Origin of the sequence: Paraburkholderia sp. 22099 (assembly GCF_052045835.1) — a bacterium.
Lineage (GTDB): Bacteria > Pseudomonadota > Gammaproteobacteria > Burkholderiales > Burkholderiaceae > Paraburkholderia > Paraburkholderia terricola.
In genome coordinates, this window is sequence record NZ_JBQEPU010000008.1 from 1 (window position 1) to 215,931 (window position 215,931).

Sequence of the window (215,931 nt, forward strand, 5' to 3'; positions counted from 1 at the left end):
TAACCGATGCCGGCCGTCGCGGTCCAGCCGTGCACGAGCGGCAGGCGGCCGACCAGATCGTAGGCGACGGCGCGCGAACTCGGCGACGGCCCGAAGCCGGTGTTCGGCGAGAGCGCGACCGAGGCGAACACGGAGTCGCGCCAGCCCGCGGTCAGCACCAGTTCGTCGTAGTTGAAGCGCGTTGTGTGCGCCCCGCGGATGAACTGGTAATGCCCCAGCATCGCCTGGGCGCTCCAGTCGCCGGCCAGGCGCCAACCGTATCCGCCGTTGAGCACCGCTTCCACGCCCGTGCCCGACGAGCCGACGAACCGGAACGACCCCGCCGACGCGCCCGCGAAGAAGCCGTTGCCGGGATACCAGTTGGCCCCTGCGCTCACCGACGGCTGCCCGTCGCTGATGTCCATGCCGCGCGTGACCTTGTCGGTGGCGAGTCCCGCCTCGAACTGCCAATCGTCGCTCATGGCCGCGGCCGGCGCGGATAAAACGGCAAGCGTGACGAGTACCGCGCAGCATCGGATCAGGCCGGGCAAGCTGGCTACCCCGCGACAAGGCGGGGACAAAGGACGCCGCAACTCCATATTGATCGTTCACGTTCCGGTGGATCGGGGACGGTGACCGTAAAGTCAAGCCATCTGGATGACCCGGCGCGACGACGATGCGCCGCTACCGGGTCGTGCCAATCCTAACCGATAAAGGTGACCGGACAAATCTCGGGGAGCCGGCGAAAAAAATCGTCTCGAAGGCGGTGACGATGCGCGTTTGCCGATGCCGCTTCCTGAGCCGAAACCGTCGATGCCCGCGAATTCGCGGGACAGCGCCGCGACCGCGCGTGCCGGGCGCTATCCCTGCGTGACTGCTCAGGCGCCGCCGACAGGCTCCGCGAAGCGGACCTGCGGTGCCGCCCGTAACGCCGACAACTGCGCGGCAACGTCCGCATGTCCGGCAGTCGGCGCAAGCGAGTAAACGCCGTTTTCACCGGGGCCGCCGACGATCTGCAAATGCAGCGGTGCGAGCAGCGCCTGCAACCGGCCCACCGGCATTGCCGGATCGGCGACGAGCCGGATCGTTGCGCGCGTCGCGGCGGCGGGCTCGGACAACGTGCGGTAGTTCGCCGGCGCGCCGGCGTCGTCATGCTGGATGCCGAGCATCGCGAGTCCGCCCGCTTCCAGCAGCGCGAGCACCGCGAGCCCGGCGGCCAGCGCCGCCATGCGGCTTCGCCGCGGCGCGGAAGCCGCGCCGCGCGCGGCCGGCGCTTCGGCTTCGTCGAAGCGCTCCCACAAACGCGCGAGACCGCGCTCGATATCGAGATCCCCGGCATGCTCGTGCGGCGTCATGGCCGCGTGCAGCCGGCGCTGCGCCGCCAGTTCATCGCGACACTGTTCGCAATCGCGCACGTGTGCGCCGACGAGGCGCTCGTCGGCCTCCGACGCGCGCCCGTTGACGATCCACGGCAGCAGTTCCCACGCATGGAGATGAGTGAGTTCGCCTTTCCCTGACATGTTCATAGACCGTCCCCGGCAAGGCCGGCAAGCTCCGGCATGAGGTTGCGCAATTTGACCCGCGCGTGAAACATCCGCGCTTTCACCGTGCTGACCGGGCAGTCGGCGATCTCCGCGATCTCTTCGAGCGAGTGGCCCATCACGTAGGCCAGCTCCATCACGGCGCGCTGCTCGGGAGAGAGCCGGGTAAGACCCTTGGTCACCCAGTCGATGAGTTCGTGCGCGACGAAAGGCTCGCTCGTCAGCCCCTCGTGATCGTGCGACGGCGGCGCCGACGGCAAGCCGCCCTGGCGCAGTGCCTTGAGCGTGACGCGATAAGCAATGCCCATGAGCCACGTGGAGACGCGCGCCTCGTTGCGAAATTCGCCCGCTTTCTGCCAGACGATCATGAAGGTGTCGTTGATGACTTCCTCGATCATGTCGTCGCGCCGCGTGAAGCGGCCGAGAAAGCGCGCAAGGCGGCGGTGATACTCGCGATAGAGCGCGGCCAGCGCGGCCTTGTCTCCGTCGGAGACGCGTTTGAGCAACGCGGCGTCGTCCGCGTCGACGGTGCGCGCGGCATAGGGGACGCTGCTCTTGGCGATCGGGTCAGGTGACATGAGGTCGTGCTCGTAATCTGCCGGAGTGAAATTGGAAAGATGTCCGTAAGTGACGTCGAGCGCGAGCAAAGTTGCGAACGAAACAAAAGATTTGCCGGGGCGCCGCGAGACGTGATGCGGATGCTGCAACCATGCCGGGGCGGTCGCCAGAATTCGAGTCAGGAAGCGCGGGTTCTCGTGTCAGCACATCCTGAACGTTCGGTAAGGGCGCGCCGACGCGTGCGCCGCGACGCACCGTGGCTGCGAGGGTTCAGCGATATGCGGCGGCCGTGCCGCGCGGCGGCGTGCCGGGCAACGGGGCGGATCGCCCGCGCTGGGGCGCATCCGGTTTCGCTTGGAGCGACACTTACCGGAACCGGGAGTGAGAACTTTGCATCTCGTCCGTATGAACGATTGATCGACATCAGGCCGACCAGGAGAAGACATGCGATTCGCCCTAGTGACCGAAGACCCCCTATTGACTCGCGATCTGGCCGGCTGTTTTGCCGCCGATTCGATCGCCGTCGAATCGTTTGACGGCGAACTGCCGCTCGTGCGTGCCATGCGCGCCACCGCCTACGACCTCGTGCTGATCGACGCGAAGAACGGTTCATTGCTGCTCGATTCGTTGCTGTCATGGCGCAATTGCAACGCGACCGCCTGCACGCCCGTGATCGTTCTCACGCCGTTCCCGAACTGGACGGCCATGCTCGGGTGGATCAACGCGGGCGCCACGGACGTGGCGTATCGCTTCGATCTGGAGCAGACGCGTCTGCGCGCGCATGTCGTGCTGCAACGTGAAAATCATCGGGCGGGGGCGGACACCGTCACGCTGGGCGGCTACGTGTTGCGAAGAGACCTCGGCGTGCTGACTCTCGACGGCGTCGAGATACCGCTCACGCCGCGCGAATTCACGATGGCGTGGCTGTTCTTTTCGAATCCGGGCAAGTTCGTGACGCGCGCGCAGATCGCCGGCGGCGTGTGGGGTTCATGCGAGGACGTGGCCGCGCGCTCCATCGAGCAGCACATCTACAAGCTGCGCAAGAAGCTGCGTTTGTCGCCGGAATCGGGCTTGAATCTGAAGACCGTCTATGCGCTCGGCTACAAGCTGGATTGCGTTGCGCCGGTTGGCGAATCGACCGACGCATTGGCGCGCGTGGCGCAACCCGCCTAGATCACCGCCTCGAGTTCCAATGCCTTTTCGCAATTCGGCGCTTCGCCGCCGTGGCGAAAAAATGCCCACGAAGACGCGGGCATGCCAGTGGACGCTTCGAGCGCGGCGGCTTTCATTTTCAGTTGCTGCATATCGATGACCGGCGCGCGCTTGAAGCAGATGAGCACGTTATTGGTCTCGCACGGCAACAGCAGAACGGCGTCGAATAGCTCGGACAGCCATTGCAGGTTTTGCCGCGTCAGCGCCGCGAGATTCGGGCCGAAGATGTTGATCGTCATCATGCCGTCCGCCGCGAGGCTTTCACAACAGGCCCGATAGAATGCGCGCCCTTGCCCCGCCGGCCCGTCGCGTTCGCTCAGATAAAGGTCCACCTGCAAGATGTCGATCGATGCGCGACGCTCTTGCGCGCTGACATAGTCCAGCGCATCCGCCTCGATGATGCCGAGGCGCTCGCCCTCGGGCGGCATGCGGAACATCTCGCGGCATGCGTCGATTACCGCGGGATTGATCTCGACAGCCTCGATACGCGCGAGCGGAAAGCGCGCGTGGCAGAAGCGGGCCAACGCCCCGGCGCCCAATCCGAGTTGCGCGATGAGACGCGGCTGCTCGTAAAAACGCTCGGCGAACAGCATCCACGACATCATTTTCTGCGGGTACTCCATCCAGAGAAACGCGGGATGGCGCAGCACCATGCAGCCGAACGTGGAGTCCCATTCATCGCCGTTGTGCATGTAGAGCAGCCCGTCTCTTTTCGAAAAGGTGAGCGGCGCGAAGCGTCCTTCTCGGGCGGCGTCAATCTCTTCCGGGTTGTCGTGTTTCAGCATGTCGTTCGCGATGGAAAGGTCAGGGGCGTATTGCGTGCTGACTCATCATAAGCGGCGCGATCGGCCGCGCTGACACGACGCCGAAACGACAAGGCTTGGGGCGAACGTTTTCCACGACGATTGCGCCGCCGCGAACGGGGAGGGTGGAGAGAGTGCGGTATTCAGCCGCCGTCAGGCGGATCGAGATCGCTTTCGCTCGCGAGCACCGCCTTGCGGTTTCCTGGCGATGCCGCGCCGCGTTCAGCTACGTTTGGCCTTGCCAAGTATGTCGATCGTTTCCCGCAGCTTGCCGCGCGCGCGATGCATGCGCGCCTTGACCGTCGTCACCGGGCAAGCCGTGATCTGCGAAATCTCCTCGACGGAATGCCCGAGAACGTAAGCCAGCGCCATCACGAGGCGCTGCTCGGCCGGCAACAGATCGAGCGCCTTGGAGAGCAGGTCGGAGAGTTCATGGTCGTGCCAGTACTGAACCAGGGTATCGGCATGATCGGCATCCAGCAGCTCGAACTCCGAACGGCGCTGATCGCGCAACGAACGCAGGGCGGAGCGATACGCGATGCCGATGATCCATGTGGACACGTTCGAATCGCCGCGGAACTCGCCCGCCTTTTGCCACACGATCATGAAGGTATCGTTGACGATTTCGTCGATCACCTCGTTCTTCCACGTGAGCCGGTTCAGAAAGCGGGCGAGCCGCCGATGGTAGAGCCGGTACAGACGCGAGAGGGCGGAGGCATCGCCGGCCGCTATGCGATCGAGCAGGGGCCGGTCATGATCGACCGACGACGGGAAGCCGTTGCTTTTCCACGCATTCGCGGACATGTGCCGCGTGACTTCGTCGATTTCCAGGCGCGCGGCTTCGTGGCCGCGCTGGTTGCCGATGTCGTGCATCGCGCCGACGATGCCGGTGATGCGCCCGCTGTCGTCATGAACCACGCCTTTATAGAAGCGCACGGTGCGCACGAGGCCGGCCGCATGGCGCACGCCGGCGGTATAAACCTGGGTGCCGCCTTCGGATGCGAGGTCGAGATCGGCCTTGTGATAGGTGAGCGCCAGATCCGAGGGCGCGATGTCATAGACGGACTTGCCGAGAATGCCGCCGCGATCCAGGCCCAGAAAGTTTTCGAATACGGGGTTGCAGCCGGTGTAAATGCCGTTCGCGTCCTTGAAGAAGACGGGGGAGACCATCCCGTCCGCGTGACGCTGCAAGGCGGGAAAATCAACCGCGCCGTCGCGCGCGAAGGAGAGCAGCCGGGTTTGATCGAGCGCGCGCGCAATGATCGGTTCGGGGTCGAGCAGGTCGAGGTCGTCGGCGGCATCGTTGGCGCCCCGCGCGATCAGCGAGACGATGCGCTCCGCCGAGCGTTCGGGCAGCACCGGAATCAGGTAGTGCTCGTCGCCGTTCTCGATGCGCAATTTCTCGATCTCCGCGCCGGCCTCGACGCTGGCGCAATCGACGAACACCACCGCCGGCGACGGGTCCGCGATCAGATGGGGCGGCCGTAAAGCCCGCGCCCCATGACGCTGCATGACAGCCGGCATCGAACGGCCCGCGGAGCTGGACCAGAAAACGCGCGTGTCGTGGGCTGGGGTTGGCGCCATCAGCGTTCCTCATTGTTTTCCTCGTTGACTCTCGCACGCCGAACCGAAGAACGGCTGTGCGTCATGCGGGCAAGCGAGGCGCGGATTCAAGGGCTGGTCGCGTAATACGCTGCCGCGCGGCCTGCATGCTTGCGCCCGCGCTTGCCAGGGTATGAGGATACCGCCTTGATAGCCGGAAAATTATTGCAATCGTTTTGTAGGGAGGTCGAGCGTCGTTTTCTCGTTCCAGATATCGGGAAGTATATGACTTGTTGATGAATCGCGTCGCTAACTGCCGGCGCAAACCTCAAAAGGCGCGCTTAATCGCACGGCGGCGCGGGCCGGTTCGGGACATCATTTTTGAGCGGCATGCTCGGGCTGCCGCAGTTGATGCCAGCCCCCGAGAATCGCGGCGATATGGCGCGCGTACAGGTCGCGCTCGGCGGGCGTCTCCGAATGGTAGGCCCCTATCGCGGCCCACGTGTTGCCGTATTTATCCATCTTGCCGCGCAGATGCCAGGCCGCGATGTAGACGTTCTTGCACGGCTGCATCAGCGCATCGCGATCGATGTGGTAGCGCGACAGTTCACGCAGGTGAATGGAGTTGATCTGCATGACGCCGTAGTCGAGCGAGCCGTTTGCATTCAGATGCGTCGCGTTGGGCCGGTTATGCGACTCCTGCCAGGCAATCGCGCGCAGCACCATCGGATTGACACGCTGATACGCCCCGGCGTCGTCGAAGCAGTCGGCCCATGCGGATTGCGCGGCGAGCGCAAGCGCAAGGTCGACGGCGACGGCGATCAGCGCGCGGCGCGCAAGCGGCGGACGATAACGGATGGCGTGGTGCATGACGGTCTCCTCGAATGCGTGCCGGTACGTACCGGTGAACGGCGCGATTGTGATCGCCTTCCGTATGGGCTTCGAAGCGGCGGCGCGAAAACATGAGGTCGCGTGCGAACCCTGTTGCGCGAGGCGCGCGTGTCGATGGTTGTCCCAGTATTTGCGCAGCCCATGAAGGAGGTTGGCGTGGGCGTTCATTCGCGCAAGGGTTCAGCTTTTCGCAAGGCAATGGCGGCGCGGTGCCGGGCGAATCGTTCAATACGGCTTCAGTCAGGCTTCAGTCAGGCTTCAATACCGCTTCAAGTGACAGGCTCCATTGCGAGGGTTCTATGACGATCAACCGTCTTTCGCGTTTCTTCCACGGAACCCGTTCCAGCGCGGACACGCCCACGCTGCCGAGGGCAGGCGTCAGCCCGAGGCCGGTTGCCCGCAGCCTGACCGCGCCCGGCGCGCTGTTGCTGCCGCGACGTCCGGCGAGCGCCGCGGCGTCAGCAGGCAAGACCTCGATGCCGCCGCGTGCCGCGCATGTGCAAACGCGTGCGGCGGACGAGCCGGGCCGGCACAACATCGATTGGCTCACGCGACGTCATTTGCTGGCGGACAGCGGCGCATCCAGGACGGACTCGATTGGCAATCCGGAACAGTAAGCATGCGTGTGCATCAACAGCGGAATCCACTATGGCGCAGCCGTCGTGATGGATTCGTGGTCCGCGTGGCGTAAGGCAACGGTCATCAACACTACAAGCGACTTTCAGTCGCCATAAAGGCCGTGATTTTTTTCGCATGACGCCGCGCCAGCCGGTTCATGACTGTATCGCGTGGAATGGCACGCAATTCACGAGAGTTGTCGGAAGATGCTTCGGCTCGCGAATCGAGTTCCGGCGCCTCGCGTGAAAATATCCGCGTCATGCGCATCCACCGCGTGCTCCCGATGCACTAACGGAGAGAGAGACCTCGCTCGATACGATCAATGCCGGTGGCGCAATGCAATGGGTCTTGCATTGCGCCACTAAGGCCATTGACTAAAACCACGACGACCAGACGAGCGAGGGGATAAAAAGTTGTGCTTTGGGGAAACGCCGCCGTCTCCGCTGGAGGGGTGACGGCTGGAATCGAGAAGCGTGGATGCTTTTTTGGATGCGAACCGCCGTGAACAATAATCTGCTATTTGCCATTGCAACTGACGACCGGCTGCTTCGACGGACTGTTTCTGAAGCCTTTGCCGGAGACGGGGTCGTCATCGAGTCGTTCTCGAATGAACTCGATTTGCTGCGCGCAATGCGTGCGAACCGTTATGACCTGGTGCTGATCGACGCCAAGACCGAGCCGACGCCAACCAGCGCGTTGCTGTCGTGGCGCGACTGCAATGCCGATGTCTGCACGCCCGTGATCGTATTGACGAACCAGTCGAGCTGGTCGGGTCTGTTGCGTTGGATCGATGCGGGCGCGACCGACGTCGTGAATCGCTTCGACATGGAGCAGATCCGCTTTCGCGTCCACCTGGCGTTGCAGCGGCGTTTTTCCGATACCGTCACGCATCAGATCCAGATCGGCCGTTACGTGCTTCAGCGGGACCTCGGTCTCGCGACGATCGACGGCGTCGAGATTGCGCTGACAGCGCGCGAGTTCTCCATCGCCTGGATGTTCTTTTCGAACCCCGGAAAATTTCTTAGCCGCGCGCAGATCGCAGCCGGCGTGTGGGGCGCGACGGAGCAGATCGCCGCGCGCACGCTGGAGCAGCACATCTACAAGCTGCGCAAGAAGCTGCAGCTATCGCGCACCGCCGAGCTGAATCTGAAGACCGTGTATGCGCTCGGCTACAAGCTCGATGTCGCTCAGGCGGCGCAGTCCGGCTTCGACGCCGGCGAGCAGCCGGGGTTCGACAGATTGCCGGCAAGTCTGGGGCAGGGCGGCACGCGGCGCGCTGGCGATGCAACGCTGCTCGAGCGCGCGTGCGATTCCTCCGCGCAGTTCGTCGTGACGGCGGCGTAGCGGCCGTCCGCTTGCGTCGCGCCTCGCCTGTCGGGGCGGCCGGCGCCGGCGGGCCGCCGCGTCACGACGCATGACGCAAGCGGCCCGCGCTCACGCGCTCAGGCGGCGTCCTCGTCCTCCTCGCGGTCCTCCGCCCGGCGTTCCTGCTGGTCCTGGAAGATCTGCATCATCACCTGCGAGCCGAAGGCCTGGATCGCCGCATCCAGGTCGCTCTGACTGCCTCCCTGGTCGTCTTTCTTGTCCTTGCTCTTCGTGTCCTTGTCGTCCGTCTTGTGGGTCGACGGACTGCTGGTCGTGCTGTGATTGTGGCTGACTTGCGTCATTTCATTCTCCGTTGAAAAAAGGGTTCATGCGCGGATCCACACGTAATCGCCACGCGCGAGATTCTCGAACATGTCGTCTCGCGCGACGAAGATGTTGTCCCGCCAGTAGCGGCCATGCTCGACATAGTGCTCGATCAGCTCCAGCATCCACTGCCCCGTGATTTCCTCGCTCAACGCCACGCGCGCGATCAGCACGATCGCGCCGGTATCCGCCTCCAGGCCGAGCTGCGCCTGGTCCTGCGCGTAGACGGCGAGATTCGCCTCCAGCAACAGGCGAAACACGCGCAACGTGCGCCCCGCCGTGACGATGCCGAACTGGAACGTCATGTACAGCGCGTCCGGATCTTCCTCGAAATGGTCGATCGCCGCGTCGAAGCCGTCGATCTCCAGCACACCGCGTTCGAGCGCGGCGTCCGGCGCGGGCATGTCGCGCAGTTCGCAAATCTCGCGGATCAGTTCATCACGTCTTTCGATACTCATCGCTATGGTCGAATCGCTTCACGAGCCTGTGTCCGGCGTGTAAGCCCACGCCGTGGAGCAAAAAAAAAGCCGGTCAGGAACCGCGGACGGTTCCCAACCGGCGCACCATGCGCGGCCGGATGGCGCGCCGGAGCGCTTAGCCGACGATGTCCTTCGCGGCCTTCAGACCCATCGTCGCAATCTTCGCGAGCGTGTTGGCCTTGTTGATTTCGTTTTCTTCAGCCATTGCCTGATAGATCTCGGAAACGGAGCTGCCGGTTGCTGCTGCGCTGGAAACAGGTGCACTCATGATGAATATCCTCGAAAGAGACAGTTGGTACGGCATCTAAACATTCCGCCCCATGCGGAACGTCGGGGAAAAAGTGCGTGCCCGCTGGGCTGCGCACGACTGCTCGCGTGCAGCGCACCGCGTGTATCAGGTGCGCCGCGCTGCACGCGCACTGCTACATCGCGCTGCGGCACAACTGCGCCGCGGCGCGAAATCCGTCTACGACGACACGTCCGGCCTGGGCTTCCGTGCTGCCCGTATCGGTCGAGCGCGATGCCACGGTGTTGGCCACCGTATCGAGTGCGTCCGCCAGTTCGCGCACTTCCCCCTGACGATGGGGCTGCGCCACGGCTTGCGGCAGATCGGCAAGCACGTCGATCAGTTTGTCGGTCATCGCTTCGTACATGTTGGTCATCCTCAATGAAGGGTGGTGTTGCTGGGCAGTTCGGCCATGAAATTCTTGGTGCCGTCGCTCGATTCCACGTATTTCACGCTGTCCGCGGACAACACCGAATCGATGTCGCCGGCGACTCGCAGATCGTCGGTGCGCGTCACGTCCACGTCGATGCGCTCGACGAGCGGCGCCATGTCGCCGCGAAACCGCTCGACCACCTGGCTCACTTCGCCGGGATGGCGCGCGCTGCCGGTCACTTCCAGGCGGCCTGCGCCGGCGTAGCGCACGCGCACGTTCGCTTCGTGCAGCGATTCCGCGAGCGACCCGGCGATCTCGTCACCGGAGCGCACGCTCCAGTTCAGGCGGTTGCCCGCGAGTGCTTGAAGCGCGGCGCGCGTTCGGCGGGCGTCGGCGGTGTTCGATGCGATGCCCGTCACGAGAAAGCCGTCCGCTTGCCGCGTCACCGCGATATCCGGCTGATGCAGCTGCGCGAGCGCCTGTTGCACGTCCGCGAGCGTGGCGCGCGCTTGCGGCCGGTCGGCGGCGAGCGTCGTCTTGCCGGCCGGCAACACCACGGCGGCGGCGCCCATCGAACCGATCAGCAAGGCCGCGACGCCGGCATGCACCCACGGCGCGCGGCGCGCACGCATGACGATCGGTGTCGAGGGCGGGCCGGCCGGAAACACGCCGTCGCTGGCTTCGCCGTCGTACTTGCGCCCTTCGTGATGCGCCGCCAGCATCGACTCCATCAGTTGCAGATCGGACGGCCAGCGCGCGTCGGCAGGGCCCGCGCACAACACGACTTCACCGAAGCGTCGCGGCATGAAGTCGTCCATCGACATGACGTCGGCGTCGTCCGGCACGCCGATCGTCACGTTGTCTTGCGCATCGATTGCCAACTGCATAGTGCACTCGCTCCAGTCGTTGATCAGGATGTCCGCATCGGGTTTGGCGCCGATCGACATCGTTGTTGTACTCAACTCTATTTGAGCGCCGGCATGGAAGCCGGTCAGTACGCGAATTTCTTTGGACATGAACGAAACCTCTTCGATTGTGATTGACGGGATGGCGCCCGCCGTCACCATCCGCGTCCGCGGCGGATCAGTGCAGCAAGCGCGGACATGCCCATCGCGCGGCCCGCGCGGGTGCGGCTGCGTCCGAGGTTGAGCAGCGCGATGGGCAACAGCAGATTCATCGATTCCTCCGCGGCGGAGAGCGGGCGCTGAGCGGCCCCGCGCATGCCGTTGTGCGTTTCACGTCCTGCTCGCGTCGATGCGGACACAAGCTCGTCGCGTATCTGGGCGAGGGTGGCGCGCGAGGTGCGCTTGTCGTCCGGCATCTGCAGGAATTCGCGGACGATGGCGAGCACGGCATAGGTCGGGCTCGCACGCGCGGCATCCTTGCCCGCCGTGGCCGGTTCGTCGATGCGCGTCGCCGTTTGCACGCCGATGAGCGCCGCCCCGGTTCGATCGGTATGCAGGCGTGCCGGTCCATGAATGGCCGCGCGCCAGTGCTTGAGCAAGGCCGTTTCGTCACGCGCGGTGCGCGGCGCAAAGCGCATCGGCAGCGCGCGCGCAGGTAGATCGCGGGTGTCGTCGGAGCGTGCCCGTTTGTCGTTTGGTCCCGCGCTCGCGGCATGCTCGTCCTGCTCGAACGCATGCTGATTGCCGCCCGACTCGCGCGCCTCGACCCGGGTCAGGCCGGTTTCGCTTCGTTTCAGATGCTGGTCCAGCATCATCAAGAGTTCTTCGCTCTCCGCGGCCGGGTCGTTCGCATCGGGGCTTTCGGCGCTGCGTCGCTTTCTCAGCGACTGACGCTTGGCGCGCGACAGTCCATGCCCATGATGGTGAGGCGCGGGGACCTGCACCGCCTGCTGCTGGGCGGCGGCATCGGCATCCGGGGAAAGATCGGCGGGCGGCGTGTAGCCGCCGCCTATGCGTGAAATGCTCATGTGAACATCACCTGCACGAGGTTGCGCGCGAAGTTCTGGATCGCGGCCGCGCCCCACGGCGCGGCGATCACGATGACGACCGTGACCACCACCAGTTTCACGCTTTGCGAAATGCTCGAATCCTGCAATGACGTGACCGCTTGCAGGAACGCGATGAGCAGGCCGGTCACGGCCGCCACCGCCACCGGCGGCAACGACACGAGCAGGCACAGGGTGAGCGCCTGGGTGGTGAAATGAGTGATCGCGTCGTATTCCACGGCGTTACCTGTAGGTGGAGATGAGACCGTGAATCAGCGTCGACCAGCCATCCATCGAAACGAACAGCAGCAGCTTGAATGGAATGGCCACGTTGGTCGGATTGACCTGCGACAGGCCGAGCGCCATCAGCACGTTCGCGATGACGAGGTCGATCACGATGAAGGCGAGATACAGCAGGAAGCCCATCTTGAAGGCCGCGGTCAGCTCGCTCAGCGTGAAGGCGGGTGCGAGCACGATGAGGTCATCCTGCTTGAGTTCGGCGGCGCGCTCGGGCGGCCAGATTTCGCGCGCCGAGCGCAGGAAGAAGGCCTTCTCGCGCTCCGACGCATGACGCTTCAGAAACACGCGAAACGGCTCGCGCGCGGCGTCGAGAAGCGGCATCACCTGCATGCCGGAACCCGCGTCGTTGGATAGCTGCGCGCGGTGCATGGCTTCCATGCCGACCGGCGCCATGATGAAGCACGACACCATGATGGCGACGCCGTTCAGCACGGAAGTGGGCGGCACCTGCTGCAAGCCCAGCGCGTTGCGCAGCAGCCCGAGCACGACCACGATCTTCGTGTAGGACGTGACCACCATCGCGGCGAACGGCAGGACGGCCAGCGCGAGCGCCGCGACGAGCAGCGAGGCGATTTCAGGTGTGCCGTTCATCGGAGTTCGCAATGTGCTGGATGAGGAGGCCGAGGTTGTCCCCGACCGCGACGAGTTCGCCGAGCGCGAGCGTCTGCCCATGCGCGACGAGACGGATCTCCGCATCGGCGAGTTTGAGCGGCAAGGTCAGGATGTAGCCGGGCCGCAGCGCGGCGATTTGCCCGAGCGGCAGATTGACGGTCACCACCTCGATATGCACGGGCAGCTCCATATCGTTCAGATCGACGGTGCGCTCCGCGGCGGCGGTCTCGCCGGTGGACCCGGCAGTGCTCTCAAGGGAAAGATCGGGATCGTGGCTCATCGTCTCAGGGAACGTTTCAAGGATCAGGTGGTGGCCGTCGATGCGGGCCTGCGCGCAGGCGACGCGGCCATCCGCCGCGCCCCATAGCGCACTCGCATGTTCGAGCGGTGCGCCTTGTGCATGGCCGCTCGCACGCGGCCAGCCGAGCAGCACGTCGCCCACGCGCAGCGAAGCGAGCAGCGCCGTCGTGCAACGGCGGCTGCGCAAGCGGATGCGGGTCGGCACGGCGATGGCGGCAAGCGCGTCGGGCAGCGCGGCGGAAGCCGCGCGCGTGCCGGTTATGCGGCGCTCCAGCGCGGCTGCGAGCGGCGCGGGGGCTTCCAGCAGCGCCGCCGTGTGGGCGGCGGTGTCCGCGTGTCCGAATTCGAAGTGGAGCGCGCTCGCGGTGTCGTGGTTGCCGGGCTGTTCGGCATCGAGCGAAATGTCCAGCACCGAGGGTTGCGCGACGCCGTGACCGGCAAGCGTGTCGAGCGGCGCGGCGAGCCACAGATTGCCGAGCGCCGCGCGGCGGTCCTGGTCCGGCTCCGAGGCAATCGCTTCGAGCGCGGCATGACCGCTCACGTCGACACGCACGCACAGTTCGCCATGCGCGCTGCCGATACGCAAACGCGCCGTGCGGGACGACGAGGATTGCGCCGCTGCCGGTTTCACGCCAAACCGGCTGCGCGCATCGAACAGTGCGCGCGACACGCCGGCGAGCGCCGGTGTATAGCAGCGCAACCGGTCGCCGATGCTGGTGCAGCCTTGAGGCATTGACATGATCTCGAACCCTTCAGATGACCGTGACTTCCACCGCGATACGACCGCCGAGACGCGTTTCGAGGCGGGTCTTAAGCTCGTTGCTGTTGTCACAGATTAGCTGCCGCGCCCGCGCGTCCCGGCTATCGAAACGAAGCGATAAACCCCAGCCCGAAAGACTCAAACGCAGCTCCGTGCGCGGCAAAATGGAGGGGTCGAGTTCGACGGCGACGTCCCACTGGCCCGTGCGTTCGACGGCGGGACTCGTGCAAAATCCGGCGACACGTTCCGCGAGATGCTCGGCGAGAAGATCGCCTTCGATCGCCTGGGTGCAGCGGCGAATCATCTGCGTGTCGAATGAAGGTTCGGCGGCCACGTGCCGCGTATCTTGCGTGGCTTGCGCGTCTTGCGTGACTTGCGCGGTCTGCCGGCCGGATGCGCTCGTCGCGCCGCGCAAGCCGGTTTTGCGCGCCACGCCTTGTGAGTCCAACGCGGACGTTCGGCGTTGCTCGCGGATGGCAAGCAATGCGCCGTTCAGCGCTTGCAAGGGCGGAAGCGGAGGCACGGCGGGCAGCAGGGGCAGGGGAGCATCGGCGGCGTCGATGCGCTCGGCCGCTTCACGATCTTGCGTGTCGTCGCTGGAACCGTCGTCGTCAGGCGTGGGATCGTCCGGCGCTTCCTGGTCGGGCATGTCATCGCGTTCGCCTTCGCCGACGCGCAGCCGCGCGGTCTCGAAGAGCGCTCCGAAGCGTTGCGCGTCGGCGTCGGCCTCGGCGGTTTTGCCGCTTGCTGCGCTAGTTGCGCTCGTGGCCGATGCACGCGGCGGAGCCGGCGGCGTGATGCGCACTTCGCGCGTGGAGCGAATTCGTGTCATCGCGTCGCTCCCGATCAGAAGGCGACGCGCCCGACCGGCCGCAGATCGACGTCATCCCCCAGTTCCTGGAACGAATACACCTGCAGCCACTTCATCCGTTGCTCGATCATGCGGCGGAAGTAACGGCGAATATCCATCGACGTGACGATCGCGAGGTTGGGCGGCGGCTGCATGCCGACCAGTTCCTCCAGCGTCTCGAGCAACTGTTCGACCTGTTGCGGTTCGAGCGTGAGAAAGTTGCCGGCGGGCGTCTGCTTGATCGATTGACGGATGGTCTGCTCGACCTCCACGTCCAGCACGATCGCCGGCAACTGCCCGGTGCCGCCCGTCGCCCGATGCGCGATGAAGCGGCCCAGATCGCCGCGCACGTATTCGGTGAGTAGCAGCAGGTCTTTTTCCTTGGCGCCCCAGTTCACCAGGCTTTCGAGAATCGCGCGCAAGTTGCGGATCGGCACGTGTTCCTCCAGCAGCCGCTTGAGCACTTCGGCGATGCGCAGCACCGGCACCACCTTCTGCACCTCGGCGACGAGCCCCGGATATTCGGTGCCGACGCGTTCGAGAATCCACTGTGTCTCCTGCAAGCCGAGAAACAGATGCGCGTGTTCGCGCACCGCGTTGCCCACCGCGTCGGCGAGCGCCTGTTCGCGGCCGCTGCGGGCGGGCGCAAGTTCGACCGGCGCTTGCGGCACGTCGTGCAGCAGGATCTGATAGGAAGCGTCCGGCACCGCCGCCGCGGTCCAGACGGCGGTGCGCGGAAACGGCAGCCCCAATTCGTCGACGAGCGCGCGGCGCGCGGCGTCGAACGCGCGGTTGAGTTCGGCCGTGTCGAGCTTCGCCGCGAGCTGCGGCGCGAGGCGCACCGAGAGCGGCGCGGCGAACGAAGGCGGATGCTCGCCGATGGTCGGCGGCTGTCCCTTGTAGCCGTCGGTACGCAACGACGACAGTTCCGGCCCGGCGTGCGGCTGCTTGTCCTTCAACTGCTTGCGCAGCACGTGGCCGGCGCCGAACAGCGCGACCGCGAGCACGACGAACAGCGCGGACGGAAAGCCCGGCACCAGCGCGAAGCCGCCCAGCAGCGCGGCGGCGCTATACAGCGCGCGCGAACTGGTGGAAAGCTGGCGCACGATCTCGGTGCCGAGCGAACTGGGCTTGCTGTGTTCGTCGGCGACGCGGGTGATGAGAATGCCCGCCGCCACCGAAATCAGCAGCGAGGGAATCTGCGAGACCATCGCGTCGCCGATCGACAGCACGGAGAAGCGGTTCGCCGCTTCGCCCGCGGTCATGCCGTGATAGCTCACGCCGATCACGATGCCCGCGAGAATGTTGACGAGCGTGATGACGAGCCCCGCGATCGCGTCGCCCTTGACGAACTTCATCGCGCCGTCCATGCCGCCGTGCAACTGGCTTTCGATCGCCAGCATGCCGCGGCGCTTTTGCGCGTCCTCGGCGGTCATGTTGCCGGCGCGCACGTCGGCGTCGATGCTCATCTGCTTGCCCGGCATCGCGTCGAGCGTGAAGCGCGCGCCGACTTCGGCCACCCGCTCCGAACCCTTCGCGATCACGATGAATTGCACCGTCGCGATGATCAGGAACACCACCAGGCCGACCACGAGATTGCCGCCCACCACCAGCTCGCCGAAGCTCTCGATGATGTGCCCGGCCTCCGCATGCAGCAGGATCGACTTGGTCGACGCGATGTTCAGCGACAGCCGGAACAGCGTGGTGAACAGCAGCAGCGACGGAAACGAATACAGCGAGGTCGCGTAGGGTATGTACATCGTCACCATCAGCAGCACCACGCTGATCGTGATGTTGAGCCCAAGCAGCGCGTCGATCAGAAACGGCGGCAGCGGCAGGATCATCAGCGAAATCACGGCGACGATCAGCGACGCGATCGCCACCTCGCCGCCGAACTCATTGAGGCGGAGCGTCTTCAACATGGCCTTCTCCATCGGATGTCAGGGGGTTGCCTCGGTGCCGTCGCGCCGTCCGCCGATGCTTTCCACCCAGGCGAGCACCGAGGCGACCGCATCGAACAGCGGTTCGGGAATCGCGTCTTCGAGCGCCACGCGGTAGAGCGCCCGCGCAAGCGGCGGATTGCCGACGATCGGTATGCCGCGCCGCGCCGCTTCCTCGCGGATCACGCGCGCTTCCGCGTCCACGCCCTTGGCGATCACGCGCGGCAAGCCGGATTCGGAGGGCACGTAGCGCAGCGCGACCGCGTAGTGCGTCGGGTTCACCACCACCACGCTCGCGTTCTTGACCGGCTGCTGCTGATCGGACGAAGCGAACTCGCGCGCGAGCTTGCGGCGCTGACCCTTGATGTGCGGATCGCCTTCGGAATTCTTGTTCTCGCGCTTCACTTCGTCCTTGCTCATGCGGTGGTCGCGGATGAACAGCCAATGCTGCACGCCGTAGTCCGCCGCGCCGATCACGAGATAGAGCGCGCCCGAGATGCCGAGCACGCGGCACAGCGTGCCCCAGGCAATGCTGTCGATGCTGCCGATCGGCTCGTACACCACGCCGACCATCAGCGGCACCAGCAGCACGAGGGTTTTCCAAAGCACCGCCGTGATCACCACCGCCTTGATGACGGTCTTGGCGAGATCGATCAGCGAGCGCACCGAGAAGATGCGCTTCAGACCGGACGCGGGATTGATCGCGTCGAACTTGGGTTCGAGCGGCTTGAGCGAAATCTGCAAACCGACTTGCGCGGCGATTGCGGCGATGCCGACGAGGGCCGCGCCCAGTGCGATCGGAAAGACCAGCAGCAGCGCGTGCAGGCCGGCTTCGGCGAGCAGGTCGTGCAACGGCGCATCGGGCGTCTGCAAGTGCGCCACGTCGAGGCCGTTGCGCATCACGATGCGCAGTTGTTCCGCCATGCGCGGGCCGCCCACGCCGAAGCCAACGGCTGCGGCGAGCAGGATCGCCGCGAACGGCAGGTCCGTGCTCTTCACGGTCTCGCCGTCCTGGCGCGCGTCGCGCAGCTTTTTGTCGGTGGGCTGTTCGGTCTTCTCGTCGGACATCGCGAAGCCTTCGTGCGGTGGATTGCGGTGAATTGCAACGAATTGCAGTGGATTGCGGCGGATTGTCATCGGCCGGCGCCGCCGTGATCCGCGCGCGCGGCGAAGCGATGGGTCCGGCGCCGAACCCGCCTCCGGACCGCTTGCCGGCGAAGCGTCCTGTTCGTTCGGCGCGCTCGCGGTTCGGCGTCCCGCGCCGCCGCGGCAAGCACCCCGCGTTACGGTTCGCTCACCGCCGGCCACAGCGTTGTCGTCCGCCATCTCGGCAGACACGCGGAACTACGGCGTTCTGATCACCAAAGGAGTGCTCCATGTCCCTGACGAAATGCAGTAACCGGCTTGTGTCGGCATTGATCGAGGCGCTGATGTTCGGCGCGAAGCACGGCCATATCGAACAGTCGGAGCGGCTGCTTGCCGCGCTGCACGTGCTGCGTCCCGACTTCGTCGAATTGCATGCTTACGACGCGTGGCTGATGATCCGCCGGCGCGATTTCGCCGAGGCCGTGCGCCTGCTGCGTCCGCTCGAGCAGCGCACGCTGCGCGGCTCGTTCGGTCCTTACGTCGCCGCGCTGCTCGCGGTGTCGCTATGCGGTCTCGACGATCCCGCATGGCGCGTCTATGCCAACGAGGTGGCGACGCGCAACGAGGACCCGGATTCCGTCGAGCTCGTGATGACCTTGATGGGCAAGCAGGGCTCGGCCGCGAAGCCCGCGGCCGAAGTGCAAATCGACCGCGGCGAGCTTCAGAAGTTGATGCAGCACCGCCATCTGCGCGCCTAGTGCAAGGAGTACCGCGATGAACGCAACGATCCCACCCATTCCGCCGCTCGACGCCGCCTCCGCGGTGCGGCCCGACGAACCGGTCGGCCGCGCGGGAGCCGGCGGCGCGTCGGGTCCGGGCGCGCTGCCCGAGCCCGCCTCGGAACTCGTCGACCTGTTTCGCAGCAAGCTCGATGCGGCGCGTCTGTCGCCGCCGAGCGCCTCGCACACGCATGGTCCGTCCGCGTTGTCGGAAGTCGTGACGCAGGAGGACCACGCGGTGGCGAGCCTGCGCGGCGAGGTCGACCGATTCGCCGGCGAGGCGCCGATGATGACCGTGCAGGAAGCGGCGGCTCAGTCGATCAAGGTGCAGCTTCAGGTGTCGGAGATGGTCGGCAAGCTCTACGTCGGCGAGGCGGTCGCTCAGGGCACCAAGGGCTCCGTGCAGACGCTGATGAAGAACCAGTAGTTGGCGTGCGAACGACAGGACGGACTCAAATGGCTTCCTATTCAAAACTGGCGCGCACGGTCGTGCTGCTGTGCTGCGTGACCGCGTTGATGACCGGCTGCAGCAAACAACTGTTCGCGCAACTGTCGGAGAGCGACGCGAACGACATGCTGGCCGTGCTGCTCGATGCGCGGGTCGACGTCTCGAAGCAAAGCGACGACGGCGGCAAGACCTGGAGCGTGGCGGTCGAAAGCGGTCAGTTCGCCCGCGCGATGGACGTGCTGCGCGCGCATGGCTTGCCGCATCAGCGCTTCCAGAATCTGGGAGACATGTTCAAGAAGGACGGACTGATCTCCACGCCGACGGAGGAACGCGTGCGCTTTATCTACGGCGTGTCGCAGCAACTCTCCGAGGTGCTGTCGCGAATCGACGGGGTGGCGTATGCGAACGTTCAGATCGTGCTGCCGAATAACGATCCCCTCGCCGCGACGGTCAAGCCGTCGTCGGCTGCGGTGTTCATCAAGTATCTGCCGGGCACCGATATGTCGACGCTCACGCCGAATCTGAAGAACCTCGTCGTGCATGCGGTCGAGGGGCTCACCTACGACAACGTCAGCGTGACGATGGTGCCGGGTTCGGCGGCGCCCGAGCCGCCGCCGCCGGTTGCGCCGGGTGTGCCGCAGGAGTGGTTGTGGGCCGGCGGAATCGCCGGGGCTGCCGCGCTGGCCGCCGCGCTGGCGTATCTCGCCCGCCGCTTCGGCGCGGCGCTGAAGGGCATGGGCACGCGCTTGCGCGGGCGCACCGGCGGGGCGGCGACGTGAGCGTGAGCGGCGCGCAGGCAGCGGCGGCCGCCATCGAGACCGGCGTTGACGTGCCGGACCCGCGGCGCCAGCTTCGGTGGCTGCATTCCTACGAAGCGCGTGTTGCCGACGCGGCGGCCCGCTTCGGCGAGCGGCAATGCCGGCGTTGGGGCGTGCCGTTCACCGGCCGCGCGCGCCGCGACGCCTACGCGGCGCGCGACCTATGGCTCGGCTCGCCGCTGCCGCTCAGCGCCTACGCGCCGCGCGCGAACCGGCTTGCGTTGCTCGACGCTGCGTCGCTGCGTCCGGTGCTGGCGGCGCGCGCGATCTATCCGTCGCGCGGCACGCTGCGCCGGATCGTGTCGGGCGCGCGGCGGCGCGCGCTCGCCGATGCATTAGGGGAGCATGCGCTGGCCGCGCTCACGCAGTTGGGCGTGAACGCATCGACGGCCAGCGCGCCGCTTCCCGCCGATCTGTCCGTCGATGCGCTGGTCGGCGCCGGGCGCGCGCTGTTCGAACGCGACGAAGCCTGGCCGCTTGCGCCGGCGCGCAGATTGATCGGCTTGACGTTGGACGCCGACGCCCACGATTACGCCGATTCCACCGCTTGCGCTCGTCCAGGCGAAGCGGCGACGTCCGATGCCGGGCTCGCGGCGGAGGACCAATCCGAAGAATTTCTATACGCGGCCTGCATGCTGTTTCCGGAGCTGACATGGTTATTTGGCTAAGAGCCCAGCAGGGCGGCATCGGCATCGAGCGCGATGTCGTGCGAGCAGCGGAACTGGCGCAGTTGATCGAACTGGATCGCGCGTCCGGCCACTTCGAACGGCGTGCCGACGAACTGCTCGCGAGCGCGCGGCGCGAGGCCGAAACGATACAGCGCGCGGCCGAGGAAGAGGCTGAGCGCGTATTGCGCGCCGCGCAAACGAAATACGACAACGCCGCGCGCCTGGGTTACGAGGCCGGACGCCGTCGCGCGATCCGCGAAGCGCATGAAGCGATGCTGCACGGCGCGGCGTCCGAGCGCGATCTGCTGGTGGCGTTGCGCGAGCGCATTGCCGACATCGTCATGCGCACCGTCACGCGGGTGCTGGGCGAAGCCGAGCGCGACGCGTTGTTCGCGCAGATCGCGGTGGGATTGTCGCGCAGCCTCGAGGGCACATCGTTTCTCACCGTGCGCGTCGCCGAATGCGACCTCGACGAGGCGACGCGCGCGTTTCGGCGCGTGTGCGACGAGCATCGCTGGCCGGTGAATCCCGAGGTGGTGAGCGACGCCGAGGCCGAGCCCGGCAGTTGCGTGTGCGAATGGGACCACGGTCTGATCGAAGCGGGACTGCCGATGCAGTTGCGCGCGATCGCGAGCGCGATACGACGCGTGACGCGTACCGACACGGAGCCGCAAACCGCCGCCGCCGTGAACATCGCCGCCGACGAACTGCTCGACGATGCGCCGCATTTCGACGATCAGCAAATCGACGACCCGCAGTTCGATGTCTCGCATTTCGCCGACCAGCCCACCGGAGCGCCGCAATGAACGAAGTCACCGCTTTCATCGACGCGTTGACCCAGGAGCTCGCCGTCTCCGACGGTACGACGCGTCACGGCAAGGTGGTCGAAGCCGTCGGCACCTTGCTGAAGGTCGGCGGGCTCGACGCGACGCTCGGCGAGCAATGCGAGCTGCGCGACGCGCGCGGCGTGCTGCTGCAACGCGCCGAAGTGGTCGGCTTCACGCGTCAGTTCGCGCTGCTCGCGCCGTTCGGCAGCGTCGCCGGCCTGTCGCGCACCACGCGCGTCACCGGGCTCGGGCGTCCGCTGTCGGTGCCGGTCGGCGAAATGCTGCTCGGGCGCGTGGTGGACGGCCTGGGCGAACCGATCGACGGCCTTGGGCCGTTGCACTGCGACGCACCGCGCCCGGTGATGGCCGCCGCGCCCGATCCGCTGAAGCGGCGCATGGTCGATACGCCGCTGCATACCGGCGTGCGGGTCATCGACGGGCTCATGACGGTGGGCGAGGGCCAGCGCGTCGGCATCTTCGCGCCCGCGGGCGTCGGCAAGAGCACGCTGCTCGGCATGCTCGCGCGCGGCGCGGCCTGCGACGTCAACGTGATCGTGCTGATCGGCGAGCGCGGCCGCGAGGTGCGCGAGTTCATCGAACTGATCCTTGGCGAAGCGGGCATGGCCCGCAGCGTGGTGGTGTGCGCGACGTCCGATCGTTCCTCGATCGAACGCGCCAAGGCGGCTTATGTGGGCACCGCGATCGCCGAGTACTTTCGCGATTGCGGCTTGCGCGTGCTGCTGATGATGGACTCGCTGACGCGCTTCGCGCGCGCGCAGCGGGAGATCGGTCTGTCGGCCGGCGAGCCGCCGACCCGCCGCGGTTTTCCGCCGTCGATTTTCGCGGAACTGCCGCGCTTGCTGGAACGCGCCGGCATGGGCGAGGAGGGGTCGATTACCGCGTTCTACACGGTGCTCGCCGAGGACGAGGAAGGCAACGATCCGATCAGCGAGGAAGTGCGCGGCATTCTCGACGGACACCTGGTGCTGTCGCGCGCGATCGCGGCGCGCAACCGTTATCCGGCCATCGACGTATTGCACAGCCTGAGCCGCGTGATGACGCTGGTCGCGAGCCCCGGGCATTGCAGCGGCGCGGGGCACGTGCGCAAGCTGCTCGCCCGCTATGACGAGGTCGAATTGCTGCTGCAGATGGGCGAATATCAGCAGGGCGCCGACCCGCTCTCCGACGAAGCGATCGCGCAGCATGAGACCATCGAATCGTTCCTCGGCCAGAGCACCGAGGAACTGACCGAAGGCGAGGACAGCCACGCGTTCATCTCCGGCTTCGCGCAGTCATGAGGGCGCTCGTGATTCGCAAGTGGCGCACCATCGTCGCCGCCAAGGTCCGGCGCTGCGAGCGCATCGAGGCCGATCTCGCGCGCGAACGCGCGGCGCTCGCCGAGCGCGAGGCGCAGTTCGACGAAGCCGCGCAGGCGCATGTCGAAGCGCGGCAAAAACGCATGGAGCACGAGGCGCGCATCGTGGCCCTGCTCGACGGCGAGGCGCGCGTCGCCACCTCCGACTATCTGTGTCACGACGCCTGGCGCGCGCCGCTGAAGGAGGCGCTGGAAGCCGCGCGCGCGGCGGAGCAAAAGCGCCGCACGGCGCTGGATCGTCAGCGGCAGAAGGTGGGCGAGGTGCAAGCCGCGCTCGCGCGCGCGCAAGCCGCGGTGGACGAATGCCGCCGCAAGCTCGATACCCTGGTGCGGGCCGCCGCCACGGCCGCCGAACTCGCCGCCGACGAGGAAGCCGCGGAAAACCTGCTGGCGCGCCGTTACGCGAGGTAGCCGATGACACATGATTTTCACGCGTGGTCCGAGGCCCTGCTCGGCTTTTTCGAGGCGTATCACAACCTCATCATCATGCTGATGCTCACGGGCATCCGCATCATGGTGACGTTCATCCTGCTGCCCGCGACGAGCGACACCGCGTTGCCCGGCACCGCGCGCAACGGCGTGGTGTACGTGCTGACGATGTTCGTCGCGGCGGGCCAGGTTCCGCAGGCGTTCGATTCGCTCAACAGCGCGGCGCTGCTGGTGCTGGCCTGCAAGGAAGCGTTTCTCGGTTTCGCGTTCGGCTATTGCGCCGCGCCGGTGTTCTGGATCGCGCAGTCGCTCGGCACCTTGATCGACGACCTCGCCGGCTTCAACAACGTGCAGATGACCAACCCGTTGCGCGGCGATCAAAGCACGCCGGTTTCCACGCTGCTGCTGCAACTCGTCGTGACGCTCTTCTATGTCGGCGGCGGCATGCTGTTCGTGCTGGGCGCGCTCTTTCAATCGTTCAAATGGTGGCCGCCGTATGTGCTGTATCCGTCGCTCTCCAATTCGGCCGAGACGTTTCTGATCCAGCGCACCGACACGATCTGGACCGCGCTCGCCAAGCTCGGCACGCCGGTGATGCTGGTGCTGGTGCTGGTCGATCTCGGCCTCGGCATCGTCGCGCGCGCGGCCGACAAGCTCGAACCGAGTTCGCTCAGTCAGCCGCTGCGCGGCGTGATCGGCGTGCTGATGCTGATCGCGCTCGTCGCGGTGTTCGCTTCGCAGGTTGTCGGCGACGTGCAGCTCGGTGGTCTGTCGGCGGCGTTGGCGAAGGGCATGCTGCCGGAACCGGCGCACTGAACATTGTTGTGAAGTCCCCTGCGGATTGTTGAGTTTTGTTGAGCACGATGTCTCTACCATGGTTTCCGTGCCCGGCGAATTGTCGGGGCCACAGGTTCTCAGGGCGGATCGCATGGTCCGCCACATCGGTCACTCCTGAGGTGGAACCATCATGTTTTCGACAATCTATTTCGCTCTGTCGTCGGGGCTCGCGCAGAAGAACCGTTTGCCGGCGTATGCGGCCGCCATGCTCGACGGCGCGTCGGAACGCGGCTATTGCCTCGTCGACGACGTGCTCGAACGCCCGTCGCACAAACTGGACGACGCGGACGTCGCGCGTCTCGTCGCCGTAGCCGATGCATCGCTTCTGCTCGGCTACGAGCAGGATGCCGAAGAGATGTACCGGCGCGCTCAGAAAACGATCGTCGGCGACGACGACCGTCTGCGCATCATGTCGTGCCGCAACACCGGCTGGCAATTGATGATGCGTGACCGCTACGCGGCCACCGCCAAGTGCTTTGCGCGTATCGTCCAGGACGAGGCGGCGAGTCCCGCGGAGGTTCTCGAAGCATTGATCGCCTCGGCCATGGTGCAACATCAGGTGGGACGTCAACGCGATGCGGACGACGCGCTCGTGCAAGCCGCCGAACTCGCCGACATGCATGAGGAACCCGGCTGGCGGCTCGTGATCGCGCTGCTCGCCCGCGAATTCGACGTGCAATTGCGCATTCGCACGGCGACCACGCTGAGCGATCACGCCTTCTGGAGTTCGGCGCACGTGACGCGCGCGCAGAGTGCCGGCGACCGCGCCGAAGTGACGCGCAAGCTCACCGAGACAACGGTCCTCATGTCGCCGATGCCCGCGCTTCTCGCGCAGCGCCACGAGTATCTGGAACAGCTCGCGGCGCTGGCGCGCGGCGAGCGCATTGCGGCCGCGCCGCTCTTCGACGCGATCAGCCGGCCGCAGCATTTTCGCGGCGCGGGCCAGGCGTTTCTCGCGAAGCTGGACATCGTGCTCGCCGGACTGGCCGGCGGACTCGACGATGTCGCCGACTCGGTGCTCGCCAAGATCAGCCGCGCCGAAGCCGATACCGGCACGCGCCGCTGCAATTTCGACTACCTGTATTGCGTCTCGAAGATCGCGGTATGGCGCGGCAATCCGACCGAGGCGCTCAAGCTTTACGCGAGCTACGCGTCGGAAGCGTTGCGCTGCCTGCGCAGCGAGACACCGGGCCTCGGCGCGATTCAATCGCCGGCGAGCCGCGCGCTGCCCGCGGACGACGTTTCAGCGCGCCTGCCCGCGAAGTATCGCCGCGCGTATCGCTACATCATCGAGAACCTCGATCGCGCCGATTTGAATACGCGCGAAATCGCCTCGCAGATCGACGTCACCGAGCGCGCGCTGCAACTGGCTTTCAAGCGTTCGATCGGCATGTCGCCCGGTGCGCTGATCCGCAAGCTGCGGCTCGAAGGCATTCGCAACGACCTGTTGAACGACGAGCGCATGCAAGGCTCGATCTTCGATACGGCAAGCCGCTGGGGTGTGAAAAGCCGTTCCGCGCTCGCGAAGGGTTATCGCCGCGAGTTCAACGAATCGCCGTCCGAGACGATCCATCGTTAAGCGGAGCCGCCATGAAAGCTATCGTTTCCGCCCGTCGCGGCGCGGCTCTCCGTGTGCGCACGCTGTGCGCGGCCCTCGTCGCAGCCGGCGCGCTGGCTGCGTCGTTGCCGGCTCATGCAGAACGTGTCGCGTGGCAGGGCACGCGCTTCGAATACGTCGCGGACCATAAAGACCTGAAGGACGTGCTGCGCGATTTCGGCGCGAGCCAGCATGTGATGACGTGGATCTCGCCGCATGTCGAAGGCAGCGTGTCGGGCCGGTTCAACGCCGCGCCGCAGCGCTTTCTCGATCAGATGGCCGAGTCGTTCGGCGTGCTCTGGTATTACGACGGCTCCGTGCTGCGCATCTACGGCGCCAACGAAGCCCGCAGCGCGACGCTCGGTCTGACCCACGCGGGTACCGAGGACTTGCGGCGCGCGCTCGGACGCTTGCAGATCGACGATCCGCGCTTTCCGGTGCGCTACGACAGCGTGTCCGGCACGGCGGTGGTGTCGGGGCCGCCGCGCTTCGTCGAACTGGTGACCGATGTCGCGCATCTGATCGATCACAAATCGGTGTCCGGCGCGAAGGTGGTCGTGCAACGCTTTCCGCTGCACTACGCATGGGCGACCGACCGGACCATCACCATCAACGGCCGCGGCGTGACCGTGCGAGGCGTCGCGTCGTTGCTGCGCACGCTGTATGGCCAGGGGGTGCCCGCCAACGGCGACGCGGGCGGCGATCCGCCGCCCGCGCGGCGCGACGCCTACCGCGTGCCGAGCGTGCGCGAGATGCAGGACGACGGCATGACGACCGGCGCGACGCGAACGCAAGGGGGCTCGCACCTGCCGCCGTTGCCGACGCTGCCCGGCCTCGGCGCGGCGCAGTCGTATGCGGGCTCGGGTGACGGCGCGGTGCCGCCGCCTGCCGGAAATATCGCGGATGCCGAGCCCGCCTCCGCGCGCGACAACAACGGCACGGCGCTGTCCACGGCGGGCCGCGCGAGGCAGAGTTCCGCTGCGCGCGGCGCGCCGACCATCGAGGCGGATTCGCGCAGCAATTCGATCCTGGTGCGCGACCGCGCGGAGAACATGGCCGCGTTCGGCACGCTCATCGAATCGCTCGACACGCGGCCGGGCATTCTCGAAATCGACGCCAGCATCATCGAGATCACGGACAACGCGTTGCAGGAACTCGGCGTCGACTGGCGGCTGCATTCCGGGCACGTCGACATTCAAACCGGCAATGGCCAGCAATCGCAGACCAGCAACCCCGGTTCGCTCAATCCGCAGGGCTTTGGCAACCCGCTCGACGCGGCCACCGCCGGCGTGCTGGCGACGCCGGCGGGCGGTGTGCTGACCGCCGTGGTCGGCGGCGCAGGACGCTATCTGCTGACCCGCATCAGCGCGATGCAGCAGACCGACCAGGCGCGCATCACGGCGAGCCCGAAAGTCGAGACGCTCGACAATGTCGAGGCGCTGATGGACAACAAGCAGACTTTCTATGTGCAGGTGTCGGGGTATCAGTCGGCGGACCTGTATAGCGTTTCAGCGGGCGTGTCGCTGCGCGTGCTGCCGTCGATCGTGAGCGCGGGCAATGGCGAGCAGATTCGCATGGACGTGCATATCGAGGACGGCAAGCTCACCGACCAGCAAGTCGGGCAGTTGCCGGTCGTGAGCAACAGCACGATCGACACGCAGGCGCTGATCAACGAGGGCGACAGTCTGCTGATCGCGGGCTATTCGGTGGATCAGGACGATCACACCGAAACGGCGGTGCCTGGGCTTTCGAAGATTCCGTTGATAGGCGGCTTGTTCCGCTATCGCAAGCATCAGGGACAGCGGTTTCAGCGGCTGTTTCTGTTGACGCCGCGGGTGTTGTCGGCGGCGGCGGGCGGGCCTTCGAACGGCGCGCCGGGTGGTGCGGATGGCGTGCCCGGCGGTAACGGGGATGGGTCGGGCTTTGCGCCGCCACCGCCGCCGCCGCCCTCGGGTGCGATGAATCTTCCTGGACAGTCTGGTGCGGCTCGTGTCGCGCAACTCGTCGGGTTGCCGCCGCGGCGCATGGGCGGTGCGGGCGGTGCGGGCGGCAACGTCAGCACGGCTTCGGACGACAAGCATTGAGTCGATGCGTTCGGCCCGACGCGTGGGATTGTTGGGGCTCGCCTGAGTACGGCGGGCCGGCCAAGGTTGTGCCGGTCAGTTTGGGCTAGCCCCTAACGCTTGCTTTGCATTGCGCCGCTCGAACGAACCTTTGAAGATCAGATAGGTGCTGGAACAGGTCACGCCCAAGGAGAGGAACAGGAGCGTGCTCCAGTGGAATGCTCCGCCCAGTGCAAGCTCGAATCCATAGGTGGCGAGAGGAACGACGCTGAGGCATAGCATTGTCGCGATCGGTTCGCAGCGCTGCATGCCCAATTGCAGGAGATACATCGGACCGACGACGCCGAAGCAGGCGATCAGAAAATCGCGCGCGAGATGGCTTGCATCGATATTCACGCCGCCATGGAACATGAGCAAGGCCAATGCGACGAGATAGGTGCCGTGAAATCGGTGTGCGAGGATGAGTTGAGGCGAAATGCCTAACGCGTCGGCTTTCCGCGACCAGATCGCTACCAGTGCCGCGCCGCCGCCCGCCATGAGCGCAAGCGCGAGTCCGAGACCGTCTGCAATCGTGTACGTCTGCATAGTCGTTGTTGCGGAAAAAACCGCGCACGCCAGGACGATCGTCGCCACTGTCAATTCTCGCCACTGACCGCTGCCGTTCCGCAAAGATCGTGAAAAGATCACGATCCACAGCGGGCCAACGGCAGCCTCGACCAGACTCGCTACCGAAGCCTGGGTGAAGGAAATAGAGGAGTAGAAGGCAACGAACGCAACGGCTGTCCCTATGTTCAATAACGCCAATGGTGCGATGTCTTTTTTCTTGATGGCGCTCCTTCTTCTCCTGTCGGAGAGCATCACATAACCGGTAGTAGAACCGGCAATCGCGTAAATACCGCGAAATATGCCTTCCGTTTTCCCAAACGAATGCGGCCCGCACAATGTGCGGGCCGCATTCTTACTACGACCTGAAAAACCCGCTATCTATCGTCAGGCAATACGCCGATGGTTGTCGGCGAGATAACTGAGCAACAGCGTATCGAGCGTGTTCGGCGGCGGTCCCGCCTGCTGAGTCTTCTCGTCCTTTTCCTTCTCCTTCGAGTCGTCCGTTTTTTCCTTGGAGTCGGCCTTGGTTTCGGTCTTCCCGTCGCGCTCGTGCCCGTCGGCCCCGCCGTTCTTCGGTGTTTCACCTCCCGCCGAACGGGTTTCATGCGAGCCTTCCGAGCCGCGACGTCCACCGCGCCGGCCGGTGCCGCCAGGCACCATCGAGGCAAGCGCCAGCACGTCGCCGCCCGTGGTGGCTGCCGTGGTGGGGTCGCCGCCGCTGCTCATCAGCTTCTCGCCGACTTTCTGCGCGCCCTGGCCCACTTCGAGTTCGGTGACCGACTTGACGACCTTGCCGACGCCGCCATGCATGGCGGCCGCGATGGTTTCATCGAGCTGGGCGTTGCCGATATGCGCCGCGGCGAGCGTCGAGGCCACGACAGTCGCCCCCAGCCCTTCGGGCGTCAGGTCGGCGGCGACCTGGATCGCATCCTCGCCGACCTTCGCGAGGTCGTTCATCATCCCGTGGAGGTCGCCATGCGCAAGATCCTTCAATGCGCTCACGGAACCGGACACGACACCTTCGACGGACGACACCAGGTCCTCCGCCGCGGCATCGAGGCCCTTGTTGACATCGCTCTTGACGGTCTCGACTTCCTTTTCGACGCTATTCAACACCTTGTCGAAACCCTTGCCGAGATGCAGTCCCTGCAAACCCTCGAGCGTGGCCTCCGCGCTCGCGGTGGCCGCGTCCGTCGCCGTCTTGCCGACATCCTCGGCCGTCTTCAGCAGGTCCTGCATCGCCAGCTTCAGATTGCCCTGCATCAACGCCTCGGTCATCGCCAGCGCGTCCTGGAACACCTTCTTGAGGTCGTTCTCCAGCGAGTGGGCCACATGCTCGACGCCGTGCACGACTGCCTTCGCAGCCTTCTCGATATCGTGGCCAAGATGCTGGAACGCATGCTTGATCTTTGAAAATATACTCATTGTTTGCTCCTCAATGCGCGCGGCCCACGCGAGCGGGGCCGTTCAGATGGCGACGTGGCGAGGCCGCGCGACGAAGTGGATGAAGGTGCTTCAGGTCTTCGACGTTTGCTCGTTCATCGCCTTGGTGAGCAGCGGCAGCAATTGCGACAGCAGCTTGAGCAACTCGTTGGTGAGCGTGCTCGGATCGGTCGTGCCGTTCGTGTTGTTGTTCGAGCCGTCCGTGCCGTTCGTGCTGGTGTTGCTCGGATCGGTGCTCGGATCATTCGTGCTGTTCGGATCGGTGTCGCCGCTGTTCGAACCGTCGGTTTGCGACGACCCTTGAAGCTGTTGCAACAACTGGATCACTTCGGACAGCAACTGCTGGATCTGCGAGGTCTGATCGCCGCCGCCCTTGCTCGGGTCGCCGCCGCCGCCGGCCTGGTTGCCGCCTTGCGCGCCTTCGATCTGTTGCAGCAGCTTGAGCAGATCATCGACGATCTGTCCGGTCTGCTTGTCGAGCCCCTGGCCGTTTTGCGACGACTGTTGCAGCATCTTCAGGATCTGCTGCAACAGCGACATGATCTGGCTTTGCACGTCGTTCGAATTGTTGCTGGAATCGACGGTGTTATCGCCCGACGTATCCTGCGTCGAACTCGGGTCCTGGGTCGAGCTCGGGTCCTGCGTCGAGCTCGGGTCCTGCGTCGAGCCCGGATCTTGCGTCGAGCCCGGATCCTGTGTGGAGCCCGGATCTTGCGTCGAGTTATCGCCGCCGCCCGTGGACGTGTTGCCGCTCTGCGAGCTGCCGCCCAGCTTCTGTTCGATGATCGCGAGAATCAGTTCGAGCAGCTTCTCGATATCGTTGTTGCTGAGCTTGCCGCCGCCTTGCAGATCCGACTCCAGTTGCTGGATATCGGCCTGAATGGCACTGTTGCCCGAGTCGTTGGTAACCTTGCTCATGAATAGCCTCTTACAGTAGACGATGAGAGAAGCGCAGCGGCTTGAGCACGCTGCGCGTATGAAATCCTGGTGGCCGCGCGACGGTCGCAGCATGGCAACCGTCCCGTAACCAAGCGTAAGAGACTCGATGGGTCGGGCTGTTTCGGTAAACGAAACACCAAGCGTGGCGGCGAATTGGCGGGGAGTTGGCGGGGATGGCGTCGCAGGGCAGAGGAGCCCACGGGGGGAGAGACGATGCGGCGCCGCGCGAAACGCGCGGCGCCGCCATGACCGGCGAACCGGCAACCGATCAACGATCAGGAACGTTCACGAACCCTCGGGCTCCGGCGGCGCGACCGGCCGCTCCGCGCGCAGCACGCTCAACTGACGCGGATGGGAGACCTCGGTGACGCGTTGCAGCGTCGCGAGGAAACTCGGTCCGAGCGTGCGCGACGTGCCGTTCGTTTCCAGCGTGTACAGGAAGCGGTTATCCCAACTGTCGTCCGCCTCGAGCAGCGTGGCGATCTGCGCATTGCGCGTGTTGATTTCCGCAGCCTCGCGCGCGTCCGGCCTGGCGCCAGGCTGAACCACCGCGTCGCGCAATTCGCGCAGCACGTTGATCGTGCGCGCCGCGTCGGGCTTGAGCCAGACACGCTCCGCAAAGAGCTGATTGCCGCGGTCGGCGTCGTGCTCGGCGCGCGCGAGATACTCGTCGATCGGTTCGGGTTGCGCGGCGCCCGCGGGTTGCCTGTTGTACGTGTCGTCCCAGGAGGCGCGGCGGCTATCCACATAGCGTTTGAACTCCTTCATGCTCGTGAAGGTGGTGTCGCGATAGCTGAGCGATGCGTCGATGTGACCGTCTTCCTCGGCGATGCGCCATGTCGAGCCGGTTTCCGATTGCAGCACCGTGGTGCCGAAGCCGACGATCGAGACATTGGGCAGCACGACCGATTTCACATGGCCGGTCTCGTCGGAGAAATTGCCTTGCGGCGCGAGGCCGGCGACGAGCGTCGCCGATGCAGCCGCCATCCGCGAGCTACTGCTGCCCGCGAACTCGGCTTTCAACGGACCGGTTTCCTGGCGGCGCGTGCGCGTGAACCAGGTCTTCGTGCCGCCCGCCTGCAGCGACGGGCCGATCTTGTATCCATCGTGTTCGTAACGGGCACCGGCCGACGCGCTGACCGTCGTCGAAAGCGATTGCGCCTTGGAGTCGAGCCAGTTCACCGACACGTCCGGGTCCTTGTAGAACGAGTGAGCAATGGCGTCCCACATCGACCCCGCGTCGCGCGGCAGACCGTGGTTCGATCCGCTCGCGGTTGCCGCGTCGATCACGCCGAGCATCTTCGCGCGCCACGGGTCGGGCTCGCCCGCGGGCTGCTGCCCGGCCGGCAACGTGCCGGTCGGCTGAAGCCGCGCGCGCACCATCACGCCCTTCGGCTGCGACATGTCGAACACGGCCGGCAGGACTTGCGCCGAACCGATCACCTGGAAGCTCTTGTGAAACAGATTGACGCCGCCTGCCGCGCTCACGCCCGCATGCGACGCCCAGCGTCGATCGCTGCCGACGAACAGTTGCCCGTGATTCGCCGACGAACCGCCGTTGATCATCGCGTGGCGGCCGTGGATGACCTTGACGTCGGGCCCGGCGAGCACGAACGGCAGCTTGCTCGCGCCCGGCAAGTTGAGCAGTTCGGCCACGCCGGTGTTGATGCCGAACTGGCCGCCGTCCGACAGACGCACGTCGTAGGTCATGCGCGGTTCGGTGATCACGCGCTTGAAGTTCTCGAGCACGGTTTGCGGCGTGGATGTATCGGGCGACGCCTCGCCGTTTCGTTCGAGCGTCTTGAGTTGCGTCAGCGCGGTTTTCAGCCTGGCGGCCGTCGAGGCCGCGCTCTCCCGCGAGGCGGCGATCTGGCCGCCCGGGCCGGATGCGTCATGCGGGTCGTTCGCGATGTCTTCGAGTTCTGGGTCCAGCATTTCTTCCGGGACGATTTGCAGTCTGCCGGACGGGATGGCTTCGCGCGGCTGCCTGGCTTCCAACTGGTCGATCAAGCCTGTCAGCGTATCGGTCGTGAGCCGCGAGCCGGCGCGTGATTTCAGCGCGGCATATTCCCGACTGAGCTTGATCTCGCCTTCGCTCACGCCCGCCAACGCGGCGGCGCGCGCGGCGATCGCGTGCCGCATGTGCTTCGGCACCTTCGTCTGATCGCGCCAACCTTTGTGCGCCACGCGCTGATACCAGGCTTCCAGCGTGGCCGCTTGCACGGCGTCGGCAATGCGCGGCTCGAGCGGTCCCGCGCTCCGCGTTTGCGCGCGCTCCGCCAGCGCGCCGGCCAACTGCCAGATCACGTCGGCCTTCTGCAAATCGTCCTCGGGATGGCGCAGGCTCGCGCCGCCGGTGCCGAGCGCAAGTGCGGACATCGGCGACTTGTTGAAGCCGAACATGCGCCTCAGATTGGCGAGCATGCCCGGCTGGCTCGCGCGCCGCGCATAGCGCGACAGCTTCATCAGGCGGTGCTGGGTGCGCGCGAGCGGCGTGCCGGGTCCCTCGTGGGTGAAGCCGCAGCGCCAGGTGAAATAGGCGGACTTCAGGTGTCCCTGCGGTTCGGCGGCGGGGTCCTCGGCGAGTTGCAGCGCCGCGATCAGCGCCTTCGCCGGCACGCTCACGTCGCCGTTCATCCGCAATGGCGCGGGGACGCCCGTGATGCCCGTCGGACGCTCGTGCTCGGGAAGCGCGGCGAGAGCGAGGCGCACCACGTCGTCCATGTTGCTGGGAGGCGGATGGCCTTCGGGCAGCGCGGCGATCAACGCGTTGGCCGCGCGCAGCGACAGTTTCGTCGCGTCGTCGCGCACCGCTCGCGTGACCGGGTCCGCATCCGTCGCGATGCCGCCGCGCAGTTCACTCAACGCGCCGTAGCCGAGCGATGACGCGGCGAGCCGGCGCGCCAGTTCGAACGCTCCGCCTTGCACTTCCAGCAGCGACTCGGCGCCGGTGAGATCCTGGAGCGCCGCGCGCGCGGGCTCGGCGTGCGCGCCGAACGCCTGATGCAGACGGCGCAGCACCAGTTCCTGCCGGGCTGACGCCTCGAGCTGCGCTCCTGCATCGGCGTCATCAGGTGCGCCGAGATGCTGCCGCAAATAGCCGGCGATGTCCTGCGGGAGCTGGCGTTGCGCCGCCGGTCCAGCGGGATTGAACAGTTGGGCCGCAGTGGCTTCCGTGCCGCCCATGCCGACGATATTCGCGACCGGCGCGGCCTTCGTCGCGCCGGCCAGCGCGAGGGCGGCGTTGTGCTTGTGCTTCGCGACGGCCGAGGGCGGCGTCGCATTCGGATCGGGCTGATGCCGCTGATCCGGCGTCACCCCGACGCGCGCGCGCGCGGGCGTGGGCCGCGTGCGCGTGATGCTGCCGAGCAGCGAGTTCGAGATCGTGACGGGCCGCGGCGCGAGCTTGCGTTTCATGTTCGCCCAGAAACTATCGTTGCGCCGGCTCGTGGCGGGCCGCGTCGGCTCCGGTCGTGCGGAAGAGGTGGCGTTCGGCGCGGTGTCGACGCTGACTTCGTCGGTGGCGACGGTCGAGTGCGCGCGGTTCGAACTGGATACGTTAGGAGGGTTCATGGGCGTCGTGGTGAGGAGTGGACGTTGCACGCAGGCGGCCGCGGCTTGCGCGAGTCTCGCGGCGGCTCGCAGGAATGCAAGGTCGAAGCAAGGGCGCCGGGGTATCGACAGGGTAGCGGCGTGAAGCATCGACCTTGGGCCGGCCGCTGCGAAATGCCGTGCGTGCTGGCGAAATCACGCGCGATGCGCTGGCGCGGCCGAAAAACCGGAAGTTTCGTTGCGGTCGATATGATTTCGCCGCTGGGCCGGGCGTGACATATATGGTCCCGATAATCGGCGAGATTGGAGGAGGAACGACGATGGACTTCAGGAGCTTCGTGAGGAATACGACCGCGGTGCTGCGCGGCACGCCGCATACGTCGACCACAGTGGTGCCGACCGCGAGTCCCGTTGGCTCGACGGGAGCGGGCGCGCCGCCACCATCGTCGGGCGGCGCGCGCGCGGGCATCAAGGCCGGCTTCTCGGCCACGCGCGAGCGCTTCAAGAGCCTGCTTGGATTGAGCCGTCCGCCCTACGCGTCAGCCAAGGTGCCGACGGATCGCCGCGCGCTCGTGGAGACCGAGTGGCGCATGCCGTTCGTGCGCGCGAACAGGTTCGGCCGCTCCTTTCCGGCACAAGCCGTGCGGATCGCGCCGCAGAAACCGGCTAGTCCGCTCGATCCGTCCGGCGCGTGGGGCGAGGCGAGCAAGGCGGGCCCGGCGCCGGGTACGAGCGCATCCGCCCAGCGGCGCGCGTCGAAGGCGCAGCGCATGCTGGCCAAGACGATCGGCAAGTTCACGGCGAAGCGCGCGGACAAGTCGGCGAACGTCGACGCCGCGCACGCAAATCGACGCCCGCGCGATGCGGCCGAACTCGAGCATTGGCTGAATCATCGGGAGGGGCTGGATAGCTGGGTGCGGGAGTATTTCAGCGCGGCGCGCGGCAGCGGGGCGGGGACGGCAAGCGGGGTGCGCGAGGAGGGTGATGTTAACGAGGGGAGTGAAGTCGACGGGGGTGACGACATTCACGGGAGCAACGACGTTCACGGGGATGATGACTTACACGGAAGCGATGACGTACACGGGGACGATGACGTACACGGGGGCGACGACGTACACGGGGGCGACGACGTACACGGGGGCGACGACGTACACGGAAGCGATGACGTACACGGAAGCGATAACGTACACGGGAGCAACGACGTACACGGAAGCGATGACATACACGGGGACGATAACGTACACGGAAGCGATGACGTCAACGGCAGCAACAACGTCAACGGTAGCGACGAGCTACACGTTAGCGATAACGTTCACGACACCAACAACGTCAACCAGAACAACAACGCCAACCGCCCTCCCGCACCAGCCGATCCAGTCGCCACCCTATCCGCTTTGCTGGCCCAGGCGGCGCAGTCAACGGGGTCCGTCCACGCCGCCACGGGCGACGTCATCGAGCCAACCGATCCATCCGCAACCGAAGGCACGCACCGATTCGCGCCTTCGCTGATGCTCGGCTACGCCGTGCTCTCCGCGCTCGGCTCGAACGAACCGGCGCGCGCGGCGGCGGCGTTGCAGGCGTTGCCCGAAGTAGTGAGCATCCAGGAGATCGCGCAGCGGGCCGCGGCGTTCGACCCGAACGCCGAGCACGCCTCGGCCACGACGACGCCCCCTCAGTCACCGCGGAATGGCAACCCTCTCCCGCTGAGCTATGCAGCCGACGCATCCGCCGAGGAAATCACGTCGGAAGACGCAAGCGGAATCACGCAAGACCACGGCAACGTCCGCGCGGCCGATACGCTCGATCCCACTTCGTCTCACGCGCCGGTCAATCAGGCGCACGCGGACGCGTGGCGCATTGCCCGCTCGCTCGCGAACACCCACCTGGGCTTCGACCTACTGAAGAACCTCACTCAAAGCGGCGCATCGGGCGCCGACAATGCGGCCGCGCTCGCGGTGCTGCAAGCATGGCAGGCGTTGCCCGAGCCGCCCGCCGACCTCGATGCGGCGCTCGCCGCCGCGCACGCCACGGTCGACGACAAAGGCAACCTCGCTCCGCGCGTGCTGCGTGCGCTGTCGGGTTCGAGCACGCCGCGCGATGCCGCGGCGCTGTTCGCGTGGCGCCAGGCGTTTCGCAGCGACGCGCCAGGCAGTCCGCTAAAGCAGGCGCAAACGCGGCTGAATCGTTTCGTGACGCGCGGGATGTTGCGGCTCGACAAGGCCAACTGGTTTTTTCAGCGCATGTGGGGCATGAAGAAGTCCGCGTTGCGCAGCATGATGCTCGGCACGTCGAGCGCGGCGCTCGCGTCGTACACGAAAGAGGCGAGCCGTTACGCCGGCGCGCTCAAGGCGGCCAGCGCGACCCTCGCCGCCTCGCTGCGCAACCCGCGTCTCGCGACCGGCGCGCCGGACGGTCCCGAGGCGCGCGCGCGCGAAGCCGCGGCGGCGGCGCTGGAGGCGATTGCCGCGCGGCCCGCGGCGCACATCGGCGATCTCGAACTGGACGAAGCCACCAGGGCCGCGCTGGAAAATCGCGAGCCGGTGCCGAGCGTCGCGCAACGCGACGACGCGCCCTTGCTGCTCGACCTCGGCGCGTTGCGCGACTGCGCGAAGCGCTTCCAGGTCCATCGCTGGCAAGACGTGAAAACCGCGTTCGCGCAAGCCGAGAAGGTCGGCGAGGCCAAGGCGCTCAAGCCCGAGAAATTGGGCCGCGCGGAAGTCAGAACCGTGCTGCGTCAGTTGATCAACGATCTACAGCAATCGACCCAGGTCGCCTTCGCGGACGGCGCGCGCTACGGCTTCAGCACGCGCGGTCTGTCGGTCTCGGCCACCAAGGGGCTGCATCACCACTTGCCGTTCGGAGGCGAACTCACGGTTGGGCATTACCGCGGCCGCCGCGCCCTCGTGACCCTGCAGCGCAATAACGTCGGCTTCGATATCTTCATCGGCACCGAACATATCAAGCGCTCGCAGCTCAAGGTGGGCGCGCGCATCGGCTACGCCAGGCGTCTCGACTGGCTCTGCGGCTTGCGCCTGGGCGGCTCGCTGCGCATCGCGCCGGTCGATCGCGAGTTGCGCGAGCCGCGCGGCGTGATGATCCGCGTCGCGCGCGAGCGTCTGACCGACGAGAACCTCGACTGGGTCGCGATGAAGTACGACGATCCGCGCACCACCGAAACCGTGCTCGACATGGTCGACTTCCTGTTCGAGGAAGCGCGCGAACCGGTGCGCGAGAAGGGCGCCGAAACCTCGCTGTTCGAGCGTCTCGCGGCGCGCATCGGCGACCGCACCGATATTTCGATCGGCTGGCAGGACGGTAAGACCAAGGCGTCGCGCCAGAGCATTCAGGCGACGGGCGGCGCGTCGGTGTCCGGTCCGCAGTCGAAGGGACGCGGCACCTTAGGGCTCGACGGCACGGTGACCGTGGACCTGAACAGCCGCAACGACACGGCCGTCAACGAGGCAACCGGTTCGCTCCGCTACGACCGCCGCACCGTGACATCGAGCGTGCGCGTCTCCACGCAGGGCACGGTCGGCGTCGGCCCGGCGTGGCACAAGGGCGATCTGACGGGCGGGTTGCCGGGCGCGTCGCCGCTCGGGATCGGCGGCGCGTTGCCGGAGCGGCTCGTTGCCGCGCGCGTGATGCTGCCGGAGCGCGAGGGGCGGCTGCTCAATCGCGGCTGCTTCGCGGACCAGCAGTTCGCGTCGTTCAACGCCTTTGTCGCGGCGGTCAACAGCTCGCGCGAAGAATGGATCGAGATGTACCGGAACAATCACAACTGCGACTATCCGACGGCGGTCGTCAAGATGAACGCCGACCTCGCGATGCTGCAGAGCCATCAGCGCTCGAATCACACGTTCCTCGTGCGGCGCCGCCTGAAGCCGGAGTACGCGCGGCGCGGCGACGTCTATCGCGCGCTCGAACGCATGCACGATGCCGCCGCGCAAGGGGCGGGCGGCAAGGGCGAGGACTGGTCGCGTCCGCTCGACGCCATGTTGCGCGAGCGCGCGTCGTGGCTGCCGGAGCGGATCGCGGTCAACGAAGTGGCGGGACGCGTGCACAGCACACCGGGCGTGATTACGCCGATCGGCGGCGTCGCTTCGGCAAGCGTGCTCGCGCAGCGTGAACTGCTGCGCTCGAAAGCGTGAGGTGTCGAAGGGCCGGATATCGATGAGTCTGCACGGGTTTCCTCGAAGTGGCGCCGGGTTGCGTCGGCGTTTCTTCGGGTTTCGCGGGGTTGCGCGAGGTTTCGCGAGGTTTTCGTTAAGGGATGCCATGTTTCGCTGCCGCTGCGAAGGAGAGCACCGGGTGACGCCTAGCATGCTTTCGCGCGCCACCCCGAAACTCTCTTGGAGAAAGACATGACTCGCATCAATTCGGCTCATACGCCGGCGACCGATCACACCTCGGAGGCCGGCTCGTCCGGCGCCGGCCAACCCGCCGCGCGCCGCGGCGGCACGTCGCGCAAGCGCGGCGCCACGTCGCTGGGCGGCACCGGCAGCCCGCAGCCGTCGGCGCCCAAACGCGCCGCCACCGGCGGCGGCGAGACCGCCAATCCGCCGGTGCGGGCCGGCGCGGACAAGCTGCTGCGCGCTCACACGCGCTTTTTCGACGACAACAGCGTGTCGGTGCGAGGCTTCGACGTGTCTCCCGCAGGGCCCGGCGCGGCGGGGCAGAAGCGCGCGGTTTCGCAGGCGTTGCGCGGCACGCCCGAGCTGTCCGCCATGCTGACCGCCACCGTCGACACCCTCGCGCAGCACCCGCTGGAGAATGCGCACGCGAGCCGCAACGCGACCGGCGACTGGATGTCCGATTCGCACTTCCACCCGACGAACTACGTGCAGCAGGGCATGGTGCCGCGCGAGATGCTGAAGATGATGGACGAGGTCGGCATCCACCGCAGCGTGATGTCGCCGATCCCGACGGACGTGATGCCGTGCGGCAGCCATGACGAGCACACGCACGCGCCGAACCACAACAAGATTCCCGCCGAGTCGTACTACGTGCAGCAGAAGCACACCAACATTCAGCCGCATGAATTGACGCCCGAGGTCGAGAAGGAAATCACGCAAGGCGCGCACTTGATGCTGAACCAGCAGGTGGATGCCGACACCGCGTTGTTCATGCAGATCGCGCAGCTTTCGCATGCCGAACGCGACCGCCTCGACCCGATGGTGACCGGCCTGCACCTGGGTTCGCCGCTGAGTCCGCAAGCGCTGCTGCTCAAGCTCGCGACGCATCCCGGCATGTTCACCGGCGTAGGCGAAGTGACGATCCACAAGGAACTGGTGCAGCAGCAATACGAGGGATCGCGGCAGGCCAACCTGACCAACAACGTGCAGTCGTTCAAGCAACTGGTGGCGACGGCCGGCGTGATCGGCATGCCGGTGGTGCTGCATTGCGACGTCGATTCGACGGAGAACCAGCGAGCCAACGGCATCGGCCAGCCGCAGTATCTGAACGATCTCAAGAAGCTTTTCGCGTCGCCGGAGACCAGCAAGACCACGCTGATCTGGGCGCATTGCGGCGGTATCGGACGCTTCGTGCGCAAGCCGATCGACCACGCGAACAACCTGCGCACGATCCTCTCCGATCCGCAGATGAGCCACATCCACATCGATATTTCGTGGTCGCGCGTGGCCCGTCAGATCGTCATGAAGACGCAGCCCGACGGCACCGAAGTGCCGGATCACGAATCCGTGCATGCGTGGGCGGCGCTCATCAACGAGTTTCCGGACCGCTTCCTGTTCGGCTCGGACGCGCTCAATCCGCAGGTCAAGGACACCTGGGCGGAAACCGGCAACATGTATAAGCCGCTGCTCGACAAATTGACGCCGGAAGCGCGTGTCGCGGTGAAGACGGGCAACTACGATCGCGTGCTCACGGAGGCGCGTCCGAAGGTGCGGGCTTTCGAACAGCACGTGCTGACTCGCGACTTCGTGGAAAAGGGCTTGCGTTCGTCGGGCGACGGTCGCGTCAACGACGGTCCGCATATCGATCCCGAGGCCTTGCGCGCCGCGCGCGATGAAGCGTATGCGAACGCGGGCGTCGATCACACCGGGCGTCCGCTGGACGCCGCGGTGCACTGAGCGTTGCCTGGCTGACCGGCGCTCGCGCGTCGGCCGGCGTCGATGAGAAACGCGCCCCGCGGGGCGCGTTTTCTCGTCTTGAGCCCTCCAACGATGAAAGACGCGGTGAGCTTCAGCCTACATTCGCTCGCGGCGTCTCTTCCAACGACGCGCGAACGGCAAGCGCTTCCATTGCGCTTTCGTAGGCCGCACGGAGTTCGAGGAGTGCGATCTTGCCGCTGGCTGTCTCCGGGTTCAGCACACGCTTCTTGCTGAAATAGCGCCGCGTCACGAACTCGACCGTCGCTTGATCTTGTGGCACACCGAGCACCGTGTGCCAAGGGCGCGCCGCATGTGCGCCGGCGGTGTGACCGGCGACTTGCGCCGGTTCGCCTTCAGCGCGCTGGTTCGAGGCCGCCGCCGCGCCGCTTGCAGCGTAAGCCGCATGATGGCCATGCGCGGCGGGACCGTAGTGATAGGCGGGCGGCGTGTGCCACGGAGCCGCCGAGGGCCAGGCAGGCGGCGTCGCGTTCATGCGGCCGCTTTGCGTCGAGACGAAGAACGGCCGCGTCGCGCTCGGATAGAGCCCGAAGCTCAACGTGCGAAAGCGCCCGTTGAAATGGAAGCCGATGTGCATCTGCTTGCCGACGGGACCGTCGCCGGAGCCGTAGCTGAAGCCGAACCGGCTGTTCGCGCCGACTACCCGGCTGTGATAGGAGGGCATGCCCCAGGTCGGCTGCGGTTGCCAGTGCTGCGGTTGCGTGTAGGCCGCGTATCCGTGCGGCGAGAACGCGGACGCCGTTGCGGGATGCGTATGCTGGGCCGTCCAGTTCCAGTTCGAATGATAGGGCGCGTGGTACGGCGCCGCCCACGGTTGCATGTGCGGCGCGTACGCATAGGACGCGTAAGACGCGTAGCTCGGCCCGAGATGCGGACCGAAATATGGCACCGGATACGGGTAGGCGGGAGCGCCGTGGCCGCTTTGAGCCTCATGCGAGCCGGCGGTGGTTTGGCCGGGCGCGGGAGCGGGCGCGGCAGGAGTGGTCGCCGTGGTCTCCGTTGTCGTCGCGCTGGTTGCGTTTGGCGGATTGCTCGCGTTGCCGGTCGACGACGCCGTTGCCGGGTGCTCCACCGCTGCATCCCTCTGCGTTGGCGGCGCTGGCCGCTCTTCTACCTCACGCGCGCGCGTGACGCTGAACCGCGCGGCGGGCGGCGTTTCCTGATCCGCCTGGAAGCGGCGCGAGAAGGCGGCGACGCGATTCGTGATGTCGCTATGCGACAGCGTGCGCCGCAACGTGCGCGGCGCGGGCGCACCCTGCGTTCGCCGCTGCAACGAAGCCGCGCTTCCGGGCCCCTCCTGCAAGCCGGCGCTCAAGGCGCGCGAAGGCCGATTGCCTCGCGCGGCGGCGTGGTCCTGAGCCGGCGCCGTGTCCGGTCTATCGACGGTCGAAATGCTGGGCGAGGAAGTGATTCGATCGGGCATCGGATGCTCCTTGTGCCGCGGATGCGCGCATTCGCGATGTGATGAGCGGCCGGTTTGCGGCTCGCGCGGATATCGGAGCGTAGACCCGCGCGGCCCGCGCCGCCCGCGCGCGCGGCGACGCCGTGGCGCCGCAAACGAAGCGTCGTGACGACTTCGCTGCCGGCGCAGCCGTTTCGCCGCCGTGCCGCGCGGACGAGGGTCGAACTGGCTAACGTCGCGCTATTCATAGAAGCGATTCCAGCCGGATACGGCAAGGCGAGGCCCGATGACAGCAATGATCCAACCGCGCGCGCAAGCGCTTGTCGACACGATTCGCGAGCGCATTGCCGAGGCGGCGCGCGTTCCGGGACTGGCGGCGCGGCACGAAGCCATCTTCGACATCGTGCCCGAGTTGAAGGCGCAAATCGACGCGTCGCTGGCCGGCGACACGCTCGCCGCGGGCCAAGCGCTGCAGTCGCTGCGCGAAGCCTTCGAAGCGTTCAAACGCGACCACGCGATTGCGCGTCTGCCGTACTCGCCGCAAATCGACGCGCGCTATCCGTATCGCGATGAGTTCGCGAACCCGGTTCACATCGTCGCGCTGCGCTCGAAGCAGGGCACGACGGATGCGACGGCGGACTCGCGTCTCGCCGCGGTGCAGCCCTATATCGATCCGGCTCTGCCAGATCGCGTGCGCGCCGAAGCCTATGCGAACGCAATGCACTGTCGCACGATCAGCCCCGCTGACTTGCGCGATGCGCGCGAGCACGCGCTGATCGGCGAGCGCGGCGCGTTCGCGGCGCGGGCGATTCACGCGGGCGAATGTCTCGGCGTCTACGGCGGACGCCTCATGAGCGCGGCGATGTTTTTCTCGTGCGTCGAGGAGTCGTTCGTGCTCAGCGCGAATTCGGGCGATAGCGTCGCTTTCATCGACGGCGAGAACATTCTGGCGATGGCGAACACGTCCCTCGCCTACGACGCCGAAGGCGTGCCGGTTGCCCAGGCCGATGACGACGGCTACAACATGGAGGCGCAGACGTTCGATGCGTCGTCACGCTGCGGCCGGCACTTTTCGATCCGCGCGTTCTTCGCTCGAAGAGATATCGAGCCCGGCGTCGAACTGAGGTGGAACTATCGCTATTCGCCGGAAATCGTCGAGCATGTCTTTGGCGGCGCGCGGCGGCAAGTGCAACGAGTGCGCGCGAGCGAGCTCTATTCGGGCTGACCCGCGCGGGCATGCGTGTTCATTCGTGGAAGCGTTGCTGTCGGCCGCCGTGCTTCGATCCGGCGCGTCGGCCGATATAAGGCACACGCGACGAAGCGCGCGTGCGTGAAGCGATGCGTCAGTCGGAGCGGTCGCGTTTCGCCGACCGCTCCGCGAGCGCTTCCTTGATGGCGACGCACAGACGGAAGGCGACGATTTGCGCCTCGCCGCCGGCCCGCTCGACGGCGTCGGCCTCCTGGCGTTCGAGCGCGTGTTCGTATTCGCGCAACACGGCGATGTCGTCGCCCGATGTTCCGAGGCATTGCGCCGTGCCCGTGAGTTGGCGAGCGATCGACAGCGCATCCGCATAGCGGTGTTCGGACAGACACAGGTCGAGTTGCGCGCAGTAGCCGCGAATCTGCTCGAAGTGCTTTTCGAGCAACGCGGCAAACTGCTCCGGCGGATAAGTGAGTGCGAGCCGGGGCGCATCGCCGTCGACGTCGCGCGGTTCGCCGGCACGGGACGAGCGCTTCAAAGGTTTCATGTATCGAAGAGTATTCAGCAATTCATCATATGTAACGGGCTCGGCTCGCAGTCGACGCGACAGCCGACAATCGACGTAACGATACATCGGTTGGCCGCGCCGCGCAGCTTGCGTGCCCGCGAGAAGCCCCGTTCGCCGCGCTGCAATGCGAGGTTCAATGCGAGATTCGTCATCGGCTGGGCGCCGATGCGCCGCGGCAGCGCAAACCTCGATTGTCCCATCGCATGACTGGCATCCGCGCCACGGGGACCGAACCCCCGCGCATCTAGCCGAACCGCAAGCACGACGCGCCGCGCCGCGCGTCAATGTCGATGTGGCGCTCCGGCAGGGATGCGTTCCGCGATCCGCACCGTTTTATTTTTGCCGCGCCGCAACTTTAGGGGCGGCGGCGGGCACTTACGTCCAAACATTGGGATCAGGACGTTCGAGGACAGCCGCATGCCGAGCCAGGGAGTCAACCAGAGCCGCGTTTTAGCCGCCGCGCGCGGCGCGGGAAAACCGCTCGACCGCCGGCCGGCGCGGGCCGGTTTCAGGAGGAGCGACAAGTGAATCCTCCGGTCGATAGGGACGCTGTGCATCGGCACGCATGGGAGTCGATTCCCTGGGTGCTCAACGGCAGCGCGTCGGAACACCAGCGCCGTGCCGTCGAGGCGCATCTGCGGGAGTGCGCGCGGTGCCGGGCCGAGTGGGAATTTCAGCGCAAGGTTTACATCGCGATGTCGACGGAGGAACAGTCGACGGACGCGGCCGCCGACAGTGCCGCCGAGCGCGGTCTTGCGCATTTCTGGCAGCGTTTCGACGATGCCGGTCAACACTCGCCCGCGCCGTCGGCGAAACTCACCGGCTGGGCGTCGCGCGGACGCCTCGCGGTGTTGTCGTATGGGCTCGCCGCCGCGGTGCTGCTCCAGGCCGGCGCGCTCGCCGTGTTGGGCGGGCAATGGTTCAGCCGGCCGCCCCCGGCGCAATATCGCACGCTGTCGCAGGCCGAGGACGCGAGCGCGGCGCCGACCGTGCGGCTCGTGGTCGATCCGGCCATGCCGATCGGTCGGCTGCAGTCCGTTCTGGCTCAGTTGCAATTGCAGATCGTCGCGGGGCCGAGCGAAGCCGGCGTCTATTCGCTCGCGTCGATGCAGGCCAGTGCCGATACGTCGAAGCAGATCGCCGTGCTGCGCGCCACCCCCGGCGTGCGTTTTGCCGAGCCCGTGGGGCGGGCCGCCGCCACGCCTTGACGACGTGAACGCTTGGCCCGCGCGAGTTCCGGTGCGGAGCCCGGCGCTCGCGGTGCAATGGCGCGGCGCATTCCAGCCGCTTCCTGAGCGCTTCCCCCTCGCGCCTTCAGATGCGGGGTCCGGCGGCTGTCCGGTCCCGCCTGACGGGCGCTCTCCCGCCGCGCGTCGTTTCAATCGCCTGTTTCAGCGAAGATCCGTAGTTTTAATTCCGTCGCAAAGATGTTCAGATGATGCGTTTCGGAGACGCTTCTCCCCGGCGGGTTGGGCGCCATTCATCACCAAAGCCACTTAATCGGGCCGGTTTTCTTCGTTTGTCCGTCCCGCGCTCCGGCCATACCCTCTACGCATCGGGCGACGTCGTCGTCCCGACCTCGGTGTCTTCTTTCATCCCAGGAGCGGAGCGTAACGTCATGGCCAAGCTGCTGTACATCGAATGCTCGCCGCGCAAGCAGCATTCGGCATCCATTGAAGTGTGCAATGCGTTTCTCGACGTGTACCGAGCCGCGCATCCCGGCGACGCGATCGAGACGTTGGACATCTGGGCGCTCACGCTGCCCGAGTTCGACGGCGACGCGCTGGCGGCCAAGTACGCCGGTCTGCGTGGCGACGCATTGACGCCGCAGCAGGCGTCGGCGTGGCGGCAAATCGAAGCGCTCGCGGCGCCGTTTCAGGAGGCCGACAAACTGCTGTTCGGCGTGCCGCTGTGGAATTTCGGCATACCGTACCGCCTCAAGCAATTGATCGACGTGATCTCGCAGAAAGACGTGCTGTTCACGTTCGACGGCGCGGGCTTTAGCGGCAAGCTGGCCGGCAAGAAGGCGGCGGTTGTTTACGCGCGCGGCCTGGATTACGCGTCGCCGGGGTCGTTCACGCCGGCGCGTGAGTACGACCTGCAACGGCCGTACATGGAGATGTGGCTGAAATTCGTCGGCGTGACGGACGTGCAGCCGATCGTGGTGGAGAAGACGCTCTTCGGGGCGGACGGCGAGCCCGACCGCGCTGCGGCGCTCGGCGCCGCGCGCACGTTGGCGCGCGATTTTTGACGCGGCATGCTGGCAGCTTGCGCTCGCGTGCTGTCGGGGCGAACTTGCGTTAGTTCGGATCGCCAGGAGTAGGCAGCACCGCGTTGCAGATTTCATCGACGGTGGCGGGCGCGGCATGGGGCGCGGCGAACACGGTGAATTCCACCTTCGGCAGCGCCGGCAGCCGCGGCTCGCCGGCGAGCGCCCGAAGTCCGCTTCCCAACTGGCCGCGCACGGCCGGCATCACGGCGAAGCCGGCCAGTGCCGCGGCGCGCAGCCCCGCGCTGCTCGGGCAGACCATCGCGATGCGGCAGCTTACGCCGGCTTGCGCGAGCGCGGTGAGCGCCGCTTCGCGATAGGGGCAGGGCTCGGGAAAGAGTGCCAGCGGCACCGGCAGCGCGGGGTCGAGCGCCGCGCCTTCGGCGAACGCCCAGACGAGCGGTTCGCGCCACAGCAGGCGGCCGGGGCGCGCGTCGTGGCAGCGGCCGCCGATCACCAGATCGAGTTCGCCTTCGTCCATGATTTGCAGCAGATGCGCGGGAATGCCGACTCTGACGTCGACCGTCAGGCCAAGGCGGCTGGCGGCGAATCGCTGCAGCGCCTGCATCAACGCGGCGCTGACGATGTCCTCGGAGAGCCCGATGCGCATCGGACCTCGGGGCGACACGCGGGTCAGTTGCGTGAGCGCGTCCTGATTGAGCGCGAGGATGGCGCGCGCGTAGCCCATCAGCAATTCGCCGTCCGATGTCAGCGTGACCGAGCGCGTGGTGCGAAACAGCAGGCTTTTTCCGGCCTGTTCCTCGAGCCGCCGCAAGTGCGCGCTGATCGCGGATTGGGTCAGATGCAAACGGTTCGCCGCGCGCGTGAAGCCGCCTTCCTGAACGACGGTCACGAAGGATCGCAGAAGCACGGTATCAAACATGGTTCACTCGAAACGCTCCCTGAAGTCCGACGATGTTACTTTCAATTCACGAAGACAGGCTGGGATAGTGTGACGAGGACGGATCGCTTACCGCTTTACTCTCACGTTCACCGGAGCAGTCCAATGCATGGCTTTTCGGTACCGTTGATCGACATGGAGCGCCGCCAGGCCGGCGGGCAACCCGCCGCGGCGGGAGCCGCGCAGACCGCCGACGCGCCGCCGGAGTTGATCTGGCATACGGATCGCGATCTCGCGGCGGATTCCACCGCGCGCCGCCCGGACGCGCAATCGCATCTGATCCGGGAACTGGCGTCGGCGGCCACGCCGGCGGAGCGCATGCGGCTTTTCGCGGGCTTGCTGCGGATCATCGGCTTCAACACGGTCGCTTATGTGACGCTGCAGGTCGTCAACGAGCGGGTGGCGCGCGCGTTCATGGTGGAGGGCCTGGTGCCGGCGCAGTTTCGCGGCAATTACTTCCACGAACGTTATTTCGAAGTCGATCCTCGCCTCGCGATCGGCCGTGCGCATGCGCCGCCGGTCGTGTGGGACCTGTCGCAACTGAACAAGGCGTGCAGGAGCCGCGGTCGCGACCCGCGCGCGAACCGCTTCCTGCAGGAGATGGACGCCGACGGCATGCGCTCGGGCATCATGCTCGGCCTGCCGGTTCCATCGAGCGGTTTCCAGGTGATCGTCAGTTTCACGTCGATGAACCCGAGGAACAAGTGGATCGACAGCAGCATCCTCGCGCAGACGCTTGGGCTCGGTTTATCGCTGCATCAGCTTGCGGCCGCGTACCGGCGCACGATCGCGCGGCAGTCCGTGGCGGCGACGGTGTCGGAGAGACAGCGGGAGATTCTGCTGTGCGTGGCGTCCGGTCTGTCGGACAAGCAGATCGCGTTGCGGCTGCATACGAGCGTGCATAACGTCGACTATCACTTGCGGCTGCTGCGCAAAACGTATGGCGTTCGCCATCGCTCGGAGCTGGCGTATCTGGCGGGACGTCTGCGCTTGAATGGATGACCGCGAACGTCCGTGCGCGATCGTGCTGCATGGCCTCCTCGCGCGCCGCACGAGCGCGCTGACGTCACGAGGTCGGCATCTGCCCCGCCAGAAAAGCCAGTTGCGTGCGGTTGGTCGCGCCGCACTTCTGGCGCAGCCGCCGCAGGTGGTAGTCGACGTTGTGCGCGGTGATGTGCATGCGCAACGCGATTTCCTTGTCGGACAGGCCGGCCGCCAGGAAGCCGAGAATGCGCATCTGCGGCGCCGATAATTCGGCTGCCGATTCGCGCCGGTTGATCGCGCGCACATACGCCGAAAAGCGCTGATGCACCGACAGGCCCAATGTCAACGACTGCACCACGACGCTGTCGGTGATCCAGCCGGCCTGCTCGCTCGGCGCGGCGAAACTGATGATCGAGCGCAGCCGCGTGTGCGGAATCGGCAGGCCGAAGATCAGGCCGCTGCCGATGCCGCCGTCGCGCATCTCGTCGAACATCGCGCGCATGCCCGGCGGTGAGCCCGCGCGGCGCCACGCTTCGACGAGCCGCCGCCTATCCCAGACGTGCGGCGCGCTGCCCGTCAGCGCGGCGGCGAAGCGCGGATCATGACGGTGATAGCCGGCTTCGAAATAGTGCGGCGCGAGATTCGCCGACAGATAGCTGCGCGGAAAATAAAGACGCTCCGGACGGCCCTGCGCGTCGAGCTTCACTGTGAGATAGCCGAGTTCGCTGAAGCCGACGAGGCGCAGCATGCCGCGCACGAGCCGCATCCGCTCGTCGGTATTGCGGGCGGCGCCCAGGTTGGCGGCGATATGGGTTTCGCCGCCCAGTTCGTCGCGGCGGATCGTGCCCAGCAGTTCCGCTTCGTCGAAGTAGCTGATGTCAGGCGTGTCGACGGCTCGCGCCGTGACCGCCGCCTCGCTCGCCGAGGCCGACGGCTTGCGGTCGTAGCCGCTCATCGCCATGCGGCGCACCGCGAGGCCCGCAGGCTCGTTCAGAACCTCCGTTCCGTATGTCATACGCTCCCCCTGTTGTCGTTATGGACACACCTCGGCCCCGGCGAATCGTGTCGCCGGATGTCCCGTAGCCAGGTGGTGGTGCGGCCGTCCGCGTGACAGCGGCCGCGAGCGTACAGCGTCAGTCGCCGAGAATGCAGCCCGCGATATACGCGAGCTGCACGCGGTTCTGCGCGTTATAGATTTTCTTCAGTTGCCGCAAGTGATAGCCGACGTTGTGCGCCGACATCGACAGGGATTCGGCCATTTCACGATCGCTCAAGCCCTGCGTGACGAAGCGCAGGATCGAACGCTGCACGTCGTTGAGCGTATCGGCCGTCAGCGAGGGCAGCAGACTGCGCGCGCGCGCCTCGATGAAGGTGTGCAGGCCCACGCCGATTGCGTACGCTTCGCCGAGCGTGGTGTCCGCGATCCAGCCGCGACCCGTTTGCGTGCTCGACAGCGTGATGATGCAGTGCTCGAGCGGATTGCCGGTGGCGAGGCCGACACTCACGCCGCTCTGCAGGCCCGCCTGCTTTGCCGCATGGCTGAAGCGGCGCGCGAAGGCTTCGCAGCGCTCGGCCATCGGCGTGGAAAACATCGATTCCAGATCCCACGCGAACGGCCATTCGAAACGGCACGCATAGGCCACGCGCGGATCGATTTGGAAGAACTGCTCGCGCCCATAGCGCTCGGCCCAGCCGGGCGGCGAGTAAGTGTCGAACCAGGCGGCGCGGCTGACGAATTCGCCGATCCGCACGATATGGCAATAGCAGAGCGAGTCGAACCCCGCGCGCTGAATCACTTCACGCATGAGCGCTTGCCGTGCCTCGCTGCCCGGTGCTTCGAGCAACTGCCGGCCGATACCGGCCAGCCCCTGCCCACCGGCGCTCAGCGCCGTGTCCGGCGCCGCCTGTGCGCCCTCGTGATCGAGTTGGGTATCGCCGAAGGTGAATAAAGCGGTGTGCTCTTCGCCCGTTTCGCTCATTGATTGATTTTCCGCTGGAACTTCGTGTTCCGTTTTGCCGCTCCGCAAGTGCCCGACAGGCTTACGCGGAACTGGCTCGCGCTCGCGCCGAATTCGGGCAAGCGAGCGCCGGGACGTGGCTCAATTCTAGAAGCGAATAAATCGTCCGACAATTGGCACTCGCGTAGTTTTCGGAGTGTGCAGGGGTTTCGGGTGACGTAAAACTACGAACTCACGTGACGAAACCGAGGCGGCGAGTTAATTCGGAGGCGCCGCGGGAACGATATGCCGATCGATGTAACAAAAGCGGTTAATTCGGCAGATTTTACGGTTTGCCACTTTTTTATTAAAGCATTTCCGGTTTCAGGTATGACGCGTGCGGCTCGTGCCTTTGGATGATCGCGATTGTGCGATCGCGGTTTCTTTAACGCATTGCGCTCGAAATTGGAGCCTGTGATGTTCGTTGTCTATTGGCTCGAAAGCGGGCTCGAAAGCGTGAGCGGAGACGCTGGACAGGAATGCGCCCGCTTCAGGCGCTTCGACTCCGACGCGCTCGCGGAAGCGCTCAAATTCACCGAGGTTTTACGCAATGCCCAATTGCAAGGCGGCGGCGTCAGCTTTGTGACGTTGTGCAGCGAGAATCCGCAATCGGTTGGACGCTCGGGCGCAGCGGACCCACCCGCGGACTATGCATGGAAGAAGCGCCGTTCATAGCGCGAGTGGAAGCCTGTGCCTTCTCCTCGTGGTTGCGTGGTTGCGCGTAACCGCGCCGCTCATTCGATGGCGAGGTTGCCCGCTGAACTGGTTCCGGGCGCATCGGTCGCGACCGCGAGCCCCGTTTCGTACGCAAACCGGAACAGATCGGCATCGCGGTCGATACCGAGCTTGCGCATTGCCCGCGTCTTCTGCGAGCTGATGGTCTGCTTCGTGCGATGAAGCCGCTCCGCGATTTCGTTGACGGACATGCCGGATACAAAAAGCCGCACCACTTCCATTTCACGCGTGGTCAGCGTGCGCGTGCGTGCGCTCGCGTTAGAGGCGAGTTCGGCGTGTGCGCCCTCGGGCGCGCGCGACGTGAGGCGGAAGTACGTGGCGCCCGCGTACACGGCATGAATCGCCGAGATCACGTGACCGGTGTCATGCGATTTGCCCAATACCCCATGCACCCCGAGGTTGGCGATCTCCTGAGCGATAGCGGGGTTTTCTATGGTTGTGAAGACCACGATCTTGAGCGCCGGATAAGTCCTTCGCAGATAAGCGAGAAGGGTCATGCCGTCGCCATACTCGCCGCCGGGCATTGCGTAGTCGGTGATGACGACGTCGCAGGGCACCGCGTTCAGCAGCTTGATAAGTTCGCCCGAATCTCCGGCGGTACCCACGACGTCCAGCGTGGGAAGCACGGACAGCGCATGTTTGATACCCGAAAGCAGTGCCGGATGATCGTCGGCGAGTACGACACGAATCTTCATCGTGCTCATGTGGACCCCCGCAGAATATAAGAATGAATGTAGGCGGACTGGCTCGTGACTGTACCCGAAATTGACCCTCAGGATAATCTGCGCCGGGCCGCCAGGCCGAGAATATTTGCGTTCGCGGCCCGGCAACGCGCCGCTTGCGGCGAGTCCCGCTTTCATCGGTCCGGCGCGGTCGTGCAGGTCCGCGCGGATGCTTTCCGGGCTCCGGCGTGCGGTGCATAATGCGTCGGGGACTGATCGACTCGACCACTCCGCTAGACCCATGGCCGATACATGCAAAGCAGAGAGCTGAACCGCTTCCGCCGCTATCAACACATGATGATGTACGGCGGCGCCGCGACGGCGACGGCGGTGGTGATCGCCGCGTTCGTCATCAACGCGATCTCGACGGTGAGCGCCTATACGGCGCGCGAGTCCGAACTGCTGTCGCTCGATGTGCGGCCTGTTATCGACTTCACGGTGCGCGCGGAAGCCACGCTGCGCAGCAATGTCCAGAGCCTGGAGCTTGCATGGAATGCCGGTGGGGCAGCGCCGCCGGATACTGTCGCGCGGTTCAGCCGCGACCGCAACCTGCTGCGCGTGCAGCAGACGCCCGATGTGCTGCCGATCCTGGTGGCCGGCGCGTCGCCCTCGAATCCGCCCGCGCCCGCGGCCGGGCGCTTCATCCGGCTGAGCGAAACGATGGCTGGCCCGTCGACCGTCATCGCGGCACGCAATGGCGGCGAGTTGACGGCCTACCTCTACAGCACGGACCGGTCGTTGATGCTGCTGACCGCGTCGCCGTGGCCTTCCGATGTGCGTTGGGCGACGCTGCTCGCAAACCGGTCCACGTTATTCGATGCGCTCGCCGGTCCCCAAGGCAAGCCGCTGCTTCCCGCCGATGCGCCGTTGCGCAAGCCCGGCACCACGTGGCCGGCGGTTCACTGGCTGCCCGCTTACGACAGTCCGTTGGCCGGTCAGCGGCGCGTCCGCGTCGCGGCTGCGATGCTCGATTCGCAACGCAAGCCGTTTGGCGTGGTGGTGGTCGAGCGCTCCGTGGAGGCGCTGACCGCGTCGCTCGATGCGGCCAGCCTCAATGGCTCCCGTCTGCTGCTCGCACGCGACGGAACGGTGATTGCATCGAGGTCGCGGCATCCGGTCGACAACCGGACGATCGCCGCCGCGCGTGAAGCGCTCGCGGACGGCATCGGCACGGCGCGGCAGCGGGCGAACACGACGGACTATCGGCTCGCGGGCTGGCAGATCGGCGGCACCGGCTGGACGCTCGTCCACGTCGAGTCGTGGCTGGGCGTTGCCACGGAACTGCGCGGCCCGCTCCTCACGTCGCTGGCGACCACGAGTGCGATCATCGCGGCCATCTGGATCTTGTTGCTGCTATTCGACCGGCGCGTCTACCGGCCGGTGCTCGCCCGCTCGCAGCGGGTCTTCGAAAGCGAACAGCTGAACCGCACGTTGATCGAAACGGCGCCCGTGGGTCTAGGCCTGATATCGATGACGAACGGCGCGCCGCTCGCGCATAGTCCGACAATGATCGAGACGGCCCGGCGCGTGGTCGTGCCGGCGCGAACCCTGTCGGCCGAACTGGCCGAGCGGTATCGCAAGCATCGGCAGAGCGGCGCCGCCGGCGGCATCACGCACGAGGAACTGACGTTGCCCACTCACGATGGCGGTTCGCTCGATCTGGCGGTGAGCGTCGCGCCGGCGCGCTACCAGGGCGAGGATGTGCTGGTGACGGCCTTCACCGATGTCACCGCGCGCAAGCGCCTCGAGCAGCAACTGCGCGAGGCGAGGGAAGCGGCGGATGCCGCCAACGCGGCCAAGTCGGCCTTTCTCGCGACGATGAGCCACGAGATCCGCACGCCGCTGAACGCGATTCTCGGCAATCTCGAACTGCTGTCGCAGTCGCGCCTGGACGCGTTGCAGAGCGACCGGCTGAGAACGATCCGCGCGTCGTCGGACGGGTTGCTCGGAATCATCAGCGACGTGCTCGATTTCTCGAAGATCGAAGCCGGCGAGATGACGCTGGAGTACATCGGTTTCGATGCGCTGGAAGTGGCGTCGCGCTCGCTGACGATGTTCGCGCCGGTCGCGCGCGCGAAGAACCTGCGGCTGTCGGCCTGTTTCGGCGTGACGACCACGCGGCCGATGCGGGGCGATCCCATGCGGCTCGGGCAGGTGATCAACAACCTGTTGTCGAATGCGGTCAAGTTCACCGAACACGGCGAGGTCATGCTGCGGGTGTCGGCGGCTGACGAGGCGGCGCTGCTGATCGAGGTGGAAGACAGCGGCATCGGCATGAGCGCGCAGCAGCAGGCGGCGCTGTTCCAGCCGTTCAGCCAGGCGGACGCGACCATCAGCCGCCGCTTTGGCGGCACGGGTCTCGGACTCGCGTTGTGCGCGAGGCTCGCGCTGGCGATGGGTGGAGAGGTCAGCGTGCGTAGCGAGCCGGGCAAGGGCAGTTGCTTTACCGTGCGAGTGCCCTTGGGCGAGCCGGCGATCGCGCCGGCGATGCCGCGCTTTGCGGGCGAAACGGTGGCCTTCGTGGCCGCGGCCGATGCATGGCATGAGTACGCGGTGCCGGCGCTGCGGGCGTGGGGGCTCACGGTGAACGCATACCGGCATCCGGCGCAGATCGACGAAGTGATGCTGGACGAACTCGAGGCGGTAATTCTGTGCGGCGAGCGCGACACGTGGCACGCCGACGACGAAGCCCGGTTGATGGAGGATGCGTCGTGGGTGATCGACTGCAGCGCGGACGGTCCGGGATCGCCGGTGGCGACGAGCCGCCTCGTCCGCGTGTCGAGCTTTAGTCTGATGGGCCTCGCGAGCGCGTTGCAATACACGCTGCGGGGCGTGGCGCTGGAGCAGGCCGGCGAGACGACGCACGTTCTGCCGCGCCGTCTCAAGGTGCTGGTCGCGGAGGACAACGCGGCCAACCGCCGGCTGTTCGAAGAGCAACTGGAGGCGCTGGGCTGCGAGTCGGTCACGGCGGAAGACGGCGAGCAGGCGCTCGAATGCTTGATGCAGCAGACGTTCGACGTGTTGGTGACCGATCTGTCGATGCCGGGGCTGGACGGCTATGCGCTGGCCAGCGAGACCCGCGCGCGCTGGCCGGCGATGCCGGTGGTGGCGGCCACGGCGGCGTCCACGCCGCAGGAGCGCGAGCGCTGCGAGACGGTGGGCATCGCCCGGGTCGTGAGCAAACCGCTTTCGCTCGCGCGGCTGCGGGCGGTGCTGTCGGAGGTGGCGGGTTTGCCGGCCGTTGCAGCCGGCGTGGATATCGCGCAAACGGACGGCGCGCGCGAGGACGACGCCGGCGTGGTCGACGTGCTGGGCGGCCGCGCGTTGTCCGACGATCTGCGGCACGCATTTCTCGCGTCGTTCGGCGAATCGCTCGCGGCGATTACCGTCGCGCAGCGGAGCGACGACGCCGCCCGCGTGCTCGCCGAACTGCATTCGCTGCAGGGCGCGCTGGGTGTCTTCGGAGCGGTCGCGCAAGCCAGGCAGTGCGCGCACCTCGAAGGGCTGGTGCGGGACGGTGGCGTCGCGGCGGCAGCGGACCTGCTCGACGCGTTCGACATTCAGGTGCAGGCGACGATACTGCGTCATGTGCCGATTCCCGATGAAGCGCTTTCCCTGATTCTGGCGATCGTGGAACGGGCGCTGCCGGATCGCGCGACAAGACGTTTGCTGCATATCGTGCGAGTCGCGCGGGGCGAGACGACGCCGATCGAGCCGGAGGAGGCGAGGGCCGCAACCTGAACGGCGTTTCGCGCGGCGCGGTGTCGATTGCGGTCGGCGCGGCGCTCGAGGGGATGAATCGACCCGGCGAATAGCTGATTACGTCGACGCGCGGTTACGATCGGTTCGCCGTTGGAAAACAATCAAGGAGGCCGCTATGTCAGCACCCTATAACGAAGACGATAGGCGACCGGTATATCGCTTTGCGTGCGGTTGCCAAAGTGCAATTGCTCATGCCGCATGCCGGCGTATCACCGAGGGCTTGTCGCGCCGGCATGTTCTTCAAGGCATCGTCGCGGGTTTGGGGATGGCTTCGCTCGGCCTCGCCTGTTCCGCTTTTGCGCAAGCCGGCGATCGGCCAATCGTTCTCAGGGGCGCGCGGATTTTCGACGGCACGACAGGCAAGCTCATCGAGGGCCGCGACGTGCTCGTTGTCGGCAACAGGATCAAGGACCTGGTGCCGGCTGGACAGGATGTCGCCGATGCGCAGGTAATCGACTGCCGCGGCAAGGTCGTCATGCCGGGGTTGATCGATGCGCACTGGCACTCGGTGCTCGCCGCGGCTTCGTTGAATGTCGCGATGGCGGGCGACGTCAACTACGTCTACCTTCTCGCGGCACAGGAAGCCGAGCGGACCATCATGCGCGGTTTCACGACGGTTCGCGACGTCGGCGGACCGTCTTTCGCGCTCAAGCGGGTAATCGACGAGAACCGGATTCCGGGCCCGCGCATCTATCCGTCGGGCGCGATGATCTCGCAGACGTCGGGACATGGCGATTTTCGCAACCCCAACGAACTGTCGCTGCCTTCGCTGTGCGCGCTAAGCAGCGCGGAAGTCGCCGGCGTGGCGGCGATCGCGGACGGCGTGCCCGAAGTGTTGAAGAAAACCCGCGAGCAACTGATGCTCGGCGCGAGCCAGATCAAGATCATGGCCGGCGGCGGCGTCTCGTCGATGTTCGATCCGATCGATACGCTGCAATACACGAAGGAAGAGATGCGTGCGGCGGTGGATGCCGCGACGGATTGGGGCACCTATGTCTGCGCGCATGTGTACACGTCGGCCGGGATTCAGCGAGCGCTGGCGTGCGGCGTCAAGTCCATCGAGCATGGGCAGCTTGCGGACGAGGACACCGTGCGCAGAATCGTGGATGCGGGAGCATGGTGGAGCATTCAGCCGTTCCTCGTCGACGAGGATGCGAATCCCAAATCGAACCCCGAACAACGGAAACAACAGGAAGCCATTGCACAGGGCACGTTGAGGGCTTTCGAACTGGGACAAAAGCACAAGGCCAGGATGGCATGGGGCACGGATATCCTGTTCAACCCGCGAGGTACGGCGTCGCAAGGACGGCAGCTTGCGAAAATTTCGCGCTGGTTCGACAAGGTCGATGTGTTGAGGCTCGGCACGAGCCGCAATGCCGCGCTTCTGGCTTTATCGGGTCCGCGCAACCCGTATCCGGGCATGCTGGGTGTGATTCAGGCGGGCGCGTTGGCGGATATTCTCGTGATCGACGGCAATCCGCTCGACGATATTTCGCTTCTTGGCGATCCTGAGAAGAACCTGCGGCTCATCATGAAGGATGGCCGAATCTATAAAAATGCGTTGAGCTAGTGCCGGGCGGCACGAAGCAATCGCGCGATCCACTTTGTCAGACATGCGCGGCGCGATGCCCGACGGCCGTTGCGAAGTTCAGTGGAGCGGGTGCGGATTTCCGCGATGTCGATCAGGCAGATGGGGCTCATGGTCATCTCTCATTGGCTGTGGCTGGAACTGTTTGGAAAACATTCTGGAAAAAATCAGACGCTGGCGACGGGGCCTTCAAACCAGGGCCCCGCCGCCGCAAATGAAACGGCGCGAAAAACGTCGGCGGCTTACTGATAGCTCATGGTGAAGGTGGCCCGCCCATTCGCCGTGCCGGGCGTGACTTGCGCCCCCGTCTGGATGTAGCGCGCCTTCAATGGAATGGTGAAACTACCGTTCCCGGTGCTGCCCGCCAGCCACTGGTTCGTATTGCCCGGCGCGCTCGAATCCGGGCCATAGCTCACCACGCCGCTCTGATTGGAGACCTGAATCGCGATCCCGGTGGCCGTTGAGTTCGACGTGAGCGACAGCTTGTCGCTGCGGTTGGTCGGCGTGGTTTGATCGGTCAGCGTCACACTCACGCTGGCGGCGCCGCCAGTCGCGCCACCCACGCAGTTCAAGCCGATGCTCAGCGGGACATCGGTCGTCGTCGCTCCCGCGCCGGTGAACTTGCTCTTGCTGATCGCACCGAGATCGACGACCTGCGAAGCGTTTTGCACACTGCACGTGGGTGCTCGCGGAACGATGTTGATGGGCGTGTTGTATTCGTACGTGTAAAAGCCCGCACCGTCGAAAGTCGCCTTGGCAAAGATCCCGCTCAGGATGCCGCCCCCGTTCGGGATCGTTCCCGTCTTGACCAGCGCGAGCGAGAAGCTCTGGCCGCGAGTATCCGTACCGGTGCCACCGGCACTCGAGGTGTTGAAAGTGGTGCTGTAAGGAAGCGACTGTTCGGTGTTTGCTGATAGCGGCCCCTTGAACTTCAGTCGCAATCCGATCCCGGGAATGGTGGTGGGATAGCTTTGCTGAGTGCCCAGCGTTGCGTTGGCGTCCCACGTCAGAATGGAACTCTGACCGACGCCGCAAATGACCAGTCTTGACCTGTTGTCTGTCGCGGGATTCGTCGTGGCGTTCGCGATGTCGCTCAAGAAGCCGCTTTGCCAGAACACCGTTCCATTCGGCGCGTCCGGGTCGATCTCGATCCTGGTCGGAAGTGTGGTGAAGACAACCCGAATTATCTTGGGCGGAGGACTGAATTGCACGATACAAGGAGCGGCCCATGCGAGTTGAGGCACGACGGACAAGCCCGTCAACAACAAGAGGCCGGCCATCTTGCCGGGCCATGCAAACATGCGTTTCATCCTGTTCTCCAATCGTTTGACGCTGGTTGATTCTTTGTCGCCGCTCATTTGCACACGGCCTCGATACGTTGATAGCTGTCGGCCTTGACGCGCGAGTCGCGCGTGGGCAGTTCATAGTGGATACGGCAAATCGACGCGGTGTCGTCGCCCCATTTCACCTGCAACTCGCCGCTGTCGAGCAGGCCGCGCGCAAACACGCGGCTGGCCTGGCCGACGGTGCCGATTTCGTTGCCGGTCTGGTCGAACACCGGCGCACCGAACGGCAACGGCTTGCCGTTCGGCTGATGCGCGTCGAGCACCGCCGAGCGGCCGACCACGGTGGCGTACTTGAGCAGCGCCACGGAACCCGCGCGCGGCGCCACCTGCTGACTGGTTTCCTGCAACTCGACATCGGTGGACAAACCCTTCGGATCGAGCTGGACATCGTTCATCACGTAAGGCGTCAGGTAGGGCACCACGGCATAGCCGCGGCTGTCGACGCGCACGCCCGCCGAATTGGTGACGCTTGCGCCGGCTGCTTCCGGCGCCTCGACGATCCCGAAGGTGTCGGACAGCGGCTGCGACAGCGACACGCCGCCAGGGTGCGCCACCACGGCCCCGCGCACGCCGACCGAGCCTTGCGAAAAGCCCGTGCCGCTGCCTGCTGTCGCGGTGAATTCCGCATACGGGTTGCGATAGGACACGTTGGCGCTGCCGCCCGTGGTCGAGCTCGCGCCGTTGCCGGACGCGTGATCGACGGTGACGCCGTAGAACGCGGTGTTGTCGGCATTCAGCGAACCGGACAGCGTGGTTTGCGCCTGCGTCCGGCCATTGGAATCGTGCGACACGCTGGCCGACGCCGTCATCGGCTGCGCCTTGCCGAGCGGGATGGTGACATTGGCGTAGTAGAGCGTATCCATCCGGCCCTGCGAATTGCGCATGCGGTTGGCCGACACGCTATAGCCGATGTTCTTGACCGCGTTGCTGTAGCCCACGGCGTAGTTGACGTCCGAGCCCGAGCGATTCCAGTAGTCGGTCGTCGAGGCGGTCAGGCTGAGGTTGCCGTGCTTCTCGCCCAACTGCTGGTTCAGCGTGACGGAAGCCCGGTTGCGCTGCCGCAGTGCTCCGTTGGAGCCGTTGTTGGCGTCGCGACGGCCGCGCGCGTACAAGGCTTCGTTCAGGCCGAAGTAGCCGCCGGTCGAATACCGGTACGCGGCCAGCGAAAAGTTGGTGCCGAAATCCGGCAGATTCTTCGCATAGCTGATCCGCACGCTGGAGCCGGTCTTGCGTCCCTCGCCCGGAAGCTGGGTGGACGACATCGAACCGTCCAGGCCGATCGCGCCGATCGGCGTATTGAACGCACCCCCGGCCAGCACCGACCCGTAGCCTTCCGCCACGGTCACGCCGCCGTAGGCGGTGAGCAGGTTATTGATGCCGCGCTGCCAGGTGCCTTGCCCGAACACCGGGTTGCCGGACAGTTGCGCATTGCGTGCGACGCCGGCCACGAAGCTGTAGCGATTCACGCCCGGACGCAGCGACAGCGGCACGGCGGCATAAGGCACCGTGAAGGTTTGCGTGCTGCCGTCCGCTTCCTCGACGCTCACCGTCAGGTCGCCGCCGTAGCCGGTCGCATACAGGTCGTCGATTTCGAACGCGCCCGGCGCGACCGTGGTTTCGTGCAGGATGACGTTGTTCTGGCGGATCGTCACCTTGGCGTTGCTGCGCGCGATGCCGCGCACCGTCGGCGCATAGCCGCGCAGCGAATCCGGCAGCATGCGGTCGTCGGTGGCGAGGCGCACGCCGCGAAACGCGGTGGAGTCGAACAGATCGCCGGTGGTATACGCCTCACCGATGGTCAACTGCGACGACAGCGACGGTACGTCGCGCTGTAGATACGTCGCGATGTCCTGGTATTTTTGCGCGCCGTGGCTGTCGAACGTGTACGAACCGTCGTGACGGAAATGCCAGTTGCCGAGGTTCAGGCCGGTATTGAGGCCGAGATAGCCCTGCGTCGCAAAGCCGGCGCCGCGGCTGTGATTGCTGTACAGATTGAAGTTGTAGCCGGCCCAGCCGGCCGTGACGCCCGAATCCCACAGATCGGGCGTGACGTAGCCGCGCGCCTTGCGCAGCAGTGATATCTGCGGAATGCTCAGTTGCAGCCGCTGTTCGCCAAAGTCGAAACTGCTGCTGGCGCCGGCAACGATCTCGTCGATGCGCACGCATGCACCCGCGGCTTCCAGGCGCTGGCGGTTTTCGGGGTCGAGCTTCTTGAGGTCGACGCCGATGCGCGCGAGTGTCTTCTGATCGAAGCAAGGTTGGGCGTTCGCCTCGCTGGAGGCGGCCTGGAACGGCACGTCGGCGCGTGCCACGCGCTCGTCGTTCACGAAGATGTCGACGTTATAAGTGCCCGGCATCACCACGTTGCCTTTCTCAAAGCGCGAAACGTCGACCTTATGGCCGTCGCCGTGCATCAGGAATTCGTTTTCGAACTGCACGGAAGCGGTGTTCGCGTCTGTCGTGTCGCCAGCACGAGCGTCGAGCTGATAGGCGGCAATGACCGTCAGCAACAGCACGCTCATCGGCTTGAGCCGGAGCTGCGGGCCTTGCAGCATGGAACCCTGTCGCGGGGCGTTCATATCGAATAACTCCATAAGGCCCGCGGGTAAATCTGGCGGGCAAAAAATTGGCATGCAGAGACCCGCGGGCGCCGATGCAGGCGTCCGGCAGCCGCCTCGTCGGAGGCGGATCAAGACCGGTGGAATTAACCTTGACCTGTCAGCGGCGGGTTCGCCGACAGTGGGGAGGCGGGCTCGGAGCGTTGCGCTCCACGCCGCTGCGGTACGGGATCAGTTCGACGCGGAAACGGCTTGCTTGCCTTTAACGCCGCCGCCCCAATCGTTGATGCTGGTGTAGTTCACTTCGGCGGCGCTGGGCGCGCTCGTCAGGTTCGCGATGGGAAACAGTTCCGACGAACCCGGCTTGAGATAACCCGAGCCCGCATCGTAGGTCTTGCCGCCCGCCTCGAGCGCGATGCTGCCGAGGTTGACGAAATAGGGCGTCGGGTTGGTCGCCTGAAGCGCGTAGCCCTTGCCGTCGGCGCCGCGCACGATGCTCCATTGCGCTTTCGACGGCGCCTCCTGGGCGCTGCTCTGCAAGCCCTGCGGACGGAAGAACACCTTGATGCGCGTGCGGAACGCGAGTTGCAGCTTGTTCATATCCTCGCCCGCTCCCGCCTTGGGCGGCACTTCCAGTACGTTCAGCCAGAACATCGATTCCTTGTCCTGGGCGAGCGGCTCCTTCGTGTAGATCATCCGCAACGTCTGCCCTTTCTTCGGGTCCAGCCGGAACATGGACGGCGTCAGCGTAAACGGCACCTTGATCTGCTCGGGTGAGGCGTTCTGATCGCCCGTGTCGATCCAGGCCTGCACCAGGGCGGGCGTATTGCCGTCATTGCTCAGCTTGACCGTGACCTCGCGTTCATTGGCGGGAAACACCACGCGCGTCGCCGCGACGACCACGCTTGCATTCGCCTGAACGCAAAACGCGCTGGCCGCCAGCAAGGTTGCCGTCGTCAAGGTTTTGATGAGTCGTTTCATGGTCTTCCTCCGGGATTTGTTAAAGAGATGACGTGTTGCTTAAAAAGCCGTCTCGCGTTGCCGCAAAACGGCTTCAAAAGGCACACTGGGGTGCAGGCCGCTTCTTGAAGCCGCCTGCACGGCACACCTTATTCGTAGCTCAGCGTGTACTGGACGCGCGAGTTGGCCGGACCTGCCGTGGCGCCGCCCAGCGACTCGTACTGAGCGTAGTACTGCAGGGTGGCGGCGCCATCGGTGATGTCGACACGCTGCGAACCTTGCGCGCTCTCGGCCGCGCCGAGCTGGATGTGACCAAAGTCGTTGTTCAGCAAACCGATTTCCACGTTCGTGGCGCCGCCGGCGTCGACGATCAGGCGACCCGTTGCGGGGTTGACGGTCGCGCCCGGTTCGAAAACGGCCGCAACGGAGATGTCCTGGTCGCACGCGCTCAACTGGATGTCGAACGGGGTACGGCCGGCCGATGAACCGGCGGTCGCCAGGGTCGTTGCCGCCACCGCCGGCAGGCCCACGGTCTTGTTCGTCACGCCTGCGTCGATCACGCAGGTCGATGCAATGACGCTACCGGCGAAGTCGATCTGGCCGTCGGCCGCGTGAGTGGGGCCGGTCAGTGCGATCAGTGCGGCGGCTGCGAAGGCGGAGGAAAGAAGCGTCTTTTTCATTTGGAAATTCACCTGTAGAAGGAAATAAAAGCGGAGACATGAACCCTGCGATCGATTGCAGTTACCTTTGCGCGCCTGTTTGGTTGCCCGGGTGTGTTCTCATCTCTCGACCAGAAGTATCGGTTCGGAGGCGTTCTCAAGGGCGTTGACGGGTATCGATTGGGACGGACTCGATGTTGACTAGTCCGATTACCGGCGTTTTCTGTATTTTTCCCGGTAGGGTTCAGGCGACAGGTGGAGGGATGCGCTTACGCGGAAGAGCAAATGAGACTGGCGATGCGGGGGATGCGGGACGCGCGTCGCTGAATTTGCAGGCGCTCACGGCGTCGAAAACGCGGCGAGCCGATCGTGACCAGCTCGCCGCTCAACACATTGCCGCTTATGCAGCGCCCGGCGGCGCGAGTGTGCTGCAATTGCCTGAAACCGTCTCGCCCTTCATCACCTTGCGGATGAACGGCAGCGAATCGACCAGCGAGGCGTTGACGGCGCCGTCATGCGTCTGCCCCGGGTAATAGTGCGATTCGATCGTGGCGCCCAGCGAGCAGGCGGTCGACACGAAGGCATAGGCATCCGACGGTGGCGTGGTCGTATCGGCGAGCCCTGAGCCGGTGAAGAGCGGAGCCTTCAGCGCGAACCCGGCGACAGGTGTGGAGGTCGCCGCCACGATCGCTCCTATCTTGTCGATGGGCGGCATCGCCTTTAGATAGTTGGTCTGATCGACGCCATTCGCTTGCTGAAGCGTGTCGAGCTGGTCGAGGCACGATGTCACCGTGGCGTCGTACAGCGGTTGCGCACGATCGGATAGGTACGGCCGGAAATCGAAACCTGGCACCACGAGCGCGCCAGTGCCCCGAATCGCGAGCAACAGATAGACGGAGTTGCCCGCATCGCCTGTCTGGGCCGGTGCCGACGGCGCCGTGCCCGACGCCACCAACGGGAAGTAGACACCCGTTGCGACGCCGCCGACGACACGCACGTCGGGTGCATAGGCAGGCGCGTACTGCAAGGTGGCGATCGTCGCCCCCGAGCCTTGCGACTGGCCGGCGGCGACCACCTTATTGCCCAGCACGCCGGGAAACGCGGCGAGCGCCGCGCGTACCGCGTCGAGCGCGCTATACGCTTCGGCGCGATGGACGAGGTAAGGATGCGGGCCCGGCGTGCCGAGTCCCTGGTAATCCGTCGCGACGACTGCATAGCCCTGCGCGAGCATCGTGCCGAGGTAGGCCTTGTCGCGATCGGAGCGCTGCCGGAACGACGGCGCGCAGATATCCGCGATGCCAACCGTGCCATGCGTCCACGCGATGATCGGCCAACCCCCCGCGGGCGGCGTGCCCCGCGGCAGATAGACCGCGCCCGACACCGTGATGGGCGTCTTGCCGTCGACGCCTTCCGTCGACGTATAGAGAAGCCTCGCGTTTTGCGCCGGATCGGAATGGTCCAGCGCGAACTCGGCTGGCAGCGGCGCTTGCCGCAGCACCACGCCTGGCTGGTTCGGCACGGCGCTCTGCCACGTATAGAACGCGGGCATGCCGCCGTCGCCGTAAGTCGCGTTCGCGACGGGCACGGGGCCCGTCGCCGCCACGTTGACGCTATCTGATCCGCACGCCGACAGGGTCAGCGCAAGCACGCCGCCCAACAGACTCAGTGGTGCAAACACTCTGGATTGCTTCGTTATTTTCATGTGACACTCCCGGTTGCTCGTCGGCGGCGCGCTCACGTCGGAGCAGTGCGGCGCTCCGCCGAGCGATTGACATGACTATCGAATTGCGCCTTCAGCCTCCGCTGAAAGGGCCGGGCTAGCATGTCACGCAGCCGTGCGTCCCGAAAGACGTCGTTTGGTTCATTCAAGTAACCGCAGGTTGTCACCCATGAAGTACCCGCAAGTACTCGCGTTCGTCAGCGTCGCGCGGCTCGGCAGCATCCGCGCGGCTGCGCGCGCAATGAACGTGTCGCAGGCCGCCGTCACGAAGACGCTGCGTCTTCTAGAGGAAGACCTCGGTGTGACGTTGTTCTCGCGCGGTGTCGGCGGCGCCGTACCCACGGCTGCCGGCCAGTCGCTGCTGCCGCGCGCGACATTGATCGTCGAGCAGATGAAGCTGCTCGACGGCGACGTCTCGCTCGACAATCGCGGCCGCGTCGCGATGGGTATGTCGCCGATGGCATCCACCTGTCTGCTGCCATTCGTGTTGCCGGACTTTCTCGCTCAGCGGCCGGGCGCGCCGCTGCGCATCGTGGACGGCGCGCTCGCGACGGTGTTGCCCGGCCTGCGGGACGGCACGCTGGATTTCGGAGTCTGCACGACCTTCGCGGAATCGATCGCGCTGCCGTTCCGGTTCGATCCCTGGCTGCGGCAGCAGGCGGTGGTGATTGCGCATCGTGAGCACCCGGCGGCCAGGGGCCGCTGCACGCTGGATAAACTGACCGGTTTTCGCTGGGTGAGCGGCGGGATGCGCATCAGCACTCAGCCCCCCGACGTTGGCGTCGCCAGGGTGATCGAGGCTCCGCAAAACATCGAAAGTCAAAACGCGGCAGCGACGTGGGCGGTGCTCAAGCACGCGCAGGCGATTGCCGTGACTACTGCCGATCTCGCGGGGCGAATCATTGATCCCGAGATCGTGACACTCGATCTGGATACGCCGTTGCCAGACATGACAGTCGGGCTGGTGACACGCTCCGACGCGTTTCTGTCGCCTAACGCGCAACTGATGGCGGAGATGCTGAAGGATCGGGCGATGCGCGAATACAGGCAGACGTTGCATATCGCGTGACAAGCATGGTTGAATTCGTTCAGCCATTGACGCACCGCCGACTCTCTCGCACTGAATTCGCAAATCAGACGGTTCCGATTGTTTGCAAGTACAGGGTTAACTACGATGCGGCTTGCGCACCCGTTTCCGTGAGACTTCGATATCGCGGCGGGTGCTCTCCTTTACAGCGATATCTGCCCATGCCAAAAGCATGGGCGCTTTTTTTGTACGCGGTTTCCCGGAAGCACTGCCACGATGAATACGATCAACCCCACTACTGTCACTTCACGATTCGACCGGACCAGAGCCAGATTGCGGACCTGGTTCGGCCTGCAGGAAGGCAAGGCGACGGATGCCGTCATCGATGAAACCCTGCGCGGCGGCGTCGAAATCAAGGGTCCCAATTTGTGGATTCTGATGTTCGCGATCTTTGTCGCCTCGATCGGACTCGACGTCAATTCGACCGCCGTCATCATCGGCGCGATGCTGATCTCCCCACTGATGGGACCCATCATGGGCATCGGCTACGGCGTGGGTATCTACGACTTCGCGCTCATCAAGCGCTCGTTGAAGTATCTGCTGGTCGCAACGCTGATCAGTCTTGTCACCTCCACCGTCTACTTTCTCGTGACCCCGCTGTCAGGCGAGCATTCGGAGCTGCTCGCGCGAACCACGCCGACCATCTGGGACGTGCTGATCGCGCTGTTCGGCGGACTCGCCGGCATGGTGGGCGTCACGCGCCGCGAGCGATCGAACGTGATCCCCGGCGTCGCAATCGCCACCGCGCTCATGCCGCCGCTTTGCACGGCCGGCTACGGGCTTGCCAATGGGAACATGTCGTTCTTTTTCGGCGCGTTCTATCTGTTCTCGATCAATTGCGTGTTCATCGCGGTATCGACCGTGGTGATCACCTGGATACTCACGCCGCCGCACAAGCGGTTCGTCGATAACCGGATCGAGCGGCGCGTCAAGCATCTCGTGGTCGCCGTGGTCATGCTGACGGCGGTTCCCAGTGTTTATCTGGCGTACCGGCTCGTTCAGGAAGAGGTGTTTAGCGCGAAGGCGCAGCAGTTCGTCAAGGACGAAATGGCGCTGCTCCGTCAGACGCACGTTGCAGGGACCAACGTCACGCCGTCGCGCAAGCTGATCGAGGTGACGCTGATCGGCGAGCGTGTCGACGACGGCAAACTGAAGGAGATCGCAGCCCGCCTCACGCATCGCGGATTGGCGGGTAGTGAACTGGTAGTGCATCAGATAGGCGACTCGCGTCAGCAGATCGACGCATCGTCCATCAAGGCGAGCATTGCCGGCGATCTCTATCAGGAGACGAAACTCGAGCTTGCAAACCGCGACAACGTGATTGCGCAATTGCAGGAGAAATTGCAGCAACAGGAGCGCGACCGGTCGCGCGAGGCCGACGTGGCGAAGGAACTGCACGCGCAGTATCCGCAGGTCACCAAGGTCGTGCTGTCGAGCGCAACGCAGTGGGATGCGGTGTCAGGCAATGCGGAAGAGCAGGAAGTGACGGTGGTGTATCTCGCATCCGCGAAGCCGCTCATCGCGGCCGAAAGACGTACCATCGAACGATGGCTGCAGGCGCGTTTGAAAACGGAGCGCATCAGCCTGTTTGTGGGCAGGCACGTGTCGTGAGCCGCTGGTTCACTGGCCGCGTACCGGTGAGCGGGTGAAAAACAAAAGTAGAAAAACACCCGCTGGCGGATCATGCCGGTCTTGCTTCCGGGCCTCGGTTGCCTTTGGATTCCATTGATATGTACGCCGGTGATTCGGGGCATTCGGGTCACTCCTCTTACCGGCGTACACGATCAAATCCAATAGTGCTAAGACGCCTTGGCTCGACTCAGAAAGAGTGATACATGCCGACCGACATCAACAACTGCTTTGCGCTGCTGGAGGTGTAGCCGGCCCCCGGGATTTCCGCAAGCGCCTTGCGTCCCACGACCGCGCCGCCCGCGCCCGTCACCGGCGCGATGCCGTCACCGCCGGCCTTCTGCAGGATCGTGACCGCGTACAGGCTGGTTCGCTTCGAGAGGGTATAGTCAATGCCCAGATTCACCTGCTGGAAGTTGGGCTTCAGGTTCTGATAGTCCGCTTTTCCGGCGTTGTAAATGTAGGCCGCACCCACCAGCAAAGCGGGCGAGAGCCGATACGTCACGCTGGCCTCGTAGCTGTCCATCTTGAAGTCACTGCCGCCGCCCGCAGCGGTGAAACCGTTCGCGACGAAGTACTGGCTGTTCTGCAAATCCGTGTGCGAGTAGTTGAGCGCAAAAGTTGCGCTCCCCAGTGAGTAAGAACCGCCCGCGGTCAGCACCTTCATCGCATTGGCGTCCTGCAACGCGACATACCTGTTGAGGGACCCGACATAACTACCGTTCGACGTATAGACGCCCCCCGTGCCGTTCGGCGAAGTGGCGGGGTTCTGAATGTCCAGATAGCCGGCCGCCAGCGAAACCGGGCCGTTCGTATAACCGGCGGCGAGAGACCATACACGATTGGTCGAGAAACTGCCTGCAACGCCGCCCAGGCTGAAGAGCCCCTTCACTTGCAAGCCATTCCATGTGGGACTGACGTACTTGATGGCGTTGTTGATGCGGATCGACTGGTTGAGGTTGTCCAGGTCGCCGAAGTGCGAGCCATACCCCGTGGCGAAATTATTGCTGGACGGGAAGTAACCGACTGTCTCCGACGGCGGATCGTACTGACGCCCCAGCGTCACCGTGCCCCAACGATCGTTGGTCAGTCCGACAAAAGCCTGGCGGCCGAACTCCGTGCCGCCCTGTCCAAGTTTGCCATTCTGGATATTGAAGCCGTTCTCCAGCGTGAAGATCGCCGCAGTGCCGCCGCCGAGATCTTCCTTACCCTTGAGACCCCACAGGTTGCAACTCGGCGGCCCGCAAGTGTCGGATTGAACGACATGCCCGCTCCCCGTGTTGTTGATGAACGTCACGCCCGCGACAACCCGTCCATAGAGCGTCACGCTGCTTTGCGCCGAGGCGAAAGCCGGAACTGCCATGAGAAACGCGAATCCGATGCCCGTCTTTTTCATTGATATCTCCAGGTCCGTCCAGTTCAGGCTCAAATGTGGTTGTGTAGAGCGGCCGAATCCTTGTGCGCCAACAGTTCGGGCGCCATGCCGAGCGCCACCGCGCGGCGGCTCGGCGCCGGTGTAACCAGGCTCACGATCACGACCGTTAGCGCGTTGATCGCCAAGGCAATCAGGCCCGGCTCCCACTGCGGGGCGATCGTCTCCCAGTAGTGCGCGGCGAACGGCGCCAGCAACGAGACGAAGCCCGCGACGAGTCCGGCCAGCACCCCGAGCGCCGTTGTTCTCCGCCAGAGGAAACCGAGAAAGACAGCCGGCGCGAGCATGCCGATTGCCGAATAGGCGTCGAGCAGTATCTTGACCAGCGAACTCTTCTGGCTAATGGACAGCCACACGGCGATCGCGGCGAATACCGTCAGTGCGGAGCGCGAAATCAGCAGCGACGTGCGGTCGTCAAGACGTGGCGCAAACGGTCTCACCACATTGCGGGTAAAGATCGACCCCGCGGTGAGCAGAAGCAGTGACCCAGGCGCCAGCGCCAGCAGAAATCCCGTTCCCGCGACGAGACCGACGACCGGCGCGGAGTATTGCTGCGAAACGAACTGGAGCAGCGCCGCATTCAGGTTATTGCCGGGCGGCTGCGTGCCGGCCAGCAGCGCGGCGAAGCCGAGCAGAATGATGAAAAAATAAGCCAGTGAATAGAGCGGTTGCCAGATCGCATTGCGCCTGATCACCGTGGCGCTTTGCGCGGTGTAGGACATCTGGAACAGATGCGGAAACACCCAGTTGCCGAGCGCGATGTTGATCGACGAGGTCATCAGCCAGATAGCGGTCGTGGGGGACGCGGGATCGAGTCCGGGGAACCAGCCAATGCCGGGATGCCGCGTCTCGGCCAGATGAAAGACGTCCATCATGGAAGCGGCGCCCACTTTCGCCGCGACCGTCGCGCTCAACACGATAACGACGACGATCATCAAGACGTCCTTGACGCCGGCTGCGAACGCCGCGGAGCGCACACCCGCGGTGAAGACGAACGCGATCATCAATAGCCCGGCGACCAGCGTGGCGGCCTGCGTGGAGATCAGATCGTCGAGGGTCAGTTGGACGATCAGCCCCAGGCTCACGAGCTGAATCTGCACGTACACGATCAGCGAGGCGATGCCGATCACGCCTGTAACGATACCGAGCCACTTTGCGTCGTAGCGGGCGACGAAAAAATCGGCTTGCGTGATCAACTGCCGGCTGCGGCCCGCTTTCCAGATCTTCGGCATCAGCCAGTAGCCGATGGCATAGCTCAAAGAAACCGAACAGAACGCGAGGTACGCCGGCGCGCCGAGCGCCCACGCGTAGCCGGAAATCCCGAGTACCGCGAAGGTGGTATAGACCTCGCCCGCATTCATGAACCAGAAGACGACCGTGCCGAGGCTGCGGCCGCCGACCGCCCAGTCCGACAAGGTTTTTCCTCGCCGGGTGCGTCTGCCGTAGGCGGCCGCGCCGGCCACCGTGGCGAGCAGGATGGCGAGAACAATGGCAATCTTCATTGCGCGTCTCCTGTTGAAGCAGGCGTGGCCTGGAGGTATGCCGCTTCCTCCTGCTCCACGCCGTGGGCTCGATCGAGCATGAACACGAGCCCGATCAACAGGCTAGTGAGGACGATGCCGGCCATTTGCCACAGCATTGGAAAAGGCAGGCCGAGGGGCGACCAGGAGACGTGATTGACGACTGGCGCGAGTCCTGCTTGCCAGATAAACGGGATGACCAGGAGCCATCGATAGCGGTAATGCGGATTGCCGCGCTGCGCGGGACGCGTTTCCATGAGTCTCCTCATAGTGAAGTTGTACTGCACAACGTGGCTGCGAGTGTGCACTAGCAATGCACGAAACGCCACCTGTTCAAAGTCATGTTCGGGTTTTCCTGATGCCAGATAACTCACATTTTTGCCGCTAACGGCCTCGGCTTGACCGTCGGAATGCGTGTACCTATACTGCACACCGACGTTTCCCCAGCGTCTACACAACAGGATAAGAAAGTGATCGGAGAGCGACTCAAGGAATTGCGCACCGCGCGTGGCATGTCACTGCGCCAGTTGGCCGCGCTCGCGGATGTCTCGCCTACGCTGCTCAGCCAGATCGAACGTTCGGTCACGGACCCGAGCCTCGAAACCATGCGGCGCCTGGCTGGCGTATTCGGCGCATCCGTTGCTTCATTGTTCGCGGACACCGCTGCGCCGTCGGTATGGATCAGCCGGCCCGGGGAGCGGTCGATGCTGACCGCGCCGAAGGGGCGTGTCAGCTATGAGCGTCTCACCGCGGGCAACGGGCAACTCGAAGTGTTGCGCGCAGTCTTGCTGCCTGGCGAGGTATCGGCGGACGAACCACGCGGGCACGCATCAACGGAATGCGTTTATGTCATCAGCGGTGAACTGACCGCCCAGATCGACGGTGTCGGGTATCCGATCGCCGCCGGCGAAAGCATTTCGTTTGACTCGCGGCTGCCGCATCGCTATTGCAATTCGTCATCCACCCCGACCGAAATCATTCTTTCGGTCACACCACCGAATCCCTGACACATGAATCCTCAACAGCCTGGCGAGCGCGACGACGCGCCCTCATTCGAGTTGTACGACCTTCGCGTCGAAGTGGTCGCGCCGGAGGGCGCACGGTTGTACTGCGGCGCAAAGGTAGGCGATTACTTTGAACTGCGCGGCGAGATGCTTCACTTGCCGCCGGGCCAGGGCTTTTCGATCTATTCGCTCGCCAGCCTGCTGCCGCTGCTGCCTGCCAAGCAACGGGCGACCGATCCGCACGACTGGATGTCGACCGATGCGGAAGTGGCCTGCCCCGATCCCAATTGTCCCTCGCGATTTCGCATTTCCAGACTCGGCAAGCGCCGATTCCGGCATGCGGACACCACTGCGGTCAAACTCTCCTCAAAGGACCACGAATGACACAGATGCAGCGAATAGAGTTGGCGCCGGGCTACTCGGTCTCCCGGATCATCAAAGGCGGCTGGCAACTTGCCGGCGACCATGGCAGCGTCGACCGCGCAACCGCGATCGCCGACATGGGCGCGTATTACGAAGCCGGAATGACCGCGTTCGACTGCGCCGACATTTACACGGGCGTGGAAGAAATGATCGGCGAATTCCGTGCCGACTACCGCAAGCGCCTTGGCGCGGACAGTCTCGCTCAACTGAAAATTCATACGAAGTTCGTTCCCGATCTGTCGTCGCTGCGCACGATCGATCGGAAGCTGGTTGAACAGACCGTCGACCGGTCCTTGTCGCGCTTGCGCGTGGAGCGGCTCGACCTCGTTCAGTTTCACTGGTGGGACTATTCGGTGCCGCGCTATCTCGAAGTCGCGCAATGGCTGCTCGAATTGCAGCGCGCCGGCAAGATCGACAGGCTGAGCGGCACCAACTTCGACACGCAGCGCACGCAGGAACTCATCGAGTCGGGCGTTCAATTGACGAGCATGCAAGTGCAGTACTCGCTGCTCGACCGTCGTCCGGCGAAAAAGCTCTCGGCGTATGCTCGCGAGCACGGCATTCACCTGCTCTGCTATGGCACGGTGGCGGGCGGCTTTCTATCCAACCGATGGCTTGGCGCGCCCGAACCTGGCCGCGACATCGCAAATCGCTCGCTGATCAAGTACAAGCTCATCATCGACGACTTCGGCGGGTGGGAAGTTTTCCAGACGCTCTTGCGCACACTCGAGAACATCGCGAGCAAGCACGGCGTGTCGATGTCGACCATTGCGACCCGCTGGGTGCTCGATCAGCCGCAAGTGGCCGCCGCGATTGTCGGCGTGCGGCGCGCCGATCACTTGCCGGAACATATGAAAGTGCTGTCGGTCGCACTGGACGCCGAAGATCGCGCCGCAATCGAACAGGTTCTCGCACGGAGCACGGCGATTGAAGGAGACGTGTACAGCGTCGAGCGTGATATTCATGGCCGCCATGGAAATATCATGAAATACGAATTGAATGGCGCTGCGTGAAGCCGCGTGCGGAGGGCGGTGTATTGACCAAACGATGAACCAAGCCGGGCTTACAGCGATGTGGGCCCGGTTTTTTTGCGCGTGCTGAACCCCCGCACTTACAAAGCCACGAAACACGTCATTCGGCACGCGCGTGCGCAGCGCCTCGGTGTTCATAATTGGCATGGTCCCGCATGCCTTCGCCGGTTTATTGCCTCTCGATTCGTGCGAATCGGACGGGTTTGATCCGGCCAGGACCGTGTTCGTACTAGTCCATCACCTGTAAGGTGTTTGAAAAAATACAGTGGCTCCTGATGAAGAAAGTTCTTCTTCTCGTTTCTTTCAGGAGTTACTCATGAACAAGACTTACCGCAATGTCTGGAATGCCGTCACGCAAACGTGGACGGCTGCATCTGAAACGGCCCGTGCACGCAGCAAGGGTTCGGCGCGCGTCGCGCTCGCGTCGGCGGCGGTGATCGTCGCGCTGAGCGCGGTGACGGGCACGGCGTCGGCGGCGGAAAGCTGCACGACAACGGACGGGCAAGCCGGCTCGATCGACGAGGCCGGCATGTGTACCGTGGCGTCGGAACTGCAACCCAACTCCATCATGCCGCTGGCCACGGTGGATGACGGCTTCATCAAGGTGACTGCGGGTACCCCTAATATCGCCGCCTCGGCGACCGGGTTCGGGGCAATCGCGATCGGCGATAGCGCTCTGGCAGATGGGCAAGGCGCATCGGCGATGGGTCACCAGGCTCAGGCAACCGAGATCGGCACGACGGCGGTTGGATATAAGGCCAAGGCCGAGGGGCAAGACGCATCAGCGGTGGGTAGCCAGGCTCAGGCAACCGGGACCGCCGCGACGGCGGTCGGATTCGGGGCCGCAGCAAGCGGGTACGCCACGGTGGCGCTTGGCAATGCTGCTAATGCCGCTGCCGATCGCAGCGTGGCCATCGGTAGCGGCGCCCATGCGACGGGAGACGCCGGCGTGGCGCTGGGCCGCGTTGCGTCCGCCTCGGGAACCAGTTCGATTGTAATCGGCCAACTAGCCAAGGATTCCACCAGCGACACGAATTTTGGCAACAACGCCGTCGTCATTGGCGCAGGTGCGGTTGTCTCGGGCACGGGTGCGACCTCCGGCGCGATGGCCCTGGGCAACAATGCCTATGCGTTCGGCAACGGTTCGGTCGCGTTGGGCGCGTCCTCGCATGCCGACAACACGGATTCAATGGCGTTGGGTGCTGGCGCCAATACGTACACCGTTGGCACCATCGCCGTGGGTACTAACGCGAGCGTCGGCACGGCGGCGACCGATTCGATGGCGATCGGTTTCGGTGCGAGTGTCGGCGACAACGTAACGAATACGGTAGCGCTCGGGGCAAATTCGACGACGACCCGCAACAACGCGGTAGCGGTGGGTTCGACCACCAGTTCGCGCCAGATCGTCAATCTCGCGGCAGGCACGCAGGACACTGATGCAGTCAACGTCAGCCAGCTTTCGCTGCTGGTCGATGCCCTTGGTGGTGGCGCGAAGATCGACCCCACCACCGGCGCAGTCACCGGTCCGACCTATACGGTTAGCGACGGTAACGGCGGGACGACCACGGTCGCAACGATCGGCGATGCGGTGACCAACCTCGACACGCGCACGGCGAACAACGAGTCGTCGATCGCCCAGATCAACAGCGATCTCAGCAACGGCTCGATCGGCCTGGTGCAGCAGAATGCGGCGACCGGCAACATCACGGTCGCGAGCGGCGTCGCTGGCGGCGCGGTGGACATGTCGGGCACGGCGGGCCCGCGCGTGGTGACGGGCGTGGCGAACGGCGTGAACGATAGCGATGTCGTGACGATCGCGCAGTTGAAGGCGACGGGCCTGATCGACTACACCGGCAAGGAACTCGGCGCGCTGGTCTATGACGACCTGACGCTGTCGAGTGCGACCCTCGGCGGCGCCAACGGCACGCTGCTGACGAACGTGATGGCGGGCTCGATCTCGGCAGGCAGCATGGATGCGGTGAACGGCGGTCAACTGTACGCGTTGCAGCAGCAGTTCGAGTCGCAGTACGGCCAGATGAACGACCGTGTGTCGAACATCGAAAGCGGCGCGTCGGGTGGCGGTGGCGGCACGGTCGATCCGTCGCTGCCGGGCAGCGGCGATGGCAGTGTGCAGGTGGGCTCAAACGCGAACGCGTCGGGTTCGAACAGCACGGCGCTCGGCAACGGCGCGGTGGCAACGGGCAGCAACAGCACGTCTACGGGTGTCGGCGCGATCGCATCGGGCAAGGACAGCACGGCGAACGGCGCGGGCGCCACCGCATCGGGTGAGAACAGCACGGCACTGGGCGCGAACGCCAGCGCGAATGGAAACAACTCCGTCGCACTGGGCGCGGGTTCGGTGGCGGATCGGGACAACAGCGTCTCGGTCGGCTCGATCGGCAACGAACGCCAGATCACCAATGTCGCGGCGGGCACCGCACCGACCGACGCGGTCAACGTGCAGCAGATGAACGACCAGATCGGCAGCGTGCGCTCCGACATGGAAGGCTATCGCCGTGACTCGAACGCGGGAACGGCGTCCGCCGTCGCACTGAGCATGCTGCCGCAGGCACCGGCTGCCGGAAAGAGCGTGGTGGGCATGTCGGGCGGCACGTATGGCGGACAGTCGGCGGTCGCATTCGGTCTGTCGACCTACACGCCTAACGGCAAGTGGATCCTGAAGGGCGGTGGTTCGACCAACACGCGCGGCACGGTAGCGGTTGGCGCTAGCGCAGGGTATGTCTGGTAATTCGCCGATGACCTGACTGCTGCACGCAGTCATTGCAGCACCAAGGACGTTCGAGAAATCGGCGTCCTTTTTTTATGGAGTCGAGCTTTTGTCGCGGTGCCGGCAATGCTCCCCTTGTTTCCCGCGTTACCTGCTCGTCTATTCCTTCCATCTCCTCGACGTGGCTGGCACTGCTGACTTCGTCGTTCAAAACGTGACGACGCCGCCGAGTGTTTCGACGCAGGCGCGGACGCTTCGTCAGCATCATTAGATGCGCCCCGCGTTGGTGCGGCATCCTGCCTTCGTCTACCAGCAGCCGCACGATTGATCTAGGTCACAACAGACCAAAGCCGCACGCGTACGCTGCACGAGTTGCATGCGGCATCGGTGCGCGCACGAATCATCGAGCCCGCCAGCAGCCCGCGGGGCAGCCGCTAGCGCGGCTCAATCAATGTAGCAACGGAGGACGGTGTCATGGACGCAGCCACGCAATTGGCGCGCAGTCAGGAAATTGCCGGGAAAGTCGCGTGCGTGCTGGAAAAGCGCACGCAGAACGCAATGGAGCACTATGGGAAACGGTTGCGCGCAGCCGTCGACGGCGACGCCGGCAGCGACCAGAGCGCGACTTCATTCGCGACGCAACTCAACCCCTTGAGCGCATGGCATTACGCCGTCGACGTCGCACAGCGCTCGCTGCTGTTCTGGGACACGATGCGCGAGCGCGGCACGCAATACGTCGAACGCGCTTCGCAGGAACTCAAGCCCGCGCTTCATTTCGACTACGACATCGTGCTCGACGCGAGGCATTTCCCGCGCCCCGTCAATTACGCGCTGCTGTATATCAAGCCGCCCGAAGGCGTGATCGTCGACGCGAAAAAGCGGCCTTATCTGATCATCGATCCGCGCGCCGGCCACGGTCCGGGCATTGGCGGCTTCAGAGACGATTCGCAGGTCGGCGTCGCGCTGCGTGCGGGCCACCCCGTGTACTTCGTCGTGTTCTTCCAGAACCCCGAACCCGGGCAGACCCTGCTCGACGTATGCGCCGCCGAACAGGAGTTCGTCAGGAAAGTGCGCGCGCTGCATCCCGACAGCGCGAAGCCGGCCATCATCGGCAACTGCCAGGGCGGCTGGGCCGCGATGATGCTCGCGAGTTCGTCGGCGGAGGATACCGGTCCCGTCGTCATCAACGGCGCGCCGATGTCGTACTGGAGCGGCGCGTGGAGCGACGGCGCAGGCGACAATCCGATGCGCTATGCGGGCGGAATACTGGGCGGCACGTGGCTCGCGTCGTTTGCGTCCGATCTCGGCAACGGCAAGTTCGACGGCGCCTATCTCGTGCAGAACTTCGAGAACCTGAACCCGGCCAACACGTTGTGGGACAAGTACTACCACGTGTACGACAACATCGACACGGAGCCGCCACGCTTTCTGGAATTCGAGCGCTGGTGGGGCGGCTACTACCTGATGAACCGCGAAGAGATCGAGTGGATCACGCGCAATCTGTTCATCGGCAACAAGCTCTGGTCGGGCGAAGTGCGCGGCGTTTCGGGCAAGGCGTTCGACCTGCGCGAGATCCGCTCGCCGATCATCCTGTTCGCCTCGATGGGCGACAACATCACGCCGCCGCAGCAGGCCTTCAACTGGGTGGCCGATCTCTATGGCAGCACCGAGGAAATCAAGGCGCGCGGCCAGGTCATCATCGGGCTGATGGACCAGGAGGCCGGACATCTTGGCGTTTTCGTGTCGGGCAAGGTGGCGAAGAAGCAGCATGCGCAGATCGTCAACGTGCTCGAGATGATCGAGACGCTCGCGCCGGGCCTCTACGCGATGCTGATCGACGAGGTGAACGGCGTCGACGGGAAGATCGCTTACGAGGTGACGTTCGTCGAACATCGTCTCGAAGAAATCGCGCAGCATTTCAACCGCTTCAAGCGCGAGGACGAAAAGCCGTTCGAAGCCGTTGCCGAGCTTTCCGAATTCAACCAGCGCGCTTATGAATTGTTCATGCAGCCCTACGTTCAGTGGATGTCGAACGAGACCACTGCGCGATGCCTGCGCCAGTTTCATCCGCTACGCTTTCAGCGCTGGGCCTTTTCGGATCTGAATCCGTGGCTTACCTGGCTGCGCCCGGCGGCTGAAGCGGTCAAGGCGAACCGGCAGCATGCCGACGATATCGCGCCGTGGCGCGCGCTCGAACATCGCGGCGCGGAAATCGTCAGCGCCTCGCTCGACCACTATCGGGCGATGCGCGACGCCGGCACCGAGTCGCTGTTCTTCAGCCTCTACACCGCGCCCTTCCTGCTTCATTTCGCGCAACGGTATCGCAGTCGCGAGATCGCCGTGTCCACGGCTATTAATCCGCGCGAACTGCCTTTCGTGAAGGAGGCATTGGCGTCGATCGCGCAGGGCGGCTACGACGAAGCGGTTGCGCGCGCGGCGTTCCTGCTTGGACGCAGCGGCGAGCCGCTCTCGCTTGCCCGGCTTGCGACGCAGCGTGAACTGGCCGAAGCCTACGCCGAGTATCTGCCGAGCTTGCCGCCCGATCAGTGGCGGCGCGTTCGCGGCGAACAGGAACTCATCGCGACTTATGAGCCGCAACAGGCCATCGCGACGCTTCCCGCGCTGCTCGCCAAACCGGAAGACCGCCAGCGGCTGCTGACGTTGCTGGACAGTCTGCTGGCCGACACGCGCGTGCAAAGCGTGCCGCCGACCGCGCACCAATGGGACGCGTTGCAACGCATTCGCGCGGTGCTCGGCGCGGCTCCCGCGGTGCGGCCCGAGCACGCTCTGTCATGAGCGTGCCCATCTTTCCCACTGAGGACTCGTCCGTGGAACCCAGACACGCGAAGTATCGCCAGCTCATTGCCCACTGTCAGACACTCGCGCCGATGCCCACGGCCGTGGTCCATCCATGCGACAGAAGCTCGCTGGAAGGCGCCGTGGAAGCGGCGCGCAGCGGCCTGATCGTGCCGATCCTCGTCGGGCCGCGCGCTCGCATCGAATCGCTTGCCGCCGAGTGCAAGTTTTCGATCAACGATTATCAGATCGTCGACGCGCCGTTCAGCGAGGCCTCGGCAGCCGCGGCCACGCAACTGGTGCGCGAGGGCAAGGCCGAGGCGCTGATGAAAGGCAGCCTTCACACCGACGAGCTCATGGCCGAGGTCGTCCGGCGCGATGCGGGGCTGCGCACCGGCCGGCGCGTCAGCCATTGCTTCGTGATGGACGTGCCCGCCCACGCTGACGCGCTGATCGTCACCGACGCCGCCGTGAACATCGCGCCGACGCTGGAGGAAAAGGTCGACATCCTGCAAAACGCGATCGACCTTGCGCACGCGCTTCAGTTTCCGGAGGTACGGGTGGCGATTCTCTCGGCCATGGAGACCGTCAGCCCGAAGGTGCCCTCGACCATCGAAGCCGCCGCGCTGTGCAAGATGGTGGATCGGCGGCAGATCACGGGTGCGCTCGTCGACGGCCCGCTTGCGCTCGATAACGCCATCGACCCCGAGGCCGCGCGCATCAAGCAGATCGATTCGCCCGTGGCCGGGCGCGCCAATGTCCTCATGGTGCCCGACCTCGAAGCGGGCAACATGCTTGCCAAGAGCCTGTCGTTCCTCGCGGGCGCGGACGCGGCCGGCATCGTGCTCGGAGCGCGTGTGCCGATCATCCTGACGAGCCGCGCGGATTCGCTCATTACGCGGCTCGCCTCCTGTGCGGTGGCGGTGCTCGTCGCGCAGGCGCGGCGCGAAGCCGCGAAGATCGTCGGGTGACGTCATGGCAGATGTGATTCTGGTTCTGAACGCAGGCTCGTCGAGCATCAAGTTCTCCGCATTCGAGGAGCAGGGCGACGCGCTCGATCTGGTCGTGCATGGCCAGGTCGAGGGCCTGTACACGAGCACCGCGCGGTTCGAAGCCGTCGACCGTCACGGCGAGCACCATGCGAGTGAACCGAGCGACGGCGGCGAGCTGGACCACCGGCAAGGACTGGAGATTATCGGCGCGTTCCTGAGCGAGCATCGCGAAGGGCACAGCCTCGTCGCGATCGGCCATCGCGTCGTACACGGCGGGCAGCGCTTCAGCGGTCCCGTGCGAATCACGCCTGACCTAACGGACGAGTTGGAGAAGCTTACGCCGCTCGCGCCGCTGCATCAGCCGCACAACCTGAAGGCCGTCCGCATTCTCGGCGAATTGCAACCGGGCGTGCCTCAGGTGGCGTGCTTCGATACGGCTTTTCATCGCACGCAACCCGAGGTGGCCCAGGCGTTCGCGCTGCCCAGATCGATCACCGGCCTGGGCGTGCGGCGCTACGGCTTTCATGGGCTTTCTTACGAGTACATCGCGAGTGTGCTGCCCGACGTCGCGCCGAAGGCGGCAAGCGGACGCACCGTGGTCGCGCACCTTGGCAACGGCGCGAGCATGTGCGCGCTCGTGGCGGGCAGGAGCGTGGCGAGCACGATGGGTTTCACCGCCGTGGACGGATTGCCGATGGGTACGCGGTGCGGCAGCCTGGACCCCGGCGTGGTGCTCTACCTGATGGAAGCGCTCGGAATGGATGCGCGTGCCGTCGAGGATCTGATCTATCGCCGCTCGGGTCTGCTCGGCGTATCCGGCGTATCGAGCGACATGCGCGTGCTGCTCGCCAGCGACGATCCTCACGCCCGTTTCGCCATCGAGCTTTACATCTACCGCATATCGCGCGAGCTTGGCGCGCTTGCCGCGGCAATGGACGGGATCGACGCGCTGGTTTTCACGGCGGGAATCGGCGAGCATGCGGCGGCGATTCGCGAGGGCGTGGTGCGGCACGCGGCCTGGCTCGGCGCGGAACTCGACGCCGAAGCGAACCGCAACGGCGGAGCGCTCATCACCACGGCATCGAGCCGGATGTCGGCGTGGGTCATCCCGACCAACGAAGAGCGGATGATCGCGCGCCATACGCGCGAGGTTCTCAAATGAAGGAGCAACGTCATGTCGTCTGAACCCGCCGAGGGATTACGTCCTGTACTAGCGGGCATGAAAGCGCTGGTCACCGGCATTGCCAACGAACACTCGATTGCATACGGTTGCGCCAAGGCGTTTCGCGAGCTCGGCGCGGATCTGGCCATCACCTACGCCTCGGAGAAGGCGAAGCCTTATGTCGAACCGTTGGCGAGCGAGCTTGGCGCAGAGCTTCTGCTGCCGCTCGATGTCGGTGACGCGGCGCAGCTTCAATCGGTATTCGGGCAGATCGGGCAGCGCTGGGGACGTCTCGACATTCTGCTGCACTCCATCGCGTGGGCGCCGAAAGACGATCTGCATGGCGGACTGCTGCATTGCTCCAGCGAGGGCTTTGCGCGCGCGATGGACATTTCGTGTCATTCATTCGTGCGCATGGCGGCGCTTGCCGCGCCGCTCATGGACCAGGGCGGCACCCTGCTCACGATGAGCTATTACGGCGCCAACAAAGTCGTGCCGAACTACAGCGTGATGGGGCCGGTGAAGGCCGCGCTCGAAGCCTGCACGCGCTACCTCGCCTATGAGCTCGGACCGAAGGGCATTCGCGTGCATGCGATTTCGCCGGGTCCGCTCAAGACGCGGGCGGCCTCCGGCCTCAAGGACTTCGACCTGCTCCTCAACGAGGCGGTCGAACGCGCGCCGCTCGGCGAGCTGGTCGACATCATGGATGTGGGCTACACCTGCGCGTTCCTCGCCACGCCCTACGCGCGGCGGGTTTCCGGCGAAACGCTGTATGTCGACGGCGGCGTCAACATCATGGCCTGATCTGGCTTTGGAGAGAAAACATCATGGCTGAGCTTTTACTGGGTAATGTCGAAGAAAGCGTTCTGGACGAGGAAATCAGCGAGTTCCTGCAGAGATACGGCTTCCCTCCGTTCGATTCGATCGAGCGCGTGCCCGCGGGAATCGGACGGCCCGTCGCGTTACTAATGTTCAGCAACCTTTCGGCGGAGGCACTCAACCTGCTCCGGTCGAGGATTCACAACATGTTCTGGAAGAATCACACCATCACTGCGCAGATCCTGCTGGAACGGGAAGACTGAGCCGAAAAGAGGCGACCAATGAGCATTCTGATCAGGCTGTTTCATCGTGAAGGCGCATCGGAAAAGCACACCCGGAATTCCGCACAGGTGAGCGACACCATCGAGCGCATTGCAAAACTGACTCCGCAGTTGCGGCTCGCGGAGCATTATCGTGAGCGCCTCGCGGCGTCGGTCACGACTTCGCTCGACTATGTCCGGGCATTGGTGGACGACATGCCGCCGGCACGCGAGGCGAGCGCATCCGCCTGGATGACGGACCCGTATATTCGGGCCTTTTTCGCCACGCCGGAAGACGTGCCGCGTGTCCTGAGTCATGCCACTGAACTGCGTACCTATTTCGATGCGCACCCCTTGGCGAACGAGGTCTTCGCCGTGCTCGGCATGGCGATGACTGAACGGCGGACATTCGGCGTGGCGCAACACGAATCGACGGCGCGTACCGACGTGCAACTCACCACCGTGAGCTTCAGCGATCACCGGGCACGCGTATGCGCCGACACGGAAGACACGCTTCGAGAGGAGATCGTGCGCCGTGTGGTGGATCAGCTCGTGCTCGTCGCCATCGAACGAATCGGGGCGGACGTGTCGCGCCGCGGCGAGCTCGAGCAGGAGCGCGCGCTGCTCAAGACGCGCCTGGCTCTGTTGCAGCGGCAAGGCAGCGGGATGAGCGCCGTGTTGGGCGCGCAGCCGTTGTCCAGTTTCGTGGAGGTGGCGCACCTGCAAGCGGAGCTGGAAAAGAACGACGCGGAGATGGCGCGTCTGGGACTCGCGACCGAGGCGATCGACCGTCGTCTGGAGACTATTGCCGAGGTACTCGGGTCGCCTGCGGAACACCTGCATGTAGTCAAGCGGGAACTGCGGCTCGATCACATGAACGTGATCGCGGAGAACGGATACGCTCGCGAGGGCGCAACGATCGAATTGAGGCTCGCAAGCATGCCGGAAACAGCGGGTGCGATGCGGGCGTTTGCGCTGGTGCGATTCGCACGCGTCGATTTACTGCCGGCGCCCAGCATGGCCGATGAAGAGCGAAAGTTCCTGGTCTGACGCCGCCGCGAACGCTATCGCATCGTGTGTCGGGGTTCCTTAAGCGTCAAAGGGGCGAATGTGTGAATGAAGGGCGGCGGCTAAGCCTCTGATCGTTGACGAGGCTCGGGATGCGACGTCACCCAACGCCGCGTGATGTATCGCCCTTCCCGGTTCAGCGCCGCGTCGTTGGTCATGACGCGCGCCGGGCTACCGGCGACGGTTACGCCTGCGACCACGTCTCTCGTCACTACGCTGCCCGCTCCGATCGTGACGTTGTCGCCGATAGTCACTGCTTCGACGATGCAGACGTTAGGGCCGATATATACGTTGTTCCCAATCGTGGCGGCCTTGCCGTGATTGCTGCCAATCGTGGTGCATTGGGAAATATTGCAATTCGAACCAAACACGGCGGTTTCATTGACCACGATGCCGCCAAAATGCGAAATGAAGAAGCCCGGACCAATCGTGGTTCCAACGGGAATGACGATTCCAAATTTTCGTTGAGTCGCACGCAACTTTGCCCGCAGCATGAAACCGATTACGCCGTTCCGGTGAGCGCTCGCCAGGCGAAACCAGAACATGTAGTTGAAGCCCTCGTTGCCAATGAACTTCCTCATGAAGCATTTCAAGTCGATTCGCCCCGCCACGCGAAAGAGGTCGCTTTTTATCAGTTCAATAGTTGTTTTCATCGTTTTTGGCAACCGTTGAAAAGTCTTCACCTCCGGTACCTTATACCCATTCGACGCCAGGATATGTGAGGTACAAAACCATCCGTGGGAAGTAAAAGCGGGCCCCTGCCCCCTGGCGTAACGAGCATGCGGCGAATCCATTTGCGGCGAATCGCACCATCGGTACAGCAAGGAACTCAACCACGTTGCCCGGCATTCCGTAGCGCCGACGACCCATTCAGGTGCCATTCCAGCGTTCTTGCTATCCCTGTTTCACAGCTCTCGATCGCACGCCGATCGGACGCCATTGCAGTTCGCGCATCATCTTGCTCGCATCGATCGCGTAGCGCCAATCATGACCAGGGCGGTCGGCGACGAATTTCACGAGACGCGCATGCGGCGCTCCGTCGGGTCGAGCCGGTCCATCAGCGTGCAGATGAGCGCCACGATATCGACGTTTCTCCATTCGTTGCACCCCCGACGTTATAGGTTTCTCCCACCGTCGCGGATGTTGGAGCCATTGCCGCACACCGGAATATCGGCTCCCTCGAGGCAGCGCCTGACGACGGTCGGGATGAATTTCTCTTCATGCTGGTAGGGGCCGTAGTTGTTCGAGCAATGAGTGGTCGATACCGGCAGGCCAAAGGTATGGAAGTAGGCGCGCACCAGGTGATCGGCGCCGGCCGCTTGCGCCACTTCATCCGGCCACCCGGCAGAGCCTCGTCGAGATCGCCCGGCGCCTCGGCGCACTCGTCTTGCGGTGGGCTCACCAGGACCGGCCACGGCTAGTCCGATTCGGCGTCGTCGGACGGCTTGACCAGAAAATCGTTGTAGCTCCGGTTCCGGATCCAGGACGGCGCGCGGCCGCGGCCGCTCCAGGTGGCACCGGTCACGGGGTCCTGGTATTTCATCTGAAGCGGTTTGGTGTTGTAGGTGCCTCGCCGGTCGACGCGTAACTGGTTAGGCACGAGGTTGAAGAAGTTCATGACCTGGCGGACGTGTTCGATAGCCGCGTTCTGCTCCTGCTGCCAGGCAACCGATATCCGCTCATCGAGTTGCGCGAGTTGCTGCTTCAGCATCTTTACCCTGCTGCTCATGTTCTCTTTCCGTAATACATGACCAAGTTGTCGCCAGAGTCCGATAACCACACTGTGAGATTTCAAGTGAGATGTGAAATGCAATCGTAATACTATCGAGTTGAATTTTAAATATCAACTGATATCCTTCCGGCCATGTACACGGCGACCAAACCCCAGCGGCTGAGCCGCGAAGAAAGTCGATTGCAGACTCGGGCAGATTTGCTTGCTGCGGCGAAGCGGCTGTTTGTCGAGAAAGGTTTCGGCGGTACGTCTCTCAGGGATATCGCGGCCGAGGCAGGTTATACGCAGGGCGCTTTCTATTCGAACTTCGCGAGCAAGGAAGATCTGTTCGTGGAACTGATGCGAGAGCGGTCGAGGACGCAAGTGAGCGACATTGGCCGAACGCTGAGCGACCCGTCTGCGTCTGCGGACGACATATTGAACGCGTTGGAGGTCTGGGCGCAGACGCTCGATGCAGAGCCCGAATGGTCTGTGTTGGGCGTTGAATTCAAGCTTCAGGGACGCCGCAACCCCGTTTTTGCAACGGCCTCACAGGCGCTGCTGGACGCGCATCGTGATGGCCTTGCCTATTGCATCGGGCAGATTTTCGCCAGGCTGGAAAAAGTGCCGCCCGAATCGCCGACCGTATTGGCGGCGGCCTTCATGGGTCTCTCACAAGGCCTCGCGCTGCAGCGGTCGATGCTGGCCGAGGCGCCCATTGGACACATGATCATGGTGTTCCTGCGCAGCCTGTTGGCCGCGGCGCCGCGGGTGCGCTGATCTGCAAGAATAAGTTTCGTTAAAGCGGAAGCCGGAGTTTGTTTCCAACTTCCGCTTGATGAGTCATCACCTCACGCACCGGAACCCCGCATACACATGCTGATAATGCGGCTGAAACCAGTTGCGGAACGCCGGTCGCAACATGCACCGCGCGGTGCGCGACGACCCGCCCTTGATCACGTAGTGCTGCCCGTCGAAAAAGTTGGCCGAATAGCCGGGATAAAACGGAAACGCTTCAAACCCCGGCAGTGCGTCGAACAGCGTCGACGTCCATTCCCAGCCATTCCCGAATTGACCTTCGACACCGAACGCGCTGACGTTATCCGGATACGCATCGACCGGCTGCGGGTCCCAACTGCGAAAATCGAAATTGCCCGACGCGGCATGCGGCGCACCCTGCGCCGCGCGTTGCCATTGCGCCTCCGTGGGCAGCGCCTTGCCGGTCCAGCGTGCGTAGGCGCTCGCTTCGGCGTGGCTCACGTAGACGGGCCAGTCGAGCGGCAGCGGCACTTCATCGAACATCGTGCGCAGCATCCATGCGCCTTGATCTCCGTCGGGCCGCGACCAGCAGGCGGGGTGCTCGATCTGCTCGGCTTGCCTCCACGCCCAATCGTTATCCGACCACCATTCGCGCTCGCGATAGCCGCCTGCCTCGATGAACTCGCGAAACGCGCCGTTCGTCACCATGTAGCGATCGATCTCGAAGGCGGGCACGTCGACGCGCATTTCGCCGAACTCGTTGTCCCAGCCGAAGCGGCCGCCGTCGCGCGGCATGCCGAGCAGCGCGGCGCCGGCCGGCACGCCGACCATCGAAGACAATTCGCCGCCGCGTTCGCCACGTGTGCGTACCGGCTCGCGCAAGTCCGTGACCTTCTGTTCGAGCGGTAGCTGATGCAGCATGTACGCAAGCGTTTCGGCATGCATCAACCGATGCTCGATCGCGACATTCAGCAACTGCTCCGACGCGTCGGCTTGCGTGCCGCCGCGGCCGACACGCGCCGAGTCGGTCAGCGCATCGAGCTCGCGGTCGATCTGTTCGCGCGCGCGCGAACCATATGCGCGCACCGTGTCGAGCGACGGCCAGTCGCCTGGCTGATCGGTCGGAAAACCGCCGTCGACGGGGTCGATGCCGAAAGCAAAGAGCTGATCGAGCCGCGGGTCGAACGCCGGCAGATCGCACAAACGCTGATCGAACAGATTGCGATCGAACGCTTCCAGATGGCCGATGTAAAACACGATCCGGTGGCGCTCACGGATCGGCCGTTCGTACAGAAACTCGGGTTTGACGATGGAAAGCAATGCGTCGGTGACTTGACGCGCGTCGATCAGACGCTGGACGAGCGGATGGTGCGGGGCGGGGTCGCGATTCATTTCGCCGGGTCTCCTTGCGGGGGACGGACTAAGACTGTACCCGGTCGCAGCAGCCATGCCAAGGCGAAAGCGCGCTGAAAAAGCATGTGGACGGGGGTCCGGCGGCGCGAGCCAGTCCCCGGCTCGCGGCTCAGACCTGCCTCAATCCTTCGAAATCGACGATGCGGATGCGCTTGCCTTGCGTGTCGATCAGGCCACGCTTTTGAAATCTTGACAGGGTGCGGCTCACGGTTTCGAGCGTCATGCCGAGGTAGCTGCCCATGTCCTCGCGCGTCATGCGCAAGTTGAATTCCGCCGATGAATAGCCCCGCTGCGCATTGCGCTCGGAAACGTCGAGCAGGAACGCGGCGACACGTTCGTCCGCCGACAGCGAGCCGAGCACCATCATCTGCGCGGCCTCGCGCACGATCTGCTCGCCGAGCAGCTTATGCAAACGCTCCTGCATCGGGCCGCTTTCGCGGCACAACGATTTGAGGGCGTCGTACGGGACGATGCAAACGGTGCTGTCTTCGAGCGCGAGCGCGCTGCATGCATGCACGTCGTCGCTGATGCCGTCGAGACCGAGCGCCTCGCCCGCGATGCGCAGGCCGGTCACCTGATCGCGGCCGTCACGATGCGCCATGACGGTTTTCATCGAGCCGGAGCGCACGGCGTAAATGTTGTCGAAGCGGTCGCCGCTGCGATACAGCGCTTCGCCGCGCCGCACGGAGCGCGCGGCGCAGATCAGCGTTTCGAGCTTCGACAGTTCGGCGGACGACAAACCTTGAGGCATGCAGAGCTGCCGCATCGCACAGCTCGAACAGCGCGTGGCGGTGCGCGCGGTCGCCCTCGGCGGCGCGATGTGGCGGCCGCGCAGCGGCGATTGCGCGGCGGGTTCGGCACTGCCGGTGGAGCGAGCAGCAACGGTGGGAGTCAGCATGTTCGGCAGCCATTGATCGGGATGACAACGGATTGTCCCACCGGCCATGCGCGCCGCTTAGCGGCAAAACGACGCGTTCGCACGGTCAGGTCGCTTGCGCGACGTCACGCTGTTTGGCGTCGCGAATTGCCGCGCGTCGTGAGAAGGCGGAGCTCGCGGCTCTAGCCGTCGACGCAGCGCCGCCGCACTCGTGATGCGCCGCGAAGCGCGTCACGACGCCGAGCCGGTGTCCTTGCTTTCCTTGGCCGCGGCGGATGGGATCAGCAGCACGGGCAAGCTCGCTTGCCGTACGCAACGCTCGGCCACGCTGCCGAGAATCAGACGCTGGAAACCGCGCCTGCCGTGCGTGCCCATCACCAGCAGATCGGCGTTGAAATCGGCGGCCGCCTTCAGCACGACCGCGGAAACGTCGTCGAGCGACGACGCTTCGGTTACCACGAGTTCGCCCTTCACGCCTTGCGCGGCCATGAACCTGGCGAACTCCGCGCCGAGTTCCTTGCCTTCGTCGATGAGACGATTGCGCAGAACCGAAGGGTCGTAGCCCGGCGCTTCGAAGTACAACGGCGTGTTCTCGACCACATACAACGGCTGCAAAACCGCACCCGAGGATTTGGCGAGCGCGAGCGCTGCTTCGAACGCACGGCGCGAGGTCTGGCTGCCATCGACCGCTACAAGGATGCGTTGGTACATATCGACTCCGTGTCAGAAGGATTCGGATTGCCACAGCCGCTTGGCGGACCGGGCGGCTTGACGGTGCGTGACCGCTTCGAGCTTTAATGATCGCTGAAAAACGGCCATGCGGCCGGATGTAAATCAAACACTTGTCAAATTCGACGCCGCCGCTGCCTGACGCGAGAGCGCCGTGCAGCAAGCACTGGCGGCCATCATCGCAATCCATGACGCATATCGCCGGCTAGGGCGAAACATGATTTGCCTTACAATCGAAACCTACTCAGACAAGCTGCTTCAGCCCCGCTGATGAACGAGCGCAAAACGACGGGCTTGCCCGACAAAATCTACGGCGACATCCTCAATCGCATTCTCGAAGGCGAATACAAGGAAGGCGAACGGCTGCCCACCGAGCATGCGTTGGCCGAACGCTTTGCGACGTCGCGGCCGACCGTGCGCGAAGCCCTGGCGCGCTTGCGGGCGGACGGCATCATCATGACGCGGCATGGTTCGGGCACCACGGTCGCGCGGCGGCCCGATCCGGATGTGCGCCGTTTCGCGCCGCTCGAAACGCTGTCCGACATCCGCCGCTGCTATGAGTTTCGTATCGTGACGGAAGCGGGCGCGGCGGAGCAGGCGGCGCTCAAGGCCGACGCCGACGACATCGCCGCGATCCAGCACGCGTGGGAGCAACTGGAGCGCATCATCGAAACACGGGGTATCGGCGCAAAGGACGACTTCATGTTCCACCTGGCGGTGGCGCGCGCATCGAAGAATCCGTTTTTCATCACGGTCATGTCGTTTATCGAAGAGCAAATCGTGTTCAGCATGAACCTGTCGCGCAATCTGTCGCTCGTGAAAACGGTGGAGCGCCAACGGCTCGTGCAGGCCGAGCATATGGCGGTGCTCGATGCGATTCGCCGTAAGGACGCGCCCGCGGCCGGAAGGGCGATGCGGGCGCATCTCGAGAATGCGCTGGAGCGGATGTTCGGCTCCTAGGCTGGGACGATCGCGTGCTTCACCGCAGTGTTTCGGGCGGAGCATGGAGCGGCACTGCGTCGCCGCACCATCGGGCCGTCCAGTTCCCGGCCCGGGGCGTGCGATTTGCCCGCTTGGTTGCCACCAAGCGGGCACGACCAAGCGGCCACCAAGCGGCCACCAAGCGGCCACCAAGCGGCCACCAAGCGGCCACCAAGCAGCCACCAAGCAGCCACCAAGCAGCCACCAAGCAGCCACCAAGCAGCCACCAAGCAGCCACCAAGCAGCCACCAAGCAGCCACTAAGCAGCCACTAAGCAGCGGCGGCGATCGGCCCGAACAGCGCGGTACGGGTTTTCGGACTCACCGCGATGTCCAGCGCCACGGCCCGCTCCACACCGATCTGCAACGGCGCGCCGAGCCGGCTGATCTCGATGCCGGTCTTGCGCAGCAGCCGTTCGATCGGCGTCGTCGTCACCGTGACGTAGCGCGTGATGCCCATGCGGTCCGCGAACGTGACGAGCTCGTGAATCGCCTGCATGGTCACATCGGCAAAGCCGAACGACTGCTCCTCGCCGCTGGTTTCGATCGCGAAGCGGCTCAGTTCCCAGATGTGCCTGCCGACCGGCGCCTCCGCGCCGTGCAGCAATTGCGGGAACGTGTCCTTGAGCATGTTGGGGCCTTCGGTGGGCATCAGGCGCCAACAGCCGCGCACCTGCCGGTCCTCGCCTTGAATCAGCATGTAATGCGGCCCGAGTGCGTCGTAGCCGTCTATTTCCATGCCCGCGATGGTGGGGATGTCCCATCCCAGACGCCCGTGAAAAACGCGGGCTCGTAGACGGTACATTTCGTTGATGTCGGCGTTGTCGAATTCCTGCCGCATTCCAATCCGGATTGCTGTTTGCATGACGTTCTCCTGAACGTGTTGGGGTACCCAATACGCAGGAAAACTTATGCATTCTGAATCTTTGCGCTACCTACCTACCTGGATAGGTGTGCATGCTTATCGGATAACGCAGAATTCGAGACAGCATCTGCACATAACCGACGGGACACGACAATGGAACTCCTCGAAAATCACTGGAAACCGCAAACCGATATTCAAACGCGCCCCGCGCAGGCTCCCTCGGCCGTGGACCGCGTTTTGATCATTGCTTACCGCAAAAAGAAAAAAGAGAGCCAGCGCCGTTTCTGGGCGCGCTTCGGCGTGACGCAGTCGCGCGGCAGCCGGTTCGAATCGGGCGCTGAGATTCCGGCGCCGGTCTCGATCCTGCTGGGTCTGTACTTCACGAAAACCGTGTCCGACGCGGATCTCGGCCGGGCCGAACGGGTGCTGTATAGCCGCGACGCGGCCGCATTGTTCAACCCGGGTCAATAAGCCCGAGCTGCGCCGCAATCACGGCCGCCGCGCGGCGCGAATTCACACCGAATTTCGTCCTGATGTTTTTCATATGGAAGTTCACCACGGCTTCCGAACAGTTCAGGATGTGGGAGATTTCCCATGTGGATTTACCGCGCGCGGTCCATTTCAGACATTCACGTTCACGCGGCGTGAGTTTGGGCAATAAGGTCTGAGTGTGGGTATTCAAATGGCGCTGGGCGGTGTCGATCACCAGATCGCGCAATAACACCAGGTTCGGCAACGCAACGTCGATATGACGCCAGAAGGCGTCGGTCGGGTTGCTGTCGTTGACGAAGCACATCATGCCGGCTTGCTGGTTGGGTCCGTGAATCGGCAACGTCACCCCGGCGCGCAGGCCATGCCCGCGGGCTTCCTCGTACATTGACTGCTGCTCGGCGGTAGTAAAAATGTCCGGCGACCAGATCAATGGCGTGGCGCGTGTCGCGCAATGGCTGACGGTCGGGTCGATGTGAGCCAGTCCCTGATCGTCATAGGCGCGGCGCCATGCCGGCGCATAGGTGCTGCGCACGTAGGCGTCTTCCAGGCGCATGGTCGGGCGCGGCAGCATCGCGATCAAAAGCCTGTCGAAACCCCATGTTTCGGCAAGGCCGACAATCGCGCTGAACCATTCCGCTTCGTCGACGGCGTTCTGCAGCGGCGCCATCTGCTCGATAAAGTGTAACGGCAATTTTCAACTCTCTCAGGCTCGCAACGTCTCGTTGCGGTTTAATTGCGGTACGGTATTCCGTCCGGCTGTTTTGTATTCACAATCTAACACTAAAAATAACTTCGCAAAGCCGACATCTAATGTGCATAAAGGCGTTGCGAGGGGCGGCCAGGGAGCGAATGAAACGCAGCCCATGCGAAATTCCCTGAACGCCACGAGGAATCCCAGCCGATAAAAGTGGTGAAACTCTTCGCGGCAACCGGTCTGTTTTTTCATCGGCCTGCATTATTAGCTAATTCAGGCTAATAACCCTCTTCATAATCGGGCGATACCTGCCCACTCGACATATCGGATTTCGTTGCCGGTTTGCGGGGCTCCGTGTGCTTGGCCGCTCATTGTCATATAACGACGCGTTTCCGGCTTTCTCGCTGACCATTCTCAGATTCCTGCAAGTTGTTTGACAAATTTGCGGGCCCAATGCTAACTTCAATGCCCCTACCTGCCCACCGGGTTTGAGGCGCCATGAACGAATCTCCCATACTCGACAGTGAATTCGCCGCTTCGGTCATGGCCGTGCCGCCGCTGGCGCGCCGCGCCGACTACGCGCTCGATCCCGCCGCAAACCTGGCGCTGATTCGCCACATCGAAGCCGGCAGCGTGCGCACCTTGCTATATGGCGGCAACGCGAATCTTTATCACGTCGCCGTCAGCGAATACCGCGACTTGCTCGATCTGCTCGCCGACGCCGCGAGCCCGGGCACGCGCGTGATCCCGGCAATCGGTCCCGACTACGGAAAAATGCTGGACCAGGCGCGCATCCTTGCGCAAAGCCGCTATCGGACGGCGATGGTGCTGCCGCTCGGCGGTTTCACGACGTCCGAGGGCGTCGAGGCGGGGCTGACGCGCATCGTCGACACGGCGGGCATTCCGCTCACGCTGTACATCAAGAGCGAAGACTACGTCGAGGTCGACACGCTGGCGCGCCTGGTCGACCGTGGCACGCTGCTGGCCGTGAAATACGCGATCGTGCGCGCCGATCCGGCGAACGATCCTTATCTGCGCCGCCTGCTGCAACAGGTGCCGGCCACCAAAGTGGTGTCCGGCATGGGTGAGCGGCCGGCGCTCGTGCACGTGCGCGAGTTCGGTCTCGCCGCATGGACCACGGGTTCGGGATGCATCGCGCCGCGCATGGTCACGGCGTTGCTGCACGCCGTCAAGTCCGGCGATCGGGACACGGCGCAGCGTCTCCACGATGCCTTCCTGCCGCTCGAAACCTTGCGCGACGACATCTCGTTGATCCGCGTGCTGCACGACGCGGTCACGTTCTCGAAGATCACCGACATGGGGCCGATTTTGCCGCTGCTCAGTTCGACGCCGCCCGAACATCATGCGAAGATCGAGCACGCCGCGCGGGAACTGCTTGCGTTGGAACGGCGGTTCGCACAAGCCGATGCATGACGGCGCCTCGCCACGCCCGCCCATGCCTACCACACCATCAACCCGAAACCAGAAAGCACCAGCATGACCGACAACAGCCGACGCTATCCCGATCCCTCCGTCCGCGTGCTCGATCCGCGCTTCAAGTCGCTGATCCTTGCCTCCGCTTCCGTCGAGTGTCTGTATCAAGGCACGCGCTGGTCCGAGGGGCCGGTCTGGTTCGGCGACGGCCGCTATCTGCTGTGGAGCGACATTCCGAACGACCGCATCCTGCGCTGGGACGAACCCAGCGGCACGGTCACGACCTATCGCCAGTCGTCGAACAATGCGAACGGCCATACGCGCGATCGCCAGGGCCGACTCGTCAGTTGCGAGCATCTGACGCGCCGCGTCACGCGCACCGAATACGACGGCTCGATCACCGTGCTCGCCGACCGTTATCGCGGCAAGCGCTTCAATTCGCCGAACGACGTCATCGTGAAGTCGGACGGCTCGATCTGGTTCACCGATCCGACCTTCGGCATCGACAGCTTTTACGAGGGCGAGCGGCAGGACTCGGAACTGCCGGCATGCGTGTATCGCATCGACGGCCAATCCGGCGAAGTCAGCGTGGTCGCCGACGGCGTGCTCGGACCCAACGGCCTCGCGTTTTCGCCGGACGAGTCCGTGCTGTACATCGTCGAGTCGCGCGGCGAGCCCCGCAAGATCCGCGCGTTCGACGTCGACGGCAACGGCCTGGCGCTGTCGAACAATCGCGTGCTGATCGACGCTGGCCCCGGCACGCCCGACGGCTTTCGCGTCGACGTTCACGGCAATCTGTGGTGCGGCTGGGGCATGGGCACCGACGAACTCGACGGCGTGCGCGTTTTCACGCCGCAAGGCGAGCCCATCGGCCACATTGCGTTGCCGGAACGCTGCGCGAATGTGTGCTTCGGCGGCCGCCATCGCAACCGGCTCTTCATGGCGGCAAGCCACGGGCTCTATTCGCTCTACGTCAACACGCAGGGCGTGCAAGGCGGCTGAGTTCGGCGCGCGTCTGCGCGCATCGGCGCGCATCGACGACTTGCCTGACAAGTGCTCGTCAACGCCGGCCGCGGGCTTCGGGTTTGCCCTCGGATGACGCGCGCAAACCATTGAGCTAAAAGGATTCCAGCCACAATCCCGCGATTTCGTGAGCAAATCGCCGCCGTGAGTATTTGCTTGACATCGGCAGTCCCGCTTCGCTATGTTCCTCTGGTAGATCACCGCCCGCAGCGCATCTGACCGGCGGACTTCCATACCAAGAAGCGAGGAGACGCAATGACTGTTTCACGCAGGTTGTCGCTCAAGCTGGTGTCCGTATGTCTCGCGGCGAGCGCCGCTTTCGCCTCCGCCGCGCACGCGGCCGATCCGGTCACGCTCAATATCGTCGACGTGGCGGGTGATCTTCAACTCACGCAAAAGGGTTTCGAGGCCTTCAAGGCGAAGTACCCGAACCTCGTCGCCAACATCACGTTCACGAATGCGCCCGCGCCGCAGTTGCCCGGCAAGATCAAGGCGATGCAGGCCGCGGGCCGCTCCGATATCGATCTCGTGCTCACCGGCACCGACGCGCTGGCGGCCGGCATCGAACAGGGTCTCTGGACGAAACTGCTGCCGGACAATGCGGCGGCTTTCCCCGGCGTGCTCGACAAATACGCGCCGGGTCCGCGCAAGATGCAGGATCTCGCGCAAGGCTACGGGCTCGAGGTCGCGTACATGCCGGCCGGTCCGCTGCTCGAATACAACCCCGCGAAAGTCAGCGATCCGCCGAAAACGCCCGAGCAACTGCTGCAATGGTGCAAGGCGCATCCCGACAAGCTCATCTATGCGCGGCCGGCCAACTCCGGGCCCGGCCGCACGTTTTTGATGGGGCTGCCCTACGTGCTCGGCGACAAGGATCCGCAAGACCCGATTCACGGCTGGGACAAGACGTGGGCGTTCCTCAAGCAACTGAACGAATGCATTCCCTACTATCCGGGCGGCACCTCGGCGGTCATGAAGGAACTCGGCGAGGGCACGCGCGACATGACCGTCACGGTAACCGGCTGGGACATCAATCCTCGCGCGCTCGGCATCGTGCCGGCTGAATTCAGGGTGCAGGCGTTCGACAACATGACGTGGGTCAACGACGCGCACTTCATGGTGATTCCGAAGGGCGTGCCCAAGGAAAAGATCGAGGTGCTCTACAAGCTGATGAACTTCATGCTCGAACCCGCGCAGCAGGCCATGACCTATGACGATGGTTACTTCTATCCGGGTCCGGCGATCAAGGGCGTGACGGTCGAACAGGCGCCCGCGCGCAGCCAGGACGTGCTGAAGAAGTACGGCCGGCCGGAGTACGCGAAGCTGCTGGCGGAACGCCCGCACGTGTTGCCGCTGAATGCGAGCGCGATGGTCGCGGCATTCAGGAAGTGGGACACCGAAGTCGGCGCGCAGAAGACCAAATAGTTCGCGCCGGGAGTCAGCGCTTCTATGTCTTCGCGCCGATGCGATCCGCGCAGCGCGCGCGTATCGCGCGTATGACGCGCATCACGACATCGCCAGGGAACCGCCAGGAAATTCGCCATGAAGCATCACTTTGAGCAGTTGCGGCTCGACGCCGTGAGCCGCAGTTTCACGAATGCGGAAGGCCAGGCCGTCGCGGCGCTGCAAGGGCTCGACCTCGACATCCGGCGTGGCGAATTCATCGCGTTGCTGGGACCCTCCGGTTGCGGCAAGTCGACGGCGCTCAACTGCATCGCCGGCTTGCAGCCCTTGAGCGGCGGCGGCATCTGGCTCGACGACAAACGCATCGACGTCTTGCCGCCGGAAAAGCGCGGCTTCGGCATGGTGTTCCAGAACTACGCGTTGTTTCCGCATATGAGCGTGCTCGATAACGTCGGCTTCGGTTTGAAAATGCGCGGCGTCGGCAGGAGCGAAACCATGCGCCGCGCGCGCGAAGCGTTGCAACTCGTGCAACTGGTTGGGCATGAACGCAAGCTGCCCGGTCAATTGTCCGGCGGCCAGCAGCAGCGCGTGGCGATTGCGCGCGCGATCGTGATCGAGCCGCCGCTCATTCTGATGGACGAACCGCTGTCGAATCTCGACACCAAACTGCGCATTGAAATGCGCGCCGAGATTCGCCGCATCCATAGTCAGCTCGAACGCGCGACGCTCTACGTGACGCACGATCAGGACGAAGCGCTTTCCATGGCCGATCGCATCGTCGTGATGAAAGAGGGCGTGGTGCAGCAGATCGCCACGCCGAAAGAGGTCTATACGCGCCCGCAGAATCTGCATGTCGCGCGTTTCATGGGCTATCGCAACGTGGCCGATTTCATGCTCGAAGGCACGCAAGGCGAAGGCGTCGCGGTGAGCGCGAACGGTGTGCGTCTGATCGGTACGCCGATGGCCGGCTTCGACAGCAAGCGCGTGAGCGTCGCGCTGCGTCCCGAGGATATGGAGCGCGCGGCGCCCGGCGCGGAAAACGCTTTCGATGCGCTCGTGACCACCGTCGAATACGGCGGCCGCGATTCGCTGCTGCGCGTGAAAACCGCCTTCGGCGATTTGTGGGCGCGCGTTGGCGGTGAATTCCAGGAGGGCGAGCGAATCAGCCTGCGCGTGCCGCCGTCGCGCACGCTCGTCTACGAAGGAGAAGCTGCATGAACACGCCCACGCTGTCGCCGCCGCTCGCGCCGCGCGACGCCAAGGCGTGGCTCGTCGCGCCGGCGCTGATCTTCATCGTCGCATTGTTCATTTACCCGTTCGCATATGGGCTGATCCTGTCGTTCCAGCCGATGAACGGCAGCGGACCGTGGGCCAACTATCTGACGTTCTTCACCGACACGTCGATGTGGCCGACGATCATCGTCACGCTCAAGCTCGCCGTGCCCGCCACGCTCATCAACGTCGGCGTGTCGGTTCCGGTCGCGTTCGCGCTGCGCCGCTACTCCCGTTATCAGAAGTTCGTCACCACCTTGCTGGTGATTCCGGTGACGCTCGGCACCGTGCTGATCGCCGACGGCATGCTCACGTACTTCGGTCCGAACGGCTGGTTTCCGCAGGCGTTGCAGGGCCTGCATCTCTATACGAGCGAAGTGCGGCTCACGCATAACTTCTGGGGCGTGCTGATCTCGCTGATCGTGTCGGGGTTCCCATTCGCGTTTCTGCTGACGCTGTCTTACGTGACCGGCATCGACCCCACGCTCGCGAGCGCGGCGGCGACGCTCGGCGCAAGTCCGTGGCAGCAGTTTCGCCGCATCTATTTGCCGCTGCTCGTGCCGGGCTTGACGATGGCCGCGTGCCTGTCGTTCGTGCAGGCGTTCTCGGTGTTTCCGTCGGCGGTACTGCTCGGCGCGCCGGCCGGCCCGACGCGCGTGATGTCGATCGCCGCGGCCGAGGCCGCATTCGAAAGCTACGACTATTCGCTCGCCTCCGCGATCGCGATGGTGATGGGCTTCGTGCAATTGCTGGTGGTGGTCGCGATGCTCGGCGCGCGCCGCTTTTTCTACAGCGGTCCGGTAACGGGAGGCAAGGGCTGATGACGACCGATCGCCAAGCGGCGCACGCTTCCTGGTCCACGTCCGCATCGAAGGAACACGACGACGGCGCCCGCCAGCCCGGCAAACGCGCGAAGCAGCGCGCCAGCGTGCCGGGGCGTGTGTGGCGCGTGCTGGTGTGGGGCGCGATGCTGTTCTTCCTCGTCAACGTGGTGTTGCTGATCGCAACCGTCGCGGTGAACTCGGTGGCGACGCGCTGGTTCGGCACCCTGTTGCCGCAAGGCTTCACCCTGCATTGGTATGCGCAGGCGTGGAGCGACTTTCAGTTGGCGAGCGTGTTGTGGGTCACGGTCGAAGTGGTCGGCGCGGTGGTGCTGCTGTCGGTGCTGCTCGGCGTGCCCGCGGCTTACGCGCTGGCTCGCGTGCAATTTCCGGGCAAGCGCACGGCGATGCTGATCTTCCTGCTGCCGTTGATGGTGCCGCCCGTCACCTACGGCATTCCGATGGCGACGGTGATGTACAAGATCGGCCTGGCCGGCACGCTCTCCGGTGTGATTCTTGCGAACCTCGTGCCGGCGCTGCCGTTCGTGATCCTGGTGATGACGCCGTTCATCGAACAGATCGATCCCAATCTCGAAGCGGCGGCGCGCATTTTCGGGGCCAACACGTTCCGCTATTTCCGCTATGTGCTGCTGCCGCTGCTGGTGCCCGGCATGCTCGCGGCCGCGCTGCTGGTATTGGTGCGCACCATCGGCATGTTCGAACTGACGTTCTTCACGGCGGGTCCGGCGACGCAAACGCTCGTGGTCGCGTTGTACTACGCGGTGTTTTCAACCGGGGTGCGAGCGCCGCAATCGATCGACGCGATGGCGATGATCTACATGGCGATCACGTTGATCTGGGTGCTGATCGCCCTGCAATTCGTGAGCCCGACGCAAATCGTCTCGCGCGTGAAGGAGCAGAAGCACTGAACCGCTCAGCGCTTCACGCGGCACGCACTCGCATTCAATTCAATAGCCCACGCGATACACCCGGCCCGTCTGCGCGCCCTCCACGCTGCGCAGATAGGCCAGTGCCGCGCGTTGCGCCGTTACCGGTTCGAAGCCGCGAAAGTAGGGCGCGTAAGCGTCGAGCGATTCGGTCAGCACGGTCGGGCTGACCACGTTGATGCGAATGCCGCGCGGCAGTTCGATTGCCGCGCCGCGCACGAAGCCTTCGAGCGCCAGGTTGACGGTGGTGGCGTTCGCACCCAGGGGAATTGGCTCGTCGCCGACAATGCCGCTCGTCAGCGTGAACGAGCCGCCGTCGTTCACGTATTGCTGGGCGGCCAGCACCACGTTGATCTGGCCCATCAGCTTGTCGCGCAGGCCGATCCAGAACTGTTCGATGCTCATTTCCGGTAAGGGACCGAAATGCAGCTTGCCGGTGGTGGTGACCACGCCGTCCACCTTGCCGATCTCGCGAAAGAGCCGCTCGATGCTCGCCGGATCGGTGCTGTCGACGCGGTGCGTGCCGCGCGTCGCGCCCGCTTCGATGACTTCGTGGCGCGCCTTGAGTTCCGCGCTCACTGCCTGGCCAAGCGTGCCGGTGGCGCCGATCACGACGATCTTTTTCATTGACTGCTCCGCTGAGGGTTAACGTGGGGTCGATTGTGCGGGCAGCCGCTCGCAAGAAAAAGCCGCGTGCATGCGCAGGTCTTGCAACCCCCGGTTTCTAATCGGGCCAGGCGCGCGCCATTATTCAAACGATGCGCGCCAACGATGCGCGCTGACGATTCGCTGATTAACGGGCGCGTGCGCCGGAATTCAAACGCGCCGTTGAAACGCGAACACTCATTTCACCCGGTGTAACTCGATCACGCGCGTGGGCCGCAGATGATTAAGAGCGTAATGAATGCGGCCGCGCTCGTCGCGGCTGCCGGCCTCGCGCGGCTCGTCGAACCGGGGATCGGCCGAATGGGGACCCTGCGGCTCGACCATGCCTTTGTCGATGACCGTATAGCCCGGTTCGAGCGCGAGCAGCAGATGATTGCCGCCGACGCGGCTGTCGAAGCCGGCCATGCCGTCGTGCGCCTCGGGCACGCTGTTGGTGAGCGTTGCGTTGCTCATGGTGATTTCATCGGCCGCGATCGGGCCATAGCCCGCGAGGCGGGCGGCTTCGTAGTTCTTGCCGTCGGTGTCCACCGTGCTGTCGTGCGTGCGGTCGTTGTGCAGTTCCGCCGTGCGCGGACCGACGTGCGGTTGCCTGGTCGTCTCCGCTGGTTTGTCGATATCGCTGTTCATCATGCATTCTCCTTGAAGAGGACATGGTCGAAGCACAGCAAAACCCATTCCGGTTGGCGCAATGCTTTAACGCTGAAGTCGCATCGCGGCGTTCGTCGCGATTCAATGTGATGGGCATTTCACATGGCGATTGCGTCCGGGATTCTTTTCGTTTTTTTTAATGGACGCGTATTTTCTACAGAGTATGATCTTACTCCGACGAGCGAAGCGCGGTCGCATTGGCTATATTTTTTCCGGTACGTTCCACATCATCGGCACGGATGTGCATGAACGGAACAAGCGGCAAACACCGGCGAAAGCGCAGCGCTACTCAAACATTTACGGGGCCGTCAGGGCGGGTGACACATGCACTTCGATGCTGCATTCACACATCGCGGCTATTTGCTGAATTGCGCGCCGGCGCGCGCGGTCGATGGCACGTGGCAACCGTATGTGGTCATCTCCCGGTCGAGCGACGGCGAACTGGTCGCCAACCGTTTCTTTCCTCAAGACTTGCGTTTTCCTGACGAAGCCGCCGCCATCGCCCATGCCCGCGATTGGGCCGTGCGCTGGATCGACGCGAGCAGCGTGACGATCTGAGCGCCTCCGGCAGGCGAACACTCGCAAGGCGGGCGGCAGTGCGCATGCGGGGCCGCGCGAGCCGCCCTAAAACGCGGTAATCTCTCGGGACAATCACTCCGAACCGTGCCTTCGCACGGCGCTGTCCTTCTATGCCTAACGTGCCTTCCCATGACTGGGGTCTCGAACAGATCGTCGCGGACCTGCGCGCTTCGCGTGAGGAATTGCATCGCACGCGGCATCCGCTGGGCATTCGCGAACTGCCGTCGCGCGAAGCGGTGGTCAGCATCGTCACCGGCCTGCGGGCGGCGCTGTTCCCCACGCACTACGGCGCCCCCGATCTGACTGACGAAACCGTCGACTACTACGTCGGCCACACGCTCGAGAGCACCTTGCGCCTGCTCGCCGAGCAGATCCGCCGCGCCCTGCGATTCCTGCCGGAGTTCGCCGGAACGCCCGACGCCGAACTGAAGGAGCGCGCATTCAACGTCGCGCGTGAATTCGCCACGCAGTTGCCGGGCATCCGCGCGCTGCTGGTCAGCGACATTCAGGCGGCCTTCACCGGCGACCCGGCCGCGCAGCACATCACCGAAATTCTGCTGTGCTACCCCGGCGTGTGGGCGATGACGCACCACCGCCTCGCGCACGCGCTGCATCGCCTCGGCGTGCCCTTGCTGGCGCGTTTCATCAACGAGATCGCGCATTCGGCAACCGGCATCGACATTCACCCCGGCGCGACCATCGGGCCGAGCTTTTTCATCGACCACGGCACGGGCGTGGTGATCGGCGAAACGGCGATCATCGGCGAGCGCGTGCGGGTGTACCAGGCGGTGACGCTCGGCGCGAAGAGCTTCGCCGCGGATCTCGACGGCGCGCTGATCAAGGGCAACGCGCGCCATCCGATCGTCGAGGACGACGTGGTGATTTATGCAGGCGCCACGATACTTGGCCGCGTGACGATCGGGCGCGGCTCGGTGATCGGCGGCAACGTGTGGCTCACGCACAGCGTGCCGCCGGGCAGCAGCGTGTCGCAAGGCAAGGTCCGCGAAGGCGAGCGGACCGACGAGGGGCGTCAGTGATGCAAGGCCCGGCGCGCGGCCGCGTTCACATGCCCCGCTGCGCGATTAGCGGCGTCGAGGCGACCGTGGCGCAAACGGCGCACGCGTTTCCGCGTCATTCGCACGACCGTTTCGGCGTGGGCGTGATCGTCAGCGGCGGGCATCGGTCGGCGAGCGGGCGCGGCATGGTGGAAGCGCGCGCGAACGACGCGATCATGGTCAATCCCGGCGAGGTGCACGACGGCAGTCCGCTCGACGAGCGTGGCCGCGCATGGCGCATGTTGTACTTCGAGCCGTCGCTGCTGGCCGGCGTCGCTCGTGAGCTGACCGGCGCGGCGGCGCGCGAGATCGAACTCACGCAGCCGGTGGCGCATGATCCGCTGCTGAAACGTCTGTTCGAGCGGCTGTTCGCCGTTGCCGTGGAAGCGCCGCAAGTGCCGGACGATCTGGTGCGCGAGGAAGCGTTGCTCGAACTGCTCGGGCATCTGGTGCGAGCGCATGCGACGCACCCGGCAGGTTCAGCGTCGACCCGTTTGCTCGGGCCGGTCGCGCGAGCAAAAGCGCGCATCGACGACGATCCGTCGTCACCGCTCACGCTTGCCGATCTCGCCGCCGATACCGGCATGAGCCGCTTTCAGTTGCTGCGAGCCTTCGCGCATGAGATGGGATTGCCGCCGCACACGTACCGGATGCAGCGGCGAGTGGTGCTGGCGAGGCAGTTGATCGCGCGCGGCGCGACCCTTGCCGACGCGGCGGCTTCGGCGGGTTTCGCCGATCAGAGTCACATGACGAGGGCGTTCGTGAGGCTGTTGGGCGTGACGCCCGCCAACTATGCGGCCGCCATGCGGTAACGCCTAGCCGATTCTCAGATGCCGCAGCAAGGCCGCCGCCTGTGCGCCAGGCAACCAGGCGTGCGCGCCGACAAGCCACGCCGCGATCCACGAAGCGCCCACCACGATCAAATCGCAGCGACCGCTATTCCACAGGTTGAGCGAATGCCGCCCGGCGATCCACGGCACGCCGAGGGGATTCGGCCAATCCGCGAGCAAATGCATCAAGCCGCCGCAAGCGAAGCCGAACGCCGGCGCGGCATAGAGCGAATGCCCTAGCCAGTGATAGGAAACCGCGAGCAGCGCGAGCCATCCGAGGCCCCAATGCGTCAACGTGCGATGCGTGATCCACAGCCGCCGCGCCCGCGACCACCACGCCACTTCCAGCCAATCCGGCGCCGTGCTTCCCGCCATCCCGGCGATAAAGCTCAGCAACACGCCGATATGAAACGAACCGCCGCCGCCGATGCGCGCGACAATGGCCGCCGCGATGACGCCGGCTGCAAAACCGGTTGCGTGATGTGCTTTGCTGGATGCCATCGAACTTGCGGCACGGCGCCGCCGCATAAAAGACCAGGGGCGGCTATGTTCGCAGATGAGCGGATAAAAAAATAGCCGACACGCCAGATATAAATTGGCGTATCGGCGTGGCCTTCAAAACATCGCGCTGTGGTGCAAACGTCAGGTGGCGCAGCGCGCGATGCTGAAGCGCATTTCCGGTTCCGGCGGATCGTCCGGCGCATTCGCGGGGTGCGTCACCTTGACGACCGAACCGGCGTTCAACGGCGTCAACGTGACGAAGTACGAGTTGTTCGAATCGGAGCCGACCGCGATCTCGGTTGCTCCGCCTACGCGCGACATACGCACACGCGACAAACGGCTTTCGAGGCAATTGGCGATATAGGCCGGGGCGCGCGGCGAGGATACGTAGATCATCGGTTGCGACGCATCGTGAGCGGTGGGGCCGCTGGAAGAACCGCAGGCAGCGAGTGAGGCGATCACGGCGGCAGCGGCAACAGGCAGAAGAAGTCTTTTCATGGTTCGGTCGTCGGCGTCCCCGGTGGTGCGTGGGAACCTGGTGCGCGGGCGAAGCGCGACGCGATGTGAAACAACGCCATGCTTCGCGACGAAGCCGCCGTTCCGCCGCAACGAACTCGCGGCAAGGAAGGCAGCCGGACCAGTATACCGATCGCACGCTTGCGGCGTCACCCTTGCCGCGTCGAAACGCGATCCCATGAAAAAACCCGCGCGCGATTATGTCGCGCGCGGGTTTGCTTGCCAGGCGGATGGATATCCGCCTCGCACTTGCCAAACGAAAAGACCTTAGAAGCGGTGACGCAGGCCCACGGCCGCGGCAACCTGATTGCCGGTCGAGGAGGGCGCCAGCGTATTGATTGCCGCCACGTTCGAACCGAAGTTGCCGAGTTCGCCGGATGCATGCTGATACACGCCTTCCACATACACGTCGGTACGCTTGCTCAGCGAGTAGTCGCCTTGCAGCGACACCGTGTGCCACTTCGGATCGCCCGAGCCGTTCGAACCGGACAGCTTGCCGTCGGTGAACGTGTAAGCAGCAGCGAGGCTCAATGCCGGCGTCAGCGCATAACGGCCGTTCACTTCGTAGTTGTCCAGGTGCAGGTTCGTGCCCGCGATGCCAGGCAGCGTCGTGCCGCCGACGTTCACGCCGCTGATGCCGTCGAGTTGCGTATGCGTGTACACGAAACCTGCCGTTGCCGGGCCGTACGTGTAGTTGATGCCCGCGCCGTACGTGCGTTGCAGATTCGCTGCGATCGCCGCGGTGCCGTCGCCTTGCGAGACGGCGCCGCTCAGGTTCGAACTGCCGGACTTGTTCAGTTGCAGGTAAGCCGCGGCGAAGCTCAACGGGCCGTTATCGTACGAGGCGCCGGCGCTCCACGCGCGGTTGTTCGAGAACTGGCCGGCCGAATTGCTGAAGCCGTACAGGCCACCGAACTTGAGGCCCGCGTAGTTCGCGCTCGTGTACTTCACGGCGTTCTTGATCGAGAACGAGTTGTCCAGATTGTCGTTGTCGAACGGATGAGCGGCCAGGTTGTTGCCGTAGCCCGCGCCCGCTTCCGACAACGGCGCGAGGTAATCGACCACCGAATCGTATTGACGGCCGAGCGTCAACGCGCCGTACTGATCGCTCTTCAGGCCGACGTAAGCCTGGCGATTGAACATCGTGCTGTTTTCCGAAAACTGGCCGTTGTTCAGGTTGAAGCCGCTTTCCAACGTGAAGATCGCGTGCAGACCGCCGCCGAGATCTTCGCTGCCGCGCAGGCCGAAGTAGGTGTTCGACACCGAACCGCTACCTTGTTGCCAATTGCTGTGGCCGCCCTGGTTGTTCGAGTACACGAGACCGGCGTCCAACGTGCCGTACAGCGTGACGCTGCTTTGTGCATGAGCGGTGATGGCAAGCGCGCCCATGAGGCTTGCTGCGATGAGGGTTTTTTTCATGTTGAGATAACTCCGGGACAGTGCATAGAGAATCGCATTCCAGTGCTTATCGCCGACTTCGTCGGGTGCCTGACGATCCGCTGCGAAGTGTATGCCTGCTATTCCGATGTTTAATCGCATATGACGCAACAATGAATTCTCGAATCGGTAATGGCGAATTTGAATTGTGTAAGTGCGAGTAAATAAAGAACAATCCGATCATGTGCGGATTCGCGGCTGAGCTTGTCAATGCATGCGGTGTTGCTGACTCGCGACGCCGCACGTGGCGGCTTACGCGGCAGGTTGTCGCGCATGCTCCTGAGGCGTGGGTCATTCACTGTGTTTCCCGCAATGCAGTGTTCCCATTCGCGTGGTCTATTGCGGCTAATTGCAGTTCTACAATGACTTGCCCTCTAACCAAGGGTTGCCTTTTTCATTTTTACGCGCGGCTTTCGGGCCGCGTTTTTTTTGCGCCTTTTTTATAACCGGTTTATAAGTTCCCGCGCATGGCGAAATGGAATATGTCGATGGGCGAAATGCCCGTCCTGGCTTGTCCGTTCGTCAGGGGAGCGCGTCGGGCGCTTGCGGCACGGGTAGAATCGCAGGTTCGAAATATGTCTCCGCCCCGCGAACGTGAGTGAACCTGCAATGACCGATACCCCCCTTCCATCGTCCGACGCCGCTGATATCACGACGGAAGGCGCGTCCGCGATGGACGAACCGCTGCATGAAGCGCGTCTGTGGCGCGACGACGGCTGGACCGCGCGCGTCATCAAGAACGAAGACGACGAAGGCTGGGCCGTCGAGATGATCAAGGACGGCGAGGCGGAACCGGCGCTCGTCGGGCCGTGGACGATGGGCCGCAACAAGAAGGACCCGAAGCCGCTCGACACGTCGGCGTTCAACACGCTGGTGAAGACCGCTTCCGAAGTGCTGCGCCGCCATGAGCAGCAACTGCGCGCGCAACTGCATAGGGAAGTGCGGGTGGCAACCGCCGACGGCAACGACGAACTCGACGTCACGCTCGACATCGTGCCGGATGAAGACGAGCCGTATGCGCTGCTGACCGCGCTCGACACGTTCGGCGAGCAACTCGCGCAAGTGCAGGTCGCGCCCAACTTCAAGCTCAGTAAGGCGAGCGCGGCGGCTTGGGTCGAAAACGGATTTCGCCGTCCGGGTTGAGTCCTGGTTAAAGGCGACGCGGTCCGATTCAGCCAACCGATCGCCGACGAAAGGCGAATCAAGGTATTACCGCAAGCTGTCAATATACTTTCACATTCGCTTCATAGAATCCTCGCGTCATAGCGGCGCGAGCGTGAACCATGCGGTTTTGAGTGCGTGCCGACTGTGCATTTCCCCACGCTACCGAAACCCTGGATCACGACAACATGGCAGAGCCGCTCGATCTTTCCCGCCGTAAAGCCCTGAAACTACTTGCCGGTGTACCGATGCTGCCGTTGGGCGGTCTCGCCACGGCGTCGATGCTCACCGCGTGCGGCGGCAGCGACGACCTGGCGACGCCGGTCAAACCCGTGGCCAACTTCGTCTCGGCCGCCTTCAACAGCATGGCCGCGCCCACGCTGGCCGACCCCGCCGCGATGGCGAAAACCACGGTCGGCTCGACTCTCACCGTGCAACTGAGCGACGGCAGCAGCCGCACCTTCAAGCTCGCCTATCAGCCGTTCTTCATCACGGGCGACAGCGTGCCGAACATCAAGGGCGGCACGATCCTGGCGGGCGGCTATTTCGACATCAACAATCAGCCGATCATCGACACCTCGGTCGCGGGTAAGGAGCGCCAGTTCTATTCGGACTGCCCGGACGGCAGTTCGCTGATTCGACTCGACAATCCGACGGTGAAGGGCCTCAAGGGCAACGCGGTGTTCGCCGTGGTGCAGTTCGAGTACGCGACGCGCGATCAAAGCCTCAAGTCGATGTACGGCCAACTGCCGTCGCCGATCGCGGTGCTGACGCTCGATCAGGACCCGGCTACCGGCAAGCTCACGCTGGTGGGCTATCACAACGTCGATACGTCGCCGGCGCACGGCTTGTGGATCACCTGCGGCGCGAGCCTGTCGCCGTGGAACACGCATCTGTCGAGCGAAGAGTACGAACCCGACGCGACGACGATCGCGGCCAATAGCCAGTTCAAGGGCTTCAGCCGCAGCCTCTTCGGCAACGAAACGACCGCGAATCCGTACCACTACGGGCATCTGCCGGAAGTGACCGTGAATCCCGACGGCACCGGCACGATCAGGAAGCACTATTGCCTCGGCCGCATCTCGCACGAACTGATTCAGGTGATGCCGGACAAGCGCACCGTACTGATGGGCGACGATGCGACCAACGGCGGTCTGTTCATGTTCATCGCGGATCGCGAAGCCGATTTGTCCGCGGGCACGCTGTATGTCGCGAAGTGGACGCAGGTGTCCTCGAGCGGCGCGGGCGCGGCAACGCTTTCGTGGATCAACCTGGGCCACGCGACCAGCGCCGAGATCGAAACGCTCGCCAATCAGCTCACCGCGGCCGACATTCTGGACGTCGCGACCAAGGACCCGCTCGATACGAGCTACACGAAGATCAACTACAACGGCACCTTCAACTGGGTGCGCATCAAGCCGGGCATGACCAAGGCGGCGACCTTCCTCGAGACGCACCGCTACGCGGCGCTCGCCGGCGGCAGCATGGGCTTCACGAAACTCGAGGGCACGACGGTCAACATCAAGGACAAGGTGCTGTATTCGGCGATGTCGCGCGTCGAGAAATCGATGGTGCGCGGCAACGTCGCGTCGACCGATGTCGCCGTCGACAAGGCGATCAGCGCGGGCGCGGTGTACGCGCTGAACATGAAGGGCGGCCAGCTCGATCGCAGCGGCGGCGCGATCAATAGCGAGTGGGTGCCGGTGGACATGGCGCCGCCCGCGGCGCTGGTGGGCCAGGATCTCGCCGCCGCCGACGCGCTCGGCAACACCGCGAACCCGGACCGCATTGCGAACCCGGACAACCTCAAGTTCTCGGAAAAACTGCGCACGCTGTTCATCGGCGAGGACAGCGGCATGCACGTGAACAACTTCCTGTGGGCGTACAACGTCGACACGAAGACGCTCTCGCGCGTGCTGTCGTGCCCGGCGGGCGCGGAATCGACGGGCTTGCACGCGGTCGACGAAATCAACGGCTGGACCTACGTGATGAGCAACTTCCAGCACGTCGGCGACTGGGAAAGCCCGCTGCACGACAAGGTCCAGGCGACGCTCGATCCGCTGGTGCGGGCGAACTACAAGGACCGCTTCGGCGCGACCGTGGGATATCTGACGGCGGACCCGACGGGGATCAAGTTGTAAGGACGAATGGCGCGAAACCCGCGCTGGCAGAAACGAAAGAGGTGAGGCCCCGCGTCGGGGCCTCATAACTTCTCGACGGTTGCGCCTGGTCGGTGTGAACCGACTCGACTTCAACCAGCACGGCTGGACCCTGCTGACCACGAGGTAAATGCACGAGGCAGATCGACGCCCTTGCAGGCCGCGAAAAATCCATCCGCCGCGACCATGCCTTCCCGGCAGATAGCGGCAACACTAGCCAACCGGCCATTCGTGCCACGCCGCGACCACCGCTCCCCTCAACTCCGCTTGCAAAAAATCGCCGTCACGAGCGGCGCGACACGATGCACGATCGCCGTGCTGCCGGTCCCGGCCACGGCGTTGCGCACCTTGGATTCGCTGCCGAACACCACGACGCCGTAGGCCGAACTGGCGACCGGTTCGCCATCGCCGACCCTGAACATCGGGTCGTCTTTTTCGTAGCCGACCACCGCGAACACATGAAAACCGAACGCGCTCAGATCGGCGCCCGACGCCGGCGTAAATGCGTTGATCGAATTGCTTTCCACGCGCCACGGCTTGGGATCGATGGCACGTTGCTCCGCAAGATCCGCGATGAACTGATGGCCGCTCTCATTGCAGGCGAGCGGCGCATCGAGGACGGTGGCATAGGTGATGAGCGGCAGCGCGGCGGCGAGTGCAAGAAGCACGGAAAAAAAACGTTTCATGAGCGTGAACGGCGACCCCTATTCGATGTAGTGTATTCACAACGGGTAGCGCATGGATGCCTGGACCCGCGGGAGCGTTGCGCATCTAGGCGATCAGCGTGGCGGGCGCAACTCGACCCGCACTTTATCCCGGTTCGGCAAATCCTCTTCACGACGGACATGAAGCGGTAATGAACGCAACTCAAAGAAACCTACGGGAAGAAAGCAATATTTCACGATCCCGTATATATTTCCGGGTTATGAATTCGAGCCCCCTTCCTCCCACGAACGTTCCGCCGCCCAGAACATGGGACGCGCGGCTTGCCCGCCGGCTCGTCACGCCGCTCGTCAACACGCGCATCACGCCCAATCATCTGACCACGCTGCGTTTGATGATCGGTGTGGCTGGCGCGCTGTGTCTTGCGCGTGGCGGATTCGAATGGGCCAATGCGGGCGCGTTGCTGATCGTACTGTCCAATTTCGTCGACCATACCGACGGCGAACTCGCGCGCATCGGCGGCAAGTCGAGCCGTATCGGTCATTTTTACGACCTTGCCAGCGATGCGATCGTCACCATCCTGTTGTTTGTCGGCATGGGTATCGGCGTGGGCGCCACGCGGATCGGCGGCTTGCCGGTATCGTCGGGCTGGCTCGGCGCCGTGGCCGGCATTGCCGTCGCGGTGATTTTCTTCCTGCGCATGCGTATCGAGGAAATGGCCGGCAAGGCGGGCACGAAGCAGGCATCGGTCGGCGGCTTCGAAACCGAAGACGTGCTGTATCTGCTGCCCCTCGTCACGCTGACGAGCGTGGTGATGCCTTTCGTCGTGGCCGCGTCGATCGGCGCGCCGCTGTTCGCAATCTGGGTGGTGGTCGACTACTGGCGCGTGACGCGCCGCGCCGCGCGCCCGGCCGAGGCCGCCAGCGGCTTTCCAAAACAGTCAAATGTGGGCTAAGTGAATGAGTACGCACGCCGAAGACGACGTGATCGCGCCAATTTCAGTTGAAGATTCCCCGGCCTCGTCGCCGGTTGCGCCGGCGCCCAATGCCGACCGCGCGGTCGCAAGCCGCACGCGCGCGTTCGATACGCCGCGCCTCGCAAGGCAGTTCGCCGATCAGGGCGCCTTCCTCTATCTGGAAGACTTTCTCGCGCCCGAGGTCACCGCCCAGTTGATTCAAAGCGCGCACGGCCTGCTCGATGAAGTGAACCGCAACTATCTGCCGGGGCACAAGCAGGGCGGCAGCGTGAGCCGCCATACGATCGACCGCCTCGCGCCGTTCATCGCGGAGCTGTATCGCTCGAAGGAGCTGATCGGCTGGCTGGAGCAATTGAGCGGCGACAAGCTGCAACTCTCGCCCGCCGACGACCCGCACGCGTATGCGCTCTACTACTACACGCGGGCAGGCGATCACATCGGCTGGCACTACGATACTTCGTACTATGACGGCCGCCGCTATACGCTGCTGCTCGGCGTGATCGACGAATCGTCGTGCCGCCTCGACTACGAACTGCACACGCGCAATCCTGACGTGCCCGACCAACCGGGCTCGGTGCAAATCCCGCCGGGCGGCCTCGTGTTTTTCGACGGCGACAAGCTGCGCCATCGCATCACGCCGGCCGGCGCGAATGAAATGCGCGTGTCGCTCACTTTCGAATACGTCACCGACGCGAACATGCGCCCGTGGCGCCGTTTGATCTCGAACATGAAGGACGCGATCGCGTACTTCGGTTTTCGCCAGGTTTTCCGTCAAATGACTCATCGCCGCAAGGACCGCGCATGACTCGCGCGGCTCTGATTCTGTTGTCGATCGGGACGGCGCTGTTCGTCGGCCTGCTCGCGTGGCAGGGTTTCGGTTCGGTCGCCTCGACGCTGCTCGCGGCGGGCTGGGGGCTCGCGCTCGTCGCGGCGTTCCATCTCGTGCCGCTCGCGCTCGACGCCGGCGCGATCTCGGTGCTGCTGCATCGGCATCCCGAGCGCGCGCATCATCATTTGTCGCTGCGCGACGCGTTGTTCGCGCGCTGGGTCGGGGAATCGGTGAACAGTCTGCTGCCCGCCGGCCAGATCGGCGGGCCCGTGGTGATGGTGCGGCAACTCTCGCAGCGCGGCATGCCCATGCGCGACGCGGCCGCCGCGATCACCGTCAGCACGACCGCGCAAGCGCTCGCGCAAATCATCTTCGCGCTGCTCGGCTTGCTGCTGTTCGGCGCCTACACCGCGCACGGCGCGCTGCACGACCTGCAAACCGCGACGCTGATCGCCACCGGCGTGCTGGGCGCGATGATCGTCGGCTTCTACTTCGCGCAGCGGCGCGGCATGTTCGGCCGGCTGCTCGGCGTGGTCTCCAAGCTGTTCGGCAAGCGCGACTGGTCCGCGCTGATGACGCGCGCCGAAGCCGTCGACGCGGCCGTGCAGGCCATGTACCGCGAGCGCGGCCGCGTGGCGGTCAGCTTCGCGTTGAGTCTCGCGGGCTGGATCGTCGGCACGGTGGAGGTGTGGCTCGCGCTGCGCCTGCTCGGCCATCCGGTCGACTGGGTCGACGCGCTGCTGCTCGAAAGTCTCGGGCAAGCGATTCGCGGCGCGGCGTTCATGATTCCGGGCTCGCTCGGCGTCCAGGAGGGCGGCTATCTGCTGCTCGCGCCGCTGGTCGGCTTGCCGTCGGACGCGGCGCTGGCCTTGTCGCTCAGCAAGCGCGCGCGTGAAATCCTGCTAGGCTTGCCGGGTCTGCTGGTCTTGCACTTCAGCGAACGAAGCTGGCAACGGCGGCGCGCCATGCGGCGCGTGCCCGTTGCCGATTAATCCGTTTCTTTTCAAAGGACCGCGCATGCGTGCCATCATCCTCGCGGCGGGCCTCGGCCTGCGTCTCCAGCAACCGCCTGAAGCCCAGTTCCCGAAGTGCCTCTTGCAGTTCGACGGCATGAGCCTGCTCGAACGGCATCTGCACATGCTCGAAACCGCCGGCGTGACGGACGTCGTGCTGGCGCTGGGTTTTCAGCCGGAATCGGTGCAGGGTGAGTTGAAGCGCATCAACTGGCCGCACGCGGTGGAAACCGTGCTGAACACGCGTTTCGATCTGGGCAGCGTGCTGACGGTGCACACGGTGGCCGAAGCGCTGACGCGCGGCGGCGACGTGCTGCTGATGGACGCCGACGTGCTCTACGACGAGCGCATTCTGCACGCGCTGGTGGCGGGCGAAACCGTTAACCGCCTGTTGATCGACCGTGATTTCGAAGCCGGCGACGAGCCCGTCAAGCTGTGCCTGAAAGACGGCGTGCCGGTCGAATTGCGTAAGCAGCTTGCCGTCAATCTCGAGTACGACACCATCGGCGAATCGGTTGGGTTCTTCCGCTTCCGCGAGGAAACCGCGCGGCGTTTTGCGCAGATCGTGGCCGGGTACGTTGATAGTGGCCGCGCGAACCTGCCGCACGAAGAAGCGGTGCGCGACCTGCTGCTGGAACGCAGCCAGGTGTTCGACACCGCCGACGTGACCGGCGCGCCGTGGATCGAAATCGACTTCCCGAACGACGTCGCGCGCGCGAACGTCGAGATCCTGCCGCAGTTGCAACCGCTGGTCAGCGCGTCGCGCTAAATCTTCCGCATGGCAGAGTGAGTCGGCTGCGTGCCGGCTCACCTCGCTTCGCTGCTCACCTCGTCTTTCAAGTTTCCTTGCGCGCTTGACTCTCGCGCGCGGCATCGACGCGCGGCATAAAACCCGTGTTCAGAAGCCGCGTTCGGCAGCATATATCGCGGATGCGATGCGATAATCGCGGCTTTACACCGACGGCCTCGCATCCCGTCGTCATGCCAATGCCTCTCGCTTTAGGCACTTTCATCGTTCCGCTGATCGTCGCGTGCGCGATGTTCATGGAAAACGTGGACGGCACGATCATCGTGACGTCGCTGCCGGTTCTGGCGCGCGACCTGGGCCAGGATCCCATCACCCTCAAGCTGGCCGTCACCGCGTATGTGATCGGCCTCGGCGTCTTCATTCCGATCTGCGGCTGGGTTGCCGACCGCTTCGGTTCACGCACGGTGTTTCGCACGGCCATCGGCATTTTCATGGCCGGCTCGCTGATGTGCGCGGCCTCCACCTCGCTCGGCATGTTCGTGGCCGCGCGCTTCGTGCAGGGCATCGGCGGCGCGATGATGGTGCCGGTGGGGCGCATCATCATTTTCCGTTCGGTGCCGAAGTCCGACTTCATCCGCGCGGTCAACTATCTGACAGTGCCGGCCTTGCTCGGGCCGGTGATGGGGCCGCCGCTCGGCGGCTTCATCACGACGTATCTGCACTGGCGTCTGATCTTCTTCATCAACATTCCGATTGGCCTGTTCGGCATCTGGCTCGCGAACCGGCACATCGCCAACGTGCGCGAAGCGCATCCCGGCCGGCTCGACTGGACCGGCTTCGTGTTATCCGCGAGCGGCGCGTCGCTGTTCATGCTGGGGCTTTCGCTGGTCGGCAGCGGTCTCGTGTCGAACAGCCTATCGGTCAGCATGTGCGTGATCGGCGTACTGCTGTTGGCGATTTACGTGCTCTACGCAAGCCGCGTCGAATTGCCGGTGCTCGATCTGCGCCTGCTGCGCATTCCGAGTTTTCACGCGAGCGTGGCGGGCGGCTCGCTGTTTCGCATCGGCCTCGGCGCCGTGCCGTTTCTGTTGCCGCTCGCGTTGCAGGAAGGCTTGGGCATGAGCGCGTTCGTGTCGGGGTCGATCACCTGCGCGTCCGCGTTCGGGTCGATCTTCATGAAGGCGGCGGCCTCGCGCATTCTCTGGCGCTTCGGTTTTCGCACGGTGCTGATGTTCAACGCGGCTTGCGCGGGTCTCGTCATCGCGGTCTATGGATTGTTCTTCCCCGGTACGCCGCATTGGCTGATCTGGTGCGTCGTGCTGTTCGGCGGCTTCTTTCCGTCGCTGCAATTCACGTCGCTGAATTCGCTGGCGTATGCGGACATTCCGAGCCGCGACATCGGCCGCGCCACGAGCGTCGCGAGCGTGATCCAGCAGATTTCGCTGGGACTCGGCGTGACGATCGCGGGCATCGTGCTGCAGATTTCACACGACGTGCAGGGTCATTCGACCATCGTGTTCTCCGACTTTTGGCCCGCGTTTCTCGTGGTCGGCCTGTTCTCGTTCATGTCGATTCCGGTGACCGCGCGCTTGCCGCACGGCACCGGCGATGAACTCGCGCGCGGCAACCGTGGCACCGCGTGAATCGTGAGCGGCGTGCGTCGCAGGCGCGGCGCCTTTTACTTTTTTTGTCAGCCTCGATGCTCCCCTTTGGGAACCTCGACTAAACCGCTTCCTTCACCGCTCTCAGGAACTGCTGCGTGCGTTCATGCCGGGGCGCGGAGAAGAACTGCTGCGGCGGCCCCTGCTCGATGATCTTGCCTTGCGAGAAAAAGCACACACGGTCCGCGAATTCGCGCGCGAAACCCATTTGATGCGTGACCATCAGCATCGTCAGATTGTGCTCGCTGCCGAGTCGCCGGATCACGTTCAGCACCTCGCCGCACAACTCGGGATCGAGTGCTGAAGTGACCTCGTCGAACAGCATCACTTTCGGACGCATGGCGAGCGCGCGGGCAATCGCCACCCGCTGCTGCTGACCGCCCGACAACTGCGACGGATAGTGATTGCATTTATCCTCCAGCCCGACCAGCGACAGCAGATCGCGCGCACGCTCGGTCGCTTCCTTGCGCGAGAGCCCCAACACCTGCATCGGCGCTTCGATCGTGTTGGCGAGCGCGGTCATGTGCGGGAACAGGTTGAAGCTCTGAAACACCATGCCGATCTTGCTGCGCACGCGCCGCAAATGCTTGAGCGAGGCGGGCACCAGCACACCGTTCTTGCGCATGTGCGTGAGCGGTTCGCCGTCCACTTCGATCATGCCGTCGGTCAGCGGGTCGAGCGTCATCAGTACGCGCAACAGCGTCGATTTGCCGGAGCCGCTCGGGCCGATGATCGCGACCTTCTCGTTGCGGCCGATTTCCAGATCGAGCGCGTCGAGCACCGTGAGCGCGCCGTAGCGCTTCGTCACGCCGGCAAAGCGCACCATCGGCTCCTCCTGGGTGCCGCCCTGCGGGACAAGTACTGAGGCGGGATCGTCTCGTTTCATCGGTTTCTCCACGGATAGGTCCGCATGCGGCGGGGTAGGGATGTCGAGGTCGGTTTTCACGGTCATGGCAGCCTCAAGCTGTATTCGAGCCGCCGCACGAGGTGCGCGAAACTCACGCTGATGAGCAGGAAGAAAATGCCCGCGAGCGTGATCGGTTCAAGGTAGCGAAACGTTTCCGAACCGATGTTCTTCGCCTGCTGCATCAATTCGACCACGGTGATCGCGGAGAGCACCGGCGTGTCCTTGAACATCGCCACCAGATAATTGCCGAGCGCCGGAATCACGGGACGAATCGCCTGCGGCAGAATCACGCCGCTATAGGTGCGCCACGGCGACAACGACAGCGCGCACGCCGCTTCCCACTGGCCGCGCGCCACGCCGTTCAAGCCGGCGCGATATACCTCCGACGTGTAGCACGCATAGTGCAGCGCGATCCCGACCGTGCCCGCGGTCAGCGCCGACATCGTGATGCCGTACACCGGCAGCACATAGAACAGCACATACACCTGGATCAGCAGCGGCGTGCTGCGAATGAATTCGACGATGAAGCCGACCGTCCGCGCGAGCGGCTTGATCGGGCTGCGCCGCAGCACCGCCAGCACGAGCCCCAGCACCAGCGCGATCGCAAAACCGATCAGCGTGATGAAGATCGTGTACATCGACGCGCGCAGCAGCGCCGGCAGAATCTGCTCCGCGTAATGCAGGTCGAAGAAGCTGTTCATCGGACGGCCCTCTGAATGATGCCGTGACTCACGCGGCGCTCGAAATGCCGCATCAACGCGACGAGAATTTGCGCGAGCACGAAGTAGATAACCAGTGTGAGCACGAAAATCTCCGCGGTCTTGAAGGTCGCCTCGTCGAGTTGGCGGGCGCGAAACGTCAGGTCCGACAGCGTGATCAGCGACACCAGCGAGGTGCCCTTGAGCAATTCGATCATCAGGTTGGTGGCGGGCGGCAGCGCGTTGATCATCGCTTGCGGCAGGATGATGCGGCGCATTCTGGAAAGCGGCGACATGTTGAGCGCGAGCGCCGCCTCGAACTGGCCGCCCGGCACCGAGCGCAATGCGCCGCGCAGGATTTCCGAACCGTAGGCGCCATAGTGCAAACCGAGGCCGACGATCGCCACGGTAAACGGCGTCATCTCGATGCGAAACGGCGGCAGCGGCAGCACGAAGAAAAACCAGAAAAGCTGCACGAGCAACGAGGTGCCGCGAAAGATTTCGACGTAGGCATTGCCGAGCCAGCGCAGCGGCGTCCACGGCGCGAGCTTCGCGGCGGTCGCGACAAACGCCATGACGATGGCGAGCAAGGTGGCGCAGGCGGCGATCTCGATCGTCACGAGCGTGCCCTGGAGCAACAGGGGAAACAGTTCACGCATGGCGGTTCCTCGCTTGCATGACGGCGCGTGCGGTTGCACGCGCCTGGGGGAACTTCACGGCCGGCGCATGCCGGCGCGTGCGGACTTCGGGTGAATGCGCGCTCGGTGGGCGACCCGTTGCGCTCGGTTGAGGATTACTTGCCGCAAATCTCGGCGGCGGTGCGCGTGGTCAGATTCGTCTTGTCGAAACCGAAGGGCGCCACGGTTTGCAGATGATCCGGCGTGCCGAGCCATGCCTGCAATTGCTGATTGACCGCGTCGCGCAGATCGGCGTCCTCGGGACGGAACGCGAGCGCGCCGTAGCCGATGTGCTTCGGATCGTCCGTGAACTTGGCGACCGCCTCGACCTGGTCGGAGGCTTTCGCGGCGAGGCCCTTCATCGTCAGCGCGGTGCCGGCCGCCGCGTCGGCGCGGCGTGCGCGCACCGCCTGCAATTGCGCGGTGGTGTCGGGCACCTGCATGAGCTGCGCATCCTTCACGCCCGCATCGCGCGAATTGGCGAGTTCCACCGCGCCGGCCATGACGGCGAGCTTCACGTCGGACTGTTTGCCGATATCGGCGTAGGAATGCAGATTCTTCGGATTGCCTTTCAGCACCAGCAGCGTGTCCTGAATCTGGTATTGCGGATTGGCGAACGCGACCTGCTTGCAGCGTTCCGGCGTGATGTACATGCCGGCCGCGATCACGTCGAAGCGGCCCGCGCGCAGGCCGGGAATCAGCGAGCCCCATTCGGTCAGCACGCCGTCCACTTTCTTCACGCCCATCTTGGTGAATATCTTGCGGGCGATCTCCGGCGATTCGCCGGTCACCTTGCCGTCAGGCGTCGTGTAGGCAAACGGCGATTCGTTCGCATAGCCGATGCGCACTTCCCCGGTGCGCTGGATGCGCTGCAACGTCGTTTCCGCCGACGCATGTTGCGCCTGCGTCGCCAGAGCCGCTGCCGCGACGCAGAGGGCTCCCAGCAGTCGTGAAGTGCGCTTCGCTTTCATATCGATCCCATTGTGTGGCGTGGTGAATGCCGCGCCGCATCATGCGGTGCGGCAGCCGAAAGGGCTTGCGTTGCCCGCGATCCGCTTGCATCGCGTCGAACCCGTGAACGCAGCATACAAAGCCATTTTTTTGTTTGCGATTGCTCTAGGACAATAATTTTCCCGTATCGTTTGGCCGCACTATGGAAGTCGAAGCAGACAAGGGCGGGGGCCTGGAACCGTGGAGGCAGCGTTGATCGAGCAGTGGCGGGAGGCCGTGCGCGCGGTGCATGGCGTGGAATCGAAATATAAACGGCTGGTGAAGGCGATTGCCGGCGACATCGAGAGCGCGTCGTTGCCGGCCGGCGCGCGCCTGCCGCCGCAGCGCGACGTGGCCGCGGAACTGGCGATCAGCGTGCAGACGGTCACCAACGCTTATAAGGAACTGGAGCGCCAGGGGCTGATCCGCTGCGAAGTGGGGCGCGGCAGCTTCGTGGCGGCGCGCGTGACCGAAACCATGTCGAGCTACATGCTCGATACGGCCGAGCGCTCGGTGGTCGATTTCTCGATCGCGCGCATCGTGCATACGCCGGAGCACGACGCCATGTGGCGCAAGGTGTGCGCGACGCTCTCCACGCTCGACGATCAACCGTGGATTCGCGCGTTCCGGCCGATTGCCGGCTTCGAGCATCATCGGCAGGCGGGGATGGCATGGCTCGCGTCGCTGGGCATGCCCGCCTCGCCCGACACGCTGCTCGTGACGAACGGCGCGGCGCACGGCATCTTCCTCGCGCTGGCGTCGCTCGTCGGCCCCGGCGATACGGTGCTGTGCGAAAGCCTCACCGACCACGGCGTGATCGGCTCCGCGAACGTACTGGGATTCACGCTGAAGGGTCTCGAGATCGACGAGTACGGCATTCATCCCGAACACTTCGAGGAGATGTGCGACAGCGAGCGCATCACCGCGCTCGTCTGCACGCCCACGCTGAACAATCCCACCGTCGCGCTGATGCCGGATTCGCGGCGCCGCGCGATTGCGCGCATTGCCGAGCGCTACGGCGTGTACGTGATCGAGGACGACGTCTACGGCCCTTTGCCCGCCAAGGCCGCCACGCCCATATCGAGCCTGATCCCGGAGTTGTCGTTCTACTGCACCAGCATGACGAAGTCGGTGCTGACCGGTTTGCGCATCGGCTATCTGACCACGCCGCGGCGGCTCGCGCTGCGCGCCGAAAGCGTGCTGCGCGTGAGTAGCTGGATGGCGACCTCGCCGATGGCCGAAGTGGCGACACGCTGGATCGTCGACGGCACGGCCGAACGTCTGGTGCAGATACAACGCGAACGCTTGGGACGGCGTCAGGCGCAATTGCAGCAGACGCTCGGCAGCTACGTGCTCGGCGCGCATCCGCAGGCGTTGTCGGCGTGGCTGCGCGTGCCGGATCACTGGCAGGCGGACAGGCTGGTGAGGGAGTTGCGCAACCGCGATATCGCCGTGACTTCGCCCGATCCTTTTCTCGTGCGCGGCGCGGACCGGCCGAACGCGGTGCGCGTTTGCGTGGGCGCCGAAGTGAATGAAGAGACCTATAAAGGCGCGCTGGAAATCATGCGCGACGTGTTCGAGCAGTACCCGCAGGTGCACGATTTCACGTGAGAGCGAGCGACATAAACGAAATGAACTAGGACAATAGAAATCGTTTTTTAGAACATTAGACTGGGCTGCATTGAAGACGATGCGGCCGCAATCAGCCCACTCATGCAGGCGCGGCGGCATCGGCACCGAATCCTTTCGTGCAAGGCCGAGTTCATGTCCGTACTGTCGCTAGCCGATGTCTATCGCGCGCGTCGCCGTATCGAGGGGCGCGTCGTTCGCACGCCGCTGATCGAATCGCAGACGTTGTCGGCGGTGGCCGGTACGCAGGTCTTTCTCAAGCTGGAAACGGTGCAACCCATCGGCAGTTTCAAACTGCGCGGCGCGACCAACGCGCTCGCGCGGCTCGCTGAGCAAGGCTGCCGCCAGGTCGTCACCGCATCCACGGGCAATCATGGCCGCGCTGTCGCGCATGCGGCGCGCGCGCTGGGTATCGAGGCAACGGTGTGCATGTCGGCGCTCGTGCCCGGCAACAAGGTGGAGGCAGTGCGCTCGCTCGGCGCGCAAGTGCGCATTGTCGGCAACAGCCAGGATGACGCGGAACACGAAGCGCTGCGGCTCGTCCGCGAGGAAGGCGTTGCCTATGTGCCGCCGTTCGACGATCTGCACGTGATCGCGGGCCAGGCGACGATCGGACTCGAAATCGTCGAAGCATTGCCGGACGTCGCGAATATCGTCGTGCCGCTATCGGGCGGCGGCCTCTTTGCGGGCGTTGCATTCGCCGCTAAAAATGCGAATCGCGCGATCGGTCTGACCGGCGTGACGATGGCGCGCGGCGCCGCGATGCACGCGAGCCTCACGGCCGGCCGGCCCGTCCTCGTGGACGAAGTCGAAACGCTCGCGGATTCGCTCGGCGGCGGCATCGGCCTCGAAAACCGCTATACGTATGCGCTCACGCGCGATCTGATCGACGAGACGGTATTGCTCGACGAGGCGTCGATCGCGCGCGGCATCGTTCACGCTTACCGGCACGAGCGGCTCGTCGTGGAAGGCGCGGCGGCGGTCGGAATCGCCGCGCTGCTCGACGGCGCATTGCCGGCCGAACGCATTCAACGCGGCCCGCTCGTGCTGATCGTGACGGGCGCCAACATCGATATGAAGCTGCATCACCGCATCGTCGAATCCACGCCGGTGCAATCCGACCCGCTCAATCCTCTATGACCTCGATCACGCTCCTTGGCGAAGCGCAGCTTCGCGAACTCGTGCCGCTCGATCGCGCCGCGATCGACCAGGTGGAAGCGGCCTTTCTCGCCCTCGCCACCGAGGCCGTCGCAATGCCGCCGATCCTGCGGCTCGATCTGCCCGAACACAACGGCGAAGTGGACGTGAAAACCGCGTACCTGCCGCGCTTCGACAGTTTCGCCATCAAGGTGAGCCCCGGCTTTTTCAATAACCCGGCGCTCGGTTTGCCGAGCCTCAACGGGCTGATGCTGGTGCTTTCCGCCAAGACGGGTTTGACCGAGGCGGTGCTGCTCGACAACGGCTATCTGACCGCCGTACGCACCGCGGCCGCGGGCGCGGTCGCCGCGCGCTGGCTCGCGAGGCAGCACACGCCGCAAGTCGCGGTGCTCGGCGCCGGCGAACAGGCGCGTTTGCAGTTGCAGGCGTTGACGCTCGTGCGCCGCGTCGAACACGTGCGCGTGTGGGCGCGCAATCCCGCCAATGCGCGGCGTTTCGCCGAAGAGATGAGCGCATCGCTGGGCGTGCCCTGCGAGGTCGCGCGCGACGTTCATCACGCGTTGGCCGAGGCGGACGTAGCCATCACCACGACGCCGAGCCGCACGCCGTTGATCGAAGCGGCGCATCTGCATCCGGGTTTGCACATCACGGCAATGGGCTCGGACGCCGAACACAAGAACGAGATCGCGCCCGATGCGTTGGCGGCGGCGCGCTATATCTGCGACCGCGCGCAGCAGACGCGCGTGCTCGGCGAACTGCATCACGCGCTGAATGCGGGCACGATGCACGCCGACGCCGCCGTGACCGAACTAGGCCAGGTGATCGCCGAACAGGCCGCGGGCCGCGTCGACGATTCGGACGTGACGATCTGCGACCTGACCGGCACCGGCGCGCAGGACACCGCGATCGCGGCGCTCGCGCTGCAGCGAGCGCGCAGCGCGGGCGTGGGAACGATTTTTCGCAACGACGTGAAGGGCTGAGAGGGCACGATGGCTGAGACAACACAACTGGAACGAAAGGCGGGCGTGAGCGCACAAGCGCCGGTCGTGCGTTTGCCGTTCGAGCGGGCCGAATACGCCACGCGTATCGGCAAGACGCGCAAGGCGATGCAGGCTGCGGGGATCGAATTGCTGATCGTGTCGGACCCGACCAACATGGCGTGGCTGACCGGTTACGACGGCTGGTCGTTCTATGTGCATCAATGCGTGCTGCTGGCGCTCGACGGCGAGCCGGTCTGGTTCGGCCGCGGCCAGGACGCCAATGGCGCGAAGCGCACGGTGTTCATGCAGCACGAGCAGATCATCGGTTACCCGGATCATTACGTGCAGTCCGCCGAGCGTCACCCGATGGACTATCTGGCGCGTGAGGTGATCGAGTCGCGCGGCTGGGGCGCGTTGAAGATCGGCGTGGAAATGGACAACTACTATTTCAGCGCCGCCGCCTATCGCTCGCTCGTCAATCATTTGCCGAAGGCGCAATGGCGCGATGCGACCGCGCTGGTCAACTGGCAGCGCGCGGTGAAGTCGCCGCGCGAGATCGAATACATGCGGGTCGCCGCCCGCATCGTCGAGAAGATGCACGCGCATATCGTCGAGCGTATCGAGCCCGGCATGCGCAAGAACGATCTGGTGGCCGAGATCTACTCGGCGGGGATTACGGGTGTGGACGAACATGGCGGCGACTATCCGGCCATCGTGCCCTTGCTGCCGACCGGCGCGGACGCCGCCGCCCCGCATCTGACGTGGGACGACACGCCGTTCGCGAGGAACGCCGGCACCTTCTTCGAAATCGCCGGCTGCTTCAAGCGCTACCACTGCCCGCAGTCGCGCACCGTGTATCTCGGCAAGCCGCCGAAGCATTTCATCGAAGGCGAACGCGCGGTAATCGAGGGCATCGAAGCCGGGCTTGCCGCGGCCAAACCCGGCAATACCTGCGAGGACATCGCCAACGCCTTCTTCGCGATGCTGCACAAATACGGCATCGAAAAGAACAGCCGTTGCGGCTATCCGATCGGCGCGAGCTATCCGCCGGACTGGGGCGAGCGCACGATGAGCCTGCGCCCCGGGGACAAGACCGTCCTCGAACCCGGCATGACGTTCCACTTCATGCCGGGCCTGTGGCTCGACGATTGGGGACTCGAAATCACCGAAAGCATCCTGATTACCGAGACCGGCGTCGAGACGTTTTGCAACACGCCGCGCAAGCTGTTCGTGAAGGAGTAGCGCACATGCGGGCATCACCCATTCAGCCGACGGTCGATTTCGATGCCGACGGCGAACAGCACGGTTTTCTGAAGCTGCCGTATTCGCACGATGCGTCCGCATGGGGCGCGGTAATGATCCCGATCAGCGTGATTCGCAATGGCGCGGGCCCCACGGCGCTGCTCACCGGCGGCAATCACGGCGACGAGTACGAAGGGCCGATCGCGTTGTCGAAGCTCGCCGCGACGCTGAAGGCGGCTGACGTGAAGGGCCGCGTGATCATCGTGCCGTTCATGAACTACCCGGCGTTTCGCGCGGGCAGCCGCACGTCGCCGATCGACCGCGGCAATCTGAATCGCAGTTTTCCGGGCAAGCCGGACGGCACGGTCACCGAGAAAATCGCGGACTATTTCCAGCGCTACCTGTTGCCGCTCGCGGACTACGTGCTCGATCTGCACGCGGGCGGCCGCACGCTCGACTTCGTGCCGTTCGCCGCGATTCACGTGCTGGCCGACGCACGCCAGCAGGCGCAGTGCGAGGCGGCGATGCGCGCGTTCGGCGCGCCGTATTCGATGCGGATGCTCGAACTCGATAGCGTGGGCCTGTTCGATACGGCGGTGGAAGAGGCGGGCAAGGTGTTCGTGTCGACCGAACTCGGCGGCGGCGGAACCGCGACGGCGCAAAGCGTGGCGGTGGCCTCGCGCGGCGTGCAAGGCTTTCTGCTGAATGCGGGCATTCTCGATCGGCGTAAGGCAGCGGACCGGCACACTCCTCGCACCACCACGCTGCTCGATATGCCCGACGGCTCGTGCTATACGACCAGCGAACATGACGGCCTGCTGGAGATGTGCAAGGACCTCGGTGACATGGTCGAAAGCGGCGAACTGATCGCGCGGATTTACGACGCGTCGCGCACGGGCGTCGCGCCCGTTGAATATCGCGCGCGCCGCAGCGGCCTGCTCGCGGCGCGGCATTTTCCCGGGCTCGTGCGGATCGGCGATACGGTGGCGGTGGTGGCGGATGTCGTCGAGCGCGGCATACCGGTGAACGTTTGATCGCGCGATGAAACTCGACCGCTACGACCTCGCGATTCTGCGCATCCTCGCGCGCGACGGACGCATCACCAAGTCGCGTCTCGCCGAGGAAATCAATCTGTCGATTTCGCCGGCGTGGGAGCGCGTCAAACGTCTTGAAGAGAGCGGCGTGATTCGCGGCTACCGCGCGGATATCGATTGGGTGCGCGCGTTCAAGGGCAGCCGCGTGGTGGTTGAAGTGACGCTCGCGCGGCATACCGCGCAGGACATGCGGCGCTTCGAGGAACGCGTGAGCGCGGCGTCCGAAGTCGTGCAATGCCATGCGACGGGCGGCGGCGTCGATTATGTGATGCACGTGATGTCGCGCGACATCGATCACTATCAGCGCTTCATCGATTCGCTGCTGACCGACGAGCTAGGCATCGAAAAGTACTTCACGTATATCGTCACCAAGGTGGTGAAGAGCATGCCGGAAGGCTTGCCGGATTGGGCGGACGAAGCCGTTGGCGAAAGCGGTTGAAGCAGCGCGGCGGCATGGCCCGAAATTCACCACACGCCACGGCGAAATCCAGAAAAAACCCGCACCTGTGGACGCCGGAACCAAAAAAACCGCCTCGCTGCGGAACGTACAGTGACAGACATACATCGCACACAGGAGGTCGTCATGTTGCTGGGTCATCCGGTTCTCTTCAAGTCGCTGTGCTACGTCGACGGACGCTGGGTGCACAGCGCCAGCGCCACCAGCGTCGCCGTGCTCAATCCCGCCGATCAGCGGATACTCGGCCACGTGCCGATGCTCGACGCGTCGCAGATCACCGAAGCCGTCGACGCCGCGCAACGCGCGTTCTCGACGTGGCGCTGGCTGCCGGTCGCAAAACGGTCCGCGCTGCTGCTGCGCTGGCATGAACTGATCCTGCGGCATCAGCATGATCTGGCCGCGATTCTGTCGCTCGAACAGGGCAAGCCGCTGGCGGAAGCACGCGGTGAAATCGCTTATGGCGCGAGTTTCGTCGAGTGGTTCGCGCATGAAGTGCGGCGTTTGAACGGCCGCACGATTCCCACGCATATCGACGGCGCGCAACTCGGCACCATGATCGAACCGGTCGGCGTGGCCGCGTTGATCACGCCGTGGAATTTCCCCTGCGCGATGATTACGCGCAAGGCGGCCGCCGCGCTGGCGGCGGGTTGCACCGTCGTCGTGAAGCCCGCGCACGAAACGCCGTTCTCGGCATTGGCGCTTGCGCAACTCGCGGAAGAAGCGGGCTTTCCGGCAGGCGTCTTCAACGTCGTGCTCGGCGAGCCGCACATGGCGATGGAAACGCTGGTGAGCGATACGCGGGTGCGTTCGGTGAGCTTCACCGGTTCGACGCGCGTCGGTTCGCTGGTCATGCAGACGGCGGCGAAAGCGGGCATCAAGAAAACAGCGCTGGAGCTGGGCGGCAACGCGCCCTTCATCGTGACCGAAGACGCCGACCTAGACCAGGCTGTGCGCGTGGCGATCGCCGCGAAGTTTCAAACCTCGGGGCAGGACTGCTGCGCGGCGAATCGCATTTTCGTCGCGCGTGCGGTGTATGAAGCATTCGTCACGCAATACAGCGACGCCGTGAAAAAACTCAACGTGGGCGCGGCATTCGAAGCCAACGTGGACGTCGGCCCGCTCATGCATCAGGCCGCTTTCGACGCCACCGCGGCGCGCGTGGCGGACGCCAGCGCGAAGGGCGCGCGCATCACCGTGGGCGGCGCCGCGCATGAACGCGGCGGCTGGTTCTTCCAGCCGACCGTGGTCGCCGACGCCGCGCCCGGCATGCGCATCTACGACGAGGAAAACTTCGCGCCGATCTCGGCCGTCTCGCCGTTCGATTCGCTCGATGAAGTGATCGAACGCGCGAACGATACCGAATACGGGCTCGCCGCCTACGTGTGCGCGAGAGACCTCAACACGGTGTTTCAACTGATTCGCCGCCTCGACTTCGCGATGGTCTCCGTGAACGGCGTGAAGTTTACCGGCGCGCCGATTCCGTTCGGCGGCATGAAGGCATCCGGCCTCGGCCGCGAGGGCGGGGCCGAGGGCTTCGAGCCGTTCGTCGAGACGCGCTATTTCTGCCTCGGCCAACTCGGCTTGCCGGTGACCGACAGCATGCCCGCTCACCGCACGAACACCGCGCCGCACGCGGCAGCGGCCTGAACCCGCACAACGCATTCAACGATTCAACGAAGGAGCTTTCCATGACCCAACTCGACCAACTCTTCGACGCCGACCGCGCGCATTTCATGCACCCTTCCACGCACGCTCACGACCATGCGAGCGGCGCGCTGCCGGGCCGCATCGTGACGGGCGCGAAAGGCGTCCGCATCGAAGACCACCAGGGCAAGTCGTATATCGACGCGTTCGCGGGCCTGTATTGCGTGAACATCGGCTACGGCCGCACCGAAGTCGCCGAAGCGATCTACGAGCAGGCGAAGAAGCTTGCCTACTATCACACCTATGTCGGCCATTCGACCGACACGATCATCGAACTGTCGTCGCGCATCATCGACTGGGCGCCGCAGGGCATGAAGAAGGTGTACTACGGCCTGTCCGGTTCGGACGCCAACGAAACGCAGATCAAGCTCGTCTGGTACTACAACAACGTCAAGGGCCGGCCGAACAAGAAGAAGGTCATCTCGCGCCAGCGCGGCTATCACGGCTCGGGCATCGTCACGGGCAGCCTGACCGGCTTGCCGAGTTTTCATCAATGTTTCGACTTGCCGATCGAGCGCGTCAAACATACGGTGTGCCCGCATTGGTATCGGCATGCGCCCGCCGGCATGAACGAGGCGCAGTTCGTCGCGTATTGCGTCGAGGAACTGGAGAAGCTGATCGCGCAGGAGGGCGCCGATACGATCGCCGCCTTCATCGCCGAACCGGTGATGGGCACGGGCGGCATCCTGCCGCCGCCGGCCGGTTACTGGGCGGCGGTCCAGCAGGTCTTGAAGAAGCACGACATTCTGCTGATCTGCGATGAAGTGGTGTGCGGTTTCGGCCGGCTCGGTTCGAAGATGGGCGCGCAGCACTACGGCATCACGCCGGATCTGATCACGGTGGCGAAGGGCTTGACCAGTGCTTATGCGCCGCTGTCGGGCGTGATCGTCAGCGAAGGGGTGTGGGACGTGATCGACAAGGCTTCGCAGGAATTCGGCGCGATGGGTCACGGCTGGACCTATTCGGGTCATCCGATTTGCGCGGCCGCGGCGCTGGCGAACCTCGATATTCTCGAACGCGAGAACCTCACGCAGAACGCGGCGCAAACGGGCGCGTATCTGCTCGAACAACTGCATGCCGCATTCGACTCGCATCCGCTCGTCGGCGAAGTGCGCGGCGCGGGCATGCTGGCCGCGCTCGAATTCATGGCCGACAAGGACGGGCGTCGGCCTTTCGCCGCGGCGTTGAAGGTGGGTCCGCGCGTCTCGGCCGCCGCGTTGGAGCGCGGCTTGATTGCGCGCGCGATGCCGCACGGCGACATCCTCGGCTTCGCGCCGCCGCTCGTCACCTCGCGCAGCGAGGTGGATGAGATCGTGAAGCTCGCGCGCGCGGCGGTGGATGAAGTCGCTGCGCAGGTGCTCACGCCGGCGGCTTCGGCTTAAGCGGCATGCCCGGTTGGCAGCCTGGCGGCGGCTAACCGAGGCGGGCCCCTGAACCCGGCTAACAGCACGCCCGTTTGTGTACCGCGCATTGCAACTACGGAATGCACGGCTTCGCAAACGGGCGCTTCGCATGTTATAAGCCCAAGACAGCTTTCGTGACCGTCCGATGAAAGAGTCTTGGGGGGATATGCAATGAAGTTGTTCGGCAACGCCAAATCGTCCGCCAGTGCATTCGCGCTGGTCGCACTCGTTTCCCTTTCCACCGGCTTTCTCGAGGCCACGCCGGCCGTCGCGAAGCCGCCCGCGAAAGCCCAGCCCGCCGTACTCACCGCGTCCGCCATTGCGGTCGCGGACAAATATAGCGCCGACGCCGCCGAGCAGATTTTCAAGGAAGGCGGCAATGCCGTGGACGCGGCGGTTGCCATCGCCTTCACGCTGGCCGTGACGTATCCCGAAGCCGGCAACATCGGCGGCGGCGGCTTCATGACGCTTTATGTCGACGGCAAGCCGTACTTCCTCGACTATCGCGAGCGCGCACCGCTGGCCGCGACCAAGAACATGTATCTCGACGACAAGGGCGAGGTCATCAAGGGCATGAGCCTGTACGGCTATCGCGCGGTGGGCGTGCCGGGCACGGTCGACGGCATGTGGCAGGCGCAGCGCCGCTTCGGCAAGCTCAAATGGAAGCAGGTGCTGGCGCCGGCCATCCACTATGCGCGCGACGGTTTCGAGGTGAGCCAGCAATTGCAGAAACGCCGCGACGACGCGGCTAAAGAGTTCGCCGGCAAGACCAACTTCGACACCTACTTCGGCAATCTGAAAGAGGGCGTCAACTTCAAGCAACCCGATCTCGCCGCCGTGCTGCAGCGCATTTCCGATCAGGGAGCGAAAGACTTCTATCAAGGCAAGACGGCGGATCTGATCGCGGAGTCCATGCGCGGCCACGGCCTGATCACGAAGGCCGATCTGCAACAGTACAAGGCCGTGTGGCGTCAACCGATCCAGGCCGACTGGAAGGGCTATCGCGTGTACACCGCGCCGCCGCCGAGCTCGGGCGGCATCGGGCTCGTGCAACTGCTGAAGATGAAGGCCGACCTCGCATCCGACTTCAAGGACGTGCCGCACAATTCCGCGCAATACATCCATCTGATCGCGGAAATCGAAAAGCGCGTGTTCGCCGACCGCGCGCAATATCTCGGCGATCCCGACTTCTACAAGGTGCCGGTCGCGCAATTGACCGACGAGGCGTATATCGCCAAACGCGCCGCCGAAGTCAATCCGAAGGAGCCGTCGGACACGAAGAGCGTGCAGCCGGGTCTGGGCACCTCGATGCCGGAGAAGGCGGAAACCACGCATTTCTCGGTGGTCGACAAGTGGGGTAATGCGGTGGCGAACACGTACACCATCAACGGCTATTTCGGCTCGGGCGTGGTGGCGGATCGCACCGGCATCGTGCTGAACGACGAAATGGACGACTTCTCCGCGAAGCCGGGCGTCGCCAACATGTTCGGCGTGGTGGGCAGCGACGCGAATTCGATCGAACCGAAGAAGCGCCCGCTTTCCTCGATGAGCCCGACGATTCTGACGAAGGACGGCAAGGTGTCGCTCGTGATCGGCACGCCGGGCGGCTCGCGCATCTTCACGTCGATCTTCCAGGTGATCAACAACGTCTACGACTTCAATATGCCGTTGAAGGAAGCGGTTGGCGCGATGCGTTTCCATCACCAGTTGCTGCCGCCGAACACGATTTTCACGGAGTCGTATAAGCCGATCGACGGCGACCTTGCCAAGGAGGTCGAAGCCAAGGGCTATACGCTGAAGCAGCAGGGTTTCAACGGCGATATTCAGGCGATCAGAATCGACGGCGACACGCCGGAAGCGGCGGCCGATCCGCGCGGCCGTGGCGTGACGCGGGTGATTCAGTAAGCGGGCTCGCGCATGGCGGGCGGCGCGTCTCGATGGACGCGCCGTATCAAGACGAAGACGGAGACGAAAAAGCCTGGCCTGGCGCCCGAACCGATCGAGCGCCGGGCTTTTTTTCGTCTACGGGAAGCCCATCGCGTCAACTCACCTGTTCGACCGGCGTCAACGTCAATTCGACCCGCTGCGCGCCGCGCAGCACCGTCACGTTGACGGGCTTGTCGATACGCGACGCGTCGAGCGCGCGTTGCAGGCTGTCCACGTCGGGCACGGCAAGCGTGTCGATCGCGACGATCGTATCGTCGGTGCGCAGGCCGCCGAGCGCGGCCGGACTGCCCTTGACGATCTCCATGACGTGTACGCCGCTTTCCAGGCTCAAGCCGAAATAGCGCTGCACGCGGCGCGACAGCGGCGTCGTGGTGCCGGCCACGCCGATATAGGCGCGCCGCACGCGGCCGTGCGCGAAGATCTGCATGATGACCCACTTGGCGGTATCGATCGCGGTGGCGAAGCAGATCGCCTGCGCGCCCGGAATGATCGCGGTATTCACGCCGATCACTTGCCCCGCCGAATTGATCAGCGGACCCCCCGAATTGCCGGGATTGAGCGCCGCGTCGGTCTGGATCACGTCATAGATCATGCGGCCCGAGTTCGAGCGCAGCGAGCGCCCGAGCGCCGAGACCACGCCGGTCGTCACCGTTTGCGCGAGGCCGAGCGGATTGCCGACGGCGATCGCTATTTGCCCCACGCGCAGCTTCGACGATTCGCCCAGTTCGACGTGCGGCAACGGTTCCGGCGAGCCGATGCGCAACACGGCCAGATCGCTGCCGGGGTCGTCGCCGACCAGATCGGCGTCGAATTTCGCGCCGTCCGCGAGCGTCACCTGAATGTGCGTCGCGCCGTGCACGACGTGGCTGTTGGTGAGCAGATAGCCGTCGGGCGTGAACAGAAAGCCCGAGCCGGTGCCGCCGCGCGCGCCGCGTCTGTCGCGCGCGGACGGCTCGCCGGGCAGCCGGCGTTCGACGGCAATGAAGGCGACCGCCTGCTGCACGCGTTCCAGCGCGCCGATCACGGTGCGGGAATAGGCGTCGAGCAGCGCGTCGTCGGATAAGGGGTTGAGTGGATTCGGCCCGGGGGCGTCGGATGCGGCGCGCGACAGGTCATCGATGAAGCGTGGACGGCTTCCCATGGCGATGCTCCGGATAAACAGGCATGCAGATGCGGGGCGGGGCCAGGGTTTTCAAGTGCGGCGCGAGGCGGCGCGTGCCGGCGTGGCTATGAGACACTTTCCCCAAGGCACACGCCGGACACCCTGCCCGCAGGTCGCAGTCACGAGCCGCGCCGCGAACCCAAGGAGACAAGCCGCCATGAACTCACCTTCGACGCCATCGAGCGCGCCGGCCGAACCACGGATCGAATCGCTCAGCGCGATCACGCTCGCCACCGCCGACATGCCGCGCGCCGTGCTGTTTTATCAGGCGCTCGGCTTTCCGATGAACTACGGTGGGCCGCAGGCGGCGTTTACATCGTTCGCGTTCGGCGGTTCGTATCTGAACCTGATTCTCGACACACGCGCGCCGGTCGCCTGGTGGGGCCGCGTGATCGTCCACGTGTCGGACGTCGACGCGCTCTACCGCAAGGCGCTCGCGGCGGGATTGAAGCCCTCGCTCGAACCCTCCGATGCGTCGTGGGGCGAGCGCTATTTCCACATCACCGATCCTGACGGCCACGAACTCAGCTTCGCGAGACCGCTGCGCTAGCGCTCGGGCACTCGCAATCCGGTGTGCGTGGGGACGAACACCTCTCGTTTGGGTCGGTGCGCATGTCATGGCGCAATTCCATGCACGCTTATCCGGGGCCGAAAGCGCGGTACGGGCGGCGAGCAGGATCACGGCGGGCACAATCAAATCGAGGGGACGCAAATGTTCGGCTGCCTTCACCACTATCAGTTGTCTCGGTTCGGGCAGCGAGTTGCAAAATGGTTTTCTGGCGGGCTTGACTGTCTGGCAAGCGGAAAAGGCGCGTATCGACGGGCTGCGGTTTTGGCACGAAGTCGCACCGGTTGAAGGTTTCCCGTCGAGCGCCACTGTTTCCCACATTCATCCGCTTGGATTGGTAGGAAATTTTAAGGTGGCAGCGGAGTTGATTACGCTCGAGATGCTGAATGCCGTGGATCCGGCCGGATCAGTCGAATATCACCGGCAGATCCTGCCATATTTGAACAAATACGCGAAAGGGTATGCAATCATTGGGCCATAACTCGCAGCGTGAATCCGGTAGCAGATACGGGAGATGTTGCAGCTGTGACTCAACAGATCAACGGAGGACAAAATGGACATGCCGAAAGACTCATTGCGTACAACAGAGTTGCACCGATTTTGGGGCTTCCGCAAGAAACGAATTAAACGTTTTTTGGAATGCCTTGCTTGCTGCCTTTTGCTTTCGTCCGCCTCGTTGGCTAATGCCAACGGAGACGAACGTGCTGTCTGCCCCGCTGTATCGCCATCCATGGGTGTATTTTCCGCAGAGAAAATATACAAAAACTCGGTCGTTTCGATCGAAAAGAACGATGCAGATCACACGATAAACTTATCGATTTACCGACCGAATTCGAACGACTGCGAAAAGACTGTCTTCGCGAAATACTCTATAGAAGGCGGAGCGCCGAATGTCGACTCCCTGTTTTTCATGAATCTCGATGGCAAGCCAAATATTTTCACCATTGTTCATTGGGATGTAAATTCTCGCGGAATCGGTACATACGGAAAATACTACCAAATATTTGCATATACCTCGGACGAACAAGGCCGACTGATCGAAAATAAGAGGGTGGTCGACAACAGCGCAATGACCGGAATGGATGGCTATCAAGAGGGAGAGCAAACCTTGTTTCCCTATAAGACTGCAGGCGCCGTGAAATCCTTCTTCAAGTGCAATAAGGCAAAGTGCAAGTAATATTTCATTTCTCGAACCGAACCGTAGACCCGTGCTGAATCTGTCACTCGCCACGCGGCGCACCTAGCGCAAAAAGGCCGAGCGGCCGATTCAACGCACCACCAACGCCACCACCAACGCCACCACCAACGCCACCACCAATACGCCGCCGCGGCGGTAACATGGATGACACTTGGCGCTTCGATAATCGAGCGCGTCCGCGTCGCGCTTGCCGACGCGCGCTTAACCGTTTCCGTTGCCAGGAGAGCCGCAATGAAAGAGCAGGATCCGAGACCTGAAGCCGAGATGCTGGCAGAGCGGCAACGCCGTTTCGAGGAGGACCTCATCGATGCGTACGACGAGGAACTCGAAATGGAGGTCGACGACCGCATCATCGACGGCGCCGAAGGCTTCACGCTCGAGCATCGCGAGGCGCGCAAGATGTATTTCCGCGAACTGTTCCGGCTGCAAGGCGAACTCGTCAAGCTGCAGGACTGGATCGTGCAGACCGGCCATCGCCTCGTCGTGATTTTCGAGGGACGCGACGCGGCCGGCAAGGGCGGCGCGATCAAGCGCATCACGCAACGGCTCAATCCGCGGGTCTGCCGCGTGGCGGCGCTGCCCGCGCCGAACAACCGTGAACGCACGCAATGGTATTTCCAGCGCTATGTTTCGCATCTGCCGGCGGGCGGCGAAATGGTGCTGTTCGATCGTAGCTGGTACAACCGCGCGGGCGTCGAACGCGTGATGAATTTTTGCAGCGAGGAAGAGTACGAAGAGTTTTTCCGCTCGGTGCCCGAATTCGAAAAGATGCTGGCGCGAAGCGGCGTGCAGATTCTCAAATACTGGTTTTCGATCACCGACGAAGAACAGGAACTGCGTTTCCAGAACCGCATTCGCGATCCGCTGAAGCAGTGGAAGCTGAGTCCGATGGATCTGGAAAGCCGGCGCCGCTGGGAAGCGTACACGCTCGCCAAGGAAGTCATGCTGCAGCGTTCGCACATTCCCGAGGCGCCGTGGTGGGTCGTGCAGGCGGTCGACAAGAAGCGCGCGCGCCTGAACTGCATTCATCATCTGCTGAGCCAGGTGCCGTATCACGAGATCGAGCATCCGCGTGTCGAATTGCCCGACCGGGTCTATCACGACGAATACAGCCGCCAGCCGGTGCCGGAGTCGATGATCGTGCCCGAGGTGTATTGAGCGTTGAGCGCGCACGGCTCGCTTGCCGCCGGAAAGGCGCGCGAAGCGGGCGGGGTTGGCCGACAATGCGATGTCGGCCCGCGGCGGCGGATTTAATTTCCGTTGACGGATGTTTTGGGGCTGACCGATAGTCTTGGCCCGAAAGGTCCGTTAATTCCAGGCTCCGTGCGTGAACAACACAACCCGCTCTTCCTCATCGCGCGCTGACCATGTCTATTTCAGCGTGCGCGACGATATCTTCGACATGCGTCTCTTGCCCGGCGACCGGCTGACGGAAGGCAGCATCGCCGAGCGTTTCGGCGTGTCGCGCACACCCGCGCGCGAGGCGCTGCAGCGCCTGCAAAGCGACGGCCTGATGCGCGGCTACGTGCGCGGCGGCTGGGAAGTCGTGCCGATCGATTTCAAGCGTTTCGAAGACCTGTACGAGATGCGCAAGCTGATCGAAACCTTCGCGGTGGGCCGGCTGGTTGCCGCCGACATGTCGTTATCCGGCAGCGTGCAGCAGATGCTCGACCGGCTCGACGCCGTCTGGAACGTGCCCCGCGCCGAGCGTATCCGCGAGGGCTGCGAGATGGTGGCGCTCGACGAAGCCTTCCACCAGGCGCTCGTCATCGCCGCCGACAACTCGGAACTGAGCGCCGCGATGCAGCGCGTGACCGACCGCATCCGCGTGGTGCGGCGGCTCGATCTCGTCTACGGCGACTGCATCGACGACACCTACGACGAGCACATCGCGATTCTCGACGCGATCCGCCATCGCGAGACGGAGCGCAGCGTCGCCTTGATCGGGCGTCATATAGAAGGCAGCCGCGCCGAAGTGCGCAGCCTGACCGCCGAACGCCTGCAACGCGCCCGCACTGCAATGGAGCCGCACGGCGCTCCGTATGCACCACCCAGGTTGCGGCGCACCACCTAGGGTCATCCCTTAGTCATCCCGATTTGCCCCAAAGCCCTATGTAGCGGACGTTTCAGTCCGCGATGCGGATTGGCATGGTTTTCGCATAACTGCACGCCATGTATACAAGCAAACTTCTGCCGGAAATATGTCAGCCGACTATCTGAATTCGACCCGCGGAACCCGCGGCATGGCGGTCGCGCCGCATGCGCTCGCCGCGCAGAGCGCCCACGCGATCCTGCGCGACGGCGGCAACGCGGTCGAAGCGATGATCGGCGCCGCCGCGACGATCGCGGTTGTCTATCCGCACATGAACAGCATCGGCGGCGACGGTTTCTGGCTGATCGCGCGCCCCGGCGCCGCGCCCGTGGGCATCGAGGCATGCGGCGCGGCGGCGCTCGCCGCCACGATCGATGAATACCGTTCGCGCGGCCTTGCCGCGATTCCGACGCGCGGTCCGCTCGCGGCGAACACCGTGGCCGGCACCGTGTCGGGCTGGCAGCTCGCGCATCGCTGGTCGACGGACATGCTCGGCGGCAAAGTGCCGGTCAAGCGTTTGCTGGAAGACGCGATCCATTACGCGAGGCACGGTGTGCCGGTCACGCGCAGCCAGTCGCAGTGCGTGGCGAGCCGGCTCGACGAATTGCGTCCGGTTGCGGGCTTCGCCGAAACCTTTCTGCACGACGATCGCGCGCCCGCTACCGGCGAGCGTTTCGTTGCGCCGCGCCTCGCCGCCAGCCTGGAGCGTCTCGCCGACGCCGGTCTCGACGACTTTTATCGCGGCGACCTCGCCCGCGGCATCGCGGTCGATCTGCAATCGGCCGGCTCGCTGCTGACGCTCGCGGATCTCGAACGACACGAGGCGCGGCTGCGCACCCCGCTTGCGCTCAAGCACTCGCTCGGCACGATCTACAACATGCCGCCGCCCACGCAAGGACTCGTCTCGCTGCTAATTCTCGGCACGCTCGACCGCGTGTTGACGCAGGACATGGACCCGCTCGGTCCCGAGTTCGTGCATGCCTGCGTGGAGGCGACCAAGCTGGCCTTCGCCGTGCGCGATACCGGGATCACCGATCCCGACCACATGCGCGCGGATCCGCGCGCGCTGCTCGAACCGGCGGCGCTCGACGCAATGGCCGCGCGCATCTCGCCGACGCAGGCCGCGCCGTGGGGCGCGGGGCGTGGGCCGGGCGACACGGTGTGGCTCGGCGTCACCGATAGCGACGGCGTGTCGGTGAGCTTCATCCAGAGCATTTATCACGAGTTCGGCAGCGGCATCGTGCTGCCGGGGTCGGGCATCAACTGGCAGAACCGCGGCTGCAGTTTCTCGCTCGACGAGCGCGCGCTGAATCCGCTGATGCCGCTGCGCCGACCCTTCCATACGCTGAACCCGGCGCTCGCGCGTTTCGACGACGGCCGCACGATGGTGTACGGAAACATGGGCGGCGACGGTCAGCCGCAATCGCAAAGCGCGGTGTTCTCGCGCATCGCCAACTTCGGCTGGAATCCGCAAGCTGCGATCGACGCGCCGCGCTGGCTGCTCGGCCGCACGTGGGGCCAGTCGACCGACACGCTCAAGCTGGAGGCGCGCTTTGCGCCCGGCACCGTGGCGCGGCTCGAAGCGCTCGGTCACGAGGTCGAGACGATGCAGGCTTACGACGAAGCAATGGGCCATGCCGGCGCAATCGTCCGGTATCCCGATGGACTTATCGAAGCGGGCCACGATCCGCGCAGTGACGGGGTTGCCGCGGGCTGGTAAAAGCACGCGCGCTTTTTTTCAATCGAACCGCAGGTCCGGCCTATCGGCACGGAGGACGCCGCACGTTTGCCGTTTTCCGGCAGGCATGCGCTCGGTAACTGGAGTCATCATGACCACACGCTCTCAACCCATGACATCCGCGGACATCGGGAACGTCTCGACCTCCGCCGCGCACAACCGCTGGCTTCAGCTCGGACTCGGTCTCGTCTGCATGATGGCGATTTCGAGCCCGCAATACGTCTGGACGCTGATGACCAAACCGCTCGCCGCGAAACTGGGCGTCGCGCTGCCGGAACTGCAAGTGACGTTCTCGCTGCTGATCATTCTGCAAACTTTCTTCTCGCCGTTCCAGGGCAAGCTGATCGACCGCTTCGGTCCGCGCATGCTGATCTCGATCGGCACCGTGATGTCGGGCCTGAGCTGGGTGCTGGCCGCGCAGGTGCAAAGCGCGCCGATGCTCTATCTGACTTATGGCGTGGTCGGCGGCTTGGGCACCGGCATCGTCTATGTCGGCGTGGTGGGTTTGATGGTGCGCTGGTTCCCGAAGCAGCGCGGCTTCGCGGCGGGCGCGGTGGCGGCCGGCTACGGCATGGGCGCGATCGTCACGACCTTTCCGATCGCCACGTCGCTGCAGGCGCGCGGCATCGACGCCACGTTGTGGACGTTCGGCATTGCGTTCGCGCTGGTCGGCTTGCTGGCCTCGCAAGGATTGCGCGTGCCGCCTTCGCACGAAAGCGTCGCCGCGAGCGCGGCCGGTTCCGGCGCATCGGCCGTGGCGAATCTGCGTCCTTCGCAAACGCTCAAGACGCCCGTGTTCTGGCTGATGTTCGCGATGATGACCATGATGTCCACCTCGGGCCTGATGGTCACCTCGCAAATGGCCACCTTCGCCGCCGACTTCGGCGTGACCAAGGTGCTCGTGTTCGGCATGGCGGCGCTGCCGCTCGCGCTGACCATCGACCGCTTCACCAACGGCCTCACGCGGCCGCTGTTCGGCTGGGTGTCCGACAAGGTCGGCCGTGAAAACACGATGTTCTTCGCGTTCGCGCTCGAAGGCGTGGCGATGGCGCTGTGGCTCCTCACCCGCGAAAACGCGGTGCTGTTCGTGCTGCTGTCGGGCGTGGTGTTCTTCGGCTGGGGCGAGATTTTTTCGCTGTTCCCCTCGACGCTGACCGACACCTTCGGCACCCGTCACGCCACCGAGAACTACGGCTGGCTGTACATCTCGCAAGGCATCGGTTCGATCTTCGGCGGCCCGCTGGCGGCGCTGATGCACCAGCACGCCGGAAGCTGGGTGCCGGTGTTCGCCACCGCGATCACGCTCGATATCGTGACCGCGCTGCTCGCGATTGCCGTGCTCAAGCCGATGCGCCGCCGCTTTCTCGCCACGCCGCGCGGTCTTTGACGGAACGGCGGCGGCTTGTGCCGGCGCACCATGAATCGTGATCGAGGAGCAGGCATGTCAGTTCAGCTCGCATTGCGCAACATCCGCAAATCGTTTTCGAACAAACTGGGTTCGGTCGACGTGCTCGGCGGTCTCACGTTCGACATTCACGAGCGTGATTTCGTCAGCATCATCGGGCCGTCGGGCTGCGGCAAGACGACGGTGTTCAATGTGATCGCGGGGCTGCTCGAAGCCGATAGCGGCGACATCGTCTATCGCGGGCAGGCCGTGAATGGATTGCGCGGCAAGGTCGGCTACATGATGCAGCGCGACCTGTTGCTGCCGTGGCGCACGGTGCTGCAAAACGTGCTGATCGGCCCCGAACTGTCGAACATGCCGGCGGCGCAGGCGCATGAAATGGCGATGGAGTATCTCAACACCTATGGCCTCGCCGGCTTCGAGAACGCTTATCCGCGCATGCTGTCGGGCGGCATGCGCCAGCGTGTGGCGCTGATCCGCACGCTGATCAACGATCCCGACATCATCCTGCTCGACGAGCCGTTCTCGGCGCTCGACTATCAAACGCGCCTCTATCTGGAGGGCGTGCTGATGGAAGCGGTCGAGACGTTCCACAAGACCGTGGTGCTGGTCACGCACGATATCGACGAAGCCGTCGCGTTGTCCAAACGCGTCGTGGTGCTCGGCGGACGTCCCTCGCAGGTGAAGAAGATCTACGACATCGACATTGCCGCGCGTTCGCCGATCGGCGCGCGCAGCGATCCGAACTTCGCGGGCTATTTCCATGCGTTGTGCGGCGAGCTGGATATCCAGACCGAGGTGAGGGCAGCATGACGCAATCCGTTTCCATCGATAAAAGCGCAGCGGCGCGGCGCGCGCCGCACACACGCTCGCGGCGGCTCGTGCTCGACAGCGGCTGGGGCCGCTCGTTGCTGCAACTCGCGGCGGTGCTCGCGTTCTTCGCGCTCTGGGAAGGCGCGGCGCGTCTCGGCTGGGTGTCGAACTTCCTGGTCGGCTCGCCGGCGAAAATTCTCGACGCGCTGATACGCGACATCCGCTCTCATCAGTTATTCGTCGATACCGGCTACACGCTCTTCGAAGCCATTCTCGGCTTCGTGTTCGGCACGGCGGTCGGCTCGGTGTGCGGGCTCGCGCTCTGGTATTCGCCGTTCGTCGCGCGGCTGATCGAGCCGTTCATCGTCGCGATCAATAGCGTGCCGAAGATCGCGTTCGCGCCCATCGTGATCTTATGGTTCGGCACCGGTTTGATATCGAAGGTCGCGCTGGCGATTTCGCTCACCGCCATCGTCGCGCTGATCGCGGCCTACGAGGCGGCGAAAGACGCCGATCCCGATCTGCAGGCGCTGCTCGTCACGCTCGGCGCCGACAAGAACGACGTGTTCATGAAGGTGGTGGTGCCGTTCACGCTGCCCTACGTGATCTCCACGTTCCGCATCAACGTCGGCTTCGGCCTGGTCGGCGCGGTGGTGGGCGAATTCATTTCATCGGAGAAAGGGCTCGGGCACATGATCTTCACCGCATCGAGCCTGTACGACCTCAACACGGTATGGGCGGGACTCTTCGTGCTGATGGCGATCGGCTTCGTGCTGTACTTCCTGATCGATCTCGTCGAGCGCAAATTGCTGCCGTGGCGGCAGGCCTCGAATACGAGCACGCTGAAGGTTTAAACGCATTCCCGGCAGTCCAATCACTTCTCTCCCAGGACAGGACGATGGCATTCACCGCAAAAAAAGCGCTCGCCGCGCTGACCACGGCTTTGGCGCTGACCGTTGCATCCGTTTCATTGCCGGCGTTGGCCGCCGACAAGAAAGTCACCATTTCGCAGGCGTTCCAGTCGATGCTCTATCTGCCGCTCTATGTGGCGATCGACGGCGGCTTCTTCACGAAGGAAGGGCTCGACGTCACGAGGCAGACGGCGGGCAGCCCGAGCGCGGCGCTCTCGGCGGTGTTGTCGGGTAGCGCCGATTTCTCGCTGCACGGACCCGAGTGGACGGCGGTCGCCGCGGAGAAGGGCGCCGATGTCGATATCATCGCCAACGTCGTGAACGGCGCGGCGGTATGGATCGCCGCCGCGCCCGACGTCAAATTCGACAGCATCAAGGACGTGAAGGATCAGGTCGTGGTGTCCGGGCAGATGCCGACCACCAGCACGTCGCTGTTCCTGAAGCTGCTGAAGGAAAACGGCATGTCGCAGAGCGACGTCAAGCTGATTCAGGTGCCGCTCGGCTCGGAGATCGGGCCGCTCGTGGCCGGGCAGTCGAAGATCGCGGTGATGTACGAGCCGGGCCTCGACCAGGCGGTCGCGAAGGGCATGAAAGTCGTGCTCGGTTTTCCGAAGCTCTATGGCGAGTACGCGTTCTCGTCGATTTCGGCGAAGCGCGGCGTCGATCCCGATGCGGCCGCACGCTTCGTGAAGGGTCTGCAAAACGCGCTGCGCTACATGCAGAGCAATCCGGCCGAAACCCAGGCGATCGCGCGCAAGGAATTCCCGACGCTCGACCCGGCGGTGGTGGACGCGGCCGTCAAGCGCATGCTGACCGAAGGCGTGTATCCGAAGAGCGTCGACATCACGCCCAAAGCGCTGGCCGTTGCGATGGATACGCAAATCGCGCTCGGCAATCTGAAGCAGCAGCCGAAGTACGATACGTTCATCGTCCACAGTTATATCCAGCCCGCGCTTGCCGCGAAATGAACGGCTTTCCGACGCTCTCATGACGACCTTCAATCAAGCACCGACCATCGGCGAGATCCGCGCGGCGCTCGCCGCGGGTGACGCCACCGTGGCGCAGTACGTTTCGAGCGCTTACGATGCCGCGCAACATTCGCAGGCGGCGTTGCACGCATTCTGTTATCTGCCCGATACGCCGCCGGCCACCCTCGCCGATGCCGCCGCGCCGCTCGCCGGCGTGCCGGTCGCGGTGAAGGATGTCATCGACACCGCCGACATGCCCACCGAATTCAACTCGGCGGCCTACAAGGGGCGGCGCCCCGAGCGGGATGCGTGGATCGTGGCCCGCTTGCGGGCCGCGGGCGCGGCGATTCTCGGCAAGACGGTGACCACCGAGTTCGCGTGGCGTCATCCGGGGCCGACGGTCAATCCGTGGAACGGCGCGTTCACGCCGGGTGGATCGTCGAGCGGTTCGGCGGCGGCGGTCGCGGCCGGGATCGTGCCGCTCGCGCTCGGCACCCAGACGCAGGGCTCGGTGATCCGCCCCGCGGCTTATTGCGGCATCGTCGGTTTCAAGCCCACCTACGGCACGATCGCGCGAACCGGTGTGTTGCCGCTCGCGTGGTCGCTGGATCACGTCGGGCTGTTCGCGCGGCGCGTCGCGGACGTGGCGTATGTGTTGAAACTCGTCGCGGGCGCCGATGCCGCCGATCCGCACGTTTCGCACGTTTCGCATGTTGACGCGGCGGCGCGCGGCGCGGGCACGCGGCGCATCGGCGTGTTGTCGAAGCAGGCCGGCGGCGCGATCGAGCCGGCCCAGCAAGCCGCGCTCGACCGGCTCGCGGCGCAGCTTGCGCGCGACGGCGCGGAGATCGTCACGGTGGAGTTGCCGCAGGAAATCTTCGCGACGCCGGCGCACGCGCTGCAATTGATGGCGGTGGAAGCGGCGATCACGCACGGCGATCTGGTCGATCGCACGCCCGAACTCGTGAGCCCCGCGATGCGCGGTCTGGTCGACGATGGGCGCAAGCTGCCGGCCACCGCCTACGCGACGATCAAGGCGCTGCAGGTGCCGATGGCGCAGCGCTTTCAGGCGTGGCTCACGCAAGCCTGGGCGCTGGACGCGCTGCTGGTTGCGCCCGCCACGGGTGAGCCGCCGCGCGGCCTCGACTATACGGGCGACGCCGCGTTCTGCGCGCCGTGGACGTTTCTGGGCGTGCCGGCCGTGACGGTGCCGGTCGGCTTCGGGCCGGCGGGTCTGCCGCTCGGCGCGCAACTGGTGGGCGCCGCGCACGGCGACGCCGGGTTGCTGGCGTTGGCGGAGTGGGTCGAGGCGCGCACGGGTTGGGAAGCGGCGGTGGTGCAGCGGCGCGGCGCGTGAGCACGCGGACAGCCTGAGCGGATCACGCCGAAGGGCCGTCGATGCGCCGTCGACCTTTCCTGGCACCTTCGTCGAATCTTAGAACACCGCGCGGAACACCCAGTACAAGCCCGCCGCCAGCGCGATCGAAGCCGGCAGCGTGAGCACCCACGCGAGGACCAGGCTGCGCACGGTGGCCCATTGCAAGCCCGAGCCGTTGGCCGCCATCGTGCCGGCCACGCCCGACGAAAGCACGTGCGTGGTCGACACCGGCAAGCCGTACACGTCGGCCGCGCCGATTGTCAGCATCGCCACGAGTTCCGCCGAGGCCCCCTGACCGTAAGTGAGATGCTGCTTGCCGATCTTCTCGCCGACCGTCACGACAATGCGTTTCCAGCCCACCATCGTGCCCAGCCCCAGGGCAATCGCGACCGCAACCTTGACCCATGTCGGAATGAACTTGGTGGCGTGATCGGTTTGCGCCTTGAAGTTGTCGATCACCTTGGCGTCCTCCGGCGCGAAGGGCGGTTGCTTCGCCTTCTCCATCAGACGGATCGCCTCGGAGGCGACATACATGTTGTTGCGCACGTTATCGACGGCGTTTTGCGGCACGGCGGCCATCGATCCCGATGCGCCCACCTGACGGCCGATCACATCGGTCAATTGCTGGAGGGCCGGCAAGGTGGCGGGCGTCAACTGGCGGGTGCGCACATACGTCTCGACATCGGCGCGCGGATCGGCCGACGGCGCGGCGCCCCGCGTGTATTTCGCGAGCGTCGCCGACGTCTGCTGCGCGACCGCGACGAAGGTCTGCGTCTGTGCCGGCGTGACCGCCTTGTTCAGCGCATACGCCGTCGGCACGGTGCCGATGAGGATCAGCATGATGAGGCCCATGCCTTTCTGTCCGTCGTTCGAACCATGCGCGAACGACACGCCCGTGCAGGTCAGAATCAGCAGGCTGCGGATCCAGAACGGCGGCGGCTCCTTGCCCTTCGGCTCGGCGTACAACGCGGGAATGCGCACCGCGGCCTTCAGGATCAGCAGCAGCAAACTGGCCGCGAGAAAGCCGACCAGCGGCGAGAACAGCAGCGACCTGCCGACGCCGAGCGCCTGATTCCAGTCCACGCCGCTCGTGCCGTTGGTGCCGTGCATCAACTGATTCATCAGGCCGACGCCGATGATCGAGCCGATCAGCGTGTGCGAGCTCGACGAGGGCAAGCCGAGGTACCAGGTGCCGAGATTCCAGATGATCGCCGCGATCAGCAACGCGAACACCATCGAAAAACCGGCGCTGCTGCCCACTTGCAGGATCAGTTCCACGGGCAGCAATTGCAGAATGCCGAACGCGACCGCGCCGCTCGACGTCAGCACGCCGAGGAAATTCCATGCGCCCGACCACACCACCGCGAGGTTCGGCGCGAGCGAGTGCGTGTAGATCACCGTGGCGACCGCGTTGGCGGTGTCATGGAAACCGTTGACGAATTCGAAGCCGAGCGCGATCAGCAGCGCGGTCCCGAGTAGGAGATAAGGTAGAACCGAGCTTTCGCGGACCGGTTGCAAATCGGCCAATAAATGCGTGGCGCAATAGACGGCGCCGACAACAATCACGGCGACGAAAACGGCAAGGCCGAGATGACGGCCCTTGCCGCTTGCAGCGCCCGATTGCGGGTACGAAAGTTCCGGCATGACGTGTGCCCCAGGAGTTGGTCGCGGAACTTCCGATGCTGCGGGGCTTGCGTGTCGAAATGATGACGAGGGCGTGACGCCGGCGACGCCGCCGTTGCATCCGCGCTTACGGCGACGTGGCGGAGATGACCTCGCCCGTCGCGCTGCCGCCCAGGCTGCGTTTGTACGCCTGCGCGACGGTGGCGGCGGGCACGCCTTGCGACGGATCGCGGCCCATCGACTTCAGCGTTTCGGCGACCCACCCCGGACTCACCACGTTCACACGGGCCTTGCCGCGCAATTCCAGCGCCGCCGAACGCGCGAACGCCTCCACGCCGGCATTCACGATGCTGACCGCCGCGCTGCCTTCCATCGGCTGTTGCGCGAGCACGCCGCTCGTCAGCGTGAAGCAGCCGCCTTGCGACACGTGAGCGGCGCCACAGCGCACCAGGTTGACCTGGCCCATCAACTTGTTGGCGAGACTGAACGAGAAATCGTCGTCGGCGAGGCTCGCGAGCGGGGCGAACTTCGCCGTGCCGGCCACGCAGATCACCGCGTCGAGCGTACCGGCCCGCCGGTACATCGACTCGATGCTGGCCTTGTCGGACAGATCGACGTGCAAGTCGGAGCCCTTGCGGCTCGCGGTGACGATTTCATGTTCCGCCGCGAGGAGCTTCACCAGTTCTCCACCGAGCAGGCCCGTTGCACCGACAATGAGTATTCGCATACATCCTCCTGATGCATCGACGAAGCGCGCCGACGCGTGTGTTCAAGATAGTCTCTCCGGGACGTCGCGCCATCGACGTAAAGAACCTGCCGCGTTCGCGCGTTATGACTATTCAATCGCAACGCCTTTGTGCGGTGGGAATTATTTTTGCTACGCTTTCTAGAAGGCGTATTTCGAAGGACCACCGATCGAGCGGGAGAGCCCCAACGATGAATCGGAAAAACGATAAAGAGCCGGCCGACGAAGGGCCTTCGGCGCAGACCGCGTTCGCGTCGTATGCGGCGCCGCTCGTCGATCATGCGATCGAATACGCCAATGCGGTGCGTGAGGATGCATCACCGGAAGATTTCCACCAGTTGCGGGTTTCGCTGCGGCGTTTGCGCTCGCTATGGTGGGCCTTCCAACCCTTGCTCGAGGAGGGCGAGAACACGCGCCAACGGGCGCTGTACAAGTATCTCGCCACGGCGGCCGGCAAGACCCGCGATTGGGACATCCTGATCGAGTTGCTTGCACAGGAGAGCGGCATCGCGCGCGGCCTGACGCCGACCCTGGAGGACGCGCGTGGCGACGCGCTGGCGACGAGCCGGGAAACGCTCTCGAACGCCGACGTCAAACATCTGCTGCGCGAGGCCCTGAGCAGCGCCACCCGCGAACTGAACACCGCGCACGAGCGCGTGCCGCTCGGCAAATTCGCCAATCAACGCGTGGCCGCCTCCGAGCGGACGCTAAAGAAGCGCATGAAACGCGCGCGGCATGCAAAGCGCTCGAACTACACCGCCTTTCACGATGTCAGGAAGGCGGGCAAGAAACTGCGCTATCTGCTGGAGTTTTTCGGGCCGGTGCTCAAGGGCGGCCGCAAACGCACGGTCAAGCGCCTGAAGCAGATCCAGAAGCGATTCGGGACGCTGAACGATATCGTCGCCAGCGAAATGCTGTTGCGTGACAACGCCGCCTTGCTGGCCAGTTCCGGCGATACCGACGCGGTGCTGCAATGGCTGAAGAAGGAGCGCAAACGCCGCATGCGCTCGGCGGCCGGATTGCTGCGCACACTGTAATGCGTGCGGAGCCGAAGCCGGCACAGATTGATCGAAGCCGCGCCCTCGAGCTATGTGCTATGCGCGCGCCTCGCGAGCGTTCGCATGCTCGCGGGCGCTTGCGACGCGCATCCGCGCATCAGGCGCTCCGGCTGCGCCGTGGTGCGAAGCCGCGCAGCGTGACCGCCTCGCTGGCGTCGCCGCGCGCTCGCCGTGTGCGCTTGCCGGTGCCGGGCTGGCCTTGGGCTTCCAGCGGCTCGATCGGAAAACCGCGCCTTTGCCACGCATCCAGATCGCCCTTCAACGCACGAATCCGCGTATAGCCGTGGCGGCGCATCCGTTGCTTGATCTCGGCGGCGGTCGCGCTGTCCGGGCAAATGCAGTAAATCACCAGGTCATGAGCGAGCAGTGCGCCGTCGAGCTGTTCCGGCGAGCGCGGATCGAGCGCGAGCGCGCCGGGAATGCGGCGCTGTGTATCGAGCGCCAGCGCCTCGGGGCGAGCGTCGAGCACCTTGGGCGGCACGATCCGGCGCGCTCCACCAGACTCCATGCGCGACGCCGCGGCGGACGCGGCGCGCGCGAGGCGATGTTCACGGTATCGCTGAATCAAGCGGTAGACCAGATAGATCAGCGCCGCGCCCAGCAGCACGTCGATCACGGTGCCGCCGCGCGCTCTGACGAATGCCAGCAGCATATGCAACTGCTGTTCCGCCGCCGCTCCGCCGAGCAGCCAGAAAGTGGCCCATGCCGCGGCGCCCGCAAGATCCCACAGCGCGTAGATGCGGGCATCGACGACAGTCGTGCCCATCAGCGGCGGCGTGATGAACGCGAGCCCCGGCACGAACTTCGAGATCGAGACGAGCGGCACGCCGAAGCGCTCGAATAGCGAGCGCGCCTTGGCGACCTTCACATCGACGGCCGGGGCGAACCGGACGAGGGCGGCGATCAGCCCGCGCCCGTAGATGCGGCCGGCGCTGAACCAGACGCCGTCGCCGATGAGCGCGCCGAGCACGGCGGCGCACAGAATCGGCCAGAACGACAGATGGCCGGCGGCGATCGCCGTGCCCGCGAACAGCAGCATCGGCACCGCGGGGATCGGCACGCCGAGGCGCGTCAACAGCACGTTGAGAAACACAGCCGCGCCGCCCCAGGTGGAAACCGCCGTGGACGGAATCTCTATCAATTGAGGCGCTCCCGTTCCGGCGAATGAGCGCACGCGCGGCGGGGGCTTGGGCGGTCGCTGGACGACAGGTGTTTCGGAGCGGCCGGCTTGCAGACCTTTGAGTTCGCCCGTTCTTCCATTCGTTCGCGTGTCCGCTGAAGTCGTATGCCGCTCAGGATACTCGATGGATCTCGCGCCCGGCCAGCGCGGGGCGTCACCTGCCGATGCGCTGCAATTTCGTTCAAGACCCGGCGTCCGCGCGTGCTTAATCTGCGTGCTCGTTCCATCGAATAAGGACAGCACCATGAATGCGCGTTACGCCGGATACCTGTTTTGCGCGCTGGCCATGCTCGGCGTCGGCAGCACCGTCGTGGTCAGCAAGTCGATCGCGGCCGGACTGCCGCCCTTCAGCGCGACAGCGTTGCGCTTCGCGATCGCGTTCCCGTTGTTCGTGCTGGCGATGCGCTGGCGCGGCGTGCGCTGGCCGCGTCTCGATCGACGCGACACCTTGCTGGTGATCGCCCAGGCCGGTGCGGGCAGCGTCGGCTATACGGTGTTGCTCATCAGCGGGATGAAGCTCGCCTCGGCCGCCGATGCCGGCGTGATTGCCGGCACCTTGCCCGCCGTGTCCGCGCTGGTGGCGATGCTCGCGCTCGGCGAGCGTCCCGCGCCCGCGTTGATCGGCGCGATCATTCTCGCCACGGCCGGCGTGCTGGTGTGCACCGTGCGGCCCGACGATTTCACCGCGCCGCATGCGGCGCGATCGCTCGCCGGCAACGCGCTCGTGTTCGCGGCGATCGTCTGCGAGGCGCTGTTCATTCTGCTCAATCGCAAACTGCGCACGCCTGTCGCGCCGCTGCCGCTGTCGGCGTTGATGTGCGGCATCGGCTTCGCGGTGTCGATCGTGCCGGCCTGCTTCGAGCAGCCGTGGAACGTGCCCGTCGACGTGAGCGCGCTGGTCGGCGTGCTGTATTACGCGCTGGTGCCGACGGTGGCGGGCTTCGTGCTCTGGTATGCGGGCGCGGCGCGTATCAGCGGCGCGGAAGCCGGACTGATGACCGCGCTGGTGCCGGTGAGCGCCGTGGCGCTGGCCGCGCTCGTGCTGGGCGAGGCGGTCAGCGCGGCGCAGCTGACGGGCGTGGCTTGCGTGCTCGGGGCGGTGTTGCTCGCGACGTTCGGGCAGATGCGTACCGTGCGCGGCGCGGCGTAACGCTTCAGCTTGCTTACGTATTGGCGACCGCCACCACGCCCGGGTTGCCGACGATCGCCAGAAACTCGCGACGCGTCGACGGATCGGTGCGGAACGTGCCGATCATGCGCGAGGTGACCATCGTGACGCCGGCCTTGTGCACGCCGCGCGTGGACATGCATTGATGCGCGGCTTCGAGAATCACGCCGACGCCTGCCGGTTGCAGCACGTCGTTCAGCGTATCGGCGATCTGCACCGTCATCTTTTCCTGGATCTGCAGACGCTTGGCGAACGCATCGACGAGACGCGCCAGCTTCGAGATGCCGACCACCCGATGCACGGGCAGATACGCGACGTGCGCGCGCCCGATGATCGGCACCATGTGATGTTCGCAATAGCTTTCGAAGCGGATGTCTTTCAGCACGATCATTTCGTCGTAGCCGTCCACCTCGGAGAAGGTGCGCGCGAGGATCTCGCGCGGGTCGACCTGGTAGCCCGCGAAGAACTCCTCGTAAGCGCGCACCACGCGCCCCGGCGTGTCGGCCAGGCCCTCGCGCTCGGGATCGTCGCCGGCCCAACGCAGCAGCACACGAACCGCTGCTTCGGCTTCCTCGCGGCTTGGGCGGCCCGTGGCGGCCGCGGGTTTGATTTTCTTTGTCTTGCTGCTGGTCATGCGGCGCTCCTCTGGATCGCGCGTCGACGTCATGCGTAGCGCGCGGGTTCGTTGTGTGCGGTCATTGTTCCATGTTTTGCGACGAATCGTGACGATCTCCCCTGTCGCTGTCGGGGCGCTCGGTTTGGCGCTCAGTTCGGCCCGTGTTTGGCCCCTTACTTCGGCCACTCGTCCAGAGCGTCGTTGAAGAGTTCCGCGACCACGCCGCGCAGCCAGGTCCCGCGCGGATCGTTATGAAACTTGCGATGCCAGTGCTGGCGCAGATCGAAGCGCGGCAACGGCAGCGGCGGCTCGACCAGCGTGATCGACGCATGCTCGGAGACATACGCGAAGCCGATCGCGTGCGGCACCGTCGCGAGCAGATCGGTGCGCGCGAGGATGAACGGCAAGCTCATGAAATGCGGTGTTTCGAGCACCGCGCGGCGCTTGATGCGTTTCTTCGCCAGGAATTGTTCGAGCACTTCCTGGCTGCGTCCTTCGGCGCGCACGACCGCGTGACCCGAGGCCACGTATTGAGGCAGCGTGAGCGGCGCGCCGGAAAGCGGATGGCCGGTGCGCATCAGGCAGATGAAGCGGTGCGTGAAGAGCCGTTGCTGGAAGAAGTTATTGCCCGACAGGTCGGGGAAATAACCGACCGCGAGATCGACGTCGCCCGATTCGAGCCCGCGTTCCACTTGCGACGGCGACAGCGAGACCGAGCGCAGATTCGCGTGAGGCGCGCGTGCGGCGAAGAGTTGCAGCAGGCGCGGCAGAAAGACGATTTCGCCGACATCGGAGAGCGCGATCGAAAAGGTGTGCGTGCTGGTGGCGGGGTGGAACTCCTGCACATCGAGCATGCCTTTCTCGATGCGCAGCAGCGCGTCGCGGGCGGCCGGGAGAATGGCGAGCGCGCGCGGCGTGGGCTCCATGCCTTTCGAGGTGCGCACGAACAGCGGGTCGTCGAAGTATTCGCGCAGGCGTCCCAAGGCGGTGCTCACGCGCGGCTGGCTCACGCCGAGTTGCTCGGCGGCGCGGCTGACGTTGCGCGTGTCTTCCATGGCGACCAGGTAGGGGATCAGGTTCAGATCCAGGGCGGTGTCTGACATGCTGGGTTTGTCCGCGAGGCGCGGGACGCATCGGCTATTGAATCGGGGTTATTGAATAGGCGAATAGAGGGTAGCCCAACCATGCGCACTTGCGATAGTGGGAACAACACCACCGCAACGCCGAATACGAGAACCTATGATTAAGGGAAAGCCCCCGCCTTGACAACGCGCCCACGGCGCAACCATAATCGCCAGAGCGTTCGCTAAACGAATCGACGTTCATATAACGAACAAATCGGCAGCGAATAAACCGAAGGCGCGCGCCGTATCTTCAACCGGCGATGCCGCCGCGAGCCCCAGGCCGGAGACCGTTGCCGCGAGAAGCGCTGTCCGCGAGGACAGCAAGCCCGACGGCACGCAGCGCCCCAACAGGAATTCGACATGATCAACAAGATTTTCGAGTCACTTCAAGCGGCGGTCGCCGATGTCCACGACGGCGCCACCGTCATGATCGGCGGCTTCGGCACGGCCGGCATGCCGTCGGAACTGATCGACGCGCTCATCGAGCAAGGCGCGCGCGAACTCACCATCGTCAACAACAACGCGGGCAACGGCGACATCGGCCTCGCGGCGCTGCTCAAGGCGAAGCGCGTGCGCAAGATCATCTGCTCGTTTCCGCGCCAAACCGATTCGTATGTTTTCGATGCGCTCTACCGCGCCGGCGAAATCGAACTCGAACTGGTGCCACAAGGCAATCTCGCGGAGCGCATCCGCGCGGCGGGCGCGGGCATCGGCGGGTTCTTCACGCCCACCGGTTACGGCACGAAGCTCGCCGAAGGCAAGGAAACCCGCTTGATCGACGGCAAGCACTACGTGCTGGAAGCGCCGCTCCATGCGGACTTCGCGTTGATCAAGGCGTATAAGGGCGATCGCTGGGGCAACCTCGTCTATCGCAAGACGGCGCGCAATTTCGGGCCGATCATGGCGAGCGCGGCTAAAACCGCGATCGCGCAGGTGACGGAAGTGGTGCCGCTCGGCGCGCTCGATCCCGAAGCGATCGTCACGCCCGGCATTTTCGTGCAGCGCGTGATCGAAGTGCCGCAAGCGGCGCATCAATCCGCAGCCACCGCCGCCTGACCCGGAGACCGACATGAAAAAACTGACCCGCGATGAAATGGCCAGGCGCGTTGCGCTGGATATCCCCGAAGGCGCCTACGTGAACCTCGGCATCGGCGTGCCGACGCTGGTGGCGAACCACCTCGCCGCCGACAAGGAAATCTTCCTGCACAGCGAAAACGGCTTGCTCGGCATGGGCCCCGCGCCCGCGAAAGGCGAGGAAGACGACGAACTGATCAACGCCGGCAAGCAGCACGTCACGCTGCTCACGGGCGGCGCTTACTTCCACCACGCGGATTCGTTCGCGATGATGCGCGGCGGCCATCTGGACTTCTGCGTGCTCGGTGCGTTCCAGGTCTCCGCGAAGGGCGATCTGGCGAACTGGCATACCGGCGCGCCCGATGCGATTCCGGCTGTCGGCGGCGCGATGGATCTGGCGATCGGCGCGAAGCAGGTCTACGTGATGATGGAACACCTGACCAAGCAGGGCGAAAGCAAGATCGCCGCCGAATGCACGTACCCGGTGACGGGCGTGGGCTGCGTCAACCGCATTTATACCGACCTCACGATGATCGACGTCACCGCGCAAGGCCTCGTGGTGCGCGAGATTTTCTCTGATATCGACTTCGATGCGCTGCACAAGCTCACCGGCGTGCCGCTGATCGACGGCACGCAGACGGCTCGCGCGGCTTAACCCGCCGCGAGGCGCACAATACGCCGCAACGCAACGTGCGTTACGCTGTCCGCTGTCTGTACGATAGGAAGCGGCGGGCAGCGTCAGGCGCTTATCGTCAGAAGCGCCGCGCACGCCGCGGCGCAACCTTCACTTTCGATCCTCGATCATCGACGCCATCATGCTCGACTCCAGCGCCCGTCTGACCGGCCTTCTTTGCGGCACCCAGCCGATGAACGATGTCTGGTCGCCGCGCGCCACGCTGCAACGGATGCTCGACGTGGAAGCGGCGCTCGCGCGCGCTTCGGCGGCGCATCAGGTGATTCCTCATCGCGCGGTCGCGGCGATCGAAGCCGCCTGCCACGCCGACCAGCTCGACGCCGAAACCCTTGCGCGCGACGCCGCGCTCGGCGGCAACCTCGCGATTCCGCTCGTCAAGCAACTCACCGCGCGCGTGAAGGCGGCCGACGCCGAAGCGTCGAAGTACGTCCATTGGGGCGCGACGAGCCAGGACATCATCGACACGGCAACGGTGCTGCAACTGCGCGACACCTTCGATCTGCTCGACGCCGGCCTGCAAGCCACCTGCGACGCCGTGGCGAAACTCGCGGCCACGCATCGCGCGACGCCGATGATCGGCCGCACCTGGTTACAGCAAGCGCTGCCGATCACGCTCGGCCTGAAATTCGCGCAATGGCTCGACGCGCTGTTGCGTCACCGCGAACGGCTCGATGCGTTGCGCGAGCGCGTGCTGGTGCTGCAATTCGGCGGCGCCGCGGGCACGCTCGCGAGTCTGCGCGATGCCGCGCCGCAGGTCACGCAGTCGCTGGCGCGAGAACTCGACCTCGCGGTGCCGGCCTTGCCGTGGCATACGCAACGCGATCGCATGGCGGACACGGCGTCGCTATTCGGCATGCTGATCGGCACGCTCGGCAAGATCGCGCGCGATATTTCCTTGCAGATGCAAACCGAAGTCGACGAATTGGCCGAGCCCGCCGCGGCCGGCAAGGGCGGTTCGTCGACCATGCCGCACAAGCGCAATCCGGTCGGCTGCGCCGCCGTGCTGACCGCCGCCACGCGCGCGCCGGGGCTGGTCGCCACGGTGTTCGCCGGCATGGTGCAGGAGCACGAGCGCGCGCTCGGCGGCTGGCAAGCCGAATGGGACGCGCTGCCCGACCTCGCGCGGCTGGCTGGCGGCGCGCTCGCCAACATCGAACAGATCGCCGCGGGCCTGAACGTGAACGTGCCGCGCCTTGCCGCGAATCTCGACGTCACGCACGGCCTGATTCTCGGCGAGGCGGTGATGCTCGCGCTCGGCGACAGCATCGGCCGGCTCGATGCGCATCGTCTGGTCGAGCGCGCGTCGAAGACGGCCATCGCCGAAGGCAAGACGCTCTTCGACGTGCTTTCGTCCGAGACCGCCGTCACCGAACATCTTTCAATCGAGCGCTTGCGGCAACTGCTCGACCCCGCTCAATACGTCGGCCAGGCCCACGCTTACGTGGATGCCGCGCTGGCGCTTCATACCGCGCGCGCGACACGCGCCACTTCCAGGGAGTAACCGGCATGCCTTACGCCGCAGTCAACGGAACCGAGCTTCATTATCGAATCGACGGCGACCGTCACGGCAACGCGCCGTGGATCATCTTGTCGAATTCGCTCGGCAGCGATCTGTCGATGTGGACGCCGCAAGTCGAGCCGCTGTCGAGACACTTTCGCGTGCTGCGCTACGACACGCGCGGCCACGGTCATTCGGAAGTGCCGAAAGGCCCGTACACGATCGACCAGTTGGCCGGCGACGTGCTCGGCCTGATGGATACGCTGAAGATCGCCCGCGCGAATTTCTGCGGCATATCGATGGGCGGCCTGACCGGCGTCGCGTTGGCCGCGCGTCACGCGGACCGGCTCGAGCGCGTGGTGCTGTCCAACACGGCCGCGCGCATCGGCTCGCCGGAAGTGTGGGCGCCGCGCGTCGCGAGGGCTCGCGGCGAAGGCATGGTCGCGCTGGCCGAGGCGGTCTTGCCGCGCTGGTTCACCGCCGAGTTCATCGAACGGGAACCGGTGGTGTTCGCGATGATCCGCGACGTGTTCGTGCATATCGACAAGGAAGGCTATGCATTGAATTGCGAGGCCATCGACGCCACCGATCTACGCCCTGAAGTGCCCGGCATCAAGGTGCCGGCGCTGGTGATCAGCGGCACGCACGACGTGGCCACGTTGCCGGAGCAAGGGCGCGAACTGGCGCAGGCGTTGCCCGGCGCGCGCTACGTTGAACTGGACGCCGCGCATATTTCCAACATCGAAAAATCCGAGTCTTTCACGAAGACCGTGCTCGACTTCCTGACGGAGCCGAAATGAACGATGAAGATCGTTACGAAGCGGGCATGGGGGTGCGCCGCGCGGTGCTCGGCAACGCGCACGTCGATCGATCGCTCGCGAACCGCACTGAATTGACGGAAGAATTCCAGAACCTGATTACCCGCTATGCGTGGGGCGAAATCTGGACGCGTGATGGTTTGCCGCGTCATACGCGCAGCCTGTTGACCATCGCAATGATGGTTGCGCTCAATCGCAGCGAGGAGCTTGCGTTGCATTTGCGCGCCGCGAAAAACAACGGCGTGACGCGCGAGCAGATCAAGGAAGTACTGCTGCAAACGGCGATTTATTGCGGCGTGCCGGCGGCCAATTCGGCGTTTCATCTTGCGGACAAGCTGTTTCGGGAAGAGGATGCGGCGGCGAATCCTTGACGCTTTGGCGGTTTTTCGATGAGCGCGATAAGTACGCGCGCGCCGGCAACCCGGCGCGTTTAATGATGGTCACCTCACCCTACACGCGGTTAGCGCGGTAGGGTGTTTTCTTTTGGAAGTCCATCATGCAAGCCAAACATATGGTATCGAAGGTTTATAGGTGTTTCGCTGGCTGTTACCCCGCCCAATGTGGCGGTAATCCGTATCGGGGTTTCACCGGCTCATGAAAACAAATTTGCAAAAGGTAACTAAGTGAACGAGCAAACCGACGAATACGAAGACGATTTCGATGACGAGGCGGACGACCCACCACTGACAGCCACACAGCAAGCGGCGGCAGATCGTCTGACCGCAGCCGATCTGCGTACGATCGATGGCGCGCTTTTCCGAAATTTGACTGGCAATTACCGCAAAGTCGCCATGATCGTTTCTCTTGCCATGGGTTCAGATAAGAGTTTTTATCCCGATGTCATTGACGTGTTCTATGCACAGCGTCTTAAGCTGATGGTCGAGAGAGGCTTGGTCGAGTCGGTCGGAGACCTGAACCGGATGCGTTATAGCGAAGTCCGTTTGCCCCAAACGGCCGGCGACGAGCTCCTTCCCGGGTTGCAACGGAGTCCAGTAAAGAATGAATGAAAAATCGGGACCGTCTCGCATGGTCCCGATCATGTCCACGCCATTCCGCTCCGCGCGAGCGTTTTTACGCGGCGCGGGGCCCGTTTTCCCTGTCGTCCGCCACCTCACTCGGCAACTGCAAACGCACCGCGCGCAACACCGTGTCCTTCATCACCTCGCGCCAATGCGCGAGCGCCGCTTTATCCATTAGCGGCTCACCGAGAAACGCGCCCAGCGTGTACTGATTGGCGTTATAGAAATAGCCGAGCGATGCAATCGTCAGATAAACATCGCGAGCCTTCACGTCGGCGCGAAATACGTTTTGCGCCTTGCCCGCATCCAATACCTTTTGCACCACCGAAATCGCATAGCCGGAAATCTCCTTGAGCTTCGACGATTTCCTCGCATGCTTGCCTTGATGCAGATTTTCGCTGGAAAGCAGCGTGACGAACTCGGGATGATCGAGGTAGTACTGCCAGACGAATTCGACCATCTGCTCAAGACCATGCACGGGGTCGTCAAGATCGAGATCGAGCTTGCTTTCGGCCTCGTTGAACTGGGTGTAGATCGTTTCCAGTACTTCGACGAACAACTGTTCCTTGCTGCCGAAGTAGTAGTAGATCATCCGGTCGTGCGAACGCGCGGCCTTCGAGATACTTTCCACGCGGCCGCTTGCATACCCCTGTTTCGCGAAGACCTTGATCGCCGCTTTCAGAATCTTGGCGCGGGTGTCCTGCGCCTGTTTCGCGCGGATGCCGGTAGCGCCCGGCTTGCGGACGGCAATGGGACTCATGGCGGTCTTGAATCTCTTTGTTAGCGTCGGTTGAACGACCTGCGCCGCAACGGCTGACGCCTGGGCGCGCCTTCATCATACAGCCCGCATCACGCGTTGCGGAATGCACTGCGCAATCGTGTGCTTCGGCGCGGATTGAATCGTGCCGCAGCCCAGGATGCCGCGTCGCACCATTGCCGCGACCGCCGGGAAACTCATTGCGCAGTCTATTTTGATCGAGTAGATTTCAAGCAAGTTTGGTGTAGCGGATACTACACGAACGGTGAGTGACCGCAACACGGAAATAGGCGGATCACGCGAAAGTGCCTTGAAACAAGGGCTATTCGTCAGCCGGAGCGGGACCGATTGTAATGTCGTATGGGAACCCCACCATGACAGAACATACGAAGGTCGATTTCGGTGCGGAACGCGTCGACGGCGAAACCGCTTCGACGCCGGGTCCGACCGTGCTCGAGAAGGCGGCGCCGCGCACCGAGCGAATGGCGTCGAACAAGATCGAATGCAATGCCTGCCCGGTGCTGTGTCAGATATCGGAGGGCCGCACCGGTGCATGCGACCGCTATGCGAATGCGCAGGGGCGGCTGATTCGCGTCGACCCGGTGGTGTTTCTATCGCGTGCCGCCGCTTCGTCCGACAGTGGCGAAAGTAGTACGAATGCCACCGTCGCGTTCGGCGCATCGTCCGAAGCCCACGATTCCGCCCAGGCGGAACAGGCGCTGTTCGTGACAGGCGTCGGCGCGTCATCAACCTATCCCGACTACAAGCCCGCGCCGTTCATCGTGGCCTCGAAGCTCGACGACGTCGACATGATCACCGTCGTCACCGAAGGCATTTTCAGCTATTGCAGCTTCAAGGTGAAAATCGACACCGACCGCTTTCTCGGGCCGGAGCAATCGAACGTGCGTTGCCAGGGCGAAATCGTCGGCCATGTCACGACCGCCGAATACGGCTCGCAAATGCTGAGCTTGGGCGGCGTCCATCATCTGACCGGCGGCAGCAAGAAGGAAGGCCGCGTGACTTGCGACATGATGCTCGCGCTCGGCAACAAGCAAGCCGTGGCGTTGAGCATCGACGGCGGCGCGAATCTCGTGATTCGCGCGGGCGCCGCGCCGATCGTCGACGGCGTCGAAGAGCAGCGCATGCGCGTGGGTTGCGGTTCGGCCACGATTGGCATCTTCGCGAAGCAATGGTTCGGCCATGCGGACGAAGTCGTCGTGGTCGACGATCACATCACGGGCGTGCTGACCGAACACCAGGCGGGACGCTGCCTCGGCATGACGCGCTCAGGTGTGAAGATTCGCGGACGCAAATCCACGCCGGGCCGCTATTTCCAGGTCGCGAATCCCGGCACCGGTTGGGGCGGCACCGACATCCAGGACCCGCTGGCGATTGTCGAAGGCTTCGATCCCGCCGTCGCTAAACCGGGCATGCGTCTGCTGATGGTGTCCACCACCGGCGAGCACGCTCAATGGTATGAACTCGATCAGCGCCTCGTGCCGCGTATCGCGGCCATGCCCGACGCGGTGCGCCGCACGGTCGAACGGATCGGCGAGAACTGCGAGCCGTCGCTCGCCACCGTGCTGTTTCTCGGCGGCGCGGGCGGCAGTCTGCGGGCGGGCGCCACCGAGAATCCGGTGCTGCTCACGCGCGCCATCAAGCAGAAGCTGGTGAACGTCACGTGCGGCGGCGCGCCGGCCTATGTGTGGCCGGGCGGCGGCATCACCGTGATGGTCGACGTCTCGCGCATGCCCGACCGCTCGTTCGGCACGGTGCCGACGCCCGCGATCGTCGCGCCGATCGAATTCACCATGACGTACGACGCGTATCGCGATCTCGGCGGTCATCTCGACGCCGTGCGTTCGCTCGAAAGCGTGCTGGCGAACGGGCCGGAACACACGGAGGGCGCGCCGCTCGCACGGCGAACCTTGGCGCGCCATGCCGACAACCCGTGGCCGCCGGCGATGCCGCCGATGCTCGGCTAAGGCCATCAAGACAACCTCGGCAACCACGGCAACCATCATGGCGACACAATGAACGCAACCCGCACCCGACTCGACGCGACCCGCTGGCATTGGCAGCACGGCCCGATCGATCTGATCCTCAGCGCGGACGGCGAGCCCGCCGCGGTGCGCGCCGCGTATGAAGCGTGCTGGATACGCTTTGTCGAAGTGTTGCCGGAGTTGGTCGGAGAATTGAAGCTGCTTCGGCAACCGGTGCCCGCCGACGCCGCGTTCGACGAATGCCCGCTCAACGGCACGGTCGCGCGCCGCATGTGGTCGGCGTGCCATCGTCACCGCGCGCGCTTCATCACCCCCATGGCGGCCGTGGCGGGCAGCGTCGCAGACGAACTGATCGCGGCGTTCGCGCGCGCGGGCATCGCGCGCGCGTTCATCAACAACGGCGGCGACATCACACTATATTTAACCGAGGGGCAGCAGTACCGCATCGGCGTATTCGCGGACCTCGCGCAATATTCGGGCGCGCGGTTGCCGGATGAACCGCCGCTCGACGCCAACCTCACGCTCGACGCCGCCATGCCGGTTCGCGGCATCGCGACGAGCGGCTGGCGTGGCCGCAGCTTCAGCCTCGGTATCGCCGACAGCGTGACCGTGCTCGCCCGCGACGCAGCGAGCGCCGATGCCGCCGCGACGATGATCGCCAACGCCGTGAACGTGGATCACCCAGGCATCGTGCGCCGTCCGGCTTCGTCGTTGAAAGACGAGAGCGATCTCGGCGACAGGCTGGTCACCGTCGACGTCCCGCCTTTACCGCAGCCGCTGATCGATTTCGCGCTGGCGCGTGGCGTCGAAGCCGCGCGGCGTTTGCAGGCGGACGATTCGATCGAAGGCGCCGCACTGTTCCTGCAAGGGCGCGTGCGTGTGGCCGGCATTCAGCAAAGCGGCGCGCGGATCACGCAGCGCGCGTCGATAACAAAGGAGGCGCCGTGTTCGAAATACGCCGCGTGCTGACGCACGTCGAAGACATCTTTCACGAGTTCGGCCCCGCGCCCGCGCAGCCGCTCAGGCGCGGTGCGATTGCCGTGGTGCTGACGAATCCGTTCGCCGGCCGCTATGAAGCGAACATCGAACACGCGATGGAAGCGCTCAAGCCGATCGGCCTCGACATGGCGCAGCGGCTCCTTGCGGCGATGAAGGTGCCGCATGCGTCGATAGAGGGTTACGGCAAGGGCGCGATTGTCGGCTCGCGCGGAGAACTGGAGCACGGTGCGTTGTGGCACGTCCCCGGCGGCTATGCGATGCGCGAATTGCTGGAGAAGAACGGCGTGCCGACCAACGCGATCGTGCCGTCGACCAAGAAGGTCGGCGTGCCTTCCACCGCGCTCGACGTGCCGCTCACGCACGTCAACGCGAGCTATGTGCGCAGCCACTTCGATGCGATCGAGGTGCGTGTGCCCGGCGCGCCCGCAGCGGATGAACTGGTCTATATCCTCGTGATGAGCACCGGGCAGCGCGTGCATGCACGCGTGGGCGGTCTCGCGAAAGAGGCGGTCGTCGGCAAGGACGGCTTGCGCTGAGCGGCGCTTGATTCGAACCGAACCTTCGAACCGAACCGCCGCGGCGCGCTGAAACATACCCGCGGAACAACGCATCGAAACCGGAGAGCGACATGGCAATCAAGCTTCGCAAGCTGATCGTGCAGGTGGACGAAACGCGCATTGAAATGGGGCAGGCCATCGAGCCGCCGACGCGCCGCGCGGTCGCCATCGCGGTGATCGATAATCCCTATGCGGGCCGCTACGAGCCGAAGCTCGACGCGCTGATCGAAGCCGGCGAGGAACTGGGCGGCCTGCTCGGCAACAAGTGCGTCGAGGCGCTGGGCATCGAGCCGGGTGACGCGCAAAGCTACGGCAAGGCGGCGATCGTCGGCGAGGCGGGCGAACTGGAACATGCGGCGGCGATCTTGCATCCCAAGCTCGGCGCGCCGCTGCGGGTGGCGGTCGAAAAGGGCGCGGCGTTGGTGCCGTCCGCGAAAAAGATGGGCACGCTCGGCACCGCGATCGACGTGCCGCTCGGCCACAAGGACGCGGCCTACGTGCGCAGTCATTTCGATGCGATCGAAGCGCGTGTTGCGGATGCGCCGCGCGCCAACGAAATCGTCGTCGCGGTCGCGGTGACGGCTTCCGGCCGGCCGCTGCCGCGCATCGGCGGCCTGCAGGTGAGCGAGATCAAGGGCGAAGACGGTTTGCGCTGAGTCGTTGCGCTGGCCCCCAAGGGGACTTCCGGCGTATTGTCCTGCCGTCGACGCGTGCGCGCATGGTGCCGCACGCTATAACGTCTGCTGTTCGTGCGTGGCGGGCCAATCGCGACGATCGAACCGCAAGCTGCCGAGGGGCACGATGCTTTCGAATTTGCTGGTACAACTGGTCAACGGACTCGCCGATGCGTCGACGCTGTTTCTCGTCGCCGCCGGTTTGTCGCTGATCTTCGGCGTGACGCGCATCGTCAACTTTGCGCACGGCTCGTTCTATATGTTCGGCATCTACGTCGCGTATAGCATCGCGAGCCGCTTCGGACAGACGGCCGGCGGCTTCTGGCTGTCGGTGCTGGCAGCCGCGCTGGTGGTCGCGGTGCTCGGCGCGCTGGTCGAGATGATCGTGTTGCGGCGCATCTATCAGGCGCCCGAGTTGTTTCATCTGCTCGCCACGTTCGCGCTGGTGCTGATCTTTCGCGACGCCGCGTTGTGGCTGTGGGGCCCGCAAGACCTGTTCGGACCGCGTGCGCCGCATCTTGCCGGCGCGGTCGATTTCCTTGGCCATCCGCTGCCCACCTACGATATCGCGTTGATCGTGATCGGGCCGGTGGTGTTGCTGCTGCTCTGGTATGCATTGACGCGCACGCGCTGGGGCACGCTGGTGCGCGCCGCGACCCAGGATCGCGAGATGCTCGGCGCGCTCGGCATCAATCAGGCGTGGCTGTTTACCGGCGTGTTTTTCGTCGGCGCGTTTCTCGCGGGTTTGGGCGGCGCGCTGCAAGGGCCGCGCATGTCGGCGAATCTGTCGCTCGATCTGGAGACCATCGGCAACGCGTTCGTGGTGGTGGTGGTCGGCGGCATGGGTTCGATTCCGGGCGCGTTCGTCGCCGCGCTGATCATCGCGGAGATCAAGGCGCTGTGCATCGGCATCGGACACGTGACGATCTTCGGCGTCGGCCTTTCGTTGAGCCGCTTTACGCTGGTCGCCGAGTTCGTCGTGATGGCTGTCGTGCTGGTGGTGCGGCCTTGGGGTTTGCTAGGCAAGGCGAGCGCCGCGGTGCGCGGCATGGCCGCGCCGGAAACGCCTTTGCGCCCCGCGGGCAAGCGCCTGAAATGGCTCGCCGCGGTCGCGCTGCTGGTACTCGTGCTCGCGCCGCTCGCGGCCAATGCGTTTCCCTATATGCCCGTGCTGCTGGTGGAAATCCTGATCGCCGTGCTGTTCGCGACGAGTCTGCACTTCATCATGGGACCGGGCGGCATGCATTCGTTCGGCCACGCCGCTTACTTCGGACTGGGTGCCTACGGCGCGGCGCTATTCATCAAGGTTCTGAATCTGCCGATGGAAGCCGCGTTGCTGCTCGGGCCGCTGCTGGCGGTAGCCGGCGCGCTGGTGTTCGGCTGGTTCTGCGTGCGCCTCTCGGGCGTCTATCTCGCGATGCTGACGCTCGCGTTCGCACAGATCGTGTGGTCGGTGGTGTTCCAGTGGGACGACGTGACGGGCGGCAGCAACGGCATTCTCGGTTTGTGGCCGTCGAACTGGTTGTCCTCGCCGGTGGCTTATTACTATCTGACGCTCGCGTGCGCGGTGCTCGGCGTGTGGCTGCTGCGCAAGATGCTGTTCTCGCCGCTGGGTTACGCGATGCGGGCGTCGCGCGATTCGGTGTTGCGCGCGGAGGCGATCGGCATCGACGTGAAGCGCGTGCAGTGGGCGGCCTTCGTGATCGCGTCGCTGTTTTGCGGGCTGGCCGGGTCGCTCTATGCGTTCTCCAAGGGGACGATTTCACCGGAGGTGATCAGCGTGAGCCGTTCCGTGGACGGCCTCGTGATGGTGCTGCTCGGCGGCTTGCAGACGCTGACCGGGCCGATCGTCGGCGCGGCGGTGTTCACGTGGCTGCAAGACACGGTCGCGCGGCAAACCGACTATTGGCAGGCGCTGCTGGGCTTGACGATCCTGCTGCTGGTGATCGCGTTTCCGCAAGGCATCGTCGGTTTCATTCGCGAGCGTTTCGGCGACGACAACCTCGACCAGGCCGAAGCGAACGCCGCGCCGCCTTCGCGGCGCGCGGCGATCAAGGAGGGGCTATGAGCTTGCTGCGTGTCTCCGGCCTCTCCAGGTCGTTCGGCGGCCTGAAAGCGGTCGACGACGTGTCCTTCGATCTCGAAGCCGGTCAACTGCTGGCGCTGCTCGGCCCGAACGGCGCGGGCAAGTCGACCTGCTTCAACATGGTCAACGGCCAGTTGCAACCGTCGTCCGGCTCGATTCGCCTGAACGATCATGAACTGGTCGGCATGCGGCCGCGCGATATCTGGCGGCTGGGCGTCGGCCGCACGTTCCAGATCGCCGCGACCTTCAATTCGATGACCGTGCTTGAAAACGTGCAGATGGCGCTGGTGTCGCGCGAACGCAAGACGTTCGGCTTGTGGAAACCCGCGGGCTCGCGCTACGCCGATGAAGCGCTCGCGCTGCTCGAACAGGTCGGCATGGCCGCCGACGCGAACCGCGCGTGCGGCGTGCTCGCGTACGGCGACGTGAAACGCGTCGAACTCGCCATTGCGCTCGCCAACCGTCCCAAGCTGTTGCTGATGGACGAACCCACCGCCGGCATGGCGCCGAAGGAACGCAACGAGTTGATGGCGCTCACCAAGCGTCTCGTCACCGAGCACAAGATCGGCGTGCTCTTCACCGAGCACAGCATGGACGTAGTGTTCGCCTACGCCGATCGCATGATCGTGCTCGCGCGCGGCAAGCTGATCGCCGAGGGCGACGCCGAGACGATCCGCAACGATGCACGCGTGCAGGAAGTGTATTTCGGCACCGGCAAGACCTTCCAGCCGCATGCGCCGCTGCACGAAGCGGCGGCGGGCGAGCAAGGACGAGGAGCGCTGCAATGAGCGAGCCGATGCTGAAAGTCGCCGGCCTCAACGCGTTCTATGGCCGCGCGCACATTCTGTTCGACGTCGGGCTCGAAGTCGGGCGCGGCGAAGTGGTGGCGCTGATGGGCCGCAACGGTGCGGGCAAATCCACGACGATGAAAGCCGTGATGGGTTTGCTGCCGCGCCGTCAGGGCGAGGTGCATTTCCGCGGACAGAACATCGCGGCGCTGCCGTCGTACAAGATCGCCCGCATGGGCATGGGCTTCGTTCCCGAAGACCGCCGCGTGTTCGCGGACTTGACGGTGATGGAGAACCTCGACACCGGCCGTCAGCCGCCGCGCGAAGGCGCGCCGCAATGGACGCCGGAAAAACTCTTCCGCCTCTTTCCGAATCTGGGCGAAATGCCGAAACGCCCCGGCGGCCAGATGAGCGGCGGCGAGCAGCAGATGCTCACCGTGTCGCGCACGCTGATGGGCAATCCGTATCTGGTGTTGCTCGACGAACCGTCGGAGGGCGTCGCGCCCGTGATCGTCGAACAGATGGCGAACATGATTCTCGAACTCAAGCGCGAAGGGCTGTCGATTCTGTTGTCGGAACAGAACCTGCATTTCGCGGAACTGGTGAGCGACCGCGCGTATGTGCTCGAAAAAGGGCAGATCCGTTTCAGCGGCACGATCGCCGAACTCACGAAGAACGAAACCGTCAGGCGCGCTTATCTGAGCGTGTGATTGCGTCGGCACGCGGAAATTGCGAAAGGAGAAGCAGATGGCAGCAGAGACGTTGACAGGCTTGTCGGGCAAGGTCGCGATAACGAACATCGGGCTGCTGTTATCCGGCGACATCGATCAGCCGATTCTCGACGCGAATACGCTCGTGATCGACGACGGCGTGATCGTCGCGATCGGCATGGAAAAGGACTGCGATCTGGAAGGCGCGCGCACCACGGTCGATTGCAAGGGCACGACTGTCGCCCCCGGTCTGATCGACTCGCACGTGCATCCGGTATTCGGCGACTGGACGCCGCGCCAGAATCAGATGGGCTGGATCGAATCGAATCTGAACGGCGGCGTCACCACGATGATCTCCGCCGGCGAGGTGCATTTGCCCGGCCGCCCCAAGGACGTGCTCGGCGTGAAGGCGCTGGCGATCACCGCGCAACGCTCGTTCGAGGGAATGCGCGGCGCGGGCGTCGGCGGCGGCGTGAAGGTGATGGCCGGCGCGCCGGTGATCGAGAAGGGCATGGTCGAAGAGGACTTCAAGGAACTCTCGGAAGCGGGCGTGAAGCTGCTCGGCGAAGTCGGCCTCGGCAGCGTGAAGGGCGGCGAGGAAGCCGCGCAAATGGTGGCGTGGGCGCGCAAATACGGCATTCAAAGCACGATTCACACGGGCGGTCCGTCGATTCCCGGCTCCGGGCTGATCGACCGCGACGTGGTGCTTGCCGCCGACGCCGACGTGATCGGCCATATCAACGGCGGCCATACGTCGCTTTCCTATCGGCACGTGTGCGACTTGTGCGAGCAATCGAGCCGCGCGCTGGAAATCGTCCACAACGGCAACGAGCGAATCGCGTTGCTCACCGCGCGTCACGCGATCGAACTGAAATGCCCGCACCGGATCATTCTCGGCACCGACAGCCCCGCGGGTTCCGGCGTGCAACCGCTCGGCATTCTGCGGATGATCGCGTTGATTTCGAGCCTCGCCGATATTCCCGCTGAAATCGCCTTCTGCTTCGCAACCGGCAACACCGCGCGGCAACGCAATCTGCGTCAGGGTTTGATCGAAGTGGGCCGTCCCGCCGACCTCGTGTTCATGGATCGCGCGCAGCACACCGCGGCGGATACGCTGCTCGAAAGCGTGCGACTCGGCGATATTCCAGGCGTGGGCATGGTGATGATCGACGGTCTGATCCGTTGCCGGCGCAGCCGCAACACGCCGCCGGCGACCGAAGTGCCGGTCGTGCTTTGAACGCGCGCCGCGCTTCATGAACCGCCCGGCACCGCTTACGCTGAAGGTGAACGGCGCGACGCATCTCGTCAGCGCCGCCGCCGACACGCCGTTGCTTTATCTACTGCGTAACGATCTCGCGCTCAATGGTCCGAAATTCGGTTGCGGTCTCGGCGAATGCGGCGCATGCACAGTCTTGCTCGACGGCGTGCCGACGCGTTCATGCGTGACGACCGCGAAGGTCGCGCTAGGCCGCGAAATCACCACGCTCGAAGGGCTCGGCACGCGCACCGCGCCGCATCCGGTACAGCAGGCGTTCATCGAGGAACAGGCCGCGCAGTGCGGCTATTGCCTGAACGGCATGATCATGACGGCCAAGGCGCTGCTCGATCGCGATCCGCATCCGGGTGTCGAGACGATTCGGCGCGAGTTGTCGCGCAATCTGTGCCGTTGCGGCACGCATGTCGAGATCGTGCGCGCGGTGCAGCGCGCCGCTGAACTGCTCGCCGCGCAACCGGCCGCGACGGCCGCGCAGCAGGGAACGCACGAGGGAGCGCGCGCATGACGGGGCCGGACTTCAGCGTCGATCGACGCGCCGCGCCGCCGTCGCGCCGGCAGCTTTACGACGCGCGGAACGTGCTGATCGTCACGCGGCCCGCGCAAGCGCCGGTAAAGCCCGCGATCGGTCAGCCGGGCTCGCGCTCGTCGTTCGTGCCGACCGAGGCGGACATGTTTCTCGTGGTGCGCGACGACGGCAGCGTGGTCGCGTTCAACGGTCACGTGGATCTCGGCACCGGCATCGGCACGGCGCTCGCGCAGATCGTCGCGGAAGAACTGGATGTGCCCTTGACGCGCGTTTCGATCGTGCTCGGCCATACCGGCGAAGCGCCGAATCAGGGGCCGACGATTGCGAGCGCGACGATTCAGATTTCAGCGGTGCCTTTGCGGCACGCGGCGGCCCAGGCGCGGCAGTATCTCCTGGCGGAAGCGGCGGCGCGTCTGCATGTCACGGCGGAGCAACTCGACGTGCGCGACGGCGTGGTCTTTCCGCGCGGCGGCGATGCGGCCACAGGCATCGGCTACGGCGAACTGATCGCCGGGCGGCGCGTGGAACTGAAGCTCGCCACCGATGCGCCGTTGAAATCGCCGGATGCGTACAAGATCGTCGGCAAGAGCGCGCCGCGTGTCGATATTCCCGCCAAGGCAACCGGAGAATTGAGCTTCGTGCATGACGTGCGCGTGCCCGGCATGCTGCACGGCCGTGTGGTGAGGCCGCCCTATGCGGGCATCGCGCAGGGCGAGTTGATCGGCAATAGCCTACTGCATGTCGATGAAAACTCGGTCAGCGATTTGCCGGGCATCGTCAAGGTGGTGGTGATTCGCGATTTCGTCGGCATCGTGGCGGAGCGCGAGGAAGTCGCCCAGCAGGCAGCGAAGCGGCTCGACGTGCGGTGGAAAACGGTGCAGGCTTTGCCGCCGCTCGAAACCAGCGCGGAAGTGGAAGCCGCGTTGCGCGCCAATCCGGCGAAGCGCCGCGATCTGGTGATCGAGGGCGAGGTGGACGCGGCGCTGGCGCGAGACCCCGCGCGGACGCTCGAAAGCACGTACGTATGGCCGTTTCAGATGCATGCGTCGATTGGACCGTCGTGCGCGGTCGCCGATTACCGCGAGGGCAAGTTGAAGGTGTGGTCGGGCACGCAGAATCCGCATTCGCTGCGCGCCGATCTCGCGTTGCTGATGTCGATGGACGAAGCGCGGATCGACATCGTGCGTATGGACGCGGCGGGCTGCTACGGCCGCAATTGCGCGGACGATGTCGCCGCCGACGCCGCGCTGCTTTCACGCGCGACCGGTAGCCCGGTGCGCGTGCAACTGTCGCGCGAGGACGAGCATGCGTGGGAACCGAAGGGCGCCGCGCAACTCATGGACGTGCGCGGCGCTTTAGGCGCGGAAGGCGAATTGGCGGCGTATGACTTCGCGACGCGTTATCCGTCGAACGATGCGCCCACGTTGGCGCTGCTGCTCACCGGCGCGATCTCGGCGGAACCGCAGGTGTTCGAAATGGGCGACCGCACGGCGGTGCCGCCGTATGACTATCGCGCGATGCGCATCGTTTGCGACGACACCCCGCCGATCGTGCGGGCGTCGTGGCTAAGAGGCGTGTCGGCGGTGCCGAACACTTTCGCGCATGAATCGTTCATCGACGAACTCGCGGCGCAGGCGGGCGTCGATCCGATCGAGTTTCGTCTGAGGCATCTGAGCGATCCGCGCGCGATCGATCTGGTCAAGGCGGTGGCCGAAAAAGCCGGCTGGGAACCGCGCAACGTCGCGTTGAAAGAGGCGCGGGAACAAGGCGACATCGCGCGCGGCCGGGGCTTCGCTTACGCCCGTTATGTGCACAGCAAGTTTCCGGGCTTCGGCGCGGCGTGGTCCGCGTGGGTCGCGGACGTCGAAGTGAATCGCAAGAGCGGCGAACTCGCCGTGACGCGCGTGGTGGTCGGCCAGGACACCGGCACGATGATCAATCCGGACGGCGTGCGCCATCAGATACACGGCAACGTGATTCAGGCGACCAGCCGCGCGTTGAAGGAGCGCGTGACCTTCGGCGAAAACGCGGTGACGAGCCAGGAGTGGGGCGCGTATCCGATTCTGACGTTCCGTGAAGTGCCGGTCATCGATGTGGTGATGATGCCGCGCCACGGCGAGCCGCCGATGGGCGCCGGCGAATCGGCGTCGCTGCCCGGCGCGGCGGCGATCGCGAATGCGCTCTACGACGCGACAGGTGTGCGCTTTCGCCGGCCGCCATTCACGCCGGAAACGATCCGTGCCGCGCTCGCCGATGCGCAAGCCGAGGAAGCGGCGGCGCGCAAGAAAAAGCGCTGGCGTCTGGGTTTTTTCGGCGCGTTCGCGGCGGGCGCGGCCGGCTGGCTCGGCGCATTGACGCTTGCGCCGCAAGCCATTGCGCCGATCACGCCGCCCCTCGCGAGCGCCTTTTCGCCGGAACGGGTGGCGCGCGGCAAACTGCTGGCGTCGCTCGGCAATTGCGCCGTTTGCCATACCGCGCGCAACGGCGTGCCGAACGCGGGCGGCAAGCCGCTCGATACGCCGTTCGGCATCGTCTACAGCACCAACATCACGCCCGATGCGCAAACCGGCATCGGCACATGGTCGCTCGACGCATTCGTGCGGGCGATGCGGCAAGGCATCAGCCGCGACGGGCATCACTTGTATCCCGCGTTCCCGTACACGTCGTTCAGGAACACCTCCGACGACGATCTCAAAGCGCTCTACGCGTACCTGATGGCGCAAACGCCGGTGCGTTCGCGTCCGCCGGAAACCAGGCTCGTGTTTCCGTTCAGCGTGCGTCCGCTGATGGCCGCATGGAACGGGCTCTTTCTCGAGCGCACGGCGTTCACCGCCGACGCGACGCAAAGCGCGCAATGGAATCGCGGCGCGTATCTGGTGAACGGGCTCGGCCATTGCGGCGCGTGCCACACGCCGCGCAACGCATTCGGCGCCGAGAAAACCGGCGCGGCTTTCATGGGCGGCGGCCTGGCGGAAGGGTGGGAAGCGCCTGCCTTGTCGACGCTTTCCAACGCGCCCGTGCCCTGGAGCGAGGACGAATTGTTCAGCTATTTGCGGCAGGGTCACGCGCCGCTGCATGGCGTCGCGGCGGGGCCGATGGCGCCGGTCGTCGGCGAACTCGCGGCGTTGCCGGATAGCGATATTCGCGCGATGGCCGCGTACCTCGCGTCGCTCAATCCATTGCAAGCGAATGCCGATCCGGCGGCGCTCGCGCGTCAGTACGAACAGGCGAGCGCGATCACGGGCACACCGTCGGGCCTCGGCGCGCGGCTTTTCGACGGCGCGTGCGCGGCCTGTCATCACACCGGCAGCGGGCCGCAATTGTTCGGCGCGCATCCCTCGCTCGCGCTCAACACGAACCTGCACAGCGCGACGCCTGACAACCTGATTCGCGTGATTCTCGACGGCATCGGCTCGCCTGCGCGTCCTGAACTCGGTACGATGCCGGCTTACCGCGACAGTTTCAACGACGCCCAGATCGCCGAACTCGTCACGTATCTGCGTCAGCAGTTCGCCGGCGGCAAGCCCGCCTGGCAGAACGTGACGGCGAGCGTCGCCCGGATTCGCGCGACGCCGCGGGCAGAGTGAACCGAGTGAAGCATTGGCCGCATCGAGCGCCGGATAACAACGACCCGCATTCCCGCAATCCCTTTGATCACGGAGAAACGCATGACCACGCGCGCAGGATGGATGTCCCGCCTCACGATATCGACGGTGTTGTCGCTCGCCGCGTTGGGCGCGAGCGCCCAGCAGACCATCAAGATCGGCGAGATCAACAGCTACAAGGCGCAGCCCGCCTTTCTCGGGCCTTACAAGAACGGCTGGAATCTGGCGCTGGAACAGGTGAATGCGGCGGGCGGCGTGCTCGGCAAGCAGCTCGAAGTGGTCTCGCGCGACGACAACGGCAACCCCGGCGATACGATCCGCGTCGCGCAGGAGTTGATCGCACGCGAGCAGGTGCAATTGCTGTTCGGCGGTTTCCTGTCGAACACCGGCCTCGCGCTTACCGACTTCGCGAAGCAGAAGAAGATTTTCTTCCTCGCCGCCGAGCCGCTGACCGACAAGATCGTGTGGGCCGATGGCAATAAATACACGTACCGTTTGCGTCCTTCCACGTATATGCAGGTGGCGATGCTGGTGCCGGAGGCGGTCAAGCTGAAGAAGAAGCGCTGGGCGCTGGTGTATCCGAACTACGAGTACGGGCAATCGGCGGTGGCGACGTTCAAGAAGCTGCTGACGGCCGCGCAACCGGACGTGCAGTTCGTCGCGGAACAGGCCACGCCGCTCGGCAGCGTCGACGCGGGCGCGGTGAGCCAGGCGATCGCCGATGCGAAGCCCGATGCGATCTTCAACGTGCTGTTCGGCGCCGATCTCGGCAAGTTCGTGCGCGAAGGCAATACGCGCGGTTTGTTCAAGGACCGCAGCGTGGTGTCGCTGCTGACCGGCGAACCCGATTACCTCGACCCGTTGGGTGCGGAAGCGCCGAGCGGCTGGATCGTGACCGGCTACCCGTGGTATTCGATCGATACGCCGGCCAACAAGAAGTTCGTCGATGCGTATCAGGCCAGGTATCACGATTATCCGCGGCTCGGCTCGGTCGTCGGTTATTCGGCGCTGATGTCGCTCGCGGCCGGCATCAGGAAGGCGGGTTCGGTCGATTCGGACAAGCTCGCGGCCGCATTCAAGGGACTCGGCGTGGAGACGCCGTTCGGGCCGGTCACGTTTCGCGCGCAGGACAATCAGTCGACGATGGGCGCTTATGTCGGCGTGACGGGTTTGAAGGACGGCAAGGGGGTGATGACTTCGTATCGTTATATCGACGGCGCGAGCGTTCAGCCGTCGGATGCCGAGGTGAAGAAGCTGCGGGCCGCGGAGTAGGGTGGGTTGTGCGTAGGCCCGCCGCGGCGGCCAGCGAGCGCTGCGGGCCTACGGAGAAATGCGGCGCGGACCAAAAGACCAAAAGACCAAAAGACCAAAAGACCAAAAGACCAAAAGACCAAAAGACCAAAAGACCAAAAGACCAAAAGACCAAAAGGCCAGCAAGCCTATTCCTCCGCGTCGTGCTCGATCACGAACCGCCTCAGATAAGCCAGCACGGCAGCCTCGACGGCGCGATGATCCGCGGTGCTCTTCGAGCCCGCGTTCTCCTCGTCGCCGAACAGCGAGGAGGGCGCGTCATGCACGTCCACTTCCTGGCCTTCGCGAAACACGCGAATCTCATGAACGTCTTCGGCGTATTCGGCGATCCAGTGCACGCCTTCGATATGCACGCCTGCGCGAACGGTGGGTATCTTCATGGGCGTCTCCAGGCGGGTCGGACCACGGCGCCAACCCTCGCCATTACCATACGCCGTCCACGTGAGCGGCGCGAGTCCCGCAGCCGATTTCGTGACGTGGTTCGGTTGTCGGTTCGGTTGTCGACCCCCGGCACGGGTGTTGCTGCATGACAGAGGCCCACAGCCAACTGGAGGACTGTCATGCCCGAAAAGAAAACCATCAAGCGTGCCGAAGCCGATAAACGCGCCGGCAAGGCACCCAGCACTCAGGCCGGTGAGTTCGTCAAGGAACAGGTCGACAAGGTGCGCGCCGGCAAGCACGGCGTCAAATCGGCCAAGCAGGCCATTGCGATTGGTTTGTCGGAAGCGCGCCGCGCGGGTGTCGCGCTGAAGCCGCCGAAGAAGGGCACCACGAGCGAGGCCACCCGCAAGAAAGCGGAGAAGGACAGCGCCGCCGGCCAGCACAAGAGCACGGCGAAGAAGAGCGCCAGCACCGAAACGAGGGCCAAGCGCTCACGCGTCTCGGAGAGTGTGCTCAAGCGTGAAAGCGGCGCGGGCGCGTCGCACGCGGCGATGTCGAAACAGGCCAAATCGGCTGCGGCCAAACGTCCGGCGGCCAGCCGGTCGGCCGCGGCAAAGAAGGCCGCTGCCACGAAGGGTGCCGCGGGACGTTCCGCAGCCGCCAAAAAAGCCGCGCGGACAAGGGCTGCACGCGCGCATCACTAGCTCACGGCGTAGCGCCCGGCGAGCGTGTGCTTCACAAACGGCGCGGCGGCGCGCAGCGCATGGAGCCGCGCCGCCGCCGCCGTTCAAGCGATTTACTGCACCGTCGCCAGCACGTCGCCCACGGTCTTGAAGAGGTGGGCGATCTGTTCTTCATCGATGATGAGCGGCGGCGAGAACGCGAGAATGTCGCCGGTAAAGCGCACCAGCACACCCGCCTCGAAGCACTTGACGAACGCCTCGTAAGCGCGCGCGCCCGGCGCGCCGTCGCGCGGTTCGAGTTCGACGCCCGCGATCATGCCGAGGTTGCGAACGTCCTTCACGTGCTTCGCGCCGCGCAGCGAGTGCGCGGCGGCTTCGAACGTCGGCGCGAGCGACGTGGCGCGCTCGAACAGACCTTCACGGCGATACAGGTCGAGCGTGGCGACCGCGGCGGCAGCCGCTGCCGGATGCGCCGAATACGTGTAGCCGTGGAACAGTTCGATCGCGCCTTGCGCGCCGCTGTTGACGATCGTGTCGTGGATCGTGCGGCTTGCCGCCACCGCGCCCATCGGAATCGCGGCGTTGTTGATGGCCTTCGCCATCGTGATCAGGTCGGGCGTCACGCCGAAATATTCGCTCGCCGTCGCTTTGCCGACGCGGCCGAAACCGGTGATCACTTCGTCGAAAATCAGCAGGATGCCGTGCTTCGTGCAAATCTCGCGCAGCTTCTGCAGATAGCCTTGCGGCGGAATCAGCACGCCCGTGGAACCGGCCACCGGTTCCACGATCACGGCCGCAATCGTCGACGCATCGTGCAGCGTGACGATGCGCTCCAGGTCCTCGGCCAGATGCGCGCCCCAGGCGGGCTGGCCCTTCGAGAACGCGTTGTGTTCGAGGTTGTGCGTGTGCGGCAGATGATCGACCGCCGGCAGCAGCGCGCCGGAAAAGGTCTTGCGGTTCGGCGCGATGCCGCCGACCGAAATGCCGCCGAAGCCCACGCCGTGATAGCCGCGCTCGCGGCCGATCAGACGCGTGCGCTGGCCTTCGCCGCGCGAACGGTGGTATGCGAGCGCGATTTTCAGCGCGGTGTCGACCGATTCGGAACCCGAGTTCGTGAAGAAGATGCGGTCGAGGCCTTGCGGCATCAGTTCGGCGACTTTCGTGGCGGCTTCGAACGCGAGCGGGTGGCCCATCTGGAACGTCGGCGCGAAGTCCATGGTGGACAGTTGCCGCGTGATCGCGGCGACGATCTCGTCGCGGCCGTGGCCGGCGTTCACGCACCATAGACCCGCGCAGCCGTCGAGCACCTCGCGCCCGTCGGTGCTGCGGTAGTACATGCCCTTGGCCGATTCCAGCAGGCGCGGCGCGGCCTTGAACTGGCGGTTCGCCGTGAAGGGCATCCAGAAAGACGACAGGTCGTCGATGACGGGGCGCGAAGTCATGGGTTTCTCCTCGAAGTGGTCCCCCAAGGCGACTTCCTTTGGGGCGTTGCGAAACTGTAGCGTCCGCGGTTTAATGGCGGCATAAACAGTTGACGCAGTGTGACGCTAACTGTGTTGGTGGATCTGTGCGAACTGTGTCGATGAATCGCCTTCGTCTCGCACCTTGTCACGCTAAATCGGCCGCCGCCAGGCTCCTGATCCCGACCATGATCGAACTACAACTTGAGCGCGACCGGCGCGCCGCTCCCACGCTCGTCGAGCAGGTCGTGCAGGGTTTCGCGAGCGCGATCGAGGCGCAATCGCTGCGCGCGGGCGCGTTGCTGCCGTCGGTGCGTCAGTTGGCGCACAGCCACGAACTGAGCACCTTCACCGTCACCGAGGCTTACAACCGTCTCGTTTCGATGGGTTTGGTGGTCGCGCGGCGCGGCTCCGGCTATCGCGTGGCGGCGCGCTCGCAATCCACGCGGGTGGCCGCCACCGACTGGCAGCCGCCGAGCCTCACCGCGACCTGGCTGCTCTCGGACGTATTCGCCGACCATTCGGTGCCGATCAAGGCGGGCGGCGGCTGGCTGCCGAACGAATGGATCAACGAGACCGGTTTGCAGCACGCGCTGCGCGCCATGAGCCGGGTGCCGGCGGCGCGTCTGGGCGATTACGGGCATCCGTACGGCTTCGCGCCGTTGCGCGAGCGGATCGCCGAACAACTCGACCGCCGCGGCTTGCCCGTCGATGTTTCCAACGTGCTGCTCACGCAAGGCGCGACACAAGGGCTCGACCTGATCGTCCGCACGTTGCTGCGCGCGGGCGACGCGGTGATCGTCGAAGATCCGGGCTATTGCAATCTGCTGCAGATTCTCAAGCTGGCGGGGCTGGTCGTGCATGGCGTGCCGCGCACGCCGGCCGGCGTCGATACGGACGTGCTCGAAGCGCTGGTCGCGCAGCACAAGCCGAAGGCGATCTTCGTCAACACCACCTTGCAGAATCCGACGGGCGCGACGTTCGGCATGTCGGCGGCGTTCCGCCTGCTGCAAATCGCCGAGCGTCAGCGCATGTGGGTGATCGAGGACGACGTGAGCCGCGAGCTTGCACCCTCCGGCGCGCCCTTGTTCGCCGCGATGGAAGGCTTGCAGCGCGTGCTGTACGTGGGCGGCTTTTCGAAGACGGTGACGCCGGGGCTGCGCTGCGGCTACGTGGTCGCCGAGCGCGCGGTGCTGCGCGAACTGGCGCGCACGAAGATGGCGGTGGGCTTGACGTCGTCGGAGGCGATCGAGCGGATCGTCGACAAGGTGCTGCTGGAAGGGCGCTACGCGCGTCACGTGGAAGCGGTGAACGAGCGGCTCAAGCTGGCGCACGCGACGGTGGAGGAGCGGCTCGATTCGCTCGGGCTCGACGTGTTTCACCGGCCGCGCGCCGGCCTGTTCCTGTGGGCGCGCCTGCCGATCGACGCCGGGCGCGCCGGCGAAGTGGCGACCGCCGCGCTCGCGCATGGCATCTGGCTCGCGCCCGGTTCCTATTTCCGTCCCGACGACGCCCCGAGCGCCTGGTTCCGCTTCAACGCGCCGTACTCGACCGACGACGCGCTATGGCGGTTCATCGAACGAGTCGGGCAGGGCGCGCTCTAGCCGCGCTCAGGCGCTCACGCGTCCAGGCCGACGAGCTTCAGCGCGATCGGATACAGCGAGAACACCAGCAGCAGCGCCATCGCCACATTGAAGACGCGCAGGCGCTTCGGGTCCGACAGCACGCGCCGCATCGCGGTGCCGAAGCCCGCCCACAGGCAGATGCACGGAAAGCCGATCACGTAGAAGATCGCCGCCATGGCGACGGCGTTCATGCTGGTGCTCGCGCTGAGGTGGATCGTCGTGGCGGCGGTCAGCACCATCATCCATGCCTTCGGGTTGACCCACTGGAAGGCGATGGCTTCATGGAATTTCATCGGCCGGCGTTCGCCGTTCTTCACCTTCAATTCGCCCGACGTGCCGATTTTCCACGCCAGGTACAGCAGATAGACGACGCTCGCGACCTCCAGCACCGTGTACAGCACCGGGAAATGAACGAAGGCTTCGCCGAGGCCGATTCCGACCGACAGCATCAACAGCACGACGCCCACGCTAATGCCGGACACATGCGGCAGCGTGCGGCGAAAACCGAAGTTGACGCCCGAGGCCAGCAACATGGTGTTGTTCGGGCCGGGCGTGATGCTGGTGACGAGCGCGAACAGAATGCCGGCGGGCAGCGCGCTGAAGCTAAGGTACGACATGGGCGTCTCCGAATCGGTCGATGAGGCTTTCGAGCATTCTAGCGAGACAGCCCGGTACAGTACCTATACGGTTTGTGAGATGGTGTCCGGTACGATGAAGCGGGGCACGCGGCTCATGGCGCCGTGCCGTCGCCCTGTTTTTTATGCTGCGACGCCATCCGCTCCTGCTGCGCGGGCGGCACCGGGTCATAGTGACTGAACTGGATGCTATAGCTGCCGTGCCCGCCGGCGATGGCGTTCAGGCGCGACTGATAGTCGTTGAGTTCGGACAAGGGCACCTGCCCCGATACCACCACCGCGTTGCCGGCGGCCGCGCGCGTGCCATGCACCTGCCCGCGCTTGGCGGACAGGTCGCCGATGATGTCGCCCATCGCGGCTTCCGGCGTCGTCACCTCGATGCCCACGATCGGCTCCAGCAGAATGGGCTGAGCCTTCAGCACCGCATCGACGAAGGCCTTGCGCCCGGCGGCGACGAAGGCCACCTCCTTGGAGTCGACGGAATGGCTCTTGCCGTCGAACACGGTGACGCGCACGTCCTGCATCGGAAAGCCGGCAAGCGGTCCGCTCTCGATAACCTGCTGGATGCCTTTTTCCACGGCGGGCATGAATTGCCCGGGAATGGCGCCGCCCTTGACGGCGTCGACGAACTCGAACCCCGCGCCGCGCGGCAACGGCTCGACGCGCAGCATCACTTCGCCGAATTGCCCGGCGCCGCCGGTTTGCTTCTTGTGGCGATGATGCCCCTCGGCCCCGCCGCCGATGGTTTCCCGATAGGCGATCTTCGGCGGCCGCGTGACGACGTCAAGCTTGTATTGGTCGGATAGCCGCTCCAGCATGAGGCGCAGGTGCAGTTCGCCCAGACCTCGCACCACCGTTTCGTTGGTGCCGACCGGGTGCTCGATGCGCAGGCATGGGTCTTCCGCGCTGAGCTTTTGCAGAACCTCCCAGAGGCGCTGCTCGTTGCCGCGCCGCGCGGGCTCGATCGCCAAACCGTAGATGGACGTGGGGAAGTCGAGCGGGGTCAGGTGGATGTCGCCGTCCTCGGGGGCGTCGTGCAGCACGGCGTCGAAGCCGATCTCGTCGACCTTGGCCGTCGCGCAGATATCGCCGGGGCCGGCCTGCGTGACCTCCACGTGTTCCTTGCCTTGCAGCAGCATCAGATGGGCGACCTTGAACGGCTGGCGTCCATCGCCGATATAAAGTTGGCTGTCGCGCCTGACCGTGCCCTGATGGATGCGAAACACGGCCATCTTGCCGATGTAGGGGTCCATCACGATCTTGAAGGCGTGCGCCAGGACGTGCTTGTCGGCGACCGGTTCCGCGCGCACGACTTGCCGGCGTTCACCGGCGTCGCGGTAGAAGAGCGGCGGGTTGCCTTCCAGCGGATTGGGCAGCAGCCGGACGAACAGGTCGAGCAATTCCGCGACGCCCGCGCCGTTGGCCGCCGACGTGAAGCAGATCGGCACCAGATGTCCTTCGCGCAGCGCCCGCTCGAAGGGCTCGTGCAACTGTTCGGGGCTGATCGCCTCGCCTTGTTCGAGGTAAAGCTCCATCAGGGCGGGGTCGATCTCGATCACCTGATCGATCAGCGCATTGTGCGCAGCCGCAACCGACAGAAAATCTGCGTCGCCGGCCGGGTTGAAAAAGCAGTCCACCACCTGGCGACCGTTCTGCGCCGGCAGGTTGATGGGCAGGCAACCCGTGCCGAACGTCTGCTGGATTTGCGCGAGGAGCGCCGGAAGATCGACCTTTTCTCCGTCGATGCCGTTCACGATGAGCATCCGGCACAGCTTGCGTTCCTGCGCCCACGCCATCATGCGCAGGGTGGTCATTTCAATGCCGGTCTGCGCATTGATGACGACGGCGGCCGTTTCCACGGCGGGCAGCGCGCTGATCGACAGACCGCAGAAATCCGGATAGCCGGGGGTGTCCAGCAGATAGACGCGCGTGTCGCGGTAGTCGAGGTGGACGACGGCGGAGTTCAGCGAGTGCTGATATTTGCGTTCGAGCGGGTCGAAATCGCAGACCGTGGTGCCGCGCTCCACGCTGCCGGGCGCATGGATCGCGCCGCCCTGGTGGAGCAGGGCTTCGACAAGCGAGGTCTTGCCGCATCCGGCATGCCCGACCAGGGCGATCGTGCGAATGGCGTCGGGGCTGTAATGCATGGCCGCCCTCGTCCGGTAGTGGATGTCGGGCCATTATTGGCGAAAACCGGCCCGCATGCCATACGGGATAATCGCGCACGATCGTTTCCGTCCGCATGTTTTTCACATGCGCGCGAAAGCGACCTATCCTTTAGAAGTCTCGCGCAATCATCTTCCGTTCCCTTCGTTTTCAAAGGAGGTGCGTCATGTCCATGTCCGCGACTCTCCAGGACTGTCTGCGCAACAAGGGTTCCCGGTACGAAATCGTGCACCATCCGTACAGCCATTCCAGCGTTGAAACCGCGGCGGCGGCGCATATTCCCGGCGACCGTCTCGTCAAGACCGTGCTGCTCGAAGACGAGCACGGCTATGTGGCGGCGGTGCTGCCATCGACCTACGCCGTGCGGCTCTCCGAACTGTGGGCGCAGACCGGACGCCGTCTCGTGTTGGCGAAAGAGGTCGATCTGCGGGAGCTATTCAAGGATTGCGACGCGGGTGCGCTCCCGCCGGTATGCGCGGCCTATGGCATGCCGACCTTTCTCGACGAGAGCCTCGCGCGGCAGCCGGACGTCTATTTCGAAGCCGGCGATCATGAAGAGCTGATTCACATGGACACGGATCAGTTTCTGGATTTGATGGATCAGGCCGAACGGGCGCGTTTCGCGCGTCGCATGCAAGGCATGCCGATGTGAACTGTGGGTGCGGGATGCCGAGAGACTTACACAGTGCGGGCTTTGCGCTACGTGCGCTACCTGCGTTGGCGGGGTGGAACTGCGCGCCAGCTCAGCAGCACTGCCAGCGCGAACACCACGTATAAGAGCGTCAACATCCAGACCGGCACGTCGTAGTAGAGCAGGCGGCTCACCCAGCGCTGGATGAAGCCTTGCGTGCCGACCGAGCCGCCGCGCAGCCAGTCTTCCAGCGCGGTCAACGGACAGACCACACCGACTAGCGACAAGATCGCCACCAGGCCGATCGCGAACAGATGCGCGAGCCGGAACAGCCGGTGGCGCACCCATTGCCAATCGAGGAGCGAGCCGACCCAGATCGCCGCGAGTCCGCCCACGATAAAAAGCGCAATTAGCGCATGCATCACGAGTACCGCATCGGCGAGCCAGATCATGATGTCCTCGCATCATCCACGGTCAACTGTAGACTGAAATTCGCACTGTATCGACGTTGCCGCATCGACCCGGCCGAGTTCGATGCACGGTGGCATCCCCCTTCCCACAAGCGCCTGCGCCGCACCTTCCGGCGACCCGGCGACGAGTCCATTGCGTCCCGCGCTATCGCTCCTGCCCCGTCTCGACCGGCGCGAAGTACCTGTGCCGGACATTGAGCCCTCTCCCACGAGCTTGCCTCTGGTTGCGAACTCACGCCTGAGTTGCCGCTGCGCGTAAACCCCCAGCCCATTCACCTTGCATGTGTATTTTGGCAAACGTATATTTCTATACACCATCAACTATCTCTATGAGATAACAAATGAACGAAGACATTCTTGTTTCGAGCCACGGGCGCGTCGCCGTCATCACGTTGAACCGTCCCGCCAGCCTCAATGCCTGGACTACCGCGATGCGCGAAATGATCATCGACGCGTTGCAGCGTTTCGACGCGGACAGCGATGTGGCCGCGATCGTCATGACCGGCGCCGGCGACCGCGCGTTTTCGGCGGGACAGGATCTGTCGGAGGCGCACGACTTCGACGGCGAGCGCGCGGTGGCGTGGGTCAAGGAGTGGGAGCGCTACTACGCGGTGCTGCGCGGCTTGAAGAAGCCGCTCGTCATGGCGTTGAACGGTACGGCCGCCGGCTCGGCCTTTCAGGTTGCGTTGCTCGGCGATATTCGCGTCGGCCATCCGGGCGTGCGCATGGGTCAGCCCGAGATCAACGCGGGCATTGCGAGCACTACCGGGCCGTGGATCATGAGCGAAATGCTCGGCATGTCGCGCACGATCGAATTGACGCTGACGGGCCGCCTGATGGATGCCGACGAATGTCACCGCATCGGGCTGATTCATCACATCGTGCCGGCAGACCAGGTGTTCGCGAAGGCGCTTGAAATCGCCACTGAGCTCGCCGCGAAGCCGCCCGTCGCAATGCGTCTGGACAAGCAGCGTTTTCGCGAGATGACCGAGCCGGGCTTTCGCGACGCCATCGCAGCCGGCGCACGCATCCAGCGTGAAGCCTACGACTCCGGCGAGCCGGCGCGAATGATGGAAGCGTTCTTTCGCGAACGCGCGAAGTAGCCACGCAGCGTCCGTTCCTTTTCATCCTGTGCGGGAGACCCGAGCATGACGCAAGACCTCAACCTGAACCGGCGCCGCTTTCTGCAGGGCGTCGGCGGCGCAGCACTCGCGGGCGCCATGCCGGTACTGGCCGGCGCGCAGTCCAAACAGATCGTCGTATCGGATCCCGGCGGTCCCTACACCACCGCCTATCGCGACGCGTTTTACGCTCCGTTCGAAAAAGCCACCGGCATCAAGGTGGTGAGTGTCGCGCGCGAATCGCAACCCGTCGCGCAACTCGCGGCGATGGTGCAGACGAAGAACTTTGTCTGGGACGTCACCACGCTCACGCTTTCCGCCGATATCCCGTACCTCGAATCAAAAGGCTTTCTCGAACCGATCGGTCTGAAGGCGAGCGATTTTCCCGATCTGATGGCCGATGCCGTGACGCCGAACTGGCTTGGCGTCGATGTCTACGCCACTGTGCTCGCGTACCGCCAGGACAAGTTCGGGCAGAACGGTCCCAAGTCGTGGGCGGACTTCTGGGACGTCAAGCGCTTTCCGGGCCGCCGCTGTCTGCGCCGCAGTCCGCTGGACACGCTCGAACAGGCGCTGCTCGCCGACGGCGTGCCGCTCGACAAGCTGTATCCGCTCGACGTCGATCGCGCGTTCCGCAGTCTCGACCGGATCAAGCCGCACGTGAACATCTGGTGGACGTCCGGCGCGCAAGCCATGCAGGCGATCCAGAGCGGCGACGTCGACATGATCTCGACGTGGAACGGCCGTGCTCAGGCCGCCCGCGACGGCGGTGCGCCGGTCACGATCGTGTGGAATCAAGGCCTCTATTCAATCGAGGGATGGGGCATTCCGAAAGGCACGCCGCGCGCCGAATTCGCGAGGCAGTTCGTGCGCTTTTGCGCCGATGCGAAACGCCAGGCGACGCTGACGGCCACGCTTGCCTACGGTCCGACCAATCGCAAATCGTTCGAATCGATCCCGGCCGCTCGCGCGGCGATCCTGCCCACCGCCCCGGACAATCTGCGCGAAATGCGCCTGCCGAGTCCGCAATGGTGGGCGGACAACCGTCAGAAGGTGACCGAGCGCTTCAATACCTGGATCATTTCCTGAAGAGGTCGCGATGAGTGCCAAACTCGAAACCATCGGCATCGCTAAAAGCTACGGTGAAACGGTTGCGTTGCAGCCCACCGATCTGACCGTGCAGGCCGGCGAATTTCTCACGCTGCTCGGCCCGTCCGGCTCGGGCAAGACCACGCTGCTGCAGATGATTTCCGGACTGGTCGCGCCGAGCGCGGGGCGCATCGAAATCGCCGGCCGCGACGTCACGCATGTGGAACCCGGCAAGCGCGGCATCGGCATGGTGTTCCAAAGCTATGCGCTGTTCCCGCACATGAGCGTGTGGGACAACGTGGCGTACGGTTTGCGCATGCGCCGCCAGTCGCGCGAGGAAGTCAAACGCGCGGTGGACGATGCGCTGACGATGGTGCGCATGAACGACTACGCGAAGCGTTATCCGCGGGAACTGTCGGGCGGCCAGCAGCAGCGCATCGCGCTGGCGCGCTGCTTCGCTTACCGGCCTTCGGTGATTCTGCTCGACGAACCGCTCGGTGCGCTCGACAAGAAATTGCGCGAGCACATGCAGTCGGAGATTCGCCGCTTGCATAAGGAGCTCGGCGCGACCTTCGTGTACGTGACGCACGATCAGGACGAAGCGCTGACCCTGTCGGATCGCATCTGCCTGATGAATCAGGCGCGCATCGAACAGGTGGGCACGCCGGTCGATCTGTATGACCGGCCGGCCACGCGCTTCGCGGCGGGTTTCATCGGTCATTCGAATCTGCTCGAAGGCGCTGTCGATCACGAGCGCGGCCCGGCGGGCGAACCGATTCTGCTGACCGCGGGTGGCCGCGTCCCGCTGCCGCAACGTGGCGCCGCCATGCCCGGCTCGCCAGGCGCGAGGCACTGCCTGCTGTTGCGCCCTGAAGCGCCGCGTCTCGTCGAGCCGAAGAGCGGCTTCCTCGACGGCACGATCTCCGACATCGTGTTCTTCGGCAGCGATACGCGTGTTCAACTCACCCTGTCCGACGGCAGTCACCTGAGCGTGCGGTGCGAGCGCGGCCTGTCGCCGTGCATCGGCGATACGGTCGGGCTGGTGTGGGATCCGCATCGCACCACGCTGCTGTCCGCATGACGAGCGCCAAGGAACGACCATGACCATTGCCCTCCAGGCTCAGCCTCCGCGCGACGCCGCGCGTGCGCGCCGTTTCCGCTGGGTTGCGCACTCGATGCGTCTGCTGCCGATCGTCCCGGCGCTGCTGTTCCTGCTGCTGTTTTTCATCGTGCCGGTCGGCGAGATTCTGCAGGGCGGTCTCTTCAGCGCGGACGGCACGTTCGGGCTCGCGCAATTCGAGCGGATCGCGCGCACGCCGGTCTACGCCAAAGTGCTGTGGATTACGTTTTCCATCTCGTTCCTGACCGCCGCGATTTCCGTGTTGCTCGGCTATCCCGTGGCGTATTTGCTGAGCCGTCTGTCGGCGCGCTCGCGCGAGCGGTGGCTGCTGTGGATCATGCTGCCGTTCTGGACCAGCTACCTCGTGAAAACCTATGCGTGGATGCTGCTGCTGTCGAAGACCGGTGTGCTTTCGACGGTCGCGCTCGCCCTCGGTCTCGTTAGCCGGACCAACGGCACGATTCCGTCGCTGACGGGTGTGCTGATCGGCATGGTGCACGCAATGCTGCCGCTCGCCGTCATGACGATGTTGCCGGTCATGCGCGGCATCGACGATCGTCTCGCGCAGGCCGCCGAGACGCTGGGTGCGGAGCGCGGCACGAGTTTCTTCACGGTGTTTCTGCCGCTCTCCTCGCCCGGCGTCGCGGCGGCCGGCCTGCTCGTGTTCATTTCGAGCCTCGGTTTCTTCATCGTGCCCGCGCTGCTCGGTTCGCCGAAGGAAACGATGATCGCGCAACTGGTGATCTCGTCGGTGCTCGAATTGTTCGATATGCGCTTCGCCGGTGCGTTGTCCACGGTCTTGCTGGTGTGCTCGATCGTGATCTTTCTCGTCTACGACCGGCTAGTGGGCCTCTCGTCGTTGACGGGGGAAGTGCGGGACAAGCGCCGCGGCTCGCGCGCGCACGGCGTGAAGCTGGCCTTGCTGATAGCGGCGGGCCGCTTGACGGCGCCGCTCGTCAAACGCCGCATGACGGGCGCGGCGCCTGCCGAGCGAGGCTTCGGGCCGCTGCGTCTCTACACGTTCGCGGTCCTTGCGGTGCTGGTGGCGCCGGTGTTGTCGGTCATTCCGTATGCCTTCACGCGCAGCGACTTCATTGCATTTCCGCCCAAGCTGTTCAGCTTCAAATGGTTCGGCACGTTTTTGCAATCGCCGGTATGGCAGAGCGCATTGATTCGCTCCTTTGAAGTCGGGCTTGGCACCGCGGTGCTGTCGCTGGCACTCGGTCTCGGCGCGACGCTTGCGCTGACCCGCATGTCGCAGCGCGCGAGCAAGCCGCTCTTTGCGTTGCTCGTCGCGCCGCTGATCGTGCCGCGCATCGTGATCGCGGTCGGCCTGCTGTATCTGTTCGCGCGCTTTGGGCTGACCGGCACCAACGCCGGCCTCGTGATCGGCCACACCGTGCTGGCGATTCCCTATGTGGTGGTCACGCTCGCGGCCGGCTTTCGCCAGTTCGACTGGCGCCTCGACGACGCGGCGCGGGTGATGGGCGCGTCGCCCGTCCGACGCATTGCGACGATCGTGCTGCCGTTGTTGATGGCGAGCGTCACCGCGGCTTTCCTGTTCGCCTTCATCGTTTCGTTCGACGATCTGACGATCGCGATCTTCGTGAGCGGCGGCATCAACACCACGCTGCCCAAGCAGATGTGGGACGACATCCAGCTTGCCGTTACGCCGACGCTCGCCGCGGTCTCGACGACGCTCGTCGTTCTGATCGCACTGGTCGTTTTCATTTCCTCACGGCTTCGGCGCACGACGCGCTAACGTACCGTTTCCACGCTATCGACCCATGCACAGCTATTCCCAGTATTTCGCCCAACGTCACCCGCAAGACGCGCTGGACTGCGCGCCGCTGATCGTCGCCGGACTGCGCGATGGTGCGTCGAACGCCGTACTGCATTTCGACGGGCACGCGGTCCCGCGTGCCGAATCCGCGCAACGCATCGCGCAATTGCAACGCTGGTTCGCGCAGCAGAAGCTGACGGCGGGCGACCGCGTCGCGGTAATGCTCGGCAACAGCGCCGAGCATATCCATCTCATCCATGCGCTGATCGTCAGTGGTCTCGTGTGGGTGCCGGTGAATACGAAGCTGCGCCGTGCCGGGCTCGAATATCTGCTCGAGCATGCGGAGCCGAAGCTCTTCGTCTCCGAGCCGATGTTCGACGAAGCGATCGACGGTGTGGCGTGCGGGCCGACCCGCCTCGTTCGAATGCCGGCGTTCGACGCGGGCGATAGCGGCGCCGCGCTGTCCGTGCCGCGCATCGATCCGTTCGATCCGCTGTGCGTGATCTATACGTCGGGCACGACGGGCGCGCCCAAGGGCGTGGTGTTCACGCACCGGATGATGCGAATCGCGAGCGAGGCGGCGTTGCAGGTGGCGGACGTGCGCGCCGGCGACAGGCTGTTTCTTTGGGAGCCGCTTTGCCACATCGGCGGCGCGCAGATGCTGTTGCTGCCCTTTCTCGAAGCGGTCGAGTTGCACGTCGTGCCGCGCTTTTCGGCCACGCAGTTCTGGGCGCAGATTGCCCGCTCAAGGGCGACGCAACTGCATTACCTGGGCGGCGTGCTCGATATCCTGATGCAGCTTCCCGCCGACGCGCAACCGCACGCGCACACGCTTCGCGTCGCGTGGGGCGCGGGTGTGAGCGCGTCCGCGTGGGCGGCCATCGAGTCGCGTTTGCGGGTTCGACTGCGCGAGTGCTATGGCATGACCGAGTGTTCGAGCTTCGCGACACTGAATGCGAGCGGCAAGCCCGGTTCGATCGGCAAGGCGTTGCCGTGGATCGACGTCGAATTGCTCGACGAGAACGGCGAGCCGGTCGCGGACGGGGAGGCGGGCGAAATCGTCCTGTCGAGCCGCGTGGAAGGCACGTTCTTGCCGGCCTATCTGAACAATGACGACGCGACGCGGGCGGCGCTTCGCAATGGCAAACTGCACACCGGCGATAGCGCGCGCCGGGACGCCGATGGCGACCTGTACTTCGTCGGCAGGCGCACCGACAGCATGCGTGTGCGCGGCGAGAACGTCTCGGCGTGGGAGATCGAGCGCGTGTTCGCGCAGCATCCGGCGATCAGGGCGAGCGCCGCGATCGGGGTGGCCTCGGCGATCGGCGAGCAGGACATTCTGCTGAACGTGCAGTTCAAGGACGCCGCGCTCGACTGGGAATCGGTGCATGCGTGGGCGGCGGAGCGTCTCGCGAGCTTCCAGTTGCCGCGTTACTATCGCGCGGTGACACACTTCGAACTGACGCCCAGCGAGCGCATTAAAAAGCACCTGCTGGCACGCGATGTCAGCGATGCATGGGACCGATTGAACAGCGTGGCGGCGTGAGATGCTCTATCGCATATAGATAGTCAATATCTGTATGCGATAATTCAGGCTTGTTAGCACAACGGGTTTCCATCGTGACCACTGCGCCGCCCAAAACTCCGCGTAAGAAAAAGAGCGACCCCACTGCGCTTGTGGAAGCCGCGGCCGATCCAACGGCGTCTTCGTTGTACGTCCAATCGGTTGAGAAAGCGATGACCGTGCTCACCGCTTTTGACGGCAGCAAGCGGCAGTTGTCGCTCTCGGAGATCGCCGCGCTCACCGGCTTCGACATGAGTTCGACGCAGCGCTTCACGTTCACGCTTGCGGCACTCGGCTATCTGTTCAAAGATCCCGAAAGCCGCAAATATGAACTGTCGCCCAAGCTGCTCGATTTCACTTACCACTATCTGACCTCGAACGACCTGGTGAGCCGCGCCACGCCGTATTTGCAGCAACTCGGTTCGGAGACCGAGGAGGCCACGAATCTCACGGTTCTGGACGGCACGGACATTATCTTCGTGCTGCGCGTGGTGAGCCGCAACGTCTTCAATGCGCACGTGATCACGGGCTCGCGCCTGCCGGCCTATTGCACGGCGCCGGGGCTGGCGATTCTCGCGACTTTCGACGACGGTGAGATCGACGACATTCTTCAGCGCACGAATCTTGTCGCGTACACGTCGGCCACGGTCTATCAGCCTCGCAAGATCAAGGAGCGCATTGCGCAGATTCGCAAGCAGGGCTACGCGCACACGGAAGACGAGTACTTCGTCAGCGATATTTCCACGGCCGCGGCTGTGACGAATTCGCGCGGGCGCGGCATTGGCGCGGTCAATATCGCTGTTGCGCGGCCGCGCTGGCAAGCGGATCGCGACGAGCGTCGCTTTGCCGATCTGGTCATATCGACGGCGTCGGCGATTTCATCGCGGCGGCGGGCCGACTGAGCAGCGTAGGGCGATGGGCTCGCGGGTCAAGCCGTTGCGGCGGTCCGCGCCACTGTCTGAAAGCGCTTCAACGCCTCGCCGTTTTCGCGGAACAGGTGCACGTGACGAAGCCCGAAACCGGCCTCGATGGATTGGCCGTCGGTGGTGGTGGATTCGCCCGAGCCCTTTACCTGAATCAGTACGTCGCCTTCCAGATTGACGTGCAACAAGGTCTCGCCGCCGAGATGCTCGACGACGATGACCTTGCCGGACAGCTTGCCCTCCATGCCGCTCGCGGCGCTCTCCGTCAGATGCTCGGGACGAATGCCGAAGGTCAGGACGTCGCCCGCTTTTACGTCCTCCGCGATAAACGGCAGCGTGACCGGCGTGTCGCCGGGCAGCCCGACCGTCACGCCCGCTGCATCCGCGCGTAGTACCTTCACCGGCAGGAAATTCATCTTCGGCGAGCCGATAAACCCCGCGACAAAGCGGTTCACGGGCGTTCTGTACAGGTCGAGCGGCGAGCCGACCTGTTCGACCTTGCCATGATTCAACACGACGATACGGTCAGCCATGGTCATGGCTTCGGTTTGATCGTGCGTGACGTAGATCATCGTTGCCTCGAGCTGCTTGTGCAGCTTGATCAACTCGAGCCGCATCTGCACGCGCAATGCGGCGTCCAGATTCGACAAAGGTTCGTCGAACAGAAACACCTTGGGTTCGCGCACAATCGAGCGCCCAATGGCGACGCGCTGACGTTGCCCGCCCGAAAGCGCACGAGGTTTGCGCTCCAGCAATTGCTCGATCTGCAGGATCTGTGCCGCGCGCTGCACGCGTTGCCTGATTTGCGCTTCGGGGAGCTTGATCATCCGCAGCCCGAACGCAATGTTCTCGTAGACCGACATATGCGGATAGAGCGCATACGATTGGAACACCATCGCCACGCCGCGTTGCGACGGCTCCAGTTCAGTCACGTCTTCTCCGCCGATCAGAACCTGCCCCGAGTCGCAGCGCTCCAGTCCGGCAATCGTGCGAAGCAACGTGGATTTACCGCAGCCGGAAGGGCCGACAAACACCATGAATTCACGATCTGCCACGGCGATGTCGACGCTCTTCAACACTTCCGTTCCGGCAAACGTCTTGCGGATCTGATGCAATTGAACTGCGCTCATGCGTGTCTCCTGCTGATGCGCGCGCCGTGAATCGGCGTGCGCAAGGTAACGGACTCGTGCGCGCCTGTGCCGTGCAACGCAGCATGAACCCCTTATCGAATTTGTTCTTGACAACCGGATCGCGTCCAAATATACAATTGTAAAACTGAAATTACAAGTGAAACGAAGTCGGTAAGAACCTGTGAGACATGCTTCGAACGGCTCAGCCGGCCTTGACCGCTTTGGGCCCTTTTAAAAAGAACTACCCAGGAGACAGGCATGAAAAAGCACAGCACGCAGGTTGCGGCGTTCGCGCTCGCGGGCGTTACCGCATCCTTGCTGTCGGTATCCAACGCGTCCGCCTGGACGCTGAAGGAGGCAGCCGAGCCCTATTCGGGCACCACCATCAAAGCCATATTTCTCGACCGGCCGGGTTACAAGGCCGCGTCGAAACTGATTCCGCAGTTTGAGAAGGAAACCGGCATCAAGGTTCGTACCGAAGTGGTCCCTTATGAGAGCACCCGCGAAAAAGAGGTGCTCAACTTCGTGGGCGGCGGCGATCAGGACGTGGTGCTGGTGGACGTGGTGTGGATCGGCGAGTTCGCGAGCAACAAGTGGCTGGTTCCCATCAAGACGTTCACCGACGACCCCAAACTGGCCGACCCCAAACTCAATCTGCCGGGCTTCTTTCCGATCCTGCTCGATTCGTTCGGCACATGGGACAAGATCACCTACGGTCTGCCGTTCGATAATTACTCGGGCCTGATGTTCTACAACAAATGCATGTTGAAGGACGCGGGTTTCAACGAGCCGCCGAAAACCTGGGACGAGCTACTCAACGTCTATGCGCCGAAGCTCACGAAGCCCGAGAAAAACCAGTTTGCGTTCGCACTGCAATCGCGCCGTGGCGAAACACAATCGGCCGATAGCTTCATGCGCGTGCTGTGGCCGAACGGCGGCTCATTGCTCGATGCGAAGTTCAAATCGAATCTCATGTCGCCGCAATCGCAGGCGGGACTCGATTATCGGCAGAAGCTGATGAAATACATGCCGCCGGGCATTGTCGATTTCGACCATGCGGAAGCGGTGAACGCGCTCGCGCAAGGACAGGTCGCCATGATCACCGAGTGGTCCGCGTTTTATCCGACGCTAACCGATCCGAGCAAGTCGAAGATCGGCAACTGTCTCGCGATCACGGCTGAGCCGAAGGGAGCCGCCGGACTCAAACCCGCGCTCGGCGGTTTCTCGCTCGCGGTGAATGCCAAGTCGAATGCAAAGAAACAGGCGGCGTCGTGGCTCTTCATTCAGTGGATCACCTCCGAGGAAATGGCGAAACCGTATCTCGATGCGGGCGGCGTCAGCGGCCGCACGGCGGTCTATAAAGACCCGGCGGTGCAGAGCAAGTATCCGTTCGTCAAACCGATGGTGGAGTCGTGGCAGGGCGGCGTGCCCGACTATCGGCCGCGCTTCCCGGAATGGCCGGCGGTGTCCGAGGTGATCGGCGAGTGGGGCAGCAAGATCATGCTCGGGCAGGTTTCGGTCAAGGACGGTGCGCAGACCATCGGCGCCAAGACGGAAGAAATCCTGAAGAAAGCGGGTTATTACGACGGCAAGAAGGCCTTGTTGAAGTAACACCGCGGCGAGCGAGGCCGCGTGTGCAATGCCTCGCTCGCTGACGCAAGCCAACTTGCGGAGACGATTCATGCTGAAGTCCACGGTTCCACCAGCGAGCGGCGCAGCGCGAGCGCCGCGGCGTGCGCGCTTTCGCTTCATGCCGCGCTCGCCTGCGTTCTGGTTTCTGTTCCCCGCGGTGGCGGCGCTGGCGATCATCGGCATCTATCCGCTGCTGCTCGCGCTTTACAACTCGTTTCATCGGTACAAGCTCGCGGATCTCGCCGGGGGCACGCCCTTCGTCGGACTCGACAACTACACGGCCACGTTGGCCGATCCATCGTTCTGGGGCGCGCTCGGCCGTACCGTGCTGTTTCTCTGCATGACCTTGCCGATCGAGATCGCGCTCGGTCTGTTCGCGGCGTTGATGCTGCACCGCACGGCGTTGCCGTGGTTGCGCGTGGCGGCCCGCGTGGGCCTCGTGATTCCGATGGCAACCACGTATGCGGTAGTCGGACTGATCGGCCGGCTGATCTTCAATCGCCAGTTCGGCGTGGTCAATTATTTGCTGAGCTTCTTCGGTATTCCGCCGCTCGACTGGCTCGCCGATCCCACGCTCGCGGTGATCTCCGTGATGATCATGGACATCTGGCAATGGACGCCGTTTTGCGCACTGATCCTGCTAGCGGGCCTTGCAATGGTCCCGAAGGAAGCGGAAGAAGCGGCGCGGCTCGAAACCCCGAAGTGGAGCAAGATTTTGTGGCACCTGCAGCGTCCCTATCTGTTGCCGGGGCTCACCGCGATCCTGATTCTGCGCTCCGCCGACATGCTCAAGATGTTCGACGCCGTGTTCACCATGACGCGCGGCGGGCCGGGCACGGCCACCGAATTCATCAGCATCTACATTCAGCGCGTTGCGTTCCGGCTGTTCGATCAGGGCATGGCGTCGGCCCAGGCAATCTTGCTGTTGATCCTCACGATCATGCTATCGCGGCTTTATATTCGCTTTGTTTATCGGGAGGCTGTGTGAGCACATCGACGGATACCAGCACCAGTGCGTTGCCGTTGTCGCTGCGCGCCCGCCGCGCGAGAAATGCGCGTCGCCGTGCGACGCTCTGGCATGCGATCGGCTTGCTGATCGTATTCCTCTCGTCGGTATTCCCGTTCTACTGGATGGTCACGACCAGCTTGAAGAGCCAGGCCGATGCGCTCGCGGTGCCGCCCGTCTGGTTCTTCACGCCGACAATCGCGCACTACACCGACGCGCTCTTTGAACACGACGTGGCGCAGAGCCTGTTGAACTCGCTGATCGTGGCGAGCAGCGCGACGTTTCTCTCCATCCTGCTCGGCACGCCGGCAGCCTACGCGCTCGCCCGCTTCGAGTTTCGCGGCAAGGAAGACCTGTGGTTCTGGTTTATCTCGAACCGGATGGTGAGCCCCGTGGTGCTCGCGGTGCCGTTTTTCCTGATCGCGACCAAGCTCGACCTCGTCGATACGCACATCGTTCTGATCCTGCTGTATCTGACGTTCTCGCTGCCCATCGTCGTATGGATCTGCACCGATCAGTTCCGCAACATACCGGTCGAACTCGATGAAGCCGCGCGGCTGGACGGTGCGTCGCCGTGGCGTGTGTTCTGGCGCATCAACCTGCCTCTCGCGATGCCGGGCATCGTGGTGTCCGCGATCTTCGCGTTCATCTTTTCGTGGAACGACCTGCTCTATGCACTGGTGCTGACACGCACCGACGCGATCACGTCACCGGTTGCCGCCACCAGTTACATGAGTGGCTACGAGTTGCCGTGGGGCGAAATCATGGCGACAGGTACGCTGATTGTGTTGCCGATGGTCGTTTTTGCGCTGGCGGTATCGGGCCGGCTGGTGCAGGGGCTCACGATGGGCGCGGTGAAATGAACGCTGACGCGGTCGACGGTGAATTACCATCGCGCTATTTACATCGAAAGCATCGAAAGCGAACCTATCCATGACGAGATCCGTGCCATCCGCTGTTGCGTCGCTGCCCGAATTCCCTGTCGATACCGAGGAGGAATTGCAGGCGCGCGTCGCATGGCATTACTACGTGGGCAACCTCACGCAACAGGAGATTGCACACCTGATCGGCAGCAATCGCGTGCGCGTGAACCGGCTGCTCGCCGCGAGCCGCGAATCGGGAATGGTGCAGATCACCATCAACAGCCGGCTCGCACCGTGCGTGGCGCTGGAAGAGTCGCTTGCCAAACGCTTCGGCCTGGAGGCCGCGGTGGTGGTGCCCAGCGGCGGCGATGCGGAAGGCAACATGGCCGCGGTCGGGATTGGCGCGGCGAATTACCTGGCGCGGCAGATCGAGGCGGGGCAAACCATCGGGCTCGGTTGGGGCCGCACGATCCGCGCCGTGTTGCGTGCGCTGCCGCATCGGGCTTATGGACCGTTATCCGCCGTGTCGTTGCAGGGTGGGCTGTCGCATTGTCCGAGCATCAATACGTTCGACATCGTGTCCGACTTCGCCGACTTATGTCAGGCCGATGGTTTCCTGTTCCCGGCGCCGATCTACGTGAGCAGCCAGGCGGTGCGTGACATGCTGCTGCGGGAAGATGCGGTTCGCGAGACCTATGAACGTGCCCGGAAATCGGATCTCGCGCTGCTGACATGCGGCGACCTGGCGGAGTCGCTGGTGGTGACATATGGCATCACCGATCCCGAGCAGGTTCGGGCACTGAAGAAAGCGGGCGCGGTGGGCGACATGCTCGGCCACTTCATGGACGCCGACGGCGAGGCCATCGACCATCCGCTGAACCGTCGCACGGTCGCCGTCACGCTCGACGATCTGCGCAAGATTCGCCGCGTGATTCTGGTGAGCGGCGGCGCGAAAAAGTTTGCCGTGACGCGGGCCGCGTTGCGCGGACGATATCCGTCGGTGCTGGTGACCGATGAAGACACGGCTCGCCGTCTCTGCGATGAACCTTGAAGCAATGATGAACCGGTCTTGGTGCATTCGGCGCATGGATCGAATGCAGGAGAGCACGGCCTTCGACGCGGTTCTATTTCCTTTATCCCTTAGTAGAGGGCTTTAGCCATGGAAGCACTGGTTCTCGAAGAAGCGCATCGCATCAGCCTGCGCCCGTTCACGCTGCCGCAAGTCGTGGGTCCGCGCGACGTGCGCATCCGTATCAATACGGTGGGTATTTGCGGCAGCGACATTCATTACTATCAGCACGGGCGCATCGGACCGTTTGTCGTCAACGAACCCATGGTGCTCGGCCACGAAGCGGCCGGCACCGTGGTGCAGATCGGCGACGAGGTCACGCATCTAAAGGTGGGCGACCGCGTCTGCATGGAGCCCGGCGTGCCTGACATGGAATCGCGCGCGGCGCGCGAAGGCATGTATAACCTCGATCCGAGCGTGCGCTTCTGGGCAACGCCGCCGGTGCATGGCTGCCTCACGCCCTTCGTCGTGCATCCCGCCGCATTCACGTTCAAGCTGCCGGACAACGTCAGCTTCGCCGAAGGCGCGATTGTCGAACCGTTGGCGATCGGCATGCAGGCGGCGACGAAGGCGAAGATAAAACCGGGGGACGTGGCCGTTATTCTGGGCGCGGGCACCATCGGCATGATGTGCGCGCTGGCCGCGCTCGCCGGGGGTTGCAGCCGCGCGATCGTGTGCGATCTGGTGCCCGAGAAACTCGAACTGATCGGCAAGGTCCAGGGCGTGACGGCGGTCGACATCCGCGACCGGAAGCCGAAGGCTGTCGTCGCGGAACTCACCGATGGGTGGGGCGCGAACGTCGTCTTTGAAGCCAGCGGCAACGAAAGAGCATTTGATGGCATTGCCGATTTGCTGTGTCCCGGCGGTTGCCTCGTGCTCGTCGGAATGCCTCAGCGCGCGGTGGCCGTGGACATCGTGGCGGTGCAGGTCAAGGAATTGCGCATCGAATCGGTGTTCCGCTACGCCAATATGTTCCCGCGCGCGATCCAGTTGATCGCTTCTGGCCGGCTCGACGTCAAACCGTTCGTTTCGCGTTCGTTCGCTTTTGCGGATGGCGTGAAGGCATTCGAGGAAGCGGCAAGCGGCAACCCCAGCGACGTCAAGGTGCAGATCGTTCTGGAGTGAGCGGGTGAAAGGCGCGTTTCTCGGCGAAGTACTCCGTCGCCATCAGTTTGAAGGCGGTGACGGCGGGGTTGTCCTGATCGGAGCGCCAGGCCATGCTCATTTCGGCCTGAGTGGAGTTGTTGGCAATGGACCTGAATTCGACGTTGTCGTAGTGGAATCGTTGCGCGGAGGCTGGAAGAATTCCCACACCCAGCCCCGCGCGAACCAGGGACAAGATTGTCGGCGTCTGATCGATGTACTGGGTAATGTTGAGTTGCACGTCCTCGGTGGCGAGCATGCTCATGATCCGGTCATGAAAGTACTTGCCGTGGAGGGGTGAGTGCATGATGAATGGCTGATTGTGCAATTGTTTGAGTTCAATCCGCTTATGCCGGCAGAGTGCGTGCCCTTTCGGTAAAGCGACAATCAGCGGTTCTTCCTCCACCAGCAGAAACTCCAGTTTCTGCCGCGAAGTGATGGGGCGGAGAAATCCGAGATCGATGGTATTCGCGGAGAAGGCTTCGATCTGCGCGACGGAGATCAGTTCGAGCAGCACCACGTCGATGTCGGGCACGACATTTTTTGCGGCGACCAATAACCCCGGTATCAATTCGTAGCCGGCCGCGCCGGTGAAGCCGATCCGCACGCGGCCCGTTTTTCCCTTGCTCGCGCGCCGGACCGTGCTCTCAGCTTGCTCGGAGAGGTTCAGCAGCCGTGTCGCATCCGCGAGGAACACGCGCCCTTCCGTGGTCAGCTTGACCGTGCGGCCAACCCGCTCAAACAGCTTGACGCCCAGATTGTCTTCCAGCAAGTGAATCTGTCTGCTTAACGGCGGCTGTGTCATGTTCAGCAGTGCCGCGGCGCGTCTGAAATTCAATTCAGTCGCCGCGGTGACGAAGCAACGTACCTGTGCGAGATCGAGCATTCTGTGTCGACGTGAAGGGATAAGTCGACGGTCATTATAGGTGCGGACGTTGGAATACGTGCCGTGGCCCTCGCTGGCGCGACGCGTTAGCCTGCTCGACGGTTACGTGGTCAGGCTGCCTTCGGGTCGTTGCCCGGCGAGCGCTTGCGACAAACTCGCCAGCACCATTTCGCCCATCGCCGTGCGCGATTCGACGGTTGCGCTCGCGCGGTGCGCCTGAAGCACCACGCGATCCATGCCGAAGAGGGCGGCAGGCACATTCGGTTCGTCGACGAACACGTCCAGGCCCGCGCCGGCAATGGCGCCTTTGGACAAGGCTTCCACCAGATCGCTTTCCACCACCAGTTTTCCGCGCGCTACATTCACCAGGTAGCCGTCTTTCCCGAGCGCGTCGAGCACTGCCGCATCGATGATGCCTTGCGCCTTGTCGGCGGCCGCGGCCAATACGAGGATGTCGCAACCGCGCGCGAGCGCCAGAAGATCAGGAACAAATTGATGGGGGACGTCCTCCATGCGGCGCAAATCCGTATACGCGATCGGGCAGCCGAAAGCGCAAGCGCGTTGCGCGATAGCGCGGCCGACTTTTCCCATGCCGACAATGCCGACGCGTTTTCCGCTGAAACGATGGGACAGCGGCAATGCGGCCGGATGCGGATTTTTTTTCCAGTTGCCCGTTTTCACGAAATCATTGCCCGTGCAGATTTCGCGGCAAACCGCCAGCATCAATCCGATGGCGAGATCCGCCACATCCTCGGTCAATGCACCGAAGGTCGCGGTGACCGGAATGCCGCGGGCACGCGCAAACGCCAGATCGACTGCATCCGTGCCGACGCCGTTGACGGCAATCACTTCCAGTGCGGGAAGTCTTGCGATCAGATCGTTGGAAATGCCGGTATGTCCGCCGGTAATCACGCCCCTGATCGAGGCGCCGTGTTCACGAATGAACGCATCCTTGTCGTGCTGTTCGAACAGGCGATGCACGGTGTAGCGTTCGCTCAATGTGTCGTTGATTGCCGGAACCAGGATGGGATTCAGTTGCAGGATGTTCGGCTTCAATTCAGACGCTCCTTGTTGACGGACAACGTGTTTGAGTCAGTGTCGCCGCGGATGATGTGCCATTTGCGGAATCGCGTCCAATCCGAAAAGTCTATCAATTGATCCACGAATCGATGGGACCGTGCCGTGGTTCGCGATCGATTCAATCCGGGCATCAAGTAATAGCGAGAAAAGATTGGACGGTGGGCTCGCCGATCAACAGAATTGGTCTTGTCATCAGAGAAGATCATTAAAAAAGCCTTTTCAATTAGATCGGAGACAACGTCGTGACAACGCCTCTTGGTACATCCCTATCCCTATCGGTCGCCGTTCTCGAACACAGTGCCGGATTCCGGCCGGAGAATCGGAGGGAAGCAGAATGAACAATGCTGACAGCGTTGTCGCCAATCCCGAAGCAGGCTCCGTCGCGGAAAGACGCACGGGCCACCGTTGGATAGTCATGGGCCTGATCTTCTGCATCTGGGCGATCGCCTGTGCCGACCGGGCCAACTTTGGTATCGCCTTGCCCTACTTGAAAAAGGAGTACGGCATATCCAACACGCAAGCCGGCTTGATCGTCAGCCTGTTCTCGTTCGCATACGGCTTCGTGCAAATTCCCGTTGGCCTGCTTTATAAGCGGCTCAGTGAAAAGACGACCGGCTTTCTGTTCGCGGTCTTCATGATCTTCACTTCGATTTTCACGGGCCTGATGGGAACGACCTCGTCGGTTTTTCTGATGCAGGTGTACCGCGTCGGCCTCGGCTTATCCGAAGGTCCGCTGGGCATCGGCTGCACGAATGTGATCAATCGCTGGTTCCCCGCCAGGGAAAAAGGCACGGCCACGGGTCTTTGGATTGCCGCATCAAAATTGGGCCCATTGATCGTGCCTTCGGTGTGCATCGTCGTGATCCAGTTGTGGGGATGGCGAGAGATCTTTTATGTTTTCGCCGTACCGGGAATATTGTTTGCGATCGTCTGGATGCTGCTGGTCACGAACTCGCCCAGCGAGAACAGGTTTTGTTCTCCGGCGGAACGCCGCTATATCATGAACGGCGCGTCCGTTGAGAGCAGCGGCAGAGAGTCATCACGCCGTCATCAATGGGCAAGCATTCCGTATCTGGACGCCTTCAATCGTACCAGGCGTGTACCGCAACTCGAGACGATTCGCCAGGTGTTCGGTTCATGGAATATCTTCGGCGTGGCTATCGGCTATGGCTGCATGATCGGCATCAGCAACATCTTCATGTCGTGGATGCCAACCTACCTCGTCACGGTCAAGGGTTTTGCCTCTGTGAAAATGGGCTTTCTTGCGTCGGCGCCCTTCATTGGCGCAGTGGCGGGGAACATGCTCGGCGGCGTCATTTCAGATCGCATCCTTGGCGGACGACGCAAGCCGATGATGATTCTCGGCGCGCTGGGAACACTGCTCATGATGTTGCTGCTCATCGACGCACCCGACAGCGTCGCCTTTCTTGGCGTGGTGCTGGTGATGTCGGGTCTCATGCTGGGTATCGGTTTCGCGGGATATTCCGCCTATCCGATGGGCCTTGCGACTAAATCGACGTACCCGACGGCATTCGGCATTGTGAATTGCGTCGGGCAAATCGGCGGCGCATGCGCACCGTTGGCCGTCGGCATGCTGCTGGATGCCTATAGCTGGACCAGTGTGTTTCTGTATATGGTCGGGACGGCGCTGTTGTGTGTGGTGCTGTTGCTCAGCGTCGTGGAGCCGGTGGCGGGGGAGACGGGTGCGAGTGGCGGAGTGCGGAAACCCAAATAGACCGCGTTACGGGACGATGTTCTGCACCGGCCAGCAATGCGGATCACTTCCACACTGTCCCATGAGCGCGCGGTATTGCGTCGGTGTTGTCGACAGATGCTTGCGAAACAGTTTCGCTAGTCGGCCGCCACCGCCGATCCCGCAGTGCCTTGCAATCTTCTCGACCGGCAGGCTCGTCTCAACCAGCAATCGCCGGCTCATGTCGAGACGTGCCTGAAGCAGATGATCGGACGGCGTTCTCCCCATCTCGCTCTTGAAACGCCGCAGGAAGTTCCGTTCGCTCATCATGGCGACGCGCGCCGCTTCGTCCATGGTCACGGCGCGGCCGATGTTCGCTTCCAGCCAGCGCGCGGACTCCATGATCTGAGCGCTGACGCGCGCCTCCGGCACCGTGTGACCACGTGTTACCGACTCGGCAACCCGTCGCGCGACGGCGGGCCCGAGGTCGTCTTCGACAATACATAGAGCCGCGCGTATTCGATGCGGCACGTTCGAGCACAGCCCCTCGGCAAATCGCGACCAGGTGACGTCGTCGTCGAAAAAGCCGGTTGTTCCGGCGCGGTCGATACCCGCCGCCTCGAGCAACAGGCGGCCCTCCGCAATGGGATGGATCGTCTCGCCGCGCCTCGACGCCTCGCGTAGCCAGGCGATCAGGCGAGCGTCGCGCAAAGCGCCGTCCGCGCCCGTCCCTCCCACGATGAAGAGGGCACGGGATTCGCCCGTGGGACCATGGGAAGCGAAACTTTCGGTCCACACGAACACCGACGACGAACTCGCGATCCGTCCGCCCGAAGCGGAGAGAAGCGTCGCTTCGTATTGCACGGAGCCGGCGTGCGCCTCACGATTCAGCGCATTCGCGGCCTGAAACAGTTCGACAATCGACGCCGCGTCCGGCAGCGAGAACCCGTTGAACACTGCGATTTCGATGCGCTTGACGGTGCTCGTTTGCGGCAAAACGACTGACTGCCGCGCATGGTGTGATTGCGCATATTGAATCAGTCCCATGAACTTCCCCGGTGACAAGGTTTACCCTGCTTGAGCCGCCTAACGCGTCGATTCAGCGCTTCGTCCACGACCGCGATTGCTACGGAATTGCTTTTGGGGCCGTGGGCGAGCACGCGCTGCGAGGCAAAAAAGGCGCTTGGAAAGCGGGCAGAAGATGTGGAGATTTTCACGCCGGCTTTAACGCATCCAAAGATATCGGCGTGCGCCTCGATTGCTAGCCTTATATTGCAATGGAATATGAAATATGCATTGAGAGCGCCGGTTGCGATTCGCAAACGTTTTACGCCGATAAATTGTTCGAAACACCCGAATTCAATGACACGGCGGGTTTGAGAATGCCCGATGCTTAAATTGACGCCGGCAATATCATGCATGGCAATTTGAAATGGCATTCCGGGTTTTGAATCGGACCAGGCCCGCGGCGGAAAGCGCTCGGATAGTACGCGAACGTTCGTTCGTCGCGCCATCGGGCATGCGGTGCTCGGGCTGCAGAGCAGCAAATCGTCCTCAGATTGCCATACCAGATTGCGCGAAGCAAGAGCGCTTTCACTTAGTAAGAAAAGGCTGGGCGCCGCGTAAATGCGACTATGTTGCATTGCCGCAGGTGTTTAGTGTTTCGGGCGTTTAGGCGCGTCGGTTCATGTGGCGGATTCCGCCATCCAGCGGTTTATCGCTGGCGTAAAAAGAACATAGAAATAACTTTGCAATGAATTGAATATCAGTTATGCGCGCTCTTCCTGAATTAATTGGGCAAAGATTTATCTCATGCATGGAGAGTGCCTCGCGAAGACGTTAATCTTGCCAATCGTCTGCATCGGCGGGATAACCGCGATTATCACGACCTGCTTCTCGTCTCCGCCAGGCGCATTCAGGAAGTAACGACCAGACCGCGCTAAATGCCACGCCCGCACAAGAAGGGCGAATACGTATCGATCGCCTCCTGGATCGGCGCGTGGTGTCCATATGCGAGGGTCGAGATGCCGAGCAGCGACGCGATTGCGAGCGGCCGAAACCGCGCCGGCAGCACGGGAGCATTCTTCCAGCACACGAACAGCACGGTAACGAGCGAGCCGACCCCCCAGCCTGCGATGACCTCGGACACGGTATGCGCGTCGTCGAACACGCGCGCGGTGCCGATGCCGGCCGCCAGTGCGAGTCCGAGGGTAAGCGCGAGGCGGGGCTGCGCGTTATCGCGACGAGGCAGACACAGAATGAGCGCCATCGGCCACACAGCGGACGCGAGCATCGTGTGGCCGCTGATCACGCGAAAGTCGATAGCGCGTATCTGTATGCCGCAACCGGCATACAGGATCTTCGTCACGCCGACCATGAACGCGCCGGCCGCCAGCAGCGTCAGCCACGATGTCGCCGAGCGCCAGCCGGCCAGCGACATGGCCAGCCATGCCGCGCAGGCAATGGCGAGCGGCAGCGTGAGCGCCGCGTCGCCGAGGTTGCTGAGAGCAGACCACATTCGGATTCCTTTTGGTTGGGCGGCGCTGCAAGCGCCCGCCGTTTTCGGTCAAATATGCATCGTCGCCATGCAGGCAGCGAAGTGGTGTTCGAAATCCGCCGCCACTTCGGGGTGCTGCAGCAGTCGAAACGAGCGCCATCATACCGGTAAGCGAATAGCCGCTCGTTCTCGTCCGTCGGCAACGACTGGATTGCATCTGTCAGTTGCAAGGCATCGCCGCTAGCGGGCCGCAACGCAAGGCACTCGCGGAAAGACCGGAACGGGTGTGCCAGCTACGCATCGACGCTGCGCCAGGACGCGCGTGACTTTACCGGCATGGCATGGAAGAAAAAAAGCCTGTCGGACGGGAGTGTCGACAGGCTAAGCGTCCAAGCGGGGTAACTTCCAATCAGAGAAGCTTCTTGGACGGACCAAGGCGGACTATAGGCGAGTTGCCGATGGAAAACGACGTGACGGCGGCACAGAACACGTTCTTGGCGGAAGCGGTCAAAACCTGGCAGTACCGGCGCGACTAGCCGAGCCGGACAATGAGCGCCTCGCCGCCGGCAAGACAATCGACGCCTTCGGTAATCGGTCCGCTATCGCGGCCCGGTATCGTCGACAACAACACGATGCCCGGCGGCAAATGCACGGCTGCGTCGGCGGCACTCATGTTCAGCGCAATCAGAAGCCGTTGAGTTCCCGAACGCCGCTCATAAGTCAGCACGTTGCCGTTCGCGTTGACGTGCTCGATCGAGCCGTCCACGAGCGCCGTATAGCTGCGTCGAATCGACAAGAGCCGGCGATGCAGCGACAGCATGCTCGACGCATCATCGCGTTGGCTGGCGACGCTGGTCGTCGAGTTCACCGGCAACCACGGCCGGCCGCTCGTGAAACCCGCATTGGGCAGCGACGAATCCCATTGCATCGGCGTGCGCTCAGGGTCGCGGCCCTGGCCGATGCCGGGCTGCCGAAGTTCGGCCGGGTCCCGCACCTGTTCGGGCGCAATGGCGCTGTCGGTCATGCCGATCTCGTCGCCGTAATAGAGCGTTGGCGTGCCGCGCAGCGTCAGCAACAGCACCGCGGCCACGCGTGCTTGCGCGGCGCCGAGGCGCGACGCCACGCGCGGGTTGTCGTGATTGCCGAGCACCCAGTTGGGCCAGGCGTGTTCCGGCAATGCGCGATCGTAATCGCAGATTATTCTGCCGATGTCGGCCGCATTCCACGCCGCGTTCAGTAGCTGAAAATTGAACGGCATATTCGCGCCATCGCCGCTCGCGCCGTAGTACCGCATCAACTGCGGCACGGGCAGATAGATTTCGCCGATCAACACGCGTTCGCCGTATTCATCGAGCGTGGCGCGCATCGAGCGCACGATCTCGTGTACCTCCGGTTGATCCTCGGTATAGGTCTGCAATAGCCGATGATGCTCCGGCTCGCCCGGCGCGAAAGCGGGGTTCGGCGGGTTATCGCGGAACTGGGCGTCCTTGATCAGCAGCCACAACACGTCCACGCGGAACCCGTCGACGCCGCGGGCCAGCCAGAAGCGCAGCACTTCGTCCATCGCCCGGCGCACTTCGGGATTGCGCCAGTTCAGGTCGGGTTGCTCGCGCAGGAACGCATGGTAGTAATACTGGCCCGTATGCGCGTCCCACTGCCACGCCGACCCTCCCATGCGGCTCAACCAGTTGTTCGGCGGCCCGCCGTCGGGCGCGGGATCGCGCCACAGATACCAGTCGCGCTTCGGGTTATCGCGGGAGGATCGGCTTTCCTCGAACCACGCATGACGCTCCGACGAGTGATTCGGCACGAAGTCGAGCAGCACTTTCAGCCCGAGTGCGTGGGCGCGGTCCAAAAGTTGCTGGAAGTCGTCGAGCGTGCCGAAGATCGGGTCGATATTGCAATAGTCGGCGACGTCGTAGCCGAAATCCGCCATCGGCGAAGGGTAGATCGGGGAGATCCAGACTGCATCGACGCCAAGCGCCGCGAAATACTCGAGACGCGCGCCAACGCCCGCCAGGTCGCCGATGCCGTCGCCGTTGCTGTCCTGAAACGAGCGCGGATACACCTGATAGATCACGCCGCGTTGCCACCACGTCAGTTCGGGCATTGCCGTTCCTTTCACTGATCGATCGTTTAGACCTATGCTAAATGACCTCTGGTACAAGAATGCAATCGTCTATTGCCTCAGCGTCGGCACTTTCATGGACTCGAACGGAGATGGTGTCGGCGACTTTCAGGGCTTGGTGCGCCGCCTGGCTTATCTTCAGGGACTCGGCGTCACGACGATCTGGCTAATGCCGTTCCAGCCGTCGCCCGGTCGCGACAACGGCTACGACATCTCCGATTACTACAACGTCGATTCGAAGTACGGCACGCTGGGCGACTTCGCCGAGTTCACGCATGCGTGCCACGAGCGAGGCATGCGCGTCATGGTCGACCTCGTGATCAATCACACGTCCGACCAGCACCCGTGGTTCAGGGAAGCACGCAGCGATCCCGCCTCGAAGTATCACGACTGGTACGTATGGGCCGACAGGCAGCCGCCTCATGCCAGGGACGGGGTCGTGTTTCCCGGCGTTCAGAAGTCGACCTGGACCTTCGACAAGCAGGCGAAGCGCTGGTTTTTCCATCGCTTCTACGATTTCCAGCCGGATCTGAATACCGCGAACCCGCAAGTGCACGCCGAACTGCTCAAGATAATGGGCTTCTGGCTCCAGCTAGGCGTGTCGGGATTCCGCATGGACGCCGTGCCTTTCGTGATTGGCACGAAGGGCGCGAAGGTACGCCAACCCGTCGAGCAATACGACATGCTGCGCTCGTTCCGCGAGTTTCTGCAATGGCGCACGGGCGACGCGATCATCCTTGCGGAAGCAAACGTCCTGCCCGATACCGACCTCGATTACTTCGGCGACGAAGGCGAGCGCCTGCAAATGATGTTCAACTTTCAGGTCAACCAGAACACGTTTTACACGCTCGCGACCGGCGATACGGGTCCGTTGAAGAAAGCGCTGACAGCGACGAAAGCGCGTCCCGCGACCGCGCAATGGGGCGTATTCCTGCGCAATCACGATGAACTCGATCTCGGCCGCCTCGCGCCCGAACAACGCGCGGCCGTGTTCGCCGCGTTCGGCCCGGACCCCGACATGCAGCTCTACGGGCGCGGCATTCGCCGCAGGCTTGCGCCGATGCTCTCGGGCGACAGGCGCCGCGTCGAACTCGCTTACAGCCTGATGCTGACCTTGCCGGGCACGCCGGTATTTCGTTACGGCGATGAAATCGGCATGGGCGAGGACCTGAGCTTGCCGGAGCGCGAATGCGCGCGCACGCCGATGCAATGGTCGACTGAACCCCACGGCGGCTTCACGAAGCACCCCAATCCTTCGTCGCGCGTCATATCGGGCGGCGCATACGGGTTCGAGCGCGTGAACGTCGCGAGTCAGCGGCGCGATCCGAATTCGTTTCTGAACTGGACCGAGCGCATGATCCGCATGCGCCGCGAAGTGCCGGAAATCAGTTGGGGCGATTTCGCGATATTGCGTGCGTCGCGCAACGATGTTCTCGCCTTACGCTACGACTGGCGCAACAACTCGGTGGTGTGCGTGCATAACTTCGCAGCCGAGGCCTGCACGGTGAAATTCCGCTCGGGCTGCAACGGGCCAGGCGAGAACCGCCTCGTCAATCTTCTCTCCGACGACCACAGCGAGGAGGGCGATGATGGCCGGCATACGGTGGTGCTGGAGCCGTATGGGTATCGCTGGTATCGGGTGGGCGGCCTCGATTACCTGTTGAAGCGAAGCGAGCTTTAGGCGCACACGTTGCGGGCGCGCAGGATGCCTCACGGCGCGCTTTGCAGCGTCGTTTTCGTTTGCGTGTCCGTAGTGCCGCCGCCTAGCGACTGAAACAACGCCGCCGTATCCGTCAAGCGGCCCGCGTGCGCGCGCGTTCTATCCAATGCGGTTTCCAGCGCCTCGCGTTCGGCATCGAGCAGGTTAATGTGACTGATGCCGCCAGCGGAATAGCGCCGGCGCGCGACGTCGAGGCTGGCCCGCGCCGCGTCGGCGGCTTCGTCGCGTGCCTGGAGTTCGTGCGCGTCGTTTTGCAACGCCGTCAACGAATCAGCTACTTGCTGCAATGCCTGCAACACCGTCTGCTGGTATCCGGCCAACGCGGCGTCGTAAGCCGCCTGCGCCGCGCGTCGTTCGGCGCGCAGTTGTCCGCCACGAAAGACGGGCTGCGTCAGGTTAAGTCCCACGTTCCAGATGTTCAGGCCGTTCACGATGTCCTGAATGCGGGTTCGCTCGGAGCCGATACCCGCCGACAACGAAAACCGCGGATACAGATTCGCGGTCGCCACGCCGACGTTGGCGCTCGCCTGATGCAGCAGCGCTTCGGCGGCTCGAATGTCGGGGCGCTCGCGGGCGAGTGTCGACGGCAGAGTAACGGGCACGTCGTCGGGCAGATGCAGCGCGTCCAGCGTGAGGTCGCTGAAATCCGCCTTCGACGGCGCGACGCCCACCAGGATCGCGAGTTGATGATCGGCCTGGGCGAGTTGCGTCGCGAGCGGCGGCAACGTTGCCCGTGTCTGTGCAAGCAGCGTGCGCTGACTGTGAACGTCGAGTTGCGAAACGCCGCCGGCCGCCAAACGTGCCTCGATGATTTCAAGTTGCAGCGCCTGTGCGTCGGCGAGGCGCTGGGTCAGCGTAATCTGCTCCTGCAATGAAGCACGCCGTACCGCCGTGGAGACGATATTGCCGGCGATGGACAAGCGCGCCGCGTCGAGTTCGAACGACTCGTAATCCACTTGCGCGAGACTCGCTTCGAGTGCGCGACGATTGCCGCCAAACAGATCGAATACATAAGACACGCTTACCGACGCATTGAACAACGAAAACGGCCCCGGATTTTGCACATTCGGAATGCCGAAGGCAGCGGGGTCGACTTTTTGCCTGGCGGCGGAGAAGCTAGCATCGATCGCCGGAAACTGCGTCGCGCCCGCTTGCGCGGTGTAGTTTTCGCGGGCCTGGATCAGTTTCGCGCGAGCTTGCGCGAGTGTCGGGCTTTGATGCAGCGCCTGATCGACCAGGCGATCGAGCGCATCCGAACGGAACTGTCGCCACCACATCGGTAGCGCATTGCCGGCGGTGCTGAATGTTTGCGCCGGCTCCGCCGCGCTGCTCTTCAATGTGGGAGAGCCGGGCGCCGTGTCATGCAGATAGCCTTGCGTGTCCGGGGCCGCCGGCGCCTGAAAATCCGGGCCGACCGCGCAGCCGCACAGCGCCAATGCGTAAAAGATAGCGAGCGGTTTCATGGGCGTATTTCCCTAATCGAGCGTGCGGCGATAAAAGCGCAGCGCGATTGCCATCACGATGACCGTAAACAGCATCATGGGCCATACCGAAGGCCACAGATCCGTCCAGCCATTGCCCTTGAGCAGAATGCCGCGAATCAGCCGGTTGAAATACGTTAGCGGCAACAGGTTGCCGATCCAGCGCGCCCATTGCGGCATGCCCGCGAAAGGAAACATGAAGCCCGACAGCAGGATGTTCGGCAGAAAGTAGAAGATGGTGAGCTGCACCGCCTGCAACTGATTTTTCGCGAGCGACGACAGCGTGATGCCGACCGTCAGGTTCGCGGCAATAAAGAGCAACGCCGCGAGGTAGATCGCCACCGTGCTGCCGACAAAGGGCACATGAAATACGAAGCGCGTCGCGACCAGAATGATCGATACCTGAATCAGGCCGATCGCCACGTAGGGAACGATCTTGCCCGTCATCACCTCGACCGGCAGCACGGGCGTGGCGAGCAGGTTCTCCATCGTGCCGCGCTCGCGTTCGCGCGTGACGGCGAGGCCCGTCATCATCACGAGCGTCATCGTGAGAATCACGCCCATCAAGCCGGGAACCACGTTGTATTGCGTAATGCCTTCCGGGTTGTACAGGTTGTGAACCTGCACGCCGAACGCGCTTTGACCGCCGCGCAGCGGCGCGAGCGGACCGGTGATGTCTCGTTGCGCGACGGTCTGGGCCAGATTCGGCAACGCGGCGACCGCCGCGTTGGTCGCGGTCGGATCGGTGGCATCGGCTTCGACCAGCAATGACGGATGCTCGCCGCGCAGCAGTCTCTTCGAGAAATCGACGGGTACGTTCAGCACGAATTGCACGCGGCCCTGCGCGAGCGCGCGGCGCCCGGCCTGCTCGTCGGGCAGGGTTTCGACGATGTCGAAATAGGCCGAATTTTTCATCGCGGCGACGAAGCTGCGCGAGAATTCGCTCTGGTCGTGAACGATCACGGCCGTCGGCAGATGCCGCGGGTCGGTGTTGATCGCGAAGCCGAACAGCGCCAGTTGAACGATCGGCAAGCCGACGATCATGCCGAAGGTGACGCGATCGCGCCGTAATTGAAGAAACTCCTTGAGCACGATGCTCCACCAGCGGCTCAGCGAGAACACGACGCGCTCGCTCACGATGCCGCTCCGAAATTGTCTTTCGCGTGGCTCATCAAATAGATGAATACGTCTTCGAGACCGGTGGCGATCGGCTCGATGCGCAGCGGCATGTTTTCGGTGGCTTGCCTCACCGCGCGTTCCAATGCCGCGTGGTCTCGTCCGCTCGCGTGCAGTTCCGCACCGAATACGACGGTCTGGTCGACGCCGGGCGTTGCGCGAAGCCGCTCCGACAGCGCGCTCAGGCGCTCGCCGTGAATCGCCCAGGTGGCGAGATTCTGCGATTCGATTACCTCGCTCGACGTGCCTTGCGCCAGCAGCTTGCCATAGGCGATATACGCGAGCTTGTGGCAACGTTCCGCTTCGTCCATGTAATGCGTGCTGACGAGCACCGAAATGCCGCGCGCCGCGAGCCGATGCAGTTCCTCCCAGAAGTCGCGCCGCGCGGTGGGATCGACACCGGCAGTCGGTTCATCCAGTAGCAGCAGTTTGGGCTCGTGCAGCATGCACGCGGCGAGCGCGAGACGTTGTTTCCAGCCGCCGGACAACGAGCCCGTCAACTGATGCGCGCGGCTTTGCAATCCAAGCGATTCGAGCGAGCGGTCGACGGCTTCGCGCCGGTTGCGCATCTGATAGAGGCGTGCAACGAAGTCGAGGTTCTCGCGGATGGTCAGATCTTCCCAATACGAGAAACGCTGCGTCATGTAGCCCACATTGCGTTTGATCTGCCCGCTCTCGCGCTGGATGTCGTAACCGAGGCAGGTGCCGGTGCCCGAGTCGGGGGTGAGCAGGCCGCACATCAGCCGGATGCAGGTTGTCTTGCCGCTGCCGTTCGGCCCGAGAAAGCCGAAGATCTCGCCACGCGCGACGCGCATGGATACGTCGTTGACCACATGCTTGTCGCCGAAACGCTTGTTCAGGTCATGAACGTCGATGGCGTAGTCGTACTTTTTTTCTGTCATTTCAACACCACCGTCACGGGTTGCCCCGGATGAAGCCTGGCGGCGTCCGCAACCTGCGGGTGCGCTTCGATCAGAAAGACCAGTTTGCTGCGGCTCTCGTTGCTGTAGATGACGGGCGGCGTATATTCCGCCTGATTCGATAGGTAGGTGATTGTCGCGGATATGTCGGCTGCGCAGCCGTCGCAATGTATCGCCACCGCACGCCCCGGCGCGAGGCCGCCGACGATGTTCTCGGGAACGAAGAAACGCACCTTGATGTTCCGCGGCGGCAACATCTGCACGACGGGGCTGCCGGCGGGCACCCACTCACCGACGCGATAAAGGGTGTCGTAAATCCGTCCCTCGGCCGGCGCGCGTACGTGTTTTTGATCGAGCTTCCACTGGGCTTGCGCGAGAGCGGCTTCGGCGGCGGCGACTTGCGCTCGCTGGGCGGCGATCTGCTGAGCGCGGCCCGGCAAACGCGCCACTTCCACCTGGTTGGTCATTTCCCGCACTTGCGCGGCGGTGGCTTCCGCGTTCGCGCGCGAATCGTCGAGCTGGGCTTTCGCAATGCCGCCTGCCTTGAACTGCGCCTCGTCGCGTACGAGCTGCAATGACGCTTTGCGCGCGTTGGCGACGGCCTCGGCGAGCTGCGCCCGCGTGACGTTCACTTCGGGCGCACGCTTGCCCGTCTCGATGTCCGCGAGTTGCGCGCGCGCCGACGCGAGCTGCTGCCGGGCTTGTTCGAGCGCGGCTGTTTCGTCCACGGATTCCAGCGCAAACAGCGGCGCGTCCGCTCTCACCATGTCCCCGCGTGCGACCGGCAACTGTGTCAGCCTGCCCGCTTGCGACGACCCGAGATAAACGTATTCGCCCTCGACGTAGCCCTGATACGCAGGTGTCTCGTGACGCGAGCAACCCGCAAGCATGCCGCCGACCAGCAGCGGCAATACGATGAAGAGAACACGGGTCATGCCATCCTCCACGAAGCGGGGCATGGGTTCTATTCCCACACAGACGTTGTCGTCCGAAGTAGAATCGATCATATGCGAATTTGAATTCGTATTCAAAGTGTTTGCAGCCTGACGCTCTGACCATGCCGACGTCCCCGAGAAAAACCGCAGCGAAACCGCCACGGCGCGCCACGCGGCCCGACGGCGCGGCCACGCGTCAACATCTGCTCCACACCGCTGGGCAAGTGTTCGCCGAACGCGGTTTCGCGGACGCGACGAGCAAGGAAATCTGCGAGCGCGCCGGCACGCCGATGGCCTCGGTCAACTATCACTTCGGCAGTCGCGAGGCGCTTTATGAAGCGGCGCTGGTCGAGGCGCACCGGCAGGTGGTCGGCCTCGAGGAACTCGCGGCGCTGGTTGAGGGATTGGACGACCCGAGAGACAGGCTTCGCGCGGTGATTTCGCGGTTTGTCGGTCTTTCAACCAACGCGGCCACGCCGTGGGGTTTCATGCTGATGCTGCGCGAGGCGTTTTCCCCGTCGCCCGCCATGCCCGCGTTGATCGAGAAAGCCGTGCGGCCCAAGGCCGTATTCCTGTTGGGCTTGCTCAGCGAGGTCTTGGGATTGAATCCGCTGGCGCCGGTCGTGCAGCGCGCAATGATGTTCACGATCCTGCCGTGCATTGCAATGATGATCGCGCCGAAGCCGATGAAAGAGGCCTTGCTGCCGGCCGTGGCACAAGACGCGAAAGCGCTCGAGCAGGATCTCGTGTGCTTCGTGATGGCCGGGCTCGACGCGATTGCCGCCGCTCATCGTTAGCGCCGCGCCAACGCATGAGATTGCCCCGCCGGCTAGATCAGCCCGGTTGTGATGGCCTTGACGACGGCTTGCACCTTGTTGGTGGCAGCCAGTTTCGATAGCACGTTGTTGACGTGAAAATTGACCGTGCGCTCGGAGATGCTGAGGATTTTCCCTATCTCATAGGACGTCTTGCCGTCGCCGGTCCAGCGCAGCACCTCGCGCTCCCGGGCGGTCAGCATGATGCTCGCCTCGGCTGCGAGCTTGCTTTGAAGGAACTGACTCATCAGCATGTGACAAACATTCGACAGCCAGTTAGCCGGCATTTGCAACTGCTCGATCTCCGCGGGCGTCAACGGGTCTGCGTGGCGCGACATTGTCAGCAACCCGAAGGCGCCATGCGTCGTCCAGCTCGGGTGGGCGACGCCGACCTTGATGCCGAAGTCGCGCGCATCGGACCACAAACGTTGAGCCTCGTCATGCGTCGATTGAGGCCAGACGATCAGATCGGCGCTGCGCATGCCCGCGCGTACGGTCGGATCGATGTCGAGAAAACGATTGACGTGGTAGTGCGTCATCCAGCCCGGCGGATAAGTATCGAAAATCGCGACCGTGGGTTTCGATACCGGCAACGGCATGCGAATACCGTAGCAACAATATTCGAATCCAAGACGCTCCGCGAATGACGCAATCTTCTCGAACAGCTCGTATTCGTCTTTTGCCGAGCGGAATAGCTGGTAAGCATCATCAAAGTACGATTCCATTGCGTCCCCGAACTAACCGTTTTTATGAGCAAGCCCGTCCAGGGGCTACATAGAATGGCAACGCGCAATCCCTCCATTGACCGGGCGGGCGTCAGTTGGGCGGGATGGGTATATCGACGGTACGTGAGGCACTTTCCTGATCGCCTGGGGCGACGTGCGAAACAAAGTGCGAAGCAACGTGCGAAGCAAGCTCATGGGCGTTGATCGCATGGGCGCCGATCTGGAAATGGGCGGTTCCGCATAAGCGCCTGCACACCGGCTCATGCGCTTGAACTGGCCGCATACGGTGGCGGCCACGATTCCGCTTACCGTCAAGGAGCCGCAGTCCATTGTCTCCTCCGTTTGCCGACACTGAGCGTTGCATCTGAAATGCATGGATCTCGAACGTCGCCGCACTCATTTATAAGCAAAAGCGGATCGCTTTTCAATCATGGGTAGTTACTAGCCGAGCATTTCAGGCGATGGCGATTTTTTGCCGTCATGCCCTGTCAACTCTATCAGTTACCCCACGCCAATCCCCGCGCTTTAATGCGCTCGATAAAAAGAAACGGGGATGCATGATGGAGACTTTCGTTCACGACAATGGACGGCTGCCTGAGGCCGTGGGCGACGCGCTTGCGCAGTATCGGCATGCGGTATTCGTCAAGCAGTTGGGATGGCGCCTGCCCATGGCACACGACGGCTTCGAACGCGATCAATATGATCGTGACGACACGGTGTACGTCGTCGCCAATGACGAGGCCGGGTCGATTTGCGGCTGCGCCAGGCTTTTGCCGACGACACTGCCGTATCTTCTCAAAGACCTGTTTCCGTTTCTGCTTGCCGAAAGAATGTCGGCGCCGGAATCGCCCGACGTGTGGGAGCTGTCGCGCTTCGCTGCGAGCACGCTTAGCGCCGGCCATGTGGCGGCCGGCAATCTTGCGTGGGTGTTTCGCCCGATGCTCGCTGCCGTCGTGCGATGCGCGGCGCAGTTGGGCGCGCGGCGCCTGATCGGCGTGACTTACCTCAGCATGGAGCGGCTATTTCGGCGGATCGGCGTGCAGGCGCACCGTGCCGGGCCCGCGCAATGCATCGATGGAAGAATGGTCGTTGCATGCTGGATAGATATCGACAATCAAACGCTATCGGCGCTCGGTGTCGAAGTCGCGCATGGCGGAATTCGCCAACTGATCGGGCCCGTTTGATGCGAATTCAACGTGCGCTGGAACCTGTTGGATCCGTCCTCGTGAATCCAACAGGTACATGCGGATTGTTATGAAGCTCCGCTAGTTCAGCACATTACGCGACGGTAATGTACGGGTCCCACCAGAAGTAGCCGTACAGTTCCTGGTCCTGTCCATTGTCGGCCAGTTTATAAAGTCCGAAGGCGATGCCGAATCCTTCCCTGCCGCTCGAGCGGACTTTCGAATCGAACACCGAGAAGTTCGTCTGCTTCCGAATGGGTGGGAGTCCATTCCGGCTGGGTGAATCGGCGTTGGGTTGTACCGCGCCGTTTCGCACGACCATGTCCGCATTGAACTGATTGAAGACCTGATCGCCCGAGAAATGCTTGACGTCGTACACGATCACGGCGTCGTCGGAGTTGTTGTAAATCGAAACGCCGGTGAAGGCCACGTTGTCCCCCACGTTCGCCCTGAATTCCAGATCGCCCGTGCCCTGGCCGGAGATGATGCCTCGCGAACCCGTGCACAGCATGAACTGATGATCGTGAGCGATACCGGTCGGCGTGTTCTGGTCCTTGCTCGGGTTCGGATACGCTTGCTTGATATATTCGGTGTCAACGACGACGAGCACGTTGATGTCCACACCGCTTGCTTTCAACACTGTTTCAGCCATGATGTTCCTCTCCAGTTTCCTTTGTTTGTCCGAGACTGCCTGGCGACACCTGGTCTAAGTGTCACGTGCAATGTCCTCTTATTTCCGGGTTCACACAGCTCGCAAAGTAAACAGGAGAGGGAGTAGATCGACAGCCGTCAAACCAACTTTTTTCATATCGAGGCGATGACAAAGTGACAGGCGTAATAGCCGAAAGTCCTCTGGCTCTGTCCATCGTCAGCCAGCGTATAGAGCGCGAAGGCGAGCTCCAGCGTCTCAACGCCGCGTTCGAGAACGGTCGATGAGATGCGCGAGAAACTGGCTTCCCTGTGGGTGGGCGGCAAACCGTCGCGATCCTGCGAGTCCGGGTTAGGTTCGACTGCCCCCGATCTCGTGAGAACGACGAGTTGTGGCGGCGCGACAATGCTTCCGTCGACGGAAGATCGCAAAGAATAGAGCAGCACGGCATCTTGCGAATTGGCGGAACTGGAGGTGCCCGCAATCGAGACGATGTCGCCAATATTTGCGTTGAGCCTCGGCTTTCCTGTTGCCTGAAAGCGGATTGCGTCTCGCGCGTCCGTGCAGATCGAAACCGGGCAATGGTGGCCCAAAACCTTCGGGTGCGATGCGTCGCGATTGGGTCGATAGGCGCTGGTGATTTCGTCGGTGTCGACGACGACAAGCACATTGATGCGCCGCGGGGCCGGTCGTATCGGATATTCGGATTCCATATGCGCTCGATAGGTTCGCCACTCGCCGTGGCGTGAACAACACTGTTGGGACGTGTCGAGCCAATTTTGCGCTTAGGCCCTCGCTTGTGAACCTGTCAGTATCGTCAGGGCGAACGCGGTCCGCGCGCCATTCGCCGCGCCATTCATGGCTGGCCGCGCGCGCCAGCCGGTGCGACACGCCAGATGGTATTGCCGACGTCGTCCGCGACCAGCAATGCACCCTTTGCATCGATCGCCACGCCTACGGGTCTGCCTTGTGCATGCCCGTCGGGTGTGAGAAAGCCGGTCAGGAAATCTTCGGGTCCGGCGCCCGGCCGTCCGCCCGAAAACGGCACGAACACGACTTTGTAGCCGCTATGCGGCTTGCGATTCCACGAGCCATGCTGGCCGATGAATGCGCCGTTCCAGTAATGTTTCGGGAATAGCCGCGCGGTATAGAAAACCAGTCCGAGCGACGCGGTGTGATTGCCCAGCGCGTAATCGGGCACAACCGCCTTCGCGACCAGATCCGGGCGTTGCGGTTTGACCCGCGTATCGACATGCTGGCCGTAGTAGCTATAAGGGAAGCCGTAAAACGCGCCGTCGTGCACGGCGGTCATGTAGTCGGGAACGAGTTCATTGCCGAGGTCGTCGCGTTCATTCACGACGGTCCATAGCGCGCCGCTTTCGGGTTGCCACGACAGGCCATTGGGATTGCGCAAGCCGGTCGCGAACGGCCGCAGGGTCTGCGTGGCGATATCGAATTGCAGAATCCGTGCGCGGTCCGCTTCGGCCTCCATGCCGTTTTCGGCGACATTGCTGTTCGATCCGATCGTCACGTACAGATGCTTGCCGTCGCGGTCCGCGACAATGTTCTTGGTCCAGTGATGATTGATCGGCCCGGCCGGCAGATCCGCCACTTTTACGCCGGGCGAGGTGATCGTCGTTTCGCCGGTTCGATAGGGGAAGCGAAGCAATGCGTCCGTATTGGCGACATAAAGCTGATCGCCGACGAGCGCCATGCCGAAGGGCGAGTGAAGGTCCTTGAGAAAAACCGCTTGCGTTGTCGCAGCGGCCCCGCCGCTTCTAGCACGCAGAAGAATGATCCGGTCGGGGCTCGGCACGCCGGCTCCGGCGCGTTTCATCACCTGCCGTGTGATCCAGCCGAATACGCCGCTTCCCTGGTCGTGCGCCTTCGGCGCATTGCTTTCGGCAACCAGAACGTCGCCATTCGGCAAGGTGTACAGCCAGCGTGGATGATCGAGGCCCTCGGCGAATGCCGTGACGGTGAAGCCCGGCGGCGCAGCCGGCGCGGTGCCGGGTGTGCGCTGTTGGGCGGGCGCGATGTTGAGGGTCGGCAGCAAGGACGACTGCGGGGCCGGCAGGACAGGATTCGGGCCGAAGCCCGTTTCGACCGACGCCGAGGGACCGATTGCGCACGCCAGCAGGGGCAGTGCCAACAAGGCGATGAGATGAGCAGGCACCCGCATGGCATCTCCGGGAATGATTCGTTGAGTTCACATCCTCGGTAGCAAGATATCTGCCCGGCGGTTCGGGCCATCAGGCATGCCGGCGTGCAAGTCGCACAAGCTGTTTCGGATCGTGAGAGTCGGGATGTGGAGATTAGCGAAAAAAACAGGAACTTCCGCGGAACACGTCTTGTCCACGAAGCTCGCGGCCCCTGACCGGGCGGCACGAACCGCGAGGAGGATGTATCGATGGAAAAAGGACGCGTTGCCGCGCTCGACGTCGGCCGGGCGCTCGCGATCGTCGGTGTGGTTGCAGTACACCTGTCGTTTCAGTTTCCGAATCTGCCGCATAGCGTCACGTTATTGGCGCGCATGGGTCAATACGGCGTGCAGTTGTTCTTCGTGATCAGCGCCATCACGATCTTCATGACGCTCGAGGCGGACCATGAGCGTTGCGCGGGCGCGCGGCACGTCACATTGCGTTTCTATATCAAGCGTTTCTTTCGCATTGCCCCGATGTATTACGCGGCGATCGCCGTCTATGGACTGATCAGCTACGGCGCGACGCAGTCGGGCTACGAGCGCGCGTGGGTGCTCGGCGCGCACGGCGCAACGGACATCCTGCTGAACGTACTGTTTCTGCACGCGCTGTCGCCTACCGCGATCAACAACGTGGTGCCGGGAGGGTGGTCGATCGGCGTCGAAATGCTGTTCTATCTGATCGCGCCGCTGCTGTTTTTTGTCGCGATGAACCGTCTGCGCTTATTGATCGCCACGGTGTTGCTACTGGCGCTTTCTCTCTTCGCGTTGTCGATCGGCGATTGTCGCGGCACGTTTGTTTGTCATGTGAGCAATAACTCGTTCAGCTATTTCTGGCCGCCGGTGCAAGGGCCGTGCTTCATCATCGGCATGTGGGCGTGGTACGCGTTCCGCTCGCATCTGACGGGCGCATCGAGCGTGACGCGGCGCACGGCGTGGTTATTTTTCTCGCTCGCGTCGGTCTTCGCGCTCGCGACCGCGGCGCTCGGCGTGTGGCTTGCGAAAGCCCATGAACTCGCGCCGATTTTCGCCGCATGCAGCGCGGTCGCGTTTCTGCTGTTCGTCTGCTCGCGCCGCCATGATGCGCGTGGCGGCGAACCGCGCGGCGCGTTGATTCGCCGCTGTGCGGACGCGCTTGGCCGCGAAAGCTACGGCATCTATCTGTGGCACTTCGTCTGCGTTTATGCGACGTTGCATTTCTTCGAGGGCGTGTTCGGGCAGAGCGACCGCAAGACGTCGCTCGTGCTCTTCATCGCGACGGTGCTGGCGGTGCTCGCCGCGTCGTATGCGTTCTCGCGCGTCTCCGACCGGATGATTCAGGGACGCGCGACGCGTCTGTCACGCAGCATCCTCGCGCATGTGGACCGGCGCTTTCATGGCAGTGGACGGGCGTGATGGTTGATGCGGCAAGGCCTGCGAGGCCGTCTGCGAGGCCGCCGGCTAGGCCGACAAAATGTCCTTCGATTGAATCCGCTTCACGCCCGCGCGGTCCATGTTCTTCCACGCGGCCGCTAGCGAGCCGTTCAGGTCGATGGCGCGCGTCGCATCTTCGATCACATAGGCCTTGAACCCCGCCTTGCGGGCGTCCAGTGCCGTCCATGCAACGCAAAAGTCCGTTGCCAGGCCCGTCACGAACACGGTGTCGATATGCCGCTGCTTGAGGTATCCCGACAGGCCGGTTTTCGTCTTGTGATCGGCTTCCTCAAACGCGGAGTAGCTGTCGATGTTCTTGTGAAAGCCCTTGCGGATGATCAATTGTGCCGTGGGCAGCTTGAGATTCTTTTCGAGCGCGGCGTCTTCGGTGCCTTGCACGCAGTGGTCCGGCCACAAGACCTGCGTGCCGTACGACAACTGCGCCGTCTCGAACGGCTTCTTGCCGGAATGGGAGCTGGCGAACGACGCGTGCCCCGCCGTGTGCCAGTCTTGCGTGATGACAATGTTCTCGAACTTCTCGGCCAACTGGTTGATGAGCGGCACGACCTCGGCGCCGCCCTTCACCGGCAAGGAGCCGCCTTCGATAAAGCAATTCTGGACGTCCACGACGATCAACACGGACTTGCTGTCGGGCTTGATCAGCGTTCCCGATGACGCCGACGCCGCAAGAGCGCTCAGACCTCCCAGGCCGAAAAGATAAGTCAGACCAAGCGCGGTGGTCGATTTGATGAGCGCCCTGCGATGGTTTGCTATCACGGCGAATCTCCATTCTGATCGAAACCTTAATCATAGCGGCGCCAAATTCATGCCGCGCGTTGCCGTCATTCCGAGCATGGCGTCAGGATATCCCTAGCGGCCATTCCGGATACCTGTCGTTTTTTTCCGTGCTTCCTGACTGCGTGAGATTCGCGCTGCAATTAGCATCGGGTATCGATACACCCCTGCGGTTGCCTTTCGGCGATTTCCCATCTTTCCTGGCGCGAGAACAAAGCGGAGCCGGCGACGCACGTCTGCGTGCGCCCGTTCCGCACGTGCCGTGAAGAAAGCGAGCGCGCCGCTCTTGGCTTATCTGCCGCATTGCTGTCCGTTCGTGGAATGTTCATGCGAGCGGATGACGATACATCTAAACACCGGCTTCACCATCAATAGAGCGCAGTCAGCGCGCCCTCTGGTTTTACTTCTCTACTCGATAACGCCAAAGCGGGACGACTTTGATCGATCCGGCTGAATCCTTGGGGCTAACCGGCTTTTTAGCGAATACATACAGGCGATGATGAGACATCCAAGATTACTGCAGGTCGCCGCGGCGACAGCGTTGGTGTGGTTTGGCGCGGAAAACGCATTGGCTCAAACCAGCACGATTACCGTTTCGGGACTGCAATACGCGCTGTGCGGACAGGAGAATGGCAATTGCACATTCTCGGGAACCGGTTCGGTGGTATTCGGGGCCGTTCCGCCCAATTCGCCGTCGGTCATGCTGACGGCGCCGCGTACCTTCAGCAATGGGGTGGGCTGTTACGTCGGCGCGGTTTCGCAGACAGATCCCGCATTCGGCTACGGCAAATCATGCTGGGTGAGGCTGGCTACCACCGCCACGCCGACACCGGCACCGGCACCGGCACCGGCACCGGCACCAACGCCAACGCCAACGCCAACGCCAACGCCAACGCCAACGCCAACGCCAACGCCATCACCAACTCCATCACCGACTCCATCACCAACTCCATCACCAACTCCATCACCAACTCCATCACCAACGCCCGCACCAACAACAACCTCGACACTCTCCTGCGGCACGCCGATCCAAACAGCGGGTGGCAGCACGAACGGATTGATCAGCGCGGACACCCCCACCACCGATGGCCTGCGCATCTTCCAGAACAACGCACCGTTCAAGCTCGCGATCACGACGAATTCGCAGAGCGCGGATACGGTGATCTGGTCCGTCGCCGACACGAATGGCGCGATCAAGGCGCAGGGAAGTTTCGCGGTGAGCGCCGGCGCGCAGACCAATACGATTCCCTGTACGTCGACATGGTCCGGCTACGGCGCGCTTACCGCGACGCTGCGCGCGAATGGCGGCACGCTGCCGAGAAGCGGAACGCGCCCGATGGGTATCGCGACATTCGGCGTATTGCCCAATCTCAAGCCGGTATTGGGCACCGTGACGTATGCGCACCAGGATCAACACCGTTTCGGCATGCAGGGTTTCAACGGCAATATCGCCGCGCTGCGCGCTCTGGGGATCTCGTGGACGATCGACGATCGTCAGCAGTCGGTCATGGAGCCCAATGGCCCGAACACCTACACGCCGAGCGTGAACGATCTCGATCCGTTCTATAAAGCCAATCCCGATCAGATGCGCATCGTGCGTCTCGATGGACTGCCCGCCTGGAATTCGAAGACCGGCCAGTACACCGACAGCTACTATGCGCCGCTGAACATGCCCGAGTTCCAGAACTTCATGGCGAGAGTCGGTAGCGATACGAGCCTGATCCGCGCGGCAAACTATCCGAACCAGCAGAAGAACTACTATCAGGTGACGTGGGAGCCGAGCCTCGGCTGGTCGGATAGCGACGCGAATTTCGTCGCCATGTACAAGGCTGCTTACGAAGGCATTCACTCCACCGATCCGAATGCAGTCGTGATGGGCACGGCCAATCCGTTCGCCGCGAATTGCGACACCTGCACCACCGGCTATCTGAAGAAGTTCGGCGCGCTGGGTCTGTGGAATTACATCGATGCCGTATCGACGCATGGCTACTGGAATGCCGGCACCTATCCGGCTCATCCGCCCGAGTTGCAGGATTCCGATCCCGATCCGGCGAACCAGGCCAACGCGCTCGACAAACAGATGGCGCAGTTGCGCTCGGTGATGCAGGCGGGCAAGCCGAACATGAAGCTCTTCTTCACCGAAGCAGGCGCGAGCTACGATCCTGGCCTCAGCTACAGCCCCACGGTGCCGTCGCAGAACCAGTTGTTCGCGCATGCCGCGGTGGGCGTGCGGGCGCACATCATCGTGCTTGGCGGCGGCGCGCAGCTCACCACGTTTTTCTATGGAGCTGACTATCCGGGCGAAGTGGGATACGGCACGTTCTTCGACCTGAATAACGCACAGGGCGCATTCGGCGCGACGAATCTTTCGCCGAAGCCCGAAGCGATGGCCTTCGCCACGATGACTCGCGTTCTGGACGGCACCAACACCTTGGGCCGGGTCACGGGCGCGCCGTCGGGAACCTTCGTGTATGCGTTCCAGCAACTCGGCAACGGCAAGGTCGTGACCGCCGCATGGACGCACAGCAACGCGCAGTGGCCCACCAGCGGCGGCGTGTATAGCCAGACGTACTCGACCGGTTATTCGCTTCAGGTCGACAGTCCGGGGACGTCGGGTAACGTGACGAAGATCGACGGTTACGGGAACACGAGCACGCTCCCCTATACCGACGGCCGGGTCGCGCTGACACTCACGGAGGTGCCGCAGTACATCGTGTCGAATAACGCGACGATTGCGAAAAGCAATGCGACGGTGCCGCTCGGCTATACCGGTCAATAAACGCCGACGATAAACGCCGACGAGAAACGCCAATAAGAGAGCGTTCAGAACCATTGACGCGCCGCTCGCGAACGGCGGCGCGTCGATAACCTCGGTTGGATTTCCCGTTCGTCTCAACGGTTGCTGGTAAGCGACTCGGCCCGACCGTTTCCCGATGCTGATTTTTCCAAAGCATGATGGGCGCGTTTAGATTGACGGAGCCAGTCAGCCATGTCGAACGCAGGGGCGCGAGCCCATCCCCATCGCACGTACACGCAAGAATTCAAGCAGCAGGTGATCAGAGAGACGTTGGAGCCCGGCATGTCAGTGTCGATTGTTGCGCGCCGGTACGACATCAACGCCAATGTGGTGTTCGGATGGCGCAAGCAATATCGTGAAGGCAAGCTGGTCGTCCCCGCACTCGACGCTGCGCCGAGCGTGCCAGGCACGGAACTGCTGAGCGTCGACGTGATCGACTCGGCATTGGTACTTCGGGCACCGGAGCCGACAGTGGTGTCGGAAGCGATGAGCAGCGTACCGATGCCGACGCCCGTGTGCGAGATCGAGGTGGAGATCGGCAAGCGGCGCGTGAAGATTCGCGGCCTGTCTGCCGAGCGCACCGAAGCGTTCCTGCAGGAATGTTTGAAGTGATCGCGCTGCCTGCAGGTACGCGCATCTGGCTGGCGGCCGGCGTGACCGACATGCGTTGCGGGTTCCAGGGGCTGGCCGCGAAAGTACAGACGGCACTCGAAGAAAATCCGCTGGGCGGCCATGTATTCATCTTTCGCGGTCGTCGCGGTGATCTCGTGAAACTGCTTTGGGCAACTGACGACGGGCTCTGGTTGCTCGCAAAACGATTGGAGCGAGGCCGTTTTATCTGGCCCCAGGC

At 64.1% G+C, this 215,931-nt stretch carries 198 protein-coding genes and 2 pseudogenes; 116 read left to right on the top strand and 84 right to left on the bottom strand.

Going from position 1 to position 215,931, the window contains the following annotated elements; all coding sequences use genetic code 11:
• From ACTJLC_RS09765 to ACTJLC_RS09775, 3 genes are all read right to left on the bottom strand, one after another.
• A partial coding sequence (locus ACTJLC_RS09765) for a hypothetical protein (RefSeq protein WP_440843738.1) occupies positions 1 to 461 on the bottom strand: 461 nt, incomplete at its 3' end.
• Between the two features lie 396 nt (positions 462 to 857).
• Complete coding sequence (locus tag ACTJLC_RS09770) at positions 858 to 1,499, bottom strand: hypothetical protein (RefSeq protein ID WP_310129770.1); 642 nt, start codon at positions 1,497 to 1,499, stop codon at positions 858 to 860.
• 2 nt (positions 1,500 to 1,501) lie between these two features.
• The gene (locus tag ACTJLC_RS09775; protein WP_244745797.1) at positions 1,502 to 2,098 is read right to left on the bottom strand and encodes an RNA polymerase sigma factor; all 597 of its coding nucleotides are present in this window, start codon (positions 2,096 to 2,098) and stop codon (positions 1,502 to 1,504) included.
• A 424-nt stretch (positions 2,099 to 2,522) separates the two neighbouring features.
• Between ACTJLC_RS09775 and ACTJLC_RS09780 the strand changes: the two genes are divergently transcribed.
• Entirely contained in the window at positions 2,523 to 3,251 is a 729-nt protein-coding gene (locus ACTJLC_RS09780; RefSeq protein ID WP_310122446.1) for a response regulator transcription factor, read from the top strand.
• Here the strand turns inward: ACTJLC_RS09780 and ACTJLC_RS09785 are convergent.
• From ACTJLC_RS09785 to ACTJLC_RS09795, 3 genes are all read right to left on the bottom strand, one after another.
• Positions 3,248 to 4,075 (bottom strand): spermidine synthase, encoded by an 828-nt coding sequence (locus tag ACTJLC_RS09785; RefSeq protein ID WP_310129766.1) that lies wholly within the window; start codon positions 4,073 to 4,075, stop codon positions 3,248 to 3,250. The two genes, ACTJLC_RS09780 and ACTJLC_RS09785, sit on opposite strands and share 4 nt — an antisense overlap.
• 240 nt (positions 4,076 to 4,315) lie before the next feature.
• Complete coding sequence (locus tag ACTJLC_RS09790) at positions 4,316 to 5,677, bottom strand: RNA polymerase sigma factor (protein ID WP_310129764.1); 1,362 nt, start codon at positions 5,675 to 5,677, stop codon at positions 4,316 to 4,318.
• Positions 5,678 to 6,010: 333 nt separating this feature from the next.
• Positions 6,011 to 6,505: a lytic transglycosylase domain-containing protein gene (locus ACTJLC_RS09795; RefSeq protein ID WP_073431592.1), complete on the bottom strand. Its 495-nt coding sequence runs from the start codon at positions 6,503 to 6,505 to the stop codon at positions 6,011 to 6,013.
• A 320-nt stretch (positions 6,506 to 6,825) separates the two neighbouring features.
• On the opposite strand from ACTJLC_RS09795, the gene ACTJLC_RS09800 reads away from it, so the two are divergent.
• Both ACTJLC_RS09800 and ACTJLC_RS09805 read left to right on the top strand, forming a co-directional pair.
• Positions 6,826 to 7,143: a hypothetical protein gene (locus tag ACTJLC_RS09800; RefSeq protein WP_310129761.1), complete on the top strand. Its 318-nt coding sequence runs from the start codon at positions 6,826 to 6,828 to the stop codon at positions 7,141 to 7,143.
• A gap of 502 nt (positions 7,144 to 7,645) precedes the next feature.
• Complete coding sequence (locus ACTJLC_RS09805; RefSeq protein ID WP_310129759.1) at positions 7,646 to 8,488, top strand: response regulator transcription factor; 843 nt, start codon at positions 7,646 to 7,648, stop codon at positions 8,486 to 8,488.
• A 98-nt stretch (positions 8,489 to 8,586) separates the two neighbouring features.
• On the opposite strand, the gene ACTJLC_RS09810 is transcribed toward ACTJLC_RS09805, so the two are convergent.
• The 12 genes from ACTJLC_RS09810 to sctU form a co-directional block, all read right to left on the bottom strand.
• Complete coding sequence (locus ACTJLC_RS09810; protein WP_143031992.1) at positions 8,587 to 8,811, bottom strand: hypothetical protein; 225 nt, start codon at positions 8,809 to 8,811, stop codon at positions 8,587 to 8,589.
• Between the two features lie 24 nt (positions 8,812 to 8,835).
• Positions 8,836 to 9,291, bottom strand: a complete 456-nt coding sequence (locus tag ACTJLC_RS09815) for a CesT family type III secretion system chaperone (protein ID WP_073431580.1) — start codon at positions 9,289 to 9,291, stop codon at positions 8,836 to 8,838.
• A gap of 136 nt (positions 9,292 to 9,427) precedes the next feature.
• Positions 9,428 to 9,580: a hypothetical protein gene (locus tag ACTJLC_RS09820; RefSeq protein ID WP_167363307.1), complete on the bottom strand. Its 153-nt coding sequence runs from the start codon at positions 9,578 to 9,580 to the stop codon at positions 9,428 to 9,430.
• 154 nt (positions 9,581 to 9,734) lie between these two features.
• On the bottom strand, positions 9,735 to 9,965 hold the full coding sequence (locus tag ACTJLC_RS09825; protein WP_143031993.1) for a hypothetical protein: 231 nt from the start codon (positions 9,963 to 9,965) through the stop codon (positions 9,735 to 9,737).
• Positions 9,966 to 9,976: 11 nt separating this feature from the next.
• Entirely contained in the window at positions 9,977 to 10,987 is a 1,011-nt protein-coding gene (hrpD5, locus tag ACTJLC_RS09830; protein WP_310129757.1) for an HrpD5 family protein, read from the bottom strand.
• A 44-nt stretch (positions 10,988 to 11,031) separates the two neighbouring features.
• Positions 11,032 to 11,904: a hypothetical protein gene (locus ACTJLC_RS09835; RefSeq protein ID WP_310129755.1), complete on the bottom strand. Its 873-nt coding sequence runs from the start codon at positions 11,902 to 11,904 to the stop codon at positions 11,032 to 11,034.
• Entirely contained in the window at positions 11,901 to 12,161 is a 261-nt protein-coding gene (gene sctS, locus ACTJLC_RS09840; protein WP_073431576.1) for a type III secretion system export apparatus subunit SctS, read from the bottom strand. The genes ACTJLC_RS09835 and sctS overlap by 4 nt, the downstream gene beginning before the upstream one ends.
• Positions 12,162 to 12,165: 4 nt before the next feature.
• Positions 12,166 to 12,813: a type III secretion system export apparatus subunit SctR gene (gene sctR, locus ACTJLC_RS09845; protein WP_073431575.1), complete on the bottom strand. Its 648-nt coding sequence runs from the start codon at positions 12,811 to 12,813 to the stop codon at positions 12,166 to 12,168.
• Positions 12,797 to 13,873, bottom strand: coding sequence for a type III secretion system cytoplasmic ring protein SctQ (gene sctQ, locus ACTJLC_RS09850; RefSeq protein ID WP_310129753.1), 1,077 nt, complete (start codon positions 13,871 to 13,873; stop codon positions 12,797 to 12,799). Before sctQ ends, sctR begins: the two co-directional genes overlap by 17 nt.
• Positions 13,874 to 13,886: 13 nt before the next feature.
• Positions 13,887 to 14,726 (bottom strand): type III secretion system protein SctP, encoded by an 840-nt coding sequence (gene sctP, locus ACTJLC_RS09855; protein ID WP_310129751.1) that lies wholly within the window; start codon positions 14,724 to 14,726, stop codon positions 13,887 to 13,889.
• Positions 14,727 to 14,740: 14 nt separating this feature from the next.
• Complete coding sequence (locus ACTJLC_RS09860) at positions 14,741 to 16,666, bottom strand: FHIPEP family type III secretion protein (RefSeq protein WP_084561493.1); 1,926 nt, start codon at positions 16,664 to 16,666, stop codon at positions 14,741 to 14,743.
• An 18-nt stretch (positions 16,667 to 16,684) separates the two neighbouring features.
• Entirely contained in the window at positions 16,685 to 17,752 is a 1,068-nt protein-coding gene (gene sctU, locus ACTJLC_RS09865) for a type III secretion system export apparatus subunit SctU (protein WP_083083095.1), read from the bottom strand.
• A 308-nt stretch (positions 17,753 to 18,060) separates the two neighbouring features.
• On the opposite strand from sctU, the gene ACTJLC_RS09870 reads away from it, so the two are divergent.
• The 10 genes from ACTJLC_RS09870 (at position 18,061) to sctC (ending at position 27,632) form a co-directional block, all read left to right on the top strand.
• Positions 18,061 to 18,528, top strand: coding sequence for an HrpB1 family type III secretion system apparatus protein (locus ACTJLC_RS09870; protein WP_073431571.1), 468 nt, complete (start codon positions 18,061 to 18,063; stop codon positions 18,526 to 18,528).
• 16 nt (positions 18,529 to 18,544) lie between these two features.
• Entirely contained in the window at positions 18,545 to 18,976 is a 432-nt protein-coding gene (locus ACTJLC_RS09875) for a hypothetical protein (RefSeq protein WP_073431570.1), read from the top strand.
• Between the two features lie 29 nt (positions 18,977 to 19,005).
• Positions 19,006 to 19,776: a type III secretion system inner membrane ring lipoprotein SctJ gene (gene sctJ / locus ACTJLC_RS09880; protein WP_310129748.1), complete on the top strand. Its 771-nt coding sequence runs from the start codon at positions 19,006 to 19,008 to the stop codon at positions 19,774 to 19,776.
• On the top strand, positions 19,773 to 20,483 hold the full coding sequence (locus tag ACTJLC_RS09885) for a type III secretion protein HrpB4 (protein ID WP_310129746.1): 711 nt from the start codon (positions 19,773 to 19,775) through the stop codon (positions 20,481 to 20,483). Before sctJ ends, ACTJLC_RS09885 begins: the two co-directional genes overlap by 4 nt.
• Complete coding sequence (gene sctL / locus ACTJLC_RS09890; protein WP_310129744.1) at positions 20,468 to 21,289, top strand: type III secretion system stator protein SctL; 822 nt, start codon at positions 20,468 to 20,470, stop codon at positions 21,287 to 21,289. Before ACTJLC_RS09885 ends, sctL begins: the two co-directional genes overlap by 16 nt.
• On the top strand, positions 21,286 to 22,608 hold the full coding sequence (sctN, locus tag ACTJLC_RS09895; RefSeq protein WP_073431566.1) for a type III secretion system ATPase SctN: 1,323 nt from the start codon (positions 21,286 to 21,288) through the stop codon (positions 22,606 to 22,608). The genes sctL and sctN overlap by 4 nt, the downstream gene beginning before the upstream one ends.
• Positions 22,609 to 22,616: 8 nt before the next feature.
• Complete coding sequence (locus ACTJLC_RS09900; protein WP_310129742.1) at positions 22,617 to 23,096, top strand: hypothetical protein; 480 nt, start codon at positions 22,617 to 22,619, stop codon at positions 23,094 to 23,096.
• A 3-nt stretch (positions 23,097 to 23,099) separates the two neighbouring features.
• Positions 23,100 to 23,930 carry a type III secretion system export apparatus subunit SctT gene (sctT, locus tag ACTJLC_RS09905; RefSeq protein WP_073431564.1) on the top strand — a complete coding sequence of 277 codons (831 nt, stop codon included), beginning with the start codon at positions 23,100 to 23,102 and terminating at the stop codon, positions 23,928 to 23,930.
• 151 nt (positions 23,931 to 24,081) lie between these two features.
• The gene (locus ACTJLC_RS09910; protein ID WP_073431563.1) at positions 24,082 to 25,530 is read left to right on the top strand and encodes a helix-turn-helix transcriptional regulator; all 1,449 of its coding nucleotides are present in this window, start codon (positions 24,082 to 24,084) and stop codon (positions 25,528 to 25,530) included.
• An 11-nt stretch (positions 25,531 to 25,541) separates the two neighbouring features.
• A complete protein-coding gene (sctC, locus tag ACTJLC_RS09915; RefSeq protein ID WP_310129738.1) occupies positions 25,542 to 27,632 on the top strand; it encodes a type III secretion system outer membrane ring subunit SctC in 2,091 nt (696 codons plus the stop codon).
• Positions 27,633 to 27,707: 75 nt separating this feature from the next.
• Here the strand turns inward: sctC and ACTJLC_RS09920 are convergent, their stop codons facing one another.
• The 4 genes from ACTJLC_RS09920 to ACTJLC_RS09935 all read right to left on the bottom strand — a co-directional run bounded on the left by ACTJLC_RS09920 (position 27,708) and on the right by ACTJLC_RS09935 (position 34,172).
• Positions 27,708 to 28,469, bottom strand: a complete 762-nt coding sequence (locus tag ACTJLC_RS09920) for a hypothetical protein (protein ID WP_310129736.1) — start codon at positions 28,467 to 28,469, stop codon at positions 27,708 to 27,710.
• Between the two features lie 132 nt (positions 28,470 to 28,601).
• A complete protein-coding gene (locus ACTJLC_RS09925; RefSeq protein ID WP_154872260.1) occupies positions 28,602 to 29,642 on the bottom strand; it encodes a hypothetical protein in 1,041 nt (346 codons plus the stop codon).
• 90 nt (positions 29,643 to 29,732) lie between these two features.
• A complete protein-coding gene (locus ACTJLC_RS09930; protein ID WP_310129733.1) occupies positions 29,733 to 30,578 on the bottom strand; it encodes a hypothetical protein in 846 nt (281 codons plus the stop codon).
• Positions 30,579 to 30,884: 306 nt separating this feature from the next.
• Complete coding sequence (locus ACTJLC_RS09935) at positions 30,885 to 34,172, bottom strand: hypothetical protein (RefSeq protein ID WP_440843751.1); 3,288 nt, start codon at positions 34,170 to 34,172, stop codon at positions 30,885 to 30,887.
• A gap of 299 nt (positions 34,173 to 34,471) precedes the next feature.
• On the opposite strand from ACTJLC_RS09935, the gene ACTJLC_RS09940 reads away from it, so the two are divergent.
• Positions 34,472 to 38,299, top strand: coding sequence for a hypothetical protein (locus ACTJLC_RS09940; protein WP_440843753.1), 3,828 nt, complete (start codon positions 34,472 to 34,474; stop codon positions 38,297 to 38,299).
• 213 nt (positions 38,300 to 38,512) lie between these two features.
• Positions 38,513 to 40,240, top strand: coding sequence for an amidohydrolase family protein (locus tag ACTJLC_RS09945; protein WP_310129728.1), 1,728 nt, complete (start codon positions 38,513 to 38,515; stop codon positions 40,238 to 40,240).
• A 112-nt stretch (positions 40,241 to 40,352) separates the two neighbouring features.
• Here the strand turns inward: ACTJLC_RS09945 and ACTJLC_RS09950 are convergent, their stop codons facing one another.
• On the bottom strand, positions 40,353 to 41,702 hold the full coding sequence (locus ACTJLC_RS09950; RefSeq protein ID WP_310129726.1) for a hypothetical protein: 1,350 nt from the start codon (positions 41,700 to 41,702) through the stop codon (positions 40,353 to 40,355).
• Between the two features lie 265 nt (positions 41,703 to 41,967).
• On the opposite strand from ACTJLC_RS09950, the gene ACTJLC_RS09955 reads away from it, so the two are divergent.
• On the top strand, positions 41,968 to 42,906 hold the full coding sequence (locus tag ACTJLC_RS09955) for a type III effector protein (RefSeq protein ID WP_310129724.1): 939 nt from the start codon (positions 41,968 to 41,970) through the stop codon (positions 42,904 to 42,906).
• A 118-nt stretch (positions 42,907 to 43,024) separates the two neighbouring features.
• Here the strand turns inward: ACTJLC_RS09955 and ACTJLC_RS09960 are convergent, their stop codons facing one another.
• Complete coding sequence (locus tag ACTJLC_RS09960) at positions 43,025 to 43,429, bottom strand: hypothetical protein (protein WP_310129722.1); 405 nt, start codon at positions 43,427 to 43,429, stop codon at positions 43,025 to 43,027.
• 545 nt (positions 43,430 to 43,974) lie between these two features.
• Here ACTJLC_RS09960 and ACTJLC_RS09965 point away from each other — a divergent pair.
• Both ACTJLC_RS09965 and ACTJLC_RS09970 read left to right on the top strand, forming a co-directional pair.
• Positions 43,975 to 44,658 (top strand): zf-HC2 domain-containing protein, encoded by a 684-nt coding sequence (locus ACTJLC_RS09965; protein ID WP_154872250.1) that lies wholly within the window; start codon positions 43,975 to 43,977, stop codon positions 44,656 to 44,658.
• Positions 44,659 to 45,068: 410 nt separating this feature from the next.
• On the top strand, positions 45,069 to 45,701 hold the full coding sequence (locus ACTJLC_RS09970; protein WP_310129720.1) for an FMN-dependent NADH-azoreductase: 633 nt from the start codon (positions 45,069 to 45,071) through the stop codon (positions 45,699 to 45,701).
• Positions 45,702 to 45,750: 49 nt separating this feature from the next.
• Here ACTJLC_RS09970 and ACTJLC_RS09975 read toward each other — a convergent pair whose 3' ends face one another.
• The gene (locus ACTJLC_RS09975) at positions 45,751 to 46,602 is read right to left on the bottom strand and encodes a LysR substrate-binding domain-containing protein (RefSeq protein WP_440843757.1); all 852 of its coding nucleotides are present in this window, start codon (positions 46,600 to 46,602) and stop codon (positions 45,751 to 45,753) included.
• A 123-nt stretch (positions 46,603 to 46,725) separates the two neighbouring features.
• Between ACTJLC_RS09975 and ACTJLC_RS09980 the strand changes: the two genes are divergently transcribed.
• Complete coding sequence (locus ACTJLC_RS09980) at positions 46,726 to 47,622, top strand: helix-turn-helix transcriptional regulator (protein WP_161553715.1); 897 nt, start codon at positions 46,726 to 46,728, stop codon at positions 47,620 to 47,622.
• Positions 47,623 to 47,686: 64 nt separating this feature from the next.
• Here ACTJLC_RS09980 and ACTJLC_RS09985 read toward each other — a convergent pair whose 3' ends face one another.
• Positions 47,687 to 48,619: a helix-turn-helix transcriptional regulator gene (locus tag ACTJLC_RS09985; RefSeq protein WP_310129717.1), complete on the bottom strand. Its 933-nt coding sequence runs from the start codon at positions 48,617 to 48,619 to the stop codon at positions 47,687 to 47,689.
• Positions 48,620 to 48,737: 118 nt separating this feature from the next.
• The gene (locus ACTJLC_RS09990) at positions 48,738 to 49,583 is read right to left on the bottom strand and encodes an autoinducer binding domain-containing protein (RefSeq protein WP_073431546.1); all 846 of its coding nucleotides are present in this window, start codon (positions 49,581 to 49,583) and stop codon (positions 48,738 to 48,740) included.
• Between the two features lie 435 nt (positions 49,584 to 50,018).
• On the opposite strand from ACTJLC_RS09990, the gene ACTJLC_RS09995 reads away from it, so the two are divergent.
• Positions 50,019 to 50,276, top strand: coding sequence for a hypothetical protein (locus ACTJLC_RS09995; RefSeq protein WP_154872246.1), 258 nt, complete (start codon positions 50,019 to 50,021; stop codon positions 50,274 to 50,276).
• Positions 50,277 to 50,335: 59 nt separating this feature from the next.
• Here ACTJLC_RS09995 and ACTJLC_RS10000 read toward each other — a convergent pair whose 3' ends face one another.
• The gene (locus ACTJLC_RS10000) at positions 50,336 to 51,040 is read right to left on the bottom strand and encodes a response regulator (RefSeq protein ID WP_310122536.1); all 705 of its coding nucleotides are present in this window, start codon (positions 51,038 to 51,040) and stop codon (positions 50,336 to 50,338) included.
• A 270-nt stretch (positions 51,041 to 51,310) separates the two neighbouring features.
• Here ACTJLC_RS10000 and ACTJLC_RS10005 point away from each other — a divergent pair, with 270 nt between their 5' ends.
• From ACTJLC_RS10005 to ACTJLC_RS10015, 3 genes are all read left to right on the top strand, one after another.
• Entirely contained in the window at positions 51,311 to 54,799 is a 3,489-nt protein-coding gene (locus ACTJLC_RS10005; RefSeq protein WP_310129714.1) for an ATP-binding protein, read from the top strand.
• A 286-nt stretch (positions 54,800 to 55,085) separates the two neighbouring features.
• Positions 55,086 to 56,390, top strand: coding sequence for a metal-dependent hydrolase family protein (locus tag ACTJLC_RS10010; RefSeq protein WP_310129713.1), 1,305 nt, complete (start codon positions 55,086 to 55,088; stop codon positions 56,388 to 56,390).
• Between the two features lie 105 nt (positions 56,391 to 56,495).
• Positions 56,496 to 56,657, top strand: coding sequence for a hypothetical protein (locus ACTJLC_RS10015; RefSeq protein WP_310129712.1), 162 nt, complete (start codon positions 56,496 to 56,498; stop codon positions 56,655 to 56,657).
• Here ACTJLC_RS10015 and ACTJLC_RS10020 read toward each other — a convergent pair.
• The 5 genes from ACTJLC_RS10020 to ACTJLC_RS10040 all read right to left on the bottom strand — a co-directional run bounded on the left by ACTJLC_RS10020 (position 56,651) and on the right by ACTJLC_RS10040 (position 63,633).
• The gene (locus ACTJLC_RS10020; protein ID WP_310129711.1) at positions 56,651 to 57,766 is read right to left on the bottom strand and encodes a fimbrial protein; all 1,116 of its coding nucleotides are present in this window, start codon (positions 57,764 to 57,766) and stop codon (positions 56,651 to 56,653) included. The genes ACTJLC_RS10015 and ACTJLC_RS10020 overlap by 7 nt on opposite strands.
• On the bottom strand, positions 57,763 to 60,333 hold the full coding sequence (locus ACTJLC_RS10025; RefSeq protein ID WP_310129710.1) for a fimbria/pilus outer membrane usher protein: 2,571 nt from the start codon (positions 60,331 to 60,333) through the stop codon (positions 57,763 to 57,765). Before ACTJLC_RS10025 ends, ACTJLC_RS10020 begins: the two co-directional genes overlap by 4 nt.
• A gap of 210 nt (positions 60,334 to 60,543) precedes the next feature.
• A complete protein-coding gene (locus tag ACTJLC_RS10030; protein WP_310129709.1) occupies positions 60,544 to 61,293 on the bottom strand; it encodes a fimbria/pilus periplasmic chaperone in 750 nt (249 codons plus the stop codon).
• Between the two features lie 128 nt (positions 61,294 to 61,421).
• Positions 61,422 to 61,952 (bottom strand): fimbrial protein, encoded by a 531-nt coding sequence (locus ACTJLC_RS10035; RefSeq protein ID WP_310129708.1) that lies wholly within the window; start codon positions 61,950 to 61,952, stop codon positions 61,422 to 61,424.
• Positions 61,953 to 62,331: 379 nt separating this feature from the next.
• Positions 62,332 to 63,633 (bottom strand): alpha/beta hydrolase, encoded by a 1,302-nt coding sequence (locus tag ACTJLC_RS10040; protein ID WP_310129702.1) that lies wholly within the window; start codon positions 63,631 to 63,633, stop codon positions 62,332 to 62,334.
• Positions 63,634 to 63,820: 187 nt separating this feature from the next.
• On the opposite strand from ACTJLC_RS10040, the gene ACTJLC_RS10045 reads away from it, so the two are divergent.
• Together ACTJLC_RS10045 and ACTJLC_RS10050 are read left to right on the top strand one after the other, a co-directional pair.
• Positions 63,821 to 64,720 (top strand): LysR family transcriptional regulator, encoded by a 900-nt coding sequence (locus ACTJLC_RS10045; protein WP_310129698.1) that lies wholly within the window; start codon positions 63,821 to 63,823, stop codon positions 64,718 to 64,720.
• Between the two features lie 234 nt (positions 64,721 to 64,954).
• Positions 64,955 to 66,349 (top strand): TIGR00341 family protein, encoded by a 1,395-nt coding sequence (locus ACTJLC_RS10050; RefSeq protein ID WP_154872237.1) that lies wholly within the window; start codon positions 64,955 to 64,957, stop codon positions 66,347 to 66,349.
• Positions 66,350 to 66,557: 208 nt separating this feature from the next.
• Here ACTJLC_RS10050 and ACTJLC_RS10055 read toward each other — a convergent pair whose 3' ends face one another.
• The 3 genes from ACTJLC_RS10055 to ACTJLC_RS10065 are packed head-to-tail and all read right to left on the bottom strand — an operon-like array spanning position 66,558 to position 69,576.
• Positions 66,558 to 67,763, bottom strand: a complete 1,206-nt coding sequence (locus ACTJLC_RS10055) for a porin (RefSeq protein ID WP_440843764.1) — start codon at positions 67,761 to 67,763, stop codon at positions 66,558 to 66,560.
• 29 nt (positions 67,764 to 67,792) lie between these two features.
• Positions 67,793 to 69,301: a sodium:solute symporter family protein gene (locus ACTJLC_RS10060; RefSeq protein ID WP_310312276.1), complete on the bottom strand. Its 1,509-nt coding sequence runs from the start codon at positions 69,299 to 69,301 to the stop codon at positions 67,793 to 67,795.
• A complete protein-coding gene (locus ACTJLC_RS10065; RefSeq protein WP_310122561.1) occupies positions 69,298 to 69,576 on the bottom strand; it encodes a DUF3311 domain-containing protein in 279 nt (92 codons plus the stop codon). Before ACTJLC_RS10065 ends, ACTJLC_RS10060 begins: the two co-directional genes overlap by 4 nt.
• A 141-nt stretch (positions 69,577 to 69,717) precedes the next feature.
• Here ACTJLC_RS10065 and ACTJLC_RS10070 point away from each other — a divergent pair, with 141 nt between their 5' ends.
• The 10 genes from ACTJLC_RS10070 (at position 69,718) to ACTJLC_RS10115 (ending at position 81,584) form a co-directional block, all read left to right on the top strand.
• Entirely contained in the window at positions 69,718 to 70,326 is a 609-nt protein-coding gene (locus tag ACTJLC_RS10070) for a helix-turn-helix domain-containing protein (protein ID WP_310122563.1), read from the top strand.
• 3 nt (positions 70,327 to 70,329) lie between these two features.
• Positions 70,330 to 70,707 carry a TIGR04076 family protein gene (locus tag ACTJLC_RS10075; RefSeq protein WP_310129692.1) on the top strand — a complete coding sequence of 126 codons (378 nt, stop codon included), beginning with the start codon at positions 70,330 to 70,332 and terminating at the stop codon, positions 70,705 to 70,707.
• Positions 70,704 to 71,759 carry an aldo/keto reductase gene (locus tag ACTJLC_RS10080; protein WP_440843767.1) on the top strand — a complete coding sequence of 352 codons (1,056 nt, stop codon included), beginning with the start codon at positions 70,704 to 70,706 and terminating at the stop codon, positions 71,757 to 71,759. The genes ACTJLC_RS10075 and ACTJLC_RS10080 overlap by 4 nt, the downstream gene beginning before the upstream one ends.
• 334 nt (positions 71,760 to 72,093) lie before the next feature.
• Entirely contained in the window at positions 72,094 to 74,526 is a 2,433-nt protein-coding gene (locus tag ACTJLC_RS10085; RefSeq protein WP_440843769.1) for a YadA family autotransporter adhesin, read from the top strand.
• A gap of 453 nt (positions 74,527 to 74,979) precedes the next feature.
• Complete coding sequence (locus ACTJLC_RS10090) at positions 74,980 to 77,301, top strand: DUF3141 domain-containing protein (RefSeq protein ID WP_310129686.1); 2,322 nt, start codon at positions 74,980 to 74,982, stop codon at positions 77,299 to 77,301.
• Positions 77,226 to 78,272 carry a phosphate acetyltransferase gene (locus ACTJLC_RS10095; RefSeq protein ID WP_374710270.1) on the top strand — a complete coding sequence of 349 codons (1,047 nt, stop codon included), beginning with the start codon at positions 77,226 to 77,228 and terminating at the stop codon, positions 78,270 to 78,272. Before ACTJLC_RS10090 ends, ACTJLC_RS10095 begins: the two co-directional genes overlap by 76 nt.
• A 4-nt stretch (positions 78,273 to 78,276) precedes the next feature.
• Positions 78,277 to 79,455 (top strand): acetate/propionate family kinase, encoded by a 1,179-nt coding sequence (locus ACTJLC_RS10100; RefSeq protein ID WP_310129682.1) that lies wholly within the window; start codon positions 78,277 to 78,279, stop codon positions 79,453 to 79,455.
• A gap of 12 nt (positions 79,456 to 79,467) precedes the next feature.
• Positions 79,468 to 80,259 carry an enoyl-ACP reductase FabI gene (gene fabI, locus ACTJLC_RS10105; RefSeq protein ID WP_073431541.1) on the top strand — a complete coding sequence of 264 codons (792 nt, stop codon included), beginning with the start codon at positions 79,468 to 79,470 and terminating at the stop codon, positions 80,257 to 80,259.
• Positions 80,260 to 80,282: 23 nt separating this feature from the next.
• Positions 80,283 to 80,537, top strand: a complete 255-nt coding sequence (locus ACTJLC_RS10110; RefSeq protein WP_073431540.1) for a hypothetical protein — start codon at positions 80,283 to 80,285, stop codon at positions 80,535 to 80,537.
• An 18-nt stretch (positions 80,538 to 80,555) separates the two neighbouring features.
• A complete protein-coding gene (locus ACTJLC_RS10115) occupies positions 80,556 to 81,584 on the top strand; it encodes a hypothetical protein (protein ID WP_310129680.1) in 1,029 nt (342 codons plus the stop codon).
• An 80-nt stretch (positions 81,585 to 81,664) separates the two neighbouring features.
• Here the strand turns inward: ACTJLC_RS10115 and ACTJLC_RS10120 are convergent, their stop codons facing one another.
• The gene (locus ACTJLC_RS10120) at positions 81,665 to 82,285 is read right to left on the bottom strand and encodes a serine O-acetyltransferase (RefSeq protein WP_310129678.1); all 621 of its coding nucleotides are present in this window, start codon (positions 82,283 to 82,285) and stop codon (positions 81,665 to 81,667) included.
• Positions 82,286 to 82,431: 146 nt separating this feature from the next.
• Positions 82,432 to 82,927 (bottom strand): annotated as a pseudogene (locus ACTJLC_RS10125) (GDP-mannose 4,6-dehydratase); the annotation flags it as partial.
• Between ACTJLC_RS10125 and ACTJLC_RS10130 the strand changes: the two are divergent.
• Positions 82,912 to 83,001: pseudogene (locus tag ACTJLC_RS10130) on the top strand (dihydrodipicolinate synthase family protein); the annotation flags it as partial. The pseudogenes ACTJLC_RS10125 and ACTJLC_RS10130 sit on opposite strands and share 16 nt — an antisense overlap.
• Positions 83,002 to 83,019: 18 nt before the next feature.
• Here ACTJLC_RS10130 and ACTJLC_RS10135 read toward each other — a convergent pair.
• Positions 83,020 to 83,331: an H-NS histone family protein gene (locus tag ACTJLC_RS10135; RefSeq protein ID WP_073431537.1), complete on the bottom strand. Its 312-nt coding sequence runs from the start codon at positions 83,329 to 83,331 to the stop codon at positions 83,020 to 83,022.
• 135 nt (positions 83,332 to 83,466) lie between these two features.
• Between ACTJLC_RS10135 and ACTJLC_RS10140 the strand changes: the two genes are divergently transcribed.
• Positions 83,467 to 84,093, top strand: coding sequence for a TetR/AcrR family transcriptional regulator (locus ACTJLC_RS10140; RefSeq protein ID WP_073431536.1), 627 nt, complete (start codon positions 83,467 to 83,469; stop codon positions 84,091 to 84,093).
• A 66-nt stretch (positions 84,094 to 84,159) separates the two neighbouring features.
• On the opposite strand, the gene ACTJLC_RS10145 is transcribed toward ACTJLC_RS10140, so the two are convergent.
• From ACTJLC_RS10145 to ACTJLC_RS10155, 3 genes are all read right to left on the bottom strand, one after another.
• Positions 84,160 to 85,464 (bottom strand): SUMF1/EgtB/PvdO family nonheme iron enzyme, encoded by a 1,305-nt coding sequence (locus ACTJLC_RS10145; protein WP_440843774.1) that lies wholly within the window; start codon positions 85,462 to 85,464, stop codon positions 84,160 to 84,162.
• 130 nt (positions 85,465 to 85,594) lie between these two features.
• Positions 85,595 to 86,383 carry a helix-turn-helix domain-containing protein gene (locus ACTJLC_RS10150; RefSeq protein ID WP_374710269.1) on the bottom strand — a complete coding sequence of 263 codons (789 nt, stop codon included), beginning with the start codon at positions 86,381 to 86,383 and terminating at the stop codon, positions 85,595 to 85,597.
• A 210-nt stretch (positions 86,384 to 86,593) separates the two neighbouring features.
• On the bottom strand, positions 86,594 to 87,073 hold the full coding sequence (locus tag ACTJLC_RS10155; protein WP_083082818.1) for a universal stress protein: 480 nt from the start codon (positions 87,071 to 87,073) through the stop codon (positions 86,594 to 86,596).
• Positions 87,074 to 87,361: 288 nt separating this feature from the next.
• Between ACTJLC_RS10155 and ACTJLC_RS10160 the strand changes: the two genes are divergently transcribed.
• Positions 87,362 to 88,051 carry a FadR/GntR family transcriptional regulator gene (locus ACTJLC_RS10160; protein WP_073431533.1) on the top strand — a complete coding sequence of 230 codons (690 nt, stop codon included), beginning with the start codon at positions 87,362 to 87,364 and terminating at the stop codon, positions 88,049 to 88,051.
• Between the two features lie 291 nt (positions 88,052 to 88,342).
• Here the strand turns inward: ACTJLC_RS10160 and ACTJLC_RS10165 are convergent, their stop codons facing one another.
• The gene (locus ACTJLC_RS10165; protein ID WP_073431532.1) at positions 88,343 to 88,936 is read right to left on the bottom strand and encodes an acyl-homoserine-lactone synthase; all 594 of its coding nucleotides are present in this window, start codon (positions 88,934 to 88,936) and stop codon (positions 88,343 to 88,345) included.
• 153 nt (positions 88,937 to 89,089) lie between these two features.
• On the opposite strand from ACTJLC_RS10165, the gene ACTJLC_RS10170 reads away from it, so the two are divergent.
• A complete protein-coding gene (locus ACTJLC_RS10170; RefSeq protein ID WP_083082817.1) occupies positions 89,090 to 89,407 on the top strand; it encodes a hypothetical protein in 318 nt (105 codons plus the stop codon).
• On the opposite strand, the gene ACTJLC_RS10175 is transcribed toward ACTJLC_RS10170, so the two are convergent.
• Both ACTJLC_RS10175 and ACTJLC_RS10180 read right to left on the bottom strand, forming a co-directional pair.
• Positions 89,391 to 90,095 (bottom strand): helix-turn-helix transcriptional regulator, encoded by a 705-nt coding sequence (locus ACTJLC_RS10175; protein ID WP_073432979.1) that lies wholly within the window; start codon positions 90,093 to 90,095, stop codon positions 89,391 to 89,393. The two genes, ACTJLC_RS10170 and ACTJLC_RS10175, sit on opposite strands and share 17 nt — an antisense overlap.
• A gap of 36 nt (positions 90,096 to 90,131) precedes the next feature.
• Complete coding sequence (locus ACTJLC_RS10180) at positions 90,132 to 90,374, bottom strand: hypothetical protein (RefSeq protein ID WP_143326549.1); 243 nt, start codon at positions 90,372 to 90,374, stop codon at positions 90,132 to 90,134.
• Between the two features lie 246 nt (positions 90,375 to 90,620).
• Here ACTJLC_RS10180 and ACTJLC_RS10185 point away from each other — a divergent pair, with 246 nt between their 5' ends.
• The 6 genes from ACTJLC_RS10185 (at position 90,621) to ACTJLC_RS10210 (ending at position 97,005) form a co-directional block, all read left to right on the top strand.
• Positions 90,621 to 91,556, top strand: coding sequence for a dihydrodipicolinate synthase family protein (locus ACTJLC_RS10185; RefSeq protein ID WP_310129672.1), 936 nt, complete (start codon positions 90,621 to 90,623; stop codon positions 91,554 to 91,556).
• Between the two features lie 63 nt (positions 91,557 to 91,619).
• Positions 91,620 to 92,558 carry an SMP-30/gluconolactonase/LRE family protein gene (locus ACTJLC_RS10190; protein WP_073432132.1) on the top strand — a complete coding sequence of 313 codons (939 nt, stop codon included), beginning with the start codon at positions 91,620 to 91,622 and terminating at the stop codon, positions 92,556 to 92,558.
• A gap of 276 nt (positions 92,559 to 92,834) precedes the next feature.
• The gene (locus tag ACTJLC_RS10195; protein ID WP_073432133.1) at positions 92,835 to 94,004 is read left to right on the top strand and encodes an ABC transporter substrate-binding protein; all 1,170 of its coding nucleotides are present in this window, start codon (positions 92,835 to 92,837) and stop codon (positions 94,002 to 94,004) included.
• Between the two features lie 117 nt (positions 94,005 to 94,121).
• A complete protein-coding gene (locus ACTJLC_RS10200; protein ID WP_073432134.1) occupies positions 94,122 to 95,201 on the top strand; it encodes an ABC transporter ATP-binding protein in 1,080 nt (359 codons plus the stop codon).
• Positions 95,198 to 96,076, top strand: coding sequence for an ABC transporter permease (locus tag ACTJLC_RS10205; protein ID WP_310129669.1), 879 nt, complete (start codon positions 95,198 to 95,200; stop codon positions 96,074 to 96,076). Before ACTJLC_RS10200 ends, ACTJLC_RS10205 begins: the two co-directional genes overlap by 4 nt.
• Complete coding sequence (locus ACTJLC_RS10210; RefSeq protein ID WP_083082811.1) at positions 96,076 to 97,005, top strand: ABC transporter permease; 930 nt, start codon at positions 96,076 to 96,078, stop codon at positions 97,003 to 97,005. Before ACTJLC_RS10205 ends, ACTJLC_RS10210 begins: the two co-directional genes overlap by 1 nt.
• 39 nt (positions 97,006 to 97,044) lie before the next feature.
• On the opposite strand, the gene ACTJLC_RS10215 is transcribed toward ACTJLC_RS10210, so the two are convergent.
• Together ACTJLC_RS10215 and ACTJLC_RS10220 are read right to left on the bottom strand one after the other, a co-directional pair.
• Entirely contained in the window at positions 97,045 to 97,650 is a 606-nt protein-coding gene (locus ACTJLC_RS10215) for a short chain dehydrogenase (protein WP_440843780.1), read from the bottom strand.
• 216 nt (positions 97,651 to 97,866) lie between these two features.
• Entirely contained in the window at positions 97,867 to 98,316 is a 450-nt protein-coding gene (locus ACTJLC_RS10220) for a DUF3005 domain-containing protein (RefSeq protein ID WP_073432165.1), read from the bottom strand.
• A 345-nt stretch (positions 98,317 to 98,661) separates the two neighbouring features.
• Here ACTJLC_RS10220 and ACTJLC_RS10225 point away from each other — a divergent pair, with 345 nt between their 5' ends.
• The 3 genes from ACTJLC_RS10225 to ACTJLC_RS10235 all read left to right on the top strand — a co-directional run bounded on the left by ACTJLC_RS10225 (position 98,662) and on the right by ACTJLC_RS10235 (position 100,783).
• The gene (locus ACTJLC_RS10225; RefSeq protein WP_073432138.1) at positions 98,662 to 98,895 is read left to right on the top strand and encodes a hypothetical protein; all 234 of its coding nucleotides are present in this window, start codon (positions 98,662 to 98,664) and stop codon (positions 98,893 to 98,895) included.
• A gap of 131 nt (positions 98,896 to 99,026) precedes the next feature.
• Positions 99,027 to 99,953 (top strand): serine O-acetyltransferase EpsC, encoded by a 927-nt coding sequence (gene epsC, locus ACTJLC_RS10230; protein WP_073432139.1) that lies wholly within the window; start codon positions 99,027 to 99,029, stop codon positions 99,951 to 99,953.
• Positions 99,953 to 100,783: an AraC family transcriptional regulator gene (locus ACTJLC_RS10235; protein WP_310129873.1), complete on the top strand. Its 831-nt coding sequence runs from the start codon at positions 99,953 to 99,955 to the stop codon at positions 100,781 to 100,783. The genes epsC and ACTJLC_RS10235 overlap by 1 nt, the downstream gene beginning before the upstream one ends.
• A gap of 3 nt (positions 100,784 to 100,786) precedes the next feature.
• Here the strand turns inward: ACTJLC_RS10235 and ACTJLC_RS10240 are convergent, their stop codons facing one another.
• The 3 genes from ACTJLC_RS10240 to ACTJLC_RS10250 form a co-directional block, all read right to left on the bottom strand.
• Positions 100,787 to 101,302, bottom strand: a complete 516-nt coding sequence (locus ACTJLC_RS10240) for a metal-dependent hydrolase (protein WP_310129666.1) — start codon at positions 101,300 to 101,302, stop codon at positions 100,787 to 100,789.
• A 141-nt stretch (positions 101,303 to 101,443) separates the two neighbouring features.
• Positions 101,444 to 101,800, bottom strand: coding sequence for a sugar ABC transporter ATPase (locus tag ACTJLC_RS10245; RefSeq protein ID WP_084561516.1), 357 nt, complete (start codon positions 101,798 to 101,800; stop codon positions 101,444 to 101,446).
• A gap of 285 nt (positions 101,801 to 102,085) precedes the next feature.
• A complete protein-coding gene (locus ACTJLC_RS10250) occupies positions 102,086 to 103,237 on the bottom strand; it encodes a porin (protein ID WP_310129664.1) in 1,152 nt (383 codons plus the stop codon).
• A gap of 627 nt (positions 103,238 to 103,864) precedes the next feature.
• Between ACTJLC_RS10250 and ACTJLC_RS10255 the strand changes: the two genes are divergently transcribed.
• Together ACTJLC_RS10255 and ACTJLC_RS10260 are read left to right on the top strand one after the other, a co-directional pair.
• The gene (locus ACTJLC_RS10255) at positions 103,865 to 104,398 is read left to right on the top strand and encodes a hypothetical protein (RefSeq protein WP_310129662.1); all 534 of its coding nucleotides are present in this window, start codon (positions 103,865 to 103,867) and stop codon (positions 104,396 to 104,398) included.
• Between the two features lie 206 nt (positions 104,399 to 104,604).
• A complete protein-coding gene (locus ACTJLC_RS10260) occupies positions 104,605 to 106,557 on the top strand; it encodes a PhoX family protein (RefSeq protein ID WP_310129660.1) in 1,953 nt (650 codons plus the stop codon).
• Between the two features lie 275 nt (positions 106,558 to 106,832).
• On the opposite strand, the gene ACTJLC_RS10265 is transcribed toward ACTJLC_RS10260, so the two are convergent.
• The gene (locus ACTJLC_RS10265; protein ID WP_083082799.1) at positions 106,833 to 107,261 is read right to left on the bottom strand and encodes a hypothetical protein; all 429 of its coding nucleotides are present in this window, start codon (positions 107,259 to 107,261) and stop codon (positions 106,833 to 106,835) included.
• Between the two features lie 239 nt (positions 107,262 to 107,500).
• Between ACTJLC_RS10265 and ACTJLC_RS10270 the strand changes: the two genes are divergently transcribed.
• The 5 genes from ACTJLC_RS10270 to ACTJLC_RS10290 all read left to right on the top strand — a co-directional run bounded on the left by ACTJLC_RS10270 (position 107,501) and on the right by ACTJLC_RS10290 (position 112,447).
• Entirely contained in the window at positions 107,501 to 108,193 is a 693-nt protein-coding gene (locus tag ACTJLC_RS10270) for a CDP-alcohol phosphatidyltransferase family protein (RefSeq protein ID WP_083082798.1), read from the top strand.
• Between the two features lie 4 nt (positions 108,194 to 108,197).
• Positions 108,198 to 109,019: a HalD/BesD family halogenase gene (locus ACTJLC_RS10275; RefSeq protein WP_073432148.1), complete on the top strand. Its 822-nt coding sequence runs from the start codon at positions 108,198 to 108,200 to the stop codon at positions 109,017 to 109,019.
• The gene (locus ACTJLC_RS10280; RefSeq protein ID WP_073432149.1) at positions 109,016 to 110,035 is read left to right on the top strand and encodes a flippase-like domain-containing protein; all 1,020 of its coding nucleotides are present in this window, start codon (positions 109,016 to 109,018) and stop codon (positions 110,033 to 110,035) included. Before ACTJLC_RS10275 ends, ACTJLC_RS10280 begins: the two co-directional genes overlap by 4 nt.
• 25 nt (positions 110,036 to 110,060) lie before the next feature.
• Positions 110,061 to 110,825, top strand: a complete 765-nt coding sequence (locus ACTJLC_RS10285) for an NTP transferase domain-containing protein (RefSeq protein WP_083082796.1) — start codon at positions 110,061 to 110,063, stop codon at positions 110,823 to 110,825.
• Positions 110,826 to 111,043: 218 nt separating this feature from the next.
• Positions 111,044 to 112,447 carry an MFS transporter gene (locus tag ACTJLC_RS10290; RefSeq protein WP_083082795.1) on the top strand — a complete coding sequence of 468 codons (1,404 nt, stop codon included), beginning with the start codon at positions 111,044 to 111,046 and terminating at the stop codon, positions 112,445 to 112,447.
• A 79-nt stretch (positions 112,448 to 112,526) separates the two neighbouring features.
• On the opposite strand, the gene ehuA is transcribed toward ACTJLC_RS10290, so the two are convergent.
• From ehuA to ehuB, 4 genes are all read right to left on the bottom strand, one after another.
• Positions 112,527 to 113,351 (bottom strand): ectoine/hydroxyectoine ABC transporter ATP-binding protein EhuA, encoded by an 825-nt coding sequence (ehuA, locus tag ACTJLC_RS10295; RefSeq protein WP_083083086.1) that lies wholly within the window; start codon positions 113,349 to 113,351, stop codon positions 112,527 to 112,529.
• 62 nt (positions 113,352 to 113,413) lie between these two features.
• Positions 113,414 to 114,073: an ectoine/hydroxyectoine ABC transporter permease subunit EhuD gene (gene ehuD / locus ACTJLC_RS10300; RefSeq protein WP_073432152.1), complete on the bottom strand. Its 660-nt coding sequence runs from the start codon at positions 114,071 to 114,073 to the stop codon at positions 113,414 to 113,416.
• Positions 114,070 to 114,729, bottom strand: a complete 660-nt coding sequence (gene ehuC / locus ACTJLC_RS10305; protein ID WP_073432153.1) for an ectoine/hydroxyectoine ABC transporter permease subunit EhuC — start codon at positions 114,727 to 114,729, stop codon at positions 114,070 to 114,072. The genes ehuD and ehuC overlap by 4 nt, the downstream gene beginning before the upstream one ends.
• A gap of 134 nt (positions 114,730 to 114,863) precedes the next feature.
• Positions 114,864 to 115,718, bottom strand: a complete 855-nt coding sequence (gene ehuB, locus ACTJLC_RS10310; protein WP_073432154.1) for an ectoine/hydroxyectoine ABC transporter substrate-binding protein EhuB — start codon at positions 115,716 to 115,718, stop codon at positions 114,864 to 114,866.
• A gap of 232 nt (positions 115,719 to 115,950) precedes the next feature.
• Between ehuB and ACTJLC_RS10315 the strand changes: the two genes are divergently transcribed.
• The 9 genes from ACTJLC_RS10315 to ggt all read left to right on the top strand — a co-directional run bounded on the left by ACTJLC_RS10315 (position 115,951) and on the right by ggt (position 127,309).
• Complete coding sequence (locus tag ACTJLC_RS10315; RefSeq protein ID WP_073432167.1) at positions 115,951 to 117,348, top strand: MocR-like ectoine utilization transcription factor EhuR; 1,398 nt, start codon at positions 115,951 to 115,953, stop codon at positions 117,346 to 117,348.
• A 153-nt stretch (positions 117,349 to 117,501) separates the two neighbouring features.
• Positions 117,502 to 118,506, top strand: a complete 1,005-nt coding sequence (gene eutB, locus ACTJLC_RS10320; RefSeq protein WP_310129653.1) for a hydroxyectoine utilization dehydratase EutB — start codon at positions 117,502 to 117,504, stop codon at positions 118,504 to 118,506.
• Positions 118,503 to 119,504: a cyclodeaminase gene (locus ACTJLC_RS10325; RefSeq protein WP_073432155.1), complete on the top strand. Its 1,002-nt coding sequence runs from the start codon at positions 118,503 to 118,505 to the stop codon at positions 119,502 to 119,504. Before eutB ends, ACTJLC_RS10325 begins: the two co-directional genes overlap by 4 nt.
• 9 nt (positions 119,505 to 119,513) lie before the next feature.
• On the top strand, positions 119,514 to 120,746 hold the full coding sequence (doeA, locus tag ACTJLC_RS10330; protein ID WP_083082791.1) for an ectoine hydrolase DoeA: 1,233 nt from the start codon (positions 119,514 to 119,516) through the stop codon (positions 120,744 to 120,746).
• A 5-nt stretch (positions 120,747 to 120,751) separates the two neighbouring features.
• Positions 120,752 to 121,780 (top strand): N(2)-acetyl-L-2,4-diaminobutanoate deacetylase DoeB, encoded by a 1,029-nt coding sequence (gene doeB, locus ACTJLC_RS10335; RefSeq protein WP_073432157.1) that lies wholly within the window; start codon positions 120,752 to 120,754, stop codon positions 121,778 to 121,780.
• A 7-nt stretch (positions 121,781 to 121,787) separates the two neighbouring features.
• Positions 121,788 to 122,279, top strand: coding sequence for an Lrp/AsnC family transcriptional regulator (locus ACTJLC_RS10340; RefSeq protein WP_073432158.1), 492 nt, complete (start codon positions 121,788 to 121,790; stop codon positions 122,277 to 122,279).
• Between the two features lie 144 nt (positions 122,280 to 122,423).
• Entirely contained in the window at positions 122,424 to 123,944 is a 1,521-nt protein-coding gene (locus tag ACTJLC_RS10345) for an NAD-dependent succinate-semialdehyde dehydrogenase (protein WP_073432159.1), read from the top strand.
• Between the two features lie 41 nt (positions 123,945 to 123,985).
• Positions 123,986 to 125,383: an aspartate aminotransferase family protein gene (locus ACTJLC_RS10350; RefSeq protein ID WP_073432160.1), complete on the top strand. Its 1,398-nt coding sequence runs from the start codon at positions 123,986 to 123,988 to the stop codon at positions 125,381 to 125,383.
• Positions 125,384 to 125,575: 192 nt separating this feature from the next.
• Positions 125,576 to 127,309, top strand: a complete 1,734-nt coding sequence (gene ggt, locus ACTJLC_RS10355) for a gamma-glutamyltransferase (RefSeq protein WP_073432161.1) — start codon at positions 125,576 to 125,578, stop codon at positions 127,307 to 127,309.
• A gap of 136 nt (positions 127,310 to 127,445) precedes the next feature.
• Here the strand turns inward: ggt and ACTJLC_RS10360 are convergent, their stop codons facing one another.
• Positions 127,446 to 128,492, bottom strand: coding sequence for a S1C family serine protease (locus tag ACTJLC_RS10360; RefSeq protein ID WP_073432162.1), 1,047 nt, complete (start codon positions 128,490 to 128,492; stop codon positions 127,446 to 127,448).
• Between the two features lie 178 nt (positions 128,493 to 128,670).
• Between ACTJLC_RS10360 and ACTJLC_RS10365 the strand changes: the two genes are divergently transcribed.
• The 11 genes from ACTJLC_RS10365 to ACTJLC_RS10415 all read left to right on the top strand — a co-directional run bounded on the left by ACTJLC_RS10365 (position 128,671) and on the right by ACTJLC_RS10415 (position 139,563).
• Positions 128,671 to 129,063, top strand: coding sequence for a VOC family protein (locus ACTJLC_RS10365; protein ID WP_073432163.1), 393 nt, complete (start codon positions 128,671 to 128,673; stop codon positions 129,061 to 129,063).
• Between the two features lie 67 nt (positions 129,064 to 129,130).
• On the top strand, positions 129,131 to 129,562 hold the full coding sequence (locus ACTJLC_RS10370; RefSeq protein WP_083082785.1) for a hypothetical protein: 432 nt from the start codon (positions 129,131 to 129,133) through the stop codon (positions 129,560 to 129,562).
• Positions 129,563 to 129,634: 72 nt separating this feature from the next.
• Positions 129,635 to 130,258, top strand: coding sequence for a hypothetical protein (locus ACTJLC_RS10375; protein ID WP_143326548.1), 624 nt, complete (start codon positions 129,635 to 129,637; stop codon positions 130,256 to 130,258).
• A gap of 252 nt (positions 130,259 to 130,510) precedes the next feature.
• Positions 130,511 to 131,437, top strand: a complete 927-nt coding sequence (ppk2, locus tag ACTJLC_RS10380) for a polyphosphate kinase 2 (RefSeq protein WP_073430479.1) — start codon at positions 130,511 to 130,513, stop codon at positions 131,435 to 131,437.
• 169 nt (positions 131,438 to 131,606) lie between these two features.
• Complete coding sequence (locus ACTJLC_RS10385; protein ID WP_083082782.1) at positions 131,607 to 132,353, top strand: GntR family transcriptional regulator; 747 nt, start codon at positions 131,607 to 131,609, stop codon at positions 132,351 to 132,353.
• 127 nt (positions 132,354 to 132,480) lie between these two features.
• Positions 132,481 to 134,091, top strand: coding sequence for a gamma-glutamyltransferase family protein (locus ACTJLC_RS10390; RefSeq protein ID WP_440843793.1), 1,611 nt, complete (start codon positions 132,481 to 132,483; stop codon positions 134,089 to 134,091).
• A 109-nt stretch (positions 134,092 to 134,200) separates the two neighbouring features.
• Entirely contained in the window at positions 134,201 to 135,496 is a 1,296-nt protein-coding gene (oxlT, locus tag ACTJLC_RS10395) for an oxalate/formate MFS antiporter (protein ID WP_440843795.1), read from the top strand.
• A 54-nt stretch (positions 135,497 to 135,550) separates the two neighbouring features.
• Positions 135,551 to 136,327, top strand: a complete 777-nt coding sequence (locus ACTJLC_RS10400) for an ABC transporter ATP-binding protein (RefSeq protein ID WP_073430475.1) — start codon at positions 135,551 to 135,553, stop codon at positions 136,325 to 136,327.
• A complete protein-coding gene (locus ACTJLC_RS10405) occupies positions 136,324 to 137,181 on the top strand; it encodes an ABC transporter permease (RefSeq protein ID WP_073430474.1) in 858 nt (285 codons plus the stop codon). Before ACTJLC_RS10400 ends, ACTJLC_RS10405 begins: the two co-directional genes overlap by 4 nt.
• A gap of 44 nt (positions 137,182 to 137,225) precedes the next feature.
• Positions 137,226 to 138,206 (top strand): ABC transporter substrate-binding protein, encoded by a 981-nt coding sequence (locus ACTJLC_RS10410; RefSeq protein ID WP_073430473.1) that lies wholly within the window; start codon positions 137,226 to 137,228, stop codon positions 138,204 to 138,206.
• Between the two features lie 19 nt (positions 138,207 to 138,225).
• Positions 138,226 to 139,563: an amidase gene (locus tag ACTJLC_RS10415; RefSeq protein WP_073430472.1), complete on the top strand. Its 1,338-nt coding sequence runs from the start codon at positions 138,226 to 138,228 to the stop codon at positions 139,561 to 139,563.
• Positions 139,564 to 139,641: 78 nt separating this feature from the next.
• Here ACTJLC_RS10415 and ACTJLC_RS10420 read toward each other — a convergent pair whose 3' ends face one another.
• Both ACTJLC_RS10420 and ACTJLC_RS10425 read right to left on the bottom strand, forming a co-directional pair.
• Complete coding sequence (locus ACTJLC_RS10420; RefSeq protein ID WP_083082774.1) at positions 139,642 to 141,228, bottom strand: inorganic phosphate transporter; 1,587 nt, start codon at positions 141,226 to 141,228, stop codon at positions 139,642 to 139,644.
• Between the two features lie 106 nt (positions 141,229 to 141,334).
• Positions 141,335 to 141,934 (bottom strand): short chain dehydrogenase, encoded by a 600-nt coding sequence (locus tag ACTJLC_RS10425; protein ID WP_083082772.1) that lies wholly within the window; start codon positions 141,932 to 141,934, stop codon positions 141,335 to 141,337.
• A 209-nt stretch (positions 141,935 to 142,143) separates the two neighbouring features.
• Here ACTJLC_RS10425 and ACTJLC_RS10430 point away from each other — a divergent pair, with 209 nt between their 5' ends.
• The gene (locus ACTJLC_RS10430; RefSeq protein WP_440843799.1) at positions 142,144 to 142,989 is read left to right on the top strand and encodes a CHAD domain-containing protein; all 846 of its coding nucleotides are present in this window, start codon (positions 142,144 to 142,146) and stop codon (positions 142,987 to 142,989) included.
• Positions 142,990 to 143,107: 118 nt separating this feature from the next.
• Here ACTJLC_RS10430 and ACTJLC_RS10435 read toward each other — a convergent pair whose 3' ends face one another.
• Positions 143,108 to 144,151 (bottom strand): VTT domain-containing protein, encoded by a 1,044-nt coding sequence (locus tag ACTJLC_RS10435; protein WP_073430468.1) that lies wholly within the window; start codon positions 144,149 to 144,151, stop codon positions 143,108 to 143,110.
• A 283-nt stretch (positions 144,152 to 144,434) separates the two neighbouring features.
• On the opposite strand from ACTJLC_RS10435, the gene ACTJLC_RS10440 reads away from it, so the two are divergent.
• A complete protein-coding gene (locus ACTJLC_RS10440; RefSeq protein WP_073430467.1) occupies positions 144,435 to 145,340 on the top strand; it encodes a DMT family transporter in 906 nt (301 codons plus the stop codon).
• Between the two features lie 13 nt (positions 145,341 to 145,353).
• On the opposite strand, the gene folE is transcribed toward ACTJLC_RS10440, so the two are convergent.
• Positions 145,354 to 145,992, bottom strand: coding sequence for a GTP cyclohydrolase I FolE (gene folE / locus ACTJLC_RS10445; protein WP_073430486.1), 639 nt, complete (start codon positions 145,990 to 145,992; stop codon positions 145,354 to 145,356).
• Between the two features lie 155 nt (positions 145,993 to 146,147).
• Complete coding sequence (locus tag ACTJLC_RS10450; RefSeq protein ID WP_073430466.1) at positions 146,148 to 147,077, bottom strand: LysR family transcriptional regulator; 930 nt, start codon at positions 147,075 to 147,077, stop codon at positions 146,148 to 146,150.
• A gap of 381 nt (positions 147,078 to 147,458) precedes the next feature.
• Here ACTJLC_RS10450 and ACTJLC_RS10455 point away from each other — a divergent pair, with 381 nt between their 5' ends.
• The 6 genes from ACTJLC_RS10455 (at position 147,459) to ACTJLC_RS10480 (ending at position 152,189) form a co-directional block, all read left to right on the top strand.
• Entirely contained in the window at positions 147,459 to 148,154 is a 696-nt protein-coding gene (locus ACTJLC_RS10455) for a 3-oxoacid CoA-transferase subunit A (protein WP_073430465.1), read from the top strand.
• Positions 148,155 to 148,167: 13 nt separating this feature from the next.
• Positions 148,168 to 148,827, top strand: coding sequence for a 3-oxoacid CoA-transferase subunit B (locus ACTJLC_RS10460; RefSeq protein WP_310125202.1), 660 nt, complete (start codon positions 148,168 to 148,170; stop codon positions 148,825 to 148,827).
• Positions 148,828 to 148,987: 160 nt separating this feature from the next.
• Entirely contained in the window at positions 148,988 to 150,367 is a 1,380-nt protein-coding gene (locus tag ACTJLC_RS10465) for a 3-carboxy-cis,cis-muconate cycloisomerase (RefSeq protein WP_073430463.1), read from the top strand.
• A 5-nt stretch (positions 150,368 to 150,372) separates the two neighbouring features.
• Positions 150,373 to 151,164, top strand: a complete 792-nt coding sequence (gene pcaD / locus ACTJLC_RS10470; RefSeq protein WP_073430462.1) for a 3-oxoadipate enol-lactonase — start codon at positions 150,373 to 150,375, stop codon at positions 151,162 to 151,164.
• A complete protein-coding gene (gene pcaC / locus ACTJLC_RS10475; RefSeq protein WP_073430461.1) occupies positions 151,161 to 151,553 on the top strand; it encodes a 4-carboxymuconolactone decarboxylase in 393 nt (130 codons plus the stop codon). The genes pcaD and pcaC overlap by 4 nt, the downstream gene beginning before the upstream one ends.
• A 252-nt stretch (positions 151,554 to 151,805) precedes the next feature.
• Positions 151,806 to 152,189, top strand: a complete 384-nt coding sequence (locus ACTJLC_RS10480) for a DUF3658 domain-containing protein (RefSeq protein WP_083082765.1) — start codon at positions 151,806 to 151,808, stop codon at positions 152,187 to 152,189.
• 64 nt (positions 152,190 to 152,253) lie between these two features.
• Here the strand turns inward: ACTJLC_RS10480 and ACTJLC_RS10485 are convergent, their stop codons facing one another.
• Positions 152,254 to 152,961, bottom strand: a complete 708-nt coding sequence (locus ACTJLC_RS10485; protein ID WP_083082764.1) for a TetR family transcriptional regulator — start codon at positions 152,959 to 152,961, stop codon at positions 152,254 to 152,256.
• Positions 152,962 to 153,332: 371 nt separating this feature from the next.
• Between ACTJLC_RS10485 and ACTJLC_RS10490 the strand changes: the two genes are divergently transcribed.
• From ACTJLC_RS10490 to ACTJLC_RS10540, 11 genes are all read left to right on the top strand, one after another.
• A complete protein-coding gene (locus ACTJLC_RS10490) occupies positions 153,333 to 154,943 on the top strand; it encodes a 6-hydroxynicotinate reductase (RefSeq protein ID WP_310129636.1) in 1,611 nt (536 codons plus the stop codon).
• 48 nt (positions 154,944 to 154,991) lie between these two features.
• Positions 154,992 to 155,930, top strand: coding sequence for a UPF0280 family protein (locus tag ACTJLC_RS10495; protein WP_083082760.1), 939 nt, complete (start codon positions 154,992 to 154,994; stop codon positions 155,928 to 155,930).
• Positions 155,906 to 156,496, top strand: coding sequence for an amino acid synthesis family protein (locus ACTJLC_RS10500; protein WP_083082758.1), 591 nt, complete (start codon positions 155,906 to 155,908; stop codon positions 156,494 to 156,496). The genes ACTJLC_RS10495 and ACTJLC_RS10500 overlap by 25 nt, the downstream gene beginning before the upstream one ends.
• Before the next feature lie 92 nt (positions 156,497 to 156,588).
• On the top strand, positions 156,589 to 157,173 hold the full coding sequence (locus tag ACTJLC_RS10505; RefSeq protein ID WP_083082756.1) for an amino acid synthesis family protein: 585 nt from the start codon (positions 156,589 to 156,591) through the stop codon (positions 157,171 to 157,173).
• Positions 157,174 to 157,318: 145 nt separating this feature from the next.
• Entirely contained in the window at positions 157,319 to 159,259 is a 1,941-nt protein-coding gene (locus tag ACTJLC_RS10510) for an ABC transporter permease (RefSeq protein ID WP_114163908.1), read from the top strand.
• Positions 159,256 to 160,065 (top strand): ABC transporter ATP-binding protein, encoded by an 810-nt coding sequence (locus ACTJLC_RS10515; protein WP_073430453.1) that lies wholly within the window; start codon positions 159,256 to 159,258, stop codon positions 160,063 to 160,065. Before ACTJLC_RS10510 ends, ACTJLC_RS10515 begins: the two co-directional genes overlap by 4 nt.
• Complete coding sequence (locus tag ACTJLC_RS10520) at positions 160,062 to 160,775, top strand: ABC transporter ATP-binding protein (protein ID WP_083082750.1); 714 nt, start codon at positions 160,062 to 160,064, stop codon at positions 160,773 to 160,775. The genes ACTJLC_RS10515 and ACTJLC_RS10520 overlap by 4 nt, the downstream gene beginning before the upstream one ends.
• 37 nt (positions 160,776 to 160,812) lie before the next feature.
• Positions 160,813 to 162,012, top strand: a complete 1,200-nt coding sequence (locus tag ACTJLC_RS10525; protein WP_083082748.1) for an amidohydrolase family protein — start codon at positions 160,813 to 160,815, stop codon at positions 162,010 to 162,012.
• A gap of 16 nt (positions 162,013 to 162,028) precedes the next feature.
• Positions 162,029 to 162,556: a (2Fe-2S)-binding protein gene (locus ACTJLC_RS10530; RefSeq protein ID WP_083082746.1), complete on the top strand. Its 528-nt coding sequence runs from the start codon at positions 162,029 to 162,031 to the stop codon at positions 162,554 to 162,556.
• Positions 162,553 to 166,164, top strand: coding sequence for a molybdopterin cofactor-binding domain-containing protein (locus ACTJLC_RS10535; RefSeq protein ID WP_310129630.1), 3,612 nt, complete (start codon positions 162,553 to 162,555; stop codon positions 166,162 to 166,164). The genes ACTJLC_RS10530 and ACTJLC_RS10535 overlap by 4 nt, the downstream gene beginning before the upstream one ends.
• Before the next feature lie 81 nt (positions 166,165 to 166,245).
• Positions 166,246 to 167,454 carry an ABC transporter substrate-binding protein gene (locus ACTJLC_RS10540; RefSeq protein ID WP_083082743.1) on the top strand — a complete coding sequence of 403 codons (1,209 nt, stop codon included), beginning with the start codon at positions 166,246 to 166,248 and terminating at the stop codon, positions 167,452 to 167,454.
• Between the two features lie 167 nt (positions 167,455 to 167,621).
• Here the strand turns inward: ACTJLC_RS10540 and ACTJLC_RS10545 are convergent, their stop codons facing one another.
• Entirely contained in the window at positions 167,622 to 167,873 is a 252-nt protein-coding gene (locus ACTJLC_RS10545) for a hypothetical protein (protein ID WP_073430447.1), read from the bottom strand.
• A gap of 180 nt (positions 167,874 to 168,053) precedes the next feature.
• Between ACTJLC_RS10545 and ACTJLC_RS10550 the strand changes: the two genes are divergently transcribed.
• Positions 168,054 to 168,578, top strand: coding sequence for a DUF6496 domain-containing protein (locus tag ACTJLC_RS10550; RefSeq protein ID WP_114163906.1), 525 nt, complete (start codon positions 168,054 to 168,056; stop codon positions 168,576 to 168,578).
• A gap of 92 nt (positions 168,579 to 168,670) precedes the next feature.
• On the opposite strand, the gene ACTJLC_RS10555 is transcribed toward ACTJLC_RS10550, so the two are convergent.
• Positions 168,671 to 169,999, bottom strand: coding sequence for an aspartate aminotransferase family protein (locus tag ACTJLC_RS10555; protein WP_083082740.1), 1,329 nt, complete (start codon positions 169,997 to 169,999; stop codon positions 168,671 to 168,673).
• A gap of 206 nt (positions 170,000 to 170,205) precedes the next feature.
• On the opposite strand from ACTJLC_RS10555, the gene ACTJLC_RS10560 reads away from it, so the two are divergent.
• Complete coding sequence (locus tag ACTJLC_RS10560; RefSeq protein WP_310129627.1) at positions 170,206 to 171,621, top strand: aminotransferase-like domain-containing protein; 1,416 nt, start codon at positions 170,206 to 170,208, stop codon at positions 171,619 to 171,621.
• A gap of 14 nt (positions 171,622 to 171,635) precedes the next feature.
• Here the strand turns inward: ACTJLC_RS10560 and ACTJLC_RS10565 are convergent, their stop codons facing one another.
• Both ACTJLC_RS10565 and fusA read right to left on the bottom strand, forming a co-directional pair.
• Positions 171,636 to 172,259, bottom strand: a complete 624-nt coding sequence (locus ACTJLC_RS10565; protein WP_310129625.1) for a LysE family translocator — start codon at positions 172,257 to 172,259, stop codon at positions 171,636 to 171,638.
• A 113-nt stretch (positions 172,260 to 172,372) separates the two neighbouring features.
• A complete protein-coding gene (fusA, locus tag ACTJLC_RS10570; RefSeq protein WP_310129622.1) occupies positions 172,373 to 174,424 on the bottom strand; it encodes an elongation factor G in 2,052 nt (683 codons plus the stop codon).
• Positions 174,425 to 174,609: 185 nt separating this feature from the next.
• Between fusA and ACTJLC_RS10575 the strand changes: the two genes are divergently transcribed.
• A complete protein-coding gene (locus ACTJLC_RS10575; protein ID WP_073430441.1) occupies positions 174,610 to 175,095 on the top strand; it encodes an aminoacyl-tRNA deacylase in 486 nt (161 codons plus the stop codon).
• A 56-nt stretch (positions 175,096 to 175,151) separates the two neighbouring features.
• Here ACTJLC_RS10575 and ACTJLC_RS10580 read toward each other — a convergent pair whose 3' ends face one another.
• A complete protein-coding gene (locus ACTJLC_RS10580) occupies positions 175,152 to 175,526 on the bottom strand; it encodes a DUF2784 domain-containing protein (protein ID WP_310129619.1) in 375 nt (124 codons plus the stop codon).
• A gap of 359 nt (positions 175,527 to 175,885) precedes the next feature.
• Between ACTJLC_RS10580 and ACTJLC_RS10585 the strand changes: the two genes are divergently transcribed.
• From ACTJLC_RS10585 to ACTJLC_RS10610, 6 genes are all read left to right on the top strand, one after another.
• Positions 175,886 to 176,647 (top strand): enoyl-CoA hydratase/isomerase family protein, encoded by a 762-nt coding sequence (locus ACTJLC_RS10585; RefSeq protein ID WP_083082733.1) that lies wholly within the window; start codon positions 175,886 to 175,888, stop codon positions 176,645 to 176,647.
• Between the two features lie 45 nt (positions 176,648 to 176,692).
• On the top strand, positions 176,693 to 177,754 hold the full coding sequence (locus ACTJLC_RS10590; RefSeq protein ID WP_310129617.1) for an ABC transporter substrate-binding protein: 1,062 nt from the start codon (positions 176,693 to 176,695) through the stop codon (positions 177,752 to 177,754).
• 10 nt (positions 177,755 to 177,764) lie between these two features.
• A complete protein-coding gene (locus ACTJLC_RS10595; protein WP_073430437.1) occupies positions 177,765 to 178,835 on the top strand; it encodes an ABC transporter ATP-binding protein in 1,071 nt (356 codons plus the stop codon).
• A gap of 19 nt (positions 178,836 to 178,854) precedes the next feature.
• The gene (locus ACTJLC_RS10600) at positions 178,855 to 180,636 is read left to right on the top strand and encodes an ABC transporter permease subunit (RefSeq protein WP_154872184.1); all 1,782 of its coding nucleotides are present in this window, start codon (positions 178,855 to 178,857) and stop codon (positions 180,634 to 180,636) included.
• Between the two features lie 25 nt (positions 180,637 to 180,661).
• Complete coding sequence (locus ACTJLC_RS10605; RefSeq protein WP_310129614.1) at positions 180,662 to 182,203, top strand: AMP-binding protein; 1,542 nt, start codon at positions 180,662 to 180,664, stop codon at positions 182,201 to 182,203.
• A 131-nt stretch (positions 182,204 to 182,334) separates the two neighbouring features.
• Positions 182,335 to 183,123, top strand: coding sequence for an IclR family transcriptional regulator (locus ACTJLC_RS10610; protein WP_227470627.1), 789 nt, complete (start codon positions 182,335 to 182,337; stop codon positions 183,121 to 183,123).
• Between the two features lie 26 nt (positions 183,124 to 183,149).
• Here the strand turns inward: ACTJLC_RS10610 and ACTJLC_RS10615 are convergent, their stop codons facing one another.
• Positions 183,150 to 184,274 (bottom strand): ABC transporter ATP-binding protein, encoded by a 1,125-nt coding sequence (locus ACTJLC_RS10615; protein ID WP_073430433.1) that lies wholly within the window; start codon positions 184,272 to 184,274, stop codon positions 183,150 to 183,152.
• 258 nt (positions 184,275 to 184,532) lie between these two features.
• Between ACTJLC_RS10615 and ACTJLC_RS10620 the strand changes: the two genes are divergently transcribed.
• The 5 genes from ACTJLC_RS10620 to ACTJLC_RS10640 all read left to right on the top strand — a co-directional run bounded on the left by ACTJLC_RS10620 (position 184,533) and on the right by ACTJLC_RS10640 (position 189,969).
• Positions 184,533 to 185,885 (top strand): ABC transporter substrate-binding protein, encoded by a 1,353-nt coding sequence (locus ACTJLC_RS10620; protein WP_310129610.1) that lies wholly within the window; start codon positions 184,533 to 184,535, stop codon positions 185,883 to 185,885.
• A 70-nt stretch (positions 185,886 to 185,955) separates the two neighbouring features.
• Positions 185,956 to 186,894, top strand: a complete 939-nt coding sequence (locus ACTJLC_RS10625; protein WP_073430431.1) for a carbohydrate ABC transporter permease — start codon at positions 185,956 to 185,958, stop codon at positions 186,892 to 186,894.
• Positions 186,891 to 187,775 (top strand): carbohydrate ABC transporter permease, encoded by an 885-nt coding sequence (locus ACTJLC_RS10630; RefSeq protein WP_084561447.1) that lies wholly within the window; start codon positions 186,891 to 186,893, stop codon positions 187,773 to 187,775. Before ACTJLC_RS10625 ends, ACTJLC_RS10630 begins: the two co-directional genes overlap by 4 nt.
• A gap of 70 nt (positions 187,776 to 187,845) precedes the next feature.
• Positions 187,846 to 188,826, top strand: a complete 981-nt coding sequence (locus tag ACTJLC_RS10635; RefSeq protein WP_310129607.1) for a sugar-binding transcriptional regulator — start codon at positions 187,846 to 187,848, stop codon at positions 188,824 to 188,826.
• A 108-nt stretch (positions 188,827 to 188,934) separates the two neighbouring features.
• On the top strand, positions 188,935 to 189,969 hold the full coding sequence (locus ACTJLC_RS10640; protein ID WP_347142841.1) for an NAD(P)-dependent alcohol dehydrogenase: 1,035 nt from the start codon (positions 188,935 to 188,937) through the stop codon (positions 189,967 to 189,969).
• Here ACTJLC_RS10640 and ACTJLC_RS10645 read toward each other — a convergent pair.
• Together ACTJLC_RS10645 and ACTJLC_RS10650 are read right to left on the bottom strand one after the other, a co-directional pair.
• Positions 189,944 to 190,873 (bottom strand): LysR family transcriptional regulator, encoded by a 930-nt coding sequence (locus ACTJLC_RS10645; protein WP_440843816.1) that lies wholly within the window; start codon positions 190,871 to 190,873, stop codon positions 189,944 to 189,946. The two genes, ACTJLC_RS10640 and ACTJLC_RS10645, sit on opposite strands and share 26 nt — an antisense overlap.
• Positions 190,874 to 190,975: 102 nt before the next feature.
• A complete protein-coding gene (locus ACTJLC_RS10650) occupies positions 190,976 to 191,929 on the bottom strand; it encodes a 2-hydroxyacid dehydrogenase (RefSeq protein ID WP_347142840.1) in 954 nt (317 codons plus the stop codon).
• Between the two features lie 358 nt (positions 191,930 to 192,287).
• Here ACTJLC_RS10650 and ACTJLC_RS10655 point away from each other — a divergent pair, with 358 nt between their 5' ends.
• On the top strand, positions 192,288 to 193,688 hold the full coding sequence (locus tag ACTJLC_RS10655) for an MFS transporter (protein WP_440843818.1): 1,401 nt from the start codon (positions 192,288 to 192,290) through the stop codon (positions 193,686 to 193,688).
• 6 nt (positions 193,689 to 193,694) lie between these two features.
• Here the strand turns inward: ACTJLC_RS10655 and ACTJLC_RS10660 are convergent, their stop codons facing one another.
• The 4 genes from ACTJLC_RS10660 to ACTJLC_RS10675 form a co-directional block, all read right to left on the bottom strand.
• Positions 193,695 to 194,693 (bottom strand): GlxA family transcriptional regulator, encoded by a 999-nt coding sequence (locus ACTJLC_RS10660; protein ID WP_073430425.1) that lies wholly within the window; start codon positions 194,691 to 194,693, stop codon positions 193,695 to 193,697.
• Positions 194,684 to 195,085: a hypothetical protein gene (locus ACTJLC_RS10665; RefSeq protein ID WP_143169514.1), complete on the bottom strand. Its 402-nt coding sequence runs from the start codon at positions 195,083 to 195,085 to the stop codon at positions 194,684 to 194,686. The genes ACTJLC_RS10660 and ACTJLC_RS10665 overlap by 10 nt, the downstream gene beginning before the upstream one ends.
• Before the next feature lie 500 nt (positions 195,086 to 195,585).
• On the bottom strand, positions 195,586 to 196,164 hold the full coding sequence (locus tag ACTJLC_RS10670) for a phosphatase PAP2 family protein (protein WP_073430424.1): 579 nt from the start codon (positions 196,162 to 196,164) through the stop codon (positions 195,586 to 195,588).
• Between the two features lie 511 nt (positions 196,165 to 196,675).
• Positions 196,676 to 198,253: an alpha-amylase family glycosyl hydrolase gene (locus ACTJLC_RS10675; RefSeq protein WP_073430423.1), complete on the bottom strand. Its 1,578-nt coding sequence runs from the start codon at positions 198,251 to 198,253 to the stop codon at positions 196,676 to 196,678.
• Positions 198,254 to 198,287: 34 nt separating this feature from the next.
• Between ACTJLC_RS10675 and ACTJLC_RS10680 the strand changes: the two genes are divergently transcribed.
• Complete coding sequence (locus ACTJLC_RS10680; protein ID WP_073430422.1) at positions 198,288 to 199,952, top strand: alpha-amylase family protein; 1,665 nt, start codon at positions 198,288 to 198,290, stop codon at positions 199,950 to 199,952.
• A 29-nt stretch (positions 199,953 to 199,981) separates the two neighbouring features.
• Here ACTJLC_RS10680 and ACTJLC_RS10685 read toward each other — a convergent pair whose 3' ends face one another.
• Genes ACTJLC_RS10685 through ACTJLC_RS10700 form a run of 4 tightly spaced genes read right to left on the bottom strand, consistent with a single transcriptional unit; the run spans position 199,982 to position 204,503 of the window.
• Entirely contained in the window at positions 199,982 to 201,454 is a 1,473-nt protein-coding gene (locus tag ACTJLC_RS10685; protein WP_310129595.1) for an efflux transporter outer membrane subunit, read from the bottom strand.
• A 12-nt stretch (positions 201,455 to 201,466) separates the two neighbouring features.
• Positions 201,467 to 202,609: an ABC transporter permease gene (locus ACTJLC_RS10690; protein ID WP_073430420.1), complete on the bottom strand. Its 1,143-nt coding sequence runs from the start codon at positions 202,607 to 202,609 to the stop codon at positions 201,467 to 201,469.
• Positions 202,606 to 203,550 carry an ABC transporter ATP-binding protein gene (locus ACTJLC_RS10695; protein ID WP_073430419.1) on the bottom strand — a complete coding sequence of 315 codons (945 nt, stop codon included), beginning with the start codon at positions 203,548 to 203,550 and terminating at the stop codon, positions 202,606 to 202,608. Before ACTJLC_RS10695 ends, ACTJLC_RS10690 begins: the two co-directional genes overlap by 4 nt.
• On the bottom strand, positions 203,547 to 204,503 hold the full coding sequence (locus tag ACTJLC_RS10700; protein WP_073430418.1) for an HlyD family secretion protein: 957 nt from the start codon (positions 204,501 to 204,503) through the stop codon (positions 203,547 to 203,549). The genes ACTJLC_RS10695 and ACTJLC_RS10700 overlap by 4 nt, the downstream gene beginning before the upstream one ends.
• A 122-nt stretch (positions 204,504 to 204,625) precedes the next feature.
• Here ACTJLC_RS10700 and ACTJLC_RS10705 point away from each other — a divergent pair, with 122 nt between their 5' ends.
• Positions 204,626 to 205,300: a TetR/AcrR family transcriptional regulator gene (locus ACTJLC_RS10705; RefSeq protein WP_073430417.1), complete on the top strand. Its 675-nt coding sequence runs from the start codon at positions 204,626 to 204,628 to the stop codon at positions 205,298 to 205,300.
• Positions 205,301 to 205,332: 32 nt separating this feature from the next.
• On the opposite strand, the gene ACTJLC_RS10710 is transcribed toward ACTJLC_RS10705, so the two are convergent.
• Complete coding sequence (locus ACTJLC_RS10710) at positions 205,333 to 206,043, bottom strand: autoinducer binding domain-containing protein (RefSeq protein ID WP_073430416.1); 711 nt, start codon at positions 206,041 to 206,043, stop codon at positions 205,333 to 205,335.
• A gap of 560 nt (positions 206,044 to 206,603) precedes the next feature.
• Between ACTJLC_RS10710 and ACTJLC_RS10715 the strand changes: the two genes are divergently transcribed.
• Positions 206,604 to 207,227, top strand: coding sequence for an acyl-homoserine-lactone synthase (locus tag ACTJLC_RS10715; RefSeq protein WP_073430484.1), 624 nt, complete (start codon positions 206,604 to 206,606; stop codon positions 207,225 to 207,227).
• 94 nt (positions 207,228 to 207,321) lie between these two features.
• Here the strand turns inward: ACTJLC_RS10715 and ACTJLC_RS10720 are convergent, their stop codons facing one another.
• The 3 genes from ACTJLC_RS10720 to ACTJLC_RS10730 all read right to left on the bottom strand — a co-directional run bounded on the left by ACTJLC_RS10720 (position 207,322) and on the right by ACTJLC_RS10730 (position 210,058).
• Positions 207,322 to 207,879 carry an inclusion body family protein gene (locus tag ACTJLC_RS10720; RefSeq protein ID WP_073430415.1) on the bottom strand — a complete coding sequence of 186 codons (558 nt, stop codon included), beginning with the start codon at positions 207,877 to 207,879 and terminating at the stop codon, positions 207,322 to 207,324.
• Between the two features lie 152 nt (positions 207,880 to 208,031).
• Complete coding sequence (locus tag ACTJLC_RS10725; RefSeq protein WP_073430414.1) at positions 208,032 to 208,589, bottom strand: AidA/PixA family protein; 558 nt, start codon at positions 208,587 to 208,589, stop codon at positions 208,032 to 208,034.
• Between the two features lie 143 nt (positions 208,590 to 208,732).
• Positions 208,733 to 210,058, bottom strand: coding sequence for a PQQ-dependent sugar dehydrogenase (locus tag ACTJLC_RS10730; protein WP_073430413.1), 1,326 nt, complete (start codon positions 210,056 to 210,058; stop codon positions 208,733 to 208,735).
• A gap of 228 nt (positions 210,059 to 210,286) precedes the next feature.
• Between ACTJLC_RS10730 and ACTJLC_RS10735 the strand changes: the two genes are divergently transcribed.
• Positions 210,287 to 211,471, top strand: coding sequence for an acyltransferase family protein (locus ACTJLC_RS10735; RefSeq protein WP_310129588.1), 1,185 nt, complete (start codon positions 210,287 to 210,289; stop codon positions 211,469 to 211,471).
• 45 nt (positions 211,472 to 211,516) lie between these two features.
• Here the strand turns inward: ACTJLC_RS10735 and pncA are convergent, their stop codons facing one another.
• Together pncA and ACTJLC_RS10745 are read right to left on the bottom strand one after the other, a co-directional pair.
• Complete coding sequence (pncA, locus tag ACTJLC_RS10740; RefSeq protein ID WP_440843825.1) at positions 211,517 to 212,266, bottom strand: bifunctional nicotinamidase/pyrazinamidase; 750 nt, start codon at positions 212,264 to 212,266, stop codon at positions 211,517 to 211,519.
• 827 nt (positions 212,267 to 213,093) lie between these two features.
• Positions 213,094 to 213,249 carry a hypothetical protein gene (locus tag ACTJLC_RS10745; protein ID WP_440843827.1) on the bottom strand — a complete coding sequence of 52 codons (156 nt, stop codon included), beginning with the start codon at positions 213,247 to 213,249 and terminating at the stop codon, positions 213,094 to 213,096.
• Between the two features lie 92 nt (positions 213,250 to 213,341).
• On the opposite strand from ACTJLC_RS10745, the gene ACTJLC_RS10750 reads away from it, so the two are divergent.
• The 3 genes from ACTJLC_RS10750 to tnpB all read left to right on the top strand — a co-directional run.
• Positions 213,342 to 215,063: a hypothetical protein gene (locus ACTJLC_RS10750; protein ID WP_310125315.1), complete on the top strand. Its 1,722-nt coding sequence runs from the start codon at positions 213,342 to 213,344 to the stop codon at positions 215,061 to 215,063.
• Positions 215,064 to 215,273: 210 nt separating this feature from the next.
• Positions 215,274 to 215,693 (top strand): transposase, encoded by a 420-nt coding sequence (locus ACTJLC_RS10755; protein ID WP_374710350.1) that lies wholly within the window; start codon positions 215,274 to 215,276, stop codon positions 215,691 to 215,693.
• Positions 215,681 to 215,931 (top strand): IS66 family insertion sequence element accessory protein TnpB (tnpB, locus tag ACTJLC_RS10760; RefSeq protein ID WP_440843830.1); only part of this gene is annotated, 251 nt, incomplete at its 3' end. The genes ACTJLC_RS10755 and tnpB, both read left to right, overlap by 13 nt.

Coding starts and splice junctions, on each gene's coding strand:
- ACTJLC_RS10290 (WP_083082795.1), top strand. CDS start 111,044: ATGCCTCTCGCTTTAGGCACTTTCATCGTTCCGCTGATCGTCGCGTGC.
- ACTJLC_RS10715 (WP_073430484.1), top strand. CDS start 206,604: ATGGAGACTTTCGTTCACGACAATGGACGGCTGCCTGAGGCCGTGGGC.
- ACTJLC_RS10665 (WP_143169514.1), bottom strand. CDS start 195,085: ATGCCATTTCAAATTGCCATGCATGATATTGCCGGCGTCAATTTAAGC.
- ACTJLC_RS10100 (WP_310129682.1), top strand. CDS start 78,277: ATGGCAGATGTGATTCTGGTTCTGAACGCAGGCTCGTCGAGCATCAAG.
- ACTJLC_RS10185 (WP_310129672.1), top strand. CDS start 90,621: ATGAACGAATCTCCCATACTCGACAGTGAATTCGCCGCTTCGGTCATG.
- ACTJLC_RS09955 (WP_310129724.1), top strand. CDS start 41,968: ATGACAGCAATGATCCAACCGCGCGCGCAAGCGCTTGTCGACACGATT.
- ACTJLC_RS10145 (WP_440843774.1), bottom strand. CDS start 85,464: ATGAATCGCGACCCCGCCCCGCACCATCCGCTCGTCCAGCGTCTGATC.
- ACTJLC_RS10405 (WP_073430474.1), top strand. CDS start 136,324: ATGACGCAATCCGTTTCCATCGATAAAAGCGCAGCGGCGCGGCGCGCG.
- ACTJLC_RS10030 (WP_310129709.1), bottom strand. CDS start 61,293: ATGAAACGACTCATCAAAACCTTGACGACGGCAACCTTGCTGGCGGCC.
- ACTJLC_RS10540 (WP_083082743.1), top strand. CDS start 166,246: ATGACCACGCGCGCAGGATGGATGTCCCGCCTCACGATATCGACGGTG.
- ACTJLC_RS09770 (WP_310129770.1), bottom strand. CDS start 1,499: ATGTCAGGGAAAGGCGAACTCACTCATCTCCATGCGTGGGAACTGCTG.
- ACTJLC_RS10700 (WP_073430418.1), bottom strand. CDS start 204,503: ATGACCCGTGTTCTCTTCATCGTATTGCCGCTGCTGGTCGGCGGCATG.
- ACTJLC_RS10260 (WP_310129660.1), top strand. CDS start 104,605: ATGGCAGAGCCGCTCGATCTTTCCCGCCGTAAAGCCCTGAAACTACTT.
- ACTJLC_RS10005 (WP_310129714.1), top strand. CDS start 51,311: ATGCAAAGCAGAGAGCTGAACCGCTTCCGCCGCTATCAACACATGATG.
- ACTJLC_RS10210 (WP_083082811.1), top strand. CDS start 96,076: ATGACGACCGATCGCCAAGCGGCGCACGCTTCCTGGTCCACGTCCGCA.
- ACTJLC_RS09920 (WP_310129736.1), bottom strand. CDS start 28,469: ATGCTCTCCGACAGGAGAAGAAGGAGCGCCATCAAGAAAAAAGACATC.
- ACTJLC_RS10375 (WP_143326548.1), top strand. CDS start 129,635: ATGGACATGCCGAAAGACTCATTGCGTACAACAGAGTTGCACCGATTT.
- ACTJLC_RS10695 (WP_073430419.1), bottom strand. CDS start 203,550: ATGACAGAAAAAAAGTACGACTACGCCATCGACGTTCATGACCTGAAC.
- fusA (WP_310129622.1), bottom strand. CDS start 174,424: ATGCATTACAGCCCCGACGCCATTCGCACGATCGCCCTGGTCGGGCAT.
- ACTJLC_RS10680 (WP_073430422.1), top strand. CDS start 198,288: ATGCTAAATGACCTCTGGTACAAGAATGCAATCGTCTATTGCCTCAGC.
- sctR (WP_073431575.1), bottom strand. CDS start 12,813: ATGAACGGCACACCTGAAATCGCCTCGCTGCTCGTCGCGGCGCTCGCG.
- ACTJLC_RS10275 (WP_073432148.1), top strand. CDS start 108,198: ATGAGTACGCACGCCGAAGACGACGTGATCGCGCCAATTTCAGTTGAA.
- ACTJLC_RS10550 (WP_114163906.1), top strand. CDS start 168,054: ATGCCCGAAAAGAAAACCATCAAGCGTGCCGAAGCCGATAAACGCGCC.
- ACTJLC_RS09970 (WP_310129720.1), top strand. CDS start 45,069: ATGGCCAAGCTGCTGTACATCGAATGCTCGCCGCGCAAGCAGCATTCG.
- ACTJLC_RS10595 (WP_073430437.1), top strand. CDS start 177,765: ATGAGTGCCAAACTCGAAACCATCGGCATCGCTAAAAGCTACGGTGAA.
- ACTJLC_RS09925 (WP_154872260.1), bottom strand. CDS start 29,642: ATGAGTATATTTTCAAAGATCAAGCATGCGTTCCAGCATCTTGGCCAC.
- ACTJLC_RS09980 (WP_161553715.1), top strand. CDS start 46,726: ATGCATGGCTTTTCGGTACCGTTGATCGACATGGAGCGCCGCCAGGCC.
- ACTJLC_RS10620 (WP_310129610.1), top strand. CDS start 184,533: ATGAAAAAGCACAGCACGCAGGTTGCGGCGTTCGCGCTCGCGGGCGTT.
- ACTJLC_RS10495 (WP_083082760.1), top strand. CDS start 154,992: ATGAACGCAACCCGCACCCGACTCGACGCGACCCGCTGGCATTGGCAG.
- ACTJLC_RS10520 (WP_083082750.1), top strand. CDS start 160,062: ATGAGCGAGCCGATGCTGAAAGTCGCCGGCCTCAACGCGTTCTATGGC.
- ACTJLC_RS10755 (WP_374710350.1), top strand. CDS start 215,274: ATGTCGAACGCAGGGGCGCGAGCCCATCCCCATCGCACGTACACGCAA.
- ppk2 (WP_073430479.1), top strand. CDS start 130,511: ATGAAAGAGCAGGATCCGAGACCTGAAGCCGAGATGCTGGCAGAGCGG.
- ACTJLC_RS10345 (WP_073432159.1), top strand. CDS start 122,424: ATGTTGCTGGGTCATCCGGTTCTCTTCAAGTCGCTGTGCTACGTCGAC.
- ACTJLC_RS10455 (WP_073430465.1), top strand. CDS start 147,459: ATGATCAACAAGATTTTCGAGTCACTTCAAGCGGCGGTCGCCGATGTC.
- ACTJLC_RS10725 (WP_073430414.1), bottom strand. CDS start 208,589: ATGGAATCCGAATATCCGATACGACCGGCCCCGCGGCGCATCAATGTG.
- ACTJLC_RS10575 (WP_073430441.1), top strand. CDS start 174,610: ATGTCCATGTCCGCGACTCTCCAGGACTGTCTGCGCAACAAGGGTTCC.
- ACTJLC_RS10745 (WP_440843827.1), bottom strand. CDS start 213,249: ATGGAGTTGGTGATGGAGTTGGTGATGGAGTCGGTGATGGAGTTGGTG.
- ACTJLC_RS10485 (WP_083082764.1), bottom strand. CDS start 152,961: ATGAGTCCCATTGCCGTCCGCAAGCCGGGCGCTACCGGCATCCGCGCG.
- ACTJLC_RS10075 (WP_310129692.1), top strand. CDS start 70,330: ATGAATCCTCAACAGCCTGGCGAGCGCGACGACGCGCCCTCATTCGAG.
- sctU (WP_083083095.1), bottom strand. CDS start 17,752: ATGTCCGACGAGAAGACCGAACAGCCCACCGACAAAAAGCTGCGCGAC.
- ACTJLC_RS10670 (WP_073430424.1), bottom strand. CDS start 196,164: ATGTGGTCTGCTCTCAGCAACCTCGGCGACGCGGCGCTCACGCTGCCG.
- ACTJLC_RS09860 (WP_084561493.1), bottom strand. CDS start 16,666: ATGTTGAAGACGCTCCGCCTCAATGAGTTCGGCGGCGAGGTGGCGATC.
- ACTJLC_RS10060 (WP_310312276.1), bottom strand. CDS start 69,301: ATGAAGATTGCCATTGTTCTCGCCATCCTGCTCGCCACGGTGGCCGGC.
- ACTJLC_RS10390 (WP_440843793.1), top strand. CDS start 132,481: ATGTCAGCCGACTATCTGAATTCGACCCGCGGAACCCGCGGCATGGCG.
- ACTJLC_RS10150 (WP_374710269.1), bottom strand. CDS start 86,383: ATGCTGACTCCCACCGTTGCTGCTCGCTCCACCGGCAGTGCCGAACCC.
- ACTJLC_RS10425 (WP_083082772.1), bottom strand. CDS start 141,934: ATGCGAATACTCATTGTCGGTGCAACGGGCCTGCTCGGTGGAGAACTG.
- ACTJLC_RS09795 (WP_073431592.1), bottom strand. CDS start 6,505: ATGCACCACGCCATCCGTTATCGTCCGCCGCTTGCGCGCCGCGCGCTG.
- ACTJLC_RS10565 (WP_310129625.1), bottom strand. CDS start 172,259: ATGTCGTACCTTAGCTTCAGCGCGCTGCCCGCCGGCATTCTGTTCGCG.
- ACTJLC_RS09960 (WP_310129722.1), bottom strand. CDS start 43,429: ATGAAACCTTTGAAGCGCTCGTCCCGTGCCGGCGAACCGCGCGACGTC.
- ACTJLC_RS10010 (WP_310129713.1), top strand. CDS start 55,086: ATGGCTTCGCTCGGCCTCGCCTGTTCCGCTTTTGCGCAAGCCGGCGAT.
- ACTJLC_RS10415 (WP_073430472.1), top strand. CDS start 138,226: ATGACGACCTTCAATCAAGCACCGACCATCGGCGAGATCCGCGCGGCG.
- ACTJLC_RS10640 (WP_347142841.1), top strand. CDS start 188,935: ATGGAAGCACTGGTTCTCGAAGAAGCGCATCGCATCAGCCTGCGCCCG.
- ACTJLC_RS10285 (WP_083082796.1), top strand. CDS start 110,061: ATGCGTGCCATCATCCTCGCGGCGGGCCTCGGCCTGCGTCTCCAGCAA.
- ACTJLC_RS10225 (WP_073432138.1), top strand. CDS start 98,662: ATGCACTTCGATGCTGCATTCACACATCGCGGCTATTTGCTGAATTGC.
- ACTJLC_RS09990 (WP_073431546.1), bottom strand. CDS start 49,583: ATGAGCGAAACGGGCGAAGAGCACACCGCTTTATTCACCTTCGGCGAT.
- ACTJLC_RS10065 (WP_310122561.1), bottom strand. CDS start 69,576: ATGGAAACGCGTCCCGCGCAGCGCGGCAATCCGCATTACCGCTATCGA.
- ACTJLC_RS10545 (WP_073430447.1), bottom strand. CDS start 167,873: ATGAAGATACCCACCGTTCGCGCAGGCGTGCATATCGAAGGCGTGCAC.
- ACTJLC_RS10655 (WP_440843818.1), top strand. CDS start 192,288: ATGAACAATGCTGACAGCGTTGTCGCCAATCCCGAAGCAGGCTCCGTC.
- ACTJLC_RS10460 (WP_310125202.1), top strand. CDS start 148,168: ATGAAAAAACTGACCCGCGATGAAATGGCCAGGCGCGTTGCGCTGGAT.
- ACTJLC_RS10490 (WP_310129636.1), top strand. CDS start 153,333: ATGACAGAACATACGAAGGTCGATTTCGGTGCGGAACGCGTCGACGGC.
- pcaC (WP_073430461.1), top strand. CDS start 151,161: ATGAACGATGAAGATCGTTACGAAGCGGGCATGGGGGTGCGCCGCGCG.
- ACTJLC_RS10255 (WP_310129662.1), top strand. CDS start 103,865: ATGACCGATACCCCCCTTCCATCGTCCGACGCCGCTGATATCACGACG.
- ACTJLC_RS10175 (WP_073432979.1), bottom strand. CDS start 90,095: ATGGCGCCGCTGCAGAACGCCGTCGACGAAGCGGAATGGTTCAGCGCG.
- ACTJLC_RS10525 (WP_083082748.1), top strand. CDS start 160,813: ATGGCAGCAGAGACGTTGACAGGCTTGTCGGGCAAGGTCGCGATAACG.
- ACTJLC_RS10370 (WP_083082785.1), top strand. CDS start 129,131: ATGGCGCAATTCCATGCACGCTTATCCGGGGCCGAAAGCGCGGTACGG.
- ehuD (WP_073432152.1), bottom strand. CDS start 114,073: ATGAACAGCTTCTTCGACCTGCATTACGCGGAGCAGATTCTGCCGGCG.
- sctL (WP_310129744.1), top strand. CDS start 20,468: ATGGTTATTTGGCTAAGAGCCCAGCAGGGCGGCATCGGCATCGAGCGC.
- ACTJLC_RS09815 (WP_073431580.1), bottom strand. CDS start 9,291: ATGAGTATCGAAAGACGTGATGAACTGATCCGCGAGATTTGCGAACTG.
- ACTJLC_RS09790 (WP_310129764.1), bottom strand. CDS start 5,677: ATGGCGCCAACCCCAGCCCACGACACGCGCGTTTTCTGGTCCAGCTCC.
- ACTJLC_RS10660 (WP_073430425.1), bottom strand. CDS start 194,693: ATGGGACTGATTCAATATGCGCAATCACACCATGCGCGGCAGTCAGTC.
- ACTJLC_RS10045 (WP_310129698.1), top strand. CDS start 63,821: ATGAAGTACCCGCAAGTACTCGCGTTCGTCAGCGTCGCGCGGCTCGGC.
- ACTJLC_RS09780 (WP_310122446.1), top strand. CDS start 2,523: ATGCGATTCGCCCTAGTGACCGAAGACCCCCTATTGACTCGCGATCTG.
- ACTJLC_RS10055 (WP_440843764.1), bottom strand. CDS start 67,763: ATGAAAAAGACGGGCATCGGATTCGCGTTTCTCATGGCAGTTCCGGCT.
- ACTJLC_RS09825 (WP_143031993.1), bottom strand. CDS start 9,965: ATGTACGAAGCGATGACCGACAAACTGATCGACGTGCTTGCCGATCTG.
- doeA (WP_083082791.1), top strand. CDS start 119,514: ATGGCTGAGACAACACAACTGGAACGAAAGGCGGGCGTGAGCGCACAA.
- ACTJLC_RS10090 (WP_310129686.1), top strand. CDS start 74,980: ATGGACGCAGCCACGCAATTGGCGCGCAGTCAGGAAATTGCCGGGAAA.
- ACTJLC_RS09985 (WP_310129717.1), bottom strand. CDS start 48,619: ATGACATACGGAACGGAGGTTCTGAACGAGCCTGCGGGCCTCGCGGTG.
- ACTJLC_RS10280 (WP_073432149.1), top strand. CDS start 109,016: ATGACTCGCGCGGCTCTGATTCTGTTGTCGATCGGGACGGCGCTGTTC.
- ACTJLC_RS10215 (WP_440843780.1), bottom strand. CDS start 97,650: ATGAAAAAGATCGTCGTGATCGGCGCCACCGGCACGCTTGGCCAGGCA.
- ACTJLC_RS10110 (WP_073431540.1), top strand. CDS start 80,283: ATGGCTGAGCTTTTACTGGGTAATGTCGAAGAAAGCGTTCTGGACGAG.
- ACTJLC_RS10000 (WP_310122536.1), bottom strand. CDS start 51,040: ATGAGCACGATGAAGATTCGTGTCGTACTCGCCGACGATCATCCGGCA.
- ACTJLC_RS10135 (WP_073431537.1), bottom strand. CDS start 83,331: ATGAGCAGCAGGGTAAAGATGCTGAAGCAGCAACTCGCGCAACTCGAT.
- ACTJLC_RS10270 (WP_083082798.1), top strand. CDS start 107,501: ATGAATTCGAGCCCCCTTCCTCCCACGAACGTTCCGCCGCCCAGAACA.
- ACTJLC_RS10675 (WP_073430423.1), bottom strand. CDS start 198,253: ATGCCCGAACTGACGTGGTGGCAACGCGGCGTGATCTATCAGGTGTAT.
- hrpD5 (WP_310129757.1), bottom strand. CDS start 10,987: ATGTCCAAAGAAATTCGCGTACTGACCGGCTTCCATGCCGGCGCTCAA.
- ACTJLC_RS10170 (WP_083082817.1), top strand. CDS start 89,090: ATGGAACTCCTCGAAAATCACTGGAAACCGCAAACCGATATTCAAACG.
- ACTJLC_RS10240 (WP_310129666.1), bottom strand. CDS start 101,302: ATGGCATCCAGCAAAGCACATCACGCAACCGGTTTTGCAGCCGGCGTC.
- ACTJLC_RS10160 (WP_073431533.1), top strand. CDS start 87,362: ATGAACGAGCGCAAAACGACGGGCTTGCCCGACAAAATCTACGGCGAC.
- ACTJLC_RS10465 (WP_073430463.1), top strand. CDS start 148,988: ATGCTCGACTCCAGCGCCCGTCTGACCGGCCTTCTTTGCGGCACCCAG.
- ACTJLC_RS10015 (WP_310129712.1), top strand. CDS start 56,496: ATGTCGATCAGGCAGATGGGGCTCATGGTCATCTCTCATTGGCTGTGG.
- ACTJLC_RS10735 (WP_310129588.1), top strand. CDS start 210,287: ATGGAAAAAGGACGCGTTGCCGCGCTCGACGTCGGCCGGGCGCTCGCG.
- ACTJLC_RS10430 (WP_440843799.1), top strand. CDS start 142,144: ATGAATCGGAAAAACGATAAAGAGCCGGCCGACGAAGGGCCTTCGGCG.
- ACTJLC_RS10040 (WP_310129702.1), bottom strand. CDS start 63,633: ATGAAAATAACGAAGCAATCCAGAGTGTTTGCACCACTGAGTCTGTTG.
- ACTJLC_RS10195 (WP_073432133.1), top strand. CDS start 92,835: ATGACTGTTTCACGCAGGTTGTCGCTCAAGCTGGTGTCCGTATGTCTC.
- ACTJLC_RS10360 (WP_073432162.1), bottom strand. CDS start 128,492: ATGGGAAGCCGTCCACGCTTCATCGATGACCTGTCGCGCGCCGCATCC.
- ACTJLC_RS10535 (WP_310129630.1), top strand. CDS start 162,553: ATGACGGGGCCGGACTTCAGCGTCGATCGACGCGCCGCGCCGCCGTCG.
- ACTJLC_RS10685 (WP_310129595.1), bottom strand. CDS start 201,454: ATGAAACCGCTCGCTATCTTTTACGCATTGGCGCTGTGCGGCTGCGCG.
- ACTJLC_RS10250 (WP_310129664.1), bottom strand. CDS start 103,237: ATGAAAAAAACCCTCATCGCAGCAAGCCTCATGGGCGCGCTTGCCATC.
- fabI (WP_073431541.1), top strand. CDS start 79,468: ATGTCGTCTGAACCCGCCGAGGGATTACGTCCTGTACTAGCGGGCATG.
- epsC (WP_073432139.1), top strand. CDS start 99,027: ATGCCTAACGTGCCTTCCCATGACTGGGGTCTCGAACAGATCGTCGCG.
- ACTJLC_RS10180 (WP_143326549.1), bottom strand. CDS start 90,374: ATGAAAAAACAGACCGGTTGCCGCGAAGAGTTTCACCACTTTTATCGG.
- ACTJLC_RS10115 (WP_310129680.1), top strand. CDS start 80,556: ATGAGCATTCTGATCAGGCTGTTTCATCGTGAAGGCGCATCGGAAAAG.
- ACTJLC_RS09870 (WP_073431571.1), top strand. CDS start 18,061: ATGTCCCTGACGAAATGCAGTAACCGGCTTGTGTCGGCATTGATCGAG.
- ACTJLC_RS10235 (WP_310129873.1), top strand. CDS start 99,953: ATGCAAGGCCCGGCGCGCGGCCGCGTTCACATGCCCCGCTGCGCGATT.
- sctN (WP_073431566.1), top strand. CDS start 21,286: ATGAACGAAGTCACCGCTTTCATCGACGCGTTGACCCAGGAGCTCGCC.
- ACTJLC_RS10585 (WP_083082733.1), top strand. CDS start 175,886: ATGAACGAAGACATTCTTGTTTCGAGCCACGGGCGCGTCGCCGTCATC.
- sctQ (WP_310129753.1), bottom strand. CDS start 13,873: ATGTCAATGCCTCAAGGCTGCACCAGCATCGGCGACCGGTTGCGCTGC.
- ACTJLC_RS10635 (WP_310129607.1), top strand. CDS start 187,846: ATGACGAGATCCGTGCCATCCGCTGTTGCGTCGCTGCCCGAATTCCCT.
- ACTJLC_RS09935 (WP_440843751.1), bottom strand. CDS start 34,172: ATGAACCCTCCTAACGTATCCAGTTCGAACCGCGCGCACTCGACCGTC.
- ACTJLC_RS10095 (WP_374710270.1), top strand. CDS start 77,226: ATGGGACGCGTTGCAACGCATTCGCGCGGTGCTCGGCGCGGCTCCCGC.
- ACTJLC_RS09995 (WP_154872246.1), top strand. CDS start 50,019: ATGTTCGTTGTCTATTGGCTCGAAAGCGGGCTCGAAAGCGTGAGCGGA.
- ACTJLC_RS10025 (WP_310129710.1), bottom strand. CDS start 60,333: ATGAACGCCCCGCGACAGGGTTCCATGCTGCAAGGCCCGCAGCTCCGG.
- ACTJLC_RS10555 (WP_083082740.1), bottom strand. CDS start 169,999: ATGACTTCGCGCCCCGTCATCGACGACCTGTCGTCTTTCTGGATGCCC.
- ACTJLC_RS09875 (WP_073431570.1), top strand. CDS start 18,545: ATGAACGCAACGATCCCACCCATTCCGCCGCTCGACGCCGCCTCCGCG.
- ACTJLC_RS10560 (WP_310129627.1), top strand. CDS start 170,206: ATGATCGAACTACAACTTGAGCGCGACCGGCGCGCCGCTCCCACGCTC.
- pcaD (WP_073430462.1), top strand. CDS start 150,373: ATGCCTTACGCCGCAGTCAACGGAACCGAGCTTCATTATCGAATCGAC.
- ACTJLC_RS09950 (WP_310129726.1), bottom strand. CDS start 41,702: ATGCCCGATCGAATCACTTCCTCGCCCAGCATTTCGACCGTCGATAGA.
- ACTJLC_RS10400 (WP_073430475.1), top strand. CDS start 135,551: ATGTCAGTTCAGCTCGCATTGCGCAACATCCGCAAATCGTTTTCGAAC.
- ACTJLC_RS09785 (WP_310129766.1), bottom strand. CDS start 4,075: ATGCTGAAACACGACAACCCGGAAGAGATTGACGCCGCCCGAGAAGGA.
- ACTJLC_RS10420 (WP_083082774.1), bottom strand. CDS start 141,228: ATGCCGGAACTTTCGTACCCGCAATCGGGCGCTGCAAGCGGCAAGGGC.
- ACTJLC_RS10245 (WP_084561516.1), bottom strand. CDS start 101,800: ATGAAAAGACTTCTTCTGCCTGTTGCCGCTGCCGCCGTGATCGCCTCA.
- ACTJLC_RS09810 (WP_143031992.1), bottom strand. CDS start 8,811: ATGACGCAAGTCAGCCACAATCACAGCACGACCAGCAGTCCGTCGACC.
- ACTJLC_RS10140 (WP_073431536.1), top strand. CDS start 83,467: ATGTACACGGCGACCAAACCCCAGCGGCTGAGCCGCGAAGAAAGTCGA.
- ACTJLC_RS09940 (WP_440843753.1), top strand. CDS start 34,472: ATGGACTTCAGGAGCTTCGTGAGGAATACGACCGCGGTGCTGCGCGGC.
- ehuA (WP_083083086.1), bottom strand. CDS start 113,351: ATGAAACGAGACGATCCCGCCTCAGTACTTGTCCCGCAGGGCGGCACC.
- ACTJLC_RS10440 (WP_073430467.1), top strand. CDS start 144,435: ATGAATGCGCGTTACGCCGGATACCTGTTTTGCGCGCTGGCCATGCTC.
- ACTJLC_RS10265 (WP_083082799.1), bottom strand. CDS start 107,261: ATGAAACGTTTTTTTTCCGTGCTTCTTGCACTCGCCGCCGCGCTGCCG.
- ACTJLC_RS10530 (WP_083082746.1), top strand. CDS start 162,029: ATGAACCGCCCGGCACCGCTTACGCTGAAGGTGAACGGCGCGACGCAT.
- sctJ (WP_310129748.1), top strand. CDS start 19,006: ATGGCTTCCTATTCAAAACTGGCGCGCACGGTCGTGCTGCTGTGCTGC.
- ACTJLC_RS10505 (WP_083082756.1), top strand. CDS start 156,589: ATGGCAATCAAGCTTCGCAAGCTGATCGTGCAGGTGGACGAAACGCGC.
- ACTJLC_RS10350 (WP_073432160.1), top strand. CDS start 123,986: ATGACCCAACTCGACCAACTCTTCGACGCCGACCGCGCGCATTTCATG.
- ACTJLC_RS10590 (WP_310129617.1), top strand. CDS start 176,693: ATGACGCAAGACCTCAACCTGAACCGGCGCCGCTTTCTGCAGGGCGTC.
- oxlT (WP_440843795.1), top strand. CDS start 134,201: ATGACCACACGCTCTCAACCCATGACATCCGCGGACATCGGGAACGTC.
- ACTJLC_RS10165 (WP_073431532.1), bottom strand. CDS start 88,936: ATGCAAACAGCAATCCGGATTGGAATGCGGCAGGAATTCGACAACGCC.
- ACTJLC_RS10600 (WP_154872184.1), top strand. CDS start 178,855: ATGACCATTGCCCTCCAGGCTCAGCCTCCGCGCGACGCCGCGCGTGCG.
- ACTJLC_RS10340 (WP_073432158.1), top strand. CDS start 121,788: ATGAAACTCGACCGCTACGACCTCGCGATTCTGCGCATCCTCGCGCGC.
- ehuB (WP_073432154.1), bottom strand. CDS start 115,718: ATGAAAGCGAAGCGCACTTCACGACTGCTGGGAGCCCTCTGCGTCGCG.
- ACTJLC_RS10050 (WP_154872237.1), top strand. CDS start 64,955: ATGAATACGATCAACCCCACTACTGTCACTTCACGATTCGACCGGACC.
- folE (WP_073430486.1), bottom strand. CDS start 145,992: ATGACCAGCAGCAAGACAAAGAAAATCAAACCCGCGGCCGCCACGGGC.
- sctT (WP_073431564.1), top strand. CDS start 23,100: ATGACACATGATTTTCACGCGTGGTCCGAGGCCCTGCTCGGCTTTTTC.
- ACTJLC_RS10710 (WP_073430416.1), bottom strand. CDS start 206,043: ATGGAATCGTACTTTGATGATGCTTACCAGCTATTCCGCTCGGCAAAA.
- ACTJLC_RS09945 (WP_310129728.1), top strand. CDS start 38,513: ATGACTCGCATCAATTCGGCTCATACGCCGGCGACCGATCACACCTCG.
- ACTJLC_RS10515 (WP_073430453.1), top strand. CDS start 159,256: ATGAGCTTGCTGCGTGTCTCCGGCCTCTCCAGGTCGTTCGGCGGCCTG.
- eutB (WP_310129653.1), top strand. CDS start 117,502: ATGTCCGTACTGTCGCTAGCCGATGTCTATCGCGCGCGTCGCCGTATC.
- ACTJLC_RS10205 (WP_310129669.1), top strand. CDS start 95,198: ATGAACACGCCCACGCTGTCGCCGCCGCTCGCGCCGCGCGACGCCAAG.
- ACTJLC_RS10720 (WP_073430415.1), bottom strand. CDS start 207,879: ATGGCTGAAACAGTGTTGAAAGCAAGCGGTGTGGACATCAACGTGCTC.
- ACTJLC_RS10580 (WP_310129619.1), bottom strand. CDS start 175,526: ATGATCTGGCTCGCCGATGCGGTACTCGTGATGCATGCGCTAATTGCG.
- doeB (WP_073432157.1), top strand. CDS start 120,752: ATGCGGGCATCACCCATTCAGCCGACGGTCGATTTCGATGCCGACGGC.
- ACTJLC_RS10510 (WP_114163908.1), top strand. CDS start 157,319: ATGCTTTCGAATTTGCTGGTACAACTGGTCAACGGACTCGCCGATGCG.
- ACTJLC_RS10155 (WP_083082818.1), bottom strand. CDS start 87,073: ATGTACCAACGCATCCTTGTAGCGGTCGATGGCAGCCAGACCTCGCGC.
- sctC (WP_310129738.1), top strand. CDS start 25,542: ATGAAAGCTATCGTTTCCGCCCGTCGCGGCGCGGCTCTCCGTGTGCGC.
- ACTJLC_RS10220 (WP_073432165.1), bottom strand. CDS start 98,316: ATGAACAGCGATATCGACAAACCAGCGGAGACGACCAGGCAACCGCAC.
- ACTJLC_RS09835 (WP_310129755.1), bottom strand. CDS start 11,904: ATGAGCATTTCACGCATAGGCGGCGGCTACACGCCGCCCGCCGATCTT.
- ACTJLC_RS10085 (WP_440843769.1), top strand. CDS start 72,094: ATGAACAAGACTTACCGCAATGTCTGGAATGCCGTCACGCAAACGTGG.
- ACTJLC_RS10615 (WP_073430433.1), bottom strand. CDS start 184,274: ATGAGCGCAGTTCAATTGCATCAGATCCGCAAGACGTTTGCCGGAACG.
- ACTJLC_RS09930 (WP_310129733.1), bottom strand. CDS start 30,578: ATGAGCAAGGTTACCAACGACTCGGGCAACAGTGCCATTCAGGCCGAT.
- ACTJLC_RS09775 (WP_244745797.1), bottom strand. CDS start 2,098: ATGTCACCTGACCCGATCGCCAAGAGCAGCGTCCCCTATGCCGCGCGC.
- ACTJLC_RS10035 (WP_310129708.1), bottom strand. CDS start 61,952: ATGAAAAAGACGCTTCTTTCCTCCGCCTTCGCAGCCGCCGCACTGATC.
- ACTJLC_RS10730 (WP_073430413.1), bottom strand. CDS start 210,058: ATGCGGGTGCCTGCTCATCTCATCGCCTTGTTGGCACTGCCCCTGCTG.
- ACTJLC_RS10605 (WP_310129614.1), top strand. CDS start 180,662: ATGCACAGCTATTCCCAGTATTTCGCCCAACGTCACCCGCAAGACGCG.
- ACTJLC_RS10200 (WP_073432134.1), top strand. CDS start 94,122: ATGAAGCATCACTTTGAGCAGTTGCGGCTCGACGCCGTGAGCCGCAGT.
- sctP (WP_310129751.1), bottom strand. CDS start 14,726: ATGACACGAATTCGCTCCACGCGCGAAGTGCGCATCACGCCGCCGGCT.
- ACTJLC_RS10625 (WP_073430431.1), top strand. CDS start 185,956: ATGCTGAAGTCCACGGTTCCACCAGCGAGCGGCGCAGCGCGAGCGCCG.
- ggt (WP_073432161.1), top strand. CDS start 125,576: ATGAAGTTGTTCGGCAACGCCAAATCGTCCGCCAGTGCATTCGCGCTG.
- ACTJLC_RS09800 (WP_310129761.1), top strand. CDS start 6,826: ATGACGATCAACCGTCTTTCGCGTTTCTTCCACGGAACCCGTTCCAGC.
- ACTJLC_RS10020 (WP_310129711.1), bottom strand. CDS start 57,766: ATGAGCGGCGACAAAGAATCAACCAGCGTCAAACGATTGGAGAACAGG.
- ehuC (WP_073432153.1), bottom strand. CDS start 114,729: ATGCGTGAACTGTTTCCCCTGTTGCTCCAGGGCACGCTCGTGACGATC.
- ACTJLC_RS10365 (WP_073432163.1), top strand. CDS start 128,671: ATGAACTCACCTTCGACGCCATCGAGCGCGCCGGCCGAACCACGGATC.
- ACTJLC_RS09820 (WP_167363307.1), bottom strand. CDS start 9,580: ATGAGTGCACCTGTTTCCAGCGCAGCAGCAACCGGCAGCTCCGTTTCC.
- ACTJLC_RS10410 (WP_073430473.1), top strand. CDS start 137,226: ATGGCATTCACCGCAAAAAAAGCGCTCGCCGCGCTGACCACGGCTTTG.
- ACTJLC_RS10450 (WP_073430466.1), bottom strand. CDS start 147,077: ATGTCAGACACCGCCCTGGATCTGAACCTGATCCCCTACCTGGTCGCC.
- ACTJLC_RS10645 (WP_440843816.1), bottom strand. CDS start 190,873: ATGCTCGATCTCGCACAGGTACGTTGCTTCGTCACCGCGGCGACTGAA.
- ACTJLC_RS10705 (WP_073430417.1), top strand. CDS start 204,626: ATGCCGACGTCCCCGAGAAAAACCGCAGCGAAACCGCCACGGCGCGCC.
- ACTJLC_RS09975 (WP_440843757.1), bottom strand. CDS start 46,602: ATGTTTGATACCGTGCTTCTGCGATCCTTCGTGACCGTCGTTCAGGAA.
- ACTJLC_RS10080 (WP_440843767.1), top strand. CDS start 70,704: ATGACACAGATGCAGCGAATAGAGTTGGCGCCGGGCTACTCGGTCTCC.
- ACTJLC_RS10325 (WP_073432155.1), top strand. CDS start 118,503: ATGACCTCGATCACGCTCCTTGGCGAAGCGCAGCTTCGCGAACTCGTG.
- ACTJLC_RS09910 (WP_073431563.1), top strand. CDS start 24,082: ATGTTTTCGACAATCTATTTCGCTCTGTCGTCGGGGCTCGCGCAGAAG.
- ACTJLC_RS10190 (WP_073432132.1), top strand. CDS start 91,620: ATGACCGACAACAGCCGACGCTATCCCGATCCCTCCGTCCGCGTGCTC.